The sequence below is a fragment of the Faecalibacterium sp. IP-1-18 genome, assembly GCF_023347355.1.
GTDB classification, from domain to species: Bacteria; Bacillota; Clostridia; order Oscillospirales; family Ruminococcaceae; genus Faecalibacterium; species Faecalibacterium prausnitzii.
The window spans coordinates 2231126-2458437 of record NZ_CP094472.1; the positions used below are offsets into that span (position 1 = coordinate 2231126).

At 55.8% G+C, this 227312-nt stretch carries 213 protein-coding genes, 3 tRNA genes, 3 rRNA genes, 2 pseudogenes and 2 other annotated features (2 of these 223 running past the window's edge); of the genes and pseudogenes, 54 read left to right on the top strand and 167 right to left on the bottom strand.

Annotation, left to right across the window (positions count from 1 at the left end; genetic code table 11):
• From thiE to MTP43_RS10640, 3 genes are all read left to right on the top strand, one after another.
• A protein-coding gene (gene thiE / locus MTP43_RS10630; RefSeq protein ID WP_097778854.1) for a thiamine phosphate synthase crosses the window boundary here: on the top strand, positions 1-178 show its 3' portion. Its footprint begins 461 nt before the window's first position; 178 of the gene's 639 nt are visible here — the last part of the coding sequence; its start codon lies off the left edge, out of view; the stop codon is at positions 176-178.
• A 332-nt stretch (positions 179-510) separates the two neighbouring features.
• On the top strand, positions 511-1821 hold the full coding sequence (gene thiC, locus MTP43_RS10635; protein ID WP_015536866.1) for a phosphomethylpyrimidine synthase ThiC: 1311 nt from the start codon (positions 511-513) through the stop codon (positions 1819-1821).
• A 259-nt stretch (positions 1822-2080) separates the two neighbouring features.
• Positions 2081-3466 (top strand): alanine/glycine:cation symporter family protein, encoded by a 1386-nt coding sequence (locus tag MTP43_RS10640; protein ID WP_097782463.1) that lies wholly within the window; start codon positions 2081-2083, stop codon positions 3464-3466.
• 66 nt (positions 3467-3532) lie between these two features.
• Here the strand turns inward: MTP43_RS10640 and MTP43_RS10645 are convergent, their stop codons facing one another.
• The 3 genes from MTP43_RS10645 to MTP43_RS10655 are packed head-to-tail and all read right to left on the bottom strand — an operon-like array spanning position 3533 to position 7397.
• Positions 3533-6247, bottom strand: a complete 2715-nt coding sequence (locus MTP43_RS10645; RefSeq protein ID WP_113620857.1) for a cell envelope biogenesis protein OmpA — start codon at positions 6245-6247, stop codon at positions 3533-3535.
• A 42-nt stretch (positions 6248-6289) separates the two neighbouring features.
• Complete coding sequence (gene rlmB, locus MTP43_RS10650) at positions 6290-7183, bottom strand: 23S rRNA (guanosine(2251)-2'-O)-methyltransferase RlmB (protein WP_015536864.1); 894 nt, start codon at positions 7181-7183, stop codon at positions 6290-6292.
• 34 nt (positions 7184-7217) lie between these two features.
• Positions 7218-7397, bottom strand: a complete 180-nt coding sequence (locus MTP43_RS10655) for a hypothetical protein (protein WP_143406217.1) — start codon at positions 7395-7397, stop codon at positions 7218-7220.
• Between the two features lie 489 nt (positions 7398-7886).
• Here MTP43_RS10655 and fba point away from each other — a divergent pair, with 489 nt between their 5' ends.
• Positions 7887-8750 carry a class II fructose-1,6-bisphosphate aldolase gene (fba, locus tag MTP43_RS10660; protein ID WP_005920439.1) on the top strand — a complete coding sequence of 288 codons (864 nt, stop codon included), beginning with the start codon at positions 7887-7889 and terminating at the stop codon, positions 8748-8750.
• A gap of 87 nt (positions 8751-8837) precedes the next feature.
• Here fba and MTP43_RS10665 read toward each other — a convergent pair whose 3' ends face one another.
• From MTP43_RS10665 to MTP43_RS10740, 16 genes are all read right to left on the bottom strand, one after another.
• Positions 8838-9518: a DUF1287 domain-containing protein gene (locus tag MTP43_RS10665; RefSeq protein WP_015536863.1), complete on the bottom strand. Its 681-nt coding sequence runs from the start codon at positions 9516-9518 to the stop codon at positions 8838-8840.
• A 111-nt stretch (positions 9519-9629) separates the two neighbouring features.
• Positions 9630-9746 (bottom strand): 5S ribosomal RNA (gene rrf, locus MTP43_RS10670).
• A 126-nt stretch (positions 9747-9872) separates the two neighbouring features.
• Positions 9873-12707, bottom strand: a 23S ribosomal RNA gene (locus tag MTP43_RS10675).
• 270 nt (positions 12708-12977) lie between these two features.
• Positions 12978-14488, bottom strand: a 16S ribosomal RNA gene (locus MTP43_RS10680).
• The 16S, 23S and 5S rRNA genes sit together here, the layout of an rRNA operon.
• A gap of 560 nt (positions 14489-15048) precedes the next feature.
• Positions 15049-15957: a CPBP family intramembrane glutamic endopeptidase gene (locus tag MTP43_RS10685; RefSeq protein WP_113620856.1), complete on the bottom strand. Its 909-nt coding sequence runs from the start codon at positions 15955-15957 to the stop codon at positions 15049-15051.
• Positions 15954-16265 carry a heavy metal-binding domain-containing protein gene (locus MTP43_RS10690; RefSeq protein WP_113620855.1) on the bottom strand — a complete coding sequence of 104 codons (312 nt, stop codon included), beginning with the start codon at positions 16263-16265 and terminating at the stop codon, positions 15954-15956. Before MTP43_RS10690 ends, MTP43_RS10685 begins: the two co-directional genes overlap by 4 nt.
• Positions 16246-16899: a MerR family transcriptional regulator gene (locus tag MTP43_RS10695; protein ID WP_113620854.1), complete on the bottom strand. Its 654-nt coding sequence runs from the start codon at positions 16897-16899 to the stop codon at positions 16246-16248. Before MTP43_RS10695 ends, MTP43_RS10690 begins: the two co-directional genes overlap by 20 nt.
• A 109-nt stretch (positions 16900-17008) precedes the next feature.
• On the bottom strand, positions 17009-18196 hold the full coding sequence (locus MTP43_RS10700) for a DEAD/DEAH box helicase (protein ID WP_015537546.1): 1188 nt from the start codon (positions 18194-18196) through the stop codon (positions 17009-17011).
• Positions 18197-18326: 130 nt separating this feature from the next.
• The gene (locus tag MTP43_RS10705; protein ID WP_005920451.1) at positions 18327-18629 is read right to left on the bottom strand and encodes an HU family DNA-binding protein; all 303 of its coding nucleotides are present in this window, start codon (positions 18627-18629) and stop codon (positions 18327-18329) included.
• A 215-nt stretch (positions 18630-18844) separates the two neighbouring features.
• Positions 18845-22096 (bottom strand): carbamoyl-phosphate synthase large subunit, encoded by a 3252-nt coding sequence (gene carB, locus MTP43_RS10710; RefSeq protein ID WP_249234808.1) that lies wholly within the window; start codon positions 22094-22096, stop codon positions 18845-18847.
• Between the two features lies 1 nt (position 22097).
• The gene (locus MTP43_RS10715) at positions 22098-23204 is read right to left on the bottom strand and encodes a carbamoyl phosphate synthase small subunit (protein ID WP_117949688.1); all 1107 of its coding nucleotides are present in this window, start codon (positions 23202-23204) and stop codon (positions 22098-22100) included.
• Positions 23205-23235: 31 nt separating this feature from the next.
• Positions 23236-23829: an orotate phosphoribosyltransferase gene (gene pyrE / locus MTP43_RS10720; RefSeq protein WP_005920457.1), complete on the bottom strand. Its 594-nt coding sequence runs from the start codon at positions 23827-23829 to the stop codon at positions 23236-23238.
• Positions 23830-23966: 137 nt separating this feature from the next.
• Positions 23967-24893: a dihydroorotate dehydrogenase gene (locus tag MTP43_RS10725; protein ID WP_249234809.1), complete on the bottom strand. Its 927-nt coding sequence runs from the start codon at positions 24891-24893 to the stop codon at positions 23967-23969.
• Complete coding sequence (locus MTP43_RS10730) at positions 24893-25666, bottom strand: dihydroorotate dehydrogenase electron transfer subunit (RefSeq protein ID WP_249234810.1); 774 nt, start codon at positions 25664-25666, stop codon at positions 24893-24895. Before MTP43_RS10730 ends, MTP43_RS10725 begins: the two co-directional genes overlap by 1 nt.
• The gene (pyrF, locus tag MTP43_RS10735) at positions 25647-26513 is read right to left on the bottom strand and encodes an orotidine-5'-phosphate decarboxylase (RefSeq protein WP_055186832.1); all 867 of its coding nucleotides are present in this window, start codon (positions 26511-26513) and stop codon (positions 25647-25649) included. The genes MTP43_RS10730 and pyrF overlap by 20 nt, the downstream gene beginning before the upstream one ends.
• 158 nt (positions 26514-26671) lie before the next feature.
• The gene (locus MTP43_RS10740; protein WP_005920465.1) at positions 26672-27862 is read right to left on the bottom strand and encodes a dihydroorotase; all 1191 of its coding nucleotides are present in this window, start codon (positions 27860-27862) and stop codon (positions 26672-26674) included.
• A 468-nt stretch (positions 27863-28330) separates the two neighbouring features.
• Between MTP43_RS10740 and epsC the strand changes: the two genes are divergently transcribed.
• Positions 28331-29002, top strand: coding sequence for a serine O-acetyltransferase EpsC (epsC, locus tag MTP43_RS10745; RefSeq protein ID WP_005920469.1), 672 nt, complete (start codon positions 28331-28333; stop codon positions 29000-29002).
• 75 nt (positions 29003-29077) lie between these two features.
• Here epsC and MTP43_RS10750 read toward each other — a convergent pair whose 3' ends face one another.
• The 5 genes from MTP43_RS10750 to MTP43_RS10770 form a co-directional block, all read right to left on the bottom strand.
• Positions 29078-31453, bottom strand: coding sequence for a diguanylate cyclase domain-containing protein (locus MTP43_RS10750; protein ID WP_015537540.1), 2376 nt, complete (start codon positions 31451-31453; stop codon positions 29078-29080).
• A gap of 448 nt (positions 31454-31901) precedes the next feature.
• A complete protein-coding gene (locus MTP43_RS10755) occupies positions 31902-32459 on the bottom strand; it encodes a hypothetical protein (RefSeq protein ID WP_005920473.1) in 558 nt (185 codons plus the stop codon).
• Positions 32460-32538: 79 nt separating this feature from the next.
• Positions 32539-33714 (bottom strand): cell division protein FtsZ, encoded by a 1176-nt coding sequence (gene ftsZ / locus MTP43_RS10760; RefSeq protein ID WP_015537539.1) that lies wholly within the window; start codon positions 33712-33714, stop codon positions 32539-32541.
• An 86-nt stretch (positions 33715-33800) separates the two neighbouring features.
• Positions 33801-35132 (bottom strand): UDP-N-acetylglucosamine 1-carboxyvinyltransferase, encoded by a 1332-nt coding sequence (locus MTP43_RS10765; RefSeq protein ID WP_015537538.1) that lies wholly within the window; start codon positions 35130-35132, stop codon positions 33801-33803.
• 178 nt (positions 35133-35310) lie between these two features.
• Positions 35311-36393 (bottom strand): FtsW/RodA/SpoVE family cell cycle protein, encoded by a 1083-nt coding sequence (locus MTP43_RS10770; protein WP_117527340.1) that lies wholly within the window; start codon positions 36391-36393, stop codon positions 35311-35313.
• A 149-nt stretch (positions 36394-36542) separates the two neighbouring features.
• On the opposite strand from MTP43_RS10770, the gene MTP43_RS10775 reads away from it, so the two are divergent.
• On the top strand, positions 36543-38426 hold the full coding sequence (locus tag MTP43_RS10775; RefSeq protein WP_117527332.1) for a peptidoglycan D,D-transpeptidase FtsI family protein: 1884 nt from the start codon (positions 36543-36545) through the stop codon (positions 38424-38426).
• A gap of 537 nt (positions 38427-38963) precedes the next feature.
• Here MTP43_RS10775 and MTP43_RS10780 read toward each other — a convergent pair.
• A complete protein-coding gene (locus MTP43_RS10780; RefSeq protein WP_005920489.1) occupies positions 38964-39557 on the bottom strand; it encodes a xanthine phosphoribosyltransferase in 594 nt (197 codons plus the stop codon).
• A 366-nt stretch (positions 39558-39923) separates the two neighbouring features.
• Between MTP43_RS10780 and MTP43_RS10785 the strand changes: the two genes are divergently transcribed.
• Positions 39924-40793: a patatin-like phospholipase family protein gene (locus tag MTP43_RS10785; protein ID WP_097785669.1), complete on the top strand. Its 870-nt coding sequence runs from the start codon at positions 39924-39926 to the stop codon at positions 40791-40793.
• Between the two features lie 184 nt (positions 40794-40977).
• On the opposite strand, the gene rplL is transcribed toward MTP43_RS10785, so the two are convergent.
• The 7 genes from rplL to rpmG form a co-directional block, all read right to left on the bottom strand.
• Positions 40978-41352, bottom strand: coding sequence for a 50S ribosomal protein L7/L12 (gene rplL, locus MTP43_RS10790; RefSeq protein WP_015537535.1), 375 nt, complete (start codon positions 41350-41352; stop codon positions 40978-40980).
• A gap of 70 nt (positions 41353-41422) precedes the next feature.
• A complete protein-coding gene (rplJ, locus tag MTP43_RS10795) occupies positions 41423-41938 on the bottom strand; it encodes a 50S ribosomal protein L10 (RefSeq protein WP_005920492.1) in 516 nt (171 codons plus the stop codon).
• 274 nt (positions 41939-42212) lie between these two features.
• The gene (gene rplA, locus MTP43_RS10800) at positions 42213-42905 is read right to left on the bottom strand and encodes a 50S ribosomal protein L1 (RefSeq protein WP_005920494.1); all 693 of its coding nucleotides are present in this window, start codon (positions 42903-42905) and stop codon (positions 42213-42215) included.
• Positions 42906-42962: 57 nt separating this feature from the next.
• Entirely contained in the window at positions 42963-43388 is a 426-nt protein-coding gene (gene rplK / locus MTP43_RS10805) for a 50S ribosomal protein L11 (RefSeq protein ID WP_005920496.1), read from the bottom strand.
• A gap of 136 nt (positions 43389-43524) precedes the next feature.
• Positions 43525-44076 carry a transcription termination/antitermination protein NusG gene (gene nusG, locus MTP43_RS10810; protein ID WP_005920497.1) on the bottom strand — a complete coding sequence of 184 codons (552 nt, stop codon included), beginning with the start codon at positions 44074-44076 and terminating at the stop codon, positions 43525-43527.
• A gap of 30 nt (positions 44077-44106) precedes the next feature.
• On the bottom strand, positions 44107-44358 hold the full coding sequence (gene secE / locus MTP43_RS10815; RefSeq protein ID WP_005920499.1) for a preprotein translocase subunit SecE: 252 nt from the start codon (positions 44356-44358) through the stop codon (positions 44107-44109).
• Between the two features lie 17 nt (positions 44359-44375).
• Positions 44376-44525 (bottom strand): 50S ribosomal protein L33, encoded by a 150-nt coding sequence (gene rpmG, locus MTP43_RS10820; RefSeq protein ID WP_005920501.1) that lies wholly within the window; start codon positions 44523-44525, stop codon positions 44376-44378.
• A gap of 309 nt (positions 44526-44834) precedes the next feature.
• Between rpmG and MTP43_RS10825 the strand changes: the two genes are divergently transcribed.
• The 5 genes from MTP43_RS10825 (at position 44835) to dusB (ending at position 50183) form a co-directional block, all read left to right on the top strand.
• On the top strand, positions 44835-45929 hold the full coding sequence (locus tag MTP43_RS10825; RefSeq protein ID WP_097785667.1) for a D-alanine--D-alanine ligase family protein: 1095 nt from the start codon (positions 44835-44837) through the stop codon (positions 45927-45929).
• Complete coding sequence (gene murI / locus MTP43_RS10830; RefSeq protein WP_005920505.1) at positions 45922-46746, top strand: glutamate racemase; 825 nt, start codon at positions 45922-45924, stop codon at positions 46744-46746. The genes MTP43_RS10825 and murI overlap by 8 nt, the downstream gene beginning before the upstream one ends.
• 14 nt (positions 46747-46760) lie before the next feature.
• The gene (locus tag MTP43_RS10835) at positions 46761-47237 is read left to right on the top strand and encodes a DUF1934 domain-containing protein (RefSeq protein ID WP_236131825.1); all 477 of its coding nucleotides are present in this window, start codon (positions 46761-46763) and stop codon (positions 47235-47237) included.
• 35 nt (positions 47238-47272) lie between these two features.
• The gene (gene argS / locus MTP43_RS10840) at positions 47273-49087 is read left to right on the top strand and encodes an arginine--tRNA ligase (RefSeq protein WP_113620849.1); all 1815 of its coding nucleotides are present in this window, start codon (positions 47273-47275) and stop codon (positions 49085-49087) included.
• 76 nt (positions 49088-49163) lie between these two features.
• On the top strand, positions 49164-50183 hold the full coding sequence (dusB, locus tag MTP43_RS10845) for a tRNA dihydrouridine synthase DusB (RefSeq protein WP_044959537.1): 1020 nt from the start codon (positions 49164-49166) through the stop codon (positions 50181-50183).
• A 58-nt stretch (positions 50184-50241) separates the two neighbouring features.
• Here dusB and yfbR read toward each other — a convergent pair whose 3' ends face one another.
• The gene (gene yfbR / locus MTP43_RS10850) at positions 50242-50829 is read right to left on the bottom strand and encodes a 5'-deoxynucleotidase (protein ID WP_044959539.1); all 588 of its coding nucleotides are present in this window, start codon (positions 50827-50829) and stop codon (positions 50242-50244) included.
• A 138-nt stretch (positions 50830-50967) separates the two neighbouring features.
• On the opposite strand from yfbR, the gene MTP43_RS10855 reads away from it, so the two are divergent.
• The 4 genes from MTP43_RS10855 (at position 50968) to MTP43_RS10870 (ending at position 56825) form a co-directional block, all read left to right on the top strand.
• Positions 50968-53370, top strand: a complete 2403-nt coding sequence (locus MTP43_RS10855; protein ID WP_005920515.1) for a YfhO family protein — start codon at positions 50968-50970, stop codon at positions 53368-53370.
• Positions 53371-53795: 425 nt separating this feature from the next.
• Positions 53796-54896, top strand: a complete 1101-nt coding sequence (locus tag MTP43_RS10860) for an ABC transporter substrate-binding protein (RefSeq protein ID WP_113620848.1) — start codon at positions 53796-53798, stop codon at positions 54894-54896.
• 164 nt (positions 54897-55060) lie between these two features.
• Positions 55061-56005: an ABC transporter permease gene (locus MTP43_RS10865; protein ID WP_005920518.1), complete on the top strand. Its 945-nt coding sequence runs from the start codon at positions 55061-55063 to the stop codon at positions 56003-56005.
• A gap of 7 nt (positions 56006-56012) precedes the next feature.
• Complete coding sequence (locus MTP43_RS10870; protein WP_055186389.1) at positions 56013-56825, top strand: ABC transporter ATP-binding protein; 813 nt, start codon at positions 56013-56015, stop codon at positions 56823-56825.
• Positions 56826-57018: 193 nt separating this feature from the next.
• Here the strand turns inward: MTP43_RS10870 and MTP43_RS10875 are convergent, their stop codons facing one another.
• The gene (locus tag MTP43_RS10875; RefSeq protein ID WP_113620847.1) at positions 57019-57678 is read right to left on the bottom strand and encodes a GntR family transcriptional regulator; all 660 of its coding nucleotides are present in this window, start codon (positions 57676-57678) and stop codon (positions 57019-57021) included.
• A gap of 373 nt (positions 57679-58051) precedes the next feature.
• On the opposite strand from MTP43_RS10875, the gene MTP43_RS10880 reads away from it, so the two are divergent.
• Positions 58052-58537, top strand: coding sequence for a Fur family transcriptional regulator (locus MTP43_RS10880; protein ID WP_097785660.1), 486 nt, complete (start codon positions 58052-58054; stop codon positions 58535-58537).
• Positions 58538-58550: 13 nt separating this feature from the next.
• Positions 58551-58813: a binding site (T-box leader), on the top strand.
• 51 nt (positions 58814-58864) lie between these two features.
• The gene (asnB, locus tag MTP43_RS10885; RefSeq protein WP_173016298.1) at positions 58865-60451 is read left to right on the top strand and encodes an asparagine synthase B; all 1587 of its coding nucleotides are present in this window, start codon (positions 58865-58867) and stop codon (positions 60449-60451) included.
• A gap of 160 nt (positions 60452-60611) precedes the next feature.
• Here asnB and MTP43_RS10890 read toward each other — a convergent pair whose 3' ends face one another.
• The gene (locus MTP43_RS10890) at positions 60612-62696 is read right to left on the bottom strand and encodes an elongation factor G (protein ID WP_113620845.1); all 2085 of its coding nucleotides are present in this window, start codon (positions 62694-62696) and stop codon (positions 60612-60614) included.
• A gap of 658 nt (positions 62697-63354) precedes the next feature.
• Here MTP43_RS10890 and MTP43_RS10895 point away from each other — a divergent pair.
• Positions 63355-63834, top strand: a complete 480-nt coding sequence (locus tag MTP43_RS10895; RefSeq protein ID WP_113620844.1) for a deoxycytidylate deaminase — start codon at positions 63355-63357, stop codon at positions 63832-63834.
• Positions 63835-63927: 93 nt separating this feature from the next.
• Positions 63928-64923 carry an ornithine carbamoyltransferase gene (gene argF, locus MTP43_RS10900; protein WP_113620843.1) on the top strand — a complete coding sequence of 332 codons (996 nt, stop codon included), beginning with the start codon at positions 63928-63930 and terminating at the stop codon, positions 64921-64923.
• 70 nt (positions 64924-64993) lie between these two features.
• Here argF and MTP43_RS10905 read toward each other — a convergent pair whose 3' ends face one another.
• Complete coding sequence (locus MTP43_RS10905) at positions 64994-65563, bottom strand: biotin transporter BioY (protein ID WP_044959543.1); 570 nt, start codon at positions 65561-65563, stop codon at positions 64994-64996.
• Positions 65564-65861: 298 nt separating this feature from the next.
• On the opposite strand from MTP43_RS10905, the gene MTP43_RS10910 reads away from it, so the two are divergent.
• The 4 genes from MTP43_RS10910 (at position 65862) to MTP43_RS10925 (ending at position 68606) form a co-directional block, all read left to right on the top strand.
• Entirely contained in the window at positions 65862-65999 is a 138-nt protein-coding gene (locus tag MTP43_RS10910; RefSeq protein ID WP_005920549.1) for a hypothetical protein, read from the top strand.
• A gap of 128 nt (positions 66000-66127) precedes the next feature.
• A complete protein-coding gene (locus tag MTP43_RS10915) occupies positions 66128-66700 on the top strand; it encodes a hypothetical protein (protein WP_015537523.1) in 573 nt (190 codons plus the stop codon).
• Between the two features lie 261 nt (positions 66701-66961).
• A complete protein-coding gene (locus tag MTP43_RS10920; RefSeq protein ID WP_015537522.1) occupies positions 66962-67456 on the top strand; it encodes an RNA polymerase sigma factor in 495 nt (164 codons plus the stop codon).
• On the top strand, positions 67443-68606 hold the full coding sequence (locus tag MTP43_RS10925) for a DUF4349 domain-containing protein (RefSeq protein ID WP_015537521.1): 1164 nt from the start codon (positions 67443-67445) through the stop codon (positions 68604-68606). The genes MTP43_RS10920 and MTP43_RS10925 overlap by 14 nt, the downstream gene beginning before the upstream one ends.
• Positions 68607-68748: 142 nt before the next feature.
• Here the strand turns inward: MTP43_RS10925 and MTP43_RS10930 are convergent, their stop codons facing one another.
• The 11 genes from MTP43_RS10930 to MTP43_RS10980 form a co-directional block, all read right to left on the bottom strand.
• Positions 68749-69603, bottom strand: coding sequence for an SDR family oxidoreductase (locus tag MTP43_RS10930; protein WP_097785653.1), 855 nt, complete (start codon positions 69601-69603; stop codon positions 68749-68751).
• 270 nt (positions 69604-69873) lie between these two features.
• Positions 69874-71553 (bottom strand): recombinase family protein, encoded by a 1680-nt coding sequence (locus MTP43_RS10935; RefSeq protein ID WP_249234811.1) that lies wholly within the window; start codon positions 71551-71553, stop codon positions 69874-69876.
• Positions 71554-71669: 116 nt separating this feature from the next.
• Complete coding sequence (locus tag MTP43_RS10940) at positions 71670-71936, bottom strand: DUF6870 family protein (RefSeq protein ID WP_054328128.1); 267 nt, start codon at positions 71934-71936, stop codon at positions 71670-71672.
• Between the two features lie 123 nt (positions 71937-72059).
• Positions 72060-72260, bottom strand: coding sequence for a hypothetical protein (locus MTP43_RS10945; protein ID WP_227615036.1), 201 nt, complete (start codon positions 72258-72260; stop codon positions 72060-72062).
• Entirely contained in the window at positions 72250-72594 is a 345-nt protein-coding gene (locus MTP43_RS10950) for a recombinase family protein (RefSeq protein ID WP_227615037.1), read from the bottom strand. Before MTP43_RS10950 ends, MTP43_RS10945 begins: the two co-directional genes overlap by 11 nt.
• Before the next feature lie 344 nt (positions 72595-72938).
• The gene (locus MTP43_RS10955) at positions 72939-73349 is read right to left on the bottom strand and encodes an RNA polymerase sigma factor (RefSeq protein WP_118013838.1); all 411 of its coding nucleotides are present in this window, start codon (positions 73347-73349) and stop codon (positions 72939-72941) included.
• Positions 73350-73809: 460 nt separating this feature from the next.
• Positions 73810-74886 (bottom strand): hypothetical protein, encoded by a 1077-nt coding sequence (locus MTP43_RS10960; RefSeq protein WP_021651276.1) that lies wholly within the window; start codon positions 74884-74886, stop codon positions 73810-73812.
• Positions 74883-75758, bottom strand: a complete 876-nt coding sequence (locus tag MTP43_RS10965) for an ABC transporter ATP-binding protein (RefSeq protein ID WP_044961423.1) — start codon at positions 75756-75758, stop codon at positions 74883-74885. Before MTP43_RS10965 ends, MTP43_RS10960 begins: the two co-directional genes overlap by 4 nt.
• Positions 75759-75845: 87 nt before the next feature.
• Positions 75846-77024, bottom strand: coding sequence for a HAMP domain-containing sensor histidine kinase (locus MTP43_RS10970; RefSeq protein WP_044961421.1), 1179 nt, complete (start codon positions 77022-77024; stop codon positions 75846-75848).
• Complete coding sequence (locus MTP43_RS10975; protein WP_021651273.1) at positions 77012-77686, bottom strand: response regulator transcription factor; 675 nt, start codon at positions 77684-77686, stop codon at positions 77012-77014. The genes MTP43_RS10970 and MTP43_RS10975 overlap by 13 nt, the downstream gene beginning before the upstream one ends.
• 42 nt (positions 77687-77728) lie before the next feature.
• Positions 77729-77914, bottom strand: a complete 186-nt coding sequence (locus MTP43_RS10980; RefSeq protein WP_050005652.1) for a helix-turn-helix domain-containing protein — start codon at positions 77912-77914, stop codon at positions 77729-77731.
• Between the two features lie 147 nt (positions 77915-78061).
• On the opposite strand from MTP43_RS10980, the gene MTP43_RS10985 reads away from it, so the two are divergent.
• Entirely contained in the window at positions 78062-78424 is a 363-nt protein-coding gene (locus MTP43_RS10985; RefSeq protein ID WP_174887867.1) for a helix-turn-helix transcriptional regulator, read from the top strand.
• A 202-nt stretch (positions 78425-78626) separates the two neighbouring features.
• On the opposite strand, the gene MTP43_RS10990 is transcribed toward MTP43_RS10985, so the two are convergent.
• From MTP43_RS10990 to MTP43_RS11105, 24 genes are all read right to left on the bottom strand, one after another.
• Complete coding sequence (locus MTP43_RS10990) at positions 78627-79973, bottom strand: relaxase/mobilization nuclease domain-containing protein (RefSeq protein ID WP_249235192.1); 1347 nt, start codon at positions 79971-79973, stop codon at positions 78627-78629.
• A gap of 141 nt (positions 79974-80114) precedes the next feature.
• Positions 80115-80402 (bottom strand): CD1845 family protein, encoded by a 288-nt coding sequence (locus tag MTP43_RS10995; RefSeq protein WP_055246214.1) that lies wholly within the window; start codon positions 80400-80402, stop codon positions 80115-80117.
• 163 nt (positions 80403-80565) lie between these two features.
• Positions 80566-80913: a plasmid mobilization protein gene (locus MTP43_RS11000; RefSeq protein WP_015560015.1), complete on the bottom strand. Its 348-nt coding sequence runs from the start codon at positions 80911-80913 to the stop codon at positions 80566-80568.
• Positions 80910-81080 (bottom strand): DUF4316 domain-containing protein, encoded by a 171-nt coding sequence (locus tag MTP43_RS11005; RefSeq protein ID WP_005933602.1) that lies wholly within the window; start codon positions 81078-81080, stop codon positions 80910-80912. The genes MTP43_RS11000 and MTP43_RS11005 overlap by 4 nt, the downstream gene beginning before the upstream one ends.
• 10 nt (positions 81081-81090) lie before the next feature.
• On the bottom strand, positions 81091-81690 hold the full coding sequence (locus MTP43_RS11010; protein ID WP_227615038.1) for a hypothetical protein: 600 nt from the start codon (positions 81688-81690) through the stop codon (positions 81091-81093).
• 13 nt (positions 81691-81703) lie between these two features.
• Positions 81704-82660 (bottom strand): hypothetical protein, encoded by a 957-nt coding sequence (locus MTP43_RS11015; RefSeq protein ID WP_249234812.1) that lies wholly within the window; start codon positions 82658-82660, stop codon positions 81704-81706.
• Positions 82661-82822: 162 nt separating this feature from the next.
• Positions 82823-83191 (bottom strand): cysteine-rich VLP protein, encoded by a 369-nt coding sequence (locus tag MTP43_RS11020; RefSeq protein ID WP_249234813.1) that lies wholly within the window; start codon positions 83189-83191, stop codon positions 82823-82825.
• 177 nt (positions 83192-83368) lie between these two features.
• The gene (locus MTP43_RS11025) at positions 83369-84112 is read right to left on the bottom strand and encodes a DUF4366 domain-containing protein (RefSeq protein ID WP_249234814.1); all 744 of its coding nucleotides are present in this window, start codon (positions 84110-84112) and stop codon (positions 83369-83371) included.
• A gap of 2 nt (positions 84113-84114) precedes the next feature.
• Positions 84115-84369, bottom strand: coding sequence for a DUF4315 family protein (locus tag MTP43_RS11030; protein WP_054328114.1), 255 nt, complete (start codon positions 84367-84369; stop codon positions 84115-84117).
• Between the two features lie 13 nt (positions 84370-84382).
• Entirely contained in the window at positions 84383-86086 is a 1704-nt protein-coding gene (locus tag MTP43_RS11035) for a C40 family peptidase (RefSeq protein WP_249234815.1), read from the bottom strand.
• Positions 86067-88436 (bottom strand): VirB4-like conjugal transfer ATPase, CD1110 family, encoded by a 2370-nt coding sequence (locus tag MTP43_RS11040; protein ID WP_418249610.1) that lies wholly within the window; start codon positions 88434-88436, stop codon positions 86067-86069. Before MTP43_RS11040 ends, MTP43_RS11035 begins: the two co-directional genes overlap by 20 nt.
• Positions 88384-88779 carry a PrgI family protein gene (locus MTP43_RS11045; protein WP_015560022.1) on the bottom strand — a complete coding sequence of 132 codons (396 nt, stop codon included), beginning with the start codon at positions 88777-88779 and terminating at the stop codon, positions 88384-88386. Before MTP43_RS11045 ends, MTP43_RS11040 begins: the two co-directional genes overlap by 53 nt.
• Positions 88767-89366 carry an MT-A70 family methyltransferase gene (locus MTP43_RS11050; protein WP_249234816.1) on the bottom strand — a complete coding sequence of 200 codons (600 nt, stop codon included), beginning with the start codon at positions 89364-89366 and terminating at the stop codon, positions 88767-88769. The genes MTP43_RS11045 and MTP43_RS11050 overlap by 13 nt, the downstream gene beginning before the upstream one ends.
• Positions 89363-90157: a DNA-methyltransferase gene (locus tag MTP43_RS11055; RefSeq protein ID WP_249234817.1), complete on the bottom strand. Its 795-nt coding sequence runs from the start codon at positions 90155-90157 to the stop codon at positions 89363-89365. The genes MTP43_RS11050 and MTP43_RS11055 overlap by 4 nt, the downstream gene beginning before the upstream one ends.
• Positions 90147-90695: a septation protein SpoVG family protein gene (locus MTP43_RS11060; RefSeq protein WP_074664075.1), complete on the bottom strand. Its 549-nt coding sequence runs from the start codon at positions 90693-90695 to the stop codon at positions 90147-90149. Before MTP43_RS11060 ends, MTP43_RS11055 begins: the two co-directional genes overlap by 11 nt.
• Positions 90696-90748: 53 nt before the next feature.
• On the bottom strand, positions 90749-91615 hold the full coding sequence (locus tag MTP43_RS11065) for a VirB6/TrbL-like conjugal transfer protein, CD1112 family (RefSeq protein WP_249234818.1): 867 nt from the start codon (positions 91613-91615) through the stop codon (positions 90749-90751).
• Positions 91616-91624: 9 nt separating this feature from the next.
• The gene (locus MTP43_RS11070) at positions 91625-91837 is read right to left on the bottom strand and encodes a Maff2 family protein (RefSeq protein ID WP_014080814.1); all 213 of its coding nucleotides are present in this window, start codon (positions 91835-91837) and stop codon (positions 91625-91627) included.
• A gap of 98 nt (positions 91838-91935) precedes the next feature.
• Positions 91936-93789: a VirD4-like conjugal transfer protein, CD1115 family gene (locus tag MTP43_RS11075; RefSeq protein ID WP_249234819.1), complete on the bottom strand. Its 1854-nt coding sequence runs from the start codon at positions 93787-93789 to the stop codon at positions 91936-91938.
• Positions 93776-94171: a PcfB family protein gene (locus MTP43_RS11080; RefSeq protein WP_158365361.1), complete on the bottom strand. Its 396-nt coding sequence runs from the start codon at positions 94169-94171 to the stop codon at positions 93776-93778. The genes MTP43_RS11075 and MTP43_RS11080 overlap by 14 nt, the downstream gene beginning before the upstream one ends.
• A 128-nt stretch (positions 94172-94299) precedes the next feature.
• A complete protein-coding gene (locus MTP43_RS11085) occupies positions 94300-95013 on the bottom strand; it encodes an antirestriction protein ArdA (protein WP_158365360.1) in 714 nt (237 codons plus the stop codon).
• On the bottom strand, positions 95013-95354 hold the full coding sequence (locus MTP43_RS11090) for a DUF7768 domain-containing protein (protein ID WP_148336334.1): 342 nt from the start codon (positions 95352-95354) through the stop codon (positions 95013-95015). The genes MTP43_RS11085 and MTP43_RS11090 overlap by 1 nt, the downstream gene beginning before the upstream one ends.
• A gap of 285 nt (positions 95355-95639) precedes the next feature.
• The gene (locus tag MTP43_RS11095) at positions 95640-97091 is read right to left on the bottom strand and encodes a ParB/RepB/Spo0J family partition protein (protein WP_178646086.1); all 1452 of its coding nucleotides are present in this window, start codon (positions 97089-97091) and stop codon (positions 95640-95642) included.
• Positions 97092-97644: 553 nt separating this feature from the next.
• Positions 97645-97721: transfer RNA gene (locus MTP43_RS11100), tRNA-Met, on the bottom strand.
• A 117-nt stretch (positions 97722-97838) separates the two neighbouring features.
• The gene (locus MTP43_RS11105) at positions 97839-98165 is read right to left on the bottom strand and encodes a helix-turn-helix domain-containing protein (protein ID WP_238057092.1); all 327 of its coding nucleotides are present in this window, start codon (positions 98163-98165) and stop codon (positions 97839-97841) included.
• Positions 98166-98305: 140 nt separating this feature from the next.
• On the opposite strand from MTP43_RS11105, the gene MTP43_RS11110 reads away from it, so the two are divergent.
• The 5 genes from MTP43_RS11110 to MTP43_RS11130 all read left to right on the top strand — a co-directional run bounded on the left by MTP43_RS11110 (position 98306) and on the right by MTP43_RS11130 (position 102408).
• Complete coding sequence (locus tag MTP43_RS11110) at positions 98306-98779, top strand: DUF4968 domain-containing protein (RefSeq protein ID WP_238057093.1); 474 nt, start codon at positions 98306-98308, stop codon at positions 98777-98779.
• A 214-nt stretch (positions 98780-98993) separates the two neighbouring features.
• Positions 98994-99536 (top strand): RNA polymerase sigma factor, encoded by a 543-nt coding sequence (locus MTP43_RS11115; protein WP_227622277.1) that lies wholly within the window; start codon positions 98994-98996, stop codon positions 99534-99536.
• A complete protein-coding gene (locus MTP43_RS11120; protein WP_097785650.1) occupies positions 99533-100264 on the top strand; it encodes a hypothetical protein in 732 nt (243 codons plus the stop codon). The genes MTP43_RS11115 and MTP43_RS11120 overlap by 4 nt, the downstream gene beginning before the upstream one ends.
• 12 nt (positions 100265-100276) lie before the next feature.
• On the top strand, positions 100277-101158 hold the full coding sequence (locus MTP43_RS11125) for an ABC transporter ATP-binding protein (protein WP_097785649.1): 882 nt from the start codon (positions 100277-100279) through the stop codon (positions 101156-101158).
• Entirely contained in the window at positions 101155-102408 is a 1254-nt protein-coding gene (locus tag MTP43_RS11130; protein ID WP_097785648.1) for an ABC transporter permease subunit, read from the top strand. The genes MTP43_RS11125 and MTP43_RS11130 overlap by 4 nt, the downstream gene beginning before the upstream one ends.
• 599 nt (positions 102409-103007) lie before the next feature.
• On the opposite strand, the gene MTP43_RS11135 is transcribed toward MTP43_RS11130, so the two are convergent.
• Both MTP43_RS11135 and MTP43_RS11140 read right to left on the bottom strand, forming a co-directional pair.
• On the bottom strand, positions 103008-104243 hold the full coding sequence (locus tag MTP43_RS11135) for a tyrosine-type recombinase/integrase (RefSeq protein WP_113620839.1): 1236 nt from the start codon (positions 104241-104243) through the stop codon (positions 103008-103010).
• A 36-nt stretch (positions 104244-104279) separates the two neighbouring features.
• Complete coding sequence (locus MTP43_RS11140; RefSeq protein ID WP_173014760.1) at positions 104280-104450, bottom strand: hypothetical protein; 171 nt, start codon at positions 104448-104450, stop codon at positions 104280-104282.
• A 221-nt stretch (positions 104451-104671) separates the two neighbouring features.
• On the opposite strand from MTP43_RS11140, the gene MTP43_RS11145 reads away from it, so the two are divergent.
• Positions 104672-105553, top strand: coding sequence for an Abi family protein (locus tag MTP43_RS11145; protein WP_005920585.1), 882 nt, complete (start codon positions 104672-104674; stop codon positions 105551-105553).
• Between the two features lie 95 nt (positions 105554-105648).
• On the opposite strand, the gene MTP43_RS11150 is transcribed toward MTP43_RS11145, so the two are convergent.
• The 28 genes from MTP43_RS11150 to MTP43_RS11285 all read right to left on the bottom strand — a co-directional run bounded on the left by MTP43_RS11150 (position 105649) and on the right by MTP43_RS11285 (position 134262).
• Positions 105649-105858, bottom strand: a complete 210-nt coding sequence (locus MTP43_RS11150) for a DUF6462 family protein (RefSeq protein WP_005920587.1) — start codon at positions 105856-105858, stop codon at positions 105649-105651.
• 133 nt (positions 105859-105991) lie between these two features.
• Positions 105992-107305, bottom strand: a complete 1314-nt coding sequence (locus tag MTP43_RS11155; RefSeq protein ID WP_005920590.1) for a DNA primase family protein — start codon at positions 107303-107305, stop codon at positions 105992-105994.
• Positions 107295-107783 carry a CHC2 zinc finger domain-containing protein gene (locus tag MTP43_RS11160; RefSeq protein WP_080545278.1) on the bottom strand — a complete coding sequence of 163 codons (489 nt, stop codon included), beginning with the start codon at positions 107781-107783 and terminating at the stop codon, positions 107295-107297. Before MTP43_RS11160 ends, MTP43_RS11155 begins: the two co-directional genes overlap by 11 nt.
• A gap of 105 nt (positions 107784-107888) precedes the next feature.
• Positions 107889-109334 (bottom strand): hypothetical protein, encoded by a 1446-nt coding sequence (locus tag MTP43_RS11165; RefSeq protein WP_223474613.1) that lies wholly within the window; start codon positions 109332-109334, stop codon positions 107889-107891.
• 1270 nt (positions 109335-110604) lie between these two features.
• Complete coding sequence (locus MTP43_RS11170) at positions 110605-111633, bottom strand: hypothetical protein (RefSeq protein ID WP_044959558.1); 1029 nt, start codon at positions 111631-111633, stop codon at positions 110605-110607.
• Between the two features lie 148 nt (positions 111634-111781).
• A complete protein-coding gene (locus MTP43_RS11175; protein WP_005920609.1) occupies positions 111782-112981 on the bottom strand; it encodes a hypothetical protein in 1200 nt (399 codons plus the stop codon).
• Positions 112978-113718 (bottom strand): OmpA/MotB family protein, encoded by a 741-nt coding sequence (locus tag MTP43_RS11180; RefSeq protein WP_005920611.1) that lies wholly within the window; start codon positions 113716-113718, stop codon positions 112978-112980. Before MTP43_RS11180 ends, MTP43_RS11175 begins: the two co-directional genes overlap by 4 nt.
• Positions 113715-115724 (bottom strand): MotA/TolQ/ExbB proton channel family protein, encoded by a 2010-nt coding sequence (locus MTP43_RS11185; protein WP_005920613.1) that lies wholly within the window; start codon positions 115722-115724, stop codon positions 113715-113717. The genes MTP43_RS11180 and MTP43_RS11185 overlap by 4 nt, the downstream gene beginning before the upstream one ends.
• A gap of 15 nt (positions 115725-115739) precedes the next feature.
• Complete coding sequence (locus MTP43_RS11190) at positions 115740-116675, bottom strand: hypothetical protein (RefSeq protein ID WP_005920615.1); 936 nt, start codon at positions 116673-116675, stop codon at positions 115740-115742.
• 63 nt (positions 116676-116738) lie between these two features.
• On the bottom strand, positions 116739-117968 hold the full coding sequence (locus MTP43_RS11195) for a PP2C family serine/threonine-protein phosphatase (protein WP_005920616.1): 1230 nt from the start codon (positions 117966-117968) through the stop codon (positions 116739-116741).
• 28 nt (positions 117969-117996) lie between these two features.
• Positions 117997-118782 carry a vWA domain-containing protein gene (locus tag MTP43_RS11200; protein WP_044959561.1) on the bottom strand — a complete coding sequence of 262 codons (786 nt, stop codon included), beginning with the start codon at positions 118780-118782 and terminating at the stop codon, positions 117997-117999.
• Positions 118783-118801: 19 nt separating this feature from the next.
• A complete protein-coding gene (locus MTP43_RS11205; protein ID WP_005920620.1) occupies positions 118802-120124 on the bottom strand; it encodes a protein kinase domain-containing protein in 1323 nt (440 codons plus the stop codon).
• Positions 120125-120146: 22 nt separating this feature from the next.
• Positions 120147-120656 carry a hypothetical protein gene (locus tag MTP43_RS11210; RefSeq protein WP_005920622.1) on the bottom strand — a complete coding sequence of 170 codons (510 nt, stop codon included), beginning with the start codon at positions 120654-120656 and terminating at the stop codon, positions 120147-120149.
• 6 nt (positions 120657-120662) lie between these two features.
• Positions 120663-121031: a TerY-C metal binding domain-containing protein gene (locus MTP43_RS11215; RefSeq protein ID WP_112121397.1), complete on the bottom strand. Its 369-nt coding sequence runs from the start codon at positions 121029-121031 to the stop codon at positions 120663-120665.
• A gap of 217 nt (positions 121032-121248) precedes the next feature.
• Positions 121249-121632 (bottom strand): TnpV protein, encoded by a 384-nt coding sequence (locus MTP43_RS11220; RefSeq protein WP_005920627.1) that lies wholly within the window; start codon positions 121630-121632, stop codon positions 121249-121251.
• Positions 121633-121640: 8 nt separating this feature from the next.
• Positions 121641-121868, bottom strand: a complete 228-nt coding sequence (locus tag MTP43_RS11225) for an excisionase (protein WP_005920629.1) — start codon at positions 121866-121868, stop codon at positions 121641-121643.
• Positions 121865-122131, bottom strand: a complete 267-nt coding sequence (locus MTP43_RS11230) for a DUF6462 family protein (protein WP_005920631.1) — start codon at positions 122129-122131, stop codon at positions 121865-121867. Before MTP43_RS11230 ends, MTP43_RS11225 begins: the two co-directional genes overlap by 4 nt.
• Positions 122132-122593: 462 nt before the next feature.
• Positions 122594-123856 (bottom strand): tyrosine-type recombinase/integrase, encoded by a 1263-nt coding sequence (locus MTP43_RS11235; protein WP_112121396.1) that lies wholly within the window; start codon positions 123854-123856, stop codon positions 122594-122596.
• A 111-nt stretch (positions 123857-123967) separates the two neighbouring features.
• Complete coding sequence (locus tag MTP43_RS11240) at positions 123968-124255, bottom strand: excisionase (RefSeq protein WP_112121395.1); 288 nt, start codon at positions 124253-124255, stop codon at positions 123968-123970.
• 212 nt (positions 124256-124467) lie between these two features.
• Positions 124468-125760 (bottom strand): virulence-associated E family protein, encoded by a 1293-nt coding sequence (locus MTP43_RS11245; RefSeq protein WP_242983601.1) that lies wholly within the window; start codon positions 125758-125760, stop codon positions 124468-124470.
• Between the two features lie 76 nt (positions 125761-125836).
• A complete protein-coding gene (locus MTP43_RS11250; protein ID WP_249235194.1) occupies positions 125837-127180 on the bottom strand; it encodes a plasmid recombination protein in 1344 nt (447 codons plus the stop codon).
• 215 nt (positions 127181-127395) lie between these two features.
• Positions 127396-127818, bottom strand: a complete 423-nt coding sequence (locus tag MTP43_RS11255) for a hypothetical protein (RefSeq protein WP_181573308.1) — start codon at positions 127816-127818, stop codon at positions 127396-127398.
• Between the two features lie 603 nt (positions 127819-128421).
• The gene (locus MTP43_RS11260; RefSeq protein ID WP_112121393.1) at positions 128422-130251 is read right to left on the bottom strand and encodes an amylosucrase; all 1830 of its coding nucleotides are present in this window, start codon (positions 130249-130251) and stop codon (positions 128422-128424) included.
• A 3-nt stretch (positions 130252-130254) separates the two neighbouring features.
• Positions 130255-131187, bottom strand: a complete 933-nt coding sequence (locus tag MTP43_RS11265) for a carbohydrate kinase family protein (protein WP_112121392.1) — start codon at positions 131185-131187, stop codon at positions 130255-130257.
• Between the two features lie 14 nt (positions 131188-131201).
• Complete coding sequence (locus MTP43_RS11270) at positions 131202-131978, bottom strand: hypothetical protein (RefSeq protein WP_112121391.1); 777 nt, start codon at positions 131976-131978, stop codon at positions 131202-131204.
• 12 nt (positions 131979-131990) lie between these two features.
• Entirely contained in the window at positions 131991-132581 is a 591-nt protein-coding gene (locus MTP43_RS11275) for a hypothetical protein (RefSeq protein ID WP_112121390.1), read from the bottom strand.
• Positions 132578-133276 (bottom strand): hypothetical protein, encoded by a 699-nt coding sequence (locus MTP43_RS11280; protein WP_055186450.1) that lies wholly within the window; start codon positions 133274-133276, stop codon positions 132578-132580. Before MTP43_RS11280 ends, MTP43_RS11275 begins: the two co-directional genes overlap by 4 nt.
• Positions 133273-134262, bottom strand: a complete 990-nt coding sequence (locus MTP43_RS11285; protein ID WP_055186449.1) for a LacI family DNA-binding transcriptional regulator — start codon at positions 134260-134262, stop codon at positions 133273-133275. Before MTP43_RS11285 ends, MTP43_RS11280 begins: the two co-directional genes overlap by 4 nt.
• A 403-nt stretch (positions 134263-134665) precedes the next feature.
• On the opposite strand from MTP43_RS11285, the gene MTP43_RS11290 reads away from it, so the two are divergent.
• From MTP43_RS11290 to MTP43_RS11305, 4 genes are all read left to right on the top strand, one after another.
• Complete coding sequence (locus tag MTP43_RS11290; RefSeq protein ID WP_055186448.1) at positions 134666-135613, top strand: ABC transporter permease; 948 nt, start codon at positions 134666-134668, stop codon at positions 135611-135613.
• Between the two features lie 15 nt (positions 135614-135628).
• Positions 135629-136543, top strand: a complete 915-nt coding sequence (locus tag MTP43_RS11295; RefSeq protein ID WP_112121389.1) for a carbohydrate ABC transporter permease — start codon at positions 135629-135631, stop codon at positions 136541-136543.
• A gap of 181 nt (positions 136544-136724) precedes the next feature.
• Positions 136725-138383, top strand: coding sequence for a substrate-binding domain-containing protein (locus MTP43_RS11300; RefSeq protein WP_238057043.1), 1659 nt, complete (start codon positions 136725-136727; stop codon positions 138381-138383).
• Positions 138384-138409: 26 nt separating this feature from the next.
• Positions 138410-139885, top strand: a complete 1476-nt coding sequence (locus tag MTP43_RS11305) for a glycoside hydrolase family 32 protein (protein WP_112121388.1) — start codon at positions 138410-138412, stop codon at positions 139883-139885.
• A gap of 83 nt (positions 139886-139968) precedes the next feature.
• Here the strand turns inward: MTP43_RS11305 and MTP43_RS11310 are convergent.
• The 3 genes and pseudogenes from MTP43_RS11310 to greA all read right to left on the bottom strand — a co-directional run bounded on the left by MTP43_RS11310 (position 139969) and on the right by greA (position 142532).
• Positions 139969-140220 (bottom strand): annotated as a pseudogene (locus MTP43_RS11310) (DUF6061 family protein).
• A gap of 302 nt (positions 140221-140522) precedes the next feature.
• On the bottom strand, positions 140523-142034 hold the full coding sequence (gene lysS, locus MTP43_RS11315; protein ID WP_005920647.1) for a lysine--tRNA ligase: 1512 nt from the start codon (positions 142032-142034) through the stop codon (positions 140523-140525).
• 12 nt (positions 142035-142046) lie between these two features.
• Complete coding sequence (gene greA / locus MTP43_RS11320; RefSeq protein ID WP_005920649.1) at positions 142047-142532, bottom strand: transcription elongation factor GreA; 486 nt, start codon at positions 142530-142532, stop codon at positions 142047-142049.
• 322 nt (positions 142533-142854) lie between these two features.
• On the opposite strand from greA, the gene MTP43_RS11325 reads away from it, so the two are divergent.
• Positions 142855-145155 carry an InlB B-repeat-containing protein gene (locus MTP43_RS11325; protein WP_117526441.1) on the top strand — a complete coding sequence of 767 codons (2301 nt, stop codon included), beginning with the start codon at positions 142855-142857 and terminating at the stop codon, positions 145153-145155.
• Positions 145156-145239: 84 nt separating this feature from the next.
• On the opposite strand, the gene MTP43_RS11330 is transcribed toward MTP43_RS11325, so the two are convergent.
• From MTP43_RS11330 to MTP43_RS11365, 8 genes are all read right to left on the bottom strand, one after another.
• A complete protein-coding gene (locus tag MTP43_RS11330; RefSeq protein ID WP_005920655.1) occupies positions 145240-145878 on the bottom strand; it encodes a GDSL-type esterase/lipase family protein in 639 nt (212 codons plus the stop codon).
• A gap of 7 nt (positions 145879-145885) precedes the next feature.
• On the bottom strand, positions 145886-146815 hold the full coding sequence (locus MTP43_RS11335) for an ROK family protein (protein WP_005920656.1): 930 nt from the start codon (positions 146813-146815) through the stop codon (positions 145886-145888).
• A gap of 18 nt (positions 146816-146833) precedes the next feature.
• Positions 146834-147538: an N-acetylmannosamine-6-phosphate 2-epimerase gene (locus tag MTP43_RS11340; protein WP_005920659.1), complete on the bottom strand. Its 705-nt coding sequence runs from the start codon at positions 147536-147538 to the stop codon at positions 146834-146836.
• A 2-nt stretch (positions 147539-147540) separates the two neighbouring features.
• A complete protein-coding gene (locus MTP43_RS11345; RefSeq protein WP_005920660.1) occupies positions 147541-147990 on the bottom strand; it encodes a YhcH/YjgK/YiaL family protein in 450 nt (149 codons plus the stop codon).
• A 73-nt stretch (positions 147991-148063) separates the two neighbouring features.
• The gene (locus MTP43_RS11350; protein ID WP_005920661.1) at positions 148064-148993 is read right to left on the bottom strand and encodes a dihydrodipicolinate synthase family protein; all 930 of its coding nucleotides are present in this window, start codon (positions 148991-148993) and stop codon (positions 148064-148066) included.
• Positions 148994-149112: 119 nt separating this feature from the next.
• Positions 149113-150084, bottom strand: coding sequence for a carbohydrate ABC transporter permease (locus MTP43_RS11355; RefSeq protein ID WP_005920663.1), 972 nt, complete (start codon positions 150082-150084; stop codon positions 149113-149115).
• A 14-nt stretch (positions 150085-150098) separates the two neighbouring features.
• On the bottom strand, positions 150099-150995 hold the full coding sequence (locus MTP43_RS11360; protein WP_015537515.1) for a carbohydrate ABC transporter permease: 897 nt from the start codon (positions 150993-150995) through the stop codon (positions 150099-150101).
• Positions 150996-151126: 131 nt separating this feature from the next.
• Positions 151127-152482 (bottom strand): extracellular solute-binding protein, encoded by a 1356-nt coding sequence (locus MTP43_RS11365; protein WP_005920665.1) that lies wholly within the window; start codon positions 152480-152482, stop codon positions 151127-151129.
• A 486-nt stretch (positions 152483-152968) separates the two neighbouring features.
• Between MTP43_RS11365 and MTP43_RS11370 the strand changes: the two genes are divergently transcribed.
• A complete protein-coding gene (locus MTP43_RS11370; RefSeq protein ID WP_249234820.1) occupies positions 152969-153814 on the top strand; it encodes a MurR/RpiR family transcriptional regulator in 846 nt (281 codons plus the stop codon).
• Between the two features lie 134 nt (positions 153815-153948).
• On the opposite strand, the gene MTP43_RS11375 is transcribed toward MTP43_RS11370, so the two are convergent.
• A complete protein-coding gene (locus MTP43_RS11375) occupies positions 153949-154653 on the bottom strand; it encodes a Bax inhibitor-1/YccA family protein (protein WP_015537513.1) in 705 nt (234 codons plus the stop codon).
• 109 nt (positions 154654-154762) lie between these two features.
• Between MTP43_RS11375 and hemW the strand changes: the two genes are divergently transcribed.
• Positions 154763-155845: a radical SAM family heme chaperone HemW gene (gene hemW, locus MTP43_RS11380; protein ID WP_113620825.1), complete on the top strand. Its 1083-nt coding sequence runs from the start codon at positions 154763-154765 to the stop codon at positions 155843-155845.
• A gap of 439 nt (positions 155846-156284) precedes the next feature.
• Here hemW and MTP43_RS11385 read toward each other — a convergent pair whose 3' ends face one another.
• The 11 genes from MTP43_RS11385 to MTP43_RS11435 all read right to left on the bottom strand — a co-directional run bounded on the left by MTP43_RS11385 (position 156285) and on the right by MTP43_RS11435 (position 164245).
• Complete coding sequence (locus MTP43_RS11385) at positions 156285-157808, bottom strand: recombinase family protein (protein ID WP_249234821.1); 1524 nt, start codon at positions 157806-157808, stop codon at positions 156285-156287.
• A 13-nt stretch (positions 157809-157821) separates the two neighbouring features.
• Complete coding sequence (locus tag MTP43_RS11390; RefSeq protein WP_015537812.1) at positions 157822-158142, bottom strand: type II toxin-antitoxin system RelE/ParE family toxin; 321 nt, start codon at positions 158140-158142, stop codon at positions 157822-157824.
• Entirely contained in the window at positions 158139-158444 is a 306-nt protein-coding gene (locus tag MTP43_RS11395) for a type II toxin-antitoxin system RelB/DinJ family antitoxin (RefSeq protein ID WP_035393314.1), read from the bottom strand. The genes MTP43_RS11390 and MTP43_RS11395 overlap by 4 nt, the downstream gene beginning before the upstream one ends.
• A gap of 168 nt (positions 158445-158612) precedes the next feature.
• Positions 158613-159353, bottom strand: coding sequence for an ABC transporter permease subunit (locus MTP43_RS11400; protein WP_249234822.1), 741 nt, complete (start codon positions 159351-159353; stop codon positions 158613-158615).
• Complete coding sequence (locus MTP43_RS11405) at positions 159353-160150, bottom strand: carbohydrate ABC transporter permease (protein WP_249234823.1); 798 nt, start codon at positions 160148-160150, stop codon at positions 159353-159355. The genes MTP43_RS11400 and MTP43_RS11405 overlap by 1 nt, the downstream gene beginning before the upstream one ends.
• A 1-nt stretch (position 160151) precedes the next feature.
• The gene (locus MTP43_RS11410; RefSeq protein ID WP_249234824.1) at positions 160152-161618 is read right to left on the bottom strand and encodes an ABC transporter substrate-binding protein; all 1467 of its coding nucleotides are present in this window, start codon (positions 161616-161618) and stop codon (positions 160152-160154) included.
• A gap of 49 nt (positions 161619-161667) precedes the next feature.
• Positions 161668-161913 (bottom strand): hypothetical protein, encoded by a 246-nt coding sequence (locus tag MTP43_RS11415; RefSeq protein ID WP_249234825.1) that lies wholly within the window; start codon positions 161911-161913, stop codon positions 161668-161670.
• Between the two features lie 217 nt (positions 161914-162130).
• Positions 162131-162595 carry a DUF3592 domain-containing protein gene (locus MTP43_RS11420; RefSeq protein WP_005929423.1) on the bottom strand — a complete coding sequence of 155 codons (465 nt, stop codon included), beginning with the start codon at positions 162593-162595 and terminating at the stop codon, positions 162131-162133.
• A 179-nt stretch (positions 162596-162774) separates the two neighbouring features.
• Positions 162775-163440, bottom strand: a complete 666-nt coding sequence (locus MTP43_RS11425) for a sigma-70 family RNA polymerase sigma factor (protein WP_249234826.1) — start codon at positions 163438-163440, stop codon at positions 162775-162777.
• A complete protein-coding gene (locus tag MTP43_RS11430) occupies positions 163424-163828 on the bottom strand; it encodes a hypothetical protein (RefSeq protein ID WP_249234827.1) in 405 nt (134 codons plus the stop codon). The genes MTP43_RS11425 and MTP43_RS11430 overlap by 17 nt, the downstream gene beginning before the upstream one ends.
• Before the next feature lie 45 nt (positions 163829-163873).
• On the bottom strand, positions 163874-164245 hold the full coding sequence (locus MTP43_RS11435) for a helix-turn-helix domain-containing protein (RefSeq protein ID WP_249234828.1): 372 nt from the start codon (positions 164243-164245) through the stop codon (positions 163874-163876).
• A 248-nt stretch (positions 164246-164493) separates the two neighbouring features.
• Here MTP43_RS11435 and MTP43_RS11440 point away from each other — a divergent pair, with 248 nt between their 5' ends.
• From MTP43_RS11440 to MTP43_RS11455, 4 genes are all read left to right on the top strand, one after another.
• The gene (locus tag MTP43_RS11440; protein WP_249234829.1) at positions 164494-165102 is read left to right on the top strand and encodes a CHC2 zinc finger domain-containing protein; all 609 of its coding nucleotides are present in this window, start codon (positions 164494-164496) and stop codon (positions 165100-165102) included.
• 73 nt (positions 165103-165175) lie between these two features.
• Positions 165176-166492, top strand: coding sequence for a DNA primase family protein (locus MTP43_RS11445; protein WP_249234830.1), 1317 nt, complete (start codon positions 165176-165178; stop codon positions 166490-166492).
• 376 nt (positions 166493-166868) lie between these two features.
• Complete coding sequence (locus tag MTP43_RS11450; RefSeq protein WP_249234831.1) at positions 166869-168134, top strand: plasmid recombination protein; 1266 nt, start codon at positions 166869-166871, stop codon at positions 168132-168134.
• A 17-nt stretch (positions 168135-168151) separates the two neighbouring features.
• Entirely contained in the window at positions 168152-168328 is a 177-nt protein-coding gene (locus MTP43_RS11455) for a hypothetical protein (RefSeq protein WP_238066653.1), read from the top strand.
• A gap of 98 nt (positions 168329-168426) precedes the next feature.
• Here MTP43_RS11455 and MTP43_RS11460 read toward each other — a convergent pair.
• Positions 168427-168678, bottom strand: a pseudogene (locus MTP43_RS11460) (DUF6061 family protein).
• A 153-nt stretch (positions 168679-168831) separates the two neighbouring features.
• Positions 168832-168916, bottom strand: a tRNA-Tyr gene (locus tag MTP43_RS11465).
• Positions 168917-169121: 205 nt separating this feature from the next.
• Between MTP43_RS11465 and MTP43_RS11470 the strand changes: the two genes are divergently transcribed.
• Positions 169122-169793, top strand: a complete 672-nt coding sequence (locus MTP43_RS11470; RefSeq protein WP_005920723.1) for a sugar transferase — start codon at positions 169122-169124, stop codon at positions 169791-169793.
• Between the two features lie 46 nt (positions 169794-169839).
• Here MTP43_RS11470 and ilvD read toward each other — a convergent pair whose 3' ends face one another.
• The 4 genes from ilvD to ilvB form a co-directional block, all read right to left on the bottom strand.
• Complete coding sequence (gene ilvD, locus MTP43_RS11475; protein ID WP_097783194.1) at positions 169840-171498, bottom strand: dihydroxy-acid dehydratase; 1659 nt, start codon at positions 171496-171498, stop codon at positions 169840-169842.
• Between the two features lie 165 nt (positions 171499-171663).
• On the bottom strand, positions 171664-172683 hold the full coding sequence (gene ilvC, locus MTP43_RS11480) for a ketol-acid reductoisomerase (protein ID WP_005920728.1): 1020 nt from the start codon (positions 172681-172683) through the stop codon (positions 171664-171666).
• Between the two features lie 98 nt (positions 172684-172781).
• Positions 172782-173345, bottom strand: coding sequence for an acetolactate synthase small subunit (gene ilvN / locus MTP43_RS11485; RefSeq protein WP_097785606.1), 564 nt, complete (start codon positions 173343-173345; stop codon positions 172782-172784).
• A gap of 15 nt (positions 173346-173360) precedes the next feature.
• Positions 173361-175025 (bottom strand): biosynthetic-type acetolactate synthase large subunit, encoded by a 1665-nt coding sequence (gene ilvB, locus MTP43_RS11490; RefSeq protein ID WP_112121381.1) that lies wholly within the window; start codon positions 175023-175025, stop codon positions 173361-173363.
• 87 nt (positions 175026-175112) lie between these two features.
• Positions 175113-175369, bottom strand: a binding site (T-box leader).
• A gap of 181 nt (positions 175370-175550) precedes the next feature.
• Between ilvB and MTP43_RS11495 the strand changes: the two genes are divergently transcribed.
• Positions 175551-176768: an ATP-binding protein gene (locus MTP43_RS11495; protein ID WP_112121380.1), complete on the top strand. Its 1218-nt coding sequence runs from the start codon at positions 175551-175553 to the stop codon at positions 176766-176768.
• An 87-nt stretch (positions 176769-176855) separates the two neighbouring features.
• Here the strand turns inward: MTP43_RS11495 and MTP43_RS11500 are convergent, their stop codons facing one another.
• From MTP43_RS11500 to MTP43_RS11560, 13 genes are all read right to left on the bottom strand, one after another.
• Positions 176856-177230: a RidA family protein gene (locus tag MTP43_RS11500; RefSeq protein WP_005920739.1), complete on the bottom strand. Its 375-nt coding sequence runs from the start codon at positions 177228-177230 to the stop codon at positions 176856-176858.
• 187 nt (positions 177231-177417) lie between these two features.
• Positions 177418-178623 carry a threonine ammonia-lyase gene (gene ilvA / locus MTP43_RS11505; RefSeq protein WP_015537497.1) on the bottom strand — a complete coding sequence of 402 codons (1206 nt, stop codon included), beginning with the start codon at positions 178621-178623 and terminating at the stop codon, positions 177418-177420.
• 142 nt (positions 178624-178765) lie between these two features.
• Positions 178766-179668: a TPM domain-containing protein gene (locus tag MTP43_RS11510; RefSeq protein WP_113620813.1), complete on the bottom strand. Its 903-nt coding sequence runs from the start codon at positions 179666-179668 to the stop codon at positions 178766-178768.
• Positions 179665-180423, bottom strand: a complete 759-nt coding sequence (locus tag MTP43_RS11515) for a LemA (protein ID WP_112121378.1) — start codon at positions 180421-180423, stop codon at positions 179665-179667. The genes MTP43_RS11510 and MTP43_RS11515 overlap by 4 nt, the downstream gene beginning before the upstream one ends.
• A gap of 1 nt (position 180424) precedes the next feature.
• Positions 180425-181576 (bottom strand): toxic anion resistance protein, encoded by a 1152-nt coding sequence (locus tag MTP43_RS11520; protein WP_097785601.1) that lies wholly within the window; start codon positions 181574-181576, stop codon positions 180425-180427.
• A gap of 43 nt (positions 181577-181619) precedes the next feature.
• Complete coding sequence (locus MTP43_RS11525; protein ID WP_015537494.1) at positions 181620-182249, bottom strand: 5-bromo-4-chloroindolyl phosphate hydrolysis family protein; 630 nt, start codon at positions 182247-182249, stop codon at positions 181620-181622.
• Positions 182250-182352: 103 nt separating this feature from the next.
• The gene (locus MTP43_RS11530; RefSeq protein ID WP_015537493.1) at positions 182353-182841 is read right to left on the bottom strand and encodes a DNA-deoxyinosine glycosylase; all 489 of its coding nucleotides are present in this window, start codon (positions 182839-182841) and stop codon (positions 182353-182355) included.
• A complete protein-coding gene (locus tag MTP43_RS11535; protein ID WP_238057042.1) occupies positions 182838-183731 on the bottom strand; it encodes an HAD family hydrolase in 894 nt (297 codons plus the stop codon). Before MTP43_RS11535 ends, MTP43_RS11530 begins: the two co-directional genes overlap by 4 nt.
• Before the next feature lie 137 nt (positions 183732-183868).
• Positions 183869-184756: a putative manganese transporter gene (locus MTP43_RS11540; RefSeq protein WP_015537491.1), complete on the bottom strand. Its 888-nt coding sequence runs from the start codon at positions 184754-184756 to the stop codon at positions 183869-183871.
• A 300-nt stretch (positions 184757-185056) separates the two neighbouring features.
• On the bottom strand, positions 185057-185827 hold the full coding sequence (locus tag MTP43_RS11545; protein WP_005920758.1) for a tRNA threonylcarbamoyladenosine dehydratase: 771 nt from the start codon (positions 185825-185827) through the stop codon (positions 185057-185059).
• 10 nt (positions 185828-185837) lie between these two features.
• The gene (gene mnmA / locus MTP43_RS11550; RefSeq protein ID WP_005920759.1) at positions 185838-186941 is read right to left on the bottom strand and encodes a tRNA 2-thiouridine(34) synthase MnmA; all 1104 of its coding nucleotides are present in this window, start codon (positions 186939-186941) and stop codon (positions 185838-185840) included.
• A 68-nt stretch (positions 186942-187009) separates the two neighbouring features.
• Complete coding sequence (locus tag MTP43_RS11555; protein ID WP_005920761.1) at positions 187010-188344, bottom strand: CCA tRNA nucleotidyltransferase; 1335 nt, start codon at positions 188342-188344, stop codon at positions 187010-187012.
• The gene (locus MTP43_RS11560) at positions 188341-189279 is read right to left on the bottom strand and encodes a ribonuclease Z (RefSeq protein WP_005920762.1); all 939 of its coding nucleotides are present in this window, start codon (positions 189277-189279) and stop codon (positions 188341-188343) included. Before MTP43_RS11560 ends, MTP43_RS11555 begins: the two co-directional genes overlap by 4 nt.
• A 113-nt stretch (positions 189280-189392) precedes the next feature.
• On the opposite strand from MTP43_RS11560, the gene MTP43_RS11565 reads away from it, so the two are divergent.
• Positions 189393-189575 (top strand): hypothetical protein, encoded by a 183-nt coding sequence (locus tag MTP43_RS11565; RefSeq protein ID WP_005920766.1) that lies wholly within the window; start codon positions 189393-189395, stop codon positions 189573-189575.
• 84 nt (positions 189576-189659) lie between these two features.
• Here the strand turns inward: MTP43_RS11565 and pyrB are convergent, their stop codons facing one another.
• Together pyrB and MTP43_RS11575 are read right to left on the bottom strand one after the other, a co-directional pair.
• Positions 189660-190610, bottom strand: a complete 951-nt coding sequence (gene pyrB, locus MTP43_RS11570) for an aspartate carbamoyltransferase (protein ID WP_044959689.1) — start codon at positions 190608-190610, stop codon at positions 189660-189662.
• The gene (locus MTP43_RS11575; protein ID WP_005920770.1) at positions 190607-191917 is read right to left on the bottom strand and encodes an adenylosuccinate synthase; all 1311 of its coding nucleotides are present in this window, start codon (positions 191915-191917) and stop codon (positions 190607-190609) included. The genes pyrB and MTP43_RS11575 overlap by 4 nt, the downstream gene beginning before the upstream one ends.
• 251 nt (positions 191918-192168) lie before the next feature.
• On the opposite strand from MTP43_RS11575, the gene MTP43_RS11580 reads away from it, so the two are divergent.
• On the top strand, positions 192169-193080 hold the full coding sequence (locus MTP43_RS11580) for a LysR family transcriptional regulator (RefSeq protein WP_113620812.1): 912 nt from the start codon (positions 192169-192171) through the stop codon (positions 193078-193080).
• A 145-nt stretch (positions 193081-193225) separates the two neighbouring features.
• On the opposite strand, the gene MTP43_RS11585 is transcribed toward MTP43_RS11580, so the two are convergent.
• Complete coding sequence (locus MTP43_RS11585; protein ID WP_112120961.1) at positions 193226-194017, bottom strand: YoaK family protein; 792 nt, start codon at positions 194015-194017, stop codon at positions 193226-193228.
• A 182-nt stretch (positions 194018-194199) separates the two neighbouring features.
• Between MTP43_RS11585 and MTP43_RS11590 the strand changes: the two genes are divergently transcribed.
• Positions 194200-194610: a NifB/NifX family molybdenum-iron cluster-binding protein gene (locus MTP43_RS11590; RefSeq protein ID WP_005920779.1), complete on the top strand. Its 411-nt coding sequence runs from the start codon at positions 194200-194202 to the stop codon at positions 194608-194610.
• 205 nt (positions 194611-194815) lie between these two features.
• Here MTP43_RS11590 and MTP43_RS11595 read toward each other — a convergent pair whose 3' ends face one another.
• The 4 genes from MTP43_RS11595 to MTP43_RS11610 form a co-directional block, all read right to left on the bottom strand.
• Positions 194816-195697, bottom strand: coding sequence for an aldose epimerase family protein (locus MTP43_RS11595; RefSeq protein WP_249234832.1), 882 nt, complete (start codon positions 195695-195697; stop codon positions 194816-194818).
• A gap of 43 nt (positions 195698-195740) precedes the next feature.
• Positions 195741-195893 (bottom strand): hypothetical protein, encoded by a 153-nt coding sequence (locus tag MTP43_RS11600; RefSeq protein WP_005920785.1) that lies wholly within the window; start codon positions 195891-195893, stop codon positions 195741-195743.
• A 76-nt stretch (positions 195894-195969) separates the two neighbouring features.
• Positions 195970-197460 carry a UxaA family hydrolase gene (locus MTP43_RS11605; RefSeq protein ID WP_117526433.1) on the bottom strand — a complete coding sequence of 497 codons (1491 nt, stop codon included), beginning with the start codon at positions 197458-197460 and terminating at the stop codon, positions 195970-195972.
• A gap of 83 nt (positions 197461-197543) precedes the next feature.
• A complete protein-coding gene (locus tag MTP43_RS11610; protein ID WP_097783182.1) occupies positions 197544-199058 on the bottom strand; it encodes a tagaturonate reductase in 1515 nt (504 codons plus the stop codon).
• A gap of 321 nt (positions 199059-199379) precedes the next feature.
• On the opposite strand from MTP43_RS11610, the gene uxaC reads away from it, so the two are divergent.
• From uxaC to MTP43_RS11630, 4 genes are all read left to right on the top strand, one after another.
• Positions 199380-200813, top strand: a complete 1434-nt coding sequence (uxaC, locus tag MTP43_RS11615) for a glucuronate isomerase (protein WP_117526431.1) — start codon at positions 199380-199382, stop codon at positions 200811-200813.
• 246 nt (positions 200814-201059) lie between these two features.
• A complete protein-coding gene (locus tag MTP43_RS11620; RefSeq protein ID WP_015537478.1) occupies positions 201060-201944 on the top strand; it encodes a YitT family protein in 885 nt (294 codons plus the stop codon).
• A 183-nt stretch (positions 201945-202127) separates the two neighbouring features.
• Positions 202128-203786, top strand: coding sequence for a glutamine--tRNA ligase/YqeY domain fusion protein (locus MTP43_RS11625; RefSeq protein ID WP_113620809.1), 1659 nt, complete (start codon positions 202128-202130; stop codon positions 203784-203786).
• Between the two features lie 27 nt (positions 203787-203813).
• Entirely contained in the window at positions 203814-204203 is a 390-nt protein-coding gene (locus MTP43_RS11630; protein ID WP_117526429.1) for an FMN-binding protein, read from the top strand.
• 55 nt (positions 204204-204258) lie between these two features.
• On the opposite strand, the gene MTP43_RS11635 is transcribed toward MTP43_RS11630, so the two are convergent.
• Both MTP43_RS11635 and MTP43_RS11640 read right to left on the bottom strand, forming a co-directional pair.
• Positions 204259-205251 (bottom strand): D-2-hydroxyacid dehydrogenase, encoded by a 993-nt coding sequence (locus tag MTP43_RS11635; RefSeq protein ID WP_117526427.1) that lies wholly within the window; start codon positions 205249-205251, stop codon positions 204259-204261.
• Positions 205252-205390: 139 nt separating this feature from the next.
• Positions 205391-205738: an Hpt domain-containing protein gene (locus tag MTP43_RS11640; RefSeq protein ID WP_113992570.1), complete on the bottom strand. Its 348-nt coding sequence runs from the start codon at positions 205736-205738 to the stop codon at positions 205391-205393.
• 335 nt (positions 205739-206073) lie between these two features.
• On the opposite strand from MTP43_RS11640, the gene MTP43_RS11645 reads away from it, so the two are divergent.
• The 3 genes from MTP43_RS11645 (at position 206074) to MTP43_RS11655 (ending at position 209476) form a co-directional block, all read left to right on the top strand.
• A tRNA-Pro gene (locus MTP43_RS11645) sits at positions 206074-206146 on the top strand.
• Between the two features lie 230 nt (positions 206147-206376).
• Positions 206377-207066 carry a methionine synthase gene (locus tag MTP43_RS11650; RefSeq protein ID WP_117526425.1) on the top strand — a complete coding sequence of 230 codons (690 nt, stop codon included), beginning with the start codon at positions 206377-206379 and terminating at the stop codon, positions 207064-207066.
• Positions 207053-209476, top strand: coding sequence for a homocysteine S-methyltransferase family protein (locus MTP43_RS11655; protein WP_117529839.1), 2424 nt, complete (start codon positions 207053-207055; stop codon positions 209474-209476). The genes MTP43_RS11650 and MTP43_RS11655 overlap by 14 nt, the downstream gene beginning before the upstream one ends.
• Before the next feature lie 921 nt (positions 209477-210397).
• On the opposite strand, the gene MTP43_RS11660 is transcribed toward MTP43_RS11655, so the two are convergent.
• The 15 genes from MTP43_RS11660 to MTP43_RS11730 form a co-directional block, all read right to left on the bottom strand.
• Positions 210398-210538 carry a hypothetical protein gene (locus MTP43_RS11660; RefSeq protein ID WP_181967323.1) on the bottom strand — a complete coding sequence of 47 codons (141 nt, stop codon included), beginning with the start codon at positions 210536-210538 and terminating at the stop codon, positions 210398-210400.
• 10 nt (positions 210539-210548) lie between these two features.
• Entirely contained in the window at positions 210549-211181 is a 633-nt protein-coding gene (cas6e, locus tag MTP43_RS11665) for a type I-E CRISPR-associated protein Cas6/Cse3/CasE (RefSeq protein WP_113620804.1), read from the bottom strand.
• Positions 211182-211196: 15 nt separating this feature from the next.
• Positions 211197-211859: a type I-E CRISPR-associated protein Cas5/CasD gene (cas5e, locus tag MTP43_RS11670; RefSeq protein ID WP_113620803.1), complete on the bottom strand. Its 663-nt coding sequence runs from the start codon at positions 211857-211859 to the stop codon at positions 211197-211199.
• Positions 211859-212917 (bottom strand): type I-E CRISPR-associated protein Cas7/Cse4/CasC, encoded by a 1059-nt coding sequence (cas7e, locus tag MTP43_RS11675; protein ID WP_113620802.1) that lies wholly within the window; start codon positions 212915-212917, stop codon positions 211859-211861. Before cas7e ends, cas5e begins: the two co-directional genes overlap by 1 nt.
• Positions 212918-212919: 2 nt before the next feature.
• Positions 212920-213534: a type I-E CRISPR-associated protein Cse2/CasB gene (gene casB, locus MTP43_RS11680; protein ID WP_113620801.1), complete on the bottom strand. Its 615-nt coding sequence runs from the start codon at positions 213532-213534 to the stop codon at positions 212920-212922.
• A 12-nt stretch (positions 213535-213546) separates the two neighbouring features.
• Positions 213547-215160: a type I-E CRISPR-associated protein Cse1/CasA gene (gene casA / locus MTP43_RS11685; protein ID WP_113620800.1), complete on the bottom strand. Its 1614-nt coding sequence runs from the start codon at positions 215158-215160 to the stop codon at positions 213547-213549.
• Entirely contained in the window at positions 215147-217861 is a 2715-nt protein-coding gene (cas3, locus tag MTP43_RS11690; protein WP_249234833.1) for a CRISPR-associated helicase Cas3', read from the bottom strand. The genes casA and cas3 overlap by 14 nt, the downstream gene beginning before the upstream one ends.
• Before the next feature lie 381 nt (positions 217862-218242).
• A complete protein-coding gene (locus tag MTP43_RS11695; RefSeq protein WP_015537470.1) occupies positions 218243-218605 on the bottom strand; it encodes a helix-turn-helix domain-containing protein in 363 nt (120 codons plus the stop codon).
• Positions 218606-218738: 133 nt separating this feature from the next.
• Positions 218739-219095 carry a hypothetical protein gene (locus tag MTP43_RS11700; protein ID WP_249234834.1) on the bottom strand — a complete coding sequence of 119 codons (357 nt, stop codon included), beginning with the start codon at positions 219093-219095 and terminating at the stop codon, positions 218739-218741.
• The gene (locus tag MTP43_RS11705) at positions 219092-219736 is read right to left on the bottom strand and encodes an HNH endonuclease signature motif containing protein (protein ID WP_249234835.1); all 645 of its coding nucleotides are present in this window, start codon (positions 219734-219736) and stop codon (positions 219092-219094) included. Before MTP43_RS11705 ends, MTP43_RS11700 begins: the two co-directional genes overlap by 4 nt.
• Positions 219733-223107: an ATP-binding protein gene (locus MTP43_RS11710; protein ID WP_249234836.1), complete on the bottom strand. Its 3375-nt coding sequence runs from the start codon at positions 223105-223107 to the stop codon at positions 219733-219735. The genes MTP43_RS11705 and MTP43_RS11710 overlap by 4 nt, the downstream gene beginning before the upstream one ends.
• Positions 223108-223206: 99 nt before the next feature.
• On the bottom strand, positions 223207-225411 hold the full coding sequence (locus tag MTP43_RS11715) for an SEL1-like repeat protein (protein ID WP_015537468.1): 2205 nt from the start codon (positions 225409-225411) through the stop codon (positions 223207-223209).
• A 15-nt stretch (positions 225412-225426) separates the two neighbouring features.
• Positions 225427-226371 carry a helix-turn-helix transcriptional regulator gene (locus MTP43_RS11720; protein ID WP_113620797.1) on the bottom strand — a complete coding sequence of 315 codons (945 nt, stop codon included), beginning with the start codon at positions 226369-226371 and terminating at the stop codon, positions 225427-225429.
• Between the two features lie 178 nt (positions 226372-226549).
• The gene (locus MTP43_RS11725; protein ID WP_015537467.1) at positions 226550-226714 is read right to left on the bottom strand and encodes a hypothetical protein; all 165 of its coding nucleotides are present in this window, start codon (positions 226712-226714) and stop codon (positions 226550-226552) included.
• Positions 226715-227004: 290 nt separating this feature from the next.
• Positions 227005-227312: the 3' portion of a recombinase family protein gene (locus MTP43_RS11730; protein WP_154250681.1), read on the bottom strand. 1435 nt of this gene lie beyond the right edge of the window; only the last 308 of its 1743 coding nucleotides appear in the window; its start codon lies off the right edge, out of view; the stop codon is at positions 227005-227007.

Here is a 227312-nt window from a genome sequence, read left to right on the forward strand (position 1 = left end):
CTGCAACGCCGTGGATGTACCGGTGGTGGCCATTGGCGGCATCCACAAGGAGAACATCCTGCAGCTCAAGGGCACCGGCGTGGACGGTGTGGCGCTGGTAAGCGCCATCTTTGCCGCAAAGGACATCGAGGCCGAGTGCCGCGAACTGCGTGCCCTTTCGGAGCAGATCATAAAGTAAGCTATCACCCCGCGGCAAACCGGGGGCACCACCTTGGGCCGCGTTACAAAATTCATGGAGAAAACCAACATGAAAAGCGTATTTTGCGCAGGTGCCGGCATCCAGAGCGTACTGTTTTTTCTGAATGACGGCTACTTGCCTGCTGGCCGGGAGCTTTCTCCTCGGACACGAATCGGGCCATTCCATCGCCCGCCCTACTGCCTGCGGCAGCAGGGTCCCACCCCAGCGGACGGTCCTCGGAGAAACTCCCGACCGGCGGTTCGCTCCCACATCACTGCATGACCAGCACCCTGCTGTTCAGAGATAAACTGTCATTTGGAGGAACACAGCGTATGCAGACTTATACCACCCAGATGGATGCCGCCCGCAAGGGCATCATCACCCCGGAGATGGAGATCGTAGCCAAAAAGGAATACCGCACCACCGAGGAGATCCGCCAGTGGGTCGCCGAGGGCAAGGTAGCCATCCCCGCCAACAAGCACCACAAGTGCCTGAACCCCGAGGGCGTTGGCTCCATGCTGCGCACCAAGATCAACGTGAACCTTGGCGTCTCCCGCGACTGCAAGGACTACAACATTGAGATGCAGAAGGTGATGAGCGCCGTGAACATGGGCGCAGAAGCCATTATGGATCTGTCCAGCCACGGCAACACCCAGCCCTTCCGCCAGAAGCTGACCCACGAGTGCCCGGTGATGATCGGCACTGTGCCGGTGTATGATTCGGTCATCCACTACCAGCGGGATCTGGCTGAGCTGACTGCACAGGACTTCATCGATGTGGTACGCCTGCACGCAGAGGACGGCGTGGACTTTGTTACCCTGCACTGCGGCATCACCCGCAAGACCATCGAGCAGATCCGCAAGCACAAGCGCAAGATGAACATCGTGAGCCGCGGCGGCTCTCTGGTGTTTGCGTGGATGAGCATGACCGGCAACGAGAACCCCTTCTACGAGCACTTTGACGAGATCTGCGAGATCTGCGCCGAGCATGATGTGACCATCTCTCTGGGCGATGCCTGCCGTCCCGGCTGTCTGGCTGACGCCACCGATGTGTGCCAGATCGAAGAGCTGGTGCGTCTGGGCGAGCTGACCAAGCGCGCATGGGCACACAACGTGCAGGTGATGGTAGAAGGCCCCGGCCATGTGCCCCTGAATCAGGTCGCCGCCAACATGGAGGTGCAGAAGAGCATCTGCATGGGCGCACCCTTCTATGTGCTGGGACCTCTGGTCACCGATATCGCCCCCGGCTACGACCACATCACCGCTGCCATTGGCGGCGCAGTGGCAGCCGCCAGCGGTGCAGCCTTCCTGTGCTATGTGACCCCCGCCGAGCATCTGGCTCTGCCCAACGTAGATGACGTAAAGCAGGGCATCGTGGCCTCCAAGATCGCCGCTCACGCCGCCGACATCGCCAAGGGCATCCCCCACGCCCGGGACATTGACGACAAGATGGGCGATGCCCGCCGCGTACTGGACTGGGATGCACAGTTCGCCTGCGCGCTGGACCCCGAGACCGCCAAGGCCATCCGCGACGCCCGCCTGCCCGAGGACGACCACAGCGACACCTGCAGCATGTGCGGCAAGTTCTGCGCCGTGCGCAGCATGAACAAGGCGCTGGCCGGTGAATACATCGATATCCTGTAAGCTTTCCCCGCGCTGAAAGGCGCTTCTTCCTCCGGGACTGCTGCACAAACCGTGCGGCAGTCCTTTTTTTGTGGGACGATTTAAAATGCCCTCCGCTGCCGAGCTGCGGCATATTCAGTGGAATTATTATTTTGCATTTGCTGCACTGCGTTCAGTTTGGTCAATCTATTCTATCAATTTTTTAGATTTTACAATTCTTCTGTGCTGTACTATAATGAAGTAGCAACTTTATTACTCAAAAGTACAGGAGGCTGTTTTCTTGATAGTTGATCTGATTGAAGCGTTTTACCGCCTGCTGTGGGGCGATTTATTCACCCTGCCGGTGGCGGGCGGCATTGGCATCTCCTTTATGGTAGTGCTGTTGTTTGCAGCCGGTATCGGCTTTACCCTGCGCACTCGACTGCTGCCGGTACGCCTGTTCCGGGATATGATCGGCGCAGTGTGCGAAAAAAAGCAGGCTGCGGGCGGGCTTTCCTCCTTCCAGACGCTGGTCATCTCCACCGCCACCCGGGTGGGCATGGGCAATCTTGTGGGCGTGGTGGCCGCTGTTTCAGCGGGCGGCGCAGGCGCGGTGTTCTGGATGTGGGTCACTGCGCTGCTGGGTGCTTCCACCTCCTTTGTGGAGTCCACTCTGGCGCAGAAATACCGCGTGCCGGACCCGCTGTACGGCGGCTGGCGCGGCGGCCCGGCCTACTATCTCCATGTGCTGGCCGAGCGCAAACGGGGCAAAAAGCTCAAGCGCTCTGTGTGTGCAGCGCTGTTTGCAGTGTCCGGTCTGATCTGCTGGTGCGGTATCAGCCAAGTCATCTCCAACTCGGTCAGCTCTGCCTTTGAAAACGCCTTTCAGGTCCCGCCGCTGGCCACCACCGTGGTGCTTACCCTGCTGGCAGCGTTGATCGTGCTGCGCAAGAATGCCACCGTGAAAAGCCTTGACTTCATCGTGCCGGTCATGGCGGTGTGCTACTTTGTCATCACGGTGGGCATCGTGGTGCTGAATCTCCGGCAGCTGCCCGCCGTGCTGGCACGCATCTTTGCCGAGGCCTTCGGCCTGCGTCAGGTGGCCGCAGGCGGCTTTGGCGCGGTGCTGATGAACGGTGTCAAGCGCGGGCTGTTCTCCAACGAGGCGGGCAGCGGCTCTGCCCCCTGCGCCGCTGCCGCTGCGGAGTGCGACGACCCGGTAAAGATGGGTCTTGTACAGGCGCTGGGCGTATTGATCGATACCGTGGTCATCTGCAGCTGCACTGCTTTTCTGATGCTGCTGGTGCCGCAGGAGATCACCGCCGGGCTGACCGGCATGAACCTTTTACAGACCGCCATGCAGTACCATCTGGGCAGCTTTGGCATCGTGTTCATTGCGGTGATCTTAGCACTGTTCAGCTTTTCCACCTTTTTGGGGGTGCTGTACTACGCCCGGGGCAATGTGGCCTACCTGTGCGGCGACAACTGGTGGAGCCAGACCGCCTACAAGCTGCTGGCGCTGGCCATGCTGCTGGTGGGCGGTACACAGGCCTACACCGTGGTGTGGGATCTGGGCGATGTGGGCATCGGGCTGATGACCATCTTCAATATGCTGGCGCTCGTTCCCCTTTCCGGCGAAGCGCTGACCGCTCTGAACGACTACGAAAAGCGCAAGAAAATAAAATAAGATCACAAAAACGGGCTGCTGCACAAAGTTCTGTGCAACAGCCCGTTTTGTAATATGCGAAAGCTTTCAGCTATGCTGCTTCAGGGCGCAGACGGCGATGCTCAGGGCGCTCCATGCGGCCTGATACATTAGCACTGTGGCGATGGAAAGCTGCCAGATGCTGCCCGCATAGGTCAGCAGCACCGCAATGAACACCGAGAAGCACACCGACACCAGCTGCACCGTAGTAGCGCTGGTCTCGGCATTCTGTGCCTGATCGGCAGCCTGTAAGCCGCCGGTCAGGCTGGCAAAGCCCCGGTGGTGGTACAGGCAGCAGTCGGGCTTTTCCGGGGCAGCATCGGCGGCTTCAATGGCCTGACACTGGTCGCCGTCCAGCACGGTGACCATGCCCTCCGGCAGATGATAAGCCTCGGTGATGTGCCGTGCCGTCAGGCTGGGATCCTTGCTGGTGACCAGCAGACGGATGTTTTCCCTTTGCAGGGAGGCAAGGCTGCGTGCCACATTGCGGCCGCCCACATAGCGCAGCACGAACATGGCGTGCAGGTTGCCGGACACTGCCAGATACAAAATTTGCAGCTCACCGTTTTTGGAGTGGCCGTCCTCGTAATCCTGCTCCGGCAGGGTCACGCCCTCCTGCTCCATGTAGCGGCGGGTGCCGATGAGGATGCGGTTATTGTCGCACCATGCCGAGAAGCCCAGCCCGGTGTGCTGCTCCAGATCCTTGACCGGGAACAGGATATCGATGCGGTCCTCGATGATCTGGCTGAACAGCCCGCGCAGGGTGTCGCAGCTCTCGTTCAGCACACTGGCTGCATACAGGATAGCGCGGTCGATGCGGCCGCCCTTGAAGATGCGGATATCCTCCAGCGTTACGCTGTCGGCGGTAAACAGGTCGTCGGCGTCCAGCTCAATGGTGTCGATGCCGCCCAGCTCCTCAATTGCCGCCCAGCCGGGCACCACAGCGCCCACAGCGGCAGCAGCTCTTTGCAGACGCAGCGCCGCCAGACCGGGCACCAGCACCGAGGAAAGGGGTGCGCCCATGCACAGCACGGCAGCCGCCGCAGCCACGGCGCAGTTGATCCCGCCGCCAAACAGCAGGAAGGCTACGCAGCTGAGCACTGCCGCCGCCAGCAGGATACAGGCCACCTTCCGGGCGCGGCGCTCGCTGGCGCGCTCGCTGAGGCTCTGCTCCACAAAGTCATTGCTGGCGGTCTGTACCGGGCGGCTCAGCAGCACCCACGGGTCCTTCTGCTCCAGATCCCGGGCAAGGGCGCGGATGAGGTCCTTATCGCGGGTGCGGTAAGCGCCCCGCAGTTCGCCGCCCTCTGCTGCCAGCGCGTAGCCGCCCTGCACGGCAGCCAGCATCACCCGGCTGCCCACCAGCGCCAGAAACAACCCCAGCGCCGCCATACCGGTCAGCAGACCGATGCCCTCGGTGCTACGGTAGGCGTTGGCATTCAGCATGGCCACCACCGCCTGCAGCAGCGCTGCCACAGCAGCCAGCGCGGGCATGGTGTCCGCACTGGGACGGCCGCGCAAACCGGTCAGACCGTCCCGCAGCACCGGGTAGCCCACAAACAGGCTGGCGGCAAACAGCAGCAGATTGGCGGCATAGAACGCCGCCGGAGCAGCGTCCGGGTCCAGCACCGAAAGCGGCGGCAGCAGACGCTCTGCTGTCAGCCCAAAGTGCAGCAGCACTACGGCCAGAATGCCCGCCAACACACACCGCAGGGTCAGTTCTGCAGCCATGTGGTGCAGCTTGTCGGTGGTGGATTCCGGCACAGTATCCTCGGCAGGGGCAGCCGCTTGCGCTTCCGGTGCGGTCTCCGGCTGTGCCGGGGTCGCGGCAGCTGCCGGTGCGGATACAGAGGCGGCAGTCTCCGCTGCGGGGGTGCCGTCCTGCTCCAGCGGGAGCAGGGGCAGGCTCATAGTATCCTCTTTTTCCGGCTTGCGGGCAGCGGGCTTTTCGTCCTCTGCCGTGCCGAACATCTGGAAAATAGACTTTTTCTCCGGCTTTTTTGGCAGCGTTTCCGGGTCTGCCGGCGCGCTGGCAAACACCACCAGCGGCAACTCCTCGGCGGCGTTCTGTGCAGCCTTTGCCGGGGCTTTCTCCGGCTCTGCCGCAGGCTGTGCAGGCGCGGGCTGCACCTTGGGCTGCGGCGCTACCTGTACGGGCTTTGCGGGCTGCGGGGCAGGCTTTGCCTTGCCGCTCATGCCGTTGAGCATATCCTTCAGCTGCTGCATCTCCCGCTGCTCCAGTTCCTCCTGCGGCAGCAGCGTCTCCGGGGCGTTCTTCGCCTTAGGCTGCTTTTGGGGGGCTGCAACAGGCTGCGGCACCGGCTGGGGCGCGGGCTTTTCCGGCTCCGGCTGCACGGCAGCAGCCGCCTTGGGTGCAGGCACCGGCTCTGCCGGAACTGCCTTGGCAGGCTCTGGGCTGGCGGGCTGCATCGGCATTGCCGGAACAGGGTCTGCGGTACGCAGTTCCAGCGCCATGTCCTCCTGCTCCGGCTGTACCGGCTTTGCATCTGCCCCCAGCAGGATCTCGCCGGTGGGGATCTCCAGCACAGGCTGTGCCGGGGCGGGCGTCTCTTCCTTGTCGTGGCTGAACAGCTTGCCCAGCAACCCGGCCTTGGGCTTTTCCTCCACCGGGGCAGGCTCGTCCCGGCGGGTCATCTCCTCGGGCAGATCAATCACACTGGTGCTGAAAAAGTTGCGGAAACGCTCCTCTGCCGAGAGCTCCCCCGCCTGCTTGCCCTTGCGTTCATTTGTATTGTTCGGCATCCTTGTCCCTCCCACTGTTCTGGATGGAGTTTACCGCTTGTTTTATTCTTCTACGGCGCGCTGCGACTGGATCTCGTACAGGATAATGCCTGCCGCCACCGAAACGTTATAGCTGTCCACGCCGGTGCCGGGGGCAGCCATATCCAGCCGCACCACGCCGTCACACAGCTTCTTGACCAGCTGGGATACCCCGCTGCCCTCGCTGCCCAGTACCAGCGCGATGGGGCCTGTCAGGTTATTCTTGCGCAGAGACACGCCGTCCATGTCGGCGCAGTAGACAAACACGCCCTGCTCCTTCAGGCGGCGGATGGTCTCGCCGATGTTGGCCACGCGCGCCACCGGCAGACGCTCGGCAGCGCCTGCGCTGGACTTGATGACGGTGGGGGTAACGGATGCACCACCCCGCTTGGGGATGACGATGCCGTGGGCACCGCACAGCAGTGCGCTGCGCATGACTGCGCCCAGATTGTGGGGGTCCTCAATGCCATCGCTCAGCACCAGAAAGGGCGGCTCACCCTTGGCCTTGGCTGCGGCCAGCAGATCCTCCACGGTCGCGTACTCGATCTCGCTGGCAAAAGCCGCCACGCCCTGATGGCTCTCGGTGCCGGTCATCAGGCGCAGCTTGTTAGGGTGCACCCGCTTGACCGTTGCTCCGGCCTCCTTGGCCAGTGCCGTATAGTATGCCGCCACTGCCGGGGCCATCCCCTCGGCAATAAGCACAGTGTCCACACCGGAGCCGCTCTTGAGCAGCTCGGTCACCGGGTTTTTGCCGTAGATCAGGCTCTCACTTTTCTGCTGCGGCTGCTCTGCATCGCGGCGCGGACGGCGCGGCTGGTTACGTTCTTCCATCTTTTTATGCTCCTTCCGTTCCGGGCGGGCTGCGCCGCACAGGAACGTTTTATTTTGTTTATGATAATCCAAGATAAAGTATACCATATCTCGCCCGGCTTCGCCACAAATTGCAGGGATTTTATTTTCTGACGCCTAAAATTTTTTCAGTAAAACGCAGCTTCCCCGCCGGACAGGGCAGCTGTAAAAATGTTTTGCCCGCTGCCCGGGCAGCACGGCGCATTTCCGCTGTTTTGCCAAAGCAAAAAGTTTTCCACAAAATGTGTCTATACATTCCGTAAATAGCCTGCGATTTTTCCACAAGTTGAAAACTCAGTGGAAAGTGTGTAAAAGTCTAGCCGCAGCGCCTGTTTTCCGGGTGGAATTAAACAGTTTCCACCGGGTTTTCAACAGCAGGTTCCCCCATATCCTGGCAAAAGCCTTACAATTTGTAAAATTCAAGTTGGAATTATGACAATTTTTTGAACCAGAAATTGTCCGCTTTTGCAATTTCCTCCAACATCATTTTGACGAATGTTAAAATCTGTTGAAAACCCGCGCCGCTTCCGCACAAGGCGGATGTTGCATCGTACATGGATTTTTGTTGTCAAGCACAGAGTATTTCTGCCGCAGCTGCATCAGCCGTTTTGTGCCGTGACTGTTCCGCAGCAGCTCTATGCAAGAAAAAGCGCCTGTTCGGATTGATTTTAGGCGCAGTTTGGGGTATACTAGCCATGTGGGCTTGTTAAACCATGCACAATGCGGTGTGTGGCAGAGCCGGAACCCCGATAATTTTTGGAGGTAATGAATAATGTTGGTAAATGCAACCGAAATGCTGCTCAAGGCACGCGATGGCCACTACGGTGTGCCGCAGTTCAACATCAATAATCTGGAGTGGACCAAGGCAGTCCTGACCGCCTGCGAGGAAATGAAGAGCCCCGTCATTCTGGGCGTTTCCGAGGGTGCTGGTAAGTACATGACCGGTTTCAAGACCGTTGCCGCCATGGTCAGCGCCATGGTCGATTCCATGGGCATCACCGTTCCCGTTGCTCTGCATCTGGATCACGGCACCTACGAGGGCTGCAAGGCCTGCGTTGAGGCCGGCTTCTCCTCCATCATGTTCGATGGCAGCCACTACTCCATCGAGGAGAACGTGGAAAAGACCAAGGAGCTGGTTGCTCTGGCACACGCTCATGGTATGAGCATCGAGGCCGAGGTCGGCTCCATCGGCGGCGTTGAGGACGGCGTTGTAGGCGCTGGCGAGATTGCTGATCCCGAGGAGTGCGCAAAGATCACCGCTCTGGGCATCGACTTCTTGGCTGCCGGCATCGGCAACATTCACGGCGTCTACCCCGCAAACTGGAAGGGTCTGGACTTCGAGGCTCTGGACCGCATCCACAAGGCCACCAACAACATTCCTCTGGTTCTGCACGGCGGCACCGGCATCCCCGACGAGATGATCGCAAAGGCCATCAGCCTGGGCGTTTCCAAGATCAACATCAACACCGAGTGCCAGCTGGTGTTTGCTGAGGCCACCCGTAAGTACATCGAAGAAGGCAAGGATCAGCAGGGCAAGGGCTTCGACCCCCGCAAGCTGCTGGCTCCCGGCGCAAAGGCCATCGAGGCTAAGTGCAAGGAGAAGATCGAGCTGTTCGGCTGCGCAGGCAAGGGCTAAGCTGAGGCTTGTATCGTAACCGGTACACCACCCAATAAAGTATGCGGCCCCGCTGCACTGTTATGCACAGTGCAGCGGGGCCGCTTTTTATTTTGAAATTCGATAATGCCCCACGATGTCGGTTCGTTTTTCCAGAATGTCCTGTTCGTAAGCTGTCTGCCATGGGTCATTGTGGTGAATGATATAAGGCACTCCGTTTTTATTTCGCCGGTCGGACACGATGCCGATATGTCTTTCAAAGATCACAATATCGCCGCCCTGCCATTCCTCTATTTCTGAGACATCTGTGGTCAGGGCAGCTGCTGTGTGTGCAAAAAACACCTTCAGGTTTCGTACCCGTCGGAAATCTATGTTTGCATCCGGTTCTTCCACCATATAATCCTGTGGCTGCTCCCGGATATCTGCGTCCACAAGCTCTTGTAGATCATATCCCGCATTCTTCAACGCATATGCAACTACATCGGTGCAAACGCCATAACCATCGTCAGGATAACCGGTCTCATAATAGCGGCTTTTGTATTTTGGATGTGTGCTCACATAGGCCAGTGCGCCGTTCAGAATATCCAACTGATCGTCTACGCCGTCATCATCCCGATCTACGCTACTATGAAACTGCGATATCCTGCCCCGATAATCGTCCTCCGGCCGGATTGCCGTGGTGCGCTGATAATGTGTCTGCACATTAAATACGATGCTGCAGAACAGTAAAAGCGCCAGTACCGCTATATAACGCTTTGCTGTATCCTTGCGGGTTCTGTCCGAACGCATATTCTCACCCCTTCCTGCTTTGAGGATACCAACTTTTTCCCTGTTCTGCAACCCCTTGGCATATAGCGCAACAAAAAAGCCCTGAGACTTTCATCTCAGAGCTCTTTGTTAAGTCGGCGACTACCTATTTTCACAAGCCGTTTCCAGCTAACTATCTTCGGCACAAGTAAGCTTAACTTCTGTGTTCGGAATGGGAACAGGTGGAACCTTACCGTCATCGACACCGACCAATTTGACTGAATCAGTATAACACATTTCTGTGCTTCTGTCCAGCATTTCTTAGAAGGACGTGCCTTCAAAACTGAATAATCACTGCTGACATTTTTTCGTTAACTTAAAAGTCTCAAGCGAATTGTGGTCAAGCCCTCGACCTATTAGTACACGCTTGCTGAATGGATCGCTCCACTTACACATCGTGCCTATCAACCTTGTAGTCTTCAAGGGGTCTTACTTGTTTGAAACAATGGGATATCTTATCTTTGGGTCGGCTTCACGCTTAGATGCTTTCAGCGTTTATCCGATCCGTACATAGTTGCCCAGCTATGCCCTTGGCAGAACAACTGGTGCGCCAGAGGTACGTCCGCTCCGGTCCTCTCGTACTAGGAACAGCTCCCATCAAATATCCTGCGCCCACGACAGATAGGGACCGAACTGTCTCACGACGTTCTGAACCCAGCTCGCGTACCGCTTTAATTGGCGAACAGCCAAACCCTTGGGACCGAATACAGCCCCAGGATGCGATGAGCCGACATCGAGGTGCCAAACCTCCCCGTCGATGTGGACTCTTGGGGGAGATCAGCCTGTTATCCCCAGGGTAACTTTTATCCGTTGAGCGATGGCATTTCCACTCACATACCACCGGATCACTAACTCCAACTTTCGTTACTGCTCGACCCGTCAGTCTCGCAGTTAGGCTCGCTTCTGCGTTTGCACTCTTTTGCTTGATTTCCGTTCAAGCTGAGCGAACCTTTGAACGCCTCCGTTACTCTTTAGGAGGCGACCGCCCCAGTCAAACTGCCCACCTAACAATGTCCCCCGCCTTGATTCAAAGGCGCAGGTTAGAATTCCAATATCGCAAGGATGGTATCCCAACGGCCACTCCACAAATGCCAAAGCACTTGTTTCCCTGTGTCCCATCTATCCTGTGCATGCAACATCGAAACCCAATATTAGGCTACAGTAAAGCTCCATGGGGTCTTTCCGTCTTGTCGCGGGTAACCGGCATCTTCACCGGTACTACAATTTCGCCGGGCGGGCTGTCGAGACAGTGCCCAAATCATTACGCCTTTCATGCGGGTCAGAACTTACCTGACAAGGAATTTCGCTACCTTAGGACCGTTATAGTTACGGCCGCCGTTCACTGGGGCTTCGATTCAATGCTTGCACATCTCCTCTTAACCTTCCAGCACCGGGCAGGCGTCAGCTCGTATACGTCATCTTTCGATTTAGCACAAACCTGTGTTTTTGGTAAACAGTTGCTTGGGCCGATTCTCTGCGGCTCCATCTCTGGAGCACCCCTTCTCCCGAAGTTACGGGGTCAATTTGCCGAGTTCCTTAACAACCCTTCTCCCGTTGGCCTTAGAATCTTCTTCCTACCTACCTGTGTCGGTTTGCGGTACGGGCACCGCAGAAATACACACAGCTTTTCTCGCCATCTTCCATCCCGGACTTCGGTACTAACTTCCCTCGATCGCTACCGGAACCAACACCCGGCTCCGAGACTTCAAATGTGTCCCTGTGCTTAACTCTTTTGGTGGTGACGGAATCTCTACCGTCTGTGCATCGGCTACGCCGTTAGGCCTCACCTTAGCTCCCGACTAACCTGGAGCGGACGAACCTTCCTCCAGAAACCTGAGGCTTTCGGCCATGCAGATTCTCACTGCATTCGCGCTACTCATTCCGGCATTCTCACTTCTATACACTCCACAGCCGCTTGCGCTACTGTTTCACCGCGTATACAACGCTCCCCTACCCAATACATTGCTGTATTGCCTAAGCTTCGGTGTCAGGTTTAGCCCCGTTAAATTCTCCGCGCAAAGACGCTCGACCAGTGAGCTATTACGCACTCTTTGAATGTGTGGCTGCTTCTGAGCCAACATCCTGGTTGTCTACGTATCTTCACATCGTTTTCCACTTAACCTGACTTTGGGACCTTAGCTGTAGATCTGGGCTGTTTCCCTTTTGACAATGACATTTATCTGACACTGTCTGACTCCCAAGCATCAATACTCTGGCATTCTGAGTTTGATAAGCTTCGCTAACCTCTCGGCCGCTAGGCTATTCAGTGCTTTACCTCCAGGTATCTAACTTGAGGCTAGTCCTAAAACTATTTCGGGGAGAACCAGCTATCTCCGGGTTCGATTGGAATTTCTCCGCTACCCACAGTTCATCCGCCGCCTTTTCAACGGAGGTCGGTTCGGTCCTCCATGGAATTTTACTTCCACTTCAACCTGACCATGGGTAGGTCACCCGGTTTCGGGCCCATTGTATGCAACTTAACGCCCTTTTCAAACTCGCTTTCGCTTCGGCTCCAGACCTTAAGTCCTTAACCTTGCTGCATACAATCGCTCGCCGGACCGTTCTACAAAAAGTACCCTATCACACATTGACGTGCTCTAGGTGCTTGTAGGCACAGGGTTTCAGGTTCTTTTTCACTCCCCTCCCGGGGTGCTTTTCACCTTTCCTTCACAGTACTATACGCTATCGGTCACTGGGTAGTATTTAGGGTTGGAGGGTGGTCCCCCCATATTCCGACCAGGTTTCACGTGTCTGGCCGTACTCTGGAACTCGCTCAGCTCTTGTCGTTTTCACCTACGTGGTTCTCACACTCTCTGACCGGCCTTCCCATGCCGTTCGGTTAACAACTCAAGTCCTAAAAGCAGTCCGTACCCCGGAAGTATTTCTACTTCCGGTTTGCCCTCTTCCGCGTTCGCTCGCCACTACTTACGGAATCTCGTTTGATGTCTCTTCCTCGCCCTACTTAGATGTTTCAGTTCAGGCGGTTCCCTCGATATACCTATTTTTAAGTTCAGTATAACGTACCTGAGTATGAACCCAGGTGAGTTTCCTCATTCAGAAATCTCCGGATCAATGCTTATTTGCAGCTCCCCGAAGCTTATCGCAGCTTATCACGTCTTTCATCGGCTCCCAGTGCCAAGGCATTCGCCCTGCGCCCTTGTTCGCTTGACCTTTCAAACGTTCTTTTGGAACATTTGGTATCCTCTTGATTCTCTCTTGCCAACGAAGATTATTGTTACCCTTCCTTTTGAAATTGTAATATTTCTTAAAAAAGAACTTACTATAATCTTTGTTTCGCAGTTATTATTCAGTTTTCAAGGTACGTCTTTGAGTGTCCTTTTCAGGGCCCTCAAAATCGAACAATATCTACTTAAACTTTAACTTGTCACCTGTTCCAATGACCGACCATCTTAGATGCTCTGTCATTGCCTGACTCCTTAGAAAGGAGGTGATCCAGCCGCAGGTTCTCCTACGGCTACCTTGTTACGACTTCACCCCAATCACCAGTTTTACCTTCGGCGGCGTCCTCCTTGCGGTTAGACTACCGACTTCGGGTCCCCCCGGCTCTCATGGTGTGACGGGCGGTGTGTACAAGGCCCGGGAACGTATTCACCGCAGCATGCTGATCTGCGATTACTAGCAATTCCGACTTCGTGCAGGCGAGTTGCAGCCTGCAGTCCGAACTGGGACGTTGTTTCTGAGTTTTGCTCCACCTCGCGGTCTTGCTTCTCTTTGTTTAACGCCATTGTAGTACGTGTGTAGCCCAAGTCATAAAGGGCATGATGATTTGACGTCATCCCCACCTTCCTCCGTTTTGTCAACGGCAGTCTGGCCAGAGTCCTCTTGCGTAGTAACTGACCATAAGGGTTGCGCTCGTTGCGGGACTTAACCCAACATCTCACGACACGAGCTGACGACAACCATGCACCACCTGTCTCTGCGTCCCGAAGGAAAAACATATTTCTATGTCCGTCGCAGGATGTCAAGACTTGGTAAGGTTCTTCGCGTTGCGTCGAATTAAACCACATACTCCACTGCTTGTGCGGGCCCCCGTCAATTCCTTTGAGTTTCAACCTTGCGGTCGTACTCCCCAGGTGGATTACTTATTGTGTTAACTGCGGCACTGAAGGGGTCAATCCTCCAACACCTAGTAATCATCGTTTACAGTGTGGACTACCAGGGTATCTAATCCTGTTTGCTACCCACACTTTCGAGCCTCAGCGTCAGTTGGTGCCCAGTAGGCCGCCTTCGCCACTGGTGTTCCTCCCGATATCTACGCATTCCACCGCTACACCGGGAATTCCGCCTACCTCTGCACTACTCAAGAAAAACAGTTTTGAAAGCAGTTCATGGGTTGAGCCCATGGATTTCACTTCCAACTTGTCTTCCCGCCTGCGCTCCCTTTACACCCAGTAATTCCGGACAACGCTTGTGACCTACGTTTTACCGCGGCTGCTGGCACGTAGTTAGCCGTCACTTCCTTGTTGAGTACCGTCATTATCTTCCTCAACAACAGGAGTTTACAATCCGAAGACCTTCTTCCTCCACGCGGCGTCGCTGCATCAGGGTTTCCCCCATTGTGCAATATTCCCCACTGCTGCCTCCCGTAGGAGTCTGGGCCGTGTCTCAGTCCCAATGTGGCCGTTCAACCTCTCAGTCCGGCTACCGATCGTCGCCTTGGTGGGCCATTACCTCACCAACTAGCTAATCGGACGCGAGGCCATCTCAAAGCGGATTGCTCCTTTTCCCTCTACCCGATGCCGGGTCGTGGGCTTATGCGGTATTAGCAGTCGTTTCCAACTGTTGTCCCCCTCTTTGAGGCAGGTTCCTCACGCGTTACTCACCCGTTCGCCACTCGCTTGAGAAAGTAAACCTCCTCTCGCTCGTTCGACTTGCATGTGTTAGGCGCGCCGCCAGCGTTCGTCCTGAGCCAGGATCAAACTCTTTATAAATGATATTTATCACTTAAAAGTGTTAAATCTTGTTTCGCTCAGCACGCAATCGCTTGCGTCCTGTGTGAATTACTTTTGTTTGGAATTGTTTACCGTGTTTTTCCAACACGAAAATAGGTTCCGTTACAAGTTCTTTCGATATTGTTCAATTTTCAAGGTCCTGTGCGCCTCAGCCTTTCGGCTGACAGCTTATTTATTTTATCACTTTCGTGATAAATTGTCAAGCACTTTTTTGAGAAGCTTTTGAACTTTTCTGAACTTGGAGCGCTTCAGGTTTCTCGGTATCAGCCGGAACTTTTCAGCGTCTATTGGTTCTTTTCAAGGGCTTCCTGCTGAGGCTTCAGAAGTCATTCTTTTGTCTCAGCGCTTGGCGCTCACATATAGTACCATATCGCAACTACTTTTGCAAGCCTTTTTTACATTTTTTTCGCCTTTTTTTGCGCTTTGTATACATCATCCAGTTTTTCGCTCGGTTTCAGGGGATGTTTTGACCTTTCTTCCACCATTTCTGCGCTAAAACAGCCGCCGCACAAAAAGTGCAGCGGCTGTTGCCTTGGGATTCAGTTCTTTTCTTCCTGCTTCATCTCCCGCAGGGTCAGCCAGACCGCTGCTGCCAACATCGGCAGCGCGGCGATCAGGCCAATGGGCATGGGTCCCAGTACATTATAATAGGCATCTGCAGGGGTGACCAGCACCTGCGGCAGTGCTGCAATGGCATTGAACGCGCCGTGCGCAATGGCAGGCACCCAGATGCTCTCCGTTTTCTCATAGAGGATATCCAACAGAGTGTTCAGGGCAAAGCAGACCACGCACCACACCACCAGACCCAGCAGGGGGGCACCCAAATAGTCGGTGCCGTACTCGTAGCCCACCAGCAGCATCAGCGGCCAATGCCAGATGCCCCACACAACGCCGCCCAGCAGGCGGCCATTCAGCAGACCGAACTGCTCCTTCAGGCGGGGCATCATGTAGCCGCGCCAGCCGACCTCCTCGCCCAGCGCGGGGAACATATTGATGGCCGGGGCAAGGAGCACCGCAAACAGGCCATTCTGCAACAGGTAGCCGAGGGTGGAGACCCCCAGCTGACTGCGCAGAGTCTGGGCGTCCATCTCGCCGCCGTAGGCGGCTACCAGCCAGCTGCCGGAAAAGTCCAGCCGGGAGGGGAACACCGCAAAATACAGCACCGCACCCAGCAGGGTGAGCACCGCCGGGCCGAACCATGCCGCCAGCCAGAACCGCCGCTTGCCCTGCACCTTCCAGCCAATGCCGGTAGGTTGGCGCAGAAAGGCCTTTTGCACCAGCAGAACCGCCAGCAGCGGGCAGAACATGGTAACGATGAGCGCCAGCTGATACAGCACAGCGTTATTCTGCTGCAAAAGTGCTATGCAGCCGCCGACCTGGCACAGCCACGCCATGCCGAAGGCGAACAGGAAGTACAGGCCGAAGCCCTGTTTTTCTTTTGCTGTCATACAAACTTCACCGCCGTTCCGTAAGCGATGACCTCTGCCGCGCCCTGCATGACGCTGGCAGAGGCGTATCGCATTCCCACAATGGCATCCGCGCCAAGGCTTTCCGCGTCCTTGACCATACGTCCGGTAGCGATCTGCCGCGCTTCGGTAAGCATCTCGGCATAGTCGGTCACTTCGCCGCCCACAAGGGTGCGGAAACCGGCCATCATGTCATGGCCGAGGTTGCGGCTCTGCACCGTGCTGCCCCGCACCACGCCCAGCGCTTCCAGCTTTTTGCCCGGGATTTCGTTAATAGTTACGATAAGCATCTTCTTCTCCCTTTCCGATCTCTTCGATCCGATCCAGCAGCACCTTCAGGGTGCCCACGATGCAGCCCGCCGGGATGCCGAACATCACCACCAGCAGCGGCAGCGGCGGGGCATCCTGCGGGTCGGTGTAAACTGCCCAGCCCATGGTGGCCATTATAAAGGCCATCATAGCCACAAAAAGGGCAGCACCAATGCAGGCGCCCCGAATGCGGCGGGTCTTTTGGTCGGTACGTTCAATGTTCACAAAGGTCACTCCCTGTTCTTCCCGTGCGGTCAGGCGCGCCAGCGTCTGTTCCACATCCAGTTGTTCCAGAGGGCCGTTCTCCTGTTGGAGCAGCGCGCAGAAGCCGATTGCTTCTTCCAAGTCGGCGCGGCGGCTGCGCAGACGTTCCAGCTGCAGGCTCATGCCCTCGGCCAGCGTGCACTGCCCTTCCAGCATCTCCCGGATCTCTGCCAGCGGCACGTCCAGCTTGCGCAGCAGCTTGATGCGGCGCAGGCGCTCCACGTCCGCCTGCGAGTAGCTGCGGTAGCCGTTGCCCGGCTCCCGGCTGGGGCTAATCAGCCCCTCCTCCTCGTAAAAGCGGATGTTCTTTTTGGTCACGCCGACGGCGGCTTCCACTTCGTTGATCTTCATGGGTCACGCCCCCCTCCTTACGGGAGTATTCTACACCTTCCACAAAGGGGAAGGTCAAGCCTTTTTGCAAAAAGAGCCGCCGCACAAGGTCGTACAGCAGCTCCTTCCTTTAAAAATAGCACTTGATCTGGAAACGGTCGGCGTTGTCCTGCTTTTTCTCCACCACGATATGCTCGTGGTTGAAGTCAAAGTGCACCGGGGTGCACAGGTCGGTGTTGCGGGTCAGGCGCAGCAGCTCCTGCACACGCTTCTTTTCCTCCGGCACATAGAACAGGTAGCTTACGCCCTCCTTTTTGGCGCGGCCGGTGCGGCCGATGCGGTGGGTGTAGTGCTCGTTCTCGCTGGGCACATCGTAGTTGATAACGGCATCCACGTCCGAGACGTCAATACCGCGGGCAGCCACATCCGTAGCCACCAGAATGGCCAGCTTGCCGTCCCGGAAGGCCTGCATGATCTGGTTGCGCTCCTTCTGGGAGAGGTCACCGTGCAGGCAGTCCACCGAGAAGCCCAGCCGTGCCAGTTGGTTTGCCAGCGTGGCGGTGTTGAACTTGGTATCGCAGAACACCATCACCCGCTTGTAGCCCTCGCCGATGATGATCTGTGCCAGATCCGACAGCTTGTTGCGACCGGAGGTTTCCAGCATATACTGGGTGATCTTGGGCTGGCTTTCCTCCCGGGGCTGCACGGTGATCTCCTCGGCGTTATGCTGGTACAGCCAGCCGATATCCATCACCTCACGGCTGATGGTGGCGGAGAACATGGACAGCGCCTTGCGTGCCTTCATCATCTCGATGATGTGGCGCACATCCTTATAAAAGCCCATGTTCAGCATCTCGTCGGCTTCGTCCAGCACGATCTGGGTCACATGGGAGATATCAATGCTGTGGTGTTTATAGTGGTCCATCAGCCGTCCCGGGGTAGCTACCACGATCTGGCAGCCCTCGGCCAGACGCTTTGCCTGCTTTTCCATATTGGCACCGCCGTACACACAGGCCACCTGCACCTCGGGCATAAAGTAGGTAAGGTTGGTCAGCTCCTCCGCGATCTGCTGGGCAAGCTCCCGGGTGGGTGCCATGATGACGGCCTGCGGATATTTATTTTCCGGCTGGATATGCTCCACCACCGGGATGCCGAAGGCACAGGTCTTACCGGTGCCGGTGGGTGCCTTGGCGATGACATCATGCCCGGCCAGCATGAGGGGGATGGTCTTTTCCTGAATCTCGGTCATTTCGGCAAAGCCCATGCGTTCCACAGCCTTGTGGATGGCTTCGCTGCACTGCAACTCGCTGTAAAGCATTTGGACAACTCCGTTCTTTGTGGCGTTTTTTCTCGTTGCAACAAGTATAGCATGAAATGCCGCGCTTGTCAGCAGAGAAACAAAAAGAACCGCACCCGGGGTCACGGGTACGGTTCTCATTATGCAGGGATCAGGCGGTCTCTTCCACGCTCTTCTTGCCGGCTTCCAGCTTCTGCTTGAAGCGGCCGCTGGCCTTGAAGCCGGGGATGGAGGTGGACTCCAGCTGGCTGGAGACCTTGGTCTTGGGGTTGGTGTAAGCCTTCGGCTTGCGGGGACGCATCTCAAAGCGGCCAAAGCCGGCGATGGTCACCTTTTCGTCAGCGCGCAGGCAGTCCGCGATCTGGTCAAACATTGCATCCATCGTGGTCTCGACCTGAGCTTCGGTAAAGCCGGTCTTGCGTGCCACGGTTTCGATCATCTGGGAACGGGTCATGTATCGATATCCTCCTGGAATGTCCAAAAGTAACGTCTTTTGGCAAATTTTGCGTTGTTGAGTATAACATATTTATCGTACTGTTTTCGATGGATTGCGCACGAAATGCAGTTTATTGCACACGAACCGTATTCAGTTCCGTGCACCCCGCACAAATACAGCGCCCACCGTTTCGGCAGGCGCTGTACAGAACTATTTTATGCGGGTCTCAGGGCTTATTTGCCGCGGTACAGAGTGGCGATATCCACCAGCGGGATGTTTGCCAGGCTGTGCTCGCTGCGCAGGCAGTCCACCAGAGAGGCGGCGGTGTCCACTGCGGTGATGCAGGGGATGCTCAGCTCCACGGCCTTGCGGCGCAGGCGGACGGAATCGCGCCGGGGGTCACGGCCCTTGGCGCTGGTGGAGAACACATAGTCCACCAGACCGCTCTGCAGCAGATCCACGATGTTGGGTGCCTCGCCGGAGATGTTGCGCACCTCGTTGCAGGGGACCATGTGCTTGTTGAGCCATGCACAGGTGCCGGAGGTACCGTAGAGCTTATAGCCCATATCCTTCAGCTTCCATGCAATATCCACGAACTCGGGCTTGTCGCTGTCCTTCACGGTGAAGATGCAACAGCTGCCCGGGCCGGGAGTCTTGAAGGTATAGCCTGCACCGATCAGACCCTTGAGCAGGGCGTCGTGGTAGTTGGGCGCAATACCCAGCACCTCGCCGGTGGACTTCATCTCGGGGCCGAACTGGGTATCCACGGCGTGCAGCTTTTCAAAGCTGAACACGGGCACCTTTACCGCCACATAGGGGGCGTTGGGGTGCAGACCGGTGCCGTAGCCCATATCCGTCAGCTTCTCGCCCAAGCAGCAGCGCACGGCCATATCCACCATGGGCACGCCGGTGACCTTGGAGATGTAAGGCACGGTACGGGAGGAGCGGGGGTTCACCTCGATGACGTACACACGGCCATGGGAGACGGCGTACTGCACATTGACCAGACCGGTGACATGCAGCTCGCGGGCAAAGCGACCGGTATAGTCCACCATGGTGTCGATCTCGTCCTGCGTCAGGTGCTGTGCCGGGTAGACACAGATGGAGTCGCCGGAGTGCACGCCGGTACGCTCTACCTGCTCCATGATGCCGGGGATCAGGAAGTTTTCGCCATCGCAGATGGCGTCCACCTCGCACTCGGTACCCATGATGTACTTATCCAGCAGCACCGGGTGATCCATGTCGACGTGCTCGGTGATAACGCCCATGTACTCGATGATATCTGCCTTGTTGTAGGCCACGATCATGTTCTGACCGCCCAGCACATAGGAGGGGCGCATCAGCACCGGCAGACCGATCTCCTCGGCAGCGGCCAGAGCCTCGTCCAGATTGAACACGGTACGGCCCGGGGCGCGGGGGATGTTGCAGCGCTCCAGCAGCTCGTCAAAGCGCTCGCGGTCCTCGGCCTCGTCGATGGCGTCCGCCGGGGTGCCCAGAATGGGCAGACCGATCTCGTCCATGTGCTTGGCCAGCTTGATGGCGGTCTGTCCGCCGAACTGCACCACGCAGGCATCCGGCTTTTCGGTGGCAATGATGTTGTCCACGCTCTCCGGGTTCAGCGGGTCGAAATACAGACGGTCGCCGGTGTCAAAGTCGGTGGAAACGGTCTCGGGGTTGTTGTTGACCAGAATGGCCTCGCAGCCGTTTTTCTTCAGAGTCCACACGCAGTGCACAGAGCAGTAGTCGAACTCGATGCCCTGACCAATGCGGATGGGGCCGGAGCCAAAGACCAGAACCTTCTTCTTTTTAGGCTCACCCTTGGCAGCGGTCTCGGCTTCCTTCTCGGCGATGAAGCTTGCAGCCTCGTTGTCGCCGTCGTAGGTGGAGTAGAAGTAGGGGGTGTTGGCAGAGAACTCGGCAGCGCAGGTATCCACCATCTTGAAGCCGGCGCGGTAGTTCTCCACGGGCAGGGTGTCCACCTTTGCCAGACGGCGGATGGTCTTATCCTGGAAGCCGTACTTCTTGGCAGTCTTGTACTGCTCCAGAGACAGCACACCGTTGCACTGTGCCAGACCCTTTTCCAAATCTGCCAGATGCTGCATCTTATCAAGGAACCACCAATCGATCTTGGTGATATCGTAGATGACCTTGTGGTCGATGCCGCGCTTCAGCGCCTCGTACACGCAGAACACGCGCTCGGCGTCCTGAACGTGCATGTGCTCCACCACTTCCTCGTCGGTCAGCTCCTCAAAGGGCTTGTGGGTCAGGGTGTCCATACCCAGCTCAATGGAGGAAACGGCCTTCATCATGGCGGCTTCGAAGCTGTTGCCGATGCTCATCACCTCGCCGGTAGCCATCATCTGGGTGCCCAGAGACTTGTCGGCGTAGACGAACTTATCGAACGGCCACTTCGGGTACTTGACCACGATGTAGTCCAGCGCAGGCTCGAAGCAGGCGCAGGTCTTGCCGGTGACATCGTTGGTGATCTCGTCCAGCGTGTAGCCGATGGCGATCTTGGTTGCCACCTTGGCAATGGGGTAGCCGGTAGCCTTGGAAGCCAGCGCGGAGGAACGGGACACACGGGGGTTGACCTCGATGACCGCGTAGTCGAAGCTGTCCGGCTTCAGGGCGAACTGGCAGTTGCAGCCGCCCTCGATGCCCAGCTCGGTGATGATATCCAGTGCGGCGGTACGCAGCATCTGGTACTCGTGGTCGGTCAGGGTCTGGGAGGGAGCCACGACCACCGAGTCGCCGGTGTGGATACCCACGGGGTCGAGGTTCTCCATGTTACATACGGTGATCACGTTGCCCTTGTGGTCGCGCATCACCTCGTACTCGATCTCTTTCCAGCCGGCGATGCACTTTTCCACCAGGATCTGATGGATGGGCGAAAGGCGCAGGCCGTTGGTGCCGATCTCGATCAACTTTTCGCGGGTCTCGCAGATGCCGCCGCCGGTGCCGCCCATGGTAAAGGCCGGGCGCACGATGACCGGGTAGCCGATGCGGTCGGCACAGTCCAGTGCGTCCTGCAGCGTCTCCACCACCTCAGAGGGGATGATGGGCTGGTGCAGCTTTTCCATGGTCTCCTTGAACAGCTCGCGGTCCTCGGCACGGTCGATGGTCTCGGGCTTGCAGGCCAGCAGACGGATGCCGGTGCGGTCCAGATAGCCGGAGCGTGCCAGCTCCATGGACAGGTTCAAGCCCATCTGACCGCCGAGGTTGGGCAGCACGGAGTCCGGCTTTTCGATATCCAGAATGCGCTCCACGACTTCCAGCGTCATGGGCTCAATATACACATGGTCGGCCACGTCCGGGTCGGTCATGATGGTAGCGGGGTTGGAGTTCAGCAGAACAGTCTCGATGCCCTCTGCTTTCAGGGCGCGGCAGGCCTGCGTGCCGGAGTAGTCAAACTCCGCAGCCTGACCAATGATGATAGGGCCGGAGCCAATGACCAGCACTTTTTTGATTCTGGGGTCCTTCGGCATTTCAGCGTGCCTCCTTTGCTGCTTTGACGTTGTTCAGGAAGCGGTCGAACAGGAATTCGGTGTCCTTGGGGCCGCCGTTTGCTTCCGGGTGGAACTGCACGGTAAAGCAGTTCCACTTTTTGTACTTGATGCCCTCGCAGGTGCCGTCGTTGGCGTTCACCTGTGCCACCTCGCCCATCTCGGCGGGCAGCTCCTCGCCCACGACCGCATAGCCGTGGTTCTGGCTGGTGATAAAGGTGCGGCCGGACTCAAAGTCGGTCACAGGCTGGTTGGCACCGCGGTGGCCGTACTTCAGCTTCATGGTCTTGGCACCGGCTGCCAGTGCGGACAGCTGGTGACCCAGACAGATGCCGAAGGTGGGGATGTTCAGCTCAAAGATGTGCTTGAGGTTCTCGATGACCTCCACAGGCTCGGCGGGGTCGCCGGGGCCGTTGGACAGCATGATGCCGTCCGGAGCAAGGGCTTTGATTTCCTCTGCCGTTGCAAAGGCGGGCATCACGGTCACCTTGCAGCCGCGCTTGACAAGGCAGCGCACGATGTTGCGCTTGCAGCCGTAGTGCATTAGCACGATATGGGTCTCGCCTTCCGGGTTGAACACCTCGGGGGCGGCGCAGGTCACGTTCTTTACAGCATCGGTCACGGCGTAGGCACGGATCTCGGCCAGCAGTGCCTCGGTCTCGGCCTTGTTGGCCGGGTCGGCGGGGTCAAAGGTGGTCAGGATGGCGCCGTTCATCACGCCGCTCTCCCGGATGATGCGGGTCAGGTGGCGGGTGTCGATGCCCTCGATGCCGATGGTATTGTTCTTTTTCAAAAAGCTGTCCAGCGTCTCCTCACAGCGCCAGTTGGAGGGGGTGGTACAGGCTTCGCGCACGATGTAGCCCTTTGCCCAGATGCGGTCGGACTCCATATCATCGTGGTTCATGCCGTAGTTGCCGATGAGGGGATAGGTCTGGGTGATGATCTGGCCGTAATAGCTGGGGTCGGTCAGGGTCTCCTGAAAGCCCACCATGCCGGTGGAGAACACCACCTCGCCCACGGTCACGCCCTGCGCGCCCACGGACTGTCCGGCAAAGACCATGCCGTTTGCCAAAAGAAGATATGCGTTCATAGTTTTCCTCGTTTCAACAAAAGCTTTCAGTTTACAGGGTCTGCTTTGCTTCCTGCTTCATCTTGCGGCTGCCCAGATGCACCAGCGGCAGCTTGCCCTCCTTGCAGATGGGGCACTCCTCCGGGGTATAGTTGGGCAGGTCCAGCTTCAGGGCGCTGGCCAGAATGGGAATGGGAGACGGAGCCTCGGGCTTGGTGCGGTCCACCACGCAGGTGATGCCAAGGCAGATGCCGCCGGCCTCTTCGATGACGCGCTTGGTCTCCAGAGAGGAGATGCCGGTGGTCACCACGTCCTCGGCGATGATGCACTTTTCGCCCGGGTGGATGGCAAAGCGCTTCAGGCACATCACGTTGTCCACGCGCTCGGTAAAGATGGCGCGCTTGCCGGTCTGGCGGGCCAGCTCGTAGGCGTACACGATGCCGCCCATGGCAGGGCCGACGATGACGTCCACATCCATCTCCTTGACCTTGTCAGCCACAGCCTTCATCACCTCGGCGCAGCGGTCCGGGTACTGCTGCAGATAAGCCATCTGGCAGTATGCGCCGGAGTGCCGGCCGGAGGACAGCAGGAAGTGACCCTCCAGAAATGCGTCACAGCTCTTCAGAATTTCAAGTGCTTCACTCATTGTACTTCTCCCTCTCTTTTCAGTGGTGTATATTCCTTTGGGTGGTATTGTACCACGCTTTTACACTATTTGCAAATTTATGCGCTAAGTTTTATTTTATGCGCATAATTGTAGATATTTTATGGATATATCAATTTTTATTCTGCATGACGGGCGCAGCCGCGGATCTCATCCAGCGTTTTCACGCCGTTCTTGTCCATCCATGCTGCCATCTCGTCCGCAATGGTCTCCATAGCGCGGGGGTTGGCAAAGTTTGCCGCGCCCACCTGCACTGCGGTGGCACCTGCCATGATGAACTCCAGTGCGTCACGGCCGGTGGCAATGCCGCCCAGACCCACCACCGGGATGTTCACGGCACCCACGGCCTGCCATACCATGCGCAGAGCGATGGGACGCACCGCCGGGCCGGACAGACCGGCAAAGATGTTATTGAACACCGGGCGGCGCTTTTCCAGATCAATGGCGCAGGCCTGGAAGGTGTTGGTCAGGCTGATAGCGTCCGCACCGGCGGCCTCCACAGCCTTGCACATCTCGGGGATGTTCTCGGCCTGCGGGCTCAGCTTGACCATCAGGGGCTTTTTGCAGGCAACGCGCACCATGCGCACCACCTCGCCGGCGGCTTCGGCTTTCACACCGTAGGCCATGCCGCCCACCTTGACGTTGGGGCAGGAGATGTTCAGCTCCACGATATCCACTGCGCTCTCGCTCAGCATCGCTGCGCCTTCCACATACTCTTCCTCGCTGTGGCCGCCAAGGTTTGCAATGGCCACCGTGCCGTACTTCTGCTTCAGTTCCAGCATCTCGGGCAGCTCCACGTCAATAAAGTGCTGCACGCCGGGGTTCTGCAGGCCGATGCTGTTGATGAGGCCGGAGGGGGTCTCCCACAGGCGCTCGCCCTTGTTGCCGTACTGGCCGTGCAGGGTAAGGCCCTTGCCGGAGATGCCGCCGATCTTTGCAAAATCGGCCAGTTCCTCGTACTCCACACCGTAGCCCACGGTGCCGGATGCGCCGATGACCGGGCTGTTCATCACAAAGCCCAGCAGGTTGGTTTTCAGGTCTGCCATCAGAAGAACACCTCCGTTGCGTCAAATACAGGGCCGTTCTTGCACACGCTCTTGCCCTCGCCGCCCTTGGTCTCGCAGGTGCAGCCAAGGCAGGCACCAATGCCGCAGGCCATCTTCTTTTCCATGCTTACAAAGCAGGGGGTGCCTTTTTCCGCACACAGGCAGGCGGCGTTCTTCATCATCACGGTGGGGCCGCACACCAGCACCACGTCGTAATCGGCGGGGTCGTACAGCTGGGTGACAAAGCCGTGGAAGCCCACCGCACCGGTGTCGGTGGACACCTTGACGAGGTTTGCGATCTCGCGGTACTCCTCCATGCAGTAGGGGGTGTCGCGGAAGCCGAAAAACACATCCGGCTTTACTCCGGCAGCGGCCAGCTCGCGGGTGAGCTGGAACATGGGCGCAGTGCCGATGCCGCCGCCCACCACGGCGATCTTTTTGTACTTGCTCACAATGTCCGGCACATCAAAGCCGTTGCCCATGGGGCCGGTGAGCTGGAAGGTATCCCGCTGCTTGAGCTGTGCCAGCTTTTCGGTGCCCTCGCCCACCACCTGATACAAAAACTCGATGGTGCTGCTGTCCGGGTTCCAGCGGTGCACGCTGATGGGGCGGGACAGGAAGGGCGCTTCGTCTGCGCCCCAGGAGCGCAGGGTGAAGAACTGGCCTGCGTGGGGGGCGTGGTCGCGGTCCGGCCACACCACGGTCAGCAGGCGGATGTCCGGGGCAATGACCTCATTGCGCAGGACGGTGGCTTCACAGCAGGCTGCACGCATGAGCAATGGCCTCCTTCATGTTCACACACTCGTTGTAAGCGGCCTCGTCAAAGGCAACGCCCGGCTGCTTTTTGTAAGCCAGCAGGATACCGCGGCTGGAGTTGACCACGCCGCCGTTGCCCTTGGTGAGGTACTGGGCGATATCCTCGGCCTTGCCGCCCTGTGCGCCGTAGCCGGGGATCAGGAAGAAGCTGTCCTGATACTTTGCGCGGATCTCGGTGGCCTCCTCGATGTGGGTGCCGCCGATGACCAAACCGATGGAGGAGTAGCCGTGCTCGCCCATGTAGTCCTTGCCCAGCGCGTTCAGCTTGTCGCCCACCAGATCGTAGACGTGGCGGCCGTCGGCCAGCTTCTCGTACTCAAAGTCCTTGGCACCGCCGTTGGAGGTGCGGCAGAGCACGAACATACCCTTGCCCTGCTTTTCGGCGTAGGGCAGGTAGGGGCTGATGGAGTCCAGACCCATGTAGGGTGCCAGCGTGACGAAATCGCTCTCAAAATCGCCGGTGAAGTGACCCATGGCGTACATCTCGGCGGTCTTGGCGATATCGCCGCGCTTGATGTCCGCAATCACCGGCACACCGGCCTCGCGCACAGCCTTCAGGGTGTCGGCGTAGGCCTTCATGCCCTCCATGCCCAGCGACTCATAGTAAGCGATCTGCACCTTGTAGCAGCCAGCCACAGCCTTGGTGGCATCAATGAGCTTCTTGTTGAAGCGCACGATGTTCTCGCCCTTGGTCAGGGTGCTGTCCACAAAATCGGCAGGCAGGTAGCTGAAATCGGTGTCCAGACCCACGCACACCGGGCCGCGGGCTTCCACAGCTTCGTACAGTTTGTCCATGTTCGTCATTTGGGTGTCCTCCTGTTTGTTCTCTGTTATATTAGGTATCGTTATATCGCATCTTGTAAGCGTCCTCGCCCTCTCAGCCTCACTTCGTTCGGCAGCTCTCCCAAAGGGAGAGCCAAGCCCCTTACCGTAAGGCTTTGCCTGAGAGGGTTTCGTTCTTTTTACTCCTCGGCCTGATAGGTGATCTTACCGGCCTTGATGGTGGCAAACACCTTGCCGTAGAGCTGTGCACCGTCAAAGGGGGTGTTGTGGCTCTTGGAGTGCAGCTTTTCCTTTTCCACCGTGTAGGGGGTGTCCAGATCCACCAGCACAAAGTCGGCATCGAAGCCCGGCTCCAGCTGACCCTTGGCAAGGCCCAGAATCTCGGCGGGGCGAGTGCTCATCAGGTGCACCAGCAGCTCCAGCGGCAGACCCTCCTGCTTGCAGAGCTTGGTATAGCACACGCCGAAGGCGGTCTCGCTGCCCACCATACCGGCCATGCCCTTCAGCTTGTCTTCTTCGGAGTGGGGTGCGTGGTCGGTGGCAATGGCGTCCACGATGCCGGTACGGATGCCCTCCACCAGCGCCTCCACGTCATCGGCGGTGCGGATGGGCGGGTTGACCCGGTAGTCGCAGGTGTCGTTGGTGAACCACAGGTGGTGGGGGGTCACCTCACAGGTGACCGGTGCACCCCGCAGCTTTGCCATGCGGATGGCGTCCAGCGCGCCCCGGGTGGACACATGGCACATGTGCAGCCGGGTCTGGTAGTACTCGCTCAGCCAGCAGTTGCGCACCGTCTCGATATCCTCGGCCAGACGGTAATCCCACGGGCTGATCTCCATATCCTCGGCGTGGCTCATGACCGTGATGTCCTTCTGGGTGCAGATGGCAAAAGCCCGTGCCATGGTGGCGTTATCCTGCACGCCGTGGCCATCCTCGGTGATGAACTTCACGCTGGCGGGCAGGGTCTTGAGGTGGTCGATGCTCACACCGTCAAAGTTCTCGGTGATGGAGACGGTCTGGTTTGCATCGCACAGCCCCACCTCGGCAGCCTTCTGCTCCACCATCATGGCCTGTGCGGCAGAGGAGCAGACGGGCTTGGTGTTGGGCATCAGGTTTACAAAGGTGTAGCCACCGGCAGCAGCGGCACGGCTGCCGGTCTCGATATCCTCCTTGTACTCAAAGCCCGGGGTGCGCCAGTGGCAGTGCAGGTCCACAAATGCGGGCAGCACAGTCAGCCCACCGGCATCCACCACCGTCTCGTTCTCGGCGGCAAGGGCGGAAAGATCCTGCCCTACGGCAGCGATTTTGCCATCCTTTACATAGATCTCGAGCGGCCGTCCCTCGGTGTTCACAGCGTTTGTCAGCAGCATCGCGGTTCCCTCCTGTAATGATATTTTTGTGTGTCAGGCGCCCGAAAACGGGCAAAAAAAAACTTTTCCCCGCAAAGGGAAAAGCTCATTGCGCAAAAAAAGGAAACAACGAAGCCACGGCAAAACCGGACGCGAACTGCTTGTTCAGTTTCGGGTTCTGGGCGCTGCACAGCATGGTGTTTCTCCTTTTCTTGATGGTTGCGTTTTCATTCGTATTATTTTATCATAGAACCGCAAAATGTGTCAATGGCTGTGCGCAAAAACAGGTGCTAAAAGGTTTCTGGTATCTCTCGCCGAATTTTGGACACTCTACCCAAAACCCGAGTCACGCGGCAAAATAACTGCCATTTTGTTCCACAATCCCTAGTGCAGCACTGTACTTTCGTCTCCTGCTGTGCTATTATAATACGGTAAAAGGGAGAGCCCCGCCGCGTGGGCGGGTGTTTATGGGAAAGAGAGGTTTTCCGCATGGGTTTACTTGAGGACGCGCGGAACATCCAGCGCAAGGACCCCGCCGCACGCAGCGTGCTGGAGGTAATGCTGCTGTACCCGGGATTCCACATTCTGGTGTACCACCGCATTGCGCACTGGCTGTACCAGCACAAGCACTTTTTTCTGGCACGATGGGTCAGCCAGCATGGCCGCCACCGCACCGGCATCGAGATCCACCCGGGTGCCACCATCGGCAAGTGTCTGTTTATCGACCACGGCATGGGCATCGTGTTCGGCGAGACCTGCGAGATCGGGGATAACTGCACCATCTACCACGGGGTAACGCTGGGCGGTACCGGCAAGGATACCGGCAAACGCCACCCCACCTTGGGCAACAACGTGCTTATCGGCGCGGGCACCAAGGTGCTGGGCCCGGTGTTCATCGGGGATAACGCCCGCATCGGTGCGGGCAGCGTGGTGCTGCGCAACCTGCCCGCTAACTGCACCGCCGTGGGCGTACCCGCCGAGGTAGTGCGTATCAACAACAAGGCGGTGAACCCCGCCGACGATCTGGACCAGCAGGATCTGCCGGACATCGTCTCGCAGCGGCTCACCGATCTGGACCGCCGCCTGAGCCAGCTGGAAAAGGCCGCGCAGGGCGATATCCCGCCCACTGCCGCACAGATCGCCGCCCGGCAGCGGAAATAAAAGATTTCTTTGAAAAAAAGAGGAGACAGGCTTCCCGGAAAGGTCGCCTGTCTCTTTTTTTGTTGTCAGCTGCGGTTATAACACCGGCTCACCGTTTTCTTTATTGCAATACATCCGGGCATCGGCCTGCCGGATGGCCTCGGTCAAGGGCTGCACATTGCACACGCCGCCAATGCTTACCGAAAGCCGGAGCTCCGGGTGGCTGGGCACCCGCGCTGCCTGCACAGCGTTCTGCACTCGTCGGATGACGCTTTCTACGCCGTCAGGGCAGTTCTGGGGCATCAGCAGCAGAAATTCATCGCCGCCATAGCGGATCAGGATATCAGTCTGACGCAGACAGCTCTGCATGGCTGCGGCCACGGTCTGCAATGCTTCGTCTCCCACCAGATGTCCAAAGCTGTCGTTGACCGACTTGAACTGGTTCACATCGATCATCGCCACACCGCCGTGCATCTCGCCCCCGGCAAGGAACTTATCAAAATAGCGGCGGGTGTAGGCTCCGGTCAGGGGGTCTACGAAGGCGCTGCGCTCCATGCCGTTGCAGCGGTCCAGCAGCAGCCGGTGGCCGCCCATATCCAGCCAGCGGCCATCCGTCAGCCGGGTGACCAGTTCCAGCATACAGCCCCTGCCGCCTACCTCGATATACTTGGAAATGACAAAATAGGCTTCCTCGTCCTTGAACTCGATCTTATTCAGGATGGTCTTGCGGGCATAGGCCTTGGCGGAAATGCAGTTTTCGCACCGGGTATCCTTGTTCCATACCATGTGGCAATTGCCGGGCTTTTCGGTCAGGATGCCGTCACTGTCCAGCGCAAGCACCTTGCGGTGCTCCGGGTCTACCAGACGCACCACATCAAAGATGCCCTGCAGCCGCCGTAGGAACCGGGCGGGATCTTCCTCCGGGTCGATGGCGGTCAGCAGCTCTGCCTGATGCTCCACGCGGTGCTGTTCATCGGTGAGGTGCCCCAGCACGTTCACGCAGCGGCGCACCCCGGCACCGCTCCAGATGGTATGCAGCGCCATCCGGTGCAGGTGCGGCTTCCCATCTCGCTGCACCATGACCGGCAGCACCACGTCCGGCGCTTCCGGCGTGGCGCGGCTGATGGCCTTGGAAAGCTTGCGCCGATCCTGCTCGTTCAAAAAGCCAAGTCCCTTGCCCTGCGCAAAATCGGTTACCGTTTTTTGCTGCAAGGGCTCGGCATGGTAGTCATACACGGTCACGCTGCCAGCCAGCAGGTCGTAGTCGAACCGGATGCCGCCGCACTGGGCGGCGTAGAAATCCGTGCGTTCCTTTTCCTGCTCCAGCAGCAGCTGGGAGTGGTTCTCCCGGGGCAGCGCCTCCCGGTGCAAAATCTCCTCGGAAAGGCGGTGGGTCTCCTGCCGGAAGCCCCTGTCCCACTCCGAGCGGGTCAGCTCGGTGCGCAGCTGTTCCGAGGACTCTCGCAGGCAGTCCAGCAGCAGCGGGTTGAACGCGCCGCACTCGCCGTTCAGGATCATGCGCAGCGCGGTGTCGTGGTCGTAGGCGTGCTTATAGCAGCGCTCGCTGGTCAGGGCGTCGTACACGTCCGCCAGTGCCACCACCTGCGCCGCAATGGGAATCTCATCCCCTTTCAGCCGGTCGGGGTAGCCATTGCCGTCCCAGCGCTCGTGGTGCCAGCGACAGATGGCGTGCGCCACCTGCAAAAGCGGCTCGTCCCGCGCAATCGCCTGTCCCAGATCCTGCAACATCTGTGCGCCCGCCACGGTATGGTTCTTGATAATGGCAAACTCCTCGGCAGTCAGGCGGCCGGGCTTGTTCAGGATCTCCTCCGGGATGACGATCTTGCCGATATCATGCAGCGCCGAAGCGGTGCTGATGAGGGCGATATCGCTTTCGTCCAGCTGATAACGATCAGTCTTTTGCACCAGCTGATGCAAAAGCAGGTCGGTCAGGGTGCGGATGTGCAGGACATGCAGCCCGCTTTCGCTGTTGCGGAACTCCACCACATGGCTCAGGATGCTGATCATCAGCACGCTGTTGTGCTCTTTTTCGTACACCTGATCGGTAACAAGGCGGGTGAGCCGCTTTTGCTTGGCGTACAGCATGAGGATATTCTTCACCCGGCGCAGGATCATAATCCGCTCGAAGGGGCGGCGGATATAGTCTGCCACACCCAGATCATAGGCACGCTCAATGTTGGCGGTATCCTCTGCCGCCGAAATGACGATGACCGGGATCTCGTCCAGCCATGTGTGATACTTCATCACCCGCAGCACGTCAAAGCCATCCATGCCCGGCATCATCAGGTCCAGCAGCAGCAGGGAGATATCCGTGCGCTGCCGCATCAGTTCCACTGCCGCTGCGCCATCCTCCGCCTCCAGATAGTCATAGCCATCGCCCAGTATCTCCTTGAGCAGGGCACGGTTGATCTCGGAATCATCCGCGATCAGGATCTTCGGTTTCTCGTTCATGGCCATGTTTCTCCTTTTGCGGCGCATCCATCTGCTCCGGCTTTGTTCCGGGTACGCTGCTTGCACTGACCGGATACAGCGGGCTTTCCCCGGCATCCGCTTTTTTTACATTCATTTATACTTTACTGGATTTTACAGCAAAATGCAAGGCTGCGTGCAACATTTCTGCCTTTTCCGGTATTTTCTGCAAACGTTTTCATTCCCGGTTGTATAAATGCAATCCAATTTTTACAGTACCCTTTGCAAACGTTGTTCGAAAGCAAGCCGTTTGTCGTTACAGCCCTTCCTGTGAAAATGCGGTTGCCGCGCTCCGCAGAGCGCGGCAACCGCGAAATATAAACCTTATTTCCGCTGATGATGCGCAGAGCAAAGCGGAGCGCATTTCAAATCGTCCCACGCAGAAAGAAAAAGGACTGCTGCGCAAAACACGCAGCAGTCCTTTTAAGATTCATTCTTGGGGCATCATGGCATCGAACCAGCCCATCAGCTCCGCAGCCATCTGTTCCAGCCGGGTCTCCGGCTGCCATGCAGGCTGTGCAGGCTCCGGGGGCAGTGCCTGTTCCGGGGCGCAGAGGCTTTCTTCCGTTTCCGGTGCAGGCTGTTCCGGTGCAGCCTCGCACTGCGGCACAGCCTCGGGGGCTGTATCCGGCTGCGCAGGTGTTTCCGGGGCGGTCTGCTGCATGGCGGCAAGAGCAGCCTCGGCTCTGCGGCAGGCGGCTTCGGCCTTTTCTGCCCGGGCATTGGCCTGTTCCAGCTGCTCCCACGCCTGCTCACAGGCGGCTTCCAGCTCTGCATTATCGTGCTTGAGGGCAAGCAGGGTGCGCTCAAAGGCGAACATCCGGGTCTGATACCGGCGCACCTCGGCGCGTGCCGCAGCCAGCTTGCGGCTCAGCTGCTCTGCCTGTGCCCGGGCGCTTTCCGCCTGTGCTGCGGCAGATGCCTGTACAGCGGCCTGCCGGGCAAATTGTCCGCGCAGGGCACCGGTCTCCCGCTCTGTCTGCACCATGATGCCCTCCCATGCACACCTTGCACGGGGCTTTCGCTGACCGCATGGGCGCAGCTGCCAGCCCCATTGTAGCCTGTAATTACTTCCGCTTGTTCAGAATAGCCAGCAGCTCGTCGTAGTAACGATTGTCGCTGCTTTCCTCTTCCACGGCCTTCTTTTCAGCCGGAGCAGCAGCCGGGGCGGCATTGGATGCCGGGGCTGCGCTTGCGCCGGTATCGCTGCTGAACACCGCAGACGGCACAGACTGTGCACCGCCCATGGCGTTGTTGATGCTGTTGCGCAGGTCGCTGGCGCTCTTGTTGTCAAAGCCGGTGGCCACAACGGTCACGCGCATCTCGTCGGACAGGTTCTCATCAAAGGCAGTACCCCAGATGATGTTTGCATCGGGATGTGCGCTCTGGGTGATGAGGCCTGCGGCGGTCTCCACATCCTCCAGACCGATGTCCGGGCTGGAAGTGATGTTGATGATAACGCCGTGCGCACCGGCAATGCTGGTCTCCAGCAGCGGGCTGGAGATAGCAGCCTTGGCGGCGTTCTCGGCCTTGCCTGCACCCTTGGCGCTGCCCACGCCCATGTGGGCGTAGCCGGCATCCTTCATGATGGAGCGCACGTCGGCGAAGTCCAGGTTGATGAAGGCGGGCACGTTGATCAGGGCAGAGATGGACTCAACGCCCTGACGCAGCACGTTATCGGCGGCCTGGAAGGCATTCATCAGGGTGATCTTTTCCTGACTGATCATCTTCAGGCGCTCGTTGGGGATGACGATCAGGCTGTCAACGTGCATCAGCAGGTTGGCAATGCCCTGCTCGGCCAGACCCATCTTGCGCTTGCCCTCAAAGGAGAAGGGCTTGGTAACGATGCCAACGGTCAGGATGCCCAGATCGTGTGCCACCTCGGCCACAACGGGTGCCGCACCGGTGCCGGTGCCGCCGCCCATACCGGCAGTGATAAAGACCATCTGGGAGCCCTTGAGGGCATTGGCGATCTCGTCCTTGCTTTCTTCAGCGGCGCGCTGGCCGATTTCCGGGTCTGCACCCGCACCGCGACCCTTGGTCAGCTTGGAACCCAGCTGCACCTTGACCGAGGCATGGTTCTTAGCCAGTGCCTGCTGGTCAGTATTCATTGCGATGAACTCCACGCCCTGCAGGCCATCGCTCACCATGCGGTTCACGGCGTTGCCGCCGCCGCCGCCCACACCGATCACCTTGATCGTCGTAACGTTTTCGTCCAGTTCTTCATCGAGCATCAATGCCATAACTTTGTCCTCCATCGGATTTTTATGTGGAACTGCGCAAATGCCGCACAGAAATTATCATACGATATTTATATAACTGTATCGTATCATTTTTTTGCTCCGATTGCAAGACAAAATTGCTTTTTCGTGGGTGTTTTTTTCACAACCCCACTCCGGGCGGGTATTTCCTGCCAAATCTGTGCGCCCAGCCCCGCCAAAAGCCGGTCAAGGTCTGCATATCCGCGCCGGACAAACTCCACCCCGCCAAGGCGGCTGCTGCCCCGGGCAGCCAGCGCCGCAAGCGCCAGCGCCGCCCCGCCCCGCAGGTCCGGTGCAGTCAGCTTTGCCCCGCGCAGCGTCCCGCCCGGCTGCACATACAACGTGCGCTCTGCCACCCGGACGTTCGCACCCAGCGCCGCAAAGCCCTCGGCACAGGCAAAACGATTTTCAAACACCCTGTCCTGCAGGCGGCTTTCCCCCTGTGCGTAGAGCATCACCGCCGCCAGCAGCGGGGCGGCGTCCGTGGCAAGGCCCGGGTAGGGTGCTGTGTGCACGTTTCCCGCGCCACGCAGTGCCCCGAACCGCGAAATGGCGGCAGCATCGCGTGCCCGCTCTACGGTGCAGCCCATTTGTTCCAGAATTTCCAGCAGCGGGGCATACAGCCCGGGTGCGCAGCCCGCCAGTTCTACCCTGCCGCCCGCCGCTGCTGCCGCGCAAGCCAGCGTAGAGGCGATGATGCGGTCTGCCACCGGCATGAAGGTGCAGCCCGCAAGGCAGCGCCTTCCCTGCACCCGGATGGTGTCGGTGCCCGCCCCCTCCACGCAGCCGCCGCAGGCGTTGAGGAAGGCGGCAAGATCCGCGATCTCCGGCTCTTTTGCAGCGCCATGCAGCACGGTCTGTCCCTGCGCCGTGGCGGCGGCCAGCAGCAGCGTCTCGGTAGCGCCCACGCTGGGGAAACTAAGACAAATTTCTGCGCCCCGCAGCCCCGCCGGGGCGTACAGCGTAAGCTGTCCGGGCGCTGCGGGCAGCTGCCGCACGCCCATCTGCGCCAGCCCCTGCAAATGCAGGTCGATGGGTCTTGCCCCGATACGGCAGCCCCCGGGCAGTACAGTGCTCACCCGCCCAAGCCGCGCCAGCAGCGGCGCACAGAACAGGATGGATGCCCGCATCCGGCCTGCGGCCTCCGGTGCAAGGTCGGTGCGCATAGGCTGTCCCTGCACCGCCAGTTCTGCGCCCTGCCAGCCTGCCGTGCAGCCCACGCCCCGCAGCAGGGCAAGACAGTCCTCTACGTCCGTCAGGCGCGGCACATTTTGCAGCCGCACCGGCCCGCTGCACAGCAGCGAAGCTGCCAGCAGCGGCAGCACACTGTTTTTGGCCGCAGGCACTTCCACCCTGCCCTGCAAAGGCCGCCCGCCCGTAATGATCCAATCCCCAGCCATGCCAAGACCCCCGTTCTGCAAAAGATACCCCATGGTATGCAAAACGAGGGTCTTTGGTCAACAAAACGCACGGAAACGGCTTTCCCGCCGTCTGCGGGATTTGTCCGGTCATTTGTCCGCTTTTTTCCGCATTTCCGCGCCGGTTTTGTCCCGCTGCGGCAGGAAATATCGCCTTTTATCAGCTTTCGCCCCGGGACACCGAAAGCACGATGCCCATCTCGCCCAGAAGCATCATCAGGCTGGTGCCGCCGGAGGAGAAAAAGGGCAGGCTGATGCCGGTGTTTGGGATGGTGTTGGTGACCACCGCGATGTTCAGCACCGCCTGCAGCGCCACCTGCACCACAAAGCCCACCACCAGCAGTGCCCCGAAACGGTCCGGTGCATAGGCCGCCAGTGTGATGCCCCGCCACAGCAGCGCGCTGAACAGCAGAATGACCGCACACGCGCCCAGAAAGCCCAGTTCCTCGCAGAGGATGGAAAAGATGAAGTCGTTCTGCGGCTCAGGCACGAACAGATGCTTCTGGCGGCTGTTGCCCAGTCCCAGTCCTGCCGCCCCGCCAGAGCCGATGGCGTACAGGCTCTGGATGGTCTGGTGTCCGTCCCCCAGCGGGTCGGCAAAGGGGTCGAGCCATGAGTTGAGACGATCGGCGGCGTAGGGCACCAGCTCCGGCATGAGCACGATGGCCGTGCCGATGGCGGCAGCGCCGCCCGCCCCTGCCAGCATAAACCACCGCAGCCCGGTGCCGCCCACGAACATGAGCACCGCGCCGATGCTCAAAATCAGCACCGTGCCGGAAAGGTGGGGCTCCAGCAGCATGAGCACCGCCACCACCCCCAGCACCAGCGCAAAGGGCACCACCCCCACCGCAAAGCTGCCCATGCGGTCGTGGTTCAAAGCGATAATGTGGGCAAACACCAACACCACCGCAAATTTTGCGATCTCGCTGGGCTGTAATGTGCCAAGCCCCGGCAGCACAAGCCAGCGCTTGCAGCCGTTATATTCCGGCATGAACAGCACCGCCGTCAGCAGCACCAGCGAGAGCGCCAACAGCGGCCACGCAAGCTTATGATAGATGTGGTAGTCCACCCGGCTGGCCGTCCACATGGCCACCAGTCCCATGGCGGCGTACAGCAGCTGCGGCCGCACATAGGCAAAGGCGTCCTGCCGCCGGTACAGTGCCACCGCGCTGCTGGCGCTGCACAGCATCACCAGCCCAAAGGCTACCAGTGTGAGCACCAGCACCAGAAAGGGCAGGTCCATGGGCGGCAGCGGCCGCAGCAGCCCTTTGCGGGCAGCAGTTCTGTGCAATCCCTGTCACCTCCGTTTCTGTTATTGTACGCGGATGCGGGGGCGGTTAGTCATACGCACCGCCCCCGGGCGCATAAACTGCCCGCAAAGGGGGTGCTGCCATGTGCGGCTCAAAACCCACAGACGCCCTGCGCACTTTGCCGGAGCGGGCGTTCCGTCTGCGGGCACGGCTCATTGCAGTGGGCCTGTGCGCCGTCTGCTTTGCAGGGCTCATCGGGCGGCTGTTCTGGCTGCAATTATGCACCGGCGGCTGGTACACCCAGCGGGCGCTGGGGCAGCAGCTGCGAGACACCGTTGTGCCCGCCGACCGGGGCAAGATATACAGCGCCGATGGTGCGCTGCTTGCCGCCAACAGCAGCTGCTGGACCCTGCGCGCCAGCCCCCGGGAGATGCCGGAGGAAAAGCTTGCCCTTGCCGCCAAGGGGCTTGCGGAGATTCTGGAGCTGGACGAGGCCAAGCTGCTGGAAAAGTTCAACGACCGGCGCTCCAACGACTGCCTTCTGCGCTACCGGGTGGAGCGGGAAATTGCTGATGCCGTGCGGGATTTCTGCGCGGCGAACGGCATTACCGGCGTGCGCATCAATCAGGACTCCAAGCGCTGGTACCCGCAGGGGGAGCTGCTGGTCTCGGTGCTGGGGTTTACCAATGTGGACAACGCCGGGGTCAGCGGGCTGGAGCTGAAATATAACGACACCCTTACCGGGCAGAATGGGGTGGTGCTGACTGCGGTGAATGCTTGGGGCTACACGCTGGCGCAGAGCTACGAGACGGAACTTACGCCCGTGGAGGGCAGCGGGCTGCGGCTGACCATCGATGCAAATATTCAACATTACCTTGAAAATGCGTTGAATTATGCGGTGCAGGAGCATCATGTAGCCGCCCGCAGCGTGGGCATCGTGATGGAGGTGAACACCGGGGCAGTACTGGCCATGGCCACCACCCCGGCCTACGACCCCAACCAGCCCCGGGTGATCGCCGACAAAGCCGCACGCGCCGCCGTGGACGCTCTTTCCGGTAAAGAGCGCGCCGCCGCCCTGCAGCTGGCACAGCAGACCCAGTGGCGCAACAAGGCGGTAAGCGACTTATACGAGCCGGGCAGTGTGTTCAAACTCATCACCTGTGCGGCGGCGCTGGACGCCGGTGCTATCACCCGGCACTCCACCTTTTACTGCGGAGACTCCATCTCGGTGGCAGGCACGCGTTTCCACTGCGCCAACCACAAACGCCACGGCAGCCAGACCGTGACGCAGGCGCTGGAAAACTCCTGCAATCAGAGCTTCATCCAGATCGGGGCGCGGCTGGGCAAGCAGGCTTTCTGCGATTATTTTGCCGCTTTCGGTCTGCGGGAGCCCACCGGCATCGACCTGCCCGCCGAGCCAAAAAAGAGCCTGTACTACACCGCCGACCGCATGGGGCCGGTAGAGCTGGCGTCCTGTGCCTTCGGGCAGAGCAGCAAAATTTCCTATCTGGAAATGGCTGCTGCCGTCTGTGCGGTGGTAAACGGCGGGCGTCTGATGCAGCCGTATCTGGTATCGGACATCCTAGCGCCGGACGGCAGCGTTTTGCAGCACAACCAACCGGTCTGCAAGCGGCAGGTGATCCAGCCCGCCACCTCCGCCGCCATGCGGGAGATGATGGAGGCGGTGGTGCTGTACGGCGGTGGGCGCAACGCGCAGATCGCGGGCTACCGGGTGGGCGGCAAAAGCGGCACCAGCCAAAAGCTGGACAGCGCCGACGAGAAGGCGCGCATTGCCAGCTTTGTGGCTGTAGCACCCATCGATGACCCGCAGTTTTTGTGTCTGGTCTGTCTGGATGAGCCACACAGCTGGACCACTGCCGGCGGCAGTCTTTCGGCACCGGTCTGTGCCGAGGTGCTGGAGCAGACGCTGGTGTACAAAGGAGTCCCCCGGGCAGCAGACACCGGCAGCGCAGACGCGCAAGCCGCTGCCCTGCCCGCTGATGGAGACAGCTTTGATGGGGCGTGATGATTTGGAATGCGCGCCGCGTTCGCTTTGCGCATAAACAGCGGAAGAATGATTTTTAATTTGCAATTCTGGAAAATCTGCGGATTTTCCAGAATTGCCTTTTCACGGGAGGGGTCGTGGCGGGAAGCAGCATTTGCAGCGCCGCTTTCTACGAAAGCGCGGCGCTGCGGGCGAGCGCTTGCTCCCCCTCGGGGGAGCTGTCGCGCAGCGACTGAGGGGCTATGGATGGAGAAGCGAAAAAAGCGTTAAAGCGATAGCGCCGACTGGCGCAGCGCTAGCTTTTTTGTGCTTCGACTTCTTCTTTAGGATTGTCAAGGGCGAGCAGCCCTTGGCCCGTTGCGGGGTGGGTGGAGTCCAGAGGTAGGGAGGGGGGAGTCGGAACACCCCTCCCTGCCTCTGGCCCAGCGGAGCGTCTTTGCACGCTTGCGGCAAGCAGATACCTTTACCCGCAGCGCCGCTACAAATGCTGCTATTCAGCCGCAAAAAAATAACGGAACGTCCGCAGACATTCCGTTACGCTGAAATGTATAATAATTTTTAGTTCTGGTTCGGCTGGGGACGGAAGGTGATCTCGCCGGTGGTGCTGTCCATGGCGTCCACGATGGCAAGGCTCTCCAGCTGGATGCCCTTGCTGCGGATCAGCTCACCGCCCTGCTGGAAGCCCTTTTCCACAGCAATGCCGATGCCCTCTACGGTGGCACCGGCTTCCTCGGCCAGTTCCAGCAGACCCATCAGGGCGCAGCCGTTGGCCAGAAAATCGTCGATGATCAGCACATGATCCTCCGGAGTGAGGAACTTTTTGGACACGATGACGTTGTATATCTTTTTATGGGTGAAGGACTGGATCTGGGTCTTGTAGTTGTCGTAGTCCAGATTGATGCTCATGGATTTTTTGGCAAACACCACCGGCACGTTCAGCTCGCTGGCTACCACAGCCGCAATGCCGATGCCGCTGGCCTCGATGGTGAGCACCTTATTGATGGGCTTGCCCGCAAACAGGCGCTTCCACTCCCGCGCCATCTCGCGGAACAACGGGATGTCCATCTGGTGGTTGATAAAGCTGTCCACCTTGAGTACGTTGCCCTCGCGCACAATGCCGTCCTTGCGGATACGATCTTCCAGCATCTTCATAAAATATATCCTCCAACCCTTGCAGGTGCGTTTTCTGCCTCCGGCTCGCCCGCCGCGAAAAGCGCCTGCCTGTTTTCCATTCCCGGGCGCGCGCCACACGCACCCATCATATAATGTTTCACCTAGTATACCGGAAGCATCCCGCTTTGACAAGGGGTTTTCTTTCCAAAATTCGTAAAAATACGGCACCAAACCTCTTCGTTTTTTCTAAAAGTATGACCTTGTCCAAAAATACCGAAACTTCGTGAGGTTGTCGGGTCATTTTTGGTTTATCCTCCCTTGTTCTTTCGCGGTTTTTGAGTATACTATTCTTAATAGGAGAAGGGTCATATCCGGGATTTTTGACCGGACGAGGAGGAAAATGGTATGAAAACAGGACTTGTGCTGGAAGGCGGCGCTATGCGCGGAATGTTCACCGCCGGCGTACTGGATGTGCTGATGGAGCATAACATCCAGCTGGACGGTGCCGTTGGTGTGTCGGCGGGGGCAGTGTTCGGCTGCAACTACAAGTCGCACCAAATCGGGCGCACCATCCGCTACAACACGGAATACTGCACCGACAAGCGCTACGCCAGCTTTGGCAACCTGCTGCGCACCGGCAACCTGTACAGCGAGCAGTTCTGCTACCATACCGTGCCGGAAAAACTGGATCCCTTTGACACCGAGGCTTTCCGGGAGAACCCCATGGACTTTTTTGTGGTGTGCACCGATGTACGCACCGGCGAGCCTATCTACCGCAAGTGCCGCACCGGCAACGCCGAGGATATCCAGTGGATGCAGGCTTCGGCATCCATGCCGCTGGCGGCCAAAATCGTGAAGATCGGCCACTATCAGCTGCTGGACGGCGGTGTTGCGGATTCCATTCCTGTGCGCTTTTTCGAGTCTATCGGCTACAAGCGCAACCTGATCATCCTGACCCAGCCCAAGGGTTTTGTAAAGCAGAAAAACAAGATGCTGCCCCTTATCCGGGCAAGGTATGTGCGCTATCCCGCTTTTGTGGAGGCCGTGGCAGACCGGCACCAGCGCTACAATGAGACGCTGGCCTATATTTCCATGCTGGAGCAGTCCGGCCGGGCCTTCGTCATCCGCCCGCCCATCCCGCTGGAGATTCCCTCTATGGAGCGTGATCCCGCCCAGCTACGCCGCGTTTATGAGACCGGCCGGGCCGTGGCACAGATCCAGATCGACAAGATCGCAGCCTATGTGGAGGAGTCCAAGGCTACAACGGAAGAATAATACGAAAGGCTGCTGCACAGGTTTGTGCAGTAGCCTTTTTTTGAGCGGAATTTGATTTTAGGCTTCAGAAACGCCTGCGGGCGTCTCTGAAGCCTTTTTTCACGGAGAGATACAAAAAGAGGCCTGCACCTTGCGGTGCAGACCTCTTGATGTTCAAGAAAGAACGGTAAGAGAAGGGGTTAAATTACTTAACCTCAACCTTAGCGCCAGCCTCTTCCAGCTTCTTCTTGATGTCGTCAGCCTCAGCCTGGGAGACCTTCTCCTTGACAGCCTTGGGAGCGCCATCAACGATAGCCTTAGCCTCCTTCAGGCCCAGACCGGTGATCTCCTTAACGACCTTGATGACCTGCATCTTGGTAGCGCCAGCCTCAGCCAGGATGACGTCGAACTCGGTCTTCTCTTCCTCAGCGGAAGCAGCAGCGCCAGCAGCAGCGGGAGCAGCAGCAGCAACAGCAGAAACACCGAACTCCTCGCAGTAGGTGTCGATCAGTTCCTTCAGCTCCAGAACGGTCAGGCCCTTGACGGACTCGATGATGGCAGTAATCTTCTCAGAAGCCATGGTAATAACCCTCCAATATCAATGGTTTTAGTTTGTTTCAGTTTTTTGTTAAGCGGCGGTCACGCGGCCATCAGGCAGCGGGCTCCTCCTGCTTGTCGGCATAAGCCTGCATTGCAACGGCCAGACCAGACAGAGTGCTGGTGAGGGCGCCTGCAAACATGGACAGCATACCTTCGCGGTTGGGCAGCTTTGCGATAGCGTTGGTCTCGGCGGCGTTCATAGCCTTGCCTTCCATGAAGCCAGCCTTCACGACGAACTTCTTGGACTTATCGCCATCCTGATACTTGCACAGGATGCGGGCAGCAGCCATGGGGTCATCCTCGTGAGCAAAAGCAACAGCGGTGTCGCCCTTGAAGTTCTCAGCCAGACCCTCCAGAGCGGTACCCTTAACTGCCAGACGCAGCATGGTGTTCTTCACGACCATGTAATCAACGCCTGCCTCACGCAGCTCCTTACGGAGCTTGGTGTCGTTCTCGACGTTAATGCCGCCGTAAGCGACGACGCAGCCGGAAACCGCACTCTCAAACTTTGCCTTCAGATCAGCGACGTAAGCCTGCTTTTCAGAAAGAATCTTTGCACTGGGCATTCGGTTTCACCTCGTTTCAAAAACTTGTATCGAAAGCCGGAGCAATGAAAAAAGCCTCTCTCCCGCGCACTGCGCCGAGAGAGAGGCATAAAGCAACTTTACGCACGTTTCTCGGCAGGCGGTCAAACTTTACACTGGACTCCAGCGCCTGCTGTCTTAAAAGCAGCATGATTATAATACCGCAAACGTGCGGCGTTGTCAAGTACTTTTTTCAATTTCCGACAAAATTTTTCTGCCATTCCGCAGAACGGCAGAAAAACATCAGAAATCTAAATTAGACACCGTACTTCAGGGTGTTCAGACGGATGCCAGGGCCCATGGTGGTGGCGATGGTAGCGCTCTTGAAGTAGGTACCCTTTGCTGCAGCGGGCTTTGCCTTGGCAATAGCCTCCATCACAGTGTCCAGGTTGGTGTACAGCTTCTCTGCACCGAAAGAAGCCTTGCCCACGGGCACATGGATGATGTTCTGCTTGTCCAGACGGTACTCGATCTTACCAGCCTTAGCCTCGCTGACAGCCTTGCCCAGATCGGGAGCCACAGTGCCGGCCTTGGGGTTGGGCATCAGGCCGCGGGGGCCCAGAACCTTACCCAGACGGCCAACGCGGCCCATCATATCGGGGGTAGTCACGACGACGTCAAAATCCATGAAGCCGCCGGCGATCTTTGCGATCAGCTCGTCATCGCCAACGATATCAGCGCCAGCAGCCTCGGCAGCAGCAGCTGCGGGGCCCTTAGCAATAGCGCAGACGCGGACGGTCTTGCCGGTGCCGTTGGGCAGAACGACAGCGCCGCGGACCTGCTGGTCAGCGTGACGGCCATCAACGCCCAGACGGACGTGCAGCTCGACAGTCTCGTCGAACTTGGCGGAAGCGGTCTTGCAAGCCAGCTCCAGAGCCTCGTTCACATCGTATGCCTTAGTAGAATCGACCAGCTTTGCAGCGTCGACATAGTGCTTGCCATGTTTCATTGTATATCCTCCTGTGTGGTCATGCGGGCAGTGTTATGCCCTCCCACTGTTTATGTCTCAGCCCTCGACGGTGACGCCCATGGAACGGCAGGTGCCGCGAACCATGCTGCAGGCAGCTTCCAGAGAAGCAGCGTTCAGGTCGGGCATCTTGGTCTTGGCGATCTCCTCCACCTGAGCGGCGGTCAGAGAAGCAACCTTTTCCTTGTTGGGCTTGCCGGAAGCGGTGTTGATGCCAGCGGCCTTCTTGATCAGAACAGCTGCCGGAGGAGTCTTGGTGATGAAGCTGAAGGAGCGGTCAGCGTACACGGTGATGACGACGGGGATCACATAACCCATCTGGTTCTTGGTACGCTCGTTGAACTCCTTGGTGAACGCCATGATGTTGACGCCCTTCTGACCCAGAGCAGGGCCAACAGGGGGAGCCGGAGTCGCCTTGCCGGCCTCGATCTGCAGCTTAATGTAGCCAGTAACTTTCTGTGCCATGATAAATGCACCTCCAAAAATCTGTGGTGAGTTGCGGCGCAGTGTCTCTGCGCCTCCCACGAGCGCGTGCACGCTGCACACGCTCTATAAGAACCGCACTGCGGTCTTACCTTGGTAAACGGAACTTGCCGGTTGGTTACGGCAGCTCGACCTGACCGATCTCCACCTCTGCGGGGGTCTCGCGGCCGAACATATTGACCTTGAGCTTCACCTTGAAGTTCTCGGTATCAATGGCCTCCACAAGGCCCATAAAGCCTTCCAGAGGACCGGCGGTGATCTGCACGGTATCGCCGACAGCAAAATCGACGCTGAGCGGTGCAGCCTTCTCCACGCCCATCTTCTCCACTTCCTCAGCGGTCAGCGGAACAGGCTTGGAGGCGGGGCCGACGAAGCCGGTGCAGCCGCGCGTATTGCGCACGACATACCAGGTATCGTCGTTCATCACCATTTTGACCAGAACGTAGCCGGGGAACAGCTTGTGCTCCACCATCTTCTGCTTGCCGTTCTTGTCGATCTCAGGAACCATCTCGACGGGAACCTTGATGTCGCAGATCAGCTCCTGCAGGTGACGGTTCTCCACCATGGTCTGCAGGTCGTTGGCGACCTTGTTCTCGTAACCGGAATAGGTATGCACAACATACCAAAGAGCCTCAGTGGACTCATCTACCAGCTTGGTTGATTCTTCCATTTTGGTTGACCCTCCGTTTCAAGATGATTCTCAGGCGCCGATGATCAGGCCCAGAATACCACCAAAGATGGCATCCAGCAGGATCATCACAACCGCTGCGATCGCGACGGTCACAAGCACGACGATGGTGTTGGTCTTGACGTCCTGCTTGGACGGCCAGACCACCTTCTTCAGCTCGCTCTTGGTATCGCGGAAGAACTTTGCGACCCGTGCGCAGAAGCCCTTGACAGCGGCTTTAGCTTTGGCCACAAAGCCCGGCTTTTTCTCGGTTTTGTCTGCCATTATGCTCCGCCTTTCTTTTACTTGGTTTCGCGATGAACGGTGTGCTTCTTGCAGAAACGGCAGTACTTCTTCATCTCGAGACGATCGGGGTTGTTCTTCTTGTTCTTCGTGGTGTTGTAGTTGCGCTGCTTGCACTCGGTGCAGGCCAGAGTGATTTTAACGGTCATTTGTTGACACCTCCATTATAACGGTTGTTTTGAACCTCCCTCGGGTGCGGGTGGCAGCTGTAAAAACAGGCGCACTTAATAACCCCGCAAAAGAGGTGATATCATTGTACCACGCGTTTTTCAATCCGTCAAGCAGAAAAAAGCGATTTTGAGAAACTTTTTTCGCAGCTGCTGTCTTTTTGTCCCAAGGCGGCTTTTTTGCATTCTGCTTGCATCGCGGGCGTAGATATTGTATAATGAATCGAAACGGAATTTTACCGGTTTGAAGCCGCCCCTTTACCGGGGCTTTATAAATAGGAGTGAGATATCATGCAGTCTGCAAATAAAATGTGCGTGGCTCTGTTGTTTGGCGGTATGTCCAGCGAACATGAGGTCAGCTGTGTCTCTGTGGGCAACTTTGTCCGCAACATCGACCGCAGCAAATACGAGGTGCTCACCGTGGGCATCACCAAGGAGGGCCGCTGGCTCTATACCGAGGCCACGGCGGAACAGATGGCCGATGGCAGCTGGGAAGAGCTGCCCGGCAATATGGCCTGCGTGATCAGCCCGGACCGCGCCGACCACGGCATGATCCTGTTTACCCCGGACGGCCGGGTTGAAAAGATGCACCTTGACGTGGTGATCCCGGTGCTCCACGGCCTGTGGGGCGAGGACGGCACCGTGCAGGGCCTGCTGGAGCTGGCAGGCATCGCCTATGTGGGCTGCGGCGTGCTGGCAAGCTCTGTGTGCATGGACAAGGCTGTGGCCAACGCCCTGTTCGAGGCCAACGGTGTGCCCCACACCAAGTGGGTAGCCGCCAACCGTTGGGAGATTGAGAAGGATCTGGAGGGCGTTTGCGCCGGTGTGGAACAAAAACTGGGCTGGCCGGTGTTCGTCAAGCCCGCCAACGCAGGCTCCAGTGTGGGCATCTCCAAGGTGTCCAATCAGGAGGAGCTGAAGGCCGCCATTGCCCTTGCGCTGGAAAACGACCGCAAGGTGGTATTTGAAGCCTTTGTGGACGGACAGGAAGTGGAGTGCGCCGTCATCGGCTCCGACCCCGCTGTTGCCACCCGTCCCGGTGAGATCCTTGCCGGTGCAGAGTTCTACACCTATGATGATAAGTACAAGAATGGCGTGAGCCAGACCGTCATCCCGGCACATCTGCCGGAGGCCAAGCTGGACGAGGTAAAAACCTACGCCGCCATGGCCTACACCGCACTGAACTGCGAGGGTCTGGCACGGTGCGATTTCTTTGTGGAAAAGAACACCGGCCGGGTGCTCATCAACGAGATCAACACCTTCCCCGGCTTTACCGCCATCAGTATGTACCCCAAGCTCATGGAGCACGAGGGTCTGCCGGTGCCGCAACTCATCGACCGCCTGATCGCACTGGCGGTGGAAAGGACGGAAAAGCAGCATGGATAATCGCCCCATCGGTGTGTTCGACAGCGGTCTGGGCGGCCTGACCGGTGTGCGGGAGCTGCGCAAGCGCCTGCCCCATGAGGATATCATCTACTTCGGCGATACCGGTCGGGTACCCTACGGCAGCCGCAGCCCGGAGACCATTCTGCAGTACGCCCGACAGGACGTGGCCTTTCTGCTTTCCAAAAACGTCAAGTGCATCATGGCGGCCTGCGGCACGGTGAGCAGCACCTACCCGGCTGCGGAGGCAGCCCAGCTGCCGGTACCCTACCTTGGCGTAGTGGATGCCGCCGCCCGGGAAGCAGCCTTTGTCACCCGCAACCGCCGCATCGGCGTCATTGGCACAGCCGCCACCATCCGCTCCCGCAGCTACGAAAAGCTGCTGCGGCAGCTGGTGCCCGGGGTGGAGATCACCGCCCGCGCCTGCCCGCTGTTCGTACCGCTGGTGGAAGCCGGGTATGTAGATCACAGCGAAGCCGGAAAGCAGCAGATCACGAAGCTGGTCATTGCCCAATACCTGACCGAGGTGCGCGAGGCCGGGGTGGATACCCTGATTTTGGGCTGCACCCACTACCCGCTGCTGAAAAGCATGATCGGGGAGTTTATGGGCCCGGGCGTCACGCTGGTGGACCCCGCCATGACCGCCGCCCATCATCTGGAGCGGATGCTCGCCGAGCGCGGGCTGCGCGCCAGCCATGAAAGCGGGCAGGCACACTTTTACGTCAGCGATGTGCCGGACAGCTTTGTGCAGACGGCAGACCTGTTTCTGGGCGAGTACAAAGGCGGCCCGGTGGAGCAGATCGCCATTGATAAATATTGATAAGGAAAAACAACGTGAGCAAGCCACTGAAGGAAGACTATATCATCCGCATCAAAAGCCGCATTGAGCAGCGGCTGGACGAACCGGCTGCGGAGGAAGAAAAAGAAGAATTTGTGGAGCTGATGACCCGGGGCAGCTTTGTGCTGAAGGGCGGCAGCTATTATGTGACCTACCGCGAGACCGAGACCACCGGCTACGAGGGCTGTACTACCACCCTGAAGATCGCCGCAGACGGCAGCCGGGTGGCGATGCTGCGGTTCGGCAAGGGCGGCGGGGCTGGTACCCAGCTGCTGATCGAAAAAGGCCGCCGCAACCTGTGCCACTACGAGACCGGCTTCGGCTCTATGACCTTGGGCGTGACTGCGGACGAGATCGACTGTCAGCTGACCGAAAAGGGCGGCACCGCCCGGTTTGCCTACCTGCTGGATGCCGACAGCGCCGAGCTGGTGAGCCGCAACCGGCTGGAAGTTACCGTGACCCATGTGAATTGATGAAGTTCCCTGAGACTGTGAAAGGAATCCGACCCATGACTGATTTTGAAAAGACCTACCAGAACTACAACCCCCGGCAGGCTGCGCTGGACGAGGCACGCGCTCTGCTGACCGCAGCCGCCAAGGCTGCTATGGCAGACGGCACCCTGCCCGAGGCAGAGCTGCCCGCCTTTATCGTAGAGATCCCCGCCGACGTGAAGAACGGCGATATCGCCTCCAACCTCGCCATGGCCGGTGCACGCACTTGGCGCAAGGCTCCCAAGATGATCGCAGACGCCCTGCTGGCACATCTGCCCTCCCTTGAGAACAGCGTTTTCTCCAAGGTGGAGGTTGCCGGTCCCGGCTTCATCAACCTGTTCCTGTCCCAGAGCTTCTGGGCAGGCGTGGTGCTGGGCGCCTGCGCCAACAAGGAGTATGGCCGCACCGACCACGGCAAGGGCGCAAAGTACAATGTGGAGTTTGTTTCTGCCAACCCCACCGGCCCCATGCACATGGGCAACGCCCGCGGCGGCGCACTGGGCGACTGTCTGGCCGCTGTGCTGGACTGGTCCGGCTACGATGTGACCCGTGAGTTCTATATCAACGACGCCGGCAACCAGATCCAGAAGTTCGGCAAAAGTCTGGCAGTGCGCTACCTGCAGCAGTTCTGCGGCGAGGAGGCCTATCCCCTGCCCAAGGAGTGCTATCAGGGCGGCGATATCAAGGTGCTGGCCGGTGAGTTCGCTGAGCTGAACGGCGACAAGTACGTTGCCGCCTGCAAGGGTATGGACGAGGAAGCTCTGTTCGAGAGCGAGGCCTTTGCCGCCCTCAAGGACGCACTGGTGGCCTATGCCCTGCCCAAGAACATTGCTGCTCTGAAACGCGACCTCGGCAAGTACCGCATTGATTACGACGTCTGGTTCCACGAGAGCACCCTGCACGAGTCCGGCGCAGTGCTGGCTGTGGTGGACAAGCTGCTGGAGCTGGGTGCCTGCTATAAGGCCGAGGACGGTGCTATCATGTACCGCAGCGCCCAGTACGCTGCCAAGTACGGCACCGTGAACAAGAAAAAGACCGAGGACGGCACTGAGGAGGAGGCCAAGGACGAGGTACTCGTCCGCGCCAACGGCATTCCCACCTACTTTGCCGCCGATATCGCCTACCACTACAACAAGCTGGCTACCCGCGGCTTTGCCAAGGCCATCGACGTGTGGGGCGCAGACCACCACGGCCATGTGGCCCGCATGAAGGGCGCCATGGATGCCATCGGCCTGAATGGCGAGGATCTGGACGTTGTGCTGATGCAGATGGTCAACCTGATGCGGGACGGCCAGCCTGTCCGTATGTCCAAGCGCACCGGCAACGCCATCACCCTGACCGACCTGCTGGAGGAAGTGCCCATCGACAGCGCACGCTTCCTATTCAATATGCACGACGCCGGCAGCGGCATCGACTTTGATCTGGATCAGGCCGTCAAGACCGACAACGACAACCCGGTGTACTATGTGCAGTACGCCCATGCCCGCATCTGCTCCATCCTGAAGAAGATGGAGAGCGAGGGTGTGCAGTTTGCCGGTGCGGAGCACATCGATGCCACCCTGCTTACCGAGCCTTCCGAGATGGATCTGATCCGGATGCTGGCTGCCTTCCCGCAGGAGATCGTGATGGCTGCCGAGAAATACGACCCCAGCCGCATCAACCGCTTTGTCATCGATCTGGCCAGCGCCTTCCACCGCTTCTACGGCAACTGCCGCATTCAGGGCGCTGACCCCGCCGTGCAGCAGGCACGCCTTGCCCTGTGCATCGGCGTGAAGAACGCCATCTTCAATGTGCTCACCATGTTCAAGATCAACGTGCCCGAGAAGATGTAACATAAAATCACAGGGGCTGTTGCACCAAACAATGTGCAGCAGCCCCTTTTTGATAAAACAGATACAAGGAGAACCCATGGAACCTTTGAAGATCGGCAATATCACCCTGCCCCACCGGGCGGTGTTCGGCCCTATGGCGGGCTTTACGGATGCCCCCTGCCGCCGCCTGATGGCGCAGCACGGCGCTGGCTTTACCGTCAGCGAGATGGTATCCAGCCGGGCGCTGGTGTACGGCGACCATAAGACCGTCAGCCTGCTGAAGGCAGCGCCCAACGGCGCACCCTACGGGGTGCAGATCTTCGGCGAGGTGCCGGAGATCATGGGCGAGGCCACCGCCGCCATTGAGCAGTATGAATTTGACTTTGTGGACATCAACATGGGCTGCCCTGCCCCCAAGATCGTTTCCGGCGGGGCGGGCAGCAAGCTGATGCTGGACCCCGACCGCTGCGGGCGTATCGTGGAGCAGGTGGTGGCGCACACCAAGCGCCCTGTTACCGTAAAGATGCGCAAGGGCTGGGACGCCGACCACATCACCGCCGTGGAGTGCGCCAAGGCCTGCGAGCAGGCGGGCGCGGCACTGGTAGCGGTGCACGCCCGCACCCGGGAGCAGATGTACACCCCGGGCATCGACCCGGAGATCATCGCCCGGGTAAAGGACGCGGTGAAGGTGCCGGTGCTGGGCAACGGCGATATCCACTGCGCCGAGGATGCCCTGCGCATGGTGCGGGAGACAAACTGCGACGGCGTGATGATCGCCCGGGGCGCACTGGGCGACCCGTGGCTGTTTGAGCGGGTGAACGCCGCGCTGGAGGGTCTGCCCGCCCCCAAGGAGCCGAACCTGCAAGCGCGGATGAACGCGCTGCGCCGTCAGGTGGAGGAGATGGTAGAGCAGAAGGGCGAGTTTGTGGCTATGCCGCAGGCACGCGCCCAGACCATGCACTACATGAAGGGGCTGAAGGGCGCTGCCGCCCTGCGCCGCTACTGCTGCACCCTGACCCATTTAGAGGACTTGGACGAGCTGATCGCCGCCGTGTTTGAAGAGCAGCGCAAAGCCGGGCTGGACCCTGACGATGTGCGGGAAGTACCGTTCCCGTAATTTGACCCGAAGCAGAGCAATGCCGGGTAGCCTGTGGGCTGTCCGGCATTGTATTTTTTTACGGCTTCGTCAGCTCGTCCAGATTCTGGGTGTAGCAGGGCAGGCAGTGCTCCAAAAACCAGTCGGCCTCCGGGCATTGCATGGCCTGCAGCGCGGCGCGCTGCTGCGTGAGCGCGGCGTCAAATTCGTGGTTGCCGCTGCGCTGCTCCTCGGTGCATTTGATCAGCGCGCTCAGCCGGTCGGCAGCCTTGAGCAGCCGGTGCTCCTCTGCCGTCAGGACGCTGCCGTCCATGCAGGGGGTCAGCTCTGCAGCCAGCTCTGCGGGCAGCAGAGCCGCCATGGAGCGCACGCTCTCGGTCTCCAGCGCCTTGTAGGCGTCCCGCAGCGCCGGGGAATGGTACTTGACCGGCGTGGGCATATCCCCGGTGATAATCTCCGGCGCGTCGTGGTACAGCGCCGCCACTGCCACCACCTCGGGGCGGCAGGGCGTGCCGGTGTAGTGCTTGGCGATGAGGCACAGCAGGTGCGCCAGCAGCGCGGTGTCACAGGTGTGCTCGCTGAGGGATTCCGGCCGAGTGGAGTGCATCAGGCTCCACCGGGTAATGTACTTCATGCGCGCCAGCAGAGCGCTGAAGGGATACAGCATGGCAATACGCCTCCTTTTCTTCACCATACCCGCCCCGCGTGCGCTTGTCAAGCCCTTTTTTCTTGCGCGCCGCCGTGCTATACTACAAGGTGACATCAAATCCACTTCCGCGCCGGTGCGCGGAGAAAGAGGAACGCTATGGAAAAGTTCAAAAAACCACGGCTGCTCACCCCAAGGGGGCAGAGCCATAAAAAATTCTGGCAGGCGGTGGGGCTGTGCGCCCTGACGGCGGCCATCTTCTTTTTGCCGTTCTACATCCTTGACGGCGGCTTTTTCCACTATGCAGGCGATTTTAACAGCCAGCAGATCACCTTTTACCGGTATATGAACGGCTTCGTCAAGGGCGCAGGTTACCCGGACAGTGCCTTTGCCGGTGCGCCGCGCAATACCTTTTCGTGGGCGACCGACCTTGGCAGCGGGGTGATGAACGCCTACTCCTTCTACCTGTACGGCTCGCCGTTCTTCTGGCTGTCGGTGCTGCTGCCGCAGAGCTGGCTGCCCTATATGATGGTGCCGCTGCTGGTGCTCAAGTTCGGCGTGGCGGGCGGCGGCGCGTTCCTGTATCTGCGCCGCTACGTCAAAAACGAGAACTACGCGGTGCTGGGTGCCTGCCTGTACGCGCTTTCCGGCTTTGCGGTGTACAACGTGTTCTTTAACCACTTTGTGGATGTGGTGGCGCTGTTCCCCTATCTGCTCTGGGCGCTGGACGAGGCCATTTATGAAAACCGTCACGGCCTGTTCGCCTTCTGGGTGGCGGTGAATCTGCTCAACAACTACTTCTTCTTTGTGGGACAGGTCATTTTCCTGTGTATCTACTTTGTGTGCAAACTGACTGCCAAGGACTTCCGGCTGACCGGGCGCAAGTTCGGGCATCTTTTGTGGGAGAGCGTGCTGGGCGTTGCCATGGGTTGTCTGCTGCTGTTCCCGGCAGTGCTCAGTCTGCTGCAGAACCCGCGCACCATTGACCTTTCCTCCGGCTGGGGCTTTTTGGCCTACGCCAAGGTGCAACAGTATCTGGCTATCCTGCTCAGCTGGATCCTGCCGCCGGACTCCCCTTACCTCACCTCGGTGTGGTCGGAGGGCGTGATCAAGTGGACGAGCATGACGGCCTACCTGCCCCTGTGCAGTCTGGCTGGTGCCATGGCCTACTGGCGCAGCCGCAAGGCCGACAGCAAAAAGCGCATCGTGGCAGTATGCGCCGTGTGCGCGCTGGTGCCGGTGCTGAACAGTGCCTTCTACGCGCTCAACTCCAGCTACTACGCACGCTGGTACTATATGCCCACCCTTATCCTTGCCGCCATGACCGTGAACGCGCTGGAGGACCCGGATGTTGATCTGGACGCCCCCGCCCGGGGCATCGGCTGGATCATGCTGGCTACGCTGGTGTTTGCGGTGGTGCCCGTGCGGGACGATACCACCGGAACATGGTCCTTCGGCGTGCTGAAGAACCCGGAGCAGTTCTTTGTCGTGCTGGGCTTTGGTCTGCTGGGGCTTATGCTGTACCGCTACCTCTGCGGCATATGGCGGCAGAACAGCCGCTTTGCCCAGCGCATGACGGCGGCGGTGCTGGTGTTTGCCTGCGTGTTCAGCATGGTGCACATCGGCATTGGCAAGTTCGGCCAGTGGCACACCGACAGCGACCTTGTGGAACAGGATACCAACGCCCTGCAGCTGAAAAACGACCTGCCGGAGGGCGACTACCGGATCGACACCTACAAGATCCACGACAACATCGGGATGTGGCTGGATAAAAGCTGCCTGCAATACTTCGGCAGCACGGCGGCTCCCAGCATCCTCAGCTTCTACCCGGGGCTGGGGGTCAAGCGGGACGTGCGCAGCGAGCCGGAGATCACAAACTACGCTTTGCGCGGCCTGTTGAGCGTGGAGTACCTCATTACCACCCCGGAAAAGCGCGAAAGCTTTGAGGACGAGGCGGACGCAGGCTGGACCTATCTTGCCGACGTGGACGGCTACACGCTGTACCACAACGATAACTACGTTCCCATGGGCTTTACCTACGACTACTATGTGACCAAGGCTACCTATGAGGCCTCGGTCAAGACCCTGCGCTCCAACCTGCTGCTGCGGGCGCTGGTGCTGGAGGACGAAGACGTAAAGGCATACGGTCAGTACCTGACCGAGCTGCCGGACGCGATGCTGGACGACCTGCACTACGACAGCTACACGCAGGACTGCGCCGACCGCCGTGCCCACAGCTGCTCGGTGTTCCAGATGAACAACGCGGGCTTCCATGCCGAGATCACGCTGGAAAAACAAAACCTCGTCTTTTTCTCCGTGCCCTACGATGACGGCTTTACCGCCTATGTCAACGGCGAAAAGGCCGACATCCTGCGTGTGGACGAGGGACTGATGGCGGTGCTCTGCCCGGCGGGCGCAAGCAGCATCGACTTTGTGTATCAGGCCGCCGGGCTTTCTGCCAGCCGGATGGTGACCGCAGTGGCCATCCCGGTGTGGGTGGTGTACGTTGCCTACTTTGTGCGCCGCAAGCGCCGCAGCACCGGTGCCCCGGCAGAAGAATGACTTTGACCGGGCCAAAAAATAAAAATTTAAAAATCCCTCTTGACTTTACGAAGATAAAGTGTATAATGCAATCAAACCGATGAGGCGGAAGAGAACCTGCACAGCGCATCTGCAGTGAGCCCGGACAGTGCAAACGGGCGAAAGCGGGGCAGAGTTTCGTGGGCCGCCGAGGGCCGGGCAAACGGGCACAAACCCCAGTAGCTTTGGACGGAAGTCTCCGTTACAGGACAGGGGAGTGTTGGCTCTCCGTGAGTGGCTCTGCTGTATTGGATGCAGAGCAAGCAAGGTGGCACCGCAGAATCGTATTTACCGATCCTGTCCTTGTGGATAACACACAGGGACAGGGTCGTTTTGTTTTAAGACCCGTCCCGCAAAGGGAGCGGGTCTTTTGATTTGCCGCCCGCTCCGGGAAAGGAGTTACCACTATGAAAAACCTGAACATGATTTCCCGCCGCAGCTTCCTGAAGGCCGCTCTGGCCGCTTCCGCTGTTTCTGCCATGGCACTGACCGGCTGCGGCGGCGCTGCTTCCAGCACCGCCTCCAGTGCAGCAGTCTCCTCCTCCGCAGCGGCTTCCGGCAGTACTGCCGCCGCTGGCGAGACTTTCAAGGTGGGCATCGTCAACTATGTGGACCACGCCTCCCTCAACCAGATCGTGGAATCTGTGGAGAGCCGTCTGGACGCCATCGGCAAGGAGAAGGGCGTCACCTTTGACTACGCCGATTACTACGCCAACGCACAGGCCGACCAGTCCAACCTGAACCAGATCGGCGCAGACCTTGTGGCTGACGGCGTGGACGTGATCGTAGCCGTGGCCACCCCCACCGCCGCTACCATGCTGGCTGCCGTGGAGGACACCGACATCCCGGTGGTCTACTCCGCTGTGACCGATCCCGCTGCCGCAGGCTTTGACGGTGAGGAGAACATCACCGGCACCTCCGATGCCCTGAACACCGACGCCATCATGAACCTGATCGTGGCGGCAAACCCCGGCATCGATACCATCGGTCTGCTGTATGACCTGAGTCAGGATGCCTCCACCCAGGCCATTGCGGACGCCAAGGCCTTCTGTGAGAAGAACGGCATCAAGGTGGTGGAAAAGAACGGCACCACCACCGCCGAGGTGCAGATGGCTGCCGAGGCACTGGTAGCCGCCGGAGTCAAGGCCGTGTTCACCCCCACCGATAACACCATCATGACCGCCGAGCTGTCCATCTATGAGAGCTTCATCGAGGCCGGTGTGCAGCACTACACCGGTGCCGACAGCTTTGCGCTGAACGGTGCACTGGTGGGCTACGGCGTGGACTACGTCCAGCTGGGCGAAGCCACCGCCGATATGGTCAGCCAGCTGCTGTGCGACGGCAAGACCCCCGCAGACCTGCCCTACCAGACCTTTGATAACGGCATCGTCACCATCAACACCGAGACCGCCGAGGCGCTGGGCTTGGATCTTGCCGCCCTGAAGGAAGCTTTCAAGCCCTACTGCACCGAGATCACCGAGGTGACCACCGCCGAGAACTTCTCCTGAGCGCCCCGCTCCGTCAAAACCTGACGGTTTTTCCGGCTCTCCCGCAAGGGAGAGCTTTTGGCGGTTCTGGGGAAAGTGGTTTCCCTCTCCCGTGAAAATGCGTTTGTCGCACTCCGCAGAGCAATGCGGTGCGCATTCAAAATAACATAAAAGGAGCATACACCATGCTGGCGAGTATCTTTTCCCTCAACGTTTTGCAGACAGCGCTGGAGCTGGGCTGCATCTACGGACTGGTGGCGTTGGCGCTGTTTCTCAGCTACTCCATCCTGAATATTGCCGACCTTTCCACCGACGGCTGCTTTACGCTGGGCTGCGCCGTGGCCTGTCAGGTGGCGCTGACCGGCCACCCCATCCTTGCGCTGGCGGCAGCTATGGCTGCGGGAGTGTGCTCCGGCTTTGTCACCGCCTTTTTGCAGACAAGGCTCGGGGTGGAAAGCATCATGGCCGGTATCATCGTCAACACCGGCCTGTACACCATCAATCTGGCGGTGATGGGCTTCTCTTCCACCATGTCGCTGGTCAAGACCCCTACCATCTTCTCCATGGCAAAAACTTCGCTGAGCTTTCTGGGCAGCTGGTACAAGCTGGCGCTGGCGGCAGTTGTCATTGCCATCGCCTGCGCGGCGATGCTGGGCTTTCTGGGCACGCGGCTGGGGCTTTCCATCCGCGCCACCGGCGATAACGCCGCCATGGTGCGGGCTTCCAGCATCAACCCCGCCTTTACCATCACGGTGGGTCTGTGCGTATCCGGTGCGTTGTGTGCACTGTCCGGCGGGCTGCTGGCACAGTACCAGAAAAGCTGCGATATCAACGTGGGCACCGGCATGGTGACCATTGCACTGGCTTCCCTCATCATCGGTGAGACGCTGGTAGGCAAGCGCACCATGCTGCGCCGCATCCTTGGCGTGGTGTTCGGCAGCTGCCTGTACCGCTTTATCGTGGCGGTGGCGCTGCGGTTCAACGTGCCCGCCGCCGCCATGAAACTGGTATCGGCCATCATCGTGGCAGTGGCCATCTCCATGCCCGCCATCCGGGAGCACTTCGCCTTTGAAAAGCGGCGGCACGCTGCCCGTGCCCGCCGCACCGTGACCAACAGGGAGGGACAGTAACATGGAAATGCTGCAACTGAACGACCTGCACAAGACCTTTAACCCCGGCACCGTCAACGAAAAAGTGGCGCTGAATGGGGTGAGCCTGCAGATGGAAGCCGGAGATTTTGCCACCATCGTAGGCTCCAACGGCGCGGGCAAATCCACCCTGTTCAATGCCATCACCGGCGGCTTTATCGCCGACGAGGGCAGCATTCTGCTGGGCGGGCAGGACATCACCTTTGCGCCGGAGCACCAGCGCAGCAAGGTCATCGGACATCTGTTCCAGGACCCGCTCAAGGGCACCGCGCCCAACATGACCATTGAGGAAAATCTGGCGCTGGCCTACCTGCGGGCAGGCACTGCGCCCAACGCCATCTTCTCCCGCATCTCCCGCAAGGATAAGGCGCTCTTCCGCGAAAAGCTGGCGTTGCTGGACATGGGGCTGGAGGACCGCATGAAGCAGCCGGTGGGGCTGCTCTCCGGCGGGCAGCGGCAGGCGCTTACCCTGCTCATGGCTACCCTTGTCACCCCGAAGCTGCTGCTGCTGGACGAGCACACCGCCGCGCTGGACCCCGCCACCGCCGAAAAGGTGCTGGCGCTGACCAAGAGCATCGTGGCCGAGAAAAAGATCACCTGCCTGATGGTGACCCACAATATGCATCAGGCACTGGAACTGGGCAACCGCACCCTGATGATGGACGCCGGGCGCATCGTGTTTGACGTAAAGGGCGCAGCACGCAGCAAAATGACCGTGGACGATCTGCTGGAAAAGTTCCGCGAGAATGCTGGCAAAAATCTGGATAATGACCGTATCCTGCTGAGCAAGGTGGAGAAATAAGCCTGCCGTTTTTCTCCTCTTGTGAAAAGTCGAACAGCCAAGCCCGCAGGCTTGGCTGTTCGTATATTATAAATAACAATTCCGCTGATTATGGCCAAAGCGCACGCGGCGGCCATTCTGAATCGTTCTGCTGACAAAAGGCAAAAGGTCTGCTGCACCGTGCGGTGCAGCAGACCTTATAATTTTTATTCTTTTACCACAGGCGGATGACCTTGATGACGCCCTCGGCTTTATCGCGGGCCAGCTCCAGATGGTGCTGCAGCGCCATGGCAGCGCCGTCCCAGTCCCCTGCCAGAGCAGCATCCAGAATCTGCAGATGCTCCTCACAGGTCTGCTCCTGATTGATCATGCTCACCTTGCCGGTCATGATGCGGAAGCGGGTGTTCAGGCCGGTGATGCGGTCGTAGGCAGAGCGCAGATACTTGTTGGGCAGGGTGCTCATCAGCAGCTCGTGGAAGTCGTCGTCCGACTTGCAGAAGTCCTCGATGCGCTCGCTGTGGTGCATCAGTTCGGTGTAGGCCTCCAGCTGCTCCCGGGGGATGGCATTGCCGTAAGTACGCAGAGCGTAGGGCTCCACCAGCAGACGCATCTCAAACATGCTGTGCACGTCCTCTTCGGTGATGCCGGAGACCATCAGACCCTTTTTGGGCAGAATGGTGATCAGCCCCTCCTGCTCCAGACGCCCCAGCGCATCCCGCATGGGGGTGCGGCTGATGTTGCCCATCTCGGCGCAGAGTTTCTGCTCGTTCAGAAACTCGTTGGGGCGGTACTCGCAGTTCAAGATTTTGGTTTTGAGGTACTGGTACGCCTGCAGCTTCAGGCTGAGCTTTGCCTGTGCGTCCTGCTCTTTCATAAGCACATTCTCCTATTCTTCTTTGTCTTCTTCTCCAAAAAACGTTCCAAAACGTCCGAACCGGCAGCACAAACCCACCGCTGCCGGTTTCTTCTTCATGTTCAGCCAGCTTGTATCCCGGCTGCAATCCAACCACTTTATCTAATACATTATTTCACATCAGGGCATTTTTTACAAGACTTTTTGCTTAACTTTGGAGTGTTTTCCGTTTTATACAAAGATTACGCCTCGATTTTGCTACTTTTTACAATGTTTTTTGTGCTTGTCGCCAAACAGGCCGACTTTCCGCCCGCTTCTTTTGCATCCAAGCGCAAACTGTGCTATAATAGGGGTAAAAAACAACACATCTACACCGGAAAGGACCGAAACTCTCATGGCACGAAGCGATGGCTACAACACCCGCACCCGGCAACTCATCTTAGATTACCTCATCAACAACTGCCAGCACGCAGTAAGTGCCTCCAACATTCTGGAGCATCTGGAGGCACAGGGCGCAAGCCCCAACCCCACCACTGTATACCGTTATCTGGACAAGCTTGCCGGCGAGCAGCGCATTATGAAATATGTAGCCGATAAAGGCGAGCGGGCGGTGTTCCAGTATGTGGACGAGGGGCGCCATTGCCGGGAGCACCTGCACCTCAAGTGCGTGCAGTGCGGGCGCATCTATCACTTGGACTGCCATTTTATGGATGAGGTGCGCGCTCACCTGATGGCAGAGCACGGCTTTACCCTGCAATGCGAGGGCAGTGTGCTGTACGGGCTGTGCCGTCATTGCGCGCAGAACGCGGCACCGTCCGCAGCGGAAGAACAGCCTGCAAAAAAATGCGCCTGCTGTGTTGACACGGACAAAAACCCGTGATACAATGCAGACAATAAAAGCGTTGACCGGGAAAAGTAAGGTTTCACCCTTTTCTTACAGAGAGTGCGGGATGCTGGAAACCGCGCAGAAAACGAAGCCCGAAGAACACCCGTGAGCCGCTCCCTGAACCTGCGTGTGCAGCAGTAGGGGCAGACGTGCGCCGCTCGTTATCGCGGCAGTGCTTTCAACGGGGAGAGCGCACAAAAGTGACCGGCGTATTGCGTATGCCGGTAATTTAGGTGGCACCACGGATACGGCAGCATATTCGTCCTAGGACTATGGGATGAATGGCTGCCGTATTTTTTTATTTTAAGAGGGGTAAGAAGTATGTGTTGTGTTATGGGTTATACGGGGCACGACCTGAGTGCCGAAAAATTCAAAGAGTATCTGCTGCGCACCGTGGACCGCGGGCCGGACGACCAGCGGGTGGTGGAGGGTCCCTACGGCCTGATGGGCTTTGGGCGGCTTGCCATCATGGGACTGACCCCGGAGGGGATGCAGCCCTTTTACCGGGGCGCTGACTGCGTGGTGTGCAACGGCGAGTTGTACGGCTTTCGGTTCGAAAAAGAGATCTTAAAGCGCCGGGGCTATAAGTTCTGCTCCGACTGCGACTGCGAGATCCTGCTGCCGCTGTACTACGAGTACGGGCTGGATATGTTCCGCCACATGGACGCGGAGTTTGCGCTGATCCTGTACGATTCCCGCAAGGATCGGCTCATCGCCGCCCGCGACCCCATCGGCATCCGTCCGCTGTTCTACGGCTACTCCAAGTCCAGCCACAAGATTGCCTTTTCCTCCGAGATGCGCAACCTCATCGGCTGGTGCGATGATATCCGTCCCTTCCCCATTGGCAGCTACTACTGCGACGGCCGCTTTGTGCGCTACGAGGACATTGCCGATGTGCCCGCCCCCATGCAGGACGATATGCCCACCATCCTGCAGAACATCCGCGAGAAGCTGATCGCCGGTGTGGAAAAGCGGCTGGACGCCGATGCGCCCGTGGGCTTTCTGCTTTCCGGCGGGCTCGACTCCTCCTTGGTGTGCTCCATTGCCGCCAAGAAGCTGGGCAAGCCCATCCGCACCTTTGCCATCGGCATGGACACCGATGCCATCGACCTGAAATATGCCCGGCAGACTGCGGACTATCTTGGCAGCGAGCACCACGAGATCATCATCAACCGTGAGATGGTGCTCAGCAGCCTGGAAGAGGTCATCCGGCTGCTGGGCACATGGGATATCACCACCATCCGCGCCAGCATGGGCATGTACCTGCTGTGCAAGGCCATTCACGAGCAGACCGATGTGCGTGTGCTGCTGACCGGCGAGATCTCGGACGAGCTGTTCGGCTACAAATACACCGACTACGCCCCCACCGCCGATGCTTTCCAGCAGGAGAGCCAGAAGCGCATCCGGGAGCTGTACATGTACGATGTGCTGCGGGCAGACCGCTGCATCTCCTCCAACAGCATCGAAGCCCGCGTGCCCTTTGGCGATTTGGATTTTGTGCGCTACGTCATGGCCATCGACCCGGAAAAGAAGCTGAACCGCTACGGCAAGGGCAAGTACCTGCTGCGCAAGGCCTTTGAGGGCGACTGGCTGCCGCCGGAGATCCTGTGGCGCGAAAAGGCCGCCTTCTCGGACGCCGTAGGCCACAGCATGGTGGACGACATCAAGGAGTACGCCGAGGGCCTGTACACCGAGGAGGAGTTCCAGATGCGCCGGGCAAACTACTCGGCACACTGCATGCCCTTTACCAAGGAGAGCCTGTTCTACCGCGAAATTTTTGAGAAGTATTACCACGACCAGAGCCGCACCATCGTGGGCTTCTGGATGCCCAACAAAGCATGGCCGGGCTGCAACGTCAACGACCCCTCTGCCCGCGTGCTGGCAAACTATGGTGCTTCCGGCGTATAACGCCAGAGCATTTTTCAGCAGAAAACTTTTTATGATTTCGGAACACCGGAGCATCTGCGGACGCTCCGGTGTTCCATTTTTACGCAAAAAAGCCCCCGCCGACAGAGGGAAAAAAGTGTCGGCGGGGGCTCGGGGAAATGTCAAATCAGGGGTTCAGAGCTCAGTCGTCTGCGGCTTCGTCCAGATTGCCCAGCTTCTTGGCCTGCTCCACAACGGCAGGCACCAGCATCTCGGGCAGGGTCTCGTAACGGGCGAACTCGGTGGTGAACCAGCCACGGCCCTGCGTGGTCTGCCGGATAAAGGTGGTAAAGTTTGCAAGCTCTGCCAGCGGCACCTCGGCAATGATGGTTTGCAAGCCGTCCTCGTCCGGCTCCATGCCCAGCACACGGCCGCGGCGCTTGGTCACATCACCCATGATATCGCCGGTGTTGTCGTTCGGCACATGGGCCTTCAGGGTGTGGATGGGCTCCAGAATGACGGGGCCGGCCTCCGGCATAGCGGCTTTATAGGCCAACTTTGCAGCCATGATAAAGGCCATTTCAGAGCTGTCCACCGGGTGGTAGCTGCCGTCCAGCAGGGTGGCCTTCAGGCCGACCACGGGGTAACCGGCCAGCACGCCCTTTTCGGCAGCCAGACGCACGCCCTTTTCTACGGCGGGGAAGAAGTTCTTGGGCACGCTGCCGCCGAACACCTTTTCCTCGAACACCACCTGCTCGCTGTCGCAGGGCTCGAAGTTGATGATAACGTCACCGAACTGGCCATGACCGCCGGTCTGCTTCTTGTGGCGGCCCTGTTTCTGGCAGGCCTTGCGGATAGACTCGCGGTAGGCAATGCGGGGAGCTTCCAGACCGATCTCCACGCCGAACTTGTTCTTCAGCTTGGCCTTGACCACATCCAGATGCTGCTCGCCCAAGCCGCCGATGACCTGCTGATGGGTCTCGGCGTTGTTGATGTAGCACAGAGTGGGATCTTCTTCCATCAGGCGTGCCAGTGCGCTGGAGATCTTGCCCTCGTCGCCCTTCTTGGCCACGGTAACAGCCATAAACAGGCTGGGCTTGGGGAACACAGGGGCGGGCAGCTTGACCACGCGGTCTGCATCGCACAGAGTATCGCCGGTCTTTGCGCTCACCAGCTTTGCCACTGCGCCGATATCGCCGGCACCGATGCCGTCGTTCTCCATCTGTTTCTTGCCAAGGACAGTCAGGGGTTTAGTGATCTTTTCCACCTCGCCGGTGCGGGCGTTGGTCAGCGGTTCGCCTGCGGTCACCTTGCCGCTGATAACACGCAGATAGCTCAGCTTGCCCACGAACGGGTCGGCCACGGTCTTAAAGACGTAGGCGGCAGTGGGCTCATCCTCGGTGCAGTGCAGTTCCACCGGCTCACCGTTGGCGTCCTCAGCCAGCGTGCTGGCCTCGTGCTCCGGGCTGGGCAGCAGCTTGTGCATATTGAACAGCAGCATATCCAGTGCCTGCATATTCACGGCGCTGCCGCAGAACACGGGGGTGATCAGGCCGTCCTTAACGCCCTTGCGCATACCCTCCACGATCTCCTCGGTGGTAAAGGGTTCGCCGCCGAAAAACTTTTCCATCAGCTCATCGTCGGTTTCTGCAATGGCCTCGCTCATGGCCTCGATCAGGCCCTGGAAACGGTGGCCGATGTCCGGCAGGTCTACCTGAATCTGCTTGCCACCCTCGTACTTGAAGGCCTTCTGGCTGAACAGGTTGATGTACACAGGGGTGCCGTCATCCAGCTTTGCAGGCACGACACAGGGGCAGATGGTGGAGCCGAAGCGGATCTTCATATCCTCAAGGATCTTGAAGTAGTTGGCGTTTTCCAGATCGCACTTGGACACGAACACCATGGTGGCCTTGCCGTTCTTGCGGGCCAGCTGGAACGCCTTTTCTGCGCCCACAGTAACGCCGCTGCGGCCGGACACGCACACCAGCACGCTCTCGGCGGCGCGGATGCCCTCGTACTCGCCTGCTTCAAAGTCGAACAGACCCGGTGCATCGATCAGGTTGTACTTGATGCCCTCGTACTCCACCGGCACAACGGACGCCGACAGGCTGGCCTTGCGCTTTGCTTCCTCGGGATCAAAGTCCGAAATCGTGGTACCGTCCTCAACCCGGCCCATACGCTCGGCAGCGCCCGAAAAATAGACCAGTGCTTCGGTCAGCGTGGTCTTGCCGCTGCCGGCATGGCCGGCAATCAGAATATTGCGGATGTTGTTGCTTGCGTATTTCATATCGGTTTTTCCCTCATTTCCGCCGCACGGAGCGTTCTCTCCGTTTTTGTGGCATATTTTACAAAGATAATACCACATCCGAAACGATTTTTAAATATATCGTTTCAAATTTTAGCAAAAACGCCTGCCAAACTTCCGGGCACTGTTTTGTGCAAGTTGACATTCGGGTGCAAAACGGGCGGGCAGAAAAAGCAGAACTCCCGGCAGCGCGTACAGGCGCGGAGCCGGGAGTTTTCGTTGCAAATATGCGGTTTTTGTGGTATGCTGTAAGTGCCGCTTCGGCGGTAAGGGCGTTGATTGCATAATCGGTGGTCTAGTTCCTTCCGGCTGCGCGCCAGAGGGGGACGAAAAACTTTTTGCTTCCCCTGACGCGAAAGCGGAAAGGGGGGATGCCTCATGACGTTCGAACAGGTCGTGCTGTTGCTCACGCTTCTTGGCGGAGCAATCTACATTACCTTCGAGATCGCATGGACGATTTCCAACGGCAAAAAGAAATGACCGCTCATGCCCTCAGAAAGCAAGCGGTCATTCTTTACGACTGATTAGCCGGATGAGGAGCTGACCATTGCAGTCAGCGCTCTTTCTATTCGTAGTATAGTCTATTTTTCCGGGTTTGTCAAGTCGCAGACCCGCCGGAAGAGGCAGGAGGTTTTACGCGATGAAGCGCGAGGATTATATCAACTGGGACGAATATTTTATGGGCATTGCGCTGCTTACCGCCATGCGCTCCAAGGACCCCAACAGTCAGGTGGGTGCGTGCATCGTAAGCCCGGAAAATAAGATCCTTTCTCTGGGCTACAACGGGATGCCCATGGGCTGCAACGATGACGAGATGCCTTGGGAGCGGGAGGGCGCGCCTCTGCAGACCAAGTATATGTATGTCTGCCATGCCGAGCTGAACGCCATTCTCAACAGCGCCCACAACAACCTGAAGGGTGCCCGGGTGTATGTGACCCTGTTTCCCTGCAACGAGTGCACCAAGGCCATCATCCAGTCCGGCATTGCCGAGGTGGTGTACTACGGCGACAAGTACCACGACAGCGATTCCAGCATTGCGGCGCGGTTCATGTTCGAGCACGCCGGTGTCCGGCTGACCCCCTATAAGCCCACCGGACGCCGGGTAGAGCTGGAGCTGTAAGCTTCCTCTTGACCTTCCCGATGCAACGTACTATAATAGAATCATAGCTTGAATAAATATTCAAGAGCGTTTGCATAGAGAGGGAAATATACAATGGAACTGAAAAATCGCAGCTTTTTGAAGCTATTGGACTACACCCCTGCCGAGATCGGGCAGCTGCTGGAGCTGGCCGCTGACCTGAAGGCCAAAAAGAAGGCCGGTATCCGTCATGACCAGCTGCGGGGCAAAAATATTGCTCTGATCTTTGAAAAGACCTCCACCCGCACCCGCTGTAGCTTTGAGGTGGCCGCCCACGATCTGGGCATGGAAGTGACCTATCTGGACCCCTCCGGCAGCCAGATCGGTAAAAAGGAGTCCATCGCCGACACCGCCCGGGTGCTGGGACGGATGTTTGACGGCATCGAGTACCGTGGCTACGGCCAGCAGATCGTGGAGGATCTGGCAAACTACGCCGGTGTTCCGGTATGGAACGGCCTGACCAATGAGTTTCACCCCACCCAGATCTTAGCCGATTTCCTCACCATTCAGGAGCATTTCGGCCATCTGAAGGGCATCCACTTCGTTTACTTCGGCGACGCCCGCTACAACATGGGCAACAGCCTGATGGTAGGCTGCGCCAAGATGGGCTTACACTTTACCGCCTGCGCCCCCAAAAAGTACCAGCCGGATCCCGCACTGGTGGAGCAGTGTCAGGCCATTGCCGCCCAGACCGGGGCGACCCTCTCCTTTGAGGAGGATCCCGTCAAGGCAGCAAAGGGCGCGGACGTGCTGTACACCGATGTGTGGGTGTCCATGGGCGAACCGGTTGAGGTGTGGGCAGAGCGCATCCATGATCTTGCCCCCTACCAGATCAATCAGGATCTGATGAATATTGCAGGCCCGGATGCAGTATTTATGCATTGCCTGCCCGCCTACCACGACCACAAGACCACCGTGGGCAAGGAGATGGGTGAGCGCTTTGGCCGCGACGCCATGGAGGTGACCGACGAGGTATTCGAAGGCCCCCAGAGCATCGTGTTCGACGAGGCCGAGAACCGGATGCACACCATCAAGGCGGTCATGGCAGCCACCTTGGGATATCAGGAATAAAGAGATAAGCCCGGAAGGTTCACAGACCCTCCGGGCTTATTCTATCTAATAATAATTTTCCGCTCAGCGATCATTCCGAAACTGCATTCTGCAGTTTCAGCACGCCTGCCTGCGTCAGGCGCTTACGCAGCAGCGCACCCACGATGCAGGACACCACGATCTTTGCAAGATCCAGCGCAATAAAGGGGTAGACGCAGACGGTCAGCGCGTAGCCCAGCTCGCACTGCATCTGGAACACGAACCATGCCGTGCCCAGCACATAGCAGGCGGCATCGCCCAGCACCAGACCCACAGCGGAGACCACCGGGTTGCCCTTGCTCTTTTCAATGAACATCCCGCCGATGAAGGCCAGCAGCAGATAGCCCACCAGATAGCCGCCGGTAGGGCCTGCCAGCTTGGCAAGGCCGGCACCGTAGCCGGAGAACACCGGAATGCCGATGGCGCCCAGTGCCAGATAGATAACCACGCTCAGGGTGCCGAACTTCGGCCCCAGCAGCCATGCGGTCAGGCAGATAACAAAGTTTGCCAGCGAGATGGGCACGGCTCCGATAGGCACGGTCAGCGGGCCCAGCACGCACAGCACGGCAGCCATCACCGCGGTGACAGCCATCTGATAGGTAGTCAGTTTTTTGTCTTTCATGGTCAGTTTTCCCTCTGTTTTTTCGTTTTGTAAGGCATCTGTGCCCGAGTATACCGCACCGGTGCGCCACAGGTCAACGGAAAAGTTTGCAAAGGGTTTACAATCAATAGATATATTGTAATCCGTCAAAAAATATGATATTCTAAGAATACGGCGCTGATTGCATAATCGGTGGTCATGCTTTCCCATCCCGCAGCACTGCTTCTTCCTGTACATGGAACAAACCAGCGGCTTGTGGGAGGAGAACTTTTTTGAGCCAAGTCTCCCCAAGCCCTGAAGGCGAAGGGAGGGATGTCAGATGGATCTGTCGGAGATGCTGAACCTGCTGATGGTCATTCTTACGCTGTTGGGATTGATCATTGAGGTAATTCGCCTGACCCTTGAGGTCATGGATAAAGCTTCGCAGAAGAAAAACGATGACAACAAAAAAGATTGACCGCCCCAGTCTACCAAACTAGCGGTCAATCTTTTTGACTAATGCTGGATGGAAAGCTGACCTTTGCAGTCAGCGCCCCTTCTGTTTATAGTATAATCGCACCATCGTGTTTTGTCAAGGAGGTTCCCATGGGTGGAGGTCATGTATCGCGGCCGGATTTCGGGATGCCGCAGCCGGATGCGGCGTACCCGCTGACCGAGTTCTATCTGCTGGCGCAGCAGGCGCTGGAAAAAAGCGGCAGCTTTATGCTGCCCGCCCTCTACGCAGGGCTGCAAGCCCCTGCCCGGCGCATCTACCGGGAGGAAGCTGCCGGGTATCTGCAGCTTGCGGCAGCTCCGGCAGAGGGCTTGACCCGGCTGCTCTCCCCTGCCCGGATGCAGCTTTTATATAGCAGCCTACAGGTGCAGCAGGATGGCACCCCCGCCGCACTGCTGCTGACCGAGGAGTGCACCCGCCTGACCGTGGCGGTGCAGCTGCTGCCGCCCTTTGTGTGGGAGGACCCGCTGCCGCCGCTGCCGGATGTTCCGGCGGCGCTCACCCTGCAATTGACCATGCAGGACGTGATGGCTATCGACACTGCCCCCGCCGCACTGGCGCAGAAGCTGGTGCACAGCACCGACGGCAAATGCTGGCTGCATCACCCCAAAGCCGAGACCTTTCTCTCCGAGCGGCTGGCGCTGCTGCAAAGGGTCTATAAATAAAGAAGGAGCACCCTCCCCTCTTTTACTTTCTGCGATTCCGTGGTATACTGACCGGTAAACCGACAGGATATCCAACCTCTGTCGGAGAACGTGGACGTGCCTTGCGGTCCGGTGCGTCCGGTACACAAAAAATGGAAGGAACCGGGTTTTGTTCTGCAATAATCGGGGATGCTGAGCCGTATATCAAGTGAACGTCCCCGTGAGAACCACAAACATTCCATCGAGAAGCCCGCTTCCGGGCATCCAAGGAGAGTTTATACAATGGGACAGCTGACCAGAAACGAAGTATTTACCTTGGCGGTGCAGCGTTACAGCGACACCGTCTACCGCACTGCGGTGCATAATTGCCGCTGCACAGCCGATGCTGAGGATGTGGTGCAGGATGTGTTTGAAAAGCTGCTGCACTACAACAGCATCTTTGAGAGTGAGGAGCATCTCAAAGCATGGCTGCTGCGGGTGGCCATCAACCGCTGCCGGGACCTGACCCGCGCCGCCCACCAAAAGGACACCGAGCTGGACGAGAACCTGCCCGCCCCCGATGTTCTGGAGGAGGACGGCAGCGTGCTGGATGCCATCCGCACCCTGCCGGAAAACTACCGCAATGCCATCTATCTGCATTACTACGAAGGATACACTGCGGCAGAGATCGGGCGGATGATGGCGGTGCCCACAAACACGGTACTAAGCTGGCTGCGGCGCGCACGGGCACAGTTACATACGATGCTGAAGGAGGAGATCGAAGATGAGGTGGTATGAATATAAGATGGAGGTCGATGACCTGACTGCCCCGGACGATCTGAAAGCAAAACTGCTGGCCATGACCGACACCCTGACTGCGGAGGAAAAGGCTGAACCCATGATGGCTGCCCCTGCCCCGCAGACCGCTGCACCCGCAGCACCCCTGAACACCGAAGCCAAGAAGAAAAAGCCCATCCACTTCCCGGTAAAGCAGCTGGGCACGCTGGCTGCCTGTCTGGCCGTGTGCGTGCTGGGTTACAGCACCCTGCATCTGGGCATCGGGATGGGCAGCGCAAAAAGCAGCGCGCCCACCCTGTACGCAGCCGAAGGCTCTGCCGACAGCTCCGCTGCTTCTGTGGCAGCGGGCGGGTTTGATCTCCAGCATGCCGCGCTGGACAGCACCCCCGAGGCGGTGAATTACAGTCTGGAGGCAGACGACCGCTCTCTGGAAACGGAATACAGCGGCACCGGCAGCACCGAGGCTGCTGCCCCTGCGGTGGACAGTGCCAAGATCATCTACACCGCCAACCTGACACTGGAAAGCAAGGACTACGAAACAGCCCGCAGTGCGCTGGACAGCGCTCTTGCCGAGGCGGGCGGCTATCTGGAATCCAGCAGCGAGTACACGCGCACCGGTTCCAGCCGCTCCGTAAGCCTGACCTACCGGGTGCCGCAGGCCAATTACCAGAGTTTTTTGGACGCTGTGGCCGCTGCCGGTAATGTGACCTATCGCAGCCAGCAGGCCGATGATGTGACCACCCAGTATATGGACGTGTCCGCGCGGCTTTCTAATCTGCAGGCACAGCGCACCCGCTTACAGCAGCTGCAGGCACAGGCCGAAACTCTTTCGGACTTGCTGCAGATTGAGGACTCTCTCACCGAGGTGCAGTCCCAGATTGAGAGTTGGCAGAGCCAGCTGGACTGGTACAGCGATCAGGTGCAGCAGTGCACCGTGTATATCGACCTGAACGAGGTGCAGACCTACACACCCGCCGACGAGGGCTTCTTCTCCCGCATCGGCACGGCCCTTGTCTCCGGCTGGGGCAACTTTGTGAATGGCTTGCAGCAGCTGGTAGTTGCGCTGGCCTCCGTCTGGCCGCTGGCAGTGCTGGCGTGCGCTGCTGTTGCCATGGCGCTTGCATGGCGCAAAAAGCACCCGAAGAAGTGACCCCATAGAAATCCATTTTCCGCATAAAGGCTTCCCCCGGGCTGGGGAAGCCTTTTGTTCAACCCCGTTGAAAAACCACCCCTGTCCCGCCGGGCTGCTGCACCGGGAGGCAGGGGTGGTTTTGTATATTTTACAGCACTTATTACACGCCGGAATAAGCCGAGAAGCCGCCGTCCACCGGCAGGCAGATGCCGGTGATGAAACCGGCTGCATCATTGTTCAGCAAAAACAGCAGTGCGCCCACAAGATCTTTTTCACTGTCGCCAAAGTGTCCCATGGGGGTGGCGGCAAGGATCTTTTTGGTGCGGTCGGTGGGGGTGCCGTCCTCGTTGAAGAGCAGCTTTGCGTTCTGCTCGCTGGCAAAAAAGCCCGGGGCAATGGCGTTGACCCGGATGCCCACCTTGCTGAAGTGCACCGCCAGCCACTGGGTAAAGTTGGTCACAGCAGCCTTGGAGCCGGAGTAGGCAGGGATCTTGGTCAGGGGCAGGTAGGCGTTCATGCTGGAAATGTTCAGGATGTTGCAGCCCTCGCGCCCTACCATCTGCCGTGCAAATGCCTGCGTGGGCAGCAGGGTGCCGATGAAGTTCAGGTTGAACACCATCTCCACGCCGCTCTCGTCCAGATCAAAAAAGGTGACGGTGTCGCTTTCCAGATCGGCCATCTCAAAATATTCCTTGTCCGTATTGGCGCGGGCGTTGTTGCCGCCGGCACCATTCACAAGGATATCGCAGGGGCCAAAGTCTGCCAGCACATCCTCGGCTACCTGCAGGCAGTTGGCCTTGTTCATCACGTTGCAGGTGTAGCCCTTGGCGGTGCCGCCCTCGGCTTCGATCTCGTCCGCAAGCTCCTTGAGCTTATCCATGTTGCGGCCCAGCAGCGCCACCTTTGCGCCCGCCCGGGCCAGCGCCTTGGCAAAAATGGAGCACAGCGTGCCGCTTGCGCCGGTGACGACAGCCACCTTGCCGGTGAGATCTGTGTTCAGTACATTCTTTTCCATAACATCCTCCTGTTACAGCTGTATTCATTGGCTAGAGTATAACAGAAAAAGACGGTCTTTGCCAGAACGTTCTTATTATAAAATGGGAAAGTTTTACGCTTTTTGCCGGGCAACAAACACGATATCCTCCGGATGCAGTGCAGACGCAATCGTGCAAAATCGCAAAAATGACCGTTTTTACCTTGAAGATCTTCTAACTCTTCCAAAGCAAAAGCAGTATGATTAGCTCCTATTAGGAAAACACACTGTCAAAGGGGTATGTAGCGGGGGTTAGCCCGCTACTGCGGGTTTTGTGGTGTTGATTTCAATGTATTCTGCTATGCGTCTAAATTCATCCGCAAACTTAAATCTCACACTAATGTTTCCATTCTCATAAACCTTGATATGGTCGATCAGCTCAACGAGAAGTTCCCGGGAAAGCTGGTCGATATTTTGATGTTTTGTAAAGGCCACCAATGCGGGATGCTCACTCTTTACACCGTTTGCCAGTTCCGCCCGTTCAGCGTTCAGCCGGGCCAGTACATCCGTAAGAGCGATGGTCTGTCGTTCATAATCGGCTTTCATATCCCGGTAGTCCTGCTGGGTAATTTCCCCGTCTTTCCAGTCTTGATAAAGGGACTGCTTGTAGCGGCTGATTTTTGCCAGTTCCCGCTCTTTCGCAGCAATCAGTTCTTCCAAACGGATGGACTGGCTCCTTTTGACCGGGGCGGTGTTAATGCGGGCAATCATTTCCGAGTATGAAACAGCCAGATGGATTTGCTGTTGTACCGCAAAGAGGACAGCGGCCTCCAGACGGTTATGCTTGATTGAGTGCATTGTGCAGGCTGTCCGAGAGCGGTTCTTGTAGGTGGAGCAGGCATAGTACACATTATTGTTGTTGCCTACGCTCCGGGTAATTGCCCGCCCGCAGTCAGCACATTTCAGAAAACCGCTGAACAGGTGGACTTCCCGGCCTTTTGGAGAAGTACGGGTATCCCGCTGTAAAAGGGCCTGTACCTTATCAAAGGTTTCATAATCAATGATTGCCTCATGCGTACCAGCTACTTCCACCCATTCTTCACGGGGAACGCTTTCAACCTCGTGTACCTTATAGCTTTTTACCCGACTGCGGCCCTGTGCCAAATCCCCGGTATAGGTGGGGTTCGTCAGAATGGAGTGGATCATGCGGGCTCCCCACATAGGATCGTCATATCCTCTTGTTGAAACGGGTATGCCCTTTTGCAGTTTATAAGCTGAGGGGCTGGGTACGCCGTGTTCATTCAGATACAAAGCGATGGTCCGTTTCGATGTCCCTTTTAGGAACAAAGAGAAAATAAGTTTGACGATTTCAGCGGCATCGGGATCGATGATCAACTGGTGTTTGTCCTTTGGGTGCTTTACATATCCATAAGGAGCAAATGCGCCGATGTACTGCCCGTTGCGCCGCTTGTAGTCAAATACCTGGCGAATTTTCTTTGAGGTCTGGTAGCAGTATTGATCGTTCATCACATTTGTAATCGGGACGATAATACTGGAAACGCTGTCCGGGTTGAGATAGCTGTCCACATTTTCAGCAAGACTGATGAAGCGAACGCCCATCTGAACAAACAGGTTATCAATCAGACTTCCCGCATCACTGTAATTTCTTGCAAAACGGGAAAGGTCTTTTACTACCACGCAGTTGATTTTCCCGCTCATTACATCGGAAAGGAGCCGCTGGAAATTCTCCCGGTTGGCGTCCGTTCCTGTGTGTCCATCGTCTACATATTCGGAAACACTTTCAAATTCTCCGATATGCTTCTGGTAAAAGTCATTGAGCAGATCACGCTGGTTGATGACGCTGTTGCTGTCGTCCTTTCCCTTTTTCAAGTCCTCCTTGGAAAGCCGGATATATTCGCCCAGCCGCCAGCGGCGGACGGTATAAGAGGGAGAGAAACTCTGTTGCAATCCTCTGTTTTTTGCTCGTGCCATTGTTCCTCCTTCCCTATCACATTACATCTATATTATACCTCTGCCCGGGCGGGACAACAAGGATGCCTCCGCCTCGGGACACTTTGTCTCGAAGTAGAAAGGGGCCATAACCGAAGTTACAGCCCGCTTTTTTGCCGGAGCAGAAAGTCCGTCAGCGTGTCCTGCAAGGACGGCCCGCTTTCCGCAAATTCAATTTTTACACCGATCCCGCCGATGCAAAAGCAGTATGGATTTTCTACCGCCTGCAAAAACAGAGCGATCCGCTCCTCCCGGGGGAGAGAGGTGTCAAAGGCCATACCGCTCACATCCGGCAGGGACTCGGGAGCCACTGCGCCGATGTCAACGCTTTTCATTTGTTCCAGTTCCTTTGCCGTTAATCTCACGGTAAAACCTCCTTATCAAAAATAGGATACGCCTCCCGCATATCGTGGGGAAACGCACGAGGGCAGCACCCAAACGATGCTGCCCTCGTGCCTCACTCCACCTTGGGACACAATGTCTCGAAGTCAGAAAAGGCTTTTTTGATAGTGGGCCTCGGCCTCCTCCAGAGAAACAAAGTCAAACAGCTCATGGAGCTCGGCCATCATACGGCGGATGTCATCACTGGAAAAGCCGCAGTTTTCCATCGCCATAATCACATAACCACGGCAGGCTCCGTTGCTCCACGGCTCGGCCATCATAGCGGACAGCGCAGGATCAAATGTCATGCTCTTTTCCTCCTCGTTCTCTTTTTCGATTTTGCTCCTTCAATGAAACAACCGGGAGCTCCTGCAATTCCTGTGGGAAACGCCCGCGATATAAGCGGTTATAATTTGCAACCAAAATCACATCGGCGTTGCCCTCTTTCAAAGTCTGGATCACAGATTGTAAGCCAGGACGATCCATTGTCCGGCCATGATACCCCACATCCAGATATATCCCCGCGATTTCTATGTTGTTTTTCTTCGCATAGTCCATGAGATATAGCTGTTGTCCCTTAATTGCATCAAGGGCAAAAGAAGTTTGAGGGCCATCTACTCGGCAATATAGCACCGCTTTCATATCGTCTGCCTCCTGCTTGAAATTTAAGGAACGCCGCTCCCATTTTCTTGCCCTGTCCAAAGACAACCATACTCAGAGCGGCGTTCCCTCGCAGATAAGAGGGCGGCCCGGAGGGACAGGCGGCCAGCCTGTCCTATGCCGGATCGTGGCCGTGGGGTGGCCCGGCCCAGTTGCGGCGTTGGTGTTGTTCGCTCGTTCTTCCAAAGAAAAAGTCACAGCGCACCCGCCGCCCGGCTCCCCGGACTATGCCCAGGGCCGCCGCTGTTTATCTGCGGAAAGAAGAATATCTCCTTTCATAAACCAAGACATTTTTTCATCATTTCCAAGTGGGGAAAATGAAAAAATCAAAAAGTTTTTTTCATGCGCTCAAGGCCACGCTTGATCGACTGGCGGACAGACTCCTCATGTACGCCCTCGGCCTCGGCAATTTCCTTGATGCTCTTTCCAAGAATGATGTGGGCATCAATCCTGCGGCCCTGGATCTCCGGCAAAGAGTTGAGTGCGTTCCACAGACGGATGAACAGCTCCATGCGCTCCAGAAGCTCCTGGGGCGTTGGCTCATGCAGGCAGGCGGAATATTCGATCCCGTCATCGCAGTCCAGAGAATACTGCGCCTTATGCCGGGAGAGCCGCCGCTGGTAGGCCATTTCGTGCCGGGCATCGGCCACAAACACTTCGGCTACCTCGTCAGAAACCTCGATAAACTGATCCTGTGTGTACCAATAATAAAAATCCTTCAGATTGATTGTAGTCATAAATAAACCTCCGTTTCGGTGTTGGGTGGATGAGTGACCGAAACGGGGCTTGGCGGGGAGCGACACTGGGGAATGACTTCGGGCCAACATGACCCGAAGCAGCCCCATAAGAACACAAAAGCGCCCGGGCGGCATGAAGCCACACGGACGCATGAAATGACATAACAATTAAGGTTCCAACAAATTTCGCATACATAGCCGGAATAACCCGGAGGCGGAGCTATGCTTTTTTTAACTGATGTAGGTCATGGGTACTATGAAAAAAGGCAAAAATAGACACGGCGGCAATCCTCCTATATGCCGCCGTGGATTTACACGGTGTTAGGTCGTCGTTGGTTTAGGATAGACGAAAAGAAACGGCGGCTCTGAAAATCAAAGCCACCGCTTCATGGGCGTGTGAATGTGTCTGCTTTACGACGGCTTTTTTTCTTTTGCCGTCGTGCGGCAGATTATTCCATATTTATGAAACTTGGTGCTTCGCAAATATATGGCGAGAAAAACCAGCGCCAATTCCCAAAAAGATCAATGCCGTTGGGATTGCCCATATCGCATACAGCATACCGTTGCTCATTTGTTCCACCGATAGAAGCGAAACAGCCAGAACATGGTAGACAGGAAGAAGCCCGACCAATCGGAACAATGGATTTGTTTCCGGGATCGGCAGCAAAACCGGGAACAGAAAAATTGCCATTGCCGCAACCAAAGCTACAATCTGATTTTTACTGATTGCAGACATCAACAATGTAATTCCTGTAACGCTGATGGTACAGGTAAATGCCAACAGGATTTGATATTTGAGCAGCGTCCCACAGGTGATATTAAAAGGGATAAATGCTTCAACATATTCGCTGGGAGCAAATAGAATACTGCAATTCAATCCTTCCGTTCCGTAAAAAGCACGCGCAAGAAATAAGTTAAAAGCTACTATCAGCGCAGTGGTGAGAATGGCGGTGAGAATGCCAGCTACTACCTTTGCAGTAGCACATTTGGTTTTTCCGTATTTGCTTGTCAATATGATATTGTCAACGCCTTCATACTCGCCGGAGAAAATCGGAGCAAGCATGATGATAACCGCAAGAGCAAGCGCGATAAAAACCCGCACCATGTTTTTACTTGTTGAAAGCCAACCATCTACATAGCCAATTTTGATTTCTTCATTACCGAACACATCGGAAACACTCAATCCGTTCCAATTTCCGTTCAGATCTGAAAATCGTGAAAAGGCTGCGGATTGCATGGCGTTTTGGTAAATATAGGCCGCATTCAACCCATGCAAATCTGATGTCGGCGCAAAATCAGACATCATTTGTCGCACTTTTTCATCGGTCAGGATTCCTTCATACTTTGCTGCGATTTCCTTGTCGATTTCTACTGCTGCTTTGCCGGAACCTTCACCGGCGTTCTGGTCAAAAGCGTATTTGTTTTGATAGGTGGAAAAAGAAAGCAAAGCAGAGAATAGAAGTATCCCGATAAGGGTAACCATAGATAAACGCTTGGAAAAAATCTTCCGCAGTTCAAAATAAATTAGTTTTTTCATTCTTCACAGCCTCCTTTGAAATAGAACAGGTACAAATCTTCCAAAGTAGGCTGTACCCTTACTGCATTTTCCATCGGCGGACGATCTCCAACAATCCGCAGGATTGTCTGGTTTTCGCTGGTATTCCGCAGATTGCTTGTATTATAGGAAGCCGCGTATTTTTCCGCATAGGCAGTCGGAACCGTACATTCCCATACTTGACCGTTGATTTCAGAAGTAATCTCCTGCGGATTTCCAAAATGAATGATTTGCCCGGACTTCATCATAATGATTTCCTCCGCGATAAACTCCACATCGGAAACAATATGCGTAGACAGGATTACAATGCGGTCTTTGGAAAAGGCACTAATCAAATTGCGGAAACGGACGCGCTCTTTCGGGTCAAGCCCCGCCGTCGGCTCGTCTAAAATCAAAATGCGGGGATCATTGAGCATGGCTTGTGCAATCCCTAAACGCTGTTTCATGCCTCCCGAAAAAGTTTTGATTTTGTGCTTACTTTCCTTTGATAAATCTACCGCTTCCAGCAGTTCTTTTGATTTCTTCCGCGCTGCCTTCTCGTCCAAGCCTTTTAGGGCAGAAACATATAGCAGGAAGTCAAACGCTGAAAAGTCCGGGTAATATCCGAAGTGCTGGGGCAAGTAGCCCAAGAGGCTTCGATAGCGTTCACCCAGCCCAACAGCATTTTTCCCATTCAACAGTATTTTTCCGGAAGTGGGATTTTGGATATTGCAAAGCAGCCGCATTAGCGTTGTTTTTCCTGCGCCATTTGCGCCCAGCAAGCCGTAGACACCATTAGCCAGAGTAATATTCAAATCGTCTACGGCGATTTTGGAACCGAACTTTTTTGTCAGTCCAACTGTCTTTAATTCCATAAAAAAGCTCCTTTCTCCATAGGGAGCAATAAAATACTCTCCATGTGTTTTCATGGAGAGTATAGCGGGTAAATATCTATTTTTTATCTACAAGACAGGAGTTTTGAAGAAGGCGGAAACTTTTGCTCCCACTTCGGTATTTTCAATCCTCAGATAACCGTTATGGTGTTCACAAAGTAGCTTACAAATATATAACCCAAGTCCGAAATGCTCGGAATGGTTGCTTTCCCCTGTGAAGTACGGATTTGCGGCTTTTTGTAGGCTGTCTTTATCAAAACCATTCCCATCGTCCGATACGGAAAGCAGCAAACCGTTGTCATGCAAGGCGAAAGATATTGTTACCAAAGTACGGGCATACCGCACAGCATTAGAAATCAAGTTGTTGCATACCTGTGAGATAAATGCACTGTCAAGAGATAGCTGCAAAATAGGGATGTCATTTTGTAAAATCAACTCTTTTCCGTTTTTCGTACAAACGATTTTTGCGCTGTCATATAAAGAAGATACCAACGGTTGCAAGTCAATCAACTTGTAATCCGGCTGCGTATCTTCCATACGCCTAAGATTGCTCATACTGCTCACATAGTTTTCCATACGGGAAATATGCTTTCCCATTGTGGCGGCGGTTTCCCTCGTTTGGGAATTGTCGCTGGCTTGCAGCATTTCATTATAGCCTTTTAGTACCGTCAGAGGGGTACGCAAATCGTGAGCAAAAGCGGCGTTGAGTGCTTTTCTTTCTTCAACTTGCCGCCACATTTTAGAGAAATTATCCGCAAGGGTTGTCCGCATGATTTCAAAGGACGCGCAAAGCTGCCCCAATTCATCGTTGCTGTCATAGTCGATTGAAAAGTCCAAATCATTGTTCGCTATTTTTTCAGAAGCCGCCCGCAGTTCAGCAAGCGGTTTTTTCAGTTTATTTTTGTAAAACAATAGCGCAGCCGCTATGATACAGAATGCAGAATAAATAGGGGGTGTAACGGTTGGCAACAAATCTAATATAGCAAGCAATTGTTCGTCTTGTTCGTTCAAGACAGGCAGCTCCTTATAAATATAAGTCCCTTCTCCCAAACGTTCCCCCTGTTCATTCGTCAAGTAGTATTTTTCGCCAGTATTAGGGTACTTTTCATTGATTTTATCGGCGACAGTTTCACATACAGAAGCAGTCATAATTGATAGGGCAAGAGCGAACATAACAAAGAGAACAATATAGAGTACAAGACTTTTACGCAGAGATAAATTTTGTACGGGTCGCATTATTTTAACCATTTATATCCGCACCCCCAAACTGTTTCAATATATACCCGGTCTGTATATGCCGCAATCTTTGTTCGTATCCTGCGGATATGCTCTGCCACAACGCTGCTGTCGCCCTCGCTGTCATAACCCCAAATACGCTCATAAATCCGTTCTTTATCAAAGACCTGTCCCGGATTTTGAGAAAGCAGTTCCACAATATCAAATTCCTTTTTTGCAAGACCGACACGCTTATCGCCAAAGAACAAGCAACGTTCCGAATAGTCAATCGTCAAATCACCGGAAAACTTGACTTGCGCTTCAAAGTTGTGTCGCGCTTCCCGGCGCAGATGAGCGCACACCCGCGCTTCAAGTTCCATAAGTGAAAAGGGCTTCACAATGTAATCGTCGCCGCCAACAGCAAAGCCGTTTACCTTATCTGTATCTTCGATTCGGGCAGTCAGAAAAAGGATTGGGCAGGATATGTGATCGCGGATACGCTTGCAAACCTCTAACCCGTCCGTTCCGGGCATATTGATGTCAAGCAAAATAATATCCGGTTGTTTTTCCACTTGCTTTAGTGCTTCTGCACCATTGGAAGCAGGCAAGACACGAAAGCCCTTGCTTTCAAAAAAGCTGCCGAGCATAGAAACAATATCGCTTTCATCGTCAGCAATCAGTATCTTTGCATTCATTATGCTCACCTCCTAACAGCAAATATAGCAATCCTTTTTCAATTATTTATCTATTTTCCGAAAGTCTTTTGTACGAGCATCCATAGGCTTCTCCGCAGTTTTAGGGAGCAGCCAAACACCGGCCATTTTCACAGCGCCGAGGATACGCCCTCCGGCACAATAATAATTTACCCTACGAGGTGTCACGCCCCACTTTTCGGCAGCCTCTTTCAATGTCATATAGTCCATTTCGCACCTCCACAGGATATATTATAGTTCTCTACCTCGAATAATACAAGTTAGAGCCTACACGGATGCGAAATAAAATACTACTTAATGTAAAATCTCATTACATTCTCATAATTCAACCCGAAATGTAGAATGATATAGGGTGATATGAGAATGAACCAAGATGAAAGAAGGTTTGACTTTCACGGCCTCGGAGCGGCTCTCAAACGAGCCAGAGAAGAAAAGGGCTGGACACAAGCCTATGTTGCGGAATTAGTAGACCGTGACTCCCGTACCATTATGAATATTGAGAACAAAGGTCAGTATCCCAGTTTCGACCTTTTTGTTAAACTCATTACTATGTTTGACGTTTCAGTTGACCAGTTTATTCATGCGGACGGAGGGGCAAGGTCAAGCTCTTGCAGAAAACACATTGATGTGCTGCTAAACTCCATGAATGAAAAAGAGCTTGTCGTGATAGAAGCCACAGCCGAGGGCATTAAGAAAGCCAGAGAAACGGAGGATGCGTAAGAAAAGCGTGACCTCCGTTTTTTTGCGCCATGTAGCGGAAGCGCACGAAACGGCAAGCAATTCGGGTGTGGCCACACTCCGAAATTTTTGCTGGCCGCAGGCCCGCAAAAATGCTTGTTGGGGAGCTCCCCAAACCCGCTGGACTTCGGGACAAATTGTCCCAAAGTTCCGGCGCTATGCGCCTGTTATCTGCGGCCTGTCGCTACCGCTCCTGGGCCTTATTTTCCCGCCCGTCTGTCACGCCGAGCAGATGATCTATGTTCGCTTTGACCGCCACAGTCTGCCGCATATCCGCCTGGGCCTTGCGGTATTCCGCATAGAGGGCTTTTTTCTTTCCCGCCAATTCCTGGCGGGACTTTTTCATATCCGCCATCTTTGGCAATTTTGCCCCGTCCAAAAGCTCATTCATAGTAGCCCGGGCCGCCCGGTAAGTAGCAAGCTCCGTCTCATGCTCCGACAGATACTTTTTACTGTACCGGGCCGCTTTGTAACCATCAAACACAGGCCGGGTTTTTGCGTAGTCCACAGTAGCCGCCATGAGCCCGGAGGTCTTTTCCAGCTCCGCCTCCGTTTGCCGCAATTCCTCGGACAGTGCGTGAAAACGCTCTACTGCCTTTTCTGTACTGGCCGCCAGCGCGTCATAGTCCATCAAATCCTTTTCCCGCAGGTACTGGAGCGCAGCAGCCATCTGTTTCAGATTGTAAACCTTGGCCCACCGTTCATAGGCCGGGCCCTTGCCCTGTGCCATGCGCTCTTGAATGTCTATAATCAGATTGACACGCCGGGCAGGAGCCGGAGCCTCCTGCGGGAGCTCCGGGATCGGACGCTCCCCGGCAATCACAGCCCGGATGTCCTCGGGATCAAAACCATCCCCGAGGGTAGATGCCCGCAGGCGGGTGGGCTTATCCTGCCCGGGAGCAAGGAAGGAGATCACACCGCCACGGCCATGCTTTACCAGAAAGCCGGACTCCTCCATAAGCCTCAGAAACGCCGGAAAATCGGCGGGCTGTTTTTGCAGAGACTCCACGATGGCCAGCCGCACCCGCTGTTTTGCAGAGGGCGGCTTTTCCCCAATCCACTGGCCATAATGGAGATACCGGCCCTTGCTGTGCTGTTTTGGATTTTGGATCACAGAGAGGTCATGCTCAATGCACACCCGGTCAGAGAGCCGCCGCAGGGCAAAGCTGGAGCCGATAAAATTATGGAACTTCCGAGAGCGGTCAAAGGCCGTTGAATTAAAATAAATGTGATTGTGGAGGTGGCCCTTGTCTGTGTGGGTGCAGACAAAAAACTGATACTTTCCCTTCGTCCAGCGCATGGCTGTTTCATAGCCAATCTGGTTGGCCTCCTCCGCTGTCACTTCGCCGGGCGGGAACGCCTGCCGGATTTGAAAAAACAGGGCTCCACGCTCTACGGCCCGGCCTGTTTCCGCCTGGTACTGGCTCTTTACCAGCAGAAACTCAGCGGGAGCCGTGGCCGGATCGCAGAGGTATGAGGACAGGGCTCCCAGCTTTTTCGGATTAAGCCCATAGTCAAAGCGTTCCTCCATTGTCTGGACAGCGCCTTTCCCAGCCGCCACCTTGTAGGGCCGGATATAAGTTGTAGCCGTGGGCACACCTCCTTCCAAAAGAAAACGGCGGCTGTCCGTCCAGCCGCCGCAGGGGACTTCGGGACAAATTGTCCCAAAGCGTTATCCTGTGATAAAACTCTTTAGCGAGTAGTTGAGACTGTCCAGCTTGTCAATGAGCCACTCCGCCACAGCGGGCAGGCCAAAGGGCGAAACAGCAAAGGCGATCACAAGCCCCTGTATGCCCCAGCGATCCCCCGTGAATAAAGCAAACAGGGCTCCGATCAGACAGAGAAAGGACAGGGCGCAGAACACCCATGACGCAAAGGAAAAAGCAAAATTCAATACTGCCACAAGGAGCGTGAGGGCCAGAACAAAGGGGGCCGCTAAAAGTTTCAGAATGATCCGCATCGCTTGATACCTCCTTGAAAAGTGTGGTTTATGGTTCCTTACATGATAATTATACCTCTGTCCGGGAGGGACAACAAGGATGCCTCCGGCTTTCAGCACCTCGGGACAAATTGTCCCGAAGTAGTGAAAACCGGGGAGCGGCATACGCCACTCCCCGGCAGGATCAGAGTTCTACCAATGCGGAGAGCTTTTTCAGCAGATCGGACAGCGGCCCCCACAGGGCGGCATAGTCCCGTTGCAGAGCGGCGATCTCCTCGGGATAAATCCCGCCGTAGGTGTTGGCCTGGATCGCCACTTGATTGAGGTTGTTTGAGCACCGCCGCTGGAGCGATACCAGCTCCCGGACGGGCGAGAGGTCAACATGGAGCACATAGCCATTGAGGGCCATTTTCCGCATATAGGCCCCCATATTGCGGATGCCCGCCTCGGCCATGCGCTGTTGAATAAGGGCCTGCTCCTCCTCGGACACCATCACATGGAGATGGATCGGGCGGCGGCGTTTCTTTGTCATCGTTCCTCCCGTTCCCGGCTTCGGCGCTTGTGGGGCGGTTCCTTAACCTTATCCAGCTCCTTTTCCTCCGGGGGCGGGGCCTGGTTATTGAGAACGCCATCCAGCATATTGTAATTGTGCTCGGTGGCGATCTCCGCACTTTTCATCGGGTTATATCTTTCTTCCATACAAATCCTCCTATCGGTCGCCCCGGTCGGGGGCCTTTTTCTTGTGAACAGGATCGCCCCGGCTGGCCTCGGCCAGAGCCCCGGCCTCCTTCATCTGCCGGGCAATCGAAAGGGGCCTGTCCTCGCTTTTCCGGGATAATTCAGAAATAACGGGGGCAGGACGGAGCTCATAGTCGGACGCCTCCTTTTCGGTCAGCGGCCTCGTATAAGTCAGATGCCCCCATGCCAGAAATGCGCCGCCCTCCACCGGGATGCGGCGGTCATAGTTGACGATCTCATCCGGGGCATTGTGGGGTGGTTTGGGGAATGTCCCGATGTCCACAGGCCGCTGGGTAGAGTAATACTTGTAAAAGCCGGGGGCCTCGGTCTGCACGATCCCCACATGGTAAAGCCGCTGATAGTCCTTTACCCGGTCTGAAAAATCCTGTTCCATAGCGGCCAGATCGTTGCCGTAATGTCCCCATTCATACTGCCGCTGGCCGTTCTTATCATCGTAACAGGCCCATGTGACATAGGGGGATGGGGCTGTGGGATGATGCCCCAGCGCAAAGCCCCTGCCATTTTCCAGCATCACAGCCTTCAAAATGGAATAGCCTTGATTTTTGTCCACAAATACACCTCCTTCATCGTGTCATATCCTTTTCCGTTTTCCGGGCAAAGGGCTGGAGCTGGTAAGGGCTCTGCCCATCCTCCGGGCGTAAAAACTCCATCCGGCCCGCCGCATAGATGGCATTTTTCGTAAGCTGTCTCTGCCATGCCCCCTGGCTGGGAGCCCACTTGAAACCGTTGCTTTTCATTTCCCGCCGCTGTTCCTCTGAGGGCTTTTCCTCAAAAAAGAGCTGCAAGCGGTTTTCTCCTTCGTTGATTTCCGCCCGCCCTCCGGGAAAGGCCCAGCCCGCATATTCCGACTGGCTTTTCAAATCCTCAATGCGCTGGCGTGTGCGGCGGATGTTGGCGTTGTTGTTGGTAAGCAGATAGGACGGATAGGGTACGGGATTTTTGCGCCAGTCGGATGCCATAGAGGACTGGAGCTTTCCGATTTCCTCGGCGGACAGGACGGGACAGCCCTCCAGCGTTTTATGCTTGCGGTAGTAGGCATTGACGGTTTTCATTTCCTCCTGCATGGCCTCCAGCCCTGCCAGCTTTGCCTCCAGCTTTTCCACAGCCCGGTCATCGTCTGCGCTGATCCCGCCCATACCTGTTGAGCGCACCTTATCCAGCAGGCCCTCGATCTGCATATATTCGCCCATGTTCTTATCCCGGGCGGCGTTCTGCTTTTCCTTTTTCCGCACCGGGAAGTTGGAGCCTCCGGCGATGAGGATGGAGGGTACACGGGCGTCTATGAGATTGCTCTGATTAATGTTCTCCGCCAGCTTGCGGGCATAGCGATCTATGAGCCCGTCAATCTTTTCGTGGTACATGGGATCGACACGCCCTTTCTGCTGTTCCCCGAGGGCATAGGCCCGATCCACCATTTCATGGTAAGCGGCGGTAGCGGAGCCGGGAACATAGTCGGAAAAGCTGTTGGCGTTTTTAGCACGCCGGGCGGTCTCCTCATTGATGGGGTAATATTTCGGCATAATTCCTCCTCTCAGAAAGCAGGGACTTCGGGACAAATTGTCCCAAAGTCCCGCTGTATGGATGTTGACAGCATCGGGGCAAACGGGGCCAGACCGTAGAATGATACGGCAGGCCACCGAAACGGCCCCGGAAAGCCTTGATATAAGCGGGTTTTGCAGGCCCTAATTGTCAACGGATGCCCCCCGCTTTCTTCGCATATATTCCCGTTGCTGGCGGCGGTGGGCTTTCTTTGCACAGGCCGCCGAACAGTACGCCTGCCGCCTGTCCGGGGGAACAGGCCCGCCGCATACCGGGCATATCTTAAAATCCGGCCTTGGGCCCTCGCTCATAAGGGACGCTTCCAGCGCCGGATCAAGTTGCAGGACGGACTCCCGGAAATAGCGGCAGTATGATCCCGTCCAGCATTTACCCAGCATATAGCAATCGCTATCCAGCGGCAGGCATCCGTATTCCCGGTCATAGTTGGCGCACCATGTTACCACAAGAGAGCGGATCGCTGTCTTTTCCTTGCGTGTCAGTTCACGGGACAATCCATCACCTCCCGCCAGCCCCGGCCTTCAAAAGCTCCTTGTAGCAGGACACACAGGCGATCCCCCGCCAGTAACAGCAGCCATAACAGGCGGAGCCCCTGGGCGGCCTGTTCTCAGCGGGAGCCTGGGGACGGGGTTTTTCTTTCATCATTCGTTCAAAGGGACTGCTGGTAAAATTCATCTGATTTCCTCCTTTTCTTCGGTTTCGTCCTCCTCGTCCCACGGGGGGCCGTCATCTTCAAACTCGTCATAGTCCGGGTACTCCCCGCCATCGTCCTCCTCGGGTTGGTCAGCCTGCTGGTGTTTCGGACGGTAAATCTTGAAATACCATGCGGCCCCGCCGCCGATGCCCATGACAGCCAGCACCAAAAGGATCATCCCGGCGTTGCCCGGCTTCTCGGGTTCCGGCTCAGGCTCCGGGGCAGGCTCGGGCTCCGGTTCTGCGCCTACGCATTTTTCCAGATTGACGGAGCACACCGGGCAGTCGGTATTGACAGTCCCCGCCGCACATTTCTCCGGACAGGAGCAGACCGCCTGTTCCACGCCAGCGGCCTCGGCTGCGGCCAGCAGATCCCCCTCATCCACAACGCTGAAAAAGTAGGTTTCATACTGTTCGCCTTCCTCGTCCACAGGCTTGTCATAATCAATGACAATGTAAAAGGTATTGCCGCCGCTGGTCTGGACGGTAATAAACTGCTTGTTGGTGTGCTCGTCATAGAGCAGATCACGGGTTACAAGGTTTCCCTCCTCAGAAAAGCCCTCGCCCGGCGTAATGGTCGGCTCCGGGGCCGGGGGTTCCATTGTGGGATCGCCGTAGTCCTCGCCCTCGCCGCCGCCTGCGTAGGCATAGGCGGGAACGCTAAAGCCGCATAACAAAACAGCGGCACAAAGCGCCGCTGTCAAAACTCGAAACCGTTTCATATTCAGTTTTCCTCCTTTTCCTCATCCTCGGACTTCGGGACACTTTGTCCCAAAGCCCCGCCGCCTTTCAGCTTTTCAAACAGCAGGGGCAGTTCCGCAAGGGGGATGCTCATGCCACGCACGATGTCCACGATCTCGCTGTTTTCCGCCTCCAGCTTTTTCTGCTCCAGCTCCTTGAGCCGGGCCTGCTGTTCGCTGATTTTGGCCTTGACCTTATCAATCTCGGCCTGGATTTTCATGCTTTTTGCTGTTGCCATAAATGACCTCCAATCATGGTAAACGCCCGTAGGCGTAAAAATGAGACTGCCAGTAGCTTGTATTTAAGTTTGCATATCCGATGGGATCGCCACAATGGAGCATCCGCCCATCGCCTACATAAATCCCACAGTGGCTCACGCCCGGGGTATCATAGGTTCCCTTGAAAAACACAAGGTCGCCGGACCTTGGGGAGCTGGTCGGAGTACAGATGTTGTAAAGCCCCTGCGCCCCAAGGCGGCCCACATTCCAGCCGGAATGATTGATCACCCATGACACATATCCGGAGCAGTCAAAAGATGTAGACGGGCTGGAGCCGCCCCACACATAGGGATAGCCGATGTATTTCTCTGCCTCCGAGAAAATAGCAGCGAATGTTTCATCGTCCAGATATTCCCCCGGAACCTCATAGCCCTCCGGCGGGTTGGTAATGTATTTGTCCACATAGGGGGAGTCGGGAAACAGGTCGGGACGGTTGCCGAGGGTGGACATATAGATGGAGTACCGGGACATTTGTTCCTCGCTCAACAAGGAAACAGGCAGGTGGGACAGGTTTTTGTTTTCCAGCGTCACATAGCAGATGTACCACGAATAGGGTTCATCGTCGCTGTCATAGCGTGTCTCCACCTCCACACGCTCCGTCAGAATATACTGGCGGTCAAAGAGCATTTGCAGGGAGCCCTCCACCTGTGAAAGCGTCCATTCCCCCTCATGGAGCGCCGACAGCAGGGAAATAAGCACATAGGGATCGTGTTCAATCTCGTCCAGATCGAAGTGGTACTCGTCATAATCGTGGGTGCTTTCGTAGGTATCAAGGTAGGTTTGCAGTTCTGCCTCCAGCCCGGCATAAGCCGCCTCCGCCCCTAAAATCGCCTCATCCTCAGAGGGGTAAGTGGTGGCTCCCAGCGCCCCGGCTCCGGCGTTGCCGATGGACACCAGCGAGGACGAACAGGACTGGAGCAGGACGATCACAAGGACACAGGCCAGCGCCAGCAGGCATCCGACTGGATGGCGCTTCACAAACCCGGCGGCCCGGGCTGTCAGCTTTTCCGTGGCGGCGGCTGTTTTCCCGGCGGCTTTAGCTCCCTGTTTTGCGGCCTCCTTCGCCCGCTTCTGGTATTGCCTTCTAAGCCGCTGTTTCTGCCAGTACCGGGTAAAATAGTTTTGGGAAAGCTCCGGGTGCTCCTGTGCGGCGGTGTGGAAATGATAATCCGCCGCCGCTTTCTGATACCTGGCCTCGGCTCGGCTGGCCGCCCTTGCCGGATGCTCCCGGACTTTGCGTTTTACAAACCGGGAGCCATGCCGCAGGACAACCTCCCCGGCAAGCTCCGAGCGGTGGGCCCCTTCGGTTCCTACATTTTCCTGTTCCACCTCGTAGAGCTTGCCATGCACAAAGCCGTGAACGCCCCATCCGGCGGCCCCCGCCGCCTTACGGATCGGGCCTTTTTGTTTGGGCGGCTTCTGCTTTGCCAGCTTTTCCCGGGCGGCCTCCCGTTTTTCGCCCCGCTTTTCCATGCGGAGCTTGGATGCCGCCGCTTGTTCCTGCTGGCTTTTCTGCCGGAATTTTGACTTTGGGACACTTTGTCCCGAAGTGCCAGACGCCCCGGGCTCCTGTTCAGAGCCAGCCCCAAAAGCAGAGCCCTCGGGCTCGGCAGCCCCGTTTACGGGTTCCGTATGCGTTTGGGCCTCCGGGCGTGGTTTATTCGGTTTTCGCTTCATTCTTCATATCCTCCGGTCGGGTGGTTAAGAGGTCATAGATTTCCCCCTTCGGGAACCGATCCACAAACGGGATGGTCACATTCCCGTAAAACAGCAGGCCCTCGCCGGAATTAGAGTGGGTAATGTAGGAAAGCTGGTGCTCGGAAATACCGAGCTGTCTTGCCAAAATCGCCCGGTCACTCTGAGCCTGCGAGAGCAAAATCATAAAGTCGGTGTTATCCAGAATGTTCTCGATCTCCCGGCTGGCCAGAAGGTCTTTCACATTCTGCGTGAGGGCGCTGGGAACGCAGCCTTTCTTTCTCAGCATTTTCCACACCGCCACAAAATAGCTGGCGGTCAGCGGATCACGGAGCAGGACATGGAACTCATCGAAATAGCACCATGTCGCCACGCCCTCCCGGAAGTTGGTATCTACCGCCTGGGACACAAATTCATTTGTGATGTGCATGGCGATCTTGCGGAGGTTTTCTCCCATGTTTTTCAGCACGATACACACCACCCGGCTGTCGGTTTTCACATTCGTGGGATGGTTAAACAGGTTGAGGGAGCCGGTGCAGTAGAGCTCAAGGGCAGTTGCCACACGCCGGGCCTCGGGCTCCGGCTGTTTTAAGAGCTCCTCATACAAGTCCTGCAAAAGCGGGGTTTTTCCTGTATCAAGCCCAAGGGCCTGTTCCCGGTACACCAGCCGCACACAGCGGTCAACAACTGTCTTTTCGATGGGCTGTAAGCCTTCCTTTCCGCCTACCACCAGCTCGCACAGGGAAAGCAGGAAATCCGCCTTCATGGAAAGAGGGCTCTCCCCGGCGGCCATGTTAAGCTCCACATCCATCGGGTTTAGGTGGTGGGGGCTGTCCGGGGCAATCTCGATCACCTGTCCGCCCAGCCTGCGAACCAGCGGGGCATATTCGCCCATCGGATCAACAATGATAATCCGATCCTGGGGGATGGTCAGAAAGACATTGAGCAGTTCCCGCTTTGCCGCAAAGGATTTTCCCGAGCCCGTAGAGCCGAGGTACATTCCGTTGGCCGACTTCAGCTTTTTGCGGTCAGCCATAATGACATTGTGGGAAAGGGCGTTCATGCCATAGTAGAGGGCCTGCCCGTCCATCCGCAGCTCCCTTGTCATAAAGGGGATGAAAATTGCCGTGGAGCTGGTTGTCATACCACGCTGGATCTCCACTTCGTTGTAGCCGAGGGCCAGCGAGGACACAAAGCCCTGTTCCTGTTGCCAGTCCAGCCGCTTGAGGGCGCAGTTGTATTTCTGTGCGATGCCGCCCACGGTAAACACATCGTTTTCCAGCCGCTGGCGGGTAGGGGCCATATTGACTACCGTAAAAGTCAAAAGGAACATCCTCTCGTTGCGGGACTGGAGGTCAGCAAGAAGCTCCGCCGCATCCTTGGAAAAGGTAATGAGGTCGGGCGGGAGAATGTCGGGATCGTACCCGGCCCGGACAGCCTTCCGCTGTTCCTCCACCTTCATTTTCCCGATGTCGGAGATTTTTCCCTTGATGGTTTTGATGGCCTTTAGCTGATCCACCGTCTGGATATGGAGGGTTACAGTCATTTCCGCATCCAGCTCCAGGATTTCTGCCAGCAGTTTATCCGAGAGCTCAGACGCCAAAATCTGCAAGTAGGAAACAGCGCCCCAATACTGGCCCACCCGGAACAGGCGGGAGTGCCGGAAGTCAAAGCTGTCCGGGGCGATATAGTCCTTGGTGCCGAGCCCCGTCTGCGGGATGTCCTTCCATGAAAAGCAGAACGGTTCCCGGTTGCCCGGATGCATCTGGCTGTGAAGCAGGGCCAGTCTTGCCCGCCCGTCCATCGGTTCACAGGGAACACCCAGCCGCTTAAAGTTGCCCATCACATCGGCCTCCACACGCTCCAGACGGGGCCGGGCCTCCACGATCCCTCCGGCTGGGATGCCGAAAGTAATGTACTTGGAGCGTTCAATCCCGTTGTTAGACCGGGCGATCTGGTTTTTCAGCATCCCGGTAAATTCCTCCCGGACGCTGTTAAAATCATCATCCGCCTGGGGAATGTTTACCTTATAGCGGCTCCGGGAGTGGGAGCGGCGGTTGATAAAGGAAAGCTGGAACGGCAGGGAGCTGTCAAAGTAGTTGAGGAATGAGCTCCAGCCGCCAAAGATTGCAGTCTGATCCTCGGTGGATGCCACGGAATAATTGATGTCCTCATATTCCACGGTCTTTGTGTAGAGCCCGCCGGGGAGCTTGCATACCCCGTCCGGGTGCATCGCCACATAGGGGATCGTCTGCTGGGCGGACAGGGCCGCCCTGTTTTTAGCCTTTGCGGTTTTTCTTCCGCTGGTTTGATTTGCCTTTCGCAATCGCATCCTCCTTTCTCACAGCGCCCCGTCCGGCAAAGGGGGCGTAAATGTTTTGTGTCTGATAGGGCCTGACTCCGGGACGCAGAAACCGGGCCCGTATGATGTTTTTCAGCACCTTTTCCGCCGGGAGCCCGTCCTTTTCATACATGGCCAGAAGAAACGCCGGGAGCATCACGGCCAGCATAAGGAACATGGCCCCGGTATTACCGATAGAGCCTCGGGCCAGCAGATAGGACGGGATGCCTACCGCCGCCGCACAGCCAAAACAGATGAGCTGGCGCTTGGTAAGGTTTAGGGCCATTTTGGTTTTTACTTTTGACAGGTCGTTGGGTACATTCACATAGGGCATGGATCAGCCTCCTTTCCAGCCCCTTTAACCTCGGGACACTTTGTCCCAAAGTCCGGGATCGTGCTTTTCACTTCATTTCCCCACACCTCCCAGCCGGGCGGGGACTGTCTGGCAAAGAGCTCCACCCGGGGCAGGTCGCCCATAAGGGCCACGATCTTTTCCCGGGCCTCGTCCGGCTTTTTGCTGTGGGCTTCAATCGGGGAAATGATAAACTGATGGATATTTGCCGCCTTCCGTTTGGGATGGCCCTTGGTAGCCAGCAGGCAGATCTCCGCATTTCCCCTCGTCCAGAAGCCAAGACCATAAAACCAACTGTCTGCCTTTTTATTCTTTTTCAGCCAGACAAAGGCCACCGACTTATAGCGGAAGCCCCACGCCTCTATGAGCCGCAGGGCCTCCGGGAGCTGGGGGAAAGTCGCCCACAAAAAAAGTGCGCTGTCCGGGGCGGCCAGATCAGCCACCGGGAGCGCACACAGCTCGTCAATCCCCATTGTGGGATAATGGTTTTCTGCCGCCCCCTGTACTTTATTGCGCTGGTACTGCCAAGGGGGATCGGCGTAAATGATAGAATAGTTTCCGATAGTCATACTCCTTTCTGCCCGGCTTTGACCGCCTCAGTAGCCAGCCGGATGCGTTCTGTAGCCGGGGCGTAAAAGGCCGGGGCGGTTTCAAAGCATACAAAGCGGCGGCCCGTATTGACAGCAGCCACAGCAGTCGTGCCGGAGCCAGCGCAGATGTCTGCCACTACCTCCCCGGGCCGGGTATAGGTTCTGATGAGATACTCGCACAGCTCCACGGGCTTTTGCGTAGGGTGGACGGTGCGCTGTACGGAAGAAAAGGCCAGCAGGTTTCCGGGGAAACGAAGGCCATCCTCTGATCCACTGCTGGAACGCAGAAATTTTCCATAGTTGGGGCTGTTGCTCCCTTCACGGGAAATTTTCTTATAGGGCTTGCCCTGTTCAAACTGCGGATCGTAATAGGGCAATTTTTGATAAAACACCAGAATGTTTTCCGTCCGCTTTAGGGGAGCCCGCCTTGCGTTGAGAAAGCCAGTACACCTGCTTTTGTACCACACCCATTCATAGCGGAGCATAGAGAGGTTGGATGCCCCCAGTACCTTATCATAGGGGCATTGTGCGAAAAACAGCACTGCGCCATCCGGCTTGACCGCCCACTTGACCGCCTCCCACAGCTCCGGGAGCGGGAGCGGCACATCCCAAAAGTTCCGGGTAGTGCCATAGGGCGGATCGGTAAGGAGCATATCAACCGAGTGCTTCGGCAAAGAGCGCAGCCCTTCAATCCCGTCCATCAAAAACAGCCCCTCCGGGCAGGCTGGAGACTTCGGGACAATTTGTCTCGAGGTCACATCACCTGTCATCCCGGGCCTCCTTCTTCTTTGCCGGGGCGGTTCGGGCGGCATTTTCCTTCCCGGCCTCCCTTGCGGCCTGTGCCATCTGCTCCTTGATCGGGGTGGGGCGGACTGCCTCGGCCCGGGCGATGAGCTTTTCCACCGCTGAATGGTACGCCTGGGCTCCCGCCGCATTGAGCCGCTCCTGGGTGGCCCGGTCATTGATCCGCACTGTAGAACGGTAGCCCGTCCTGCTGGTGGGATCGGGTTTGCTGGGAGCCCCGAGGAAAATCCCGTTCTTACCATCCACCACCTTGAAATCGTCAATTACTACACCGCCATAGTTGACGCTGGCAAAGCCGATGAGCTTGCCCTGGGGCTCAATCGGGCGAACCGTGACTTCGATGGGAACAGCGGCCTCCTGCAAAATTGCGTCCGTCCGCAGCTTAACCGCCTCGTCCACCGTCACGCCTTTTACCTCGGCCAGTTCCGCAATCGGCGCATCGAACAGCCAGCGCCGCTCCTCGGCGGCGATCTGTTCCGGGGTTAATATGACATCCTTATCCAAAATCATTTCCTCCTTTCCCGGCCTCGGGACAAATTGTCCCGAAGTCCGTCTGTTTAATGCGCCCCGAAGATGCGCTGGGCGATGCCGCCTGTCTTAAACAGCATGAAGCACAGAAGAACCGTATAGCCTACGGTTCCCCATATCGCTCCAATCGGATCGCCGCCTGTGGCGATGCCCTGGACGAGCACCGCATAGATCGCAACACAGACCAGTATGAGCATCCCTTGAAAGCCCACGGCGAACAGGGATTTTAGGTAGTTCTGCCCTGTGCTGCCCAGCTCCCGGTTGGAAAGCGTGGCAACGGGGAGAGGGGCCAGACTGGTCATTAAATATATTTCAATCATTCTTCCGTACACCAGAACGAAAATGATGATCCCCATGATCTGCATGGTCAGCCCGATCACAGAGGACTGGAGCCACAGGCCAAGGAGCGGCCCCAAGTCCATGCCCTCCAGCGTGGTTTCCAGCTCCGCCAGCATATCCGGCGTAATGTCGGTGGAGCCCTGAATGAGCCCCGCCGCATCCGCAATTACGCTCTGCGACACATCGAACACCGCCATGACAATATCAAAGGTGTTGGAAAGAATGAGGATGGCACAAGCGGTCTTGAATACCCATTTGTAGATATTCGCCACATCAAACTCGTGCATATTGTTCTTTTCCAAAAGCATCTGTATCAGCTCGTAGGTGGCAACAAAGGTCAGCACCAATCCGGCAATCGGTAGGATCACCGTTTCGGAAAGCTGGCGGATGAGGGAGAAAACCCCGGCGTTCCATGCCGCCGGGGTAGTCCCTACCTGTACCGCAATCTCTCCGACTTTGGCATTGACGGTATCAAAGAGCCCTTCGAGGTTCCCCATGATGCCGCTGATCAACAGCTCTTTCAGCCAGTTCGTGAGCCAGTCGGTGAGAAAATCCATAAGCCCTCCTTAGAACAAGCCAGACAGCAGGGGGATCAGCGTGGTTCCCAAAAGGATGATGCCGCCGCCAGCCATGAGCTGCTTCATGCCCTGGCTTTTGGAACCTGGGTTGTCCGATCCGTAGCCCTCCAGCAGATTGACAACGCCCCACACGCCAAGTCCAGCGCCGAGGGCTACAACAAGAGTCTGCAAAGTATCAATAGCGGAAGTGAAAAACTGCATAGAGCCTCCTTTTCTCCGGGGTATTCCCGGCCATGAAAAAAGCCGCCATTTCTGGCGGCAGGTTACATACTTCGGGACACTTTGTCCCAAAGCCCTATTTATGCAAAGGCGTCCGGATCGTCGATGTCATCATAATTGAGGATGTCCTCGTCCTCGCTTGTGAGCCCATCGTCCGGCACAGCCACGGCATACACCTCACACAGCTCGTCCGGCCCGGGCCGCCTGCGGCGGTTAATGAGCCGGTCAAGGTCAAAGGCGTTTTTCTTTTTGTCGGCTTCAGCCGTATATCGGTAGTTCGGGTGCTTTTTCAAATCGTATTTCGGGGAATAGAACGGGGGCAGGCCCCGAAGCTGTAAAATGCACTTATCCCCGGGCATGGTTGCCAGCTCGCTGGGTGTCATCAGCTCCCGGCCCAGCCGCTGGTTATTTTGACTGTAGCTTTCCGACTGGCCACGGGAGCGGCTGTCCGTCTGCATGGAGATTGTAGCCTTACCCAGCCAGTTCTCGGATATTTCCTTGATGGTGCTGGCCTCCCGGCCCCCGAGGAATATCACGCTGTCCATATTTCCCAAAATGGTTTCGGCGTGTTTATCGTAAATCGCCTTACACTGGGCCAACTGCTGATAGAACAGCGTCAAGCTGATCTCACGGGAACGGATGACAGCCACAATTTTTTCAAGCTGGGGAACCTGCCCTGTGTTGGCGGCCTCGTCCCACAGCACCCGTACATGATGGGGCAGGCGGCCTCCGTGAACATTGTCGGCCCTCTCGCACAGCAGATTGAACATCTGCGAAAAGGCCAGAGCCACAAGGAAATTATAGGTTTGCGTAGTGTCCGAGATGATAAAGAACACCGCCGTTTTTCGATCCCCGATGCGGTCAAGCTCCAGCTCGTCATAGGCCATGACCTCCCTAAGCTGGGGGATGTCAAAGGGAGCCAGCCTTGCACCGCAGGAAATAAGGATCGACTTCGCTGTTTTGCCGCTGGCCAGTTTGTATTTTTTATACTGCTTGACCGCAAAGCAATCCGGCTTTCGTTTTTCCAGGCCCGCAAACATATAGTCCACGGCGTTCATAAAATCCTCGTCATCCTCCTTGACCTCCATCCCGGAAATCATGTCAACCAATGTGTTCATGTTCCGATCCTCGGCGGGGCCCTCGAAAATGATATAGGCGATGAGGGCGCAGTAAAGCAGGGTTTCCGATTTTGTCCAGAATGGATCGCCTTCCTTGCCTTCGCCTTTTGTGTTGGAAATAAGGGCATTGACAAACTTTAGAATGTCCGCCTCGGTCTTGATATACGCCAGCGGGTTATAGTGCATGGATTTTGTGAAATCAATGGAATTGAACACCTTGATCCGATACCCACGCTTTTGCAGGAAGTGGCCCACCTGCCCAAGAACGCCTCCTTTGGGATCGACACACACATAGCTGCATCCGCCGTTTTTGTCTGCGCTGGCCTGCAAAATCTGCGGGGTAAGCCAGAACCGGGTTTTGCCGGAGCCGGACGAACCGATCACACAGGCATTGAGGTTGCGGGCGTTGGCCGGATTTTTCGGACGGGTATTCATGGTAAGGAACTCCGTCCCGGTCAGAATGATGTTGTTTTCAAACTTTGGATCTACGAAAGGGGCTATATCTTTCGGACAGCCCCAACGGGCTGATCCATACTCCTCATCCCGCCGAAATTTTTTGGCGTTTTTGCTTTTCACATAGACCATCACCCGGAACGCCACAGTCCCCACAATGCCAACAAGCCAGTCAAAAGGAGCAAGCCCCGGGGCAAAGTCGGCAAAGGCCGGGCCAATGGTCTGGCCCAGCCCCATGAGCTTATGAGCAAAATCCGCACCCGCCGCCAGACGGTAGGCCGTCCCAAGTTTGAGAAAGGCCCACAGGACAAACAGATACGGGATGTTGGGAATAATGTATTTTTTGATGCTATCGTTCTTCACGAACCACCTCCTTTGTCCGTTCCTGTGTTTTGGGCGGTTCCTTTACAAGCTGTTCCGCCGCTTTTTTGAGCTGTTCCCGGATGGGGATGCGGCTGGATTTTGACTGTTCCAGAAGCCTGCGGGAATACCGCTCAAAACAGGCGGTAATTGCATCCGCCTGTCCTGCCTTGAAAAACAGCAGGTATTTGTCCGGCCCGGTTTTGTAAAAGGCATAGTCCACATGAAAACGGCGGGCCATACGGTCAAAGAGCTTCGGGGCCTCCACCTCGATGCTGTTCACATTTTCGCCGTGAGCCATGAGCTTTTTCACGCTCTGCCTGCCGTGGGGCCTTTGGGCTTTCTTATGCCGTTTGGCGATCTGGCGGCCCGCCGCCCGGAGCACATAGGCCAGCCCCCGGGCTGTCAGCTTGCTGGCCCGGACAGAAATCGCTATGGAGCTCCGGGAAATTTCTTCATCAATCAGTTACACCGCCTCCTTTCGCCTTGGGACAAATTGTCTCGAAGTCCCCGTTACCGTTCCTCGTGGTGTTTTTCAGCCAGCCGCTGGAACCCCTCCTTTGAGGAACCGTCAATAATTTCTTGATAAGCGGCCATCTGCTCCCGGATCGAAAGCTGGGGGTAAGCAAAAACCCTGTGTTCAGCGGGGATGTCCTGGGGGCCGTGGTAGACCTCCCGGAAATCGTCACTTACCTTCGTCACATAGCCGCCCGGTGCAAAGTGTCCGTTTTCGTTGATGGAAATGTCCCGCCCGTATGCTTCAAAGTCAAAGTAGGGTTTTATATTATCCGGCACTTCGAGACTTTCCATATCCTCCACATAAAGGCGGCCCAGCATTTCCTCATTGTCCACGCCGGGATGAAAGTCGTAGCAGTCCAGATTTTGCGTAAGGTTGATCAAGTCCTGCACCGAGCCACAATGCTGGCCGCTGTCCATAACCGCCTCCAGCGTTTCCCGTTCTGATGGGGAGAGCTCCTTCAGCAGATGGGCCAGATGGTTGAGCTCGTCAATGTTTTCATACTCGCCCAGATAGTCATAAAGGCCGAGAATGTCGCTGTCAAAGGAGATAATAAAGTATTCCTGGCAGCGCACCCCGTCCACGCCGATCCGCTTTAAGAGGGACTGCACCTCCTCCGTGTTGGTGGGGAAATGCAGCGTTTCCCCCACCAGATGCCCCGCACTGTAAAGGGCAGGATTTGAAATGAAAGCCTCAAAAACAGACTCCATCAGCGTTTGCCCTGTCCCTTGACGGTCAGGATGCCCTCAAGGGTGGTGGCGGTAATTCCCAGCCGCTGGGCCACGGCAATATCATTTTTCATGGCCTCGGTCATGGTGTGGCCGCAGACCACCAGCACATGGGAGCGGCGGAGCAGGTCACGGCCCATGTCGATGCCGCTTTTATGCTCCTCGGGTACTGCGTCATTGAGAAACAGGGGCAGATAAAGGAGCGGGCAGATCGGGGAAAAGCCTGCCTCATAAACCGCCCGGCAGTAGCGGGCGGCCTGTTCTGCGTTTTCACTGTCGCCGCTCAACCATGCGGCGGTAATGTATGCAAGGGGACGCTTCATAGTCAATACCTCCGATATTTTAATAAGAAAGTTCAGCCCAATCCCCCCGCCCTTTCCCAATCATGGGAAAGGGGGCGGCTCTGGAGGATATACCCCCGCCGCTTGCCGGGGAAATAGCACAGCCGGGGCAGACCGTCAAGGGCAGGCCGCCGTAAAACGGCGGTGCGATGCACCCTTGACAGCCCGCTCCCGGCTGTACGAAAAAACAGGCGGCGACGGGGGATATATACCACCAGAGCCATGATGCGGAGGGCAGGGCCCTCGGGACAAAATGTCTCGAAGTGGTTACTTGTCCTGCTCCATCTTTTTCGGAGCCTTCGCCAGTTCGGGCGGCTGTTTCTCTTTCCACTCGTCAAGCAAAGTCATGATCTGCTCCTTCATTTTGGCGGGAGTGGCCTCCTTGCCAAAATACTTTTCCAGTTCAGCGGTAGAAATAATCACGCCTCGATCCTCCTTTTTCTTTTCTGATAAGATGCCATCAATGACATCACCATTGAGTTTCCCGTCCTTGTCCAGCTCCCGGAGCTTTTTCGCTTGGGCCAGAGAGGGGGATGCCTGTTCTCCGTCAATGGAAACAGCGATCAGCCGCTGGTTTTTGGGGCGGATATAGGAAATCTCCACAGCGGGCATAAAGCCCATTTTTTTATCGTCCACCTTGTCCAGCAGTTCCGGCACAAGGGAGTTCAGCCGCAGATAACGCATGACCTTTTTATAGTTCATGTCGTGCGCCTCGCCCACGATCTCAACGGAGCGTTTTCCAATATCGCCCTCGGCCACATTTTTCAGCCGCCCGCCCTGGTGCTTGATGTCCTCCACTTCCAGTTCCAACAGGGCGGCCAGTTCGCTGGGGAGCGTCTGATCCCTCTGCTTGTTGCTGTCCTTCATGGCCTGTACCGCCTCGTGGTCAGTCATTTCCCGGACGATAAAGGGCATTTCCTCCAGCCCGGCCAGCTCACAACCATGATGGCGGCGATGGCCCGCCACGATCTCATAACCGTTGCCATCCTTTTCCGGGCGGGCAAGACCAGGAACCATTACGCCGTTTGCCTTGATGGACGCTACCGTTTCCTGCATTTTGGCGTCGTCCCGCACCTTAAACGGGTGGGGGCGGAATGTGTGGAACGGATGCATTTCGGAAAGTTTCAGATAGACCAGCTTTCCTTCCTCCACAGGACGGGGTGGAGCGGCTGGCTCAGGCGGAGCCTGTTCCGGGGCCGGAGCCGCATTTTCGGGTGGGGCCTTTTCGGGTTCCGGGGCAGCTTTAACCTCCGCAGCCTTTTTCCCACTTCGGGACAATTTGTCTCGCTTAGTCGGCGTGGCCTCGCCGGGGGCCGCCTTATCCGCCTTGGGTGGGCGGCCCTTGCGGGGCTTCGCCGCCTCCTTGCCAGCAGGCTCCGCTTTTTCCTCTTTTGGAGGACGGCCCCGACGGGCCTTTTTCGGTTCGCCATCCCCAGCGGCGGGAGGTTCCTCCTGCGTTTTCTCCTCCGGCTCTTTTGCCGCCGCCTCTTTTTCTACCTCGGCCCGGGCTGTCTGCCGCTTTTCATTCATCAGCTCATTGATTTTGTCAAAGGACACCACCACATCACCGGGCTCGGGCTGGGCAGGCCCCTCCTGCTGGGGTGTGGGAGCGGCAGTCTGTTCGGGAGCTGGAGCCTGGGGCCCGTCAACCGTAACAGGAGCGGGAGCCTCCGGGAGCTTCTCCTCACCGGGGCCTGTGTTCAATTTTTCATCTGCCATTCACTATCCTCCTTTTCGTGAAAGTTGCACAATTTTGCGGGTTAAATTTCTGTAATTATTTTTCCGCCTCCTTCCGGTCTATCCACGCAAAAAAGCCGCCCGATTTGAACGCCGGACGGCTTTTTGTGTAATGTGATAGATCAAATATTATTTTTTTGGGTTCGTAGGCTCCGAAAAGCCTTGTATTTACAGCGTTCCTAATAGGAAACAATCATATGATAAATGCATGACAAACACATACTGACTTCGGCTGCGCTGCCCGCAGCGGGCTACACTGTTCAAGCCGCAGCGGGCTGCGCCTATGACCCACAGAGTTTTGAACAATGTGGGCATTCAGACCTGGAAACACAGCATTCCGCACCCACAATGTTCAACCCGAACGATGTGAACATTTAACGTAGGACAGTTTCTTTTTGCACACTGATCAAATATAAAAAGTTATAATAATATTCTACACTGTTCACGCTGCACAATGTGCAACAGCGGCGGCGCTTCCCACTTTGATGTGAACACAAAAAAAGCAGGTTGAATTTAAAAAATTCAACCTGCTTGGTGGTTGCGGGGGCCGGATTTGAACCAACGACCTTCGGGTTATGAGCCCGACGAGCTACCAGACTGCTCCACCCCGCGATATTTACTTTTTTTGCTTTTCAGCGGCTCTCGCTGACTGCTCAAGTATAATACCACAGAGCGGGTAGAATGTCAACCCTTTTTGAGAAAAATTTTCGTATTCTCCTGCCGCAGCTTTTAACGCACCATTGTCCGGTGCTGTGCGCGGTATTCGGCGGGGGTGATGCTGTACAGACGGCGGAAGGTTTTCAGGAAGCTGCTGTAATCCGGAAAGCCGCTTTCGGTGCAGGCATTCAGGACGGAAACGCCCTCTTCCAGCGCCTTGCGGCAGTGCTGCATCCGCAGATAGGTCAGGTAGTTGTGGATGCTCTCCATGGTGCACTCCTTGAACGCACGGGAAAGGTGCTCCCGGCTGGCGTAAAGCTCTTGCGCCAGCTGCGCGGTGGTAAGGGTCGGGTCCTGATAATGGGTCTGAAGGTAGGCCACCGCGCGCGACCAGTACACTGGTGCTGCTGGGTGTTCTAATCCCTGACTGTTCCGGGTAAAGCAACGAATACGTTGCCCCCATTTCTCTGAAGATATCCTGCATCTAAAGGGGAATGGGGGCATTTTTTATCAAAAATCAACTGAGAGGAGTAAAAGCTATGGAGATCTGCTCCCGTTTTACCGGCATGGAGCGCAAGAACGGCGCTTTCCTGCTGCATACTGATAACGCTGATGTCAAGGTCTGCTTTGTGACCGATGAGATCGTCCGCGTCCGCGCAAGCTTTGACCATGAGCTGGCAGAGGAGCCCTACGTCCTGATGACCACCGCATGGGAGGATCGGATAAAGCCACTCCCTGACGCAGCCCTTTACAGGTCTACACGCATCCACCACACGCCCGATTCTTACACCAAACGCGAACTTGTCGGGGCGGGGCCCCTCCATCTTGCTTACGCAAGACCGTTCGGTCGCTTAAAAGCCCCACTGGGGCTTTCATTGCTCCGCTGCGCTTCGCAAACACGAACTTGTCGGGGCAAGGCCCCTCCATCTTGCTTACGCAAGACCGTTCTGTCGCTTAAAAGCCCCACTGGGGCTTTCATTGCTCCGCTGCGCTTCGCAAACGCGAACTTTTGAAAACACGTCACTTTCGGCAACTTGCAAGAAAAGACAAGGGAAACTTTGGCAAAAAGAGAGAGGGCTGGACGGTGCCAGCCCTCTTGACAAGGAAAAACACAAGGCTCTTTATTATAATAAAGCTATAAGAACATAATAAAGGCAATTATTTGAAATTTTTGAAAAAACAGAAATCATTTTGATGATATGGGACGTTTTAATAGACAGGAAGGGGGTGAACCGTATCCAGACAGAATTATTGCTGCGGAAAGTGCAGAGCGGAGATACGGGTGCGCTGGACACTCTGATTACAGCGTACTATCCACAAATTCTGAACTATTGCCGTTGGCATACAGCGGACGAGCAGCAGGCGCAGGATGCAGCACAGGAAACCTTTTTGAAAGCGGTGCGCTGGCTGGATTCCTGTGGTGGATTTCAGGGGGCATTCCGTCCCTTTCTGTACAAAATCGCAAAAAACATTTGCATCGATCTGAACCGTACGATGGAGCGGACGGAGGTATCGCTGGAGAGCTTGCCGGGCGAACCCGCCTATCAGGAAAGCGGCTTTGCTGCGGCAGAGGAGAAAGCAAACCTGCGAGCGCTGACGGCCCAGCTGGAGCCGGAACAGCGGGAACTGGTATTGCTGCGGTTCGCACAACAGCTTAAATTGCGGGAGATCGCGCAGATCACAGGTCTGCCCCTGCGCACAGTGCAGTCCCGCCTGCGTGCCGCATTGAAAACCTTGAAAATGCAATTGGAAAAGGAGGACTGGAGATGAATCGAGCCTTTGAAAAAGAACTGTCCAGAGCACTGGCGACAGAGCTTGACACAGCCGCACCGAAAACGCTGCTGCGCCGCTGCCGGGCGGAACATATCGTAAAACAACGGAGTGATTGGCGTGATTTGCTGCACTGCCAGTTCAAATTGCTGGGCTGGAAGGTCTGGGCGCTGGAAGCAATGGCGGCACTGGCGTTGTACAGTGTGGGCCGGGAACTTGCCCTGTGGGAGAAGGCATGGACATTACGCAATGCACTGTTTGGTCTGAGCACACTTGCCATGCTGACAGCCCTGCTCGGTCTGCCGTTTTTATACCGGGCAAGTCAATATAAGATGCTTGAACTGGAACAGGCCACATATGCAGGAATCGGTCGTCCGCTGGTGATGCGGTTTTTGCTGCTGCTGGCGGGGGAAACGATCCTGCTGGGAGTGCTGGTACTCAATGTGCGGGCAGCCGTGCCATGGAGCATCGGGCAATTGCTGGCGGTGTTGACCGTGCCATTCCTGACCGCAAACAATGAGCTGCTTCTGCTGCTGCGCTGGGTGCGCCCGGAATGGATGATGACCGGGGCTGTACCACTGTTTGCAGGGCAGATGTGTTTGCTGCGGTTCGTGCAATTATCGGAACTGCCGAAAGGTCTGCCGCTGGCGGCGGGTGTACTGGTGCTCTGCATGGTGTTGCAGTGCATCCGGCTTGCCGCCCGGTCAGAATATATTGCAGAAGCTTGAAAGGAACAAGTCATGGAACTGAAAATTCAGAATATTACAAAGCGATACCGGGATAAAACGGCGGTGGATGATGTGTCCATCACTCTCACGCCGGGTGTGTGGGGGCTGCTGGGGGCGAATGGTGCAGGCAAAACAACCTTAATGCGGATGCTGGCGGGCATTCTGCGGCCCAGCAGTGGCCGGATTTTGTGCGATGGGGTGGAGATTGGGACGCTTGGTGCGGCCTACCGGGAAAAGCTGGGGTATCTGCCGCAGGAATTCGGGTTTTACCCGGAATTCACGGTGCAGGACTATCTGGAATATATGGCGGCGCTCAAGGGTCTGCCGCGCACAGAGGCTGCCCGGCAGATCGACGCACTGCTGGAGCGGGTAAGCCTGACTGAGGTGCGCCGCAAAAAGATCATAAAGCTTTCCGGCGGTATGAAGCGCCGGGTAGGCATCGCACAGGCACTGCTCAACGACCCGGAAATTCTGATTTTAGATGAACCTACGGCAGGGCTGGACCCCGGAGAACGGGTGCGCTTCCGCAATCTGCTGTCGGAGTTTGCGCAGGAACGGATCGTTCTCATTTCAACGCATATCGTTTCGGATGTGGAATACATTGCGGCCGAAAATGCCGTGATGAAGGCTGGCAAAATCATTGCACAGGACACCACCGAAGGGCTGGTAAAGCAGATCGAAACCAAGGTCTGGCAGGGAAATATCCCGATGGAACAGCTTGCCCGGTGGGAACACCGACTGCGGGTGGTGAACCTGCGCAACGAGCCGGACGGAACGGTAACATTGCGGTATCTGGCGGATGCACCGCAGCTGCCGGACAGCATCCCGGCACAGCCCAGACTGGAAGATCTGTATCTGTGGCTTTTCCCAGAGGAAATGGAGGAAGCAAAATGAACCTGTATCGTTTGGAATTGAAACGTGTGTGCAAAACCCGTATGACAGCGATTCTGCTGGCCATTGCGCTGGTGCTGGCTGTGGTCATGGCATATCTGCCGGTGACCTTTATCGGCTGGACGGAACTGGATGCCAGCGGAAACAAAGTAAGTTACACGGGTCTGAAAGCAATCAGGAAACGGCAGGAGCAGCAGGTATCCGGTACCATCACGCCGGATGTCATGCAGGAAGCACTGGAAGCCTATCAGCGGGTGTACCGGCAGTATGATGCAAGCTCCATCAACGATATCCCGGTCGAGGTATTTTATAAAGAACTTGCCCGGTATCAGCCTCTTGTGAACAACGCAAAGGAAGCCTTTGCCGACCCGAAAACCGGCATGGCACCGGGCATGATGGGGCTGACCGCAGAGGATATGCAGAACTTTTACAGCCAGCTCCCCAAACGGCTGGAATCGGTGATTTGGCTGGAACAAGACGGAAAGACCGGCTATGAGCAGGCGCAGGCCATTGCACAGAAAAAGTTCGATGCTGTACAAAAACCGTTCACCTATTCATTTGGGGTCAGTCCAGACGCAATGGATTACCAGACCCTGTTGAGCTTGCTGCTCACCCTGCTGTGCGCGGTGATTGCGGCCCCGGTGTTTGCATCGGATGCACAGACCGGGGCGCAGGACATCCAACTGTGCACAAAAAACGGCGGTCTGCGGCTAGCAGCGGCAAAGCTGGCGGCGGCGTTTAGTATCACAGGGGCGGCGTATCTGCTCTGCGGCGTGGTGTGGATCTTGGTCACGAATGCTCTATTTGGCTGGGAAAGTACCCAAACTTCCGTGCAATGGCTGTTTTCTGTGACCAGCCTGCTGCCGTATACCGTTGGCCAGATGGAGTGGGTCATGCTGGTGGCAAACTTCCTGATCTTCTTTGCGGAGGTGGCCTTTGTGCTGATGGCATCCGTATGGGCCAAGAACAACCTGACCGCTTTGTCTGTGGCGCTGATCAGTGTGGTGGCACCGCTGATTGTTTATATGGTCGTGCCGGGCTCCTTTGGAGAATGGCTGTCCACCCTGATTCCGGCAGGGGGCATTGGGCTTTCCAACGCATTACTGTATAAAATGATTGGCTTTGATTTTCTCTATGCAGGCGGGCATGCCTTCTTTCAGGCAGATGTACTGCTGGCATCGGCACCGATCAAGATCGTTCTGCTCGTTGGATTGGCAGCATGGGGGTATCTGCGAAAGACCAAAGTGACTTAAGAGGAAACGCTACTGAAAAAAGTTCATCGGATGCATAGAAAACTGCATCGGATGAACTTTTGTGTCCTAAGCTCCCTGCCATGAATCATGGTTGTTGATGTACATTTGATGCGTGGTCTAACATTCTTTCCACAACTTTCTCGTATTATCTTTCAATAACAAGCACAAAGGCAGGCACACCATGTTTCCATAGTGTACCTGCCTTTTTCGTCTTTACGGGTTCAGTGTACCTACTACACCAATCCGCCTATTCAATTCTTACACCACACCGCTTTGTAAGGCTCCTTTTCGGGAAAACGTCCCAAAATTGGTGTAGTTGTGGTGTAGTACCGCAGATGTTGTTTGAAATCCGTTTTAAATTTCACCGTATCCGCGCTTTATTTTTGCGTTTTACTGCTCGATCGGCTTCATCGTGGGGATACTTTCCAGAACCAGCTTACAATGCTTCGTGATGCTTCACAATCGCGTTTTTACTTGCATTCCCGGTATTTATAATCCTTCGTGATTCGCCGTCATTCTCGTAGTTTTGCTGTCAATTTGCTGTCCTTGGAAGAATTTTGCTGTCAGACAAAATGCTCAGTAAGAGCCCTCTTTTGCTATCAAAAAATATCCAGTGTAGCAGCCAAACGCTCAAATGATTCCTGTTTTTTCTCCTCGGTCGCCTCGGCATAAATGTCCATCGTGGTCTGAATATCCTTATGCCCCATGACCGATTGGATGACCTTCAGGTTGGTCTCTTTTTCGCAAAGCCTTGTGCAGAACGTGTGTCGCAGATGATGTGCCGAAAAGTCCGGCAGCAGAACCGCTTCGCGATGCTGCTTCTTTGCTTCTACTTCCTCGCCTGCGTTGTAGTCTGCAATAATGCGCTTGATGGCGCGGTTCACAGATTGCGGATTCGGGACGTTACCAAAACGATTGCAGAAGATGAAGCCTGTCATACCATCAATCTCCACATCGTTCCAGCCGGATTCTTTCTGCTCCTCATGCAGCATTTCAAAGGCATCCTTCACAGTATCAAACATAGGGATCGTCCGAACGCCTGCTTCCGTTTTAGGTTTCGAGATGTGCAGAACAGAATTGCAGCTTTCGCCCACCGGGTAATAGACCAGACTGTGATTGATACTGATAGTGCGCCGCTCATAGTCCAAATCATCCCAGCGCAAGCCCAACGCTTCACCAATGCGGCAGCCTGTTCCCAGCAGTACCGTGAACAACGGCCACCAGTGGCAGAAGACCGGGTGATTGGCGATATGTTCCATGAACGCCCGCTGCTGCGGAATCGTCAGGGCATGACGCACACCAGTGGTCTGCTCGGAACTTTTCTTGATTTCTGCCATCACACCATCTGTGGGATTCTTGCGGACGATCTCATCCCGAACCGCCAGCTGAAAGGTGGGATGTAGCAGCGTATGAACGCTTTCGAGCGTGTTCGTCTGCAAGCCCTGCTTATCCAACAGGTAATTGTAGAATTGCAGCACATCCGAATACCGAATCTCTGCAATTTTCTTCTTGCCGAAGGTATCGCGGATGAAGCGGTCATACATATAAAGATAGTTGCTCCGGGTGGTCTGGCGTAGATTCGTTTTTAGGCTCATGTAGCGGTCAAACACAAAGTTGACCGTTGCTTTGCCTGCAACGTAAATATCCAGACCGTCCATCTGGTCTTTGGTGAACCGTGCTTCCTTCTCCCGAAGGGTCACAAGGTCATTTGCGTAGATGTATTTGCGCCGCCCCAGCGGGTCCGTGTAAGAATACGCATATCGCTTATCGGAGCTGCGCTGCATCTCACCTTTTCGCAGGGTACGCCCCCGCAGGTCTTTTCGTGTCGTTGCCATATCAATTCTCCTTCCCGAAAGAAGAAGGGCTTGATACTATTCAAAGTCGGACAAAACTTTGTCCAGCCCCTGCAAGACAACTTCTGTTACAGTCAGTTGATGTTGTTCGGCATAAGTGCAGATACGTTCATACAGAGCATCCTCCACCCGAATGCTCAAGGTTTTCTTTTTTGCATTTTCGGATTTTGGTCGTCCCATCTTTGCCATAGCTGCTCTCATACCTCCACAGTACCAGTATACTTTCCGTGTGACAGGAAGTCAAGCTGTAAAAAGCCCTTCTTGAAAATTTTTACGAAAAATCGAAAGTTCACACTCTGCTCATTGACATTTCGTCCTTGATTTGCTATTATAATGGTAACAACTCCCCCAGGCCTCTGCGCATAGCGTATGCACACTTGGGGGCGTTTTGCTTATAAAGGAGATTTTTCATGGCAGACAAGGACTTCAAAACGATAGACGAACAAATCGAGATTCTTCGTTCACGCGGCCTTACCATCGAGGATGAAGCCGAAGCAAAGGATTTTCTGCTGCGGAACAATTATTACCGTGTCAGCGGCTATTCTCTGACGCTCCGCAAGAACGATGTTTTTGCGAAGTCTGCCACGTTCCAAAATATCGAAGACATTTACAATTTCGACCATGAGTTCCGTCATATCATCCTGCACCATATCGAAACCATTGAGGTACAGATAAAGTCCATCTATGCCTATGAATTTACAAAAGTGTATGGGCCGTTGGGTTATCTGGATGCCGCAAATTTCTCCAATCAAGCAAAACATAAGGAAATCGTCGACAAAGCCAACCAGCAGAAGCGGCAGCGGCTGGCCCACGAAGCCTACTTAAAGCACTTCATCAACGACCTGCACCAAGAGATTCCGCTCTGGGCCTACGTTGATTTGCTGACAATCTCCGACATTTCTTTCCTGTATTCCATTTCCGAACGTCCGCTCAAAGAAACAATTGCCCATCAGTTCGGGCTTACCATGAATCGCGGCCCGGAAATTCTGGGGCAGTATATGCACAGCATGACGATTATCCGCAATCTCTGCGCACATGGAAGTCGCATTTACAATCGTCTCTTTGAGCAAAAACCTTCCCTCAACAAGAAAGAACAGGCGTTGCTGATCCGCCGCGAGGATGGCACGATGGATAACGCGCATTTCTTTGGGTTCTTCCTCGTCATGAGAAGGCTTCTGCCTGCTGAGAACTTTGCGGAAATGAAGGAAGCCGTCATTGCTCTGACGGAAAAATATCCGTTTGTGCGAATGGATTATTACGGCTTCCGGGATGACTGGAAAGAAAAGCTCTAATTTTGCATAGAATAAAGGTGACTTCTCCCACGAGCTGCTCTGCAGCGCAACACTGTGGGCGGTCTGGGGCCGGGGGATTTTCCTCCGGCCTATTTTTATGCAATGCGGAAGGTTTCCAGATACCGCTCGAAAATCTCACAGTTGACCAACGCCACCTTGTCGATTTTATAAACGGCTTTAGCTTCCTTTGCTAACTCCTGAAATTTTGTCAGACCAAGACTGTATTTTTCAGCCCCTTCCTGATAGCGGACAAACTTTTTCGCGTTCATTTTTGTTCTTTCAACGTCCTTTCGGGCGTAACCCATAAGCAAAACCCTCCATGTTTTATTTTTGATGTAAGTTCAAAATTGCCTGCTCACTCTGCTTATCCTGCACTTTTTGCACACTGTGAGCAGGCTGAGCAGGCTGAGCAGGGCTTTTTCAAGTTGATTCTTATTTTTAATCCCACGGACTTGGAACATCAACGGGTAAAAACAGGTCAACGGCTACATTGTGAAAGCCCCGGTTTGTGCCGATGCACTTATCATCATAGACAATGCCCAGACTTTTCTGATTGTCTTTTAGATGGTGGATAAAGGTGGATGCAGCCAGCGGCTTTTCCAGGTTATCCAGACACCAGCGTTCATAGACTTTATAGAAATCCGTGGATTTGCACTTGGCCCCCTTCCGAATTTCAAAGTAGCCCTCAGATTTGAGAAAGCCCAGAATGTTGTTGCCCTGCTCCATCGCTTCTTTCAGATTCGCGGCGGTGCGTTCGCTGATAGTAAATTGGTAATTGTTTTGAATCAGCCGATGCAGCCCCTCCAATGCCCAAAGCAAAATGCCCTCTTTTTCATTCCGCATCTTATCGATGAGGAAAGGATCGTCCACTCGGCCAAGAGGCTTTTCCTTGGTGGTGAGCAGTAGTTGGCGGCGATAGAAACCGTTGGACTTGTCATAGAGCGCGTGTAAACTGCCGTTTCCGAAGCAGGCAAACCGAACATACAGCGTACCCTGCACACTCTGCTGTCCTTTGCGCTCAATGTCGATTTTATCTTCCAGTGTAACAAGGGTCTTGATGTTGTTGGTCTGCGGCAGGGCCTCGGTTTTCATGTCATCGTCTACCAGAAGCAGCTTGTACTCCAAGCCTGCACGAGCAAAGCGGTTGGTTTCTACCTTTTGCAGACTGCCCGTGTACATACTGTTGCCGAACAATTCTCGCAGGATCAGCCCGATTCTGGATTTTCCCTCGCCGCCCTTGCCGACCATCAGCAGCATTTTCTGCGCTTTGGTAACAGGCAGCAGGCAATAGCCAATGTATTCTTGTAAGGCCGGAATATCTTCTTCGTATAGCAGTTCGTTCAAAAATTGCAGCCAGCGTGTCGGTGCTGGTGCTTCTGGCACATAGGAGATGGGCAGTCGGTTCATGCAGTATTCTTTTTCAGGGGTAAAGTGACCGTCCACAAAGTATGTGCCGTTTCGGACATGGATGCGGTCTGTCTGAATCTCCGGTGGTTCGGATGCACAGGCCAACTTAATCGCCTGCACAATATGTTCAATCCGCCGTGCTACGCTGGTGGTAGCGTAATAGCGGACTTGCTCATAGATTTCCTTCTTCAGTGGAGCTTCATCCTCTACCATGCCATCCACCGTGAACAGTCTGCCTTGAAAGCAGCGCATGGGGTGCAGGCTCAAAAAGTAGTCTGCAAACAATGGTTCAATGATTTTCCCGTTGTCACCCACCCAGTTTCGGGCGGGTGCACTATGCTGCATCTTCGGTTTCCTTGCATCGTTCGATTGCTTTTCCAAGGGCGGTCACTTCCTTTCCGTTCAATAGTTGTTGCTTTTCATTTGGACTTCCCCGCAAAAGAATATCCAGCAGATATTGCACACGGTCTGCATAGTGTAGACTTGCTACAAAACAAGGATGCAGGGATGCTTCTGGATTTTTGGGTGCATAGGCCATGCGCCAATTTGCCAGTAGAGAACGATAGCCACACAGGATTTTGTAGAATTGCTCTTTCGGACTTAGCGGTTTTTCCACCGGCTTGCAGGGAAGTGGTTGAAAATTATCTGTTGCAGAAAGTCCAAAATCTGCAGCCAGCTTTTCAGCCGCCTGCCGCAAAGAAAGTTGAAACAGTTTTGCGGTGAAGTCTATCACATCGCCATCCGCTCCACAGCCAAAGCAGTGAAACCGAAAATCCACTTTCATGCTGGGATTACGGTCTGCATGGAATGGACAGCAAATCATGCTGCTGCGGTTTGGACGAAAACCATAGGCTTCTGCGGCCTGCCGGGTGGTGATATTCAGCTTTACGATTTCAAATAAATTGTTGTTCTTGAAAGTTGGCCTCCTTTACAGTTCTATGCCATGACTGCGCTTCTTTGGTTTGGTGTATGTCTGCTCACGCTGATTGATTTCTTCCTGCCGCCGATGCAGCTTTTGTAGAACAGACGGACGAGTATTTTCTTTGATTTGCTCGATGGCAGGTTTTTTGATTTCCGGCTTTATAAGGACAGTTGTCAATCTTGCGGTAATCCTGTTTACTGCTGCAATAATATTTTTTCGCAGCGTTGTGATTTGATATGTGGTGTAGTCCAATGTTTCCTTGCTTGCCGTTCGCCCCGGCTCTTTCAGCCAGTCCAAATATATATCGACCTGTTCTGTGCTTGCTTTCAAAGCATCGTTCACAGCGTTTTCTGAAACAACAGCCACAGCTTTGTCGTAGGCAACCGCAGAAATCTCATCCAACAAGTTCTCGGTATCTTCAATCTTCTGAGAAAGTTCACTTAACTGTTTTTCCTGCTTTTGAATTTTTTTATCGTTGCTCAGAAGTGCTAGGGACTGATAGGTTGTACGGCGAACCTGCTGATGATGTGCTTTCTCATTCTCTTGTTTCAAATTTTCAAGCTGAGCGGTCTGTTCCTGTACGGCTTTTTCCTGTTGAGCAAGTTGTTCTTTTTGCTTTGCCATGATATAGTCCTGCTTTTCCAGATAAGCCCGTCCGCCGTATTCCGGCACTTCGTCCAGTTCCAGACCATGGTGTTTGGCAATCTCGAATAGCATCGTGCGGCAGGCTGCATCGAATGTGATCTTGCGGTTGTTATAACGGCCAAGGGGCTTGTCCGGCTTTGGTAGTTCAAAGCCAAGTGCTTCCAACGCCTTTTCTTGCTGGGGTGCGGTTTCGCCGTATTTGTTCTCGCAATCGAACACATGCCGTTCGTGGATGTGCGGCGTTCCCTCATCCAGATGTAACGCCCAATCCAGAATGTGAACGTGCTTGCCAAAGCGCTCATGGAACTTGTCCATGAATTCTGTGGCGATTTGAAAAAGCTCTTTCGGGGAAGCGTGGCTTTCCAATGTTCCAAGCTGATAGATGCTTTCTTCAGGGCAGGTTTTCTTGCTGACAAGCAAATCTTCGGTGGAGCGGTTTCGTTCTGTGTGCCGGATTTTGGCGTTGCGCTCATTCTGTCTTTCGGTAAAGTTGGTGTAATGGAGTTTGTAGTAGAGCTTTTCGACTTCTTCAAAGGTGTCAGCCAGACTATCCACATCTTTGGGCTGCAAGGCAGAACGGATGCCGTTGTAGCAATCCCAATAGATGTTTTGCTGGACACGTTCCGGGTCGATATGCTCGCTGTTGGTAATTTCAAAACTGCGGTCATTGTGCTTTGGGTTATAAGTGCCGTGCTTTCCGGCGCGGCCATTGTGTCGGGTCAGTTTCAGCGACCATCTCTCCTTTCTGGGGTCACGCAGAGAGCGCCGTGCGCGGGGTAGGGGCAACGCGGTGCAGCGAAGCTGCAAATCTGCCGCCTGCTATGCGCCAGATAATACCCAGTAGGATATGACGCACAGCATCACATCCACTGGGCAAGGCTGCCGCCCTTGACCCGCGCAAAGAGCCGGTCTCGCCTGTCGGCTCGGTCGGTGCTTCAAAAGGCCAGTGGCCTTTTGAGGTCGCCGCAGGCGACCCGCACCTCTCTGCACTCTTGCGCCGAACAACCTGACAGACAAAACTTTGCGAAGTCCTCTCTGCCAGCTTGCCCGGTTCTTCTTCGGTGTCGGTCTGCCCGCAAGCTGTTCCTGCCCGATTTCCTCCGGCGTATGGCTTCTTCTTGGTGCGCTCTTGTCGTGGCGGCGCTTCTCCGAAAAAGCATAGTGGCTTGCAGCCGATCATGTTGTTGTCAAGGTACAATGTTGTTTTGTAAGAAGTTGTGGACTTTCCAAAATGCAAAGGGGTTCGTTTCTGAAAGTAGTCCCTACACCCTATACAAACTTAAAGGGGCGTTTTTAAACCGGGTCTTGCGAAAGTTCAAAGAAAATTCACTATTCTAACGTGTCCCTATACCTATAGCATTCTAAAATGGGTGTTTGGCAACCTAATTTTCAAATTTCGCTTGGAAAACTTCTTACACCAATATGAATCTATAGGGCTATTTTGAAATACAGTTTTGAAAATTTTGTTGAATTGACTAATTTTAGAATATAGATTTTGTTCATTTTCCACTTATAGAACCAGAGAAAAGCTGTTTTACAAAAGATTTTGAAAGCCCCTACACTAATAGGAATCCGCAGAGCTGTTTTGGAATACAGTTTTGGAAATTTCACAAATTTGGAGCAAAAGGAAAACGGCAAAGTTCGCAATGAAACTTTGCCGCTCTTGGGTGAGACTGTATTATTGTATTAACTGATACTGAAAAAATTCGAAGAGTTCTTTATTACTGTGATAGTAATCGGAAGCTGCACGCGTTAATTTTCCGCAAAGGCTATAAAGGTCCACCTTCATTCCACAATCCGAACGAGCACCATCGTAGTTTAACGCGAACTCAGATGAAGTTATGTGTTCATCCTTGTTAATCACGAGAATAAAGTAATCCATCATGCAACGCTTTTCTGTGATTCTGTTATTGTCGATATTGGGAGTTCCTTGATATATCCAAAACAATATTGATTTCTCGGCGTTCGCTGGGGTACAAGTCGCGCAGGATGGCGGATAGCTTTGCACGACTTTCCAAGCACTGTGGATATTTTATTAGGATAATATTTAAATTCATAGATTTTTTAGTCTGCTTTATTAATCCGCTGCCAATTCCTTAGTCAGAAAATTTGGAATTTCATCCATTTCTATTGGAATATAAGAATGAAAAATCAAATCTTCAATTGTAATCTGTCCCCAATTGGGTCGTCCATCAATCTCTTTAGCCAGCGCATGTAATTTTTTGCTTTGGAGAATTTCAGACGATATACTTTTTGATATAAAGTAATTGGAACTGTATGCAAAGATAAGATAGTTGATATATTGTAGTTTCTTTTCATACGAAAGAATGTTAAATTGATTTTGAAGCTGTCTGTATACCGCATCTTTACTATGGTAAAAAAGCAATATGACACTCGTGCTTTTCAAAGGAAGAACAAGCAAATGCAAAATCTGCAACTTATCAGAGTGAATTTCTGCTAAATCGTTTATTTCGTTATTCCAAAGATCATGTGACGGAGATAATAAACATTGCGCCGCTAAGGGAACTCTATATGGAAGCACCTCATAAAAAATAATACGAAAAGGGTTCTCTGATGGAGATTGAAGAATGCTTTTATAGAAACAAAGTTCATCTTCAAACTTCTTTATTGCATTGTTGACACTTTTTTCAATATAACCATAATCGGCCTTAAACTCAATTTCTTTGATGATTTCCGAGTAGAATGCTTTCTCTTCTATCTTTTCATCTAAGGTGTATAAAACATTTTTTATACAAATTTCAGCCAAAATCTTGTCAGTTAGATGTTTCTGAAGATTACGCTCATTTTCATAATCCTGAAAAAAACGTCCATCACATTCACGGCAAATTCTTTGAAAAATGCCAGAGTTCATTACTCCTTTTTCAACATCAAGCGATTCGATATCCATAAAGATGGACGGATGAAATACCATTCCACTTTCAGCGATATATTTGAGCGAAAATTGTGGAACTGAATGTGATTTGCAAAATCCATCTGTTTTCTTTCCACATAATAAGCATCGTGATCCCCTTGCCTTTTTCTTAACTCTATTGTAAAAACGGCTCAATATGATTTTAGATTCAATATTGTAGTCATCCAGTCCCATATATCCTCCTGAATAATGATCTCTGTTATCTTGGCCGATGTTTCCTAAGTTTAGGAAAGCCTCCATAATGAAATCTTAATTGTTCAATTTTGAGCCTTAGGCATAAATCCTGTAAAACAACAGACAATTGAGAGCAATCATCAAATATTTAGGATATAATACTGTGCGCCATCAGATAACGACTGGTCTTATACTGCCAATTATCGTGATGGATAATTCTTTCCGTGGCGTACTGCAATAGTTCATTGTACAAGCTGTGCCGCAGTTCCGTATTATTCATGCGTTTAAGATATTTCTTGACAAATTTTTCAAAAATATCTTTGCGATAAATATATAACGGCCCCATGGTTTTCGTAGTAAACTCAATAATGCTATACATTTCAAATTCGATTACAAGGCATTCGCTTGCAGATACACGATAAGCATCTGTACTATATGGAACATATTGGCTCCAGAATTGCAGACGTTCATCATTGCTGTTTTTGGAGAAGCTCTCTCGAATCAGAATATAATTCAGCCAGCGGTGATACTTGAGTTCCTGCTCAGGCGTGAAACCGGAAAAGAAATTCTTATACTTTAGCGTTCCTGCATCGCTGGTATAAATATTGCGAAGATAGGAGCCACACTGGTAGTATCTCTGAAAGTCCTCAACTTTCAGTTCTGTCAAGATATTCTTCAGGAACAGCTTTATAGAATCCGGAGAATACTTCTTCAAAGCAGGCAGCATATCCCGGTCAGAAATTTCAAGATAGCCTGTTCGATCACAGAAAGTAAGGTATTCCTGAATACAAAGCTGTCCTAGCCGAGTGGATGGCATGATTCCCAACGTCATCAGGCGGTCAGAAAAACGGATGCGGTCAGATTTTTGCCAACGCATACACTCTCTGCCGACTGCATAGGGGATATTTTTACTGGGAAACCACTGCATCATAGTGGTGTTTTCCAGTTTGGTGTTGGAAACGATTTTCTTTACCAGTTCAGGCTTGTCCTGTACGATACGATAAAGGAGATAGCATAGATCTTGATTCGTGAAATAATCCTGCCAGAGAATAAAGAGCGACCGTGCGATTTCTTCATTTGCGCGCAGAAATAAAATCCTTGTCAGGTTGAGAAGCGGAAGATGCAGAGAGTTTGCTGGCACATAATTTGCCAGCAGCCGCACTTTGCGAATTGGAATGGTAATGGCTTCTCCATCTACATCTTCTTTGGGTAGTTTAGCCCACTGGCGCACTTCGTCTAAGAAGCTATTATCAAGCTGATAATTCTTGATTTCAGAACTTGTAGGATGTTCTTTCCGCACCTGCGCAGCAATAGCCGGAAGTTTAGAAGGCTTATAGCTTGTTTTCATTTTGTTTCCTCAAGCATTTCGGCAATCTGATTTATCATTTCCTCATCCTTTAAGCGGAACTTGATTTCCACACGGCGGGATGCCTGCATATCAACCGTTCCGTCCGCTGCATAAATAGGCGCACTCCACGAGCGTCCATTTGCGGTCAGCAAAACGCGCAGCTCTTCCAACTGGCTGTCCGAAAGAAAATGGTTATTTTCATCCAGACAGTAGGACACGACGGCAAATGCACGGTTCTGCGACAATTGAAGGTTGTACATATAACCGCCATCTGTGTCGGTATGTCCCTCAATGATAATTTCAGCGACATACGGTGAAAAGTCCTTGCCCAGCAGAACAGAAAAGTATTTCGGCAAAAACTCTGCCAGAAAAGTCTTGCCGGAATCCTGGAGTTTATCATCGTTGTAGCCAAAGAGCAGCGTTGAATCAAAAGTGATTGCACCAGACTGTGCATCCACCTTGACGGAAAGGTCGTTACCAGAGAACTCTTTGCTCAGGGCATCAATCAGATCTCCACGAACACCCACAATCGTATCAATTTGCGACTGCTGATTCAGAATAATCTGTTCTTTTTCTTCCAGCTCGGCCTGTTTCGCTTCATAGGTTGCGCGGGTTTCCAGCAGGGTACAGGACAGGATCAGAATAAAGACCAGCAGCAGTGCCGCCATCATGTCAGAGTAGGAAAGCCAGAAATTCAGCTTTTCGCCGTTTTTATTTCGTTTGGTATAGCGTCTCATTGACGATTCCCTTCTTCATTAGCCACAGCAGGAGCCTTTTGCTCAACCAGTGCGGTCAACTTTTCCATTGCATCCAGATAACTCTGAGTCTGGCTGGTCAGTTTAGCGAGAACCGCTTCATACTGCTTCGTAGATTCACGGATAACGTGCGGCAGGGCCTCAGTAGTATCGCGCACATCGGCAATGGTGCCGCTCAGGTGCTGCGAAATATCGGTCAGGCTGCTGTCGAACGACGTAAAGGTGCGATCAAGTACATCATCCAGATTCTTATCCAGCAGCTTTGCCGCGTTCTCCATGCCAGCGGTCGCAGACTGAATTTCGCTTGTAGTCTGACCTGCAAAATTGGACAGACCAGACACCTCTTTATCCACAGCTTCCACCAATTTTTTGTGCTCTTGTTGTACAAAGTCGGAGAAGTCATTGGTAGCCTGCATCAAAGCATCCGACTGTGCCTGTGTTGCCTTGATTGCTTCCTCAATCTGCTGCTTGCTATTTTGCATCACATTATTTGCAGCCTCAGAAATCACGGACATCTGCTCAGAGGATGCCTTCGTCAGTTCCATCAGCTGTTTGTGGTTTTCTTCGCTCAGTTGGGCGGCAGTGTTGGACAGCAACTGCATTTCGCTTTCAGCAGTCTGTGCCAGCGTTTCCATCTGCGAATGGCTAGCCTCTGTCAAAACCTTTGTAGATGCGGCCAGAGCGTCCATATCTTGCTTGGCAGCATCCACAATACCACTGATCTGGTCTTTGCAATGGTCCGACAGCATATCAACGGCCTGCTGTGCAGCATCCGCTTCTTTTTTCACGTTGTCTGCCAAATCAGCAACACGGCTTTCGCTTTCCACCAATTTATCCAAATAATTGGCTTGTCGTTCGCTGATTTCATTGCTGTTTGCAATCTGCTGCTGAATGAGTTCTGCTTCAGAATGGAGTTTTTCCTGATACTCCTTCAGAAGCGTGACAAAACCGTTCATTTCTTCAACGGTCTGATGGGAAACGGCATTGACTTTTTCAATTTCGTTCGATGTATCGCAAATGCTATCCACAATTTTTTGCATTTGCTCGGTGGACGCTTTCTGCCATTCGCAAGTTTTCTGAATCGTTGCGGCCAGTTCATCAAACTGCCCACGCAGGGATTCGTTCATGCAGCGAATAAATTCCTGCACGACCTGATTTAGGCCATCTTTCTGCTGCTGGCTTGCAATTTCGCTGAACTCTTTAACAGTAGACTTCATTTCATCGAAAATCGGAACCAGCTCGGTACGCATGGTATTAGCGATAGAGGTGCTGACAGCTTCCGAAACGACGGTAGCAAAGTTTTTCATCAACTCGGTCTGCTGCTGTTGGTAACCCAAAAGCTGGTTTTCGGCATTACTGGAAGAGCCATCTAGATTCTTGTCATGGAATGCAGTTACAAAATCTTCAAGGCTTTGATTTGTGCTGTCGACGTACTTTTTATAGATATGTGAAAACGCAAGAGATAGTAGCACACCAACAATACTTGTCAAAAAAGCTGTACTCATGCCACCAAGAAGGTGGGTGATACTAACCATAACAGCATCTGTAGTGGATGTGTCAAATCCACCAACACCGAGAACTAAGCCAACAAAGGTTCCTAAAATTCCAAGGCCAGTCATAGTTCCGGGAACCAATTCACAGAATCCGGTGTGTCCCAATTCGTCTAAGAATTCCCCGTTAAAGAAATCTGTAATATCGACAAAAGGAGCCGCAAAACTAGTGCTTTTTGTTCGCTGATACGCAGCTCGATACTCTTCAAGTTTGGCGTTTAATTTATCAGACTGAAATAATTTGTTTTGCTCGCTAGTCGTTCCGTCAAGATACTCCTGTAAATCAATAACAGCCTGGGCATCGGTTTTAATTCTTTTCCCTATTAATGCAAAGTCTTTCTGATATTTTGATAGATTGACAATATGGTAGAATCCACATCCAACAAAAAACGCCATGAGTGCATAAATTATAATTGACACCAACAGGTTTAGACTCATAGTAGTCTGGCTCCTTTATAAATTCAATTCAATTTCAGCGGTTTCTATCGCGGTGCCATTTTTACAGACACACCGGATTTTATATTTAATTGTCTTTCCACCCTGAGCGGCAGCATCCAGATACATGGTCTGCTCCACAGGAAGCTCCGCAAGAGTTGTCCATCCATAGACATCCGAGTATTTCTGGACAATATATTTTTCTGCTTCAAAAAGCATACTCCATTTGAGTTGGAGGCCAGAAAAGGTAAACTGCAACTCTCGAATTTGAAATACAGGTGGCTTGCTTGGGGCAATCAGCTGAATATCTGCGGAATGTGCAATATCTTTTCCAGATTCATTCAATCCCCGGATTGCATAAGTATAGCAGCAGTTAGCTTCCACATCGTAATCCTGATACCGTGGAATAGGGAAAGAACCTTCCTTGATTTTGACAGGTTGCTCTGATTCTTTTGCCCGCCAGATTTCATAGCATTCGATTTCCGATTGTTTTTCCCATTGAAGCCGAATGCCCATGCGAATAGAATCCTGCGAAATTGATTCGATCTTGAGCAGATTTTCAGCTGGATTCTGTTGTGGCTTTATCGGAATTGCAGGTCGTGCAGTAGATTCAGCGGAATTTATGCGAGATTCTCTGCACTCGTCAGCATCATTAAGTGCACGATAAAGAATATCTGCATCAACGCTGTCTTGCCAATAATCAATAGCATTCTTAGCTGCGTTTTCCAGCATGGCATACTGGCTGACAAGACCTGTCGTGATTTTCAACCTATCATCTGTTGAAATCGGATTGCTGCGTTGGATGGCTTCTAGTATTCCAAGTTCATAGGCTGCTTGCAATACGCGAAACTTCGGCAAGTCATTCTTCAGAGCATCTTTTAGCAAACTTAATGTTCGGGTTTTATCTTTGAGTGCCGGTGGACACTGTTTCAGATATCTTCCAAATTCGGTCATGATCTTTCCTCACACACAACACAAAAAGGCCCACGCCACATCTGGCGAAGACCTTTTGACGAATCAATGTGAAATCCCTTGAGTTTCCTGCATTACTTCCGATTTTGCCGCATCCTGAATGGAAATCAAGTCTTTCGCATCGGAATCGGGTACAACTACATTCTCAGCCTGTATTGCAACATTCCCCAAGGTATCGCGTTCCAGTGCGTTCAGTCTGGCTTGCAGTGACTTCCATTCAGCCTGCGCCTTATAAAGAGCGACCTCCGATGCTTTTAGACCAGCTTCAGCATCCAGCAGACGTTCCGTCAGTTTCTGAAGTTCCGTCCGGTTTCGCTTCATGTTGTTTTCGATATAGTTTCTCTTCTCGATGGCGGATCGATGGGTGCGCTCTGCCTTTTCTAATTGGGCTTTCAGCCGGATTTCTTCGCCGCACAGCCTAATTTTAGCAACTGAACCTTCAGAAAGATCCGTGCGAATAATGCCTGCAATGGAAACATCATCACCGCTGCCCCGTCTGGTGATTTTTGGCAAGTAGTCACGGACTTCATTGTTACCAACTTCTGTACTATGTTCTGCAAAGACAATGAAAATGTTTCGATACAGTTCATGCAATTCCATCTCAGAGGAATAGCTGTCATCAATGCCATCACTTCCGATAAAAATTGCAGCAGGGAAATCCTTTTGAATTACATAACGAAATTCTTCAATTGCATCGCTGTCACAAATACTGGTGGTAATATTCTGTTCACAAGCTTCATCCCATGGGATAGGCTCGCAAAGCGTTCCATTTTCCAGAAGTTCAACACATTTCCCATCTCCAATGTGGATGCCAAACCAACCCTCGCTGGTCATACAGACTGCAATCAGGGTCGTTCCATAAGCCTTGGCATTATATTGCCCGGAAGCGTACCGTTGCTTATATTTCTCTGATACTTTTGCCAGTTCTTCCGGCTGGAATGGTTCACAGGCAACATCATTTTCTACCTGCGTATACCACCGAGCAAGAATATTTTTGGAAACCTGAATCAATTCGGTTTCAGAATCAGGAACAGTGGACAGATGATTTTCCCGCGCTTCCTGTACAAAGGCCTTGATAGCTGTCAAAGCCGCAGAAACCGCAAATTTACTGCCACGGTCTGTGCGAATATAGTTATCGCTGCCGTGACCGTCTGCCACAGCAATAATGCTTACATCTTCAAAGTGGCACTCACCGGATGCATCCTGACAAACCTTGTTTGCTTTAATATGGTTATAGCCTTGTACAGAATGAGCGAACTGGTAATATTCAGCCATAATTTGACCTCCCACCGAGAATCAGCTTTTACCAGTTGCCCCAATCCTGATCCAGTGAAACATCAATGGCACCAGAGTCACCACCAGAAACAGGGCTGTTCTGAGAAGCATCCTGCTTAATCTCATTGACGGCATCCTGTGCAATTTTGGCACTATCATCCTCGGCACTGGAGGTCGTATCACCGGATTGCTTGCTGTGACTCTGGAACTCCGATGCGCGGACACTGACCTTGCGAATCAGAGCTTTCAGCGTGTGCTTATCATTGACCGTAATGACAGACTCAATCGTTCCGGTAAACTCGGCCAGAACCGTCTTATCTGCATCGTCACCGATGGCAATGGCAATTTTAATAGCGTGTTTGAACCAGTTGTTCAGCTTCAGCTGTTTTAATTCCTTTTCCCAGTTGTCCGTGGGGCCGCCATCACTGAACAGCAGAATGACCGGAGCATACGCTCCTGTCTGGCTGTTCAAATACTCATTGCGAGAGAGTTTTTTATCCAGTTCCTTACAGGCTGCGCCCAAATCGGTCACGCCGCCTGCATTCAGATCGTTCCAGATCACATCTCCAATAGCAATAGGACCACTCTGCGGAGTGATCCACGAACAACCACTGCTGAACTGCATGATGGCCACTTTGATTTCAGCATCATCGTTTGCTGCGCTGATCTCCGGCAAATCACTGGTAATGGCTTCCTCCATTGCGCTGTTGACGCTGCCGATTTTGCTTCCGCACATACTGCCGGAGGTATCGACCACATAAAACAGCGTCATGACTTTTCGAGGGGCAGGTGCTACGTTATCCAACAGAGACATTTTTCTTCACCTTTCTCTTTTACTTGATAATTCCAGAATCATTCGTTCCACCAAGGAAATGGATTTCAAATCCAGCGCGAACGGGTACAACTTGCTGTGGTGGCAGGGGACGCTGAGAACCATCTGGCAGATTTACGCTCCAAGTGCGCTGGCTGAGGTTTCGGAGGCCAAGTAGTCTCGGATCTTTCGGATTCTTCACTACTTCGGCTACCTGTGTGCGGATATCTTCCAGAGAGCTGTCCACTGTCCACAAACTGATTTTCAAGCCGGGGAAGATAGGCAGAATCTGATTTTTGATTTGCAGAGCATTTGTAATGGGAATCTTTTTGCCGCATTCCATGCAGGGAATATCGTGGCTGCCCTTGAATGTATAAAATGTTTCCTGACCGCAGTATGGGCAGCGGCCAATTTCCGTGCGCAGGCGGATAAAAATATCCATCCACTCTTTTTCCAGAATGCGTGGCTTTTGCTTCATCATCACATCATGACTGAATGCACGGATAAAAGCATCTTTTACATAGTCTGGATAAACGTTCCAGAACAGCTTCAGATTGTGGTCGGTTCCCGGAATCGGACGATTTTCCGAAGTGGTCGGGTCATAGACAAAAATTGGAGCACTGCCATAATATTTCTGCTCTAATTCTTTTGTCATACAAGGAGGTGTACTATAACGGCCTTCCAACGGGTGATTGATAAACAACAGCCGGAACAATACCACTGCCAGACTGAACCGGTCGCTGTTCTTGTCCGGGTCATTCTTACCCATAACAATTTCCGGAGCCATCCAGCGCTGCTTACCCATAATGCCAAGATTGGTTCCGAATGGACTGACATTATCATTATCGCAAATCAGCACATCGCCATTTTCCGGATTGATAAAGAAGTTGCCGTTGTTGATATCCTGATAACTGTATCCATTATTGTGCAGAGCACGGAAGGCTTCGATAATATTGATTGCTGCCGTACAGAGGGCGTAGAAACTTTTGAAACGCGCCTGTTTCTGCTTTCGGCCACCCACAAAAAAGTTGGTCAGTTCTTCGTAACCAGACGGGCGCACATCCATCAGATAGCCAAACTGGTCGTTATAAACTTTGGTAATGGCTTTTGGCCAGAGAAAAGCATCCGTTGGCGCACCATTGCTAATATTGTTTTCGAGGTTCTTATAGAAGTCATTTTCCTTTCCCTTGAAAACTCCCGGATGATACCATTTCAGAGCATAGGTTTTGCCGTTGTACGATACCTTGTAGACCGTACCCTGACCACCAGAACCAAATTCATCCAGAACCTCAACCTGTCCACCAGCTTGAATATCCAGCTTATCATGTACTTTTAGATTTCCCATATTGCAATACCCTTTCGATGATTTACGTCATAATTTGAAGTGTCTGTACTGCCAGATCCGCACGAGGCAGAATAAAGTTTATGACCTTTTGTCCAAATTGAAACCCGATTGCGTTGGAATAGGGATGGAATGCGGAAAGAGAACCAATGGACTTTTCTAAGCCGCCTTTCTGTGAGGTGAAAATAATACGTTTGTTGGTAATATAAAGGTATCCCGGTATGTAATCCACCTTGGTCTCTGTCACAGGGACAGATTCGCTGCTGCCCATGTGATACCGTACTCCTTTGAAAAAGACGCTTGGCATACTGGTGCCGCCGGATTTCCGGATATTTCGTGTTGTGGTCGTTTCAACCATTTCATAGCTCTTGTCTACAAAGCAGCATTTTTCGCCTTTTTTAAGCATCAGGTTGGGAACGTTTAATTCCGCCAGACTGCCGCTTTCAATCCGGGAGATTGCAGCAGAAGGCAGAACCGTCTGACTGGTAGAAAAAGTCGGCATGGGTTTCTGTTGTGGTTTGTTGAAGATACTCATAATCTTTTACCGATCTCCGCTGCTGTCAAAACCAGAACCATCATAAATACCGAGTTTACCAGTCGTTCCGCACCATTCACAGGTGAAAAGACCGCCCAGACCAGAAGTATTATCGCAATTCAGTCTTCCGCAGCTGCATATTACGAATGACTGAGCCTTACAATAAGGACAACCCGGATAATCGTTTGTCGGCTCAATTACACCAACAATTGAAGTCTTATCGTAACCTTCGTGTTTTGCGGTTGATTCTTTGATTGGAAATGCCCATGTGTACTTCCAATGCTTCTTGCCTGCCTTTTCAAAGCGGACGCCGTAGACTTTATGAGTTTTTCCGCATTTGCAAAGGGCAACGGTTGCTTCGATGTCATTCGTCATAACTTTTCCTTATTGCTCAATTGTAAGGGCGTAGTTTGTGTGAATTTTATGTAACAATTATAATGCTTTTACAATAGTGCGTCAATGAGAATGCAAATATATTCCATTTTACATTCAAAATATTTTGAAATTTATGCTTCTGTATCAATTTGCAATCATAACTTATAAACATAAAAGGGGAAAACACCGCATAACTCAGCATCTTCCCCTTTAGGCATTACACAAAAATCAATTCGTTCTTAATAACTTCCTCCGCTCGGTTCTGGATGCTGTTCATCCTCTGCACCCATTCCATTTGATTTACAGCTTTCAGTTCTTCGTTCACGCCCTCACTTTCTGCCATTTGCTGGGTAAGCAACTCCAGCCGCCCCTCTGCCTGTGCATCAATGTCAGTCAGATAGCTGTTCAATCTGCCAGACAGCAGGAGAGCCTGATACCGTGCAGGGCAATGTTCTTTAAGATACCGTTTGTACATTCTACCCCAGCAGCTAACAGGACGAGAATCCTCTGCCAGAATTAAAGCCGGGAAGTAGTAATCTCCGACCAGCACATAGTCCAGCCCATTATTATCATCATGCAATCTAGTGTTCGACTTTTCCATCGCACACCTCAAATCTTTCTCTGCTGGCGCAGGTACTCTTCAAAAATGCTTCTCCGAATCAGAATCTTCCGGCCAATCTTATAGATAGCCCCACATTCATGTGCCATCCGGGTGACAGGTTTCAGTCCCAGTCCATAATAATCGCTTGCCATGCTATAAGTCACGAACTCATGCCGCATGAAATCCATATCTTCATCGTCGATCTGGTCAGAGAACATCCATACGCTGCCGCTCATTCGTCCTCGACCTCCTCCACGGTAATTTTTCTTGCAGGTTCATGGAAGCGTTCCAAATAGGCATCAAAAATCTCCCGGTTGATAAGTACCGTGCTGTCGAAGCGGTAGATTGCCCCGGCATCGCTGGCAAGCTCCAGCAGCTTCTTGTGAGAAAGGCTGTATACGATCTCTGCCTGCTGGTAACGCAGGAACTGGCGGCGCAGCTTGCGAAGCTGGTCAGGGATTCCTTTCATGGGTTTGATGGTCTTATAGTCGTTTTTCATAATCTTATCCTCCGTTTTTTGTGACTGTCTGACAGAAGTTGGCCGCAGGAGCAAACAAAAAGAGCACCTCTCGGATGATTCCAAGAAGTGCTCTTACAGCTTTGTTCAAGCCTTGTGCGTTTTGTCTGAAATCCGTCACGCTTCATAACGGGACGTGATTCTTCAGGATTTTGCTGTCAAATTGATGTCAAAACGGGAATGACACAGCTTTTGTAAGAAAATCAGAAGTACAATCTTTCGTTTCTATGTTGATTTTCTTGTGGTTCACTGGTCGATGGGCTTCATCGTGGGGATGTCATCGACGAACGGTTATAAGCCTTTATTTCTTGATACTACTCTACACCACAAGGGTTGAATTTTGCCATTCCATTTACATCTCTACACAAGCCTTTATCCGAACTGTATCGTTTGGCGTATGAATTGGCGTAAATGGCGTATGGCGTATTTGGCGTATGCTTTATTTTATTCTTCAGGGTCTTTCCACTGTGCGAACTGACGGTCAAGATTTTCAAATTCAGACTTACGCAATTCCTTGGTCACATCTGCATAGATGTTCAAGGTTGTGGAAATATCAGAATGTCCCAGCGCATCCTGAATCACCTTGATGTTCACGCCCGCTTCGCACATCCGGGTCGTGAAGGTATGCCGCAGGGTATGGCAGCTGAAACGCGGCAGGAGTACGGTGCTGTTCGGATTCTTCGCAAGCACTTCATCGTTGCAGTCCCGGATGATGCGCCGGATGGCCTTGTTCAGCGTTCCCTGATGCTGGCACTCACCAAAGCGGTTGACAAAGATAAAGTCCGTGTAACCGTCCACCGTTACCGTGCAATGGATCTCTGCTTCTTCCTGATAGGCACGTTCCTTTTCAAAGGCTTCTTTCACGAAGTCCATCATCGGAACAGTGCGGACACCAGCCTTTGTTTTGGGCGAGTGGCAGTTGAAGTAGCAGCCCTTCTTGCCGCCGTTGTTCTCACGGTGGTCGTAGTTGACCAGCGTGTGATTGACGGAGATCGTGCCTTCCTCAAAATCCACATCACACCAGCGCAGACCAGTGGCTTCTCCTACGCGCAAACCAGTTCCCAGCATGACCGCGAAAATTGGATACCAGTGCTGATACTTCGGCGTTTTGGAGAGGTAGGACAGCAGCAGATTCTGCTCTGCTACGGTCAATGCCTTACGGCGGTTGGTTTCAAACTGGTGTGCCTTTTTCAGCTCCCGCAGAACGTTGTCTGAGGGATTGCTCCGCAGATAGCAGTCATCCACCGCCATGTCCAGCACCTGATGCAGAACCGTGTGTACACTGTCAATCGTAGAGATCTGCAAGCCCCGCTCGTCTGCCAGCGTGTTGTAGAACTGCTTAACGTCCGACTTCTTGAGCGCAGACACCTTCGATTTGCCGAAATCCGGCTCCACGAACTGCCGATAAAGGTACAGATAATTCTGAAAGGTGTTGTCCTTCAGACCACGCTTCACCTTTGCCCACAGGGTGAACACATCATTCAGGGTGACGTACCGTGCTTCTGCCTTGATGCCTTCCAGCGAATCTCGCTGAATGTCGTTTTCCTTTTCCCGAAGTTCCTCCAAGGTCGCGGCATAAATAGAATGTCGCTTGCCATCCGGGGAAGTCCAACGGAAATCGTACTTGCCATCTTTGCGCTGGGATTCGCCCTTGCGGAGAACCACACGCGCCTTGTCCTTGCGTTTCGTATTCCGATTTGTTGCCATGAGCGTTGCTCCTTTCTACATTGCGGTACAGAAAAGAGCGTTGTTCTGTGTTCATAGTACCACAGATACGCCATTCTCTGCAAGACGTTTTGAAAAATATCCGGGACATTTTCAAAGCGAGTACATTCGCTCCGTGTATTCATCCAGCTTGCGCCGCTTGATGAGCCGCTTGGAACCCACCCACAGCACGAACTGACAATGCTCCTTATCCGATAATGAACGCAGCTTGTTGATGCCAATGCCGGAATAAGCCGCAGCTTCCTCCAGCGTTAAATTGCTCTTTTCCCAAATCGGAACTTGTCGGGACTTGGTCCCTCCATCTTGCTGATGCAAGACCGTTCCATCGCTTAAAGTCCCCACCGGGGACTTCATTGCTTCGCAAACGCGAACTTCCTTCATAGGCAGACCTCCAATTCCTTGTAACCGAACGCCTGTAACCGGGCAGGAAAGCTCTCTTTTTCTGCACACAGGGCATCCGGTGGGCTTTATACTTTTTCTTATCTTTTTAAGGTTACATGGTTACAGAAAGAGGAAAACGCAGCAATCATGCGGTTTTTGCGATGTAACTGCAGCGTAACCAAACCTGTAACCGACCGTGTAACCGCTGTCCATCAGAAGGGAAAGCCCAGCTGCTTAGCTTCTGCATCCGTTATTTCGGAGAAATCTTCAGCCCCGGTTTCGGGGCTGGTTACGCGCTCCCAGCCTTTCTGAACGCCGTACTTCGGGTAACGCTTGGCGGTTTTGTGAGCCTGCCAGCCTTGGATATCGCCGCGCGAAATTCCCGTGTTCATGATCTCGCAGATGGCGCGGGTCTCCCACTCTGCCGGGATATTGGTGTTGCCCAGTGCTTCTGCGTAAAGCTGCTTGGAACACACCCGGTCACCCGTGTAGTCCTCCAGAAAGGCGTAGATCATGCCAGCCTGCGCATCCTCCTGCATGAAGTCCTGCTGATGGACTTGCAGGGTTTCCTGCATGGCGGGGCTGAACGCCAGCTTGTAATTACCGCTGTTGTAAATCGTCATGGCTTCTGCCCAGAGCTGGTCGATATAGGTGCGAGATTCCTCCTCATTGTCCAGAATGTGAACTTCGGCCAGTTCCGCATCCACCGGGATGGGGATGAAGCGGCGGTTGCCCGTGCGGTCACGGGGCAAAAAATCCTGCCGGTTGGTCGTGCCAGCAAAAACACACTGGCGCAGACGGTCGGCAGGATGTGTTTCGTAGGGGACTTTATAGGTCTCCTTCTGCTTGCTGAGAAAGCTCTTGATTTCCTCGATGCTTTTGGCATTGGCGGTGGCAATCATCTCCGACATTTCAATGATCCAGTGACCTTGCAGCTTGCGGTACACGTTGTCGTCGTCCAGCCGACGCAGGTCATCTGAGAACCACTCGTCCTTGACCGCCAGCAGCCGGAAAAAGCTGGACTTCCCCGCACCCTGACCGCCCACCAGACAGAGCATGGTCTCAAATTTGCATCCCGGCTGAAATACCCGCTTGATGGCTCCCAGCAGAAAGATTTTCATAGCTTCGCAAGTGTACTCGTCCTCCGCAGCACCGAGAAAATGGTGCAGGACGTGGGCTATCCGTGCCGTGCCGTCCCATTGCAGGCCGTTCAGGTAATCCCGGATGGGGTGGTAGCGATTCTCGTTGGCAATGATGCGGATGGCGGATTCAATCTTCTTTTCGCTGAAAATGCCGTACTTCTCCATTCGCCGCAGGATATACTTCATATCGGTGTCGTTCAGCGTCTTGCCGGAGCGGGGCCAGCCCACAGGCTTTACGATGTCGATGCGCTCGCTCAACAGGTTCAGTCGAATGGCATCGGCCAGCACATGGTCGTTCTGCAAAATCGTGATGCAGTTCTGGATCGTCCGCTGGATTTCGCCGTTGGAGTGCTTGGACAGCATTTCCTTCACATCGGTAATGGTTCGGGGAGCGCGTTCTTCGTTGACTTCTTTGCTCAATAAACATCACCTCGTACTATTATTGAAAACATTTTTCTGACTTTTCGGCGGTAGGCGGCGCAGATGGCTTCCGCTGCGCCTGTTCCGTCTGCAAGCGGCTCAACAGGTGCAGAACGGAATCCCGTGCTTTCTCCTTGACCTGCTCCTTGCCCTTCTGTCGGACTTCCGGCTTCAGCAGCTTCTCCTGCAGACGTGCGGCGGTGGTCTGCATGGTCTTGAGGAACTTGTTCAGCGCATCGTCCAAACGATGGGAGGCATATTCCCTAGTAGCTTTGGGAGCTTTTCTCTCTGGCGATAACACCCACCTCTTCGTGTCCTCGATCATCCGCATATCTTCCTTGCGGGTCTCGGTGCGTACCACGTCGGTCACGACCTCCACCGCCTTGTCGTAGGCTGCTGCCGAAACTTCATCGATCAGCGTTTCCATGTCGTTGACCTTGAGGGTCAATTCGTCCAGCTTGCTCTGATGGGCGGCAAGCTGCTCCTTCTGCTTGGCAAGGATGAAGTCCTGCTTTTCCAGATATTTGCGGTTGCCGTATTCCGCTTCTTCCTCCAGTTCCAGACCATGCCGCTCGGCGATCTCAAACAGCATCTTTCGGCAGGCGGCATCAAAGGTGATCTTGCGGTTGTTGCAGCGGCTGAGGGGCTTGTCCGGGGCGGGCAGCTCGAAGCCCAGTGCTTCCAATGCCTTTTCCTGCTGGGGTGCCACCTCGCCGTACTTGTTCTCGCAGTCGAACACATGACGCTCGTGGATGTGGGGTGTGCTTTCGTCCAGATGCAGTGCCCAGTCCAGCACATGAACATGGTCGCCATACTTGGCTTCGAACTTCTCGATGAACTCTGTGACGACGCTCAGCAAGTCCTCTGCCGAAGCGTGTTCATCCAGCGTTCCAAGTTGATAGATGGTCTCTTCCGGGCAGGTCTTGCGGCTGGACAGCAGGTCGGGAATGGAGCGGTTGCGCTCCGTGTGCCGGATTCTGGCGTTACGCTCGTTTTGGCCTTCAACAAAGGCCGTGTAGTGGGTCTCGTAGAACTGCCGTTCCACATCCGAGAAGGTCGCAGCCAGATCATTCGGGTCTTGTGGGTCGAGAGCCGAACGGAAGCCGTGAAAGCAGTCCCAGTAGATGTTGCCTTTGGCTCGTTCCGGGTCGATGTGCTCACTGTTGGCAAGGTTGAAACTGCGGTCATTGTGTTTGGGGTTGTAAGTGCCGTGGGTTCCGGCTCGTCCGTTGTGTCGTGTTAATTTCAGATAGGCATTCCTCCGTTTCAACATCTTGGCAGGGAGAACGCAGCAGCGAAGTTGCTGAATCTGCCGCCGTTTTGCGCCAGATAATACCCAGTAGGATATGACGCACAGCATCATATCACTGGGCAAGGCGTTCCCCCTTGACTCCCTTCAAAGAGCTGCGGTCTCGCCTGTCGGCTCGGTCGGTGCTTCAAAATACCTGCGGCCTTTTGAGGTCGCCACTGGCGACCCGCACCTCTGCACTCTTGCTCCGGGCAAACTGTCCTGAACGGACAGCTCGTCCGGCTTTTTCAGTTGGCCAAAATGACCAACTGATTCTGTTACGGGTAAAATCAAGTGCCGGGTGGCGGCACCTGATTTTCAACAGACCTTGAGACGGTACGAAAAACGATGTGCTCATTTTGAGTACTTGCAGCATCTGTAACACGTTTTCGATAGACTTTTTGTCGGCAGGAGTTGCTGCAATATCGGGCATCTGCACGTTTGGGCGTGAATTTTTCACCGCAGCACTGGCAGACCAAATCCTGACGGCGCATTTGGCGGTATTCCCGCTGCCGCAGATTGTTGGCCTGATTGCCGCACCAGTAGCTGTGACAGTATTTCTTGGTGTAGATGGTGGTGTAGAACACCCGACCGCAGCCGCCGCAGATAAGTTTGTGGACGGCGTATCCTCCGGCGGTAAAGCCCGTTTCCTCATACGATTCTTTCAAATAATCCTGATTGTTCTGCTTCCATTCTTCGTTTGTCATATACATGGAGATGACCCTCCTTTCACTGGCGTTACAGAAAAACAATGTGGTCAATTTGACCACATTGTTTTCTGGTAACTGAGGAATCAACGTTTAGCCGTTCTCCCTGCATGGCTTTCCTGCCCCCTTCCGGCGGCGTTTTCCGGCTCTCCTTCTCAGGGTCATCGCCGGGTATCCCATGCAGACGGTCATGCGGTTTTCAAGGTGCGGTGCTGGATTTGGCAATAAAAAATCGCCACACAACAACCTGAACCTGACCATCCCTTCTGGGATGGCCTTGGTTCGGGTTTGCTATGTAGCGATAAGAAAGTCAAAAATTTGCTCCGACTCCTTCGGGAGCCGAGCTGGAACTCTAAGTAAATATGTTATATTAAATTGTTGGGATAGACTACCACAAAAATCGCAGTGTGTCAACGTGAACTTGTCGGGGCAAGGCCCCTCCATCTTGCTACGCAAGACCGTTCTGTCGCTTAAAAGCCCCACTGGGGCTTTCATTGCTGCGCTACGCTTCGCAAACGCGAACTTTTGAGAACACGCCATTTTCGGCAGATTGCGAGAAAATGCTCTGAAAACTTTGGCGAAAAGAGAGAGCCGGATGGCTCGTTTTACTTATTTGTTTTTTACCAGCAGTGACTGATACGGTTCCAGCTCCACATCCGCCAGCCAGACGGAAGTGCCTTCCGGGGTGTGGTACTCGCCACCCAGAGCGTCCAGACTTGCCCCCGCCGGGTACTCGGTAAAGTTGAACAGTCCCACCAGCGTTTCCTCGCCGCGCTTGCGCACCAGCGCCAGCACACCGGGGTTGTGGCTGTCCCATGTGGTCACCCACGCATCCGGGGCAAAGCAGGGGTCTGCCCGCATTTGGCGCAGCTGCTCCATGCCCTGCCACAGCTGGTTTTGCAGTGTGCCCTTTCGGGTGCGCTGCTTGGCATCTTCCCAGTTGAATTTGCTGCGGTGCAGGTTGCGGCTGTCCTCCACACGGTCAGGGTCGTTTTTGTAGTCCCAGCCATTGAGCTGTGCAATTTCATCCCCGCAGTTCAGCATGGGGAAACCCTGCAAAAACGCCATGGCAGTGTGCAGCAGAAGATCACGCTTCACGGCGTAGTCCAGTGCGGTCTTATCGTCCTTTTCCAGTGCCTGTTCGATACCGCACAGGCTGGCGGTGGTGCCGCAGCTCCGGGCATCGCCGGTGGCGGGGTCGTAGTTGTACAGCTCGCCCTTTGCCCAGCTACCGGGGAAATTGCCCTCGTAGAAGTGGTAGAGATATTCTTTATGCTTCTGCGGGTCGATGCTCAGCCGTTTTTCCACCGCCTCGTCCAGACCCCAGCCGATGTCATCGTGGCAGCGCAGATAGTTCACGAACCAGCAGTTGTCCGGCAGGGCGTGCAGGGCATCCAGCTGCGCCTTCAGCAGCCGGGTATCCCGGCTGGCAAGGGCACCCCACAGGTTGACCATGGTGGACACGTTGTAGAGCATGTGGCATTCCGGCTTTTCCGGGGTGCCGAAATAGGCGGCAAGCTCCTTGGGAGCCATGACTACCTCGCCCTTGAGGATGACCGCCGGGCAGACGCATTCCAGCACCATGCGGAGCATCCGCACGATGGTGTGCACCTGCGGCAGATTGCGGCAGGTGGTGCCCAGCTGCTTCCAGATGTAGGGCACGGCGTCAATGCGGAACACCTCTACGCCAAGGTTTGCAAGGTGCAGAATGCTCTTGGTCATGTCCACGAACACCGCCGGGTTGGCGTAGTTCAGGTCCCACTGGTAGTCGTGGAAGGTGGTCAGCACCCACTTGTGCATTTCTTCGCACCATGTAAAGTTGCCGGGTGCGGTGTTGGGGAACACCTGCGGCACGGTCTGCTCGTACTGGTCGGGGATGGTGCGGTCGTCATAGAGATGGTAATAGGCCTGAAACCACGGGTCGCCCGCCTTTGCCGCCATGGCCCAGCGGTGGGTGCTGGCGGTGTGGTTCATGACAAAATCCAGACACAGGCTGATGCCGGCTTTCCGCAGTTCACGGGTCAGGTTTTCCAGATCCTTGTTGGTGCCAAGGGCAGGGTCTACGGAATCGAAATCCTCCACTGCATAGCCGCCATCGTTGTGGGGATGGGGCATCTGCAGCAGGGGCATCAGGTGCAGATAGGTCAGCTTCTGCTCCTTGAGGTAGGGCAGTTTCTTTGCCAGTTCTTTCAAATTTCCGGCAAAGAGGTCGGTGTACATGGTCATGCCGAACATATTGCCCCGCTTGTACCACTCCGGGTCGGCAGAGCGCGCCTTGTCCAGTGCTTTCAGCTCGGCACTGCGGGCGTTGTAGGCTTCTGCCATCTCCCGCTCCAGAACTTCCAGCCCTTCCCGGTTGTGGTACAGTTCCATGAACAGCCATTCCAGTTCGTCCTTGTGCTTGGCAAACCGGGACTCAAATTCCTGTTTTGTTGCCATGGTTCAGCCCTCCACTTCTGCAAGGGTGGGCATGGCGGGGATGGCACCGTGACGGCTGGTGGTGATGCTGGCAGCCTTGTTGGCAAAGGCCAGAATGCCTTCCAGCTTGTCCACGGTCAGGGTGTTCAAATCCTCCTTGCAGAGCTTGGACAGAGCAGCCCCAAAGAAGGTATCGCCTGCGCCGTTGGTGTCGCCCACCTTGCAGGGGACGCCAGCCACATGGCCGGTCTTGTCCCCAAAGCGGTAGAATACGCCGTTTGCACCCAAGGTGACAAAAATCAGCCGGATGCCGTTCTGTGCCAGTTGTGCCGTGCCGCTTTCGCAGTCGGTGGTGCCGGTGAGCAGGGGCAGCTCTTCATCAGACACTTTCAGAATATCCACCAGCGGCAGGGGAGCCTTCATCTGGGCAATGGCATCCTCTTTGTTCTTCCAGAGGTTGGCACGGTAATTGGGGTCATAGGTGATGGTAGCCCCCAGTTTTTTGGCACGGGCGGCAGCGTCCAGCGTAGCGGTACGGGAGGGGTCAGCGGTCAGGCTGACAGAACCGAAGTGGACGATTTTGGCAGCTTTCAGAGCCTCGTCCGAAATATCCTCTTTGCACAGCATCACGTCAGCGTTGGCACTGCGGTAGAAGCTGAAATCCCGCTCACCGGTGGCATCCACCGAAACAACAGCCATGGTGGTGGGGTGGTCTGCATCCACAGCCATGCCGGAAACGTCCACCTTGTTCTCTTCCAGAACCTCTTTCAGGTAGCGGCCAAAGGCATCCGCACCCACCTTGCCGATAAAGGCGGTCTGTGCGCCCAGCCGGGCGGCAGCCACAGCCAGATTTGCCGGGGCACCGCCGGGGTTTGCGGCAAACTGAGGAATGCCCTTTTCATCCTTGCCGGTCTGGGTCAGGTCGATCAAAACTTCGCCAATCGTTAAAATGTCCATGGTTGCTCTCCTTATCATTCATCATAGTGGGGTGTCTGCTCCGGGAACTGCTGGCTGATCTTTTCTTCAATGCCATAGGCGGCATTGAAATCGTTGTACAGCAAAAAGAAGCAGACGAACCAGATAAACCACACACCGAGGAAAGGCACAAGAAAGCCCGTCCACGGCAAAAACAACACAAACAGCAGCCACCATACCAGCTGAAGTACGGCTGCACCCAGAACGTGCTTGCCGTATTTCAGGCAGAATAGCACGGCATTTTGCAGGCGGTGAAGGTTGCTTTCTTCAAACAATACCACCTGCGGCCAGAACGCAGTAAACAGCATGAACAGAATCAGCAGCCCGGCCAGAAAAACAGCCATGGTTCCGATACCGGGCAGACGCTCCCCGGAGAACAGCACCATGCCGAAAAACAGCTCGATGCCAAGTGCCAGGCTGAACACCACACCGGGCAGAAGGGATGCTTTCCAGTTTTGTTTCATGCCCTTGCAGTAGTTTTCCCACCAGCCCCGGGGCGCATCCCGGTAGCTGCGGAACAGCGCGTCCATCATGCAGGAAATGGCCGGCCCCACCAGCAGTCCGCCCACCACGCAGACCGGGATCAGCACCAGCAGACTGGAAGAAAGCAGGGCGTACCCCACCCCCAGCCCATAGGGGATGCACAGACCCAAGGTGACAAAATCCGCAAAGAGAAAGCTTTTCCAGTCTCGTTCCAGCAGCTCCTGATACCGGGGCAGACCAGTGGCGCGTTGACCATGGATGACCGGGTCACTCGGAAAGAATAAGCCCATTTCTACGCCTCCTTAATAGGTGCAGCCGTTCAGAAATTCGGTCAGTACAGCCAGTGCATCGCCGGTGTAGCTCTCCTGACAGGAAAGCTCCCACTCTATGGCACTGGTGCCCTTCTGTCCAAAGGCGGCAACGCCAAAGGCATAGGGGTTGCTCTTGTCCTGATAGGCAAACTGAATGACAGTGTACTCCTGCCCGGCGGCAGTCAGGGTCTGTGTGTCAGAAATATCGTAGTTCTGCTGTGCCAGCTCCTGCCAGCCGGAAACAGCGGAAGCTGCCTTTTCTTCGGTCTTGTTTTCCTGTACCACCAGCGTCAGCTGGGCATCATAGAGATCGACTGTCTTACCCTCGCTGTTTTCATAGGGCTGGGGTTCTCCGTTGACCCAAGAAGCATAGTACAGGCCGTTGGCGGCAAGGATATCCTTGTTGTCCAGCAAGGTGAAGTCCTCCGGCGGGGCAGGGGCAACCAGCGTTTTGCCTACCGGAGCCGTCCCATCCGCATTTACCAGCGGATCACTTTTCAAATTTTCATCCTTCACACCGCAGCCAGTACAGAGAACTGCCGCCAGCGCAAGTGCTACAACACACAACCAGTTCCGTTTCATGGAGTTGCTCCTTCCGTCAGAATCTCCCACAGCCGCTGTGCTCCTTCCCGGGCAAGGGCGGCTTTTTCGTTCTTGGGCTCTTCATAAAAGGCCCTGCGGCCTAAAAATAATCCGTTTACCAGTTCTGCGCTGCTGCCAGTAACGGTGGTTCCCAACACGGTGGTCTGATACGTTCCAAGGTCGTATCCGGCCAGCACCGGGCAGTCTGCCCAAGGCACGGTCTTTCCGGCGGCGGTATAGTCGTTGTCGCCCGGCGGAGTGCCGTCCCAGTTGGCAAGTGCCTGATAGTCCAGCTGAAAATGCGCCGGGTCATCCAGCAGCAGAAAATAGCTTTCCTCGGCGTTCATATCCGCCAAAAACTGCATCTGTGCGGCAAGCGCGTAAGTAGAAGCGTTTTCCACGTCCTCAGTGTCGCTGACATACTGGTTGAGCTTGACCGAAACGATTCCGTCGCCGTTCAGATCTTCGCCATACTGCGCAAAAGCGGCTTCGATGGCGTGGGCTGTATCCTCCGGCAGAGCACTTTTGCCCACATAGGCGATCTGATAGTCCGGCAGGGTTTCGCCCCAGTGCAGGGCGTTGCCCAGCCAGCTGATGCCGACCCAAAGCGCCACAGCCGCAATAATAAGGTAGAGCCAGTGGTAATGCAGCCAATTTTTGAACCAGTACCACCGGCCTTTTTCCGGGGCGGTCATGCCTTGGTGGTGCCGCCGTAGGCGTAGCGCACCGGCAGACACAACAGGGAGGGAGTGTTAGCGTGGGAGTCCTGCAGCACCAGATCCACGCAGGTCTCTGCCATGGCTTCTACCGGCTGGATGATGGTGGAGCAGTAGTAGTCCTGATCTCCAAAGGCGCGCAGACCGTCGTAGCCGATGACCTGCACATCCTCCGGTACGCGCTGCCCCATCCGGCGCAGCATCTTGATGACGGCGACCGCCAGCTTGTCGGTGACGCAAAAGATGCCGTCAAAGGCCAGCCGTCCGTCCTTCAAGTTCTCTTCTAGAAAGTGCTCGAACTCACTGAGCGGCGCGTCATCCATCAGGATCTTTTGGGTGCAGGGCAGCTGCATGGCTTCACACTCTGCCACAAAACCGTCCCGGCGTTTGTTGGTCTCGCTGGTCAGCGGGGAGCCGATGCGCAGGAATGCCAGATTTTTGCAGCCGTTTTCCACCAGCTTCTGGGCCGCCAAGCGCCCGCCGTTGTAGTTATCAGAGGCCACGCAGGTGGTGCTGCCACTGAGATAGCGGTCGATGGACACCGACCGCACATCCGGGGGAATCTTCAGGTCGGGGTTGTAGGTCAGGGCAATGATGCCATCCACCTTGTTCTGCGCCACCATCTGCACCATTTCCTGCTCCTTGGTGTAGTCGTATTCCGTATCGCACAGCAGCATCCGATAGCCGCGGTTCACCAGCGCCCGGTTGATGTAGTGTGCCACCATACTAAAGAAAGGGTTGAGCAGATTGGGCAGGATGACCGCCACGGTGTAGGTGCGGTTGTTCTTCAGCCCCTTGGCGTAGGCGTTGATGTGGTAGTCCAGCGTCTTGATGGCCTGTTCTACCTTTTTACGGTACTCGTCACCCACTGGGATGCCGTTGATGACCTTGGATACAGTGCCCAGAGAGACCCCTGCCTCCTTGGCCACATCCTTCATAGTAGGGGCGGTGTTCTGTTTTGCCATGCGGGCCACTCCTTTGTTCGTGAAACGTTTCTATTTCAAGTGGATATATATCAAAGGAAATCTTGCTGTATTCCTGCTAACTCTGAGGTTCTTGCAACTTCAGTATAGCATGGTTTTTCCAGAATGTAAAGACTTTTTTCGTGAAATTTCATGAACCGTTTCACGAACGCACGATGATGCATTTTGCACAAAAACATCCTACCGCAAGTGTGCAAAACGTTGAAAACATGGATACAAGGCATTTTTTGCGTAAAATCCTGTTGACACAAAAACGCTGGCGTGTTATCTTTGTGTTGCAAGCCGTGTAACGTTTCACGGGAAACGACAAAAAACGCTCCCCGAACGGCAGGGAACCCCGCCCACGGGCCTGTGGGCAGCGTAAAAACAAGAAGGAGGAGTTTTTATGACGCAGACCTCGCCAGCTGCTGCACGTCAGCTGGACGCTATCCCGGTCCACCGCAAAAGCCTCAGCCAACGGCTGCGGGAAAACTGGCAGCTCTATGTGATGCTGCTGATCCCGGTGGTGCTGACCATCGTTTATAAGTACTGGCCCATGTACGGCATCCAGATCGCCTTCCGGGACTTCAAGGCAAGCCGGGGCATCACCGGCAGCGAGTGGGTCGGCCTGTACTGGTTTGAACGGTTCTTCACCGCACCCAACTGTGTGCGCATGATCAAGAATACCGTGCTGCTGAGCCTGTACAGCCTGCTGTGGAGTTTCCCCATCCCCATCATCCTGTCCCTGTGCATCAACCAGCTGCGCTTTGCAAAGTTCAAGCGGGTGGTGCAGACGGTGCTGTATGCACCCCACTTCATCTCCACCATGGTCATCTGTGGTATGATCAAGATTTTCCTCAGCCCCTCGGGTGGTCTGCTGAACCTGATCCTGGGCACCAGCGTGGACTTCCTCTCGGAGAGCGCCGCCTTCCGCACCATCTATGTGGCATCCGGCATCTGGCAGGAAGCCGGATGGGGTACCATCATTTATATGGCTTGTCTGGCTGCTGTGGATACCAGCCTGTACGAAGCCGCTAAGATCGATGGCGCGTCCATGTTCCAGCGTATCCTGAACATTGATATCCCGGAACTGGTACCCATGATCGTGCTGCAGCTCATTATGAGTGTAGGCAACCTGATGAACGTGGGCTTTGAAAAGGTGCTGCTGCTGCAGACCGAACTGAACAAGGCCACCAGCGACATCATTGCCGTGTACGTCTATGAACAGGGCATCATCAACGCCAAGTACAGCTATTCCACCGCTGTGGGTCTGTTCAACACGGTGGTCAACATCATCCTGCTCATCATCGTCAACCGCATCGCCAAAAAGGCGGCAGACGTCAGCTTTGTGTAAAGGGGGCGAACCGTTATGGCAAAAAACATTGCAGCATCTCGTCAAAAGAAGCCCGGCGGTCTGTCCGATAAGGTCAGCGACATCGTTCTGGTGGTCATCTGCGCCGCCGTCATGCTCATCGTGGCCTATCCGCTGTACTACGTTCTGGTGGCGTCCTTCTCAGACCCCTACGACGTGTACGCCGGCAAGACCTTCCTGCTGCCCAGCCAGTTCACCCTGAAGGGCTATCAGGCTGTGTTTGCAGACAGTGCGCTGTTCTCCGGTTTTATGAACAGCATCAAGTACACCGTCATCGGCACCATCTACTCGGTGGTCATGATCTATCTGGTGGCATATCCGCTGAGCGTCAAAGACCTGCCCGGACGCAAATACATCAGTCTGTTCTTCGTCATCACCATGTATTTCGGCGGCGGTCTGGTACCTACTTACCTGATCGTTAAGGAAACGGGTCTGCTGGGCAGTATGTGGGCACTGTTCCTGCCCGGTGTGGTGGCTGTGGGCAACGTGATCATCGTCCGCAACTTCTTCGAGAACAACATCCCCCGGGAACTGCTGGAAGCCGCCGAGATCGACGGTGCCTCCAAGTGGACCGTCTTTGTAAAGATGGTCATCCCTCTGAGCCGTTCCATTATGGCCGTTATGGTGGTGTACAGCATGGTGGCCTACTGGAACGACTGGTTCACCGCTCTGATCTACCTGAGAGCCGATCAGGCTCCGCTGCCGCTGGTGTTGCGCAATATCCTGATCAAGAGCTCCACCAGCGCCAGCCAGTCCTCTATGGTAGCGGGCGGCTTTGCAGAACTGAATAAGCTGACCGAAATGATCAAGTTTGCTTCCATCATCGTGGCAGCTGCCCCCATGCTGATCGTTTACCCCTTTGTACAGAAGTATTTTGAAAAAGGCTTCATGGCAGGTGCAGTCAAGGGCTAAAATTGCGACCGCGGCCTGCGGCCGAAACAGGGAGCAATTTTTGGCGCAGCGGTCTGCAAGACGCGAGTGCCGCCCAAGGCACGAAGCGGATGCAGGGCACCGCAAGAGGTTTTAAACGACCGCAGCCTATTCCAGAAAACGAAAAGAACCTGATATAACATTACAGAAAAGGAGAACAACCATGAAAAAGATGATCTCTCGCCGCAATTTCCTGAAGGTTTGCGCCGTTGCCGGTTCTGCCGTGGCACTGTCTGCCTGCGGCGGCAGCAAAAAGGCCGCTGCACCCGATCCCTCCAACACCGACCAGACCAGCTTTGACATCGTGGGCGGTCAGTCTGCTCTGAGCCCCGGCTACAACGACAACGAGGTGCTGAAGAAGCTGGCAGATAACGTGGGCGTTAAACTCAATTACGAGACCATGAGCGACTCCCTCAGCGAGCAGGTGAACATCCGCATTGCAGGCGACCAGCTGCCGGACGCCTTTATGGGTGTAGGCTTCTCCAACTACGATATCGCCAACTACGGTGCAGACGGCACCTTCCTGGACCTGACCCCCTATATCAACGCCGAGATCATGCCCAACCTGACCAAGATCCTGGACGAGCATCCCAACATCCGCGCCGCTATCACCATGAGCGACGGCTGCATCTACGGTCTGCCCGCTGCCGAGCAGATGGGCACTGCCGGTATCGGTGACGACGAGGATTACAGCATCTTCACCATTCCGCAGTTCTCCATGATCAACAAGCGCTGGCTGGACGAGCTGGGGCTGGAAGTGCCCACCACGCTGGACGAGCTGCACACCGCCCTGAAGGCCTTCAAAGACAACGATATGTCCGCCAAGGTCTACGGCAACGCTCCCGGCAGCACCATCCCCATGTCCACCGGCTTTGACGAGTGGTGCTGGGGTCAGAACATCTTCTACGCAGGCTTCGGATTCACCAACTGGCCCAACGATGTGTGCAACGATCTGGTGCTGCAGAAGGACGGCAAGTGCCGCTTTGTCTGCGCCGAGGACAACTACCGCAAGGCGATCACCTACTTCCACGACTGGTACGCCGAGGGTCTGATGGACGTGGAGATGTTCAGTCAGGATACCAACCAGCTGCTGGCTAAGGGCGCACAGGGCTATCTGGGCGTTTCCACCTGGTGGTACATCGAGGAGCTGATGGGCGATTACTCCAAGGACTATGTGTTCCTGCCCGTACTGGACGGCCCGGACGGCACTCACAACGTCACCGTGCGTACCGGCGGCGGCACTAACAGCGGCAACCTGAACGTGACCAACAAGTGCCAGAGCCCCGCCAACCTGCTGAAGTTCTTTGACCAGTGGTATGACGGCGAGACCGTGATGCAGCTGCAGTACGGCCCCATCGGCGTGTTCTTCACCGAGCAGGACGCCAACGGCAAGTGGAAATCTATCACCGAGGAAGAGGCCAAGGCAAAGTACAACAAGGGTGCCGGTGAGCTGAAATCCACCTACGAGGTCTGGGGTCCCAAGCTGATCCTCAGCGAGTACTACGACAAGTACTTCTACATGGAGGACCGCGCCATCGAGCGTCTGACCGACCTGAAGGACTTCTGGATGCCCTTTGTGGACGACACCACCACTTACCCCATCGACTGCGTGTTCACCAGCGAGGAACTGGACACCATTGACCGCTACCGTGCAGATTTTGAGAATGCAGTCTCTGAGCAGGAAGGCCTGTGGCTGAAGGATGGCGGCCCCTCTGATGACGAGTGGAGCGCATACCTCGACACCCTGACCAACAGCTGCGGCATGGACAAGCTGCTGGAAGTCTACCAGAACGCTTATGACCGCTACAAGGCCAACGTCTGATTTTGAGCGACAAGGAGGCATCCGCGATGCCAAGTGAAATTTTGAACAAAGCCCGTGCCTACGAGGCCAAGCACGGCGCTGCCATTTCCCCGGCGGAACGCCCTGCTTACCACATGACCCCTTATGTGGGCTGGCTGAACGACCCCAACGGCTTCTCTTATTATAAAGGGAAGTATCACCAGTTCTATCAGTATAACCCCTACGATGTGCGGTGGGCGCCCATGCACTGGGGTCACGCCGTCAGCACCGACCTGCTGCACTGGGAGTATCTGCCCTGTGCGCTTGCACCGGATTCTCCGGCAGACAATGGCCCCGGCTGCTTCTCCGGCTCGGCCACCCAGATGGATGACGGCAAGCAGCTGCTGATGTACACCAGCGTGGTGGCAGAAAAGCAGCCCAATGGGGAGATGCGGGATATCCAGACCCAGAGTATTGCCATCGGTGACGGTCTCGACTACGAAAAGCCTGCCTGCAACCCGGTGCTGACCCAGAAGGATCTGCCGGAAGGCTTCAGTAAGTTTGATTTCCGGGACCCCAAGATCTGGCGTGAGGCCGATGGCACCTACTCTGTCGTCACCGTCTGCCTGGCCGAGGACGGCAGCGGCGCAGCGGCACTGTTCCAGAGCAAGGACGGCTTCGACTGGCACTTTGTCACGGTGCTGGAACGCTGCAACAATCAGTACGGCAAAATGTGGGAGTGCCCGGACTTCTTTCCGCTGGATGGCAAGCAGGTCTTGATGCTTGGCCCCATGGAGATGCTGCCCAAGGGCGAGTTCCACAACGGTCACAACGTGATTGCCTTCATCGGCAACTACGACGAAGCCACCCACACTTTCACCAAGGAAAACGTGCAGCTGATGGACGGCGGCATCGACTTCTACGCCACCCAGACCACCCTTGCCCCGGATGGCCGCCGGATCATGACCGCATGGCTGCAGACATGGTCGGACACCGAGGATAAGCCCAAGGGCTGCAAGTGGTTCGGGCAGACCATCTGCCCGCGCGAGCTGCACATCAAGGACGGCCGCATTGTTCAGGCCCCGGTGCGGGAGCTGGATGCCGTCCACGGTAAGCGCACTTTCCACGAAAATGTGACGGTGCAAGGCGAAACTTCTCTGGAAGGCATCAAGGGCCGTGTGGCCGACCTGACCGTCACGGTGCAGCCCGGCGAATACCGCTCCTTTACCCTGAAGCTGGCCGCCGATGCAGACCATCACACCAGCCTGACCTACGACCCCTACACCTCGCAGCTGACGCTGGATCGCAGCTATGCCGGTTCCCGTGCCGACATCGTGCATACCCGCAGCTGCAAGGTGCGCAGCCAGAACGGTGCGCTCAAGCTCCGCATCCTGCTGGATAAGAACAGCATCGAAGTTTTCGCCAACGATGGCGAGCAGACCATGACCGCATGGATCTACACCCCCCAGTCTGCCGACGGCATTGCCTTTGCTGCCGATGGCGAAGCAACTGTTACAGTGGAACAGTTTGAGCTGAATCTGTAACCTGATATTCCCTTCATTTCTCCTTCATCAATACAGCCCCGCTTTGGCTTCTCCTTCGCCAAAGCGGGGCTGTGTTTGTTATGTCATGGATTTTCCAGCCTGCCGTGGTCACAGCCAAGTGACAGGTAGTGCTCAATCTCCCCTCTCAGCACAAGCTGAGCATACTCCAAAGGCTTATTGTATAGCAGTCAGTCCAGCTCTGCCCGCTGTGCCGGGGTGTTGCCGTATTCGTCCTCCACGGCGATGCAGTCGATGGCAAGGGTAGTGCCACCCTCGAACCGGGCTTCCACCCGGTTGGTGTCCATGTTGTAGAGGCAGGAAAGCAGTTTGTTCATAAGAAAGCCTCCATGTTTTTCACATTTACTTCTTCTGCGGTGGAAAGTTCCGGCTTGTCCGTTTGCAGATTCATGAATCCGCTTTGTGATGCAGCCCTTTGCAGGTCTGCACCCATCCACCACACGCTCCAATTTTACGCTAAATGCGAACAACGCTCTTTTTGCTCTGCACAAAATCCTACATCGTTTGGCGTAAAATTGGCGTATGGCGTAGTTTTCGCTGGAAATCCGTCAAAAGAAAAAGCCCGAAACTTCTCAGTACATCAAGAAGTTTCAGGCTTTGTTTTGCTTAAATTGGGAATTTACTGCTCAATCGGCTTCATCGTGGGGAACAGCAGCACATCACGGATAGAGGCACTATCGGTGAGCAGCATCACCAGACGGTCTACGCCGAAGCCCAGACCGCCCGTGGGGGGCAGACCGTACTCCAGTGCGTTGACGTAGTCGTAGTCCACCTGTGCCTTGCACTCGGGCTCCAGCGCCTTGCGCTCGGCCACCTGACGCTCGAAGCGGCCCTTCTGGTCGATGGGGTCGTTCAGCTCGCTGAAGGCGTTGCCGTACTCGGTGCAGTCGATGAAATACTCGAAGCGCTCGGTGAAGGCGGGATCATCCGGCTTGCGCTTGGCCAGCGGGCTGATCTCCACAGGGTAATCGTAGATGAAGGTGGGCTGGATCAGCTTGTCCTCCACAAAGGCGTCGAAGAACTCGGCCAGAATGGCGCCCTTGGTGGGCACCTCGGGCAGTTCCACGTTGTGCGCCTTGGCGGCAGCGATGGCGTCCGCATCGGTCTGCCAGTCGTTGAAGTCCACACCGGAATACTTCTTCACAGCCTCCACCATGGTCAGGCGCTCCCAGTGGCTCATATCGATCTGCTTGCCCTGATACGGAATGACCAGACTGCCGCAGATCTTGAGGGCAAGGCGCTTGTACAGCTCCTCCACCAGATCCATCATGCCATGGAAATCCGTAAAGGCCTGATACAGCTCAATGGTGGTGAACTCCGGGTTGTGCTTGGGGTCCATGCCCTCGTTGCGGAAGATACGGCCCACCTCGTACACGCGATCCATGCCGCCCACGATCAGGCGCTTGAGGTACAGCTCGGTCTCGATGCGCAGCACCATGTCCATGTTCAGGGTGTTGTGATGGGTGTAGAAGGGGCGCGCGGAAGCACCGATCTCGAACGGGGTCAGGATGGGGGTATCCACCTCCAAAAAGCCCTTCTCGTCCAGATAAGCGCGGATCTCCTTCAGGATGCGGCTGCGCTTGATGAAGGTGTCCTTCACCTCCGGGTTTGCGATCAGGTCCACATAGCGCTGACGGTAACGCATCTCGGTATCGGTCAGGCCGTGGAACTTTTCGGGCAGGGGGCGCAGGCTCTTTGCCAGCAGGGTCAACTCGGTGGCGCGCACGCTCAGCTCGCCGGTCTTGGTGCGGAACACCTCGCCCTTCACGCCGATAATGTCGCCCACGTCCAGCTTTTTAAAGGCGGCGTAGGCCTCGTCACCCAGCTCGTCGCGGCGGACATAAAGCTGGATATCGCCCTTGTCGTCGCGCAGATGGGCAAAGCTGGCCTTGCCCATGACGCGCTTGGACATCATACGGCCTGCCAGTGCCACCAGCTTGCCGCTGTCGGTCTCGTTGGGCAGTTCCTTAAATTCTTCCTTCAGGTCAGCGGAATACGCGTCCTGCGGGAACTTGGTCAGGGTAAAGGGGTCGTTGCCGGCGGCCTGCAGGTCGGCCAGCTTCTGGCGGCGCACCTGTACCTGCTCGCTCTCGGACAGACCCGCAGCGGGATTTCTCTTTTGCTCTTCCATGGTTACTCCTACTTAGTTTGCAGAATGGGTGATGGCCAGCACGGTGTACACCACGGTCTGGCCGGTGGGCAGCAGCACTTCGGCCTTATCGCCCACAGCCTTGCCCATCAGGGCGTGGCCTACGGGGCTCTCATCGCTGATCTTGCCGTTGAAGGCGTCAGCCTCGGTGCGACCCACGATATCGTATTCCTCGGCTTCGTCCTCGCCGGTCTCGCGGATGGTAACGTGGGTACCCACGGAGACGTTATCCACGCTCAGCTCGCTCTCGTCGATTATAACTGCGTTCTTGATGGTCTGCTCCAGTTCGGTGATGCGGTTCTCCACCAGACCCTGCGTATTCTTGGCCTCGTCGTACTCGCTGTTCTCAGACAGGTCGCCGTGGCTGCGGGCTTCCTTGATCTCTTCAGCCAGCTCCTTGCGGCGGACGGTTTTGAGGTATTCCAGCTCCTCCTGCATTGCCTTCAGACCGGCAGCGGACATCTTGATCTCTTGTGCCATTTGAGAATCTCTCCTTGTTATTAGCTGTATTTCTTTCGCGCAGCCACAAAGCCGCACAGGAATGCCATTTTGACTACACTATTATAATAGCAAGCCGGTGCCTTGTCAACAAAAAAGGCGGTGCTGGGGCAAAAAAGCACGCAGAGCGGAAGAACGGCAGGGGCAGAGCCGATCAAAGAGTGATACTTTCGATAATTCGTGCTCTTTTTGGGCATTTTGCGCCATTTCCCTTCCAAAATACGATAAAATGTAATATAATGGAAGTACCGTAATACATACCCCCCCCCCGTAAATAATACGAGGGGAAAAAGGAGGTTGTACCATGAAACAAGGCAAACTTATCCGACGTGCAGTATCGGCAGCGCTAACCGGATGCATGATGTTCACCCTCTCAGCCCCGGCTCTGGCTGAGAGCACTGATGCACTGATGCAGTTGAACATCAGCGGCAACCGTGCGGTCAGTGTGCTGGATGCGGAAAACGGCAACGGCATCACAGTTAATGGCGTAGAGGTCACAGATGCTAACAAGGACGATGTCCTTGCAGGAACCTTGAATGCCGGTAAACTCAGATATGAAAACGGTGCATTATGCTCAGATAATGTACAGCTCTCAGGTATTCTGCGTGTAACTGCGCCGGGCACGAATATTGAACTGAACGGCGGAGCGTACAGTCCTCTGGCTACAATCTATATTAATGATGCAGATAACGTAACAATCTCCAGCGATAACTACTCCGCGATTGGCAATAAGGCAGAGATTGACTGCACCGGAAAAGTAACGATCAATGCGTCTGGTAATTTTGGCACCTATGCCATAGGTGCCCGTTCTCAGGCAGACGAGGGCACTCTGATCATTCGGAATGCCAGTGCAGTAGAGATCAATGCACCCCAGTATAATCAGGTCATCGGCGGACGGAAGGGCATCGCCGATATTACCTGCAACGGTCCTGTTACCATCCGCGGTAATGCAGAAAGCGGCAATAGAATTGCCAAGAACTTCACCTACCAGCGCACGGATGGTGCAGACTACGTCTACTACACCAGCGAGGATGCGGAGACAGAAGCCATCGACGGAAGCATTACACCCATCCCGTCCGATGCACCCTACAGCTATCTGCATATTGAGGAAAAGACGTTTTCCGCAATTACCGTAAACAATGGAATCGCAAAAGCGGGCGGAAGCGAAGTGCAAATGGCCTTCAACGGTCAAAAAGTGACCGTCACCGCCCAGATTGATGAAACTGACGAGCGAAAATTTGACGGCTGGGAAGTAGTAAATGCTCCCGCAGGCTTTACGATCTCTGCCGAAAAACTGGCGCAGAAGGAATTTTCGTTCATCATGCCTACAGGCAATGTAGAACTGACCGCACACCACAGCAACAAGCTTGAGGTGTCCGGCGGTACTGCCAAAGTGAACGGTAACAGCAATGCAGACTTTGCCCGCCCGGGCGCAGCCGTTACCGTGACCGCAGGCAGCCCCGAGGATTACCAGTTTGACCACTGGGAGGTATCTGGCGGCAATATCGGCAAGACCGAAGAGGAGCTGAAGGTCAGCCCTCTGAGCTTCACCATGCCGGATGCAGCCGTCAAGCTGACCGCTGTCTACAAGGCTGCTGTCAAGGTGAGCAACGGTACTGCCCAAACGGACAATACCACCGGTGAGACGGTGTATGCACTGGAGGGTGCATCCGTTACCGTGACCGGTCACGACAGCAACGCAAGCTTTTCCAAGCTCGTAGGCTGGAAGCTCAAAAAGGGCAGCCTTACTGCAATCATCGATGCGGACGGCAATAGCCTGAATGTTACGGTGGACGCAGAAAACAATTATCTGCTGGATGCCAGCGGGGCAAAGATCAAAAACGAAACTTTTACGTTCACCATGTCTGACAAGCCTGTGGAACTGAGTGCTGTCTACAGTATTCCCGCCATCGCAATGAGTCTGCCGGTCATCGTGGAAGGCGGTACAATCAATTGCACGCAGGACAGCTTTGTGCGTGTAAAGGCGGGCGAAAAAGTCACGATCAAGGCTGATGCACCTGCTGAAAACATGCAATTCCATCACTGGAAAGTGGAAGAAGGCACCAGCGCGGACTTTGGCGTAACGGTCGGCACGCTTGGCTCTGATACGGAGCAGGGTACTGAGGAGATCGCATTCATCATGCCCCGGGGTGCTGTCAGACTGACAGCACAGTGGTCCGCTACTCCGGCGACCCGACCCGATCCAGATCAGCCGCTGGACGAGGATTTCGGTGTTGATACTCCTCAGCCGAAGCCCGAACCTGAAGAGCCCGAAGCACCCGCAGAGTCCGCCGCCGGTGCTATTGCAGCAGTCGCCATTGGCGGCGCAGCAGTCTGGGGCGGCTACGAGATCACTACCCGCGCCATCCTGAAGAACCTGCTGCCCGCAGATGCAGCCATCCCCAAGACTCAGGGCCAGCTGGCTGAGCTGCTGTGGCAGAACGCAGGCTGCCCCCAGCCCACCATTGCACAAGCCACCGATGCCGCTGCCGCCGCCCGCTGGTGTGTCGAGCAGGGCTATCTGGAAGAGGATTTCGCCCCGGAAAAGTATGTACCCAAATACAAGGTGATCCGTATCCTCAAACAGGCTAAAAGCGCCACATAACCTCTGATATCATCTCACATCACTGCACAAAAATGGACGGAGGAGCGTCTTTGACGTTTCTCCGTCCATTTTCTTTTAACACACTCAGACCAGCTTTGGCACCTCTGCGGTCAGCAGTTCTGCCAGCCGGGCGTGACCCTTGCAAGTCAGGTGCATAAAGTCCACCTCGTTGAACTCGCACTCGGCGGCGTCCATAAAGTGCACGCCCTGCCGCTCGGCTACGATGCGCAGCTGCTCGGCGACCCCGCGGGATTTTTCCACGCAGCCTGCGCCCATGACGGCATCGTGGAAGCCGTCCTTGATGCAGGGCGGCGCCACCACCAGAATGTTAGGCGCTTTGCCGCCCCAGCAGTCCACGCTTTTCACCTTGAGCAGCAGCCGCTCCATGCCCGCACCGATGCAGGCGGCGTTTGCGCCAAAGCGCTCCTTGACGTCATTCGTGCCCAGCATGATGATGAGCAGGTCGATGACCTCGTGGCTCTTGAGCAGGGCGTAAGCCACGCTCAGCGCATCCATGGATTCGTGCAGCGGGTCCACGAATACGGTAGTGCGGCCGGAAAGCCCCTCCTCGGTGACTAGATACTCCTCGCCCAGCGCCTTTTGCAGGCGGCAGGTCCAGCGCTCGTCCTCGTTGAAGCGGATGCCGTGGTCGGCGCAGTCGTTGGGGTCGGCGCAATAGCCGTGGGTGTTGGAATCACCCAGACAGAGAATATGCTTTTTCATAACCAAATCACTCCTTTTCCATCGTCTGCCGGAAGTAGTACACAGCGCCCACCATCCCGGCGTCATTGTGCAGCTGCGCGGCACGAATTTCCAGCCCTTCGGCAAAGGCGGGCATGACGGATGCTTTCACCTTTTCAGCGATAGGCTCGATAAGCAGCTTCTGCTGGGCAGACACGCCGCCGCCGATCAGGATCAGCTGCGGGTTGAAGATATGCACCATGCCTGCAAGCCCCTGCGCGATCTCGTCCGTCCATGCGTCCAGCAGCGCCAGCACGGTCTCGTTGCCCGCTTCTGCGGCGGCAAAGATGGCGCGGCCATCCTTCCATGCCGGGTTTTCCTCCTGCGCGGCGCGCACCAGAGCAGTGGTGGCAGCGTAGCGCTCCCAGCAGCCCTTTGCGCCGCAGGTGCAGTCCACGCCGTCCAGCGCATGGGTGCGGTAGTGGCCCAACTCACCGCCCAGACCCCGCGCACCTTCCAGCAGACGGCCGCCGGTCAGGATGCCTCCGCCCACGCCGGTGCCCAGCGTCACGCCGATGACGTCCGTATAGCCCTGTGCACCGCCGACCCACACCTCGCCCAGTGTCATGCAGTTGGCGTCGTTGGCTACCGTGACCGGCAGACCAAAGGTCTTTTCCAGCTCCGCCTTGATGGGTGCGCCGATGTAGTTGGGCAGATTGCCGCAGGTACCCGCCACGATGCCCTTGCGGCTGTCGATCTGCCCGGTGGCAGAAACGCCGATGCCCGCAAGGCTTTCCGCCGGGACGCTCTGCGCGGCAAGGAAAGCTTGTGCAGCCTTCAGCACGGTGATCAGGATGGGGGTGCGGTAGCCGTCAAAGCTTACGCTCTCTTCGGCTTTCGCCAGCACTGCACCGGCTTCGTCCACGATGCCCAGCTTGACGGCGGTGCCGCCGATGTCGATACCAAGATAGTGTTTCATAGCAGGCACTCCCCTGTGTTATTTCTTTGCGGCGTTGATGGCACCGGTAAAGCGTGCGGTGATCTCTGCCGGGCGGGTAATGGCACCGCCCACCACCAGCGCAAAGGCACCGGCTTCCAGCGCCTTGACCGCCTGCTCCGGGTAGTGGATATGACCCTCGGCAATGATCTTTGCCGGGCACTCTGCGGACAGCTTGCGGATGAAGTCAAAGTCGATATCATCAATGCCGGTGGTCTCCGGGGTGTAGCCGCGCATGGTGGTGCCTACAAAGTCGGCACCGGCTTCGGCGCAGAGCATGGCATTTTCAAGGTTATCGCAATCAGCCATCACCAGCTGTTCGGGGTACTTTGCCTTGATGGCGCGGATGAACTGCGCGGAGGTAGAGCCGTCCGGGCGCAGCGCACCGGTGCCCTGCACGGCAAGGATATCCACGCCGCAGGCCACCAGCTCGTCCACTTCCTTCATGGTGACGGTAATGTACATGGGCGTGCCGGGGTAATCCTTTTTGATGATGCCGATGACCGGCAGGTCCACCACCTGCTTGATCTGGGTAATGTCCCGCACGGTGTTGGCGCGGATGCCCACAGCCCCGCTCATGGCGGCAGCTTTCGCCATCAGGGGCATGACCCCGCCCTCCTTGGTATACAGCGGCTCGTGCTCCAGTGCCTGACAGGACACGATGAGTCCGCCCTTGATCTGTGCAAACAGCTTTTCCTTATCCATTCTTACTCCTCCATTCTGATCTTGACAACGGCCTTGCGCACGCTGACGCAGCCGTGCTGTACAAGGCCGGGTTTATGCAGTTCCTCCGGAAAGAACAGTACAAAGCGTCCTTCGCCCAGTGCACCGGTCACTACGCTGGCACTGTCCTGAAAGCCGCAGTCCCCGGTAAACTCCCCGATCTCCGCGCCGGGCAGATTGGTGTAGCCCCAGCCCTCGCTGCCGGTAAGATCCACCTGTAAATCAGCATAAAGCTTGTGGTACTCCGGGTGGTAGCCCGCGTCTGGGTGCAATGTGGCATCCATCAGGTTGATGAACACCTTATCGCCGTCCACCTCGGTGCGTCCCAGCGGCAGGGCGGCAAGGTCGTGGGTAAGCAGATAGTCAATGGCGGTATCCAAGTTGGGGTGCAGTCCCCTGTACCGGCCCAGATGCTGCAAGGTATCGCAGATCATTCGCGTTTCCTCCAATAAAAGAAGCGCCCGCCTCCCCTCTGAAAAAGAGACGGAGAGGGGCGCTTTTATCCTGTTACAGCTTTGCGATGGCAGCTTCGATCATGGCCTGTGCCTCGGCAACGATGGGCTCATCCTCGGGGATCAGGCCGGGCATCGGGGCGCGCACGCTGCCCAGCTCCAGACCATACATCCGGCGCAGAATCTCCTTTTGCACGGCATACAGGTTGCCGTGGGCAGAGCACATCTTGTAGATGATGCGGTTGGCCTCGTACTGGATAGCGCGTGCCTTTGCGATCTCGCCCTTTTCCAGATGGGCATTCATGGCCAGATACAGCTCCGGCATTACGGCATAAGTACCGCCGATGCCGCCGTCTGCACCGATGACGCGGCCGGAAACGAACTGCTCGTCCGGGCCGTTGAACACCACAAAGTTTCCCTCGCCGCGGGCGGCGATACCGGCATCCTTGAACATCTGGATGTCCTGCGTGGGCATGGAGCTGTTTTTCACGGCCACCACGTTGGGGTTCTTCAGCATCTCGTTCAGCAGGCTCATGGTCAGCGCCGTGCCAGCCAGCTGCGGGATGTTGTAGATGACGAACTCGGTGTTGGGTGCTGCTGCGGACATATCGTTCCAGTACTTGGCAATGGCGTACTCCGGCAGGTGGAAGTAGATGGGCGGGATGGAGGCAATGGCGTCCACGCCCACGCTCTCGGCGTGGCGTGCCAGCTCCATGCTGTCGGCGGTGTTGTTACAGCCAACGTGGGCAATCACGGTCAGCTTGCCCTTGGCTTCGCTCATCACGGCTTCCAGCACCGTCTTGCGCTCCTCGACGTGCTGGTAGATGCACTCGCCGGAGGAGCCGCCCACATACACGCCCTTGACGCCCTTGGCGATCAGGTGACGGGTCAGCGCCTTGACCCCCTCCACCGAAATGTTGCCCTCTGCGTCATAGCAGGCGTAAAAGGCAGGGATGACACCCTGATATTTTTTGATATCTTTCATGTTTCAAGCCCTTCTTTGCAATCAGTAATAATTCAAGATAAAATAGTCGTTCGTATCAGGTTCTGAGGCTTTTTGCTCCGGGCGGGGGGTATTTTTGCCCTCTTGCCGCTGTCGCAATTTTAGCCCTTGACCGCACCCATTGCGATGCCCTTGGTGAAGTACTTCTGGAAGATGAGGAAGATGATGATGATCGGCACTGCGGCCAGTGCGGCACCGGCCATGATCAGGCCGAAGTCGGTGCTGTTCTCTGCCTGCAGTTTTGCAATGCCCAGCGAGATGGTCAGGTTGCTGGTGCTGGACAGCATGATCAACTGCATGAAGTAGTCGTTCCAGCTGTTGATGAAGGTAAAGATGGCCAGTGCACCGATACCGGGCTTGACCATGGGCAGCACGATCTTGACAAAGGTGCGTGCCTCGCTGGCACCGTCGATGCGGGCAGCTTCCAGCATTTCTGTGGGGATGCCCTCACTGAACTGCTTCATCAGGAACACGCCGAACGGCCAGCCCACGATGGGGAAGATGACCGCCCAGATGGTGTTGTACAGGTTCAGTGCGCTCATCTCCCGCAGCAGGGGGATCAGGATGACCTGCTTGGGCAGTGCCATAGCGCAGACGATGAGGGTGAACAGCAGCTTGCGGCCCACAAAGCGCTTTTTGGCCAGCGCATAACCGGCCATGGCGGCGGTCAGGCAGGTAAGGATCATGGACATAACGGCCATGAACACAGTGTTGATCATCCAGCGGATGGCAGCGGGAGCCATGGGGCCTACCGAGAAGTAGACGGGCTCGCCGCTGGCGCTGAATTTGGAGCCGAAGGGCACAGCCAGCTGCCACAGCGGGGCACGCTTGCCGGCAAACAGCTTCTGGTAGTTGGTCAGCACCCACTGGCTGGGCCACCACTCGGGGGTAGTGGCGTTGATGGCGGCACCGGTCTTGAAGGAGCCGGTGATGATCCAGTACAGCGGGAAGGCGAACAGCACCGCCATGATGCTGATGAGGATGATCGCCAGAATGGCGTAGGCGCTCATCTTTTTCAGTTTACTGGGATGGCGCTCCAACGGTTTTTGCTTTTTTGCAGCAGTTGCACGCATTGTTCCGCACCTCCTTAATTATCCTTGTTGCCCAGCTTGAACTGGACAGCAGACAGAATGGCGATGATCACCGCCAGCACCACGCCCATGGCGTTGCCGTAGCCGTACTTGTACTGCTTGAAGGCGGTGTAGTAGATGTAGTACATAATGGTATCGGTCTTGTGGTTGGGGCCGCCGGAGGTCAGCAGCTGGATCAGTGCAAAGCACTGGAAGGAGTTGATGGTGGTGATGACCAGAATGTACAGGGTGGTGGGCATAATGGCCGGCCACTTGATCTTCCAGAAGCACTGGAAGTCGGTCGCGCCGTCCACTTCGGCAGCCTCCACGATGGACTGATCCACGTTGCCCAGTGCCGAAACGTACAGCACGATGGGCTGACCCACGGAGGTAGTGAGCAAAATCAGGATGATACAGCCCAGTGCAAACCGCTCGTCACCCAGCCAGTTGATGTTCTTGTCCAGAATACCAAGGCTCTTGCCCAGATAGTTGAAGATGCCATAGTAGTTGTTGTACATCCACTTCCACACCACGGTAACAGCGACAGAGCCGGTGACCACGGGCAGGTAGAACACGCAGCGGAAAAGGCTGGTGGCCCACTCCGGCAGGTCTACGATGGCGGAGGACACCCACAGCGAGAAGATGCAGGTGATGGGCACCGACACGATAACGATGACGAAGGTGTTCTTTAATGCGCCAAGGAAGATGGGGTCGGCAAACAGGGTCTTGTAGTTTGCCATCCCCACAAAGATATCCGCGCGGTTCATGGTGGAGTCAAAGAAGCTGGTCACCACGCAGAGGATCATGGGGTAGATGACGAAGCCCAGAAAGAAGATCAGGCTGGGCAGCAGGAAGCAGTAGGAGGCGAAGGTTTCGCGCCGTACCAGCGCACTGCTGCGTTTGGGCTCTTTCATTGCCGTCTTTGCAGCCAAGAGGATCACCAAACCTTTCGTTTGAGAGTGTTTTTTCCGTAAAAGGGCCCCTCCCTCACCCGGAGGAAGGGGCCTTGCGGTTCAGCTGTGATGCAGTTCAGAAAAAGTAGCGCTTATGCCTCGGCGGCAGCGGCTGCGTTTGCGTTGTCCACAAAGGTCTTGACGGCAGTCTCGACGGCCTCGCCGGAGCCCACGCGCTGCAGCATGTTCCACCACTCGGTGCGGGCAGTGGTCCAGCCCGGGGTGATCTGGTAGTAGTCGCCCAGATAGCCCATGAACTTGCTATACTCGCTCATGACCTCGTTGCCGGCGTAGATGTCGCCCACGCTGGTGCGGACGGGGAAGTAGGTGGAAGCCAGCACGCTGTCCTTGACCTGAGAGGGATCGGCAGCGATGAACTCGATAAAGGTCTTTGCAGCCTTGATCTTGGCCTCGTCGCCGTTATCAAAGATGCCGAAGCCCCAGATGCCGCCGCACAGCTTCGGGTCGCCGCTTTCGGTGGGGAATGCCATGGGGAAGATCTCGTCGCCGCTGATGGTCTGGCCTGCGGCAGCGGTGTCAGCGTTCAGCTGCTGTGCAATGTTCCAGCAGAAAGCCATCTGCAGGGTGCCGTTGCGGAACAGGGTGATCTCCTCGCCGCCGTTGATGGAGGGATCGAAGTTGACGCCCTTTGCATCGTACAGAGTCTGAATGGCCTTGATGTTCTCGGCAGAGTCGGCGGTGTACTTGGTGTGGGCTGCATCGGTAAAGGTGCCGCCGTACATATTGTTGATGATGGCGCGGGTGCCCTGGTCGCCGCCCTGACCGCTGCAGTAGATGGCTGCCACGTTCTCGTAGCCGCCCTTGTACAGTGCGTCCACAGTGTTCAGGAAGCCCTCGGTGCTCCAAGTGTGCTTGTCGGTATCAATGTACTTGTCCGCGCCCACTTCCTTGACCTTGGTCATGTTCACGGCCATGCAGTGTGCGGTCATGCACAGGGGGTACTCGTAGTAGTCGCCCTTCTCGTTGTGGCAGGCAGACTCCACAGAAGCGTAGATGTCTTTCTTGGCATCATCGGTCCACAGATCGTTCAGCGGAGCCATAACGCCCTTGGCACCCCAGTTGGCCACCAGACGCTCGGGGCCTTCCATGACCAGATCGGGTGCGCTGCCGCCCTCGATGGCGGTGTTCACCTGATCGTCGCCGTTGGTGTAGTCCAGATACTCCACGGTCACCTTGATATCGGGATACTTTGCGTTGAAGCTGGAGATCAGGTTCTGGACAGTCTCGTCATTGCCCCAGCCGCCGATGGGGTATGTCCACAGCTTGATGCTTGCGCCGGTGCTGGCTGCACTTGCAGCAGCAGAGGAAGCGGTGGAGGAAGCAGCAGTGCTGGTGGAGGAGGAACCGCCGCAGGCGGCCAGTGCACCGGCAGCGCCCAGAATACCGGCAGCCTTCAGGAAGGAACGGCGGGAAATGCAGTTTTTCATGGTAGATTCTCCTTGTTCATCTTCTTCGACCCATCGGGGGATCGTACTCCGTTTTGCTCGTAGCGGCTGCTCGTGTCCGCAGCCGTTGTTTGTAGCCTAATTATAGAAAATTATTTTCATTTTGTCTATTCGTTCTTTTCATAAATTTTCATTTTTAAACCCGGCAGTCTGCACAAAATTGTGGGATATCAGAAAAAACACAATATTTTCATCCACTTTACTTGTCAAAATAGTTACAAAACGGTACACTTTCCCCGGTTGCTCTGAAAATCACTTTCAGCTTTGAAATTGTAAAAATGAAAAGCATTTTCACCATTTGGGCCGTTTTTTCCTTCAAAACTGTGCCCTCTGCACAGAATCGGCGGGTAAAATGTGTTCATTACGCCTCTTGCACAGCGGCGCGGTTTCTCTTATACTTTTATATAAGAAGGTAAGCACGAACACGGCACCGGCACCCGCCGGCGGCCTAAGTCAGGAGAGGGAAGAATGTCTACAAATTTTTGGGAGCTGCTGCAGCAGCATCAGGGCGACCTGACAAAATCCGGCCGCACGGTGGCCGAATATCTGGTGCAGCACGCTGCGGAGGCACAGTATCTGTCCATATCATCGCTGGCCAGAGAGTGTCAGGTGGCCGAGGCCACGGTGTTCCGGTTCTGCCGGGCGCTGGGCTTTGAGGGCTACCACGAAATGCGCATTGCGCTGGCGCAGGCCAATGCCACCGGTGTGCTGGTAAACCAGCAGGAGCCCGCCCCGGACGCCGACACTGCCACCCTGTGCGAGCACGCCTCGGCGCTGTTCATGACCGCCATCAACGGCACCCAAAACGCCCTTTCGCCGCAGGCGGTGGATCAGGCTGTGGCGCTGCTGCACAGCGCCCGGCAGGTGTTCTGCATGGGACAGGGCGGCAGCATGACCGCCGCCAAAGAGATCTGCGCCCGGTTCGCCTGCATCACCAACAAGTTCCGTGCCGTTGCCGACAGCCACATGCAGGTCATGGCTGCCAGCCTGATGACCGAGCAGGACGTGGTGCTGTTCGTCTCTTACTCCGGCGCTACCCGGGACCTGATGGAGACCCTGCGCACCGCCAAGGCCAACGGCGCAAAGATCATCCTGATCACCCACTACGAGGACTCCCCCGGCGCAAAGCTGGCAGACATCGTGCTGCTGTGCGGCGCACAGGAAAGCCCGCTGGATTCCGGCAGCATCCCCATCAAGGTGGCGGTGCTGTATGTAGCCGAAGTGCTGGTGCTGCGGTACATTCTGGACGATAAGCCCGGCAGCACCGAAGCGCAGGAGCGCACCACCGAGGCGCTGGCTGTAAAGATGCTTTGAGCATCGAACTAAAATTTTAGGGATAACGGAGCATCCGGGGATGCTCCGTTATCCCTTTTTTACGCAAAAAAATCGGTCAGACCCGCAGGCCTGACCGATTTCCAGCTTATCAATGATGTTGCAGCGCTGTACGCTTAATCGCGGCGGCGGCTGTTGAGACCCAGCAGACGCACCACATACAGGAAGATGTTGATGAAGTCCAGATACAGCGTCAGTGCGCCGTAGATGGAAGCCTTTTCCGCCAGCTCGCTGTCCCCTGCGTAGTAGGAGTACATCTGGCTCAGCTTCTGGGTGTCGTAGGCGGTCAGCAACATGAACACCACCAGACCGATGCCGGAGTACAGCACCGTGCCCATAAAGCCCATGCCGAACAGCACACCGACGAAGCCGGTGATAATCAGCGCAAACAGTGCCATCATCAGTTTGGGGCCCCAGCCGGACAGATCTTTGTGGGTGGTGGTGCCGTAGACTGCCATCAGACCGAAGTACAGCGAGGTGGCAAGGAAAGCCAGCACCAGTGTGCCCAGATCAAAGGCAAGGAAATAGTAGCTCAGCACCATGCCGTTGAGTAGGGCGTAGCCTAAGAACACCCCTCTTGCCGCACCCACGGACATATTCTGCACCCGGGCGCTCAGCACGATCACCAGCGCCAGCTCGGCAATGGTGAACAGCAGGTACAGCGAATTGACCACATAGAACAGCGGGGTGGTGGCGGTTACAAACGCCGCCGCAAAGGTGATCAGCAGTCCCAGCGCCATCCAGCGGTAGGTGCGGGTCATATAATCAGCCGAGGTCATTGTAGGCTCTGCATAGCCACGGTTGTAATTGTTATAACTCATCTGGGTTCCTCCAGTCTATTCTGCCGGAGCATTTCTCTCTTGCTCCGGTCTACGGAATATAGTATACTGCATAGAAATGAACGTTTCATGAAAAAGGCTGTGATATTGTATGTCCCTTGGACTTTATCTGCATATTCCCTACTGTTTTTCCAAATGTCGGTACTGCGATTTTTATTCCCACCCCGGGGAGCGGGGCGTACCGGACGCCTATGTGGACGCGCTGCTGCGGGAGCTGCACCGCTTTGCGCCGGACGCGCCCCTGCGGCCGGACACCCTCTATTTCGGCGGCGGCACGCCCAGCCTGCTCACCCCGGCGCAGGCAGAACGGCTCATCCGGGCAGCAGACCCCGTGCCCGGTGCTGAGATCACCTTGGAGGCAAACCCCGAGACCGTCACCGAGGAGAGCCTGCGGGGCTTCCGGGCGGCAGGGGTGAACCGCATCTCCTTCGGGGTGCAGTCTGCCCGGGACACCCAGCTGCGCACCCTTGGCCGCCCGCACAATGCCAAGCAGGCGCGGGCAGCCTTTGCCGCTGCCCGGCGCGCCGGGTTCGAGAATATCAGCGGCGACATCATGCTGGCATTGCCCCACTATACGCAGGCCGAGTTTGACGAGACACTGGAGCTGATCGAAAAAGGCGGTGCCACCCACATCTCGGCTTACCTTTTAAAGATTGAGCCGGACTCTGCCTTCGGCAAGCACCCGCCGGAGGGTCTGCCCACAAGCGATGAAGCCGCCGATTTCTACCTTTACGCCGTGGAGCAGCTGGAACACCACGGCTACCGCCAGTACGAAATTTCCAACTTTGCAAAGCCGGGCTATGAAGGCCGTCACAACCTCATCTACTGGGACTGCGGCGATTATCTTGGCCTTGGCCCTGCGGCACACTCCTGCATGGGCGGCAAGCGGTTCTGCTACGCGCCGGACACCGTCGCCTTTCTGCAGGACGCCGCCGCACCCATCATGGACGGCAGCTGCGGTGCAGAGGACTACCTGATCTTACAGCTGCGTCTGCGCAAGGGGCTTGACCTTGATGCCTACAAAGCCCTGTACGGCAAGCAGTTTTCCACCGCGCAACTGGCCTTTGTGCAAAACTGTGTCCGCGCCGGATACGCCACCTTCGATGGCCGCATCCTCGCCCTGACCCCCGCCGGGCTTATTGTGCAAAACAGTATTCTAGCACAGCTGCTCTGATGGGAGGGCGAAGCAGAATAGCAGGAAAAAGTATCGTAAAGCAAAACCGCAGCGTATTTTGATACGTTGCGGTTTTTTGGTGGGCGCGGGTGGATGTCGCGAGCCGCGCAGAAAAGGAACCCGGGTCGCGGCTCCCAGCGGCTGCATCGTGCCTTGGGCGGCACGCGCATCCTGCTGGCCGCAGCCCCAACAGCTCCTCCCTGTTTCTGCCGCTGGCAGCGGTCGTCGCTGTTGCTGTTCGAATCCACCCGCCCTATAAGTTTAGCCTTGTTACAAAACAAAAACCTCAGCGTACTCGCATACGCTGAGGCTTTTTGGTGGGCGCGGGTGGATTACGCGAGCCGCGCTGCTAAAAACAGCCCACTGGGCTGTTTTTACGCTGTCTTCTGCGACAGCGCCGCAGCTGTTCGAATCCACCCGCCCTATGAGTTTAGCCTTGTTACAAAACAAAAACCTCAGCGTACTTGCATACGTTGAGGCTTTTTGGTGGAGCGAAGCAACCCAAATCCGAACCATTGCCCTCTGGGGCATCTTTGGCGGCGATTTCATCGAAAGTGATGGTTTTTGTGCCGTCTTTGTAGTTGAATGTAATCAAAACTTTTTCATCATAGAGATAAACAGCATTCACGAATGTATTGATAAGCGTTTCCCGGTGGCTTTTCACATTCGGGTCGAGCTTGCGGAACCGGGTCAGCCAGAACCGAACCTGATTTTCGCTCAACCGTGGCCGAACGATTTTTTCTTCGGCAATCCGAACCTCAAGTTCTTTCTGCTGGGCTTCCAGCTTTTCCAAACGCGATTTGGTGGAGTTGGTCAGCACACCTGCTTGAATGGCGTTCAGCATATTCTCAATGCCATTCTCTACCTCACGCATCTGCTTTTCCAGTAAAGGGAGCGTGGTGTTTTCCTGATCCTGCAACTCCATCACTTCCGCAACGATGGCATCAATCACGGCATCGTCCTGAATCAGCTTCATGGTTTCAGCTATGACCAAATCTTCCAGCCACTCTTTACGGACGGTCTTTTTCTTGCAGGTCTTGAAACGCTTCGCGGTGGCGCACTTATAATAATGATGAACGACCTTGTTTCTACCCGTACCGCACTCGCCGAACATCATCGCGCCGCACATTCCGCAGAACAGCTTGGTGGTGAGCAAGTAATCGTCCTCGGCCTTGTGACGGGCAGGAGCGCGGCTGTTCTTCTTGATTTTTTGCTGCACTTCTTCAAACAAATCTTTATCCACGATGGCCGGGATGCTGTCGGGCATCACAATGTCCTTGAAGTGGTTTTCTCCGATGTACCGTTTGTTCGTCAACAGCTTCTGAACACTGTTGTAGGTAAACTTCTGGTTGCGGTTGGTGGTCACGCCGCTGTCGTTCAGCCAGTTCATCAGTTCTTTCATAGTTGCACCATTGTTGTACCGCTGAAAGGCTTCTACCACAAAGGGAGCTTTCAGCGGGTCGATTTGAAAGAACTTCTCCTCGTCCACCTTAAAACCAATGGGAATCGTGCCGCCGTTGTACTTTCCCTTCAGAACATTCTCGGTCATGCCGCGCACAACTTTTTCAGAAAGTTCTGCCGAGTAGTATTCAGCCATGCCGGTGAGCATACTCTTGACCATGATACCCGCAGGGCTGTCAGAGATAGGCTCCGTGGCAGATACCAGCTTGACATGATTTCGTTCCAACTGGTACTCATAGTGGGCCGAATCATAGCGGTTTCGGGCAAAACGGTCAAGCTTCCAGACCAGCACAATGTCAAACAACCGTTTCTCGCTGTCCTTGATCATCTGCTGGAAATCCGGGCGGTTGTCGGTTTTTGCGGAAAGGGCGCGGTCAATGTAGTGTTTGACCACAGTGATGCCGTTCTTTTCGGCATAAGCCGTACATTCACGAATCTGGCCTTCGATGGATTCTTCGCGCTGGTTATCGCTGGAATAGCGAGCGTAAATCACGGCGGTCATGCAAACACCCCTTTCACTTCATTCTCCGCAGGCGGCGCACAAGGTCGGATGCACTGTACAGCACACGGGCCACCGACACCGCATCCTCGCCCACAATGTAGAACACCGAGTAGTTATCCACCAGCATCTGCCGCAGCCCTTGGGTGCGCTCCGGCTCGCTCTCTACCAGCGCACAGCGTTCCGGCAGGATGTTCAGCGACTGAATGGCTTCTGCAATGCGGTTATACTGCCCCATAGCCGTGTCAGGCTCCAACAGACGGTCAGCAATATAGCTGTAAATCTGCTCCATATCGCTGAGGGCTGCATGGGAAATTTTCACGTCATACTGTTTCATCTGTGCTGTTCCCTGAACTGTGCGAATGCGCTTGCAGCATCCACGGTATCACCGTTCTGAATCTCCTTAATGCCCACCTGCAAGGCTGCATGGAGCTGGTCATCGGTCATGGTGTCAGCGTTCAGAGCCGCAGGAGCCTTCGGCAGGGACAGCGAGAAGGGGATGCCGCCAGTCAGGGTGATCTGGCGCAGGTACATATCAATGGCTGTTGCCATCGGGATGCCGAGCTGCTTCAACACATCCTCGGCTTGCTGCTTAACGGTGGGGTTGACACGAAGATTGAGTGTCATCGTTTTTTCCATGGTTATCACCTCGGCCTTATTGTAACGTATTTTGCGTTGCAAATCAATAACTCCCAAACTTATAATTAAATTTCTCCATATTGCACAACATATTTATTTCAGAATTGTTCAAGAATCAAAATATCCGCCCTGTTGCTGAAATGAAATCAAGCCAATCATTCTTATTTTTCATGTATCGATTATCTTTTTTACCATTGTACAGAACAAAATCATCAGCGGAACCGCAAAGAGCAAGCATAGGACATTTTTTAATTCAGCATTATCCGTTGAAAGCTGCATCAAAATCATAGAGAGCGGATACCTTTCTTTGCTCTGCAAAAATGTCATGGGTTGTTCCAAAAGATTCCAGCTCTCAGCGATAGAAAGGAATGCCGCAATCATAACATACGGTCGTACAATTGGAGCATAAATTTTCCTAAAAAGCACCCAGTTACTTGCGCCGTCACAAATTGCTGAATCGAACAGGCTACTGTCAATTCTTTTTGCTGCGAACCAAAAGAGTAAAATCATCCAAGGCTGGAAAGCCGTCATTATCAATAGCCCTTCAAGAGAATCCAACCATCCAATATTCATCAGAACCAGATATTGAGGGAGCATAAGTGCTTGCTGCGGCAAAAGCAAAAAGAAAACACAGGTCAAAAGAAAAAATGTCTGCGCTTTCGGAGATGGGATTCTGGCAATCGCATAACCTGCAGGCAGTGCAATCACAATTTGAATAAGCACTCCGACAATTGCAAGAATCGCGGTATTTTTATAGGCGCAAATGAATTCCATCAGAGAATCCATCTGCCACAAGTCATCTGGGTTTATATCAAATATCGGGAAAACAAGAAATACGCATGGCAGCACAAAAATCACAGCAGCTATCAAAGATAACATCCTATATGTAGCTTCTTTTCGTGGGTTCATCAGTTATTCCTCTTTTTTCTCGCCAAACACATTCCACTCAGTACAAAGGCTCCAACAAAAATCACAACCAAGATAGATGCTGCTTCCAACCGTGCATAATTCATATTCATAAAATTGTTTTGCAAAAAGTGTTGAATGCTATATAGTTGCTCATTCGGATGACTTCTACCAATCAAATAGGCTTCACGGAAACATCGAAAGCTATTGTAAATCGTCAAGATTCCACAAATCAATAAAGAACTCTTTATGATTGGAAGCTTTATATACCAAAAACATTGTAAAGGGTTGACTCCATCCAGCATGGCGGCATCTATGATCTCAGATTCAATGGATTTCATAGCAACCATAAAAATTAAAATTGAGAATCCCAGCGTTTTCCATAACACAATTACAAGGAACACATAAAATGCAAATGGTGTTTCACCCCACTGGCCAGGAGATTTTCGTAAGATGCTTGATGCGATTGTCACAACACAAGCTGCCGGAAGTATTGAAGGAACAAGGAAGAACAGACAAAGTTTTTCTTGTCGGAACTTTATATAAACTTCCGCAATGAAAATGCCAATAACCAAATTGACGGGTATAATAATAGCCCACAAATGAAACAGATTTCTAACGGCAAGTGAAAATGCCTCATTTTCAAAAAGATCCACATAATTTTGTATGCCGACAAAATCAGTTCCTGTTCCAAGAAAGAGACTTTTCCAAAAAGCAATCAAGATTGGAAACAGATAGCAAAAAAATCCGGCAATAAGTGCCGGCAGAAGAAGGATATTGCTCTGAAGATTCTTTTTCATTTTATTCATCAAGGTACAATTTGAGCCGCGGAGTAAGTCGATCAACAAGCTCATCAAGGGTAATTTCATCATTCCAATACTGAACCATCGTTTCGCTTAGAAGATTTCCGCCATCCTCACTTTGATCAAGCTGCAAGGCACGGTACCAAATTGTGTGATATTGCGCTGCATTGATCTTGTCACATATTGTTTCAAGTTGATCTAGCTGTGCATCAGTCAAATTGTCACCATACATCTCTTTTCGGTTTTCAATATCTTCTTGCCCTATTTTTTCATGGGATGCATCATAGACACTGAATTGATATTGTGCTTCCATACATTTTTTAAGACATCCACGTCGGACAGGAAACATATCTTTATCTGCAAACGCCGAACTCGACTGGCATTCTTCACTAAGAAGATAAGCTAAAAGTGCTTTTACCTCTGTTGGATGCTTTGTGTTTCGATTTCCCATTGCGTAAGAACCGATTTCAGCAGTAACACCGCCTAGCTCATTGGGAATGGGAAGTGTTACGGTTTTGATTCCAAGAGCTGCACACTGCCGAAGAAGTCCCACCGTCATATAGCTTGGGTCAAGACTAGCAAAAGGTTCACCGTTTGCAAAATAATCTTGGACTACTTCTGGATTGAAACTGTCAAACAAACTATTTTGCATCTCATAAGAAATTTCACCCGTACGGAATTCTTTCTCGTATGCTAATGTTTGCCGACAACTAGCTGTGTCCAAGTTAATAATGTGATTCTTGTAATCGATGATCGGCTGCGATAACGCGCTTGTCATGCTAAAGTCCGTCACAACCAGCATTGGTTTTTCCTTATAGATGCGCAGCAGTTCATCCATCGTGGCAGCAAGGCTTTTTGATGCGGCTTGCATATCAAATCCGCTGTCTTTCAGAACGCTTTCTGCACTTGTCAGAGTTGGAACTGAAAAGCACAAAGGTAAAATATACTGTTTTCCTTTTAGTTTTCCAGCATCTAAAAGAGGCATATAAAAATTCTCTGCGGTGAATCCGTTTGAATCCATTACATCGGTGAGATCGAGAAAAGCTCCATTCATTATACTCTTTTCGATATCTGGAAATAGATTAACATTTGTCAATCGGTTTCCTTCCATAATAAAAAGGTCGGGACCCTTGCCTGAAAGGATTTCCGTATTTAGCTGATGAATCTCTGCCTCACGCTCTGCGGTATCACCCTCTTTGGGCGATACGAACTGTATTGTGATATTCGGGTTCTCTTTTTGATAATCTAGCAGTTTTTCATAGATAGGACAATGTGTATCAGGATTTGCATAGTGAGCCGTAAGGTAGACTGTTAACGTAACTGGATTTGAGCTATCCTCTGTGATTGGCTCGTCTGTATTGATTTCCTTTTGGGCAGATGAGCATCCTGTGATAAGAACAAGTAGGCTTACTACAATAGCACCGATGAATATGCTAAATCGGTTATTTTGTCTATTGTCATACATGATTTCAGATTCTCCGACATCTAAAACTTTACTTCATACCAATACCATGTCATAGGCTATGTACAATATGTAGTGCCATGTCCGCATTTTCTTTGTCCACAAATATCTCTGTGACATACTTCGGTTTTATGCCTAAAGATCCAATTCTTGCCTGATCGAACGTATTACGGCGATTGACATCTTTGGTTTTGCAATAGAATTTGATTCCAGCCGCCGCCAACGCATCCGTGATACGATTGCACTGGTAAGGGTCAGAAACAGCTGCAACTTGCGATTTGAAAAACTGCTCTAACATAAAAAGACCTCCTATATACATTCTAAAAGAATTTCTTACAAATCTTTATTAAAACAACGAAAGTTAAGTCTGTTTTATTTCATCTGTCCACAAAATTTTCCAAAATCGTATAGATGCACATAAATTTTCTGAAAATTTGTAGCACAATCGCAATCTTCTTTTAAATAAACACGCTATAAGGATAAACTTTTTGTTTTACCTCGATTGAAAGCCATCTTTAGCTTTCTGGTTTGAGAACTGTACTTCGGGCCGGATTCTTTGGGTCTACTAGAATTTTTATTGGTGCCCCTTTCGGAATACATGGATTGAACCAAAACCACTGCGACTTTCCATTATAGGTTTCACCTTTAACTTTATACTGATAATGTACCACATATGGATAGATTACATCTTCATCGGCAAGGTGGTAGGTACTCATATGAAATTTTATATGTACTCGTTTTGTTGCTGTAACCTTTCCGATGATTCTTGTTCCATTTTTCAAAAGTTCTGCCTTTTTATAGTCGGAAATAATCGCCAATCCGATAATTATACCTGCTACAATCCATGCTAATATCGCAGCCACCCAAATACCAGACTTACACGCTCCAACCGATATAATTGCCGCCACGAACATTCCGACATATGCCAGTGTATGAATAAGATCTTTTGAAAAAAACATTTTATCTCGTGTAATTTTCATAAAACGGCATCCTCCTCAAATCCTACAGTCGGTAATCAGCAGCTTCGTGAAATCAACGTTCCTTAGATACTTAGATTTAATCCTATTTTGTTTCATCCGTCTACAAAATTCCTCAAAATCGTATATCTGCACATAAATTTCCAGAAAACTTGTAGCACAATCACGATTTTTCTTTTCACTCAGATAAACCACCACGGCAGTTCCAGCCACAGGTTATCCATGGCCTGTTCCTCGGTCTTTTTGGCGCGGCCTTTTGTCAGGTGAAAGTATATCGCCGTGCCAATCAGCGGATGTTCCTCGCCATCGGTGAAGCCATAGCGGTACAGCAGATAGGTCTGCTCCCGTTGGGTCAGCCGTTTCAGGCCATCGTACAGTTCCCGGCGCGATTCCTGCTCTTCCATAATACTCTGCGGCTGCATGGCATAAGGGTCGGCTATGGCTTCGATGTGCCGCAGTTGTTCCTCTCCCGGCAGAACATCGTCCAGCGAAACGCGCTGGCAGCAGATACCGTCCTTGTCCTCCGTTACCATCCGCTGCTCAAAAGCGGCAAAGGCATCCCGCACCATGTCCATCATGGCGTTGCGGATGGCAGGAGCCGCATAGGTCAGGAACTTCATGCCGCGCGCTGCATCGAACTTCGGCACAGCTTTCCATAAGCCCAGATTGCCCGCCTGTTTCAAATCGTCCGTGTCAAGGTTCAGGCCGGACTGTGCCAGATTCATGCTGCGGAAGAGGTCGTTTGCCACCTTGCCGATAAAGGACTTGTTGTTCTCGATCAGGCTGTCCAATGCCGCAGTATCGCCCTGCTGGGCAAGGGCGCAAAGCCGCTCATTCGTCTGCTTCATGGGCGTTTCCCTGTGATTGCATGACCCCAAGCAGACCACTGCGCAACTGTTCCAGCGTTTCCGGGGTAGCACCCTCCATGTCAGAAACGCTGTCCAGCACTACATCGACCACCTGTTCTGCCGTGATGTTCGGACGCTGTACATCCTGTCCTTTGGTCAGCTCGTTGAACATTTTCTCGGCCACTTTCTTGCTTAGTGCTTCCTGTTCGGCGTAATGGCTCCCGATGCCCTTTTTGATTTCCTTGACCGCCGCCATAAAGTACATCTCAATGTCGTCAAGGTCGCTCTGATACACCGGCTTTCTCCGAAGGCTGATGTCTTTGGCGGCCTTGGTTGCTTCTGGGGTCTTGACCTTTGTGCGCAGCAAGGTGCTCAATGTCGTGAACATGGCGTTCTGTGCCGCGATACCAGACGCAAAGGTATCATCAAAATACTACGCCATACGGTATGTAAGCTCTGCAAAGCGGGCGTTTTCCAGCAGCAGATTGACCACCTCTGTATTGACACGCCCTGTGTAGAGGTTCTTTGCGGCTTCAACGGACAGCCCCAGCTCTGCAATGTCATAATTCTTGCGGTCAGGGATGTTGGTTTCTCCCAGCAAAAAATCCGTGGACACGTTAAACAGCCTTGCAATTTTCAGCACCTGCTCATGGGTCAGGGTCCCTTTTGCACCGCTGATAAAACGGCTGATGGTGCTCTTGGAGCAGCCGATTTCCTTGGCAAGCTCCGGTTGGCTGATGTTGTGCTCTTTCATCAAGTCCGCAAGACGGACGTTGGACGGTGCGGGCAGATATTCCTGTGCCATGAAGTCGGCCCTCCTTTTTGAGCTTTTTCCTCATTATAATACGCTCTGCCGTTTTGTTCAATATACGGTTTCTTCTCCGCCCTTGCTGTTGCAATCCTGCAACCAGCAAGGGCATTTTTCTTTTTCCGTTGCAGTTCTGCCGCTTTTTCGCCTTTCCTGCAAAATTTTCCGTATATTCAGGCACAAGGCAAAAAACACCAGAGTTCCCACACGGGGTACTCTGGTGCAGTACACAACACAAAGGAGGAATGCCCTTGAGCCTGTATCAAACTGTCAAGTCCGCCATCACCGTTCGGCAGGCGGGAGAGATGTACGGCATGGAGCCCGACCGCCATGGCATGGTGTGCTGTCCGTTCCACTCCGACAACCACCCCAGTATGATGCTGAACGACACCTATTATTACTGCTTTGGCTGTGGAGTCAACGGCGATGCCATCGACCTCACCGCCAAGCTGTTCGACCTGAACCCCCGGCAAGCCGCCGAGAAGCTCGCACACGATTTCGGGATCGACCCGGACAAGCCGCCCGCCAATGCCATCGCTCTGCCGCCGCCCAAGCGTGGCCTGACAGACGAGCAGTGGGCAGACATCGCCTACTGCCTGCGGGTGCTGACCGATTATCTCGACCTGCTGCACGACTGGCGAGAGCGCTACAAGCCCACCACCCCGGAGGAGCCGCTGGACGAGCGGTTCGTGGAAGCTCTCCACATGACCGAGACCGTCGAGCACCTGACGGACTGCGTTGCATTTGGGACACCCCAGCAGAAAGCCGCTGCCGCCGCACAGCTGCTGTCCGGGTCGTACCTGCTGATGCTGGAGGAGCGCACCGACCGCCTTGCTCTGGCAAAGTGCGCCTGATAATTTATTCACCTGAAGTGGTAGGTCTCACCGTGAGACCTACCACTTCACTTTCCTAAAGGAGAACCACCACATGAAGAAAAACATTTCCCGCAACCCTTTATGGCCGGACTGGTACAACGGTAAGAAGATCGATGAAGTCCAGTTTGGCCGTGCCTTTCTGGAACAGTGGCCGCTGAAATGCGTCAACGGTACGCTGTACACGCTGGACGGCCCGGTGGAAGACGAAAGCGAGATCAAGCAGCGCATCTTGGAGAACATCGAGGAATATGTCACCTCTGGCCTGTCCAAAAAGGTCACCAACATTCTGGAGACCATCAAGCTGCTGGCTTTTTCCGACCCGTTCCCCATCGAGCAGGACTGCATCCACCTCCAGAACGGCGTGTACCATCTGCCGGACGGCTCTTTTCAGGAAAGCCGCCTGTTCTGCCAGAACCGCCTGCCGGTGAAGTACGCCCCCAAAGCCCCCAGCCCGGACCGCTGGCTGACCTTCCTGCACGAGCTGCTGGACGATGCCGACATCCCCACCTTGCAGGAGTATTTGGGCTACTGCCTGATCCCCAGCACCAAGGGACAGAAGATGATGCTCATCGTTGGCAAAGGCGGCGAGGGAAAGTCCCGCATCGGGCTGGTGCTGAAACGGCTCATGGGGGATGCCGCCAGCAACGGCAGCGTCCAGAAAGTGGAAAACAACCGCTTTGCCCGTGCCGATCTGGAACGCCGCCTGCTGATGATCGACGATGACATGGACATGAACGCTCTGCCCAAGACCAATTATATCAAGACCATCGTGACCGCCGAAGCCAAGCTGGACTTGGAGCGCAAGGGTGTCCAGAGCTACCAGCGGGATATTTACGCCCGGTTCCTCTGCTTTGGCAACGGTGCGCTGACCTCACTGTATGACCATTCGGATGGCTTCTTTCGCCGCCAGCTCATCCTGACCACCAAGGACAAGCCTGCCGACCGCACGGATGACCCTTTCCTTGTGGAGAAGATGTGCGCCGAGTTGGAGGGCATCCTGCTGTGGTGTCTGGAAGGACTGCACCGGCTGGTGCAGAACGATTTCCGCTTCACGGTCAGCGAACGAGCCGCCGCCAACGTGGACACCATCAAGCGCAGCAGCAACAATGTCATCGACTTCATGGAGTCCGAGGGCTATTTCCGCTTTAAGGCAGACTACTCCATCAGTTCCAAAGATTTCTATGAAATCTACAAACTGTGGTGCGAAGATAACGCCTGCCACAGCGTATCTGCCATCCGTTTCAGCGCAGAACTGCGCCAGAATGACCGCCGCTACAACCTTGAAGCCACCAACAACATCTACCTGCCCGGTGGCCGCAGGGTGCGGGGTTTTGTAGGCGTCGAGCCGCTTGTCCACCCCTGTCCGTAAAAAGTGCATTTTTTTACGGAAGAAGTTCGTACAACCTGTACGGTCTGTACTTGTACGCACCTGTACGGCGAATTAAAGCAAATTAAGACGTGTTATCGTTTATATTTCGCATTTCCGTACGTCGTACGAACCGTACAGGTTATTTGAAGTCCGTACGCAATTTTTTCAGATGCGTACGGAGCAATCAAGTTCGCATTGTGCGAACTTGATTGTAGCTCTCCCGCAGGAGGCGTTCCCCCTCGGAGAGTCCTCGAAGAGCCCACTACACTTTGCAGCCCATAGGGATGAAAGTGTTATAGTGGGTTATTACACTTCCGAAGAAGTGCATCTTCGTTCCCCGTCACCTTTCGATGAACCTTGAAAGGAGGGATGCCCTTTGGCAAGAAACGATGGCGTTGACCGCACCAGTGTCCGGAATCTCGCCGTTTCGGACAAGGCCGTTGGCAACACCCAGCAGCACAATGAGCGTGAAAAGGACAGCTATCGGAACCCCGACATTATCCCCCAGCGCACTGCATGGAACGTCCACTTCAAAAAGCCAACTGCCAGCTACACCGACCTATTCGCCCAACTGGAAGCCGCCGGAACCATCTCCACGCGCGGCTTGAAGCCGGATGCCACCCATTACTGCGAGCTTGTCTTTGATGTCAACTCGGCCTACTTTGACAACCACGGCGGCTACGAGTTCGCCAAGCAGTTCTATGAGGATGCCTACCAAGCTGCCGTTCAAATCGTGGGCGGTGAGCAGTATATCCTCTCGGCAGTCATGCACGCCGATGAGATCAACCGTGCCATGACCGAAGCATTAGGCCGCGAAGTTTACCACTACCACCTCCATGTGGTCTATGTACCTGTGGTGGAAAAGCAGATCCTGTGGTCGAAACGCTGCAAGGACAAGGCACTGGTCGGCACCGTCAAGGAGACTGTCATGCAGGTCAGCCGGAGCAAGAAGTGGGCATCCAAACCTCTGCTGGACGAATCGGGAAAGCCTGTTTTGCAAAAGAACGGCAAGCCTATCCTGAAGAAGTCGTACAGCGTCTTGCAGGACAACTTCTTCAATTTTATGCGCGCTGCCGGGTACACCGATATAGAGCGCGGCGAACGTGGCAGCACCGAAGAACACCTGACCGTCACCCAGTTCAAAGTTCAACGGGAGCAGGAACGGCTGGACAGCCTGACCGCCCAGATTGACCAGAAAGAGCAGCACCTCATCCAAACCAACAAAACCCTCTCCAAGACCGAAAAGGAACTTGCCGCTGTGCAGAAAAAGGCCACGCTCACAAAAGAAGCCCTCATTCATGCGCGTGATCTGGATTATATCGGCAAGCGCACCTTTCTCGGCAACTACTCGCTGACCGAAGAAGAATTTTCCAAACTGAAAAAACAGGCTGACCACGGCTATATGATGGACGTGGAGAACCGTCGCCTGAAAGAAGAACTTTCCACGGCCAAGAAGGAGGCCGTTCGTTGGAGCAACAAGTACCACGACCTGTGGTACGACGTGAAACCCTATCTGGATGCTCTCCACCGTGCTCCTGAACTGGTGCGCGGTTTTCTGGAAAAGATTCTTGCTCCCAAGCAGGAGCGCACCATGAATGTGCCGCAGAAAAACCGCAAGCGTGGTCAGGATATGGAACTTTGATTTTCGGAGGATACCATTTGAACAAAAAGAAGAAGTTAAACAAATCCGGCTACCCGGATGAAGCAATCAAGACCCTTGCACGTTGCTTTTATCCCTCCATGGTTGAGTTTTTCAACAGCGAGGAAGGCCAGCGTGAATACGAAGAATGGCTGAAAGAGCAGGAATCTCTACAAGCATTGCCTGTTGCAGCATAAAAACAGCAGGACGCTCCCAGAGAAGGGAACGCCCTGCTTTACATAGATGTTTCTTACCGGGGTGTGTCCGCTTGGGCACACCTCTTATTTTTTTGCCCTTAATCTTCTAACCCATGGCTCCCGGCTGCATTTTTCAAATATTCCTCTGGGGCACCGTTCAGAATCAGCTCTGCATACGCCAGCGGGTCGTTATAGATTAGGTAGTCCAGTTCTGTTTGCTACGCCATGGTAACATCCAGCGCATCCTCGACCCCGGTGCAGTCAATGGAAATTTTTCTCCCATCTTGGAGAGTCAACTCCACGCATCCGGTATCCATGTTGAACGAACAGGCTCTTGCATCGTACTTCATCATCGTGTCCTCCAAACGCTTATTGTGTGGTTACGATCTGTGACAAGGTATCGGAGTTTTACGCCGTCCACGGGAGCCTTCATTCTCAAACCCGAAGAAAACGAAAAATCCGAACCCTTCTCCAATCGGAAACAGGTTCGGATTTTTCTTGTTTGGTGGGCGCGGGTGGATTCGAACCACCGAAGCTGAAAGCAGCAGATTTACAGTCTGTCCCCATTGGCCACTCGGGAACACGCCCATATTCAGTTGTTGTGCATCCGTGCGCCGGACGACTTGTTTATTTTAGCATGAGAAAAGGGTTTTGTCAACCACCTTTTTTCACTTTTTTTCAGCAGGCTTACTGTCCCCCGCCCGCCGCGCTTCATCCGGTTGAATTGCGTCCTGTTTTATGTTAAAATAATGTAAAGATTCTACACATTTTACAGGCAGGAGTGGGTCATTGCATGGAGTCAACAATCAGCGCCGCCCCGCAAATTTCTATCGACCGGGAAAAGACGCTGCGCAGCCACCGGCGTTACTGGGTGCTGCGGCGTGCACAGGACATCGTATTCTCCCTGCTGGCGCTGATCCTGCTTGCGCCGCTGGCACTGCTGATCAGCCTTGCCATCGTGCTGGACAGCCCCGGAGACGGAGCTATTTTCCGGCAGCGGCGGGTAGGACGGGACGGCAAGCTGTTCTGGCTGTATAAGTTTCGTACCATGTGCCCGGACGCCGAGGAGCAGCTGAATGAGCTGCTGAGCCAGAACCAGATGGACGGCCCGGTGTTCAAGATCAAGGGCGACCCCCGCATTACCCGGGTGGGACGTTTTCTGCGCAAGACCAGTCTGGACGAGCTGCCACAGCTGCTCAACGTGCTGCAGGGCGATATGAGCATCGTGGGGCCGCGCCCCGCACTGCCCCGGGAGGTAGAGCTGTACAGCGACTACCAGCGCCAGCGGCTGTACGTCACCCCCGGACTGAGCTGCTACTGGCAAATCGCACCCCACCGTAACGAGATGAGCTTTGACGAGTGGGTGGCGCTGGATATGAAATACATCCAGGAGCGCAGCTTCTGGGTGGACTGGAAGATCATCTTCCTCACCGTCCGCGCCATGCTCATGAAATACGGAGAGTGACAAAAGCGCCTGTTGTGCATCCGCACAACAGGCGCTTTCGTTACGTTTATTTCAGCACTGCACCCAGATTTGCACTGGTGACCATGCGGGCGTAACGGCTCAGCCAGCCGGTCTTGATGTTGGGCTCGGGCGCAACGTACTTTGCCTTGCGCTCGGCCAGCACTGCATCGCTGACCTCCAGCGTGATGGAGGCGTTGGGGATATCAATGGAAATGGTATCCCCTTCCTCGATCAGGCCGATAGGGCCGCCGGAAGCTGCTTCCGGGCTGACGTGGCCAATGGCAGCGCCGCGGGATGCACCGGAGAAGCGGCCATCCGTGATAAGAGCAACCGTCTTATCCAGCTTCATGCCTGCCAGCGCAGAGGTGGGGTTGAGCATCTCCCGCATACCCGGGCCGCCCTTGGGGCCTTCGTAGCGGATGACCACCACATCGCCCGGGACGATCTTGCCCGCGTAGATAGCGGCAATGGCTTCCTCTTCGCTGTTGAACACCCGCGCCGGGCCGGAATGCTGCTGCATCTCCGGGGCGACGGCGCTGCGCTTGACAACGCACCCGTCCGGGGCAATGTTGCCCCACAGGATCTGCAGACCGCCGGTCTGGGAGTAGGGGTTCTCGATGGGACGGATGGCCTTTTCGTTCAGGATATGGGCACCCTTGATGTTCTCGCCAAGGGTCTTGCCGGTGACGGTGGGCACATCCAGATCCAGCAAGCCCTTCTTTGCCAGCTCTGCCTGCACCGCCGGGATGCCGCCCGCTGCGTACAGATCCGGCATATGGGTGGGGCCTGCCGGTGCCAAATGGCAAAGGTTGGGGGTCTTGGCGCTGATCTCGTTGAACAGCTTCAGGTCGATGGGCACACCGGCCTCGTAGGCGATAGCCAGCAGGTGCAGCACCGTGTTGGTGGAGCAGCCCAGCGCCATATCACAGGTCAGCGCGTTGCGGATGGAGCGCTCGTTGATGATCTGGCGTGCGGTGATGCCCTTGCGCACCATCTCCATCACAGCCATACCGGCGTGCTTTGCCAGCTGCAGGCGCTTGGAGTACACAGCCGGGATGGTGCCGTTGCCGGGCAGGGCGATGCCGATGGCTTCGCACAGGCAGTTCATGCTGTTGGCAGTGTACATACCGGAGCAGCTGCCGCAGCTGGGGCAGCAGTTGCAGGTGCAGTCCTCCAGCTGCTCGTCGGTGATCATACCGGCCTTATAAGCACCCACGGCCTCGAACATTTTGGAAAGGCTCACTTCCTCGCCGCCGTAAGTACCGGCCAGCATAGGGCCGCCGGAGCAGACCACAGCGGGCACATCCATGCGCACCGCTGCCATTACCATGCCGGGCACGATCTTATCGCAGTTGGGCACCAGCACAAGGCCGTCCAGCTGGTGTGCCATCAGCATGGTTTCCACGCTGTCGCAGATCAGCTCGCGGGAGGCCAGAGAGTACTTCATGCCCACATGACCCATGGCGATGCCGTCGCATACGCCGATGGCGGGGATCAGGATGGGCGTGCCGCCTGCCATCTGCACACCGGCCTTGACGGCATCGGCGATCTTGTCCAGATTCATGTGCCCGGGCACGATCTCGCTGTGGGCGCTCACTACGCCGATGAGCGGGCGCTCCAGCTCCTCCGGGGTATAGCCCAGCGCATAAAACAGGCTGCGGTTGGGCGCGCGCTCCGAGCCTTTGGTCACGTTGTCACTTCTCATTGCAAATCCTCTTTTCTGATAAAACCCTCTCCGTCACGGCTGCGCCGTGCCACCTCTCCCGAGGGGGAGAGGTTTTCGCGGAGAAGCTATAAGGCTCCCTTTTCAACAAAAGCTCCCCCTTTCGGGGGAGCTGCCGCCGAAAGGCGGCCTGAGAGGGTTCTCCTCTTACTTCTTCAGCCAGCTCATCATGCTGCGCAGCTCAGCACCCACCTTCTCGATGGGCAGCTCAGCCTCCATACGGCGCTTGGCAAGGAAGTGCACCTTGCGGCCGCCCTTGGGGCTCATCTCGGTCAGGAACTCAGAAGCAAAGGTGCCGTCCTGGATCTCGGTCAGAACCTTCTTCATCTCCTTGCGGGTCTCCTCGGTAATCAGGCGCTTGCCGGTGCGGTAGTCGCCGTACTCGGCAGTGTTGGAGATGGAGTAGCGCATCTTGGAGAAGCCGCCCTCGTTGATCAGGTCAACGATCAGCTTCATCTCGTGGCAGGTCTCAAAGTAGGCCATCTCGGGCTCGTAGCCGGCCTCCACCAGCGTATCGAAGCCGGCGTGGATCAGCTCGGAAACACCGCCGCACAGCACGGCCTGCTCGCCGAACAGATCGGTCTCGGTCTCCTCCTTGAAGGTGGTCTGCAGAATGCCTGCACGGCCTGCGCCGATGCCGGAAGCATAAGCCAGTGCGATATCCTTGGCCTTACCGGTGTAGTCCTGCTCCACGCAGATCAGAGAGGGGCAGCCCTCGCCCTCGGTGTACAGGCGGCGCACGATGTGGCCGGGGCCCTTGGGAGCGATCATGATGACGTCCACGTTCTTGGGCGCGGTGATGGTCTTGAAGTGGATGTTGAAGCCGTGTGCAAAGGCCAGTGCCTTGCCCTCGGTCATGTAGGGAGCAACCTGGGTGTTGTAGATATCGGCGCACAGCTCATCGGGCACCAGCATCATGACAACATCGCCGGCCTTGGCAGCCTCTTCCACCTCCATGACCTTGAAGTTGTCATGGGTGGCAGCGAACTCAGAAGCCTTTGCCCAGTGAGCAGAACCCTTGCGCAGGCCGACCACAACGTTGACGCCGCTCTCAGCCAGATTCTCAGAGTGTGCATGACCCTGGCTGCCGAAGCCGATGACAGCGACGGTCTTGCCGTCCAGCACGCCGAGGTTGCAGTCGGAATCGTAGTATTTCTTGATAGCCATAATCGTTAGTCTCCTTTTACATTAACTGGTTGGTTTATCTTCCGGTCTTGTATGCTCTGTTCTATCTTTCGCTCACCCTGAGCGGAAAAGCAATGTAATTATGCCCGTCTTGCGCCCGGCGGGGGCAGCTGGACGGAGCGCACCTCCTGCGGCGGCTTCTGGATATGCTGGTGCATCCCGCCGCGCTCCAGTGCAGTAACGCCGGTGCGGCACTGCTCAAGGATGTTGTAGCCCTCGAACATTTTCAAAAATGCGTCCAGCTTGTCCGGCCGGCCGATCAACTCAAACACCATGCTGTCCGGGGAAAGATCGATGATCTTTGCCTTGTAGATGCAGGCGATCTCCCGCAGCTCTGTGCGGTTGTGCACGTCCGATTCCACCTTGAGCAGCAGCAGCTCCCGCTCCAGCGCTTTTTCGCTGTCCAGCACGAACACCTGCCGGGTGACTTCCAGCCGCTCGGTCTGCAATACCAGCTGCTGCAAGGCCTTTTCATCGCTGGTAATGGTCACTGTGATGCGGCTGACTGCCGGGTCGTTGGTGGCGGACACCGTAAGGCTGTCGATATTGAAGCCGCGGCGGCAGAACAGGCTGGACACCCGGGCCAGAACGCCGCTCTGGTTGTCCACCAGCAGGCTGATGACCCTGCGCTGATCAGATTTCATGATGCTGTGTCCTCCTTATTCCATGATGATGTCGTTGATATCGCCGCCGCCGGGGATCATGGGCAGCACCTTTTCGTCCTTGTCAATGATGCACTCGATCCAAGTGGGGCCTTTCTGCTGCAAGGCATCTGCAAAGGCTTCCTGAAACTCCGGCAGATTGGTGCAGCGGTAGCCCTTCAGGCCAAAGCCGTCTGCCAGCTTGACAAAATCGGTCTTGCGGTGGGGGTCGGTCTGGCTGTAACGCTTGCCGTAAAAGCTGGTCTGCCACTGGCGCACCATGCCCAGCACCGAGTTATTGAAGATGACCGTGATGATGGGCAGCTCGTAGCTGACAGCGGTGCAGGCTTCGTTCAGGTTCATGTGGAAGGAGGCGTCACCAGTAAACATCACCACACGCTGCTGGCGTCCCAGTGCCATCTGGGCACCAATGGCAGCGCCGTAGCCAAAGCCCATGGTGCCAAGGCCGCCGCTGGTGATAAAGCCACGGCTCTTGGTGTGGCGCAGGTACTGCGCCGCCCACATCTGGTGCTGACCCACGTCGGTAACATACACGGCGTCGGGGCCGCACTGGTTGCACACCTCGCCGATGACCTGATGGGGCATCAGCCGGGTGGGGTCAGACACGGGGTGGTAATCCTGTGCCTGCCAGCTCTGGATCATCTTCATCCATTCCGGGTGCTTGGCGGGCTTGATCTGGGGCAGCATGGCGTTCAGTACATAGGCTGCATCGCCCACGATGGAAAGATCCACATCCACGTTCTTGCCCAGCTCGCTGGCGTCAATATCGATCTGGATGATGGTGGCGTTTTTGGCAAAGGTCTTGGGGTTCAGCGCCACGCGGTCGGAAAAGCGGGTACCCACCGCGATGAGCACATCGCACTCTGCCACCGCCCGGTTGGAGGTGTAGCAGCCGTGCATCCCCAGCATCCCCAGATTCATCGGGTCGCCGTAGGGCACAACGCCTGCGGCCATCAGGGTGTAGGTTGCGGGAATCTCCGCCTTGTGCAGCAGATCCCGCAACGGCTGGCAGCTGGCTGCGCTGCGCACGCCGCCGCCAAAGTACACCAGCGGACGCTGTGCGGCGTTGATGAGGTCTGCCGCCCAGTGCACCTGCTCCTCATTATAGGTAGTCACGGTGCGGATAGGCTCCGGCTGCTTGGGGGTGAACTCGCACACTGCTGCAGTCACGTCCTTGGGGATATCCACCAGCACCGGGCCCTTGCGGCCGCTCTGCGCAATGCGGAAGGCTGCCCGCATGGTGTCAGCCAAGTCCTCTACCCGGCGCACCGTGAAGTTATGCTTTGTGATGGGCACCGTAATGCCCTCGATGTAAGCTTCCTGAAAGCCGTCCTTGCCGATGCTGCTGGTGGGCACGTTGCCGGTAAAGGCCACCATGGGCACCGAGTCCATATAGGCGGTGGCAATGCCGGTGACCAGATTGGTGGCACCCGGGCCGCTGGTAGCCAGCACCACGCCGGTGCGGCCGGTGGCGCGGGCGTAGCCGTCCGCAGCATGGGCTGCGCCCTGCTCGTGGGCGGTAAGCACATGGGTGATGCGGTCGGCATTCTTATACAGCTCGTCGTAAAGGTTCAGCACAGCGCCGCCGGGGTAGCCAAAAAGAGTGTCCACTCCCTGCTCGCACAGGACCTCTACAAAGATCTGAGAACCATTCAACTGCATGGTGTTGCTCCTATTCCTGTTCCACTTCTTATCCATTCCCCCGGGGAGAGCTTTTGAAAAAGAAAAAGCCCTTGTCCCCTGCTTTCTTCAAGAGACAAAGACCTTGTAACATCAAGCTCTCTGCGGTACCACTCTCGTTGGCGTGCTGTGCACACCCTCTCACGGGCTTCCAACAAAGCCCTGCACGGTAACGGCTGCAACCGGCGCTGCTTACAGGGGTTTGCACCCGTTGGGCAGGCTGCTCCGGGATGATTTTCCGCACGAAACGCTGACTGCCTTGCACCAGACGGCAGCTCTCTGAACAGTGGGGATCGTGTGGTACTTTTTCCCATCTGCGCATTTGTTGATGTAAATTATACTATAAACCGGGCTTTTGTCAATCGACAATTTGTAACCTGAATCACCCCAAAGATGAAGCATTTTTAACACCCCTTGCATCCCCGCCCGAACCGCTGTATACTTTTGATATCCGCGTACCTGCGTTTTGTAGGGTATGTGCCAATGGAGAGGAAAAGGGATCGACCTATGAAACTGAGAGAATGGAATGCCCATCTGCATGGGCTTGTTGTGTTCCGCGCCCTGCTGAACGACCCTGTTGTGGCAAAGCTTTTAGACCTGACCGACCGCATGGAAGCCGGCAGCACCTCCTACGGCCCGGTGTGCGATGCCGTAGCCGCCTTTGAGGCCGCTTTGTTCGAGTACACCACCAACTGGGGCAGCTACCTGAGCAATGCTGTGCTGGAGGCCGAGACCATCTGCGTGCGGCAGGCCGCCGCCGGGCAGCTGGACGCGCTGCTGCAAAGCGCCTTGGACAGCGAGCTGCAGTTTTTGCAGCAGCTGTGCGGGCTGACGCTGGACGAGCTGTTTCAGACCGCCTACTCGGAGCAGGCGCAGCGGCCGGAGTTGGCGTTCCTGCCCCGGTGGCAGACCTGTGAGCTTGACCTTGCCGCCGCCTACGCCCAGCGCATGAGCGAGGTGGGCAAAAAGGGCTACGGTATGTTTGCAAAGCACCATGTATTCACGGTGGAGAACGGCCAGCTTGTGCCGGTAAAATACCCCGACCCGCAGCGCCTTTCCGAGCTGCCAGGCTACGAGAAGGAGCGGGAAAAGGTGATCGCCAACACAAAGGCACTGCTAGCCGGGATGCCCGCCAACAATGTGCTGCTGTACGGTGACGCCGGTACCGGCAAATCCAGCGCGGTAAAGGCCATTGCCAACGAGTTTGCGCCCGAGGGACTGCGGCTGGTAGAGGTAAAAAAGAACCAGCTGTACCAGATCCCCGACCTGATGGATAAGCTGGCGGCAAACCCGCTCAAGTTCATTTTGTTCATCGACGACCTGAGCTTTACCGCCAACGACGACAACTTTGCCGCCCTGAAGGCCATTTTGGAGGGCAGCGTAGGCGGCCGTGCCCAGAACATTGCGGTGTACGCCACCTCCAACCGCCGCCACCTCATCAAGGAGACTCTCTCAGACCGCACCGGCGACGACATCCACGAAGCCGACACCCGGCAGGAGCTGATGAGCCTTTCCGCCCGGTTCGGCCTGACGGTCACCTTCCAGCGGCCGGAAAAGGCACGGTTCGAGACCATTCTGGAGGAGCTGGCAAAGCAGCACAACATCCAGATGCCCACCGAGCAGCTGCTGCTCAAGGCCGAGGCCTTTGCCCTGCGTGCCGGCGGCCGCAGCCCCCGGGTGGCCAAGCAGTTCATCGAGCAATGCGAGGCCGGGGTGCAGAAGTAAATGCACCAGTTTTAAGCGTTATCAAAAAACGGGACACCAAAGCATCCGCAGATGCTTCGGCGTCCCGTTTTTCCTATCTTTATTCGCTCAGTCCCGCACGGCGATGCACTCAATCTCCAGCTTTGCGCCCTTGGGGATGGCTGCCACCTGCACGCAGCTGCGGGCGGGGAACGGCTCGGCAAAGGCCTTGGCGTACTCTGCGTTCACTGCGGCAAAATCGTTGATGTCGGCCAGAAAGATCACCGTCTTGACCACGTTGTTCATGGAAAGCCCCGCCTCGGCCAGAATCGCTTTCAGGTTGGCAAGGCTCTGTGCGGCCTGCTGCTCCACGGTATCGGCCATGGTGCCGGTGGCGGGGTCTACCGGGAGCTGCCCGGAAACAAACACCATATTGCCCAGATCCAGTGCCTGACTGTAAGGGCCGATGGCGGCAGGTGCGTTGGCGGTAGATACGACTTTCATGGTATATTTTCTCCTTTATATTACATCAGGTTTAGAACAAATTCGCTTTTTTCTTCGGATAGAGCCAGATGAGGGGGTAATTTCCCGTAAGCCGCTGCTTGCCTGTGCCCTCATCCGTCTGCTCACTCCGTTCGCATCCACCTTCCCCCGTCCGGGGGAAGGTTTTCACTCTTGCAAACGATGAAGTTTACACCCGCTCGCTGACCAGCTGGAAACCGGCCTTCGTCAGCTCTGTGCGGATCTGCTCGATCTGGGCGGCATCGCGGGTCTCCAGCGTCAGCTTGAGGAAGCAGCTGGAAATGGGCATATTGGGGTCGGAGCCATCGTGCTGCACCGACACCACGTTGCTGCCGCAGCGGGACACCACCTCGGCCACCTTTTTCAGCTGGCCGGGTTTGTCCTCCAGTGCGATGGTCAGATTTGCCTTGCGGCCGCTCATCACAAGGCCGCGGGTGATAACGCGGTTCAGGATATTCACATCAATGTTGCCGCCGGAGATGACGCAGGCCACCTTTTTGCCCTCTACCGGCAGCTTGTGGAACAGCACCGCCGCCACCGGCACAGCGCCTGCACCCTCGGCCACCAGCTTCTGGTTCTCCATCAGGGAGAGGATGGCCGCCGCCGTCTCGTCCTCGGTCACGGTGACGATATCGTCCACATACTGCTCGCACAGCTGGTAGGTCAGCTCGCCCGGGGTCTTGACCTGAATGCCGTCCGCAAAGGTGGAAGCAGATTTCAGGGTCTGGTACTTGTGCTCGTGCAGGCTGCGGTACATACTGGGGGCACCCTCGGCCTGTACGCCGTACACCTTGACCTCCGGGCGCAGGGTCTTGATGGCAAAGGCAATGCCGGAGATCAGTCCGCCGCCGCCCACCGGCACCACCACAGCGTCCACATCCGGCAGCTGGTCAAGGATCTCCAAGCCGATGGTACCCTGCCCGGCGATGACCTGCTCGTCATCGTAGGGGTGGATAAAGGTCATGTCGTACTCCTTTTGCAGCTGCACGGCCTTGTCGTGGGCTTCGTCGTAGGTGCCGGGCACAAGGCAGACCTCCGCGCCCAGATTTTTGGTGTTTTCCACCTTCATCAGGGGTGCGCCGTCCGGCATACAGACGATGCTGCGGATGCCGCGCCGGGTAGCCGCCAGCGCCACACCCTGCGCATGGTTGCCCGCAGAGCAGGCAATGACGCCCTTGGCGCTCTCCTCCTCGGAAAGCTGGCTGATTTTATAGTAAGCGCCCCGCACCTTAAAGCTGCCGGTGGCCTGCAGGTTCTCGGTCTTAAGGTACAGCTGGCAGTCCTTGGACAGCTTGGGGGCTTCGATGAGGTCGGTCTTGCGCGCTACGTCCTTCAGCACAAAGGCGGCGTGGTAGATCTTATCCAGAGTCAGCATGACAGATACTTCCTTTATTTTTCGTGATGTCATCCAGTATAAGTTACAAAAATTGTTTTGTCAAATGAATTCCATTCACGATAAAAGGCGTAAAAAAGAGAAAGGCAGTGGTAAAGCCACCGCCTTTCTCTTTTTATTCTCATTACCGCCCACGGCCACCGCCGCCGCCATGGCTGGAACCACCGCCCATGCCACCGAAGCCGCCGCCAAAGCTGCCGCGCCCGGCACCTCCCCCGAAGGAGCCGCCGCCCATGCCGCCAAAGCCGCCGTAGAAGCCGCCCGGCGGGGGCGGCGGGTTATGCGGGCCGCGCCGCCGTCCACGGGGAGGCCGCGGCCCACCGAAGCACCACAGCCAGCCGCAGGGGCTGGCAAAAACATAGGCCATCGACCGGATAATGACGATGAGCAGCACAACGCTGACCACAAGGGTCAGGATGTCGGTCAGGGTGCTGCCGCCGCTGCTCTGCCCGCCCTGATAGCCGGGCTGCACGGTGCTGCCGTTGCCGCCGGAAAGGCTGACTCCGTAAATATCCGCGATGGTGTTTGCCACGTTGCGGGCACAGGTGGTCACCGCGCCGTCATAATTCTTTGCGGCGAACTGGTCTTCCATGGTCTGGGCGATGGCGCTGGACTGCTTTGCCAGCGTGGTGTTGCGGAAGCCGTCGCCATAGGTCAGGTAGTAGTCGCCGTCCGCATACTGTGCCGACTCCATCACAAGCAGGATCAGAACACCGTTATTGTTGGAGGACGAACCGATACCCCAGGCGTTGAAAGCCTGTGTGGCGTAATCCTCTGTGGAATCATTGCCTGTGTATTCTACTGTCAGTACACCGATTTGCGCGCCGCTGCAGCTGGATTCCAACTGGGCGTTCAGTTCGGTGATGGTCTGCACGGTGCTGCTGCTCAGCACACCAGCACCATCCACCACGCACTGATCTTTGGGCAGGCTGGGCAGCTGGGCGGCAAAGGCCGCCGGGCACAGCACCGCCGCGCTGAGCACCACGGCCAGCACCAGTGCGCTGATACGTTTTGCAAAGTTTTTCATGCGAAGGGTTCAACCTCCTTCACGCCGGACAAAGCGCCCAGCACACTGGCCGGGAAGCCGCCGACTTCCTTCTGATATTCATACACCGCCGTATTGTACTGCAAAGTACCAATGATGGTGGCTGCGCTGTTGAACTGACCGTACTGCCCCTGCACCGCGCCCATCTTCATGGGGTCGGCGGCCTGCTCCTGCAACTTTGCATACAGCTGGTCGATGGCAGCGCCCAGTGCCTGATCGGCCTGATACAGCGCGTGCATCGCGCTGCCCTGATAATAGGGCAGCGAGGTCAGCGACTGGCTTTTACCGCCGTTCTGCACCGCCTGCAGACAAGCGGAGAAATCGTTCAGCGCCGTCTGTGCAGCCAGCACCTCGGCGCTGTCTGCGCCAAGGGTGTTGGAGGCAGTGGTCAGAATATTCGCCGCCGTATTCTCCCGGGTGGTCAGCTCCTCGCTCAGGTTATAACCGTTGTCGGCGGCGACCCCTGCGGTGAACCACTGACGGGCAGTGTTGTACTTGCCGCGCAGCTTGGCGCTGCCAAAGCCGAAAAAGGCGGCCAGCATCACCACTACGCTCAAGGCCAGCGCCGCCGCCCGGGTGGAAAGCGCAGCGGGCAGCTTTGCTTCCAGTGCGGCCAGCTTCTGCTGGCGCGGGGTCAGCGTTACGGCCTGCTCCGGCTTTGCTTTTTCGCGGTAGCTGCCCGCGTCAAAGCCGCCGGGAGCGGTTTGTTTGTTCTGAGAAAAATCAGCGTTTGCCATTTCAGCTCCGGATCTCCATCATTTTGGTTTTCAGTTCGTCCTCGATGCGGGTCAGCTCCTGCTCGGCGGCGGCGCGCTTTGCGCGGCCCTCGCTCTGGATCTTGTTCAGTTCGTCCAGCGTCTCGATTAGGCTCTTGTTGGTCTGCTGTAGCGTCTCGATATCCACGATGCCGCGCTGGCTCTCCTTGGCAGTCTCAATGGTGCCCAGCTTCAGCGCCTCGGCGTTCTTCTTCAGCAGGTCGTTGGTCATGTTGGTCACGGCGCGCTCGGCCTGCATGGCCTGCTGGCTGTGTGCCAGCCCCAGTGCCAGCACCATCTGGTTCTTCCACAGCGGGATGGTGTTCACGATGGTGGACTGAATCTTTTCCGCCATCATGGTGTTGTTGTTCTGCAGCAGACGGATCTGTGGGCCCATCTGCAAACTGATGTTGCGGGTCAGCTCCAGATCATACAGCTTTTTCTCAAAGCGCTCGCACTGGTCGGCAAGGTCGCGGGCGGCCTGTGCATCCTCCGGCAGACCGGAGACCTTGGCCTTGTCCATAGCCTGCTGCAATTCGTTGGCACGCACATCAGCCAGCTTTTTCTTGCCGGCAAGGATATACATGCTCAGTTCCTTGAAGTAGGCCATGTTCAGCTCGTACATCTTGTCCAGCATAGCGATATCCTTGAGCAGCTGCACCTGATGGGCTTCCAGCATGGACTGGATCTTTTCCACGTTGGTCTCGGTCTTGTCGTACTTGGTCTTGAGGGCATCCAGCTGGCTGGTTTTCTTCTTGAAGAAGCCCATAATGCCCTTCTGCTGCTCCTCGTTGGCATCAAAGCTCTTCAGCTCGCCAATGAGGTTGGTGATCATATCGCCCACCTCGCCCAGATCCTTGGTGGACACCTTGGAGAGGGCTGCTTCGGAGAAATCGCCGATCTTCTTCTGGCAGGCAGAGCCGTACTGCAGCACCTGCTGGCTGTTGGTGATATCGATCTTCTGGGCAAACTGATCCACCATGGCCTGCTCCTCGGGGCTCAGGTTCACCTGTGCCTCCGGGGCAGGGGCAGCGGCGGGCTTTTCCTCCTGCGGCACAGCGGCGGGGGTGGGGTCCAGCGTCAGGGTGGGCACTGCGGGGGCATCCAGATCAAAATTCAGAGTATTGTCAGCCATAAGTGATTCCTTCCTTTCAAAATCCCGAGGGGATATTCTGGTTTTACTTGCTCAGGCCCTGCCCTTTCAGCATATTCTGCAAAACGGTCAGGTCTGCGGACAGGTCCATGCTCTCTGCCGCATACAGGGCATCCAGCTGGTTTTCAAAAGCCGTGGCAATGGAGGCGGCGTTGTGCTCCACCTCGGCGCGGATGGCGGCGGCGTTCTCGCCCCGCACACCCTGCTTTGCAAGCTTTGCATACTGCTGCAGAACGTTTACGGCGTCCGGCAGATAGTAGTTGGCAAACCGGCGCACCTGCTTTGCCTTGGCAGGGTTTGCCTCCACCGCCTCCACGATGGATCGTCCCGCCTTTTCCATACGGGTCATGGCGGCGGACAGCTGCGGGTCGGGCAAAGCCTCGTTCAGTGCGTGCAGGGTGTCCAGCTTCTGCTGGATATCGGTCAGCATCTGGTCCACATCCTCCACACCGGTGTGGAAGGGTACCTCGTGCTCCACCACCCGGGGCGGGCAGGTCTTTTTTGCCACGCCAAAGGCCACGGCGGCACCGCCCAGCGCCACCAGCAGCGCCCATAATTTATACACCGGCAGCACCGCGCACAGCACCACAAACACCAGCGCCATAGCGTAAAAAGGCAGCACGCTGGGCTTTTGGGTGCGGATGATCTTGCTCATGGTCATTTCTCCTTGTCCGGGGCAGTGCGCCCCTTATGATATCCATAATACAACGTCCGCAAAAAAACGCAAGTATCCCGCAAAAGAATTTACAGCCTTGTCATCATTTTACGATCCAGTCCGCCAGCGCAGCGCCCCAAAGCTCCTCCAGCCGGGCGGGGCTGCAGGCGGCGTTGGCGGGGCTTGTACTGGGCAGACGGACAGCCGGGATGCCGGTAAGCGGCTGCTGATATTTTGTGTAGATACGGTAAGCTGTGGCACCGTTGCAGAACACCGCCCGGATGGGTGCTTTGCGCAGCAGCCTGGCGATATCGTTGGGCACCACATCCCGGATGGAGGCATCCGATGCGCCGGTGATGGTGCAGCTTTCCAGCGTATCCCACAGCGCCAGCCCGTGGCGCAAAAGCAGCTGCTTTTTGGCGGCGATATCCTCCCGCACGGGCAGCGGCTCCCCGGTCAACGCCGCCAGCAGCGGCCAGAACCGGTTTTGCGGATGGCCGTAGTAAAAGGCCATCTCCCGGCTTTTGGGGCTGGGCCATGTGCCCAAGATCAGCGCCCGGCTGCGGTCATCGTACACCGGTGCAAAGCTCATAAGCTGCCGCCTGCACTTTCAATATTGCCCCATGCGGAGCCAAAATCTTTGCCGGAGGGCTCCGCGCGGGGGCCGTCGAACCACAGTTCCTCGATCAGCGCCGCCACGCCGTCCTCCCGCACGTCCCCGATGATCCGGTCGGCAGCGGCCTTGGCGTCCGGGGTGCCGTTTGCCATGCAGGCACTCAGGCCCGCGACTTTCAGCATCCCCACATCGTTGGCAGAATCGCCCACAGCCACGGCATCCGCCAGCGTAAGCCCCATCTGTGCACACAGGTCGGCAAGCCCTACGCCCTTATCCATGCCGCCGCGCACGATATCGTAGTAGCAGTAGCCGTCCGCGTTCTGCGCGCCCGTCTGCATCCAGTGCAGGCCAAGGTAGCCGTATTTTTCGTGGAAGCGCTCCACTTCCTGCGGCGGCATGGCGGCAAAGGCGGCGTGGGGCATATCCACCAGATGCCGGTCCTGATCCTCGCCGTCCACGCAGTCCAGCCCGGGGCTGTTCATCATCTGGTAGCCGGTGTGCAGATACTCGTACTCGCAGTAGGCGTAATAGGCATCCCGGAAGTTGAATTGCAGCGGGTAGTTATAATCCTCGCAAAAATCCACCAGCACATACATCTCCTCGCTGGTAAGCGGATGCTCGGCTATTACGTTGCCCTGCCCGTCCACCACGCAGGCACCGTTGCAGGTAATGGCGTAGTCGTACCGGATGCCGCCCAGCTGGTTTTTATCCCGGATGCCCGGGTAGGAGCGGCCGGTGCTGAGCACAAACTTACCCCCGGCGGCTTGCAGCTTTTTTACCGCCTTTACCACCGCCGGGCGGGGCTTTGCTTCGCCAAAGGGCATCAGCGTGTTGTCGTAATCGCTTGCCAGAATCTTATATTGCATGGTCATCTCTCCTGTGTGCATCGTTTTCTCCCAGTATAACACATTTCAAAGTCCAGCGGGAGAGGGGGAAAAGAAAAATGGGACAGCAGAATGTCCGCAGGCATTCCACTGTCCCGAAATCCAAAATATTTTCCTTATCAGGCAAACACCGCCACGACCACCTGCATGGCCACGCCCACAAAGGCACCGGCGGCCCATGTCAGGCCGGTGATGAAGAGGTTCTGCTTCCACGAGGGGTTGGCGCGCCACAGCACAGCCAAGCCCACACCCGCACCGGTGCACAGCCCCGCCACAAGGCTGGAAAAGCGCAGCGCACCTTCCACATACAGCTGTGTCAGCAGCACGCTGGCGGCGCAGTTGGGGATCAGCCCCACCAGAGCCGCCACCACCGGCTGGAAGAAGCCCATGCCGCCCAGCATCTCGGCAAACACGTCCTCGCCCACGCCTTCCACGATCATGCCGAACACCAGACTGAAAGCGAAGATGAACACAAAGATCTCCAGCGTGTGGCGCAGCGCCGCCTGCCAGATGGGCTTTTCGTTGCCCTCGGCATCGCTGTGCTCCTCGTGGCAGTCCACCTCGTCCGCATGGCCGGTGTAGCCGCCCCGCAGCCCCTTGGGCAGCACGCCCCGCAGCACAAAATCCAGCACAAAGCCCACCACGATGGCGTACACCACCTTGATGACCATCAGGACGGCCAGCTTATCCCAGTAGGTCGGCATGGAGACCAGCAGCGGGATCGCTTCGTCGCTGGTGGCAAGGTACACCGCCATCAGCGTGCCCAGCGTGATGACCCGGGAGGCGTAGAAGTTGGACGCAATGGCGGAGAAGCCGCACTGCGGCACACAGCCCAGTACCGCGCCCGGCACAGCGCCCCAGCGCCCGCTGCCCGCCAGCAGCGCCTCGATGCGCTCACCGTGGCGGTGCTCGATATACTCGATCAGCAGGTAGGCCAGAAACAGAAAGGGCAGCATCTTGGCGGTATCCACCAAGGTTTCGCCCAGAACACCCAAAAACAATTCCATAAATAATCGCTCCAAAGACCCGCAGGGGGTCGTCTCTCAACAATTTGCAATCAGTTTGCATTTTCGTGCAGGGAAGATTATACACGATATCCTTTCCAATTGCAATACCAAATTGCAAATTGGTTGCAATTTTATGTTATGGAACATTGCAGCGCGTAAAAAGCGTGAAAAAGAGGTTCTGAAAAGCCCGCGGGCTTTTCAGAACCTCAAAATTTCAAATCATTCTTCCGCTGATGATGCGCAGAGCAACGCGGAGCGCATTCCAAATCGTCCCACGCGGCAAGGAAGCTGCGGTCTGTTTTACCCCTTCAGCGGTACAAAGCCCACAAGGTCTTTGACCACCTCGCCGCCGATGATCAGACCGGCCACTGAGGGCACAAAGGCGTTGGAGCCCGGCACGGTGCGCCGTGCAGTGCACTTGCGCTGAGTGCCCGGGGGACAGATGCAGTGGTCCTTGCAGCTGATGGAGTCATCCTCGATGGGAGTCATGACAGGCTCCTTGGAGTAGACCACCTTCAGGTGCTTGATCTTGCGCTTGCGGCACTCGATACGCATCACCTTGGCAAGCGGGCAGACCGAGGTCTTATAGATGTCAGTCACCTCAAAGCGGGTGGGGTCCATCTTGTTACCTGCGCCCATGGAGCAGATGATGGGGGTGCCCGCCTCCTTGCATTTCATCACCAGCGCCAGCTTGCCGGTAACGGTGTCGATGGCGTCCACCACATAGTCGTACTGGGTAAAGTCGAAGTCGTCCTGCGTCTCCGGGCCAAAGAAGCACCGGTGGGTGGTCACCTTGATGTTGGGGTCGATATCGTGGATGCGCTGTTCTGCCACATCCACCTTATACTGCCCTACCGTGCTGCGGGTGGCGATGATCTGACGGTTGAGATTGGTCAGGCAGACCTTATCGTCATCGATCAGATCCAGTGCGCCCACGCCGCTGCGTGCCAGTGCCTCCACCGTATAGCCGCCCACACCGCCAATGCCAAACACTGCCACCCGGGCGTGGTGCAGCTTTTCCATAGCCTCTGCACCCAGCAGCAGCTGGGTACGGGAATATTGATCCTGCATTTTGTTCTCCTTACTTTTCTACGCGGGTGATGGTGCCGCCGCCCAGCACCACATCACCCTGATACAGCACGGCAGCCTGTCCCGGGGTGGGGGCACGCTGGGGCTGGTCGAATTCCAGCCGGAAGCCGTTTTCTGCGGGGTAAACGGTGGCCTGCTGCTCGGCCTGATGATACCGGGTGCGGGCGGTGACCCGCAGCGGCCCGGTCAGCGCCGGAATGGCGATCCAGTTCACATCCTCTGCGTAAACGATGCTGTCAAACAGTTCGCTTTCCGGCCCGACGGTGACGGTATTGGCCTGCATATCCTTGCCGCAGACGTACACCGGCGCACCCAGTGCGAGGCCAAGCCCCTTGCGCTGCCCCAGCGTGTAGCGCACTGCGCCGCTGTGGGTGCCCACCACCTTGCCGCTCCGATCCAGAAAATCCCCGGCAGGGTAGTGCTTGCCGGTAAACTGCTCCATAAAGCGGGCATAGTCGCCGTCCGGCACAAAGCAGATATCCTGACTGTCGTGCTTTTGGGCGTTGATAAAGCTGTGCTCCTGCGCGATCTCTCGTACCTCAGTCTTGTGCAGCGCACCCAGCGGCAGGCGGATATGTGCCAGCTGCTCCTGCGTAAGGTTATACAGCACATAGCTCTGATCCTTGCCCTCGTCCAAGCCCTTTTTCAGCAGCCAGCGGCCGGTGGCTGCATCCTGCTCCACCCGGGCGTAGTGGCCGGTAACCACATACTCCATGCCGTGTTCTTCCGCCCAGTCCAGCAGGTGGCGGAACTTCATATATTTATTGCAGTCGATGCAGGGGTTGGGGGTACCGCCCGCCTCGTAGACGCGGATAAATTTTTCAATGATCTGCGCCCGGAAATCGGCGGTGAAATCCAGCACCTGATACGGCATATCCAGTGCAAAGGCCACCTCGGCGGCGTCCTCGATATCCTTTTCCGAGCAGCAGGTCTGGTAGCCGGACTGTCCCAGCGTTTCGTTGTGGGTGAGCCGCATGGTGATGCCGGTGCAGTCGTAGCCTGCCTGCTGCATCAGACAGGCCGCCACCGAGCTGTCCACGCCGCCGCTCATGGCAATGAGGGCGCGGGGACGGTTTGCAGGGTTCTGTGTGGTCATAGGTTCTCCTTTTATGGGTTCAACATACTAAAGCAGTAGTATAATACTACCGCAGCATAAACCGCTTGTCAAGACGCTATAATTTTCTGCGCCGCAGCCAGCAGTGCCGGTTTTTCGTTGGGGTACTCTGCGCGTATCACGCCGTCCAGCAGCGCTTCCAGCACCCGGCGCAGCGCAGGCCCTGCCGGGATGCCCGCCGCCATCAGGTCGCGTCCGTTCACCGCCAGCTGGCGCACCCGGCAGCATACGCCGTCAGCCTCCAGCTGCCGTGCCCGCTGCGCCGCAAGGGCGCAAGCCGGGGCAGCTTGCGGGCGCAACGCCGCGCACAGCGCACACAGCCGCTCCACGGTGCACAGCCCGTATCGGCCTAAAAGCCGCCGAAGGTGGATATCACTGGCGCGTTCCGGGGCGTGTGCGGGAGTTTCTCCGAGGACCGTCCGCTGGGGTGGGACCCTGCTGCCGCAGGCAGTAGGGCGGGCGATGGAATGGCCCGATTCGTGTCCGAGGAGAAAGCTCCCGCACACGCCCTCCCCTGCCGTTTCCCGCACCAGCACGGCGGTCTCCTCGATGCAGGCGTTGGAGCAGCGCAGCCGCTTGAGCACCCGGCGGGTGTCGGCCTCGCCCAGAGTGCCCAGCAGCGCAGCCCAGCGTACCGGCAGGTTCTCCTCCCCCGCCGGGCAGGCATCCACCACCGGCTTTGCGGCTTCAAGCGCCGCCGGGGTCAACTCCGGCAGCACCACCGCCAGCACGGCGGGTTCCAGATACGCCCCCGGCTGCGGGGCAACCAGCAGCTTTGCCAGTTCCTCCTGAATGCGCTCGGCAGAGATGCAGTCCAAATGCGGTGCCAGCTGCCGCGCCGCCCGGGCTGTGGCTGCGTCCAGCGTAAAGCCGAATCTTGCGGCAAAGCGGTACAGCCGCAGGATGCGCAGCGCGTCCTCGGTAAACCGCTGCTGCGGCTCGCCCACCGCACGCAGCAGACCGTTTTGCAGGTCTTTTTGCCCGCCAAAGGGGTCTACCAGCCCCTCGGCTGCATTATACGCCATGGCGTTGATGGTAAAATCCCGCCGGGCAAGATCCTCCCGCACGTCCGGTACGAACTGCACCGCGTCCGGGTGACGGCCATCGGTATAGCTGCCCTCGGTGCGGAAGGTGGTAGTTTCGTACAGCTGCCCGCCGTATTTGATGGTGACCGTGCCGTGCTGCAAACCGGTGGGGATGCACTGCTCTGTCCCGAACAGTTCCATCACCTGCTGCGGCAGGGCACTGGTGCACAGGTCCCAGTCGTGGGCGGTGCGCCCCAAAAGGCTGTCCCGCACGCAGCCGCCTACGGCATAGGCTGCGTAGCCCGCCGCGTGCAGGGCGTCCAGCAGGGCAGCTGCCCCGGGGTCAAGTGTCAGCTTCATTCCTCGTTCTCCTCGTAATGCAGGGTGATGCGTTTGCCGTCAAAGCCGCATTCTGCCGCCGGGAAGATGCTTTGCGCCTGTGCAAGATGCTCCTCCGGGTCGGTGACCATGGGGGAATAGTGCACCAGCCACAGCCGCTTTGCCCCGGCTTTTGCCGCCAGCGCTGCGCTTTGGCCAAAGGTGCTGTGCCCCCACTGCGCGGCCTGCTCCTGCTGCTCCGGCAGGGCATAGGTGGCATCGCAGAGCAGCAGGTCTGCCCCCTGCGCCGCCTGTTCCAGCGCCGGGCAGGGCGCACTGTCGCCGGAAAAGACGAACCGCAGCCCCTTGCGGGGCGCGCCCAGCACCTCGGCGGGCTGCACCATACGCTCTGCCAGCGGGACAGCCTGTCCCCGCTGCAAAAGCCGCCACTGGGTCACCGGTACGCCCAGTGCCCGCGCCTTTTCCGGGTCGAACCTGCCCGCCCGGGGCAAGTCCAGCCGATAGCCCAGACTGCGCACCCGGTGCTTTGTTGCCACCGGCAGCAGCGTTGCCCCGGCGGGCCATCCATCCGAAAGAGCATCCAGCGCCACAGGCTGCCCGGCGCGGCAGACCAGCGGTTTTACCGCGTAGGGCAGCGGCCCGGTCAGAGCATACACCGCCCGCCAGACCTCCAAAAGCCCCTCCGGCCCCAGCAGCACCAGCGAACGGGTGCGCCCCTGCGCCCCAAGGGTCTGCAAAAGCCCGGGCAGACCAAAAATATGATCCCCGTGGTAGTGGGTCAGACAGATGGCGTCCGCGCGCATCAGGTTCACCCCGGCGCGGCGGGCAGCGGTCTGGGTGCCCTCGCCGCAGTCCAGCAGCAGGCTGTGCCCGCCGCACTCCGCCACCGCGGCGGTCAGGGCGCGCTCCGGCAGCGGCATGGTGGCAGCCGTGCCCAGCAGTGTAATGGTCAGCATAAGCAGTTCCTCCGTGGTTCTTTCCTGTTATCTTACCACAAACCCCGCTTGTGCACAATTCTTTCTGCCGCAGCATAAGCTGGGCAAAGCCTTGAAAAAGGAGGGCGCAGCCTATGCAGCGTGACCGCAGAAAACGCTATTCCCCCGCCCGGCATCCGGTGCTTTTGCGCAGGGTGCTTTTGGTGCTGTGCATTCTGGCGGTGCTGTGGCTGGGGTACAGCTGCATGATGCCACAGCTGCTTTTTTCTGCCCGGGGCACCATGATTTTTGTGCCAGACCCGCCACTGCGGGGGTAGCGGGAAAAATTTTCATTTCATGAATCACCAGACGCAAAAACAGGGCTGCTGCACGTTACTTTGTGCAGCAGCCCTGTTTCCAATTTATAAACTTTCCAATACCTTTTTCCCGGTCAGCGGGTCGGGGATGCCCAGCAGCGCCAGTATAATGGCCATGCGGATATACACACCGTTATGCACCTGATCGAAATAAGCGGCGCGGGGGTCGTTGTCCACGTCCGGCTTGATCTCGTCGATGCGGGGGAGCGGATGCAGCACCGGCATGGTGGGCGGTGCCAGCTGCAGCAGCTTTTCGTCCAGCGCATAGCAGCCTTTCAACCGCAGATAGTCCTCTTCGTTGAAAAAGCGCTCCTGCTGGATGCGGGTCATGTACAGTACGTCCAGCCCGGGCAACTCGGCCTCAAGGTCGGCGGTCTCTTTATAGTTCTGGTGCAGCGGAGTCAGGGTCTCGTCCTTGACGTACTGCGGGATGCGCAGTTCCTCGGGCGAGATGAACACGAACCGGTTGCCCTCGAACTGGCTCAGCGCGGCGGTGAGGGAGTGCACCGTCCGGCCGAACTTGAGGTCGCCGCAGAAGCCGATGGTCAAATGATCCAGCCGCCCCTTGCGCTGGCGGATGGTCATCAGGTCAATCATGGTCTGGGAGGGGTGGGCGTGGCCGCCATCGCCTGCATTGATGACGGGCACCCGCGCATACATGGACGCCCGCAACGGTGCGCCCTCCTTGGGGTGGCGCATGGCAATGACGTCTGCATAGTTGCTCACCACACGGGCAGTATCGGCCACCGTTTCGCCCTTGCTGGCGCTGGAAAGCTGCGCCCCGGCAAAGCCCAGCGTCTTGCCGCCCAGCCGCAGCATGGCGGACTCGAAGGAAAGGCGGGTGCGGGTGCTGGGCTCGTAGAACAGGGTGGCCAGAATGCGGCCGTCACACAGGTGGGCGTAGGGCGCGGGGTCAGCCTCCATCCGGTCGGCAAGGTCGAGCAGTGCCAGCTGCTCGGCCAGAGAAAAGCTGCCGGGCTCAATAAAATGTCTCACAGCCATTCTCCCTTCAGCACAAACTTTTCGCGCTCGGCGCCGGTGGAAACAAACTGGATCTCGTGCCCCAGCTGCTTTTCAAGGAACTCCACATAGGCCTTGGCTTCCTTGGGCAGCTCCGTCCAGCTGCGGCAGCCGGAGATATCCTTGTTCCAGCCGGGCAGCAGCGTGACCACCGGCTGCACACGGTCAAGGTCGGACAGGGTGTCGAAGCGGGGGACTTCCACGCCGTCCAGCTTGTAACCGGTGATGACCGGGATCTGCTTCATGCTGCTCAGCACGTCCAGCTTGGTCAGTGCGATCTTATCCGCGCCCTGACATTGCAGGCCGTAGCGGCTGGCAACGCAGTCAAAGGGGCCTACCCGGCGGGGACGTCCGGTGGCCGCGCCGTACTCGCCGCCGGCCTTGCGCAGCTTTTCGTTCCACGCTTCGCCCATTGCATTCTCTGCTGCAAAGGGGCCTGCGCCCACGCAGGTGGAGTAGGCTTTCAGCACGCCCACCACATGGTCCAGCTTGCAGTTGGGGATGCCCGCACCCAGCGGCGCGTAGGCCGCCAGCGTGTTAGAGCTGGAAGTGAACGGGAAGATGCCGTAGTCGATATCCCGCATTGCGCCCAGCTGCGCTTCCAGCACGATGCGCTTGCCGCTATCGTGCGCCTGCTGCAAGAAAGCGCCTACATCACAGATGAAGGGCGCAAAGTACGCTGCCTGCTGCCTGCACCAGTTCAGCAGGGCATCGTAGCTCATGGGCTCCTGATGATAGCAGCCTGCCAGCTCCATGTTCTTGGCGTCCAGGATCATGTGCAGGCGGTTCTGGGTGCGCTCCTCGTCCAGATGCAAAAGGTCACCCAGCCGCAGGGTCTTTTTGCGGTACTTGTCGCTGTAAGCGTAGGCAATGCCGCGCCGGGTAGAGCCGAACGCGCCGCCCTTTTTGGCAAGGCGGTCCTCTTCCAGCCCATCCTGTACCTTGTGCCACGGCATGGAGATGGTAGCTTTATCGGAGAGCTTCAGGTTCTCCGGCTCCACCTTTACGCCGCGCGCTTCAATGGCCTCCATCTCTCCGGCCAGATGCTCGAGGTCGATCACCATACCGGTGCCCAGCACGCAGGTCACCTCCGGGTGCAGGATGCCGGAGGGCAGCAGGTTCAGGATGAACTTGCCCTTCTCGGTCACAACGGTATGACCGGCATTGTTGCCGCCCTGATAGCGCGCAACGATATCGGCATTTTCGGCCAGCAGGTCGATGACGCGGCCCTTGCCCTCATCGCCCCAGTTGATTCCAGTAACAGCGGTCAGCATAAACTTCATTTACCTTCTTTTCATTCTTGTTTCCTGTTCGCGGTGTCTATTATACGAGCGTGCAGAGAATATGTAAAAAGTATCCTGTGTATAGCAGCAATATGTTTTTTACATTGCAGAGGCTGCTGCCCGCATCCGGCACAGCCAAGCCGTAAAAAGCGCTTGCAATTCCGGCGCGCCGTGCTATGATACAAGAAGAGCATAAAGCCGCTTCTGCCGCTGGCCGCGCCGGAAGCCCGACAGGAAAGAGGGCCGCACCTATGTATGTGGACTGGGAATACTACAAAATCTTTTACTATGTGGCAAAGTATCAGAACTTTACCCGCGCGGCGCGGGTGCTGGGCAATAATCAGCCCAACATCACCCACGCCATGAACCGGCTGGAAAGCCAGCTGAACTGCGTGCTGTTCATCCGCTCCAACCGGGGCGTCACCTTAACGCCGGAGGGAGAGCTGCTGTATTCCCGCATTGCCTCAGCAGCGGTGCAGATACAGGATGCCGAGGAGGAACTGAGCGCCACCGCCACGCTGGAGCACGGTGCCATCAGCATCAGCACCACCGAGACCGCTTTGAACATCTACCTGTCCGAAAAGCTGCGCGCTTTCCATACAGAGTACCCGGGCATCCGGCTGCGCATCTCCAACCACTCCACTCCGCAGGCGGTGCAGGCGGTACGCAACGGCGAGGTAGATTTTGCCATCGTGACCACCCCCGCAGAGGTGGAAAACGGGCTGAAAATGGTAGAGCTGATGCCCTTTTATGAAGTCCTTGTGGGCGGCAGGACCTTTACGGCGCTGGCCAGCCAGACCCTGAGCCTGAAGGAACTGGCCGGTTATCCCCTGATCTGCCTGAACGAGGAGAGCATGACCCGCAGCTTTTACCGGCAGTTCTTTCTGGAGCACGACGCGGTGCTGAAACCTGACACCGAGGCCGCCACCACCGACCAGATGCTCACGCTGGTCAAAAGCGAGTTGGGACTGGCCTTTATGCCAGAGCCCATGGCAGCACCCCTGCTGGCCAGCGGAGAGCTGGTACAGCTGCACTTGCAGGAGATCATCCCCTCCCGCTCCATCTGCCTTGTGTACGACCATCACCGCCCGCTGAACACCGCCGCCCGGAAATTCCAGCAGCTGCTGACCAAGGCCGGGACACGGAGCGCAGAGCGTAAATAAAACCAATACTCCGGGCGTTATTACACGACTGCAATCCTAACGGTTTCTACAAAAGGCTTCCCCCGGTCGGGGGAAGCCTTTTGTTCCGACAGCTTTCAGCCAAAAAGGGCTGCTGCACCAATGATGTGCAACAGCCCCTTTTTTGTTATTTCCGGGCGCTCTGCGTCAGCTCCCGCTGCTCCTCCTGCAGCTCCTGCTTCAGGGTGCGGTCGATCTCCCGGGTCTCCTGCCGGATGGCGGTCAGGTCTTTTTCGATGACCGGGTTCTCCTCCAGCTCTTCCCGTATGAACATCAGCGTAAAGCTGACCAGCAAAAAGCAGCAGGAGAGCCAGATGGCTCTGCCGCCCAGCTGCGCCGCGCTCTTGCTGCCCAGCCCTGCCCCCAACGCGAACAGGAATATGATGCCGAAGTAGCGCACCATCCTATCCTTTGCGTGGGGTTCATGGGACTTGCGCCAGATGCAAAAGGCCTCCACGCCGCTGCGCAGGTCGCCGATGCACATGGTACTGGCAAAGGCGTAGCCGTTCACCTTGCGGAAAGCCTGTACCTGCATGGCGCAGGAGAAGGAAACAATGGCGTTGGCCAGCAGGTTCTGCGATTGCGGCAGAAAGCCCACCGCGAACAGCAGCAGCACCTCGCCCAGCACCACCAGCTGCCGCCAGTGCAGCCGCTGCATCGCCTGAAAGTGCTCCCGCATTTTTTCCGCAGCCAGAACCCCCAGCGCAAAGGCGCACAACGGCACCAGATAGTGCAGCACCTTATCCCACCGGCCATCCATGATATTGGTGCTCAGCAGCACGATATTGCCGGTCTGGGCATTGGCAAACACCTTGCCCCGGAACAGATAGGTGTAGGCATCCTGCAAGCCGCCGGACAGCGAAAGGAACACCGCCGTAAGAAAGGACTCGGACATTTGCCCGTGATGCTTTGTTTTCATACTTGTACCCTCTTTTCGGGCTCTATTATAATACATTTTGCAGCAGTTTCTGATATCATTTTTACATACCGGCTATGTTTTCCGCTCCAAAAGGCACAAAAAGCGCGGGTGTCCTTCCCTATTTCACCGCAATCTGTTAGAATAGGGAAAGAGAATATTGCATACAGGAAGGAGCTCTTATTATGAAGATCGCAATTCCCTACGAAAACGGTCAGGTGTTCCAGCACTTCGGCCACTCTGCGCAGTTCAAGCTGTACACCGCCGAGGAGGGCCGCATTACCGGTGCCGAGGTGGTCTCCACCGACGGACAGGGTCATGGCGCACTGGTGGGCTTTCTGGTGCGCAACGGCGTGAACGTGCTGCTGTGCGGCGGCATTGGCGGCGGGGCACAGATGGCGCTGGCACAGGCCGGCATCCGGCTGTGCGGTGGCATTACCGGCGACGCCGACAGCGCTGCGGCGGCTTATCTTGCCGGCACGCTGGTCTTTGACCCCAACGCCCGCTGCACCCACCACGACCACGAGGAGGGCCACAGCTGCGGCTCTCATGCCTGCCACGCCGACAAGGGCGGCTGCACCGGTAGCTGCCACTAAAGGCCGCTCCCCTTTCCGGGCGGGACGATTTTGAATGCCCTCCGCTTGCGCTCTGGGCATTTTCAGAGGAAAAGATATTTAAATTTCGGGGTTCTGAAAAGCCTGCGGGCTTTTCAGAACCCCTTTTTTCACGGAAAGGAGTAAGCAAAATCGGGCAGCCCGCAGGCTGCCCGATTTTGCTAAAAAATGCTATTCAGAAAAGTACTCAGACCTTCTCGATGGTGATGCTCCACTCGCTGGTCATGGCCTCGTCCGGCTCCAGCACCTCGTGCTTGCCTTCCTCGTTCACGCTGTTGGCCCAGCCGTTCCAAGGCTCCATGCAGACAAAGCTCTCGGCATCCTGCTGCCACAGCACGCCGTTTTCAAAGGTCTCGTCGGCGTCTACGGTCACCTTGTGGCCGTTGCCCTTGTCGGTCAGGGTCATGGGGAACTGCACGCCGGTCAGCAGACGGACAGAGTTGTCTGCGCCCTCCTTGCGGGTGAGGGTGATCTTTTCCGGGGCGGCGGGCTGCTCGCCCTTGGCGTTGTCGGAGCAGGTGGCGCACTTGATGTCGAATTCCACGTTCTCCAGCTTGGAGGCGGTAAAGTAGGGGTGGTAGCCAAAGCTGAAGGGCATATCGGTGTCGCCCTCGTTGATGACGGTCAGGCTGACCAGAGCCTTGTTGCCCTCCAGATTATAGTTGAGCAGCAGGGTGAAATCGAACGGGTAGAGGAACTTGGTCAGCGGGGTGGACTCCAGTGCCAGCGTCACGCCGTCCGGGCCAACGCTTTCCACTTCCCATGCGCACAGGTCGGCAAAGCCGTGGGTCTCCATGGGGTAAGCCTTGCCGTCAAAGATGTGCACGCCGTTGTCCGGGTTGCCGCAGCTGGGGAACAGCACCGGCACGCCAAAGCGGGGACGGTTGCACTCCGAGAAATTGGGGCGGCGGGTCCAGACGAACTCCTCGCCGTCCAGCGTAAAGCTGGTGATCATACCGCCGCGCTCCGGGGTGATGGTGAGGGCGGTCTTTGCCTCGGGGTCGGTGATGACGTACTGCTCGTAGCAGGCGCCGTTCTCGGTGATGTACCGGGTGGTGATCTGATTCATAAGTAAAAGCCTCCTATTATTGCCGCCGGGTCGCCCCGGCGGGTCATTTTTCTTGCTCGGTCTGCCGTGCATCCAGCTTTTTGAAGTAGTAATCGATGCCGTAGCGGATAAAATATTTGATCAATCGTACTACACCATAAATGATAGCCGCATAAAGCAGCAGTGTCAACAGCAGCACTCCATTTGTGCCCAACATTTCATACACTTCCTTTCTTTTTATGCACAAAAAGGCCGCCGTACCGCTTTTTGCCGTACAGCAGCCCTTTTTTCAGTTACAGAACCACGCCGTCCTTGAAGATGGAGATCTCGCGGAAGCCGTGCTTTTCCGCCTTGGTCTGCTCGCCGCTGGCCACGCGGATGACCAGATCCAGCAGATCCTTTGCAGCCTCGTCAATGGTCTTTTCACCGTCTGCGATGACACCGGTGTTGAAATCGATCCAGCCGCCCTTCTTCTCTGCCAGCGGGGTGTTGGTGGAGATCTTCAGGGTGGGAGCCGGAGCGGAGAACGGGGTGCCGCGGCCGGTGGAGAACAGGATCAGGTGTGCGCCTGCTGCCGTCATGGCGGTGGCGGAAACCAGATCGTTGCCGGGGCCGTAGAGCATATTCAGACCCTTGGTCACCACGGGGTCGCCGTAGCCGATGACGTCCATGATGGGGGCGGTGCCGCCCTTCTGCACACAGCCGCAGCTCTTATCCTCCAGCGTGGTGATGCCGCCGGCCTTGTTGCCCGGAGAGGGGTTATCGTACACCACCTCGTTGTGGCTGATGAAGTATTCCTTGAAGCCGTTGATCATGTGCTCGGCCTTGACGAACACTTCCTTGTTGATGCAGCGATCCATCAGGAAGCCCTCTGCACCGAACATCTCGGGCACCTCGGTCAGCACGGTAGAGCCGCCGCGCTGACCCATCATGTCGGAGAAGCGGCCGATGGTGGGGTTGGCGGTGATGCCGGACAAGCCGTCCGAGCCGCCGCACTTCATGCCCACCACCAGCTCCGACACGGGGATGGGCTGGCGCTCAAACTGCCCGGCGTAGGCAGCCAGCTCTTTCAGGATATCGCGGGCGGCGGCAAACTCGTCCTCCACGTCCTGACAGGTCAGGAACTTGACGCGGTCGTGGTCGTACTCGCCCAGCTCTTCCACGAACTGATCGTGCTGCAGGTTCTCGCAGCCCAGATGCAGCACCAGAACGGCAGCAGCATTGGGGTGGCGCACCAGCGCAGCCAGCAGCTTGCGGGTCTGTGCGTGGTCGTGACCGGTCTGGCTGCAGCCGAAGGGATGGGTGAAGGTGTACAGACCCTCGATGGAGCCGGTGACCAGATCCTGATTGTCGGCAACCATCTTCTTGGCGATATCGTTCACGCAGCCCACGGTGGGGATGATCCAGATCTCGTTGCGGATGGCGGCGCGGCCGTCCTTACGGCGGAAGCCCATAAAGGTCTCCGGCTCGACCTTAGGCAGCGGAGCCAGATCCGGGGCGGGGTTGTAGCTGTACTCCACCTCGCCGGACAGGTTGGTGTGCACATTATGGGTGTGCATCCAGGTGCCGGGGGCGGCGTCTGCGGTGGCGTGACCGATGGGGAAGCCGTACTTGATGACGTTCTCGCCGTTCTTAATGGGCTTGACTGCCATCTTGTGACCCTGCGGGATATCCTCCAGTGCGGTGACGGCAAGACCGTCCACCTCCACCAGCGTGCCCTTGGCAATGGGGTGCAGGGCAACGACCACATTGTCGATGGGGCTGATATGAATTGCCTGCGGCATAGTTGTTCTCCTTATCGTATCGCACAAAAGGGCTGCTGCCCAAAGCAGCAGCCCTTTGTTGTGCGGGTAGGTTGATTTTCAGCTTACAGGCAGCTCTTGTAAGCAGCCTCGGCACCCTGGGTGCGGATCATTTCCAGATCTGCCAGCACAGCAGCCTCCAGACCCTCGATCTTGGTCAGATCCTGATCCCACATCTGGGTGTTGGTCAGCACAGCGTGCACCAGCTGCGCAGCGGTGTCGTCCTTGTGTGCGTAGTAGAAGTCCAGAGCCCATGCGTCGTCCTGGATCTTGTAGGTGTTGCCTGCGGGGCGCTTGCAGATCAGGCCGTCTGCGGTGCGCTCCTGAATATCGTTGGAGTAGAAGGCGATGTAGGCTGCCAGAGACATGGTCAGGCACTTGGGCAGCTGCTTCTGCTCCTCGATGTAAGCGAGGAAGGAGGGCATATTGCGAGCCTTCCACTTGGAGGTGGAGTTCAGGGAGATGCTCATCAGCTCGTGGTTGACGAAGGGGTTGTTGAAGCGATCCTCAACAGCAGAGGCAAAGTCTTCCAGATCCTTCTTGTCCAGCGGCAAGGTGGGGATGATCTCCTCGTGCAGCATCTTGTTCATAAAGCCGCGCACGGTATCGTTGTGCATGCAGTCGCGCACGATGTCAAAGCCTGCCAGATAAGCGCCCAGCACAAAACCGGTGTGTGCGCCATTCAGGATGCGGACCTTGCGCTTCTTGTAGGGGGTAACGTCGGGCACGACCATGACGTTGACGCCGGCCTTCTTGAACGGCAGCTTGTCCTCCAGACCTGCGGGGCCCTCGATGACCCAGACGCCGAACACTTCGCCCACGTCCAGAGCGGCATCGTGGTAGCCGTTGGCCTCTTCCAGAGCAGCCAGCTCCTGCGGGTCACGGATGCGGCCCGGAACGATGCGGTCCACCAGAGTGGAGCAGAAGGTGTTGGCGGTGTTCATCCAGTCGATGAAAGCGGGCTCCAGATCCCAATCCTTAGCGTAGTTGTTGCAGCACTTCTGCAGCTCCTTGCCGTTGTTGTCGATCAGCTCGCAGCTCAGGATGACCAGACCCTTATCGGCAGCGCCGTTGAAAGCCTTGTAGCGCTCGAACAGCACGCGGGTCAGCTTTGCGGGGAAGCTGTTGGGGGGAACCTGATCGAACTGGCTGTCGCCCTTGGTGTAGGCAATGCCGGCCTCGGTGGTATTGGATACAACAGTTTCCAGATCCTCAGAGCGAGCCAGAGCCAGAACTTCGTCCCACTTGCCATCGATGTAGGGGCACACGCAGTCAGACACGCAGGAGATCACCCGCTTTGCGTCCACCTTCTGGCCCTTTTCGCTACCGCGCAGGTACAGGGTGTACAGACCCTCCTGCTCGTTGATCCAGTCTGCCATCTGGGGGAAGTTGCCGATGGGCTGCACCAGCTTGACCTTGCCGTTGTAGCCGGCCTTCTCGTTTGCAATATCGTAGAAATAATCCACGAAAGCGCGCAGGAAGTTGCCCTCGCCGAACTGCATCACCTTAACGGGAGCATCCTTCAGGATGTAGCCGTTGTAGCCAGTGCCTTCCAGAACCTTGTAGTTCAAAGTTTCCATCTTATTGATCTCCTTTATAAACTTGCTTTGCATGGCAGGCTCTCGTTTTCCCTGCCATCTTCTGCTCCTATTTTATGCTGTTGTATACAAAGAAGTCAAGTGTTTTGTGCAATGTTTTTAGTCCAAAAATGGCCATTCAGCGCATTTCCAGCGGTTTGTACAATTCCAAGGGTGAAATTTTGGCAGTTTTTCAGTTGTATACATCGGCGTTTTCCGGTATACTAAGGATAAGGCAGCCTGCCCGTTCCAAGCAGGTGCAATTTCATGCCCGTTTTTGTCTAAATTTTAACAAATTCATCAGAGAAAAGGAGTTAAAATCCCATGAAAGCATTTATGGATAAGGACTTCATGCTCCAGTCTGCTACCGCACAGCATCTGTATCACGACTATGCAGCTGCTATGCCCATCTGCGACTATCACTGCCATATTCCTCCCCGCGAGATCTACGAGAACCGCCGCTTCGAGAACATTACTCAGGTGTGGCTGGGCGGCCGTAACCCGGACGGCAGCTACTTCGGCGATCATTATAAGTGGCGCGTGATGCGTTCCAACGGCGTGCCCGAGGAGTACATCACCGGTGATAAGCCCGACCGCGAGCGCTTCCAGAAGTTTGCCGAGGCTCTGCCCATGGCCATCGGCAATCCCATGTACCACTGGACCAATCTGGAGCTGCACGTTTTCTTTGGCTACGACGGCGTGCTGAACGGCGACACCTCTGAGGAAGTGTGGAACCTGTGCAACGACAAGCTGCAGCACGATCCCAAACTGACCGTCCGCGGCCTGATCGAGCAGAGCAACGTGGCCTTCATCGGCACCACCGATGACCCCATCGACGACCTGTACTGGCACAAGAAGATCAAGGAAGATCCCACCATCAAGTTCACCGTGGCTCCCTCCTTCCGCCCGGATAAGGCCCTCAACATCAACAAGCCCGGCTTTGCTGAGTACATGGCTAAGCTGGCTGCCGTTGTGGGCAAGGAAAAGCTGGCCTGCATCGACTGCGTGACCGATGCCCTGACCAAGCGCATCGAGTTCTTTGCTGAGATGGGCTGCCGCGCTTCCGACCATGGTCTGGATTATGTTCCCTACCGTGAGGCCACCAAGGACGAGGTGAACGCCATCTACCAGAAGGTGATGAAGGGCGAGAGCTGCACCGTGGAAGAGGCTGAGAAGTACCAGACCTACATCCTGATCCATCTGGGCAAGCAGTACCATCGTCTGGGCATTGCCATGCAGATCCACTACAACTGCCTGCGCGGCGTGAACCGCAAGATGAACAGCCTGCTGGGCCCCGACACCGGCTTTGACATGATCAACACCGCCACCTGCGGCGGCGAGATCGCACAGCTGCTCAGCGCCCTGAACGACACCGACGAGTGCCCCAAGACCATCATCTACAGCCTGAACCCCGCCGACGATGCACAGATCGGCACCATTCTGGGCTGCTTCCAGAACAGCGAGGTGCCGGGCAAGATCCAGCACGGTTCTGCATGGTGGTTCAACGACCACAAGATCGGCATGGAGGATCAGATGATCCGTCTGGCAAGCCTTGGCCTGCTGGGCAACTTTGTGGGTATGCTGACCGACAGCCGCAGCTTCCTGAGCTACACCCGTCACGATTACTTCCGCCGCATCCTGTGCAACATCATCGGCCAGTGGGTCGAGGATGGCGAGTATCCCAACGATGAGAAGGCTCTGGAGAAGATCGTCAAGGGCATCTGCTTCGACAACGCAAAGCGTTACTTCAACCTGTAAGCGCTTTCCCCTTTTCCTGAACTGAATCTCCGCGCCGCCCGCAGACAGCTTTGTCTGCGGGCGGCGCTTTGTTTTGCCCTTTTACGTCCAAAATGCACCGGATGTTCCTGTTTTTTCACCTTTTATCGGTTGTTTTCCGTCTTTTTCTACAACTTCTCCGTTATCCCTTGACTTCCCCGTATAAGGGGAGTATATTTTTGCATGGCATTCAGGCCATATTACTGTATTTTTTGATGGAGGAAACCCATGAACGGTTTAAAAGAAGCCTTCAGCCGCGAGAATCTGCTGAAGGATCTAAATTTCTTTGCCCTGTTGAACCTCGGTCTTGTGCTTACGGCAGTGGGCATCGTATATTTTAAAAATCCCAACCACTTCGCCTTCGGCGGCACCTCCGGCCTGTCCATCCTGCTGGCAGACCTGTTCCCCCGCATCAACGTGGGCGGCTTTATGTGGATCATCAACATCGTGCTGGTGGTGCTGGGCTTTATCTTTTTGGGCGTCAAGTGCATGGGCTGGACGATCTACTCCTCCTTTGCGCTCTCCTTTTTCGTGTCCGGCTGCGAGTGGCTGTACCCCTCCGGCGTGTCCCTGAGCGGCGACGCCATGCTGGATCTGGTGTTCGCGGTGTTCCTGCCCGCGCTGGGCGCTGCCATCGTGTTTGACATCGGCGCCTCCACCGGCGGCACCGACATCGTGGCGCTGATCCTTGCCAAGTACACCTCCATGGAGATCGGCAAGGCGCTGATGGTCAGCGATATCCTCATCGTGCTGGCGGCCGCCGTGCGGTTCGGTATGGGCACCGGCCTGTACTGTATCCTCGGCCTTATCGGCAAGTCCTTCGTGGTGGACGGTGCCATTGAAAACATCCGCCTGCGCAAGGTGTGCACCATTATGACTGCGAACCCGCAGCCCATTCTGGACTTCATCATCCACGATATGAACCGCTCTGCCACTGTGGAAAAGGCCTACGGTGCCTACACCCACCACGAGCTCAGCGTGCTGGTGACCGTGCTTACCCGCCGTCAGGCTTTGCAGCTGCGCAACTTCCTGCGGGAGAACGACCCGCACAGCTTTATCACCATCGTCAACTCCAGCGAGATCATCGGTAAGGGCTTCCGCTCCTTCAACTAAGACCGCTTCGTATCCTTTTTCATCCATTTTCCGCTAAAGGCTTCCCCCGGCCGGGGGAAGCCTTTATTCAGAGGATTGCCCCCCGCCGCACAAGTCCATACTTGAAGAAAAACGCAAAATAGTGTATTATATAGTATTATGAGTATAAGGGGCACGCTGTGTGCCCTGACAGGGGGAACCTATATGGCTGATAAAAACTTTCTGACAGATATCATCGATGCCGACCTTGCCGAGGGCAAGGTGCAGCAGATCCACACCCGCTTCCCGCCGGAGCCCAACGGCTATCTGCACATCGGCAGCGCCAAGGCCATCTATATCAACTGGTCCATCGCCAACCAGTACGGCGGCAAATTCAACCTGCGTCTGGACGACACCAACCCCGCCCGCGAAGGCGAGGAGTATGTCAACAGCATCATCGAGGATCTGCACTGGCTGGGTGCTGACCCCAACGGCGGCATCTTCTACGGCAGCGATTACTTTGATAAGTGCTATGAGTACGCCGAGAAGCTGATCACCGAGGGAAAAGCCTATGTGGACGACCTGACCCGCGAGGAGATGCGCGAGTACCGCGGCTCCGATGCCGGCAAGCCCTCCCGCCCGTCCCCGTGGCGCGACCGCAGCCCGGAAGAGAACCTTGACCTGTTCCGCCGGATGCGTGCCGGTGAGTTCAAGGAAGGCGAAAAGACCCTGCGCGCCAAGATCGATCTGGCAAGCCCCAACATGAATATGCGCGACCCGGCCATCTACCGCATCAAGTACGCCGAGCATCACCGTCAGGGCAGCAAGTGGTGCATCTACCCCATGTACGACTTCGCCCACCCCATTCAGGACGCCATCGAGGGCATCACCCACAGTATGTGCAGTCTGGAGTTCGAGAACCATCGCCCGCTGTACAACTGGGTCATTGAGAACATCTTCGGTGCCGAGTTCCCCAAGCAGCGCGAGTTCGCCCGCCTGAACATGACCAACACGGTCATGAGCAAGCGCTACCTGCGCGAGCTGGTGGAGATGGGCATCGTGGACGGCTGGGACGATCCCCGTATGCCCACCCTGTGCGGTCTGCGCCGCCGCGGCTACACCCCCACCTCCATCTTCACTTTCGTGCGGGAGGCCGGTATCTCCAAGTCTGACAACCTGATCGATATGCGCCAGCTGGAAGCCTGCATCCGCAGCGAGCTGGACCTGACCGCACAGCGCCGCATTGCCGTGCTGGAGCCGGTCAAGCTGGTGGTGGACAACTACCCCGCCGACAAGACCGAGTACTTTGACGTAGCCAACAACCCCAACCGTGAAGCCAACGATACCACCACCCGCAAGGTCGCCTTTACCCGTGAGCTGTGGATCGACGCCGAGGACTTTGCCGAGGTGCCGCCTCCCAAGTTCAAGCGTCTGACCGTGGACGGCGAGGTGCGTCTGATGGGTGCTTATATCGTCAAGTGCACCGGCGTGGACAAGAACGCCGACGGCAGCATTGCCGCCATCCACTGCACCGCCGACCTCGAGACCGGCAACGGCAACCCCGCCGACGGCCGCAAGGTCAAGGGCACCATCCACTGGGTAAGCGCTGCGCACTGCGTGGACGCCGAGGTGCGTCTGTACGACAAGCTGTTCACCGAAGCCAACATGAACGGCATCCCCGAGGGCAGCGATTACAAAGACTACCTGAACCCGGAAAGCGTTACCGTACGCACCGGCTGCAAGCTGGAAGAGAGCCTGAAGGACGCAAAGCCCGGCGAAAAGTTCCAGTTCGTGCGCACCGGCTTCTTTACCCCGGACAGCAAGAACCCCGGCGTGTACAACCGTGTGGTCACCCTGCGTGACAGCTTCAAGCCCGCAAAATAATCACCCGCAAGGAGAAGATACCATACCATGACCGCAAAAATGACCCGTAATATCCTGCTTATGCTGGTGGCCACCGTGCTGATGGGCATTGTGCTGAACCTGTATATCCACAACACCGGCACCGTACCCGCTGCCGACAACGCCGCTCCCCTGACCGACGGCAGCTACACCTCTGCTGCACAGGGCTGCATGGGCGAGGTGACTGTCACAGTCACCGTGACCGGTGGCAAGGTGACCGCCGTGCAGGTGGACGCTTCTGCCGAGACCCCGGAGCTGGGCGGCAAAGCCGCTGAGACACTGGCTGCGCAGCTGACACAGACCGGCTCCACCGCCGGTGCAGACGCTATAACCGGTGCTACCCTGACCAGCGAGGCCATCTTTACCGCCATGGACGCCTGCCTTGCGCAGGCGCAGTGATGCTGTAAACCACAGAAACAAAAACTGCCGCACAGTTGTGCGGCAGTTTTTTGTTTTACAGTGTGCTTTGCAGCCGTGCGCCGCTGGCGTACTGGGTGCGGCGGTCCATCTGGTTATCCAGCGGCTGACCGGCGGCATAGCGCCTGAGGTTGTGCGCAAAGATATCCACGATGTTGTCCAGCGTCTTGGGCAGGCTGAAGCCGCCGGTGACATGGGGCGTGATGATCACGTTGGGCTCTGCCCACAAGGGATGCTCCGGCGGCAGCGGCTCGGGGTCGGTCACATCCAGCCCTGCACCGGAGAGCTGCCCGCTGTGCACCGCCGCCGCCAGTGCCTCGCCGTCCACAGCAGTGCCCCGTCCCACATTGAGCAGGATGGCGCCGGGCTTGCAGAGCGCCATCCGCCCGGCGTTGAACAGATGCCGTGTCTCCGGCGTGTCAGGCAGGCTCAGCGCCACAAGGTCGGCCTGCGGCAGCTCTGCGTCCAGTTCGCTCTGCGCCACCACACGGGTGCAGTAGTCCGGGCAGGGGGTGTCTGGGTGCACGGTGCGGCGCACGCCCACCACCTCGGCTCCCAGCGCATGAGCCCGCCGGGCAAAGTTAGAGCCGATATCGCCCATGCCCACGCACAGCACCCGGCTGCCCGCGATGCTGCCCACAGAGTGGCCGGTGGGCGCCCAGCGGTGCTCCCGCTGGTTATCCCGGTAGGTGGGCAGCTCCTTGAGCAGGCTGAGCCACAGCGCCAGCATACACTCGCTGATGGCCAGCCCGTAAGCGCCGGTGGCGTTGGTCACGATGCAGCCCTCCGGCAGCACCCCCGGCTCCAGATAGTTATTAGGGCCGGCTGCGTTGGACTGGAACCACTCCAGATGATCGTTTTGCCGGATCAGCGGCACCGGCAGGTTGCCCAGCACGGCATCGGCCCACAAAGCATCCTCTGCCGTGGCGGTGTCCGGGGTGGTAAAACGGTATTCAAAGCCCTGCACCGTCTCAATGCGGACTCTCTGCTCTGCACTGATGGGCAGGCAGACAAGGATATGTTTAGACATAATAGGGTCTCCTTCCCTCTTTTTGTCTATCATACCGCAAACTGCGCGGCGGTACAAGGGGCGGTTCTGTACTTTCAGGCGCATCCCGTAAAAGAACAACGCCGGGCAACCCGAAAGCTGCCCGGCACCGCATTATCTTTCAGTCCAGTGCACGGATGGCGTCCATCGTGCATTGATACTGCTCTTCCACCTTTGCAAACTGCTCCTGTGTGCCCTCCAGCTGCCCGGCGCGCAGGGTCTCGGTCAGGGTATAGGCGGGCGCATACAGGTTGGAAAAGCCAAGATTCTGGCAGACGCCCTTGAGGGTATGCGCCCCACGAAATGCCTCTTTTACGTCTCCCCTGCGCAGCGCTTCCTCCAGGATCTGAAAGCTGTCGTCCTGCAAGAACATCCGCACGAATTTGCCGATCATGGCTTCGTTGTGCAGCCGCCCCAGCACCTCCTGATAGTCTGCGCCCATCTTTTTATAGCATTCCTGTATCGTCATCGCTTACGCCGTGCCTTTCTTTTCAGCCTCTGTCTAATTTCCCACCGCCACACTTCCCGGCGATATAGTGCTATGATAGCACCTTTCCAGCCAGCTTGCAACTAGAGCGCAACAAATTTTGTGTTCTGTCCAGTTTTTGCATCCGCTTTTCGGCAGTTGCACCAAAACCTCACCTTTTTGCAAAAGATGCCCGTCATCGCCCGCTTCCTCACTGCTGCTTTTATTGGCTGAAAAAGTCGAAAAGCACCAATGCCCCTAACTGCGGATTCTGTATTGACGAACCGCGCAAAAAAAGATATACTATATTCTGGCGGTGCAGCCGTGCCGCCAGATGCCGGGGTGTTGCGCAGTTGGTAGCGCGCCTGCTTTGGGAGCAGGAGGCCGCGAGTTCGAGTCTCGCCACTCCGATCCTGCAAACGCACGTTGATTCGATGAGGATCAGCGTGCGTTTTTGTTTTGTTGTTGAAATTGCCGGGAGGATATCTGAAAGTGTGCAAAAACTGCGCACACTGCAAGACCGTTTTCCAAAAACAGAGTAGCCTTTTTCTATTTCCTCCCCTTTTGCGGGATTGATAAAAGCCCACAAGTGCGGTATACTGAATAGTACTTTATTCGAGCGAAGTAAGGAGGTGCGGCCCATGGCGATCGGTGTGCCCCGCCCGCTGGCGATAGAAAAACCGCAGGCCGTAGATCTTGTACAGGCGGCGCGGTATTTCGGCGCGCACGGCGAACCGGACGCTACCACGCTGGCACTGCTGCAAAAATGCGCCGTGCCGTTGCTGGCGGCGGCGATGCCCCGGGCGGTGTGGCTGCTGGCAGACACCCCTGCCCTGACCGAGGCCGGGCTTCTGCCCGGCGAGGATGTGCACAAGCACCTGACCGGCTGCGGGCAGGCCATTCTGCTGGCGGTGACGCTGGGTCCCGGGGTGGATGCCCAGATCCGCCGGGCAGGCGTTGGCGATATCGCCGCCGGGGTAGCCTCCGATGCCTTGGGCAGCGCACTGGCCGAGCAGGCCGCCGATGCCGCCGAGGCGCAGCTGCGCCAGTGGGCGGCCACGGAGGGAAAGTATCTGACCGGGCGCTTTTCGCCCGGCTACGGCGATTGGGACATCGCGGTGCAGCCGATGGTGGCAGCGGCACTGGACACCGTGCGCAAGGCCGGGCTGTGTGTCACCGACACCAACCTGATGACCCCGCGCAAGAGCGTGACCGCCCTGCTGGGGGTCAGCGACCACCCGGTAAAAGGACAACTGGCCGGGTGCGGCCATTGCGTGCTGCGCACCCGCTGCGAATACAGAAAGAGGGGAAAGACCTGTGCAAGTGAATGAACTTTTCAGACAGAGCAATACCATCCTGCTGGACGGCGGCATGGGCACCATGCTGCAAGCTGCCGGGCTCAAGCTGGGCGCACGCCCGGAGGAACTGAATATCACCGACCCGGCGCTCATCGAGGGCATCCATGGGCAGTACGCTGCGGCGGGCAGCCGCATCGTCAACGCCAACACCTTCGGCGCTTCTGCCCACAAGCTGGCAGGCAGTGCTTACACGCTGGAGCAGGTCATCACCGCAGGCATTGAAAACTGCAAGCGCGCCTGTGCGCCCTACGGTGCGCTGACCGCGCTGGACGTAGGCCCGCTGGGCGAGCTGCTGGAACCCAGCGGAACGCTGGCCTTTGAGGATGCTGTGGCTGAGTATGCCCGCATCGTCAAGGCAGGCGAAGCCGCCGGGGCAGACCTGATCTTTTTCGAGACCTACACCGACCTGTATGAGCTGAAAGCCGCCCTGCTGGCTGCCAAGGAAAACACCCATCTGCCCATTCTGGCCAGCATGAGCTTTGAAGCAGGCGGGCGCACCTTTACCGGCTGCACAGTGGAAAGCTTTGCCGCCACCGCCCGGGGCTTGGGGGCAGACGCCGTGGGCATCAACTGCTCGCTGGGACCCAAAGAGATCTTTCCTATGGCAAAGCGGCTGGCAGAAGCCGTGCCCGGCAACTTCCCGGTGTTCGTCAAGCCCAACGCCGGTCTGCCCCGGGCGGACGGCAGCGGCTACGATATCACCCCGCAGCTGTTTGCCTTGCAGATGAAGCCCTACCGGGAGCTGCGCCTGTTTGCCGCCGGCGGCTGCTGTGGCACCACCCCGGAGTTCATCAAGCTGCTCAACGGCACCTTTGCAGGCTGCACCCCGGGGCGTCCCGCGCACCGGATGCCCTCAGTGCTGTGCACCCCGGTGGACACGGTCACGGTGGACGGCATCACAGTGGTGGGCGAGCGCATCAACCCCACCGGCAAAAAGCGCTTCCAGCAGGCATTGCGGGAAGGCGACATGAACTATGTGCTGGAGCAGGCCGTCAGTCAGGCAGAGGCCGGTGCGCAGATTCTGGACGTGAACGTGGGCGCACCCGGCGTAGACGAGCCGGTGCTGATGGAGCAGGTGGTCAAGGCGCTGCAAAGCGTGACCAGCCTGCCTTTGCAGCTGGACTCCTCCAACGTGGAAGCGCTGGCGCGGGGTCTGCGGGTGTACAACGGCAAGCCCATCGTCAACTCCACCAACGGCGAGCTGGAAAAGCTCGCCGCCATCCTGCCGCTGTGCAAGAAGTACGGTGCCGCCATCGTGGGTCTTGCCATCGACGAAAAAGGCATCCAGCCCAAGGCCGCAGACCGTGTGGCCATTGCCCGCCGCATCACCGAGGCAGCGCTGGCAGCGGGCATCCCCCGGGAGGATATCTACATCGACTGCCTTACCCTGACCGCCAGCGCCCAGCAGGAGGATGTGCTGGCCACGGTGCAGGCGCTGGAAGCCTGCAAAAAGGAGCTGGGAGTGCGCACCGTGCTGGGCGTGTCCAACATCAGCTTTGGTCTGCCCTGCCGCACCTACCTGAACACCACCTTTTTGACCATGGCCATGTACGCCGGGCTGGACCTTGCCATCATGAACCCCTCCAGCGAAGAGATGATGGCGGCGGTGTACGCCTACAACGTGCTGACCAACCGGGACAAGCAGAGCACAAAGTACATAGAGCGCTTTGCCGACCGTGTGCCCGCCAGCACCGCGCTGGCACAGGCTGCAAAAGCCGTGCCTGCCGCCAGTGCTGCCGAAGCAGAACTCACCGGTCCCTACGCCGCCCTGATGAAAGCGGTGGAAAAGGGCTTGAAGGGTGATGCCGCCGCCCATACCCGTGCCCTGCTGGCGGAAAAGCAGCCGCTGGAGGTGGTGGACGAAGCCTTGATCCCCGCTTTGGACATCGTGGGTGCCAAATACGAAAAAGGCACCCTGTTCCTGCCGCAGCTGCTGCAGGCTGCCAGCGCCGCCCAGAGCGCCTTTGAGGAGATCAAGACCGCCATTGCCCAAAAGGGCGAGGGCAGCGCCAGCAAGGGACGTATCGTCCTTGCCACCGTCAAGGGCGACGTGCACGACATTGGCAAGAATATCGTCCGGGTCATTCTGGAAAACTACGGCTTTGAGGTGCTGGATCTTGGCCGGGACGTACCGGTGGAGACGGTGGTGGACACCGTGCGGGAAAAGGACGTGCATCTGGTAGGCCTTTCCGCCCTGATGACCACCACCCTGAAAAGCATGGAGGAGACCATCGCCGCCCTGCACGCCGCTAAGCTCGACTGCAAGATCATGGTAGGCGGTGCCGTGCTGACCCCGGAATACGCTGAGAAGATCGGCGCGGACTGGTACGCCAAAGACGCCAAGCGCAGCGCCGACATCGCCAAGGAGTTCTTTGGAGTGTAACGCGGAAAAATTTCAGATTCAGACTGCTGAAAAGCGCGGACTTTTCAGCAGTCTTTTTTCATGGGCAGGGCGTTTATCGCAATTTTCAAAAACAGTGCCTGTCAAAACGGCATATTTGCGATATGCAGTTTGCGGATGTTGCTCGGACATTATAAACGCAAACTGCAATATTTGCAAACTGTTCAAAATTACCACAAAGAATTGCCACGATTGTCTGGCATAATAAGGGTGCACTCAGGGAGAACGGAACGGATATCCCCCATAACCTCCGAAAGGTTCTCCCCGCAAAGCCCATGCAGGCACATTTTCCTGCGGATGCGGCCGCAGCAGCGGCGCACAGCAGGCCCATAAAAACTGTCTCCCGTTTCTATGCGAGGCAATAGCCAGAACGGCGGACAGACTACCAAATCCCTCCTGATCAAGCCGCAATGTTCAGGGGTTCCTATACAGCAGGCAGTGTCGCTTTCCTCCTCCTTTCCACGACACTGCCTGCTTTTTGTTTGCGCATTTTTCCGTGAAATGCAAGAAAGCGCCGGGCGGAAGAACCCCCCTGCCGCCCGGTCTCCTGTACACAAAAACCGCCCCGGCTTCCATCACGGAAACCGGGGCGGTTCGTTTGCTTTATGGGTACTTTTTTCAGGCGCTCGCGCAAAACCTTGCGAGGGGTCTTTTGGTAAGCCCCGCGTATGCGGGGAAAAGTAGTCCATCATGCCGCGGAAGTTGGCGTTGCAGGGATCACCCCCGCGCATGCGGGGAAAAGATTTGTTGTTGCGTATATCCACGCAATAACATAGGATCACCCCTGCGTATGCGGGGAAAAGGAGCAGTGGCTCCGCACCGGCGAGGGAGAGATGGGATCACCCTCGCGTATGTATGCGGGGAAAAGACTAAAAAGGTCCCGTAGCACCGTGTCTCCCGTTGCTATTGTACCGCTGTTTCCTTCAGTTTGCAATAAACCTGTTGTATCAAATGGCAATCCGGCAGGGCGCGATGCTCCACTTTTTCTGCCAGCTGAAAATGCTGCGGCAGCGCCTGCAGGTCCGGCCGGATCATGCCCGGCATCTCGTCCCTCTCAGTTTCCTCCGCGCATAACGGTCATCAGTCCAAGGCCATAGGCCTTGCCGCGCCCTATGCCCTGACACAGCAGCGCCCGGAACTGCTCTGCATCGGTCACCTGTAAAACACCCTCATAGGTCACTGCCAGCAGGGTCACCGGCCGGGTGCCGTGCTTGGCAAAATGCTGCCACTGCACCCGGGTCACGGTAAATTCCTCCTCCCGCAGGGCAAAGCCGTGCTTTTCAGCGCGCTCCAACAGCCACTGCTTCTGGTACTGTGTTGTGCAATGTGCGGCCACGGTTCCCCGCACTGCGGGGTTTTGGGGGTCTTTGCAGCTTTTGGTGGGGTTTGCAGTCAGCCGAAACTGCCAGCAGATGCCCGGCTCCACCCGCTGCAAAAGCGGGTCGTAACTGCGGGTCTCCGCAGCCGCTCCGGTGCCAAACTGCTCCACCACGCCGGTCAACTCCGGTGCATCCTCGCTGAGCAGCAGCAGATACAGCCGCTCTCCCAGACGATCCAACCGCCACAGCCTGCGGCGGCGCTCCCCTGCAAAAGCGCTTTCCACTGCGCCATGCAGTTTTTGCGGTGCCGCCAGCGCAGCCATGGTGCTGCGGCGGGTGGGATCGAGTTCTACCCGTGATAAATACATTCTCTCGCCCCCTTTTTACAATTCCCGGAACGGATCGTGCTCCGTAGTCTCCGGGCTGTCCGGCATCTTCTGCCAAAGCTCCCGTACCGAGCGGTAGCCGTACTGCCGATGATGCGGGTCAAAGCTCACCGGCACATCCCGCTGCGGAGCCGTGCCCGGCTCCAGCGGATCGGCGTCCAATAGAATCCGGCTCTGCCGTCCCGGGCACAGGGGCGGTTCCGCTTGCAGCACCTCCTGCAAGCTGCCCGGGCGTACACCCAGACAGAGCGGCAGGGTAGGCGGACAGCAGCGGCGGCCGAGATACAGCGGAAACGCCGGGTGCAGCAGTGCCTGCTGCAGCTGCTGCAAAAGGGCGGTGTCGGTGCTTTCGATCCCGGCCAGAAACACGGCATCCTGCAAATAATGGCGGTAGGTCACATAAGAGGCCTTTTCGTCCTGCGTCTTTGCCGTGTGGTAGTCCACCAGCAGCTGCCCTTCCCGCTCCACGCGGACGCCGAACCGCAGCCCGGTCAGCCGGGTCAGCGCTTCGCGCTCGTCCCGCCGCAGTCCAAGGGCTGCTGCCAGCAGGCCGATCACGCCGCTCTTGGTGGGTTCCCGGCCCGTCTTGCGGGTCTCAAATTTAGAGTCCGCGCCCCACGCCTGCAAAGGCGCTGCCAGCCGAAGCAACAGCGTTGCCATTACCCCACCTCATTTCCGGCAAGCGCATCCCGGACAGCCTTTTCCAGTGCGTCCAGCATCGCCTTTGCCGTCTGCGCCGGAGCCAGCACCTCCAGCCCGCTGCCCACGGTAAAGCTTTGCGCCGGAGCCTCGGCAAAGCTGCTGTACATCTGCTGCGCATACTGCGCCAGTGCTGCCTTGGAAGGTGCGGCGTAACCCTGCGCACTGCGGGGCACGGGCTGCTCGAATGCGCCGCACAGGTTCACCGGCTGATCCTCCCGCAGGGTCACATATACCGCGTCCGGCAGAGTGCGGTTTGCAAAGGTGTTCTGCTTGCCGGTGGGCATGGAGAAGAGGAACGCCTCACCAAAGGCCCGCACCGTATCCGCTGCCTGCGCTGCACCCAGCTGCCCGGCCAGCTCCATCACGTTCACCGTAGCATAGCGGTACAGGGTGGAGGAGTTGTACTCCACCGTGCCCAGATGGCCTGCACCGGCGTTGTCCTCTGCCTGACAGTCATCCACGGCGGTAAAGTAATCGTACTCGTTCTGCACAGCATGGGTGGAGATGCTGTGCGCCACCTGCGCAGCGGCGTCATAGTTCAGAGAAGGGTCATCTGCCACCATGCGGCCAAACAGCACCATGTCCATCGAGGGCGCTGCTTTCAGGGCATCCCGATACTGCTTTTTATCCGCAGAGCCCTCCACAGCCAGCTCTGCCAATGCCTTTGCCTGCGCAGTGCTCATGAAGAACAGTGCCTTGGTGCCCTTGTCGTCGCTCTTGATGCCCGCATTCTCCAGCGTTTTCTTTGCCAGCTTGTCCGCATCCAGTTCCGGGGCCAGTGCAAGGATCTGCGCCTTCACCAGTTCTGCGGCCTTTTTGGTGCGCTTGCCCACGTCCAGCTGAGCATTCTCCGCAAAGGCTGCACGCATGGCGTGCTTCCATGCCTGTGAGGATACCCGGGCACGGGTCACACCGCCGTACACTGCCGTTTTGGGGCTGCCGGTATCGTCCCGGTTGATGCAGCTGGGCGGGACGGTCTGCAAAATGTGGAAATCAACATACAGGCGCTTCTTCATGGTCAAGTCTCCTTTTCTTTCTCTTCCGGTGCAGGCTTCGGGTCGCGGTACAGGTCCTGCCCCCACCGCAGACGGACATTGGCGGGGGTCTGCGCATACCGCGGGTCGGTGCATTGCAATTCATACAGGTCTGCCGCAAGCTGCGGATAGTCCAGCGGGATGCCGCCATCCTTTGCCGCACTCAACAACTGGATCATGCCCCGCAGATGGTGGCTGATCTCGGTAATTTCTTCTGCGGTGGCCAGCGCATTGAACCGCCGGAGCACACTGGCCTCGGTCCAGTCCTGTCCGGCACTGTTCCGCTCTGCCAGCTGCCGCACCGCACGCCCCAGCGTGTTGCCGGGGCAGTTCATGGGGCGGTCATTCCCCTGCTGATGCACAGCATACAGGGTCAGGGCAAGGTAGACCGCCCACTCTGCCGCCGAGGGAGCACTGCGCCCCTGAAAGCTTTCCGGCATTCCCAGCAAAAAGCATCCCCACAGCTCCGGCAGCTCGCCGGGTGCGTGGCCGATACCCCGCCGCAGCTTTGCCAGTTCTGCCCGCCGCTGGTTGTCCGGCAGAGCCTGAAGCCTGTGCAGCTGCTGCGCCGCATACAGTTTGACGTCCTGTGTTTTCATACAATTCCCCCTTTATGGTTCTGTTTTGGGATAGATTTCCCAAAGCCTTGTGCGGAAATGATTATAGGCCTTTGGCGCGGTATACAGAATGGTGCGCTCGGTCTTTTTATCCTTATCCACCACAATGCGGCGTCCCTTTAGGGCGGCGTTTCCGGCCTCCATCACCATCTGCTTTCCCAGCTTTTCCGCGATGCTGCGCGCCTGCGCCTGCCAGCGCAGTGCCGCCTCATCCGGGTCGTCCTGCTCCGGGTCGATCGCCTGCAGCCACTGCCGGAAGGGCTGGTCCACCGCAAAGTAGAACTGTGCACGAACCGCGCCGCCTGCATTTTCATTCCGGTCACCGGCGGCAATTGCCAGCTCCTGTGCAAAACGCCCGATCAGCGCCGCTGTCTGTTCACAGCGCTCGATTTCTCTGACGATCCGGCTCTGCCATGGGCGCCCTATCTCATCCAAAATCCCTGCCTGAAAGGTCAGGCTGTCGCTGAAAGAATCATTTACAAAGAAGTCCTTATCGCCATATTGGACACCGGAGATGCGGAAATGTATCTTTCTGCGGGGATCCAGAAGTTTCAATCTCTTTTCCTGCAACTTTTCGATCCAGCATACAACGCCCGGGCGATGCCCGCTGTCCTGACAAAAGACCGCCGAGAACTCCCGCCAGAATTGTTTGGCCGGGTCATGACGGCAGGGCACAAACACCACCGGTTCATTTTTCTTGATTGGCATCGTGCGCCAGATGGTCATCTGTTCGGCAAAGACGTTTTCTCTGGGAAAGAAATCTCCTCCCAGCAGACAGAACCCATCTACATTCTCCCCTGTCCTGTGCAGCAACAGCCTTCTGGATTGCAGGGTGAGCAGCTGTGCCGGGTTATCCGGGCAGCAAATTTCTGTCCGTTCCGCGCTCTTTGGTGCTTCCAATTCCCAACAGGGCTTGCTTTCGCCCCAGCATTCCCGGCCGTCGCGCAGCAGCGTCAGGTTCAGCATCAGGGTCTCGTACAGATTATCACCCTGTGCCTGAATAAAACCGATCTTGCCCAGCCACCCGGCTCCTACGGACGGAAGTCCCTTTCCTTTTGGCTTTGCGGAGGTGTCATCATAGCCGTTCACGCACAGCAGCCACCGCGCCGCCTGCGGATAGTTCAGCTGTTCCTTGCTCTGCCCCGCATACAGCGGAAAGAGCCGGAGTTTATTGCTGCTTTCCGACATTTCACCGTTGAGTTTGGCCGCACCGTATTCCGTGCCGATCTTTGCCTGCGGCACCTGCCAGAAGGGGTGTGTCGGGTGGAACAGCCAGAAGCGGTCCTTCCACTGCTCCAGATAATCCCGGACAGGCTCTGCCGGGAAATGCCCCAGCTGCCACAGCACGCTCCAGCGCTCCAGTGCATCATCGCTCTGCATCAGCGGGCGGGGCGCTCCCTTTGCATCCACCCGGGAGAACACGGTGAACAGCACCGCCAGCAGCAGCCGCAGCACGGCGGCGTTCTGGGTGGGCATCTCGCCCGCAAGGTCCACATAATCCTGCGCCGACACCAGTGCCTCGGTCAGGGACACCTCCCGCACCGTGTTGTCCCGCAGCCGCACCCGTATCCACGGTTCGGTCAGCAGATTGAATTCAATTTCCTTCATCCGTCTCCTCCTTTTGGTAATACAGGCCGTTTTCACGGTCATAACAAAGTTCCATGCCCACAAGTCGGGCAGTCAGGTTTTCATCCAGCAGCAGGATCAGTTCTCCGTGCAGCAGCGGCGACAGCTGCCACGCCGCAAGGCGGCTGCGGTTGTCCGCTTCCAACTCCCGGATGACCCCGTCCACCTTCCACGCCTTGCCGAACACCGCCGGGAGCCGCAGCTTCTGCCGGGCGATCTTCAGTGCCGTTTCCGGTGGGGGCGGGCTGTCGGCAGCTACGGCACTGCCGCCCTCCTGCCACGGCAGAAAGTGGATGCTGCCGTCTGCCCGGCACTGCATTACCAGCACCTCTACCGAGGGGTCGCCGTCCCGCACTGCCGCCCGCGCCGCCGGGTCGGAGCAGGCGCCCTCGTTCTGCATCCAGTCGTCCAGCGTGTTCAGCTGCGCCAGCCGGTGCGTTTCCGGCTGCGGCACAAGGTATGCTTCGGCGCGTGCTTTCTTTTTCTCCTGTGTCTGCTCATATACGCAGCGCATTTCCTCGCCCTGCGCCCCGCCGGGAGCTTCCCGCTCCCAGCCGTAGACCCGCTGCACCAGCGGAGAGATCTCCTCTGGCAGCCGGATGCTCCGGGGCAGTGCCTCCCGGGTGCGCCAGAGCAGCCACTGTCCATATACCGCCTCGCTGCCCGCGTCAAAGGCATCTTCCCCGGTGTCCAGCACCGCGCAGCAGGCCTGCTGCAACGGAGCGGGGCGGCTGCGGCGGTGACGGTGCAGCCGCCCGATACGCTGCAGCAGCAGATCCATGGGGCAAAGCTCTGTGACAAGAACGTCCAGATCAATGTCCAGCGACTGCTCCATCACCTGCGTGCCCACCACGATCAGGTCGTTCCGGCACTCCGGTGCAGAGCCCTTGCCGATGCGTGCCATCAGCTGGTTTTCCCGCGCCGCGCGGTCCGGCATCAGGAACTGCGCATGGAACAGCTGCACCTCTTTGTCCGGCAGGCTTTCCCGCAGCAGCTGCGCAATCTTCTGCGCTTTTTTGACCGTGTTTACGATCACTCCTGCGCAGCCGCCCTCGGCCAGCTTCCGGCGCAGCAGCGCGGGCAGCTCCGGCTCTGTGAGCGTAGTCAGCTGCACCGTTTGACCGGGTGCAGCCGGTGGGATGGCCGTCTGCTTTACCTCTGCACCATCCGTCCATGTCAGCAGCGGATAGCCGCAGCTGGTTTCCCACGGAGCGTCCGGGGCGGCCTTTTTCTGCTGGTAGGCCTCGACCAGCTCTGTGCGCCGCCGGGCGGGCAGGGTGGCCGACAGCAAAATGACCGGCACCTTGTACCAGCCCAGCCATTCCAGTGCGCGGTCCAGATAGCAGTTCATGTAGGTATCGTAGGCGTGGCACTCATCAATAATGACCACCTTGCCCGCAAGCCCCAGATGCCGCAGCATAACGTGCTTCTGGGCAAGTGCCGCCAGCAGCAGCTGATCCACTGTGCCAATCACGAAGTTTGCCAGCAGTGCCTGCTTGTTTCCCCGAAACCACTGGTGTACCTGCACCTGATGCTCTTCCTGCGCGTCCTCCTCCAGCTGCACCCCGCGCCCCTGCAGCCGCAGATAGCACTCATTCAGTTCCGCCATGCCGTGCGCCAACTTTATAGCCTGCGGCAGCGTCTCCTCAGACTGCGTGTCTGCCCAGCCAAGCAGCCGGGGAAAGATGCCGTTTGCCGTGGCCTGTGTGGGCAGCCCGAAAAAGACACCGCCCAGCCCGAACCGGCTGGCCATGATCTCCGCAGCGGCCAGCGCCGCCTCGGTTTTGCCCACGCCCATCTGTGCTTCCAAAATCAGAATGCCCGGTTCCGCTGCGGTATCTGCAGCTTCCAGAACAGCCCTCTGCACCGCATTGGGCGCAAAGCCGAACCGCACCGCAAACTCCTGCGGGTCTGCGATGCCCGGCTGTGCCTCCCACGGGAAGGGCAGCGCCAGCTTTTCCCACGCCCTGTCCACCCGCGCCGGGTAGTCCTCCATGCTGCCCAGCTCCTCTACCGGGATCAGGGGGAAGTATTCCGTATTGCTGGCGATCCAGTCTGCCATGATCAGAAGTCCGGTCAGAAGCACTTCCTCCTGCGGGTCCAGGTCGTACAGTTCCGCCGTATCATCAAAGCCGCAGTCCTGCAAAACAGTCATGAGCAGTTCTGTCCAGAAGCCCTGCCAGACCTTTTCCTGTCCCTTGGGGTAGTAGTTGCTCTCCCAGCACTCCAACTGGTCATCGACCGCCGCGCAGCTCTGTGGCCTGCCGTGATGCGCTCCCACAATGGAGGCTAGCCCGCCGGGACAATCATTCCACAACAGAATTGCCTCGCCCGCCCGGGCATGCGGCGACTCCCGGCGGTTCTGTTCAGGACAGTCCAGCGGCGTCAACATTTCCAGCCGCTGCCGCGCCTCCGGCAGCGTGCGCAGGATATTTGCCTGAAAGGCTACCGTAGCCTTGCCTATATCATGGATCCCGCCCAGAAACCGGGCATGCGCGAGCAACGCTTCCTCGCGCTCAAAGCCCATGGCCCGTTTTGCACTTTCCGGGAGCCACTGCCGGACCAGCCGCTCCATGATGCCCGCCGTATCCCACAGGTGCATCCAGAGCGGCAGCCACAGGCTGGTATTCTCCGGGTCCGTTTTACCAGCCAAAAGCCTTGTTTTATTCAACGTCCAGCGCATTTTTGCTCCTTTTCCGGTGTGTGCTTTCCGTGTACCGAGCATAGCAGATAATGTGTACTATAATCCGTACTTTTTGCATTTTATCTCCGCAAATGAAAAAAGCGGCACACCGGGTCGTGCCTCATCAAAACGAAAGTGTCCTTGCAAGGTAAAGAAAACTGCTATTTATGGCCCTGTTCCGCCTTCTGTTCCAAAGATACGCTTCTGCCCTTCTGCTGTCAATGACGCTGCGCCAATTCATCAAAGCTACAAAAAAACGATTTCTTTTTTGTATAAAAAACCGCCCCGGCTTCCATTGCGGAAACCGGGGCGGTTCATTCTGTTTATTGGTGTTCTTTCAGACACTCAATGCCTACCAACTGGCATTCAGTTTTTGAAGTTTTAGTCATATCTGTATTTAGAGGACTTTCCATACACCTTCCGGAGCGATTTTTTCAGGCTGACCACCGTTTCTTTGATGATCTTTGCCTCATCGGCAGAGCAATCTGCAAGCTGTTCGGTCATCCAGCTGTCGAACACCGGCTTTGCTTTTTTGATCTCGATGCACAGCAGCTCGTCTGCGGAGCAGTCCAGTGCGTTAATGATGTCGATCAGCGTTTTCAGGCTGGGCACCGAGTTGCCCGTCTCGATATGGCTGATGTGCGTGACCACAACGCCGACCTCATTGGCCAGCTGTTCCTGCGTCATGCCCTTTGCAAGGCGGCAGGCACGGATGCGTTTTCCGATGTCGGCGTAGTCCACCATAGTACAAGCACCCTCCGTTTTGTGAAGTGATACTTGTATTGTATGTGCAATCGACCGGGATTGTAATAACCTGAAAGTGCAGTGGACTTTTAGATACAGTTTTTATTCTATCTCAATATAAATTTTATATCCGTTACAAAACATCTTCCAATGTTGTTCTCTCCTTGAATGCAGTTTCATCGATAATGTTAAATCTCGACCATTTGCATTTATCTAAATAGTAAACCGCAAAGTCGTTATCTCCGCAATCCGCCACCGGAATTATACGGTTGGATTTAAAATCAACATGCAAGTCCTGTTCTGCATTTAGAATCTCTTTATAAGTAAGAGTTCTCACATCATTATCCAGAAAAACAGGTTCTTCTGCATTTGATACAATTTTTTGGAGCAATTCCGGAAGCTTTGCTTCATAAACATTTTGCACCGTTTCAACTTTATCTGAATCAATTTTCATATTTTCTACCAATTTCAAATATTCTGCCACATTCATATTTGTGTTCCTCCTAACGCTTGATCCAATTTACTATATGGACTGCCCAGTGCATGGATGCCTTGTTTATCATAATGAACTTCTGCGTTCAACGGGGTAATATTGCGCGCTTCATTGTTCCCTCCCATACCCAAAGGTTGAATATGGTGAGCATCATAATCACTTCCTGCTTTCCGAATCAAGTTCCCACTTGCAGAGTATATATCTTTCTTATACTTCGGCCACTGCAGACCGTTTATTTTCTCCCATTCTCGCTTTAGCTGAGTCTTATTGTCATTGAACTCCTCTCGCATTTTTGCGTTTTCTTCTGGTGTTCTCTTTTCAAGATTTGACACTTCAAAAGGTTTGTCTGGAATTGTTTCTGCACACTCTGATTTGCTCTTTAAATCTTTAAGATATTCTCCTACAAGCTTTTGAAGATCTTTTTCCGGATTTTCCATTTTTTGCTGTAGTCTTTTCTCATAAGTACTATGAGATTCTAGTTTTTCAAACGACTTTCTCACCGAAGAATCGAGTTTGTTTTCTGCTCTTTCAGTTTTTCCTTCCTGCAAACGCTCGAATGCCTTTCTGACAGAACTATCCAGATAGTTCTCCCGGCTTTTTGTTTCTACCGGCTTTACTTCCGAGATTTCCCGCCTCACAGCACACGACCTCCCTGCTGTTCAAAATTCGTCCTCAAATCTTCTACAGCCTCCGCATCCGGGTTCAGGCTCATGCCCATGCTTATCACGCTGTTCAGCACCCAGTCTGTGGCAGCAGCTTTCAGGCCGTACTGTCCCTGCAGCTGTTCCAGAAATTCCTTACGGGGTGTGAACGATTTTTCGGCTGCGGCACAGTAATCAATGACCGTGCTGATTCCATCAAAGAAATCAAACACAGCTTTCCGGGTCTTAGCCACATCCAGTTCGCCGCCTGCAAAGACCTGTTCCAGGTAGCGGCCGTCCTCCGGCTTCAACATCATCTCATGGCGTTTCAGCCAGAGCTTCAGCTGCTCCATCTCCGAAATGCTCAGCGGTTCCAGCTCTTTGCCCACTGCCAGTTGTCCAAATACAAACTCTGCGTTGATTTCATGCGGCATTTTTGAAGGCTTGTGGTAAACAGCATTTTCCGGCATGGGATACGCCTCAATCTTGCAGAGCACCGCCTCCGGCCACTCGTTCTGGTAAACGGCAGCCACACCCAGCGGCAGCTTGGACAATTCGTCGATCTGTGCCTCCTTCAGGGCGGCAGACTTACCTACCAGCTTGCGATCCTCTTCGTCCGGCAGGCGCAGAATAATTTTGGTGTTCGTGTTGCGGATGACCGACACATCCAGCAGTCCGGGTGCCTGGTCTGCAATGATAAACCCCTCACCATAAGTACGCATTTCCGCAATAGCATTTGCCAGCATTTCCACCGACTTGCCCTGCAAATTTGCACCTTCCTGCGACTGTTCCGCCGAGGTCTTGCGCAACAGGTTGTGCGCTTCTTCCAGCACTGTGACATGGCGCAGCCTGCTGTTCATCCCGCTGCTGCACATCCGGTATTCCTGTAACTTCATCACCAAGATGCCCATCAGCAGCGATTTCGTCTCCATAGAGCCCACTCGGCTCAAATCCACAATAACATTGCGGTCAAACAGCGCTTCGTCCGTCAGCGCATCTTCTGCGCAAAGCACACTTCCATAAATACCGTTTGTCAACGACTTTACGCGGGTGCACAATGCGCCCACATAATCGCTTTGGGTATCCTTGGAATAATGCGACTCTTCAATGACGCCCGGCAGAATATCCAGCAGGTCAAAGAAGGTTGGGAAAACTCCCTTCTCGCTCTCAGAATTGCGCAGATCCCAACCTACTTTCTGATAGCTGCGCTCAATAGCATCCTTCAGCACCGCTGGCATGGCTGCATACATCGGCCAGCAGGCGTTGAATATCTCCACCAGACGGTCAATATGTTCCAGAATATGGATATTCTCAGGGAATGCAAAGGGGTTCATGCGCAGCAGCGGCGTTTCTCTGGGGTTTGTACCAAACACCTGCACATCTGTACAATTGCCGAACACGTTCTTGTATTCGCCCTTGGCCGGTTCCACCACAAGAAACGTCGTTTGTCCGTTCTTTGTGATCTCATCCAGCAGATGGTAGACCGCATTGGATTTGCCTGTGCCGGTCGAGCCAGTGATGAATGTGTGGGAAGCCATCGCCTGCCGGTTCAAGAGCAGTCCTGCCGCTTCCTCTTTACCCATGTGGTAAATCTTGCCCAGATTCATCTTGTCCTCATCCGGCATCGCCTCATCCGGCACATTGCGGCCAAACTCCGCGTGCTCAATAATCGGCAAACCATGCACTGAGCGGGTGGGCAAACCAAGGTGCATCGGCAGTTCCCGCCCGCTGACCAGCGTACCTGCCGTGTAAAACAGACTGTCAGCTTCATTCTCCCAGAGCTGGCGTGCAAAGACAGGGTGTGTAAACCGTTTGAGATATTCTCGCATAGCAGTTACACTTGCACGGTCCTGCCAAAGATTGACCGCACCGCTTTCCACAGAAGAGCCTTCTCCAATCATCAGCGAACGATATGTATTAGCTGCAAGAAGAGCCTTGCTGGGGCGAGAGGACAAAAAATAAGCCGCACAACTGTAACAGCCGTAATCTTCACTTTCTTTGGTACGCTTGATTTGCTCGTCAATTCGTGTCAGCAGTTCTTCCACCGCCTTGTTGCAGACTTCTATCTGCTGCGTCCGCACAGTGCTGTGCGTATCCGTCGTCCCGTTGGAATGCTGTTCATTGGTGCTGTGCGCATTGCTGCGTTCCACCGTAGAGCTGTCTGTGTGCGCCGTGTTGTATCCCCGGCTCATCCCAAAGCCCATCGACTTTCCGATGCTCCGTGCCGTACTCCATGCAGTCCCATTTGTTTCATGTCCAGCCACCATAGGCACCACAGCGCCAAACAGCGGTCCAGCCTTTACCGCCGCACCAACTGTACTCGCCGCCGACACGATGGCTGCTCCGGCAGGCGGGAAGACTGCCGATGCCGCCACTGCTCCAAGCGCAAGGATACTCGCACCAGCCGCAACGCCGACCATCGTTCTTTTGCTCGGCAACCGAAGCCGTGTGACCGCGTGCGACTGTCCTATCGTATTCGTCGTTCCTTGGTTCATTCCAGCGTTAAAGTTAAATCCCGTGTTTCGGCCTTGTTCATCGCTGAAACCACTGCTCGTTCCGTCCGTTACCGTATCCGATGTGCCAGAGCAGAACGTCTCCATGACCGCATGGCTTTCGTTTTCTGTATAAGACCACGTTGTTTTGCGGAACGGAGACAACGCGCTATACAGTTCCTCATATCCATTTCGGATGCCAGCCTGTGTTTCTTCTGTAACTGGCTCTGCCAGAAATAACGCTGTATAAGCATCGCCATCCATTGCATCGATAAAACGCTCAATGCCCTGAATAAATGCTTTGTCCTCCGTCTTGGATTTATCTCGCAATGCCGCAACGCAGGAGACAGAAGCGATTGCCGATTGTGCCGAACCGAAAGAACCGTTATCGTCTTCCAGCAGCGCGTCAATTTCTTCCTGATGGAGTTCCTGTACTTCCGAACCGGGGAAGTTACTCTTCATCCCTTTTTCCAGCGCATCACCGGAAATTGCAAGGTCGCGGTTATCGATGCTCTGCCTGCCCGGATTCTGCCGCACCCCCAAATAAATATCTGCCGGTGCACCATCTGCCGGAACATCGATCATCACAGCCAGACTGCAACCAAGGGCCATGCTGGAATGATAAACGGTGGAGAGTTTTTGGAGCATATCCTCGCCTTTTTTCAGGGTCAGCTCCTTCATCTGGAACAGCTTGATGCAGGTCTTGACATCCAGCGTTTTCTTCATTTCTTCCGATGGCTCCACCAGCGAATAACTCTGCAATTCCGGCAGATATTTTTTGTACACCAGATGGTCTGCCAGCGTCAGTTGATTTGCAAGTTCTTCCATCGACTGCCTCTGGGAGAGATCCTGATTCGTCATTTGTAAATCGTTCATGTTGGTTTCCTCTTTTGACAGAAAGTCGTTTTATTCAAACATCGCTGCACCCATCACGTTTATATCTTCAACTGCTTTTGTTTGGTTCACCCAATATTTTCAGAAATCCATTTCCAATGCCATGCGCAGTCTTTTACGATTTGATGCTTTTTCTTTTGAGCGTTCAAAGCTTTTGTTCATCTTCAAAATTTCATCCATGGTCGTTTTGGTCTGCTTTCCTGCAAATACGTCCCTTGACATTTGCTTTATGGCTTTGCTCATCCTGCTTGCATCTTCCTTGGCCTCTGCTACTATATAGAGCACATCCGCGCGGTGCTTATCCTTTTCCACACCAATGCCATTCTGGTAGCAATAGGCCACATTGCTGTCTGCCACATAGAAACCATGATCTCCTTCACTCGCTGCCCCAAAATGGGCCAGAGCCTCTTTCCCATCTTTGGGTACACCAATGCCCCTTGCGTAGCAAACGCCAAGATCATTTATTGCCTTCATATATTCCTGCTGTGCTGATTTTTGGTAATACTCTACTGCTTGTTTCACATTTTGGGTCACAGCATTTCCGATAAAAAGACACGTTGCAAAAAGGTACTGTGCCTCAGCATCTCCTTGCTCCGCTGCCTTTTTATAGTACTTGACAGCTTCCGCAGGAAGTTTGTTTACACCCAACCCCTTCATATAGCATTTTCCAAGATTTCTCTGCGCTTCCTTCGAACCGTTCTCTGCCGCCTTTTGGAACAGTTCAAACGCTTTTCTCGTCTCTACCCCCACTCCAATATAATACTCGCCCAATTTATTTTGTGCGTCGGCATTTCCCTGTTCTGCGGCCTTTTCGAGCCATTCCATAGCCTTACTCTTGTCTTCCTCTACACCAATTCCTGCAAAGTAGGAACATCCCAAAAAGAATTGTGCTTCCGCCTTTCCTTGTTCCGCCGCTTTTTTAAACCATTCAAAAGCTTTACGCTCATCTTTTTCTGCTCCGATTCCCTCAGAATAAAAATTTCCCAAAACAACCTGTGCATCTGCATAGTCTTGCTCAGCGGCTTTCTGCACCCAGTAAAGTGCCCGCTTTTCATCTTCTTCAACACCCAAACCATTCAGGTAACAGGCTCCAAGATCATACTGTGCAGCAGCAAAGTCCTGTTCAGCAGATTTTTTGTACCATTCGATTGCCTTCTTTTCATCTTTTTCGACCCCATATCCATTAAGATAGATACCTGCCAAAACATATTGTCCTGCGGGATGGCCTTGCTCCGCAGCTTTTCGGAACCACTTTATTCCTTCTTGCTGAGCAGGGTCGTTCCAATCCGCGTCATCATTTGCTAAGGTCAAACCATATTTAACCTGCGCGTCTGCATTTCCTTGCTTTGCAGCCAGATAGAACCACTTTTTTGCTTCTTCTTCATCCTGCTGAACTCCATCTCCGTCGCTGTACATATCACCTACCACAGACTGTGCATCCGCGTCTCCCTGCTCTGCGGCCTTCTTCATCCATTTGAATGCTTCTGCATGGTCTTGCTCAACACCTTCACCATTGTAATAGCACTCTCCCAGATTAGATTGCGCATTTGCATAGCCTTGTATTGCTGAGTTGTAAAACAGCTCAACTGCTTTCTTCAAGTCTTTTTCAACCCCCTTTCCCGTTTTGTAATCTAACGCTAAATTGCATTGCGCCTTGGGATGGCCTTGTGCCGCTGACTTTGCATACCATTTGGCAGCTTCTTTTACATCTTTTGAGACACCTTCACCGCGATCATAGCGGACACCAAGACGATTTTGCGCATCTGCATTTCCCTGTTCTGCGGCCTTGCGGTACCACTTAGCAGCTTCCACCATATTTTTTTCATTACCTTTGCCTTCTGCGTAACAAAGGCCAAGCCGTAACTGGGCTTCCGCCGAATCATACTTTTCCGCAGCAGCTTTGTATGCCTGAAACGCTCCTTCCTCATCGCAGACCTTTTCACACCGCTGTGCGCTTTCCAAATATACTTGCGCATTGTCCTCTTTGCTCGTCTCTGCAACCATTTCACCAAGACCGTACTGCTGCACACAATAGGCAAACACACTTTTTGGCATATCTGAGCCGTAGAAATAGTAGCTGTATTGGGTATCAGGCCCTGCATTCCGTGTCTGGAGTTTTACTTCTTCGCCAAGACCCTTCCAGCTGGCACGGCCCGAAACAGGCATAAACCATTCTGGAATAGGCTTGTTTTCAATGGCTGTCAACCCTTCCATCTCGCATTTGTCGATACGGATAGATTGCAAAGCATTATCCTGATAGAAAACTTCGACCCGAACCTTGTTCATACAGCAGAACTCCTTTTATTTTTTCATTTCCGATATAATTTTGATGTAATCTCCCTGACTTCTCACCCACATATTGATACCTGTACCGAACACCTCAGCTTCTACGATCCAACCTTTTTCTGTTACCTGCAAAACCTTTGCAGTGGGCAGTCGGTCGAGAACGGATTCCAGACTTGGCCCGGTATACTCGAACCGGATGGTCTGCAACTCGCCGCCGTACATAAACTGGATGCGCTTGCGCATCTCGCCCTCCTGAAAGCGATCGGTATAGCGCTGGGCAAAGTGCCGATCGAGGGTCTTATAGTTCTGGATACGGTCGATGCGGTAAATCGTCGGGGAGTTATCCTGCGGGTTCTGGAAATGCTTATCCTTGTCGATACCCTCGATGAACGCTGCCAGATAGAAATAATACTCACTGAACAGGATGCCCACCGGCTCAATGGTGCGCACACGGGTCTCGCCGTCATGGGTGCGGCAGTAGGTAATTTCCATAACATTGTGATTTTCTACTGCCGTGCCGATCTCCCACAGGCTCTCAATGAACTTCCGGCCGTGCTGCGGCTCAACGTAATGGAAGCGTTCGTTGCTGATGAGGTCTTTCACCTGATTCAACCGGTCCAGCGGGGTGCACACCTGCACCAGCTTGTCCAGAATGGGGAACATTTCCTCCTTGACCATGGAACGGCTCTCCAGCAAAATCTTGCATACCGCCAGAATCTCGCTGCTGGTGAGGAAGCGGGAAAGCGTGTCATCCAGCAGATAGCCGCCCTTTGCGGAGTTGTATAAGATCTCCCGGCGCGGCTCGCTGTCTGCAAAATAGCTACGCAGGGTATCAAGATCGCGCTGGATGGTTTTCTCGCTGACACCGAAGCGGTCAGCCGTCTGCTGTTTATTCAGCACCCCGCCCTGTACAAGCACCTGCTGGATATAGAGTATACGGTCTAATCTACTATTACGCACGGTTCATTCTCCTTCTCTGCTCATTGTAACACAGTGCAACAACAGTCGCAATTCTTTGTGTGAAATTTTGTTGTTTTGTGAAACAGCTATAAAATTTTTGTCTCTTTTGCACAACCCCAGTATACAAAAAAAGATGGACAGCTTGTCTGTCCATCCTCCAAAAAGCCAAGTGCTTTTCTCACAAATTCCATCTGCGGTTCAGCCGGTAGATCACATCCCATACATCATCCTTAAAAGTGTACATTACCTGACGCGGTGATGCACTTCTGCTTGCCATGCAGACAACCAGAAACAGTTCGGCGGCAAATGCCGCGCCCAGCAGAAACATCCATATTTTTTTCATTGTGCACTCTCCTTTGATGGCGTTTATGCCCTTTTGTCTGTCTATTATAACGATCCTGTTGGACAGTTTGCTTGTCCTTTCTGTAAAAGATATTTTCTGCTTTTCCTGTACGTTGCAACACAAAAACCGCCCCGGCTTCCTGTTACGGAAACCGGGGCGGTTCGTTTGTTTTATTTGTGCTTTTTCAAGCGCTCACGCAATTACTTGCGGGGGTTCTTGATAGCAGCCTGCGCCGTACATACCTTGTGTATATAACGATGTACATTTTGAATTAGAGCTGTCCGGGCAGCTCACCGACGCAGGCTGCCCGGAAAAGGGATGGTGTGCCCCTCCTCATCAGCAAAAGGACCAAAGTGTAATTTACTATCCATAGAGCAGGTCGTGTACTTCCTCTGACCGGCTAAATTCAGAAAGGCAACTGTGGGCTGCGGAGAAAAGTCCAAGCACCAGGCAAAGCGGGAATCAGACAGTGGTGTAACCTGTGAAACAAAGAGATCAATGAAATCCTCGCTTACCAGACCGTCATGCATTTCAACTGCCTCGCACAACGCTGCTTCAATGGCTTCCATATCCAGGCGTCCGGGATTGTAGTCCTCTG

What these genes read in the sequence shown, in the direction of transcription:
- MTP43_RS11035 (WP_249234815.1), bottom strand. Translation starts at nt 86,086, where the DNA reads ATGAAGCGAAAACCGAATAAACCACGCCCGGAGGCCCAAACGCATACG.
- uxaC (WP_117526431.1), top strand. Translation starts at nt 199,380, where the DNA reads ATGAAAGCATTTATGGATAAGGACTTCATGCTCCAGTCTGCTACCGCA.
- MTP43_RS11265 (WP_112121392.1), bottom strand. Translation starts at nt 131,187, where the DNA reads ATGGACATTTTAACGATTGGCGAAGTTTTGATCGACCTGACCCAGACC.
- MTP43_RS10950 (WP_227615037.1), bottom strand. Translation starts at nt 72,594, where the DNA reads ATGAAAGCGGTGCTATATTGCCGAGTAGATGGCCCTCAAACTTCTTTT.
- MTP43_RS10870 (WP_055186389.1), top strand. Translation starts at nt 56,013, where the DNA reads ATGCTGCAACTGAACGACCTGCACAAGACCTTTAACCCCGGCACCGTC.
- MTP43_RS11295 (WP_112121389.1), top strand. Translation starts at nt 135,629, where the DNA reads ATGGCAAAAAACATTGCAGCATCTCGTCAAAAGAAGCCCGGCGGTCTG.
- thiC (WP_015536866.1), top strand. Translation starts at nt 511, where the DNA reads ATGCAGACTTATACCACCCAGATGGATGCCGCCCGCAAGGGCATCATC.
- MTP43_RS10750 (WP_015537540.1), bottom strand. Translation starts at nt 31,453, where the DNA reads ATGAACGAGAAACCGAAGATCCTGATCGCGGATGATTCCGAGATCAAC.
- MTP43_RS11095 (WP_178646086.1), bottom strand. Translation starts at nt 97,091, where the DNA reads ATGGCAGATGAAAAATTGAACACAGGCCCCGGTGAGGAGAAGCTCCCG.
- MTP43_RS11245 (WP_242983601.1), bottom strand. Translation starts at nt 125,760, where the DNA reads ATGCTGTCCAAGCACTCCAACGGCGAAATCCAGCGGACGATCCAGAAC.
- MTP43_RS11400 (WP_249234822.1), bottom strand. Translation starts at nt 159,353, where the DNA reads ATGAACCCACGAAAAGAAGCTACATATAGGATGTTATCTTTGATAGCT.
- MTP43_RS10770 (WP_117527340.1), bottom strand. Translation starts at nt 36,393, where the DNA reads ATGGACCTGCCCTTTCTGGTGCTGGTGCTCACACTGGTAGCCTTTGGG.
- MTP43_RS11125 (WP_097785649.1), top strand. Translation starts at nt 100,277, where the DNA reads ATGGAACTGAAAATTCAGAATATTACAAAGCGATACCGGGATAAAACG.
- MTP43_RS10690 (WP_113620855.1), bottom strand. Translation starts at nt 16,265, where the DNA reads ATGCTTATCGTAACTATTAACGAAATCCCGGGCAAAAAGCTGGAAGCG.
- MTP43_RS11040 (WP_418249610.1), bottom strand. Translation starts at nt 88,436, where the DNA reads ATGCGATTGCGAAAGGCAAATCAAACCAGCGGAAGAAAAACCGCAAAG.
- murI (WP_005920505.1), top strand. Translation starts at nt 45,922, where the DNA reads ATGGATAATCGCCCCATCGGTGTGTTCGACAGCGGTCTGGGCGGCCTG.
- MTP43_RS11540 (WP_015537491.1), bottom strand. Translation starts at nt 184,756, where the DNA reads ATGGAATTGTTTTTGGGTGTTCTGGGCGAAACCTTGGTGGATACCGCC.
- MTP43_RS11425 (WP_249234826.1), bottom strand. Translation starts at nt 163,440, where the DNA reads ATGAAGCAGACGAATGAGCGGCTTTGCGCCCTTGCCCAGCAGGGCGAT.
- MTP43_RS11385 (WP_249234821.1), bottom strand. Translation starts at nt 157,808, where the DNA reads ATGACCGCCGTGATTTACGCTCGCTATTCCAGCGATAACCAGCGCGAA.
- MTP43_RS11220 (WP_005920627.1), bottom strand. Translation starts at nt 121,632, where the DNA reads ATGGAAAAGTCGAACACTAGATTGCATGATGATAATAATGGGCTGGAC.
- MTP43_RS11210 (WP_005920622.1), bottom strand. Translation starts at nt 120,656, where the DNA reads ATGAGTATCTTCAACAAACCACAACAGAAACCCATGCCGACTTTTTCT.
- rpmG (WP_005920501.1), bottom strand. Translation starts at nt 44,525, where the DNA reads ATGACCGTTAAAATCACTCTGGCCTGCACCGAGTGCAAGCAGCGCAAC.
- MTP43_RS11135 (WP_113620839.1), bottom strand. Translation starts at nt 104,243, where the DNA reads ATGGCAACGACACGAAAAGACCTGCGGGGGCGTACCCTGCGAAAAGGT.
- MTP43_RS10775 (WP_117527332.1), top strand. Translation starts at nt 36,543, where the DNA reads ATGTGCGGCTCAAAACCCACAGACGCCCTGCGCACTTTGCCGGAGCGG.
- pyrF (WP_055186832.1), bottom strand. Translation starts at nt 26,513, where the DNA reads ATGACGAACATGGACAAACTGTACGAAGCTGTGGAAGCCCGCGGCCCG.
- MTP43_RS10860 (WP_113620848.1), top strand. Translation starts at nt 53,796, where the DNA reads ATGAAAAACCTGAACATGATTTCCCGCCGCAGCTTCCTGAAGGCCGCT.
- rplK (WP_005920496.1), bottom strand. Translation starts at nt 43,388, where the DNA reads ATGGCACAGAAAGTTACTGGCTACATTAAGCTGCAGATCGAGGCCGGC.
- MTP43_RS11560 (WP_005920762.1), bottom strand. Translation starts at nt 189,279, where the DNA reads ATGCTGACCATTACACTGCTGGGCACGGCTGCCACCATGCCGCTGCCG.
- greA (WP_005920649.1), bottom strand. Translation starts at nt 142,532, where the DNA reads ATGGCACAAGAGATCAAGATGTCCGCTGCCGGTCTGAAGGCAATGCAG.
- MTP43_RS10960 (WP_021651276.1), bottom strand. Translation starts at nt 74,886, where the DNA reads ATGAAAAAACTAATTTATTTTGAACTGCGGAAGATTTTTTCCAAGCGT.
- MTP43_RS11045 (WP_015560022.1), bottom strand. Translation starts at nt 88,779, where the DNA reads ATGCCCTATGTGAATGTACCCAACGACCTGTCAAAAGTAAAAACCAAA.
- nusG (WP_005920497.1), bottom strand. Translation starts at nt 44,076, where the DNA reads ATGGAAGAATCAACCAAGCTGGTAGATGAGTCCACTGAGGCTCTTTGG.
- rplL (WP_015537535.1), bottom strand. Translation starts at nt 41,352, where the DNA reads ATGGCTTCTGAGAAGATTACTGCCATCATCGAGTCCGTCAAGGGCCTG.
- MTP43_RS11545 (WP_005920758.1), bottom strand. Translation starts at nt 185,827, where the DNA reads ATGCAGGATCAATATTCCCGTACCCAGCTGCTGCTGGGTGCAGAGGCT.
- MTP43_RS11495 (WP_112121380.1), top strand. Translation starts at nt 175,551, where the DNA reads ATGAAACTGAGAGAATGGAATGCCCATCTGCATGGGCTTGTTGTGTTC.
- MTP43_RS11050 (WP_249234816.1), bottom strand. Translation starts at nt 89,366, where the DNA reads ATGACTATCGGAAACTATTCTATCATTTACGCCGATCCCCCTTGGCAG.
- MTP43_RS11160 (WP_080545278.1), bottom strand. Translation starts at nt 107,783, where the DNA reads ATGATTTGCTGTCCATTCCATGCAGACCGTAATCCCAGCATGAAAGTG.
- casB (WP_113620801.1), bottom strand. Translation starts at nt 213,534, where the DNA reads ATGAAAACACAGGACGTCAAACTGTATGCGGCGCAGCAGCTGCACAGG.
- MTP43_RS11350 (WP_005920661.1), bottom strand. Translation starts at nt 148,993, where the DNA reads ATGAAAGATATCAAAAAATATCAGGGTGTCATCCCTGCCTTTTACGCC.
- MTP43_RS11565 (WP_005920766.1), top strand. Translation starts at nt 189,393, where the DNA reads ATGCAGCGTGACCGCAGAAAACGCTATTCCCCCGCCCGGCATCCGGTG.
- MTP43_RS11070 (WP_014080814.1), bottom strand. Translation starts at nt 91,837, where the DNA reads ATGCAGTTTTTCACTTCCGCTATTGATACTTTGCAGACTCTTGTTGTA.
- asnB (WP_173016298.1), top strand. Translation starts at nt 58,865, where the DNA reads ATGTGTTGTGTTATGGGTTATACGGGGCACGACCTGAGTGCCGAAAAA.
- MTP43_RS11225 (WP_005920629.1), bottom strand. Translation starts at nt 121,868, where the DNA reads ATGAGCGGCAGCGTATGGATGTTCTCTGACCAGATCGACGATGAAGAT.
- MTP43_RS11390 (WP_015537812.1), bottom strand. Translation starts at nt 158,142, where the DNA reads ATGAAACAGTATGACGTGAAAATTTCCCATGCAGCCCTCAGCGATATG.
- MTP43_RS10730 (WP_249234810.1), bottom strand. Translation starts at nt 25,666, where the DNA reads ATGCGTGCAGCCTGCTGTGAAGCCACCGTCCTGCGCAATGAGGTCATT.
- MTP43_RS10975 (WP_021651273.1), bottom strand. Translation starts at nt 77,686, where the DNA reads ATGAATGCAAAGATACTGATTGCTGACGATGAAAGCGATATTGTTTCT.
- MTP43_RS11445 (WP_249234830.1), top strand. Translation starts at nt 165,176, where the DNA reads ATGAAGAAAAACATTTCCCGCAACCCTTTATGGCCGGACTGGTACAAC.
- ilvB (WP_112121381.1), bottom strand. Translation starts at nt 175,025, where the DNA reads ATGCAGTTGAATGGTTCTCAGATCTTTGTAGAGGTCCTGTGCGAGCAG.
- MTP43_RS11660 (WP_181967323.1), bottom strand. Translation starts at nt 210,538, where the DNA reads ATGCCGGGCATGATCCGGCCGGACCTGCAGGCGCTGCCGCAGCATTTT.
- MTP43_RS11415 (WP_249234825.1), bottom strand. Translation starts at nt 161,913, where the DNA reads ATGTTAGAGCAGTTTTTCAAATCGCAAGTTGCAGCTGTTTCTGACCCT.
- MTP43_RS11695 (WP_015537470.1), bottom strand. Translation starts at nt 218,605, where the DNA reads ATGGTGGACTACGCCGACATCGGAAAACGCATCCGTGCCTGCCGCCTT.
- yfbR (WP_044959539.1), bottom strand. Translation starts at nt 50,829, where the DNA reads ATGCTGTATCCCTTCAGCGCTCTGCTGGCGCGCATGAAGTACATTACC.
- MTP43_RS11275 (WP_112121390.1), bottom strand. Translation starts at nt 132,581, where the DNA reads ATGAAACGGAACTGGTTGTGTGTTGTAGCACTTGCGCTGGCGGCAGTT.
- MTP43_RS11410 (WP_249234824.1), bottom strand. Translation starts at nt 161,618, where the DNA reads ATGTATGACAATAGACAAAATAACCGATTTAGCATATTCATCGGTGCT.
- MTP43_RS10890 (WP_113620845.1), bottom strand. Translation starts at nt 62,696, where the DNA reads ATGAAATACGCAAGCAACAACATCCGCAATATTCTGATTGCCGGCCAT.
- MTP43_RS11110 (WP_238057093.1), top strand. Translation starts at nt 98,306, where the DNA reads ATGGAGATCTGCTCCCGTTTTACCGGCATGGAGCGCAAGAACGGCGCT.
- MTP43_RS11260 (WP_112121393.1), bottom strand. Translation starts at nt 130,251, where the DNA reads ATGGCAACAAAACAGGAATTTGAGTCCCGGTTTGCCAAGCACAAGGAC.
- MTP43_RS11600 (WP_005920785.1), bottom strand. Translation starts at nt 195,893, where the DNA reads ATGTTGGGCACAAATGGAGTGCTGCTGTTGACACTGCTGCTTTATGCG.
- MTP43_RS11325 (WP_117526441.1), top strand. Translation starts at nt 142,855, where the DNA reads ATGAAACAAGGCAAACTTATCCGACGTGCAGTATCGGCAGCGCTAACC.
- MTP43_RS11005 (WP_005933602.1), bottom strand. Translation starts at nt 81,080, where the DNA reads ATGGAAGAAAGATATAACCCGATGAAAAGTGCGGAGATCGCCACCGAG.
- secE (WP_005920499.1), bottom strand. Translation starts at nt 44,358, where the DNA reads ATGGCAGACAAAACCGAGAAAAAGCCGGGCTTTGTGGCCAAAGCTAAA.
- MTP43_RS11230 (WP_005920631.1), bottom strand. Translation starts at nt 122,131, where the DNA reads ATGAAAAACGACTATAAGACCATCAAACCCATGAAAGGAATCCCTGAC.
- MTP43_RS11360 (WP_015537515.1), bottom strand. Translation starts at nt 150,995, where the DNA reads ATGAAAGAGCCCAAACGCAGCAGTGCGCTGGTACGGCGCGAAACCTTC.
- lysS (WP_005920647.1), bottom strand. Translation starts at nt 142,034, where the DNA reads ATGGAAGAGCAAAAGAGAAATCCCGCTGCGGGTCTGTCCGAGAGCGAG.
- MTP43_RS11250 (WP_249235194.1), bottom strand. Translation starts at nt 127,180, where the DNA reads ATGATGCTGTGCGTCATATCCTACTGGGTATTATCTGGCGCAAAACGG.
- MTP43_RS11155 (WP_005920590.1), bottom strand. Translation starts at nt 107,305, where the DNA reads ATGCAGCATAGTGCACCCGCCCGAAACTGGGTGGGTGACAACGGGAAA.
- MTP43_RS11215 (WP_112121397.1), bottom strand. Translation starts at nt 121,031, where the DNA reads ATGACGAATGACATCGAAGCAACCGTTGCCCTTTGCAAATGCGGAAAA.
- casA (WP_113620800.1), bottom strand. Translation starts at nt 215,160, where the DNA reads ATGAAGGAAATTGAATTCAATCTGCTGACCGAACCGTGGATACGGGTG.
- MTP43_RS10725 (WP_249234809.1), bottom strand. Translation starts at nt 24,893, where the DNA reads ATGGCAGACCTGAAAACCAACCTGCTGGGCTTTGTGATGAACAGCCCG.
- MTP43_RS11335 (WP_005920656.1), bottom strand. Translation starts at nt 146,815, where the DNA reads ATGAAACACTATCTTGGTATCGACATCGGCGGCACCGCCGTCAAGCTG.
- MTP43_RS10765 (WP_015537538.1), bottom strand. Translation starts at nt 35,132, where the DNA reads ATGGCTGGGGATTGGATCATTACGGGCGGGCGGCCTTTGCAGGGCAGG.
- MTP43_RS11595 (WP_249234832.1), bottom strand. Translation starts at nt 195,697, where the DNA reads ATGAATCAGATCACCACCCGGTACATCACCGAGAACGGCGCCTGCTAC.
- MTP43_RS10930 (WP_097785653.1), bottom strand. Translation starts at nt 69,603, where the DNA reads ATGGAAAAGAATGTACTGAACACAGATCTCACCGGCAAGGTGGCTGTC.
- MTP43_RS11575 (WP_005920770.1), bottom strand. Translation starts at nt 191,917, where the DNA reads ATGAAGTTTATGCTGACCGCTGTTACTGGAATCAACTGGGGCGATGAG.
- MTP43_RS11270 (WP_112121391.1), bottom strand. Translation starts at nt 131,978, where the DNA reads ATGGGCTTATTCTTTCCGAGTGACCCGGTCATCCATGGTCAACGCGCC.
- MTP43_RS11180 (WP_005920611.1), bottom strand. Translation starts at nt 113,718, where the DNA reads ATGAGACGCTATACCAAACGAAATAAAAACGGCGAAAAGCTGAATTTC.
- mnmA (WP_005920759.1), bottom strand. Translation starts at nt 186,941, where the DNA reads ATGACCACACAGAACCCTGCAAACCGTCCCCGCGCCCTCATTGCCATG.
- cas5e (WP_113620803.1), bottom strand. Translation starts at nt 211,859, where the DNA reads ATGGCAACGCTGTTGCTTCGGCTGGCAGCGCCTTTGCAGGCGTGGGGC.
- MTP43_RS11090 (WP_148336334.1), bottom strand. Translation starts at nt 95,354, where the DNA reads ATGAAGCGTCCCCTTGCATACATTACCGCCGCATGGTTGAGCGGCGAC.
- rplJ (WP_005920492.1), bottom strand. Translation starts at nt 41,938, where the DNA reads ATGCCCAGTGCAAAGATTCTTTCTGAAAAGCAGGCTTACGTCGCTGAT.
- MTP43_RS10705 (WP_005920451.1), bottom strand. Translation starts at nt 18,629, where the DNA reads ATGACCCGTTCCCAGATGATCGAAACCGTGGCACGCAAGACCGGCTTT.
- MTP43_RS10925 (WP_015537521.1), top strand. Translation starts at nt 67,443, where the DNA reads ATGAGGTGGTATGAATATAAGATGGAGGTCGATGACCTGACTGCCCCG.
- MTP43_RS11280 (WP_055186450.1), bottom strand. Translation starts at nt 133,276, where the DNA reads ATGACCGCCCCGGAAAAAGGCCGGTGGTACTGGTTCAAAAATTGGCTG.
- MTP43_RS10910 (WP_005920549.1), top strand. Translation starts at nt 65,862, where the DNA reads ATGGATCTGTCGGAGATGCTGAACCTGCTGATGGTCATTCTTACGCTG.
- MTP43_RS10920 (WP_015537522.1), top strand. Translation starts at nt 66,962, where the DNA reads ATGGGACAGCTGACCAGAAACGAAGTATTTACCTTGGCGGTGCAGCGT.
- MTP43_RS10935 (WP_249234811.1), bottom strand. Translation starts at nt 71,553, where the DNA reads ATGGCACGAGCAAAAAACAGAGGATTGCAACAGAGTTTCTCTCCCTCT.
- MTP43_RS11255 (WP_181573308.1), bottom strand. Translation starts at nt 127,818, where the DNA reads ATGTATATGACAAACGAAGAATGGAAGCAGAACAATCAGGATTATTTG.
- fba (WP_005920439.1), top strand. Translation starts at nt 7,887, where the DNA reads ATGTTGGTAAATGCAACCGAAATGCTGCTCAAGGCACGCGATGGCCAC.
- carB (WP_249234808.1), bottom strand. Translation starts at nt 22,096, where the DNA reads ATGCCGAAGGACCCCAGAATCAAAAAAGTGCTGGTCATTGGCTCCGGC.
- MTP43_RS10955 (WP_118013838.1), bottom strand. Translation starts at nt 73,349, where the DNA reads ATGACTACAATCAATCTGAAGGATTTTTATTATTGGTACACACAGGAT.
- MTP43_RS11170 (WP_044959558.1), bottom strand. Translation starts at nt 111,633, where the DNA reads ATGGGACTGGATGACTACAATATTGAATCTAAAATCATATTGAGCCGT.
- MTP43_RS10995 (WP_055246214.1), bottom strand. Translation starts at nt 80,402, where the DNA reads ATGCGGATCATTCTGAAACTTTTAGCGGCCCCCTTTGTTCTGGCCCTC.
- MTP43_RS11590 (WP_005920779.1), top strand. Translation starts at nt 194,200, where the DNA reads ATGAAGATCGCAATTCCCTACGAAAACGGTCAGGTGTTCCAGCACTTC.
- MTP43_RS11430 (WP_249234827.1), bottom strand. Translation starts at nt 163,828, where the DNA reads ATGTTCACGACATTGAGCACCTTGCTGCGCACAAAGGTCAAGACCCCA.
- MTP43_RS10865 (WP_005920518.1), top strand. Translation starts at nt 55,061, where the DNA reads ATGCTGGCGAGTATCTTTTCCCTCAACGTTTTGCAGACAGCGCTGGAG.
- MTP43_RS11435 (WP_249234828.1), bottom strand. Translation starts at nt 164,245, where the DNA reads ATGGCACAGGAATATCTGCCCGCACCGTCCAACGTCCGTCTTGCGGAC.
- MTP43_RS11200 (WP_044959561.1), bottom strand. Translation starts at nt 118,782, where the DNA reads ATGTCTCTGTTGGATAACGTAGCACCTGCCCCTCGAAAAGTCATGACG.
- hemW (WP_113620825.1), top strand. Translation starts at nt 154,763, where the DNA reads ATGTCCCTTGGACTTTATCTGCATATTCCCTACTGTTTTTCCAAATGT.
- MTP43_RS11015 (WP_249234812.1), bottom strand. Translation starts at nt 82,660, where the DNA reads ATGCCGAAATATTACCCCATCAATGAGGAGACCGCCCGGCGTGCTAAA.
- MTP43_RS11085 (WP_158365360.1), bottom strand. Translation starts at nt 95,013, where the DNA reads ATGGAGTCTGTTTTTGAGGCTTTCATTTCAAATCCTGCCCTTTACAGT.
- MTP43_RS11120 (WP_097785650.1), top strand. Translation starts at nt 99,533, where the DNA reads ATGAATCGAGCCTTTGAAAAAGAACTGTCCAGAGCACTGGCGACAGAG.
- argF (WP_113620843.1), top strand. Translation starts at nt 63,928, where the DNA reads ATGGAACTGAAAAATCGCAGCTTTTTGAAGCTATTGGACTACACCCCT.
- MTP43_RS11065 (WP_249234818.1), bottom strand. Translation starts at nt 91,615, where the DNA reads ATGGATTTTCTCACCGACTGGCTCACGAACTGGCTGAAAGAGCTGTTG.
- MTP43_RS11640 (WP_113992570.1), bottom strand. Translation starts at nt 205,738, where the DNA reads ATGACGATACAGGAATGCTATAAAAAGATGGGCGCAGACTATCAGGAG.
- MTP43_RS10905 (WP_044959543.1), bottom strand. Translation starts at nt 65,563, where the DNA reads ATGAAAGACAAAAAACTGACTACCTATCAGATGGCTGTCACCGCGGTG.
- MTP43_RS11440 (WP_249234829.1), top strand. Translation starts at nt 164,494, where the DNA reads ATGCCCTTGAGCCTGTATCAAACTGTCAAGTCCGCCATCACCGTTCGG.
- MTP43_RS10915 (WP_015537523.1), top strand. Translation starts at nt 66,128, where the DNA reads ATGGGTGGAGGTCATGTATCGCGGCCGGATTTCGGGATGCCGCAGCCG.
- MTP43_RS11530 (WP_015537493.1), bottom strand. Translation starts at nt 182,841, where the DNA reads ATGAGCTTTGCACCGGTGTACGATGACCGCAGCCGGGCGCTGATCTTG.
- dusB (WP_044959537.1), top strand. Translation starts at nt 49,164, where the DNA reads ATGGAACCTTTGAAGATCGGCAATATCACCCTGCCCCACCGGGCGGTG.
- MTP43_RS10685 (WP_113620856.1), bottom strand. Translation starts at nt 15,957, where the DNA reads ATGACAGCAAAAGAAAAACAGGGCTTCGGCCTGTACTTCCTGTTCGCC.
- MTP43_RS11365 (WP_005920665.1), bottom strand. Translation starts at nt 152,482, where the DNA reads ATGAAAAACTGCATTTCCCGCCGTTCCTTCCTGAAGGCTGCCGGTATT.
- rlmB (WP_015536864.1), bottom strand. Translation starts at nt 7,183, where the DNA reads ATGGTATACTTTATCTTGGATTATCATAAACAAAATAAAACGTTCCTG.
- MTP43_RS11150 (WP_005920587.1), bottom strand. Translation starts at nt 105,858, where the DNA reads ATGGGTTACGCCCGAAAGGACGTTGAAAGAACAAAAATGAACGCGAAA.
- MTP43_RS10945 (WP_227615036.1), bottom strand. Translation starts at nt 72,260, where the DNA reads ATGACATTTGATCCTGCGCTGTCCGCTATGATGGCCGAGCCGTGGAGC.
- cas3 (WP_249234833.1), bottom strand. Translation starts at nt 217,861, where the DNA reads ATGCGCTGGACGTTGAATAAAACAAGGCTTTTGGCTGGTAAAACGGAC.
- MTP43_RS11405 (WP_249234823.1), bottom strand. Translation starts at nt 160,150, where the DNA reads ATGAAAAAGAATCTTCAGAGCAATATCCTTCTTCTGCCGGCACTTATT.
- MTP43_RS11205 (WP_005920620.1), bottom strand. Translation starts at nt 120,124, where the DNA reads ATGGGAAATCTAAAAGTACATGATAAGCTGGATATTCAAGCTGGTGGA.
- MTP43_RS11510 (WP_113620813.1), bottom strand. Translation starts at nt 179,668, where the DNA reads ATGAAAAACTTTGCAAAACGTATCAGCGCACTGGTGCTGGCCGTGGTG.
- MTP43_RS11620 (WP_015537478.1), top strand. Translation starts at nt 201,060, where the DNA reads ATGAACGGTTTAAAAGAAGCCTTCAGCCGCGAGAATCTGCTGAAGGAT.
- MTP43_RS11370 (WP_249234820.1), top strand. Translation starts at nt 152,969, where the DNA reads ATGTCTACAAATTTTTGGGAGCTGCTGCAGCAGCATCAGGGCGACCTG.
- MTP43_RS11340 (WP_005920659.1), bottom strand. Translation starts at nt 147,538, where the DNA reads ATGGATAAGGAAAAGCTGTTTGCACAGATCAAGGGCGGACTCATCGTG.
- MTP43_RS11285 (WP_055186449.1), bottom strand. Translation starts at nt 134,262, where the DNA reads ATGGCAAAACAGAACACCGCCCCTACTATGAAGGATGTGGCCAAGGAG.
- MTP43_RS10985 (WP_174887867.1), top strand. Translation starts at nt 78,062, where the DNA reads ATGAGAATGAACCAAGATGAAAGAAGGTTTGACTTTCACGGCCTCGGA.
- MTP43_RS10825 (WP_097785667.1), top strand. Translation starts at nt 44,835, where the DNA reads ATGCAGTCTGCAAATAAAATGTGCGTGGCTCTGTTGTTTGGCGGTATG.
- ilvA (WP_015537497.1), bottom strand. Translation starts at nt 178,623, where the DNA reads ATGCTGACTCTGGATAAGATCTACCACGCCGCCTTTGTGCTGAAGGAC.
- MTP43_RS11605 (WP_117526433.1), bottom strand. Translation starts at nt 197,460, where the DNA reads ATGCCGCAGGCAATTCATATCAGCCCCATCGACAATGTGGTCGTTGCC.
- MTP43_RS10875 (WP_113620847.1), bottom strand. Translation starts at nt 57,678, where the DNA reads ATGAAAGAGCAGGACGCACAGGCAAAGCTCAGCCTGAAGCTGCAGGCG.
- rplA (WP_005920494.1), bottom strand. Translation starts at nt 42,905, where the DNA reads ATGAAACATGGCAAGCACTATGTCGACGCTGCAAAGCTGGTCGATTCT.
- MTP43_RS11500 (WP_005920739.1), bottom strand. Translation starts at nt 177,230, where the DNA reads ATGAAAGTCGTATCTACCGCCAACGCACCTGCCGCCATCGGCCCTTAC.
- MTP43_RS10965 (WP_044961423.1), bottom strand. Translation starts at nt 75,758, where the DNA reads ATGGAATTAAAGACAGTTGGACTGACAAAAAAGTTCGGTTCCAAAATC.
- MTP43_RS11000 (WP_015560015.1), bottom strand. Translation starts at nt 80,913, where the DNA reads ATGACAAAGAAACGCCGCCGCCCGATCCATCTCCATGTGATGGTGTCC.
- MTP43_RS10665 (WP_015536863.1), bottom strand. Translation starts at nt 9,518, where the DNA reads ATGCGTTCGGACAGAACCCGCAAGGATACAGCAAAGCGTTATATAGCG.
- epsC (WP_005920469.1), top strand. Translation starts at nt 28,331, where the DNA reads ATGGGTTTACTTGAGGACGCGCGGAACATCCAGCGCAAGGACCCCGCC.
- MTP43_RS10895 (WP_113620844.1), top strand. Translation starts at nt 63,355, where the DNA reads ATGAAGCGCGAGGATTATATCAACTGGGACGAATATTTTATGGGCATT.
- MTP43_RS10700 (WP_015537546.1), bottom strand. Translation starts at nt 18,196, where the DNA reads ATGCTTTACAGCGAGTTGCAGTGCAGCGAAGCCATCCACAAGGCTGTG.
- MTP43_RS11580 (WP_113620812.1), top strand. Translation starts at nt 192,169, where the DNA reads ATGTATGTGGACTGGGAATACTACAAAATCTTTTACTATGTGGCAAAG.
- MTP43_RS10755 (WP_005920473.1), bottom strand. Translation starts at nt 32,459, where the DNA reads ATGGTGCAGACAGAGCGGGAGACCGGTGCCCTGCGCGGACAATTTGCC.
- MTP43_RS11555 (WP_005920761.1), bottom strand. Translation starts at nt 188,344, where the DNA reads ATGAAGCTGACACTTGACCCCGGGGCAGCTGCCCTGCTGGACGCCCTG.
- MTP43_RS11700 (WP_249234834.1), bottom strand. Translation starts at nt 219,095, where the DNA reads ATGAATGTGGCAGAATATTTGAAATTGGTAGAAAATATGAAAATTGAT.
- MTP43_RS11585 (WP_112120961.1), bottom strand. Translation starts at nt 194,017, where the DNA reads ATGAAAACAAAGCATCACGGGCAAATGTCCGAGTCCTTTCTTACGGCG.
- MTP43_RS10740 (WP_005920465.1), bottom strand. Translation starts at nt 27,862, where the DNA reads ATGCTGCTGACAAACGCTGTGAACACCGAGGGACGGCCGCTCGAGATC.
- MTP43_RS11725 (WP_015537467.1), bottom strand. Translation starts at nt 226,714, where the DNA reads ATGAAAAAAATATGGATGTTTCTGCTGGGCGCGGCATTTGCCGCCGAA.
- MTP43_RS11610 (WP_097783182.1), bottom strand. Translation starts at nt 199,058, where the DNA reads ATGGAAACTTTGAACTACAAGGTTCTGGAAGGCACTGGCTACAACGGC.
- MTP43_RS11240 (WP_112121395.1), bottom strand. Translation starts at nt 124,255, where the DNA reads ATGAAGGAAGTTCGCGTTTGCGAAGCAATGAAGTCCCCGGTGGGGACT.
- cas7e (WP_113620802.1), bottom strand. Translation starts at nt 212,917, where the DNA reads ATGAAGAAGCGCCTGTATGTTGATTTCCACATTTTGCAGACCGTCCCG.
- MTP43_RS11375 (WP_015537513.1), bottom strand. Translation starts at nt 154,653, where the DNA reads ATGAGTTATAACAATTACAACCGTGGCTATGCAGAGCCTACAATGACC.
- MTP43_RS11330 (WP_005920655.1), bottom strand. Translation starts at nt 145,878, where the DNA reads ATGAAAAAGCATATTCTCTGTCTGGGTGATTCCAACACCCACGGCTAT.
- MTP43_RS11715 (WP_015537468.1), bottom strand. Translation starts at nt 225,411, where the DNA reads ATGAACAAGGTTCGGGTCGAAGTTTTCTATCAGGATAATGCTTTGCAA.
- MTP43_RS10990 (WP_249235192.1), bottom strand. Translation starts at nt 79,973, where the DNA reads ATGGAGGAACGCTTTGACTATGGGCTTAATCCGAAAAAGCTGGGAGCC.
- MTP43_RS11300 (WP_238057043.1), top strand. Translation starts at nt 136,725, where the DNA reads ATGAAAAAGATGATCTCTCGCCGCAATTTCCTGAAGGTTTGCGCCGTT.
- MTP43_RS11535 (WP_238057042.1), bottom strand. Translation starts at nt 183,731, where the DNA reads ATGCAATATAAGATTCTGGCAAGCGATTACGACAACACGCTGATGCCC.
- ilvN (WP_097785606.1), bottom strand. Translation starts at nt 173,345, where the DNA reads ATGAAATCTGATCAGCGCAGGGTCATCAGCCTGCTGGTGGACAACCAG.
- MTP43_RS11625 (WP_113620809.1), top strand. Translation starts at nt 202,128, where the DNA reads ATGGCTGATAAAAACTTTCTGACAGATATCATCGATGCCGACCTTGCC.
- MTP43_RS11055 (WP_249234817.1), bottom strand. Translation starts at nt 90,157, where the DNA reads ATGACAGGTGATGTGACCTCGAGACAAATTGTCCCGAAGTCTCCAGCC.
- MTP43_RS11630 (WP_117526429.1), top strand. Translation starts at nt 203,814, where the DNA reads ATGACCGCAAAAATGACCCGTAATATCCTGCTTATGCTGGTGGCCACC.
- MTP43_RS11195 (WP_005920616.1), bottom strand. Translation starts at nt 117,968, where the DNA reads ATGGCTGAATATTACCAGTTCGCTCATTCTGTACAAGGCTATAACCAT.
- ilvD (WP_097783194.1), bottom strand. Translation starts at nt 171,498, where the DNA reads ATGAGAAGTGACAACGTGACCAAAGGCTCGGAGCGCGCGCCCAACCGC.
- MTP43_RS10695 (WP_113620854.1), bottom strand. Translation starts at nt 16,899, where the DNA reads ATGAAGATCAACGAAGTGGAAGCCGCCGTCGGCGTGACCAAAAAGAAC.
- ilvC (WP_005920728.1), bottom strand. Translation starts at nt 172,683, where the DNA reads ATGGCTATCAAGAAATACTACGATTCCGACTGCAACCTCGGCGTGCTG.
- MTP43_RS11355 (WP_005920663.1), bottom strand. Translation starts at nt 150,084, where the DNA reads ATGCGTGCAACTGCTGCAAAAAAGCAAAAACCGTTGGAGCGCCATCCC.
- MTP43_RS11185 (WP_005920613.1), bottom strand. Translation starts at nt 115,724, where the DNA reads ATGAGTCTAAACCTGTTGGTGTCAATTATAATTTATGCACTCATGGCG.
- MTP43_RS11175 (WP_005920609.1), bottom strand. Translation starts at nt 112,981, where the DNA reads ATGAAAACAAGCTATAAGCCTTCTAAACTTCCGGCTATTGCTGCGCAG.
- cas6e (WP_113620804.1), bottom strand. Translation starts at nt 211,181, where the DNA reads ATGTATTTATCACGGGTAGAACTCGATCCCACCCGCCGCAGCACCATG.
- MTP43_RS11145 (WP_005920585.1), top strand. Translation starts at nt 104,672, where the DNA reads ATGGCAGACAAGGACTTCAAAACGATAGACGAACAAATCGAGATTCTT.
- pyrE (WP_005920457.1), bottom strand. Translation starts at nt 23,829, where the DNA reads ATGAGTGAAGCACTTGAAATTCTGAAGAGCTGTGACGCATTTCTGGAG.
- MTP43_RS11515 (WP_112121378.1), bottom strand. Translation starts at nt 180,423, where the DNA reads ATGGCAAACGCTGATTTTTCTCAGAACAAACAAACCGCTCCCGGCGGC.
- MTP43_RS11395 (WP_035393314.1), bottom strand. Translation starts at nt 158,444, where the DNA reads ATGGAAAAAACGATGACACTCAATCTTCGTGTCAACCCCACCGTTAAG.
- ftsZ (WP_015537539.1), bottom strand. Translation starts at nt 33,714, where the DNA reads ATGGCATTGATGCTCGATGAAGAACTGGACGAAAACGTTACGACGATC.
- MTP43_RS11290 (WP_055186448.1), top strand. Translation starts at nt 134,666, where the DNA reads ATGACGCAGACCTCGCCAGCTGCTGCACGTCAGCTGGACGCTATCCCG.
- MTP43_RS10980 (WP_050005652.1), bottom strand. Translation starts at nt 77,914, where the DNA reads ATGGACTATATGACATTGAAAGAGGCTGCCGAAAAGTGGGGCGTGACA.
- MTP43_RS11190 (WP_005920615.1), bottom strand. Translation starts at nt 116,675, where the DNA reads ATGACCGAATTTGGAAGATATCTGAAACAGTGTCCACCGGCACTCAAA.
- MTP43_RS11130 (WP_097785648.1), top strand. Translation starts at nt 101,155, where the DNA reads ATGAACCTGTATCGTTTGGAATTGAAACGTGTGTGCAAAACCCGTATG.
- MTP43_RS10785 (WP_097785669.1), top strand. Translation starts at nt 39,924, where the DNA reads ATGAAAACAGGACTTGTGCTGGAAGGCGGCGCTATGCGCGGAATGTTC.
- MTP43_RS11305 (WP_112121388.1), top strand. Translation starts at nt 138,410, where the DNA reads ATGCCAAGTGAAATTTTGAACAAAGCCCGTGCCTACGAGGCCAAGCAC.
- MTP43_RS11345 (WP_005920660.1), bottom strand. Translation starts at nt 147,990, where the DNA reads ATGATCTGCGATACCTTGCAGCATCTGGGCCGGTACAGGGGACTGCAC.
- MTP43_RS10715 (WP_117949688.1), bottom strand. Translation starts at nt 23,204, where the DNA reads ATGAACGCATATCTTCTTTTGGCAAACGGCATGGTCTTTGCCGGACAG.
- MTP43_RS10645 (WP_113620857.1), bottom strand. Translation starts at nt 6,247, where the DNA reads ATGCCGAACAATACAAATGAACGCAAGGGCAAGCAGGCGGGGGAGCTC.
- MTP43_RS11525 (WP_015537494.1), bottom strand. Translation starts at nt 182,249, where the DNA reads ATGAGCAAGATCATCCGCACCCAAAAGCCCAGCGTGCTGCCTTTTTAC.
- MTP43_RS11520 (WP_097785601.1), bottom strand. Translation starts at nt 181,576, where the DNA reads ATGGCTGACAATACTCTGAATTTTGATCTGGATGCCCCCGCAGTGCCC.
- MTP43_RS11470 (WP_005920723.1), top strand. Translation starts at nt 169,122, where the DNA reads ATGGAGTCAACAATCAGCGCCGCCCCGCAAATTTCTATCGACCGGGAA.
- MTP43_RS11025 (WP_249234814.1), bottom strand. Translation starts at nt 84,112, where the DNA reads ATGAAACGGTTTCGAGTTTTGACAGCGGCGCTTTGTGCCGCTGTTTTG.
- MTP43_RS11030 (WP_054328114.1), bottom strand. Translation starts at nt 84,369, where the DNA reads ATGGCAACAGCAAAAAGCATGAAAATCCAGGCCGAGATTGATAAGGTC.
- MTP43_RS11420 (WP_005929423.1), bottom strand. Translation starts at nt 162,595, where the DNA reads ATGAAAATTACACGAGATAAAATGTTTTTTTCAAAAGATCTTATTCAT.
- MTP43_RS10880 (WP_097785660.1), top strand. Translation starts at nt 58,052, where the DNA reads ATGGCACGAAGCGATGGCTACAACACCCGCACCCGGCAACTCATCTTA.
- MTP43_RS10780 (WP_005920489.1), bottom strand. Translation starts at nt 39,557, where the DNA reads ATGAAGATGCTGGAAGATCGTATCCGCAAGGACGGCATTGTGCGCGAG.
- MTP43_RS11140 (WP_173014760.1), bottom strand. Translation starts at nt 104,450, where the DNA reads ATGGCAAAGATGGGACGACCAAAATCCGAAAATGCAAAAAAGAAAACC.
- MTP43_RS11635 (WP_117526427.1), bottom strand. Translation starts at nt 205,251, where the DNA reads ATGTCTAAACATATCCTTGTCTGCCTGCCCATCAGTGCAGAGCAGAGA.
- MTP43_RS10855 (WP_005920515.1), top strand. Translation starts at nt 50,968, where the DNA reads ATGGAAAAGTTCAAAAAACCACGGCTGCTCACCCCAAGGGGGCAGAGC.
- MTP43_RS11710 (WP_249234836.1), bottom strand. Translation starts at nt 223,107, where the DNA reads ATGAACGATTTACAAATGACGAATCAGGATCTCTCCCAGAGGCAGTCG.
- MTP43_RS11650 (WP_117526425.1), top strand. Translation starts at nt 206,377, where the DNA reads ATGGCGATCGGTGTGCCCCGCCCGCTGGCGATAGAAAAACCGCAGGCC.
- MTP43_RS11235 (WP_112121396.1), bottom strand. Translation starts at nt 123,856, where the DNA reads ATGGCAACAAATCGGAATACGAAACGCAAGGACAAGGCGCGTGTGGTT.
- MTP43_RS10970 (WP_044961421.1), bottom strand. Translation starts at nt 77,024, where the DNA reads ATGGTTAAAATAATGCGACCCGTACAAAATTTATCTCTGCGTAAAAGT.
- argS (WP_113620849.1), top strand. Translation starts at nt 47,273, where the DNA reads ATGACTGATTTTGAAAAGACCTACCAGAACTACAACCCCCGGCAGGCT.